Raw genomic sequence first — 230,686 nt, forward strand, 5'->3', positions numbered from 1 at the left:
TTACTCGGACTCTTCCCCTGCAACGGCACGGCTGTTGATCGCGTCGGCGATGGCGTAGGCGGTCTGGACGAAGGACTCTGCCTGCTGTGCCGAGAGGTTCCGTGCGGAGGTCTCCTCCAGGGCCTGCCACATGGCTGCGATGGGCTCGCGCATGGCACGGCCCTTGTCGGTGAGGTGGACGACCATGACGCGCCGGTCGTGTTCGGCCGGCTCGCGGACGAGCAGGCCGGCGTCCTGCATGCGGCGTAGTGCCTTGGAGATGGTGGAGTGGTCCACGTCGACGCTTTCGAGCAGCTCGGACTGGGTCTGGCCGTCCCGGTCGAGGAGGTGCATCAGCAGCAGTTCCTGTCCGGGATGCAGGTCCATCTCGCGGAGCATCGCGGCGGCGCGGGCGCGGTGAGCGCGGGCGAGCTGGTAGATCGCGTAACTCATCGGCCCCTCGCCGGCCGTAGCGGGGACGCGGGGTGTGGGCGCAGCCATGCTCGGTTTCCTCAGACGGTGTAGGTGGGGTAGTCGGTGTAGCCGGCCACTCCGCCGCCGTAGAAGGTCGCCGGGTCGGGGGTGTTCAGCGGCGCGTCCGAGCGTAGCCGCTCGACCAGGTCGGGGTTGGCGAGCGCGAGGGCGCCGACGGAGACGAGGTCGGCCGTGCCCTCGTCGATGTCCTTGGCGCGGGTGGGCAGGTCGGTGCCGGCCCGGTTGAGGATCAGCGTGGTCGGCCACAGCGCGCGCAGGGTGCCCAGCAGAGCGTCGTCGCCTCCGTGCATCACGTGGAGGTAGGCGAGACCGAGCGGGCTGAGGGCGCGCACGAGCGCCGGATACAACTCGGCGGTGTCGGACTCGGCGATGTCGTTGAAGGGGTTGCCGGGGGAGATGCGCAGGCCGGTGCGGGCGGCGCCGATCTCGTCGGCCACGGCAGTGGCGACCTCGACGGCGAAGCGGATGCGGCCCTCGAGGGAACCGCCGTAGCCGTCGGTGCGCTGGTTGGTGTTGTCGGACAGGAACTGGTGCACCAGGTAGCCGTTGGCGCCGTGGATCTCCACGCCGTCGGCGCCTGCCGCGACGGCAGCCGCCGCGGCGCGGCGGAAGTCGTCGACGGTCGCCGTGACCTCCTGCGTCGACAGAGCACGGGGGGTCGGCATCTCCTGGGGCCCGGACGCGGTGAACATCGCGCCCTGCGGCCGGATTGCCGAAGGGGCGACCGGCGGGCGCCCGTGGGGGGTGTTGTCGGGGTGGGCGATGCGTCCGGTGTGCATCAGCTGGATGACGATGCGGCCGTCGGCCGCGTGCACGGCGTCGGTGACCTTGCGCCACCCGGCGATCTGCTCGTCATTGTGGATGCCGGGGGTGAGGAGGTAGCCCTGGCCGTCGGCGGAGGGCTGGGTTCCCTCGGTGATGATGAGCGCGTGCGAGGCCCGCTGGGCGTAGTACTCGGCGTTCAGCTCGGTCGGGACGCCTTCAGGTGTGGAGCGGTCACGGGTCATGGGGGCCATGACCAGGCGGTGCGGGAGGGAGATGTCACCGACGGTGGTCGGTGTCCACAGGGCGTTCAGCATGGGTGGTCCTTCGGTGCGGTGATGAACAGGTGGGTGATCGGGAAATCGGGGAGACGCGGGCGTGATCAGTCGACGGTGAGGACGAGCTTGCCCCGGACATGCCCGGCGTCGCTGACCTGCTGGGCCGTGGCGGCCTGGTCGAGCGGGTAGGCGGTGACGGTGGTGACGAGCTTGCCGGTCGCGGCGTCCTGGGCGAGGGCGGCCAGGCGGGTGGCCGAGCGTTCCTGGGGGCTACCGCTGGCGAAGGTGATGCCGAGCTGGTGCGCGCCCAGGTCGGCGATGGTGACGATGCGCTCGGTGCCGCCGCGCAGGGTGATGGAGTCCTCCAGGGCTCCCTTCCCGGCCAGGTCGAACACCGCGTCCACGCCGTCGGGGGCGAGTGCCCGGACCCGCTCGACCAGGCCTTCGCCGTAGAGGGTCGCGGTGGCGCCGAGTGAGGCGAGGTAGTCCTGGTTGGCGGTGCCGGCGGTGCCGATGACACGCGCCCCGCGGGCCGCGGCGAGCTGGACGGCCAGGGTGCCGACCGCTCCGGCCGCGCCGTGCATCAGTACGGTCTCGCCGGCGGCGACGCCGAGCAGGTTCAGGACCCGCTCGGCCGTATCGCTCGCCACCGGCAGGGCGACCGCGTGCTGCCAGTCGAGGCCGGCGGGCTTGGGGGCCACGGTGGTGGCCAGCGCGTACTGGGCGTACGAGCCGGTGTCCGACCAGCCCAGCACCTCGTCGCCCACCTTTACGTCCCGCACACCCTCACCCAGGGCGTCCACCACGCCGGCGAGCTCGCCACCGGGGACGGAGGGGAACGGGGTGGGGAACATGGCCTCCAGTGCCCCGGAGCGGATCTTGCCGTCCAGCGCGTTCAGCCCGGCCGCCCTGACGCGGACGCGTATCTGCCCGGGGCCGGGCTGCGGGACCTCGATGTCCGCCTCGTGCAGCACTTCCGTGCCTCCGAAACGGTCGAACAGGATGGCTTTCATGACGACTCCTCTCGTGTCGCCACTCATTTAGGTGGCTGGACACATAATCAACGTAACAGCAAACGTGTGGCTAGCCAACTATTGCTGTCGTTCGGGCCGCGAAAGATCGGCCGCGGTCGCCGGGGCCTTCGGTCGCTCACGGCGCTTCTTATCCGCTAACATAGAATAATTAGATAGATGAATACCCTAGTGCTGGCGAGGAGTGGCCGTGGACTTCGGGCTGACAGACGAGCAGGACCTGTTGCGCGTGACGGCGCGGGAGTTCGTCGCCGACGTGTGCCCGGCTGCCAAGGCCAAGCAGTGGGACGAGGAGGGCGTCGTGCCGCCCGAGCTGATTCGGGGCATGGCCGACCTCGGGTGGTTCTCGCTCCCGTTCGCCGAGGACGAGGGCGGTGACGGCGGCGGGCCGCTCGAACTCATCCTGATCGCCGAGGAGCTCGGGCGGGCCAGTTTCGACGTCGCCATGTGCTACATCGGGGTGCTCATCCCTGGAATCACGGTGTTCCGGTGGGGCAACGAGGCGCAGCGCGACTTCATCCGCGAGCAGGTGATGACGGGCCGCCACCGGCTTGCCGTCGGCCTCAGCGAGCCGGACAGCGGGTCCGACGCCGCGGCGCTGCGTACCACCGCCGAGGACCACGGGGACAACTTCCTCGTCCGCGGCCAGAAGGCGTGGTGCACGGGCGGCGGCCTGCCCGACACGACCATTGCCACGTACGTGCGGACGGGGCCCCGCGAGCCCAAGCACGGCGGCATCAGCCTGCTGCTCGTCGATCCCGCGACCGAGGGCGTCGAGGTGCGCCGGACGCCGACCCTGGCCCGGCACATCCTGGGCACCAACGAGGTCTTCTTCAACGACACCCTGGTGCCGAAGGAGAACCTTGTCGGCCCGCGCGACGAGGGCTGGAAGGTGATGCTCTCCAACATCGAGCTGGAGAAGGTGATCATCAGCGGGGGCTATCTGGGAGCTGCTCAGGCCACGCTCGACGAGATGCTCGAATACGCCCGCACCCGGCACGCCTTCGGCCGTCCGGTCGGCACCTTCCAGGCGCTCGCCCACGCCATGGCCGACCTTCAGACCGAGATCGACTCCGCCCGGCTGCTCGCCTACCGGGCCGCCTGGCTGCTCGCCCAGGGCAAGCCGTGCACTCGGGAAGGGTCGATGGCGAAGCTGAAGGGTTCGGAGACGTACGTGGCGGCCGCCCGGCTCGGGATGCAGGTCTGCGCGGGGCACGGCTTCTCGACGGAGAGCGTGATGAGCTTCCGCTACCGGGAGTCGATCGTGGCCACGATCTCCGGGGGCACGAGTCAGATCCAGCGCAACGGCATCGCCCGGAGCATGGGGCTCAGGTCCTACTGAGCCGCGTCGCCTTGGCTTGTCGGAGGGTGGGGCTCGGGTTTTTCTGGGCGGCGTCGCCCTGGCTTGTCGGAGCATGGGGCTCAAGTCCTATTGAGCCGCGCCGCCTTGGTCTGTCGGAGCATGGGGCTCAGGTCTTTCTGGGCCGCGTCGCTCTGGTCTGTCGGAGCATGGGGCTCAGGTCTTTCTGGGCCGCGTCGCTCTGGTCTGTCGGAGCATGGGGCTCAGGTCTTTCTGGGCCGCGTCGCCCTGGCCTGTCGGAACATGGTGCGCAGGTCCTTCTCAGCCCGCCGCTCCCGCCTGCCGGCTACTCCTTCTGAGCCCCGGCGCCCGTGTCCTGCTCGGCCAGCCATTCCTGGTGCCGGGCGAAGTGGCCCTGGTCCCGGGTCACCCAGATCCCGCTGACCCGGGCCAGCACGGCCCGGGTCGGCAGCAGTACCATCTCGCCCGCGATGTACCAGCGCCTGCCCTCCCGCTTCTCCACCCAGGCCCGGACCTCCAGCGGACGCTGAACCGGCACCGGCTTCACGAAGCTCACGGTCAGTTCCGCCGTCACGCTCAACACCCGGTGCAGCAGCGGGAGATGGCCGAGGCAGTCGTCCAGGACGGCCGCGGTCCAGCCGCCGTGCGCGACATCGGGCCCACCCTCCTGATCGCGCGGGCAGGACAGCTCGAACCGCGCCGTCCCGTCCTCGTCGAGCCGTTCATGCTCCACTCCCAGTCGGCAGGAGCCGGCGGCGCGGCACGCCCCGCACAGGGCCACCCCGCCAGGGGTCCGGGGCGGCTCCTGGAAGTCCGCTCCCGCCCAGGGCCCCGTCGGTGATGTCGCGGACATGGGTGACTCCTCTTGTCGGGCGTCGGAGTGTCGGGCGTCGGAGTGTCAGACATCGGTAAGCAGCGGGCGCAGCTTCCCGGCGATGAGCTGGACCTGCCGGGCCACCATCTCCTCGGGCATCCCGGCCAGCGAGGCCCACAGGAACACGCCCTCGACCGGCAAGCCTGCCACGTACGCCTTGATGGCATCGGCGACGTCCTGCGGAGTGCCGTACAGGAACTGGCCGACGCCGGTCGCGCTCAGCCCCGTCTCGCGCCACTTCTCGGGGTCGATGGGGCGGGGGGCCGGCTGGTCGGTGCCCTCCACCATGTACCGGCGGTAGCTGTCCCACTGGTACGAGAGGTGCCTGCGGACCACAGGCCAGTCGGCCTCCGGGTCCTCGGTGACGAACGTGGTGAACGAGCCCTGCATTCGGGCCGCCGAGACGTCGTACCCGCTCTCCGCGAGCCCTTCCCGGTACGGCGTCAGCAGTGCCGGGTTGAGCGACAGCAGCCCCGTGCCGAGCCGGCCGGCCCGCCGGGCGCCCTGCGGGCCCTGGTAGCCGAGCCAGATCGGCAGCGGGTCCTGGACCGGGCCCGGGGTGACCAGGGACTCGGCCCACAGGCCGCGGATCTCCCGCACCCGTTGATCGGTCGTGCCGTAGCGCTTGGCGAGGTCGGCTCCGTACAGCCGGTACTCGGGCACCCGGTAGCCGGTGCCGAGCCCGAGGTCCAGGCGGCCGTCGCTGATGATGTCCACGAGCGCGGCCTGTTCGGCGATCTCGGGGGCCGCGTGCAGCGGTGCGGGGATGACCGCGGTGCCCAGGCGGACCCGGCGGGTGCGGGCGGCGACCGCCGCTGCCATGGTGAGCGGCTGGGGGAGGTAGCCGTCCTCGAAGCCGTGGTGTTCGGAGAACCAGACCGAGTCGAGGCCGAGGCGGTCCGCCTCCTCGCACATCTCCAGGGCGAAGCCGTACACCCGCGACCAACTCTGCCGCCACGGCGGCGGGTTGCGCAGATCGAAGTAGATGCCCACCTTCACGAGGAACCTCCTGCTGCTGTGTTGTCCGCCAGTCGGATCGTCGCGTGTGCGACGGCCACTCCGTCCCCGGGCGGCAGCAGCCGTACCGGGCGCAGTTCCAGCGCCTCGATCTCGGGGAGGTCCTCGACCATCGCGGAGATCCGCAGGACGGTCTCCTCGAGGGCCGCCAGATCCACCCCCGGGCCGCCCGCCCGGCCGTCCAGCAGCGGGGCCGCCCGCAGCGAGCGGACCATCTCGCGGGCGTCGCGGTCGCTGAGCGGGGTGACGCGGTGGGCGACGTCCGCCATCAGGTCGGCGTAGTCGCCGGTGAGGCCGAAGGCGACCACCGGGCCGAAGACCGGGTCGGCGCGGACGGTGAGGAACGCGTCCGGTTCCCGACGAGGGGTGCCGGGGTCCGGGTCGGTGTCGCGTACGGCGATTCCGTACGAGGCGAGCAACTCCGCGGCGACCGCCGCGGGGACCGGGCCGGGGGCACAGGAGGAGATCAGCGACCGGGCGCGCTCGGCGTCGACTCCCGCGAGGTCCGGTACGACGCCCGCGGGGGTGCTGCGCCAGGCCTGGTAGGCCGCCGCGTGCCCGAGCGAGGTGGCCGCCGCCTCGGGAAACGTGTACGTCGGTACCACCAGGTCGCCCCGGTGCAGTAGATCGGCGACGCCCGCACCGCCCAGGAAGCTGGCCAGCACGGGTTTGTCGGGCCGGGCCGCCGCCGCGTCGAGGATCGCCGACGCCACCTCGTCGGGCTTGTCCGCCAGCGGCGGCATGAACAGGACGACGGCCGCGTCGATGTCGTCGTCCGCCAAGGCGGCGTCCAGCGCCTGCCGGTAGTGGGCGGCCGTGGCCGTGGGTGTCAGGTCGATCGGGTTGGAGACGTCCGCGTGGGGCGCGAGGGCCGAACGGAGCGTCTGGCGGGTGCGGTCACCGAGTGCGGGTACGCACAGGCCGCTCGCCGCGCACGCTCCGACCGTCAGCGCCGCGGGGCCGCCCGCGTTGGTGATCACGGCGACCCGGTTGCCGGGCGGGGGAGGCTGGTGGGCGAGCAACAGGGCGACGTCGAACAGCTCCTGGAGACTGCGGGTGCGGATCACGCCGGACTGGGCGAACAGCGAGCTCACCGCCGAGTCCGCATGACCCGGGTGGACCGCGACGATCGGCTTGCGCGGCGCGATGCGGCGGGCGACGCGGGCGAACCGGCGCGGATTGCCGAACGTCTCGACGTGCAGCAGGATCACCGAGGTCCCCGGGTCCTCCTCCCACCACTGGAGCAGATCGTTGGTGGAGACGTCGACGGCGTGGCCCACCGACACGAAGCCGGAGAAGCCGAGCCGCAGCCGCCGGGCGAAGTCGAGCACCGCCAGCCCGAGCGGCCCGGACTGGCTGGACATCGCCACCCGGCCGGGCGTCGGCAGGGCGGGCGAGAAGGTCGCGGCCAGCCGCGCCGCGGCGGTGGTGTTGACCACGCCCATGCAGTTCGGGCCCACCAGCCGCATGCCGGAGGCACGGGCGAAACGGGCCAGCTCCAGCTCGGTGGCCCGCCCTTCGACTCCGGTCTCCCCGAAGCCCGTCGAGACGACGACCACCGCCTTGACGCCGACGTCCGCACACTCCCGTACGACATCGGGCACGGCCTCGGCCCGCACGGCCACCAGCGCCAGATCCGGCGGTTCGGGAAGGTCCCGGACGCTCGCGTACGCCCGCGCCCCGGCGATCTGCTCGGCCCGCGGGTTGACCGGGAACACGCTGCCGCGAAAGCCGCCCCGCAGCAGGTTGGCCACGATCTCGTGGCCGATCGTCAGCGGGTCGCGGTTGGCGCCGATCACGGCGACCGAGCGCGGTTCGAGCAGGGGCTTGAGCGAGCGCCGTACGGCCGTCTGCTCGCGGCGCTCGGCCCGGGCCACCGCCTGGGCCTGCGGGTCGACGGCGATCTCGAAGTGGATGATCTGGCCGGGCGGACCGGTCTCGATCCGGTAGCCGGAGCCGAGGAACACGTTAATCATCCGGGTGTTGTCGGCGAGGACGTCGGCCTCCAGCACCCGGATGCCCCGCGCGCGGGCGGCGCCGGCGATGTGCTCCAGGAGGAGCCTGCCGAACCCCTCGCTCTGGTGGTCGTCCCGGATGGTGAACGTGACCTCGGCGTGCTCCGGTTCCTCGGGGTCACGGACGTAGCGCACCAGGCCGGCGATCTCGTCGCCGGCCAGGGCGACGAGCGCCAGCTCGTTGAGATAGTCCACGTGGGCGCCGCGCCGGATGACGTCGTCGCGGGCGCGGACCACCGGGCCGAGGGAGCGGTAGGCCAGGGTGGCCCGGGACAGGGTGCCGACGAACGCGACCAGGCGGTCGGCGTCCTCGGGCCGGATGGGGCGGACGAAGGTCGACCGCCCGGTCCTGACCAGTCCGGGCCGTTCCAGATCGTCGGGATACGAGGGATACGAGGGGTGCGAGGGATACAGGGGGTGCCGGGGAGTGGTCACGGGTGATCCGTCCGGAAGCCGCGCGCCGTCGGCGCCGCTCAGACGGCCGCCTCCTGGGGAGTCTGCTCCGGCAGGCGGAAGAGCTCGTTGAAGGTGCCCCGCGTGACGCGCTCGCGGATGTCGTCCGGCACGCCGTCGAACAGCTCGTGGAGCGTGGACTGGGTGTGGCCGTAGGTGCCTTCCAGATGGGGGTAGTCGTCGCCCCACATCACGTTGCGGTACCCGGTCGACTCGACGATCTCCACCGAGCTCTTGTCGTGCTGGAAGGAGGCGTACACCTGCTGCCGGATGATCTCGCTGGGCAGCCGGCTCAGCTTCGGCCGGACGAACATGCCGTGCTGGCGGTACGCCTCGTCCATCCGGTCGCCGATGACCGGCACCCAGCCGGCGCCGCCCTCCGCGATGAGGATCTTCAGGTCGGGATGGCGGTCCAGGGCGCCGCCCGCGACCATGTGGGACACGACCCGCATGCCCGGATAGGTCGTCTCCATGTAGTTGACGACCGCGCCGCCGGGCCCGCGGAAGACGACGTTCTGAGCCCCCGTGCCGATGTGGAAGCCGAGCACCAGTCCCGCCCGCTCGACCGCGGTCCACAGCGGCTCCCAGCGGTCGAGGGCGTACTCCTCGCCCGGTCGTGTCGAGCACGGCAGGAAGACCGCCTGGAAGCCCAGTTCCGCCACCCGCTCGACCTCGGCCACCGCGTCGTCGATGTCGGCCGTCGAGACGCAGGCCGTGGTGATGACGCGCTTGTTCTTGCGGAGGATCTCGTCGTGCGCCCAGTCGTTCCACGCCCGTACCGTCTCCCGGGCGAGCTCCCGGTCGGTGATCGACACCAGCCAGAATCCCATGGAGGGGAAGGCCAGTTGGCCCCACACGCCCTCCTGGTCGAGGTCCTTGAGGCGAACCTTCAGGTCCCAGGCGCCCGGCGGGCGCATCGCGTCCATGAAGTCGCCGAGCTGGCGGTCGATGCGTTCGCCGTCGATGTAGAGCATCTCGTACTTCTCGCCGCGCTCACTGCGCGGCGCCCGAGCGCCGAGCCGCGCGGACATCCGCTCGGTCCACACGTCGGCGGGTTCCATCACATGGGAGTCCCCGGAGTTGACCCAGATCTTCGTCATGACGCCCCTTCGGGTCAATGGATACGATGCAATTGATGCAATCAGTTAGCGATTTTAGTTGTATGGGCGGCGGAAGGGAAGGGCGGGCAGGGAGAGATCAGCTCCGGCGCCGCTCGATCTCGTCCACCAGCTGCGGCAGCACCTCGAAGAGATCCCCGACGACGCCGTGGTCGGCGAGCTCGAAGATCGGCGCGTCGGCGTCCTTGTTGACGGCGACGATGGTCTTGGACGTCTGCATGCCCGCCCGGTGCTGGATGGCGCCGGAGATGCCGGCGGCGAGATAGAGCTGCGGGGAGACCTGGGTGCCCGTCTGGCCGACCTGATGACTGTGCGGGTACCAGCCCGCGTCCACGGCGGCCCGGGATGCCCCGACGGCCGCGCCGAGCGCGTCGGCGACCCGCTCGATGAGGGCGAAGTTCTCGGCACCGTTCACGCCGCGACCGCCGGAGACCACCATCTCGGCCTCCGTCAGCTCGGGCCGGTCGCCGCGCTCCCGCGAGGTGCGGGACAGGACCCGGACGGCGGCGGAGGCCGGGCCGAAGGTGATGTCCTGCTTCTCGATGATGAGATCGGCCGGGACGGGATCGGCGGGGACGGGCTCGGGGGCGACGGCGTTCGGCTTGACCGTGATGACCGGCACGCCCCGGGTGACATGTGCCGTGACCTGGTACGTCGCGGCGAACACCGACTGCTCGGTGACCGGGCCGTCCGGCCCCGCGGTGACGTCGACGGCGTCGGTGATCAGCCCGGAGCCGAGCCGGAGCGCGACCCGTGCGGCGGTCTCCTTGCCGTCCGCCCCGGACGGCAGCAGGATCGCCGCCGGGCCGCTGCGCTCGGCGATCTGCGTGAGGGCGTCGACGGCCGGGGTGACGAGGTACTCGTCGACCTCGGGGGCGTCCACGACGTAGATCTTCCGCGCGCCGTACCGGCCGAGGGCCTCGGCCGCGGTGTCCGCGCCCGGTCCCAGGAGGACGGCCGAGGGCTCGCCCAACCGGCGGGCCAGGGTGAGCAGTTCGAGGGTCGGCTTGCGTACGGCGCCGTCGACGTGGTCGACGAGGACGAGGATCTCGGCCACGGTGATGCAACTCCTTCAGGTCTTTCAGGGTGGGACGCGGTCAGATGAACTTCTTGGCGGTGAGGAACGTGGCCAGTCCGGCGCCGCCCGTCCCCTCGTCGACGACGATCTCGCCCTTGGCGCGCGGCGGGCGCCTGGTCGCGGTGTCCACGGCTGATCGCGCGCCGGCGGGGCCCACCTGGGCGGCCTCAATGCCGAGGTCGGCGAGATCGAGGGTCTCCACCGGCTTCTTCTTCGCGGCCATGATCCCCTTGAAGGAGGGGTAGCGGGCGTCCCCTGACCGGTCGGTCACCGACACCACGGCGGGAAGGCCGCCCTGGACGCGTACGGTCGCGGAATCCCCCTCGCGGCGGCCGGTCACCGTGCCGTCCTCGATCGCCAGATCTTCGAGGTGGGTGAGGGCCGGAACGCCGAGCCGCTCCGCCAGCAGCGCCGGTACGACGCCCATGGTGCCGTCCGTCGAGGCCATCCCGCACAGGACGAGATCGAAGCCGTGCCGCTCGATCGCCCTGGCCAGGACGAGGGACGTACCGAACGCGTCGCTGCCCTCGATGTCCTCGTCGCTGACATGGATCGCCGAGTCGCCGCCCATGGCCAGCGCCTTGCGCAGGGCGTCGCGCGCGTCGTCGGGTCCGACGACGAGATAGCAGATCTCGGCGTCGACGTCCGCCTCGGCGATGCGCAGGGCCTGCTCGACGGCGTACTCGTCGAGTTCGGACAGCAGTGAGTCGACCGACGCGCGGTCGGTGGTGCCGGCCTCGGTGAAGGTGCGGTCCGCCGTGGCGTCGGGGACGTGCTTCACGCAGACAACGATCTTCACGGCGACCCCTCGTAGGTTGAATGAGTGCTAATAGTTAACTATATCGATCGATGGAGCGCGAGGCCTCGCTTCGAATCCGTCGAATTGGTTGACTGATTGCGCTGATAGCTGGAAGATCTGGGCACTAGCCGCGAGGAGGCGCCATGGTCGGTGACAGGGACACCGCTGACAGGTACTTCGAGCCCCAGGTGGAGACCATGCCCCGCGAGGAGCTGCGCGCCTGGCAGGAAGAACGGGTTCTGGAGCTCGTCCAGTACGCCTATGGCAACTCGGACTTCTACCGCGAACTCTGGGACGAGCACGGGGTGCACCCGCGCGACATCCGGTCCCTCAAGGACTTCCGGGCACGGATTCCGTTCATCACCAAGGACATGGTGCGCGCCTACCGGGTCCGCACGGGCGACCCCTTCGGCGGTCTGCTCTGCGTCCCGGTCGACGAGCTGACGTCGGTCTCGTCCAGCTCGGGCACGACCGGCGACCCGGAGTTCTTCGCCGAGATCTGGCAGGACGCGCCGCCCCTGGTGACCGCGCAGGTGCGTGACCTGTGGGAGCTGGGCCTTCGGCCCGGGGACCGGGTGCTGAGCCCGCCCGGCACCTTCCGCAACTTCATGGACGCCGGCTTCCAGGCGCTGGGCGCGGTGGTCATCGAGGTGGACACCTGGATGGGGAACATGCCCGCGGTCGTCGAGGCCCTGCGCACCTACCGCCCCGCCTACCTCCAGATGATGTATCCGCAGATGGTGGAGCTGGAGCACCTGGCCGAGAAGACGGATCTGAGGGAGGCGTTCTCCTCCCTCAAGGGCGCCTCCTGCGCCGGGCAGCCGCTCAGCCGGAAGATGCGCGAGCGGGTCCGCGACGACTGGGGCATCGACGTCTACGAGTACACCAGCGCCGCCGACACCGGTACCGCCTGGGAGTGCCGCGAGCACGACGGCTTCCACCTCTGGGAGGACACCGTCTTCGCGGAGTGCGTCGAGGTCGACGAACACGGCTGGCACGACGTCCCGGCCGGCGAACTCGGCGAACTGGTCGCCACCGACCTGGACAACCGGGCCGCGCCGCTGATCCGTTACCGCAGCGAGGACCTCGTCCGCCTCTCCCAGGACACCTGCGGCTGCGGACGCACCCACGCCCGGATGTGGGTGGCCGGGCGGCGCGGCGACGAGACGCTGGTCCAGGGGCGTTCCGTGGTGCTGCGGGACATCTGGCAGGCGGTGGAGGACCAGCCGGAGACGGTCGCCGGAGTCTTCCAGATCGTCCGGGACGGCCGCGAGGTCGACGAACTGCGGCTGCGCGTCGGCTACGACCCCGCACTCACCGGTGACGTGGACGCCCTGGCCGGCCGGCTGGGCGAGGCCGTGCGCGAGCGGACCGGAGTCAAGCCGGTGCTCGACATGCGCACCGAGGAGGACCTGTTGAAGACCATGACCAGCGTCGCGAAGTTCCCCCGGGTGGTGAAGGGCTGATGGCGCGCGCCGACACCCTCGCCCGGGCCAGGAGACTCGACCGGCCCGAACTCGCCTACCTCGTGCGCTTCCCCACCGCCGACGGCATGTGGGACACGGAACTGACCTGGGCAGAGCTCGCTCGGGACACTGAGTGGGTCACCGCTCGGCTGCGGGAGCACGGCCTCGGCGCCGGGCAGCGGGCCCTGCTGACCGCGTCCGGCTTCGAGGGTTTCTGGGGGCGCGCGGTGATCGGCGCCCTGGGCACGCTGAAGGTGACGTACGGCATCGCCGAAGCCATGGGCTGGGACCACCGCCGCACCGCGGTCTTCCACCGCGAACTCGACCCGCACGTGGTGATCGGCCTGTCGGCCCAGACCCTGGAGGGACTCGCCGGCGCGGCCGACATCGGCGAGATGTTCCGGCCGACCTCTCTCGTGCTGGCCCGGCCCACCGCCGTACCGATCCTGCGGGCGGTGGGCGTGTCCGCCGCCCTGATCTCGGCCGTGGGACCGGCCCTCGCGCTGGAGTGCCCCGAGCGGAGCGGCGCGCACGTCAACGCCGCCGAATGGCGGGTCGGCGAGCGGGACGGACAGCTGTTGGTGGCGGCGGGGGAGGAGCGCGCGTCGCAGCTGACCGAGACACCGCTCGGCATCGCGGGCCGTGTCGTCACCGGCCGGTGCGGCTGCGGCGACGACAGTCCGCGGGTCCTGCTCGCCGAGGCCAACTGACCTTCGCTACCAAGGAGTTGAAGATGTCTCAAGGAGTGGTCGACGGCCGGGTCGTGGTCGTCACCGGCGCCGGCAACGGGATCGGCAGGGCGCATGCCCTGGCGTTCGCCGCGCAGGGCGCGAAGGTCGTGGTCAACGACCTCGGCGGCTCGCGTGACGGCGCGGGCGCCTCGGCCGGGCCCGCCCAGACCGTGGTCGACGAGATCGTCGCGGCCGGCGGTGAAGCGGTGGCCAACACCGACGACATCTCCACCTGGGACGGCGCCGGCCACCTCGTCCAGCAGGCCGTGGACACCTACGGCGGTCTGGACGTGCTGGTCAACAACGCCGGCATCCTGCGCGACCGGATGATCGTGTCGATGACCGAGCGGGACTGGGACAGCGTGCTCGCCGTCCACCTCAAGGGCGGCTTCGCCACCCTGCACCACGCGGCCGCGTACTGGCGCGAGCGCGCCAAGTCCGGTCACGGCAACGACGCCCGGGTGATCAACACCACCTCGCCGTCCGGCATCTTCGGCAACCCCGGCCAGTCGAACTACGGCTCCGCCAAAGCCGGTATCGCCAGCCTCACGCTCATCGCGGCGGCGGAACTCGCCCGCTACGGCGTGACGGTGAACGCCATCGCGCCCACGGCGCTGACCCGGCTGACCGAGGACATCGAGATGATGAGACAGGCCGCCGAGGCCCAGGACCTCACCCCGGAGGCCATCTCCCCGCTCGTGGTCTGGCTGGGCTCGGCCGCCTCCCGCGAGGTCACCGGCCGCGTCTTCGGCGTCGTCGGCAACCGCATCACGGTCCTGGAGGGCTGGGTCAACGGCCCCGGCGCGAGCGCCGAATCCCGGTGGACACCCGAGGAGCTGTCCTCGGTCGTCCCGAACCTGGTGGCCAAGGCGGCTGCGAACGCAGACGCCCTCGGCAACCGGAACGGGGCCTGAGATGACGACGGCACAACGGCCGGTCGCCGAGGGCCTGTTCACCTGGCCGCCCGCCGATTCCGCACCCCTTCGGCTCATCGGTTCCGAGTGCACGGTGTGCGGCCTGGTGAGTTTCCCGGCGGCCTCGGACTGTGTCCGGTGCGCGAGCGACGAGCCGAAGGAACGCCTGCTGGCGGACCGCGGCACGCTGTGGACGTACACGACCCAGGACTTCCGCCCGCCGTCCCCGCCCTACGACGGCCCGGCGGCCTTCGAGCCCTACGCCGTCGGATACGTCGAACTCCCCGGCGAACTGCTGGTCGAGGCCCGCCTCACCGAACCCGACCCGGAGAAGCTGCGGATCGGGCAGGACATGCGGCTGACGCTCGTGCCCTACGCGGTGCAGGAGGACGGCACCGAGGTCGTCACCTTCGCGTTCACCCCGGTCGAGGAGGAGACGTCATGACCGAGGCCGTCATCATCGGCGTGGGGCTGCACCCCTTCGGCCGGTTCCCCGGAAAGCCGGCGCTGGACATGGGCGCGGACGCGGTACGGCTGGCACTCGCCGACGCCGGCGTGACCTGGCCGCAGATCCAGGGCGGGTACATCGGCAGCTACGAGGTCGCCAATCCGGACGCGATCGTCGGCCGGCTCGGCCTGACCGGCGTACCGCTGCGCGGTGTCTTCAACGGCTGCGCCACGGCCGGTACGGCGGTGGCACTGGCCGCCCGCGCCATCGAGACCGGCGAGCACGACCTGGCCATCGCGATCGGCCTCGACAAGCATCCGCGCGGCGCGTTCGCCGCCGACCCGTCGGTGGCCGGAATCCCCTCCTGGTACGGGCAGACCGGGATGTTCCTCACCACCCACTTCTTCGGCATGAAGATCAACCGCTATATGCACGAGCACGGCATCTCCCACGAGACGCTCGCCCGCGTGGCCTCGAAGAACTTCCGCAACGCGGCCGGCAACGACAAGGCCTGGCGCCGTACGCCCCTGTCGCCCGAGGAGGTCCTCGCCTCCCCGGTCCTCAACTACCCCCTGCGCCAGTTCATGTACTGCGGCCCGAACGAGGGCGCCGCGGCCGTCGTGCTGTGCCGTGCCGACCAGGCCCACAAGTACACGTCCATCCCCGTGCGCGTGCGGGCCACCGCCCTGCGCAGCCGCCGGCTCGGCGCCTTCGAGGTGCAGAGCCCGTCGTTCCCCGTCGGGGAGTTCGTCGAGAGCCCGACCGTGGACGCCTCGCGGGCGGCGTACGAGCTCGCGGGCCTCGGCCCCGAGGACGTGGACGTCGCCCAGCTCCAGGACACCGACGCCGGGTCGGAGATCATCCACCTGGCCGAGAACGGCCTCTGCAAGGACGGCGAGCAGGAACGCCTCATCGCCGAGGGCGCCACCGAGATCGGCGGCCGGCTCCCGGTCAACACCGACGGCGGACTGCTCGGCAACGGGGAACCGATCGGCGCGTCCGGACTGCGCCAGATCCACGAGATCGTCCTCCAGCTGCGCGGCGCGGCGGGCACGCGACAAATGCCCGGCACACCGCGCGTCGGCTACACCCACCTGTACGGCGCGCCGGGCGTGTCGGCGGTGACGATCCTCTCGACCTGACAGCGGAGCGAACGCGATGGAACCCGACGACATGCAGGACTTCGCCGCCGAAGCGCGCCGCTTCCTCGATGCCCATGCGGCGAAGGCCCCCGACCGCACCGCCTTCACCTGGGGCGAGGGCGACGACTCGATGGCGTACTTCAGCAGCCTCCCGCCCGCGGAGGAACGGGAGCAGGTGCGGCGGGCGCGCGCCTGGCAGCTGATCCGCTACGAGAACGGCTTCGGCTGGATCACCGGCCCGCCCGAATACGGCGGCCGGGGCCTGACTCCCGTCCACGACCTGCTCTACGACACCATCGAGTCCGAGTACGACGTCGCCGACACCGGCGTGCTGAGCGTGGTCGGCCTGGGCATGATCGGCCCGACGATCCTGGCCCACGCCCAACCGCACATCAAGGACCGCTGGCTGCCCGCGATGTATCGCGGAGAGGCCATCGCCTGCCAGCTCTTCAGCGAACCCGACGCGGGATCCGACCTGGCGAGCGTGGCGACCCGAGCCGTCCGCGAGGGCGCGGACTGGGTGCTGAACGGGCAGAAGGTGTGGACCTCCGTCGCCCAGCACGGCCAACTCGGCCTCGCCCTCACCCGCACGAACCCCGACGCGCCCAAGCACCGCGGGATCACGGCCTTCCTGGTCCCCATGGACGCCCCCGGCGTCGAGGTACGGCCGCTGCGGCAGATGACCGGCGGCGCGGACTTCAACGAGGTCTTCCTCACCGACGTACGCATTCCCGACGACCACCGTCTCGGCGAGGTCGACGGCGGCTGGACCGTCGCCCTGACCACCCTGATGAACGAGCGCGCGACGGTCGGCAGCGAGGGCGCGGGCCCGGTGGCCGCCGCCCTGTCCCCGGACCGGCTCTCCGCGCTGATGCGCGCCACCTGGACCTGGGACGATCGCGCCCTGCGCGCCCGCCTCGCCGAACTCCTGGTGGACGCCATGGCCACCGAACACCTCAACACCCGAGCCCTGCGCAAGCTCCGGGGCGGGGTCGCGCCGGGCCCCGAGATGTCCGTCTCGAAGCTGATGTACGGTCAGAACCTCACCCGGGCCGCCCACTTCATCGCGGACGCCCTCGGCCCGCGCGCGATCGCCGACACCGGACAATGGGGTACCTACGCCTGGACCGAACTCCTCCTGGCCACCCCGGCGTTGCGCATCCTCGGCGGCACCGAGGAGATCATGAAGAACATCCTCGCGGAACGTGTCCTCGGGCTGCCCAAGGAACCGGTGACCGCCGCCGCCAAGGAGGTGCGGTCGTGACCGCCGAAGAGAGCGAACTACGCGAACTGGGTGCCTCCGTACGGCAGTTCCTTCAGGCCAAGTCGCCCGAGGAAGCCGTGCGTAAGCTCATGGACAGTGAGCCGCGCTTCGACCCCGCCGTATGGGCGCAGGCGACCGACCAGCTGCGGCTGCCGGGCCTGGCCCTCCCGGAGGAATACGGCGGCGACGGCTTCTCCATGGTCGAACTCGGCGTCGTACTGGAGGAGATGGGCCGCGCGCTGTGGTGTGCGCCCTTCTTCGCGACCGTCGTGCTCGCGGCCCAGGCCCTGTTGGCCTCGGGTGACCGCGAAGCCTGCGCGCGCCACCTCCCCGGCATCGCGGCCGGGCGGACCACCGCCGCGCTCGCCATGGCCGAGGACAGCGGTTCCTGGGACCCTGCCCTGGTCTCCGTGCGCGCCGCGCCGGACACGGACGGCGGGTGGACGGTGCGCGGCAGCAAGTGCTTCGTCATCGACGGCATGACGGCCGACCTGATCCTCGTCGTCGCCCGCACCGTCGCCGGCCCCACGCTCTTCGCCGTGGAGGGGGAAGCCACAGGGCTGGCGGCCGAGCCGATGGAGACCCTTGACGCCACCAGGGCGATGGCCCGGCTGACCTTCGACGCCGTGCCCGCGACGCGCGTCGGCGCGGACGGGGCGGGCGGCCGCATCATGGCCAAGGTCCTGGACATCGCCTCGGTCGCGCTGGCCGCCGAGCAGGCGGGCGGGGCACGTAGGTGCCTTGAGATGAGCGCCGATTACGCCCGTACCCGGCATCAGTTCGGCCGGCCCATCGGCTCCTTCCAGGCGGTCAAGCACAAGTGCGCGGACATGCTCGTGCAGGTGGAACTGGCGGAGGCCGCCTCCCGGGAGGCGGCCCGGCTGGCCGCCGAGGACTCCGCGGACTTCCCGGTCGCCGCCGCCGTGGCGCATGCGTGCTGCTCACGGGCGTACATGTTCGCGGCCATGGAGAACATCCAGGTCCACGGCGGCATCGGCTTCACCTGGGAGCATCCGGCCCACCTGTACTTCCGGCGGGCCAAGTCCGCACAACTGCTGTTCGGCGGGCCGGCGGTGTACCACGAGCGGCTGCTGGACCGGCTCGGTATCTGATCCAGCACCTCATCCAGCGCGCGAGAACGGGCCCCGGGTCGTTGTGACCCGGGGCCCGCGTGTCGTTCAGCCCCGCGCCGCCTCACCCAGCAGCGCCTTCGCGATGATCACCTGCTGGATCTGGCTGGTGCCCTCGTAGATGCGGAACAGCCGGGCGTCGCGGTAGAAGCGCTCGACGGCGACCCCGCGCATATACCCCGCGCCGCCGTGGATCTGCACGGCGCGGTCCGCGACCCGCCACACCATCTCGCTGGCGAAGTACTTCGTGCAGGACGGGCCGATCTTCGTGTCCGTACCGGCGTCGAAGGCGCGGGCGGCCTCCAGCACCGTGGCGCGACCGGCGTAGTAGTCGGTCATCGAGTCGGCCACCAGGCCCTGGACGAGCTGGAAGGAGCCGATGAGCCTGCCGGACTGGCGGCGGGTGCGGGCGTACTCGACCGACTCGTCGACCAGACGCTGGGCCATGCCCACGCACAGCGCCGAGATGTGCACCCGGCCGTGCGCGATGCAGCCCATCGCCGTGCCGAAGCCCCGGTTCAGGCCGTCCTCGCCGCCGACGAGGGCGGAGGCCGGTACGCGTACGTCGTCGAAGAAGACGTCCGCGGTCCAGGCGCCGAGCTGGCCCATCTTGTGGTCCCTGGGAGCCACGGTGAGGCCCGGGGTGCCGGCCGGGACCAGGAAGGTGGAGATACCGCGGGTGCGCGGGGCGTCGGGGTCGGTGCGGGCGAAGACCATGAAGACGTCGGCGAGGGGGGCGTTGGTGATGTACCGCTTGGCGCCGTTGATCACCCAGGTGTCGCCTTCCAGGTGCGCCTTCGTGGTGAGGGTCGAGGGATCGGAGCCCGCGTCCGGCTCGGTGAGCGCGAACGACGCCAGGACGTCGCCCGAGGCGATCCTCGGCAGCCACTCGGCCTTCTGCTCCTCGGTGCCGCCGACCATGAGGACATGACCGGCGATGCCGTTGTTGGTGCCGAACATCGAGCGCAGGGAGGGGGTGGTGTAACCCAGCTCGAACATCAGCTGGGCCTCCTCGTACATCGACAGCCCCAGCCCGCCGTACTCCTCGGGCAGCGCGAAACCGAACAGGCCCATCTTCTTGGCCGCCTCGCGGATGTCCGCGGGCATCTCGTCCTTCTCGTCGATCTCCGCCTCCAGCGGCACGACGCGCTCCCGGACGAAACGCCGGACCTCGGACAGCACCGCGCTGAAGTCAGCCGCGTCCATGTCGACTCCCTTGACCGTTCGTGTTCACTGATCCGACTCGTCAGGCTTCTCGGCGGGCCGGTAGCACATCGCCAGCAGCGCCGCCGCGCTCGCCGTGCCGATGCCCGCCGCCAGCAACGCGGGCCCCGCGCCCGAGCGCCCGCGGCGCAGCAGCCCGTCGAGCGAGTACCTGCCGTTGCCCAGCGCCGCCAGCGCGACGGCCGCGCCACCCACGACACCGACGTATTCCCAGCCGCCCTTGAAGACGAAGAAGCCCTTGCCGCGGTGGTCGGTACGGGCCGCCACGGTCATCAGGCCGACGGCCGCCGCCGCGGGGAGTGGGTTGGCCGCGCCCAGGGTGATGCCCACGCCCGCCGCCATCTCCGTGCCGGCCGCCATACGTGCGTGCACCTCGGCCGGCCGCAGACCCAGCGCCTCGAACCAACCTGTCGTGCCCTCGAGCCCGCCCGGCCCGGCGACCTTGTTCCAGCCGTGCGCGAAGAGCATCGGGCCGAGGGTCGCGCGCAGGACGAGGGCGGCCGCGTCGGGGCCCTTCACTGGCCGGCTCCCGTCGCCCGGCCTGCCGGCACGACGCCGTACAACCGCGGTACCGCGTCGACGAGTTCGTCGTAGGTCAGGGCCCGGCCGGACTCGCTCGGGTGGACAGCCGCGACGGTCCAGCCCTGTAGTCGGTTCAGCCGGTTGCCCTCGATGCGCAGGACCTGGCCGGTCAGCCAGGCCGCGCTGTCGGAGGCGAGGTAGACGACGACACCGGAGGCGTTCGCGGGATCGCGCGGGGCGAAGCCGTCGACGGCCTGGAGGGATGCGCCGACGTCCAGCCCGTCGGTCATCCGGGTGGCCGCGATCGGTGAAATGGCGTTCGCGGTGACACCGTACCGGCGCATCTCCAGCGCGGTGAGGACGGTGAGCCCGGCGATTCCGGCCTTCGCGGCGCCGTAGTTGGACTGGCCCTGGTTGCCGAACAGGCCGGTCCCGGACGTCGTGTTGATCACGCGGCCGGCCACGCGCTCACCGCGCTTCGACGCCTCGCGCCAGTACGCGCACGCGTGCCGGGTGAGCGCGAAGGTCCCTTTGAGGTGGACGGCGATCACGGTGTCGAACTCGGCCTCGCTCATCGAGAACAGCATGCGGTCGCGCACGATCCCCGCGTTGTTCACGACGATGTCGAGGCGGCCGAACTCCGCGACGGTGTCGGCGACCATGGTCTCGGTCGCCGCCCAGTCCGTCACCGAGGAGTGGTTGGCGACCGCCCGGCCGCCGAGCTTGGTGATCTCGGCGACGACCTCGTCGGCGGGGGAGTCGCCGGTCTGCTCTCCGTGTATGCCGGAGCCGAGGTCGTTCACCACCACGGTCGCGCCGGCCTCGGCGAGCGCCAGGCAGTGTGCCCGGCCCAGCCCTCTCCCGCCGCCGGTGACGATGGCGACCTTGTCGTCGAGAATGCCCACGCCGTACCTCCAGATGTATGAGTTCAGTTGAGTTCGCGGAGCACTTCGTCGGTGTGCTCGCCGAGCGTCGGCGCGCCGCCGCGCGGTTTCTCGTCGACTCCCCAGAAGTTGACGGGCGTCGCCACGGTCCGCAGCGGGGGAGCCTCGCCCATGCCCGGCTGCTCGACGAACGCCCCGACCGCCTCCGCCTGCGGATCGGCCGACACCTGAGCCAGCGTCTGCACGGGAGCCCACCACACGCCTTCGGCGTCGAAGCGCTCCGCCCACTCCTCCAGCGGGCGTTTCGCGAACTCCTCGTCGAATACGGCGATCAGCTCGCGTACGTGGCCACGCCGGGCCTTGGCGGTCGCGAACCGTTCGTCCGTCGCCAGGTCCTCGCGGCCGAGCGCCTTGACGGCGCCGGGCCAGTGGCGGTTGCCCTCCAGGCCGACCAGCCAGAACCAGTGGTCGTCGGCGGCGCGGTAGCAGTTGTAGAGCGGGGACTCGTGCTCGGTGCGGTGGCGGGTACGGCCGCGCTTGCCGAAGAAGTTCTGCAGGGCGAGGTCGTTTCCGTTGGCGTACGTGCCGGAACGCAGCAAGGACACGTCCACCACACCGCCCTCGCCGGTGCGCTCCCGGCGCAGCAGCGCGGCCAGCACGCCCGCCACCAGGTTGGACGCGGCCGTACGGTCGCCGAGGCCGGGCCGGATGCCGGGCGGCGGCTCCCCGGCCGGGTTGAGCATGCCGGCGATGCCGGGCCGGGCCCAGAAGGCGGAGACGTCGTATCCGGCGCGGTCGCGTTCCTCCCCCGTCCAGCCGTAACCCGTCAACGTGCCGACGACCAGACGTGGGTGCCGGGCCCGCAGCTCGTCCGGTGCCAGGCCCAGCCGCTCCAGCGCCCCCGGCCGGAGGTTGGTGACGAACACGTCGGCGCGCTCCAGCAGCCGCTCCAGTACGCCCTTGCCCTCCTGCGAGCGCAGGTCGAGGACGATCCCGCGCTTGCCGCGGTTGTCGGTCTCGAACGGGGGCGCGCTGTCGATGTCCTGGCCGACGTGCTTGAGCGTGTACCGGTTGGGATCCCCGGTCGGCGCCTCCACCTTCACCACGTCCGCGCCCCAGTCGGCGAGCATGGTGGCCGCGGCCGGTGCCGCCACCCACATGCCCAGCTCGACGACGGCTATGCCCTCAAGTGGCCGCACGGCCCACCTCCAGATCTGTCGGGACGCCTGCTACACGCCTGCTACACGCCGCGGAACTCGCCCGGGCGGCGCTCCCGGAAGGCCTTGAGTCCCTCGGCCCGGTCCTCGGTGGAGAACAGCACCGAGACGGTCTCGCGCTCGTAGGCGATGGCCGCCTCCAGATCCATGCCGAGCCCGTAGTCGATCAGCCGCTTGCCCGCGGCGAGCGCCAGCGGAGCCCCGGCGGTCAGCCTCGCGGCCAGGGCCTCGGCGGCCTTGAGCGCGCCGCCGGGCTCGGCCAGCTCGTTGACCAGCCCGAGCTGCCATGCCCGCTCCGCGTCGATCGGCTCGCCGGTCAGGATCATCTGCTTGGCGATCGCCGTCGGCACCAGACGGGGCAGTCGCTGTGTGCCGCCCGCGCCCGGCAGCACGCCGAGCTTCATCTCCGGCAGGCCGAGCCGGGTGCCGCGCTCCGCCACCCGCAGGTCGCAGGCGAGCGCCAGCTCCAGACCGCCGCCGAAGGCGAACCCGTGAACGGCCGCGACCGAGGGCTTGGGGAAGTCCTCCAGGAGCGCGTACGCCTCGGTCAGCCGCCCCACGAAGGAACGGAACTGCCCGGGGGCCGTGAACGACTCGATCTCACCGATGTCGGCACCCGCCGAGAAGGCACGGCCGGCTCCCGCCACGACCAGGGCGCGGACGTCGTCGTTGTCGCGGACCTCGTCCAGCGCCTGCCCGAGCCGCTGAGCGGTCGCGGAACCGATGGCGTTGAGCTGCCCCGGCCGGTCCAAGGTCAATACGGCGATGTGGTCGCGGAGTTCGACTCGCAACACGCAGCTCACCTCAGACCATCGTCAGGCCGCCGCTGACCGAGAGCGTCTGCCCGGTCATGTAGGCGGCGTCGTCGGACGCGAGGAAGGCCACCACACCGGCGATGTCGGCGGGCTGGGCGACGCGGCGCAGCGGGATCGCCCGCACCGTCGCGTCGTACATCTTCTGGCTGTACTCGGCGACCTGGCCGAGCAGCGCGGTGTCGGTCGGGCCCGGGCAGACGCTGTTCACGGTGATGCCGTAGCGGGCGACCTCGCGGGCCAGCGCCTTGCCGAAGGCGATGACTCCGCCCTTGGTCGCGGAGTACACCACCTCGCCGGAGGAGCCGACCCGGCCGGCGTCCGAGGCGATGTGGACGACCCGGCCGCCGCCGCGCTCGGTCATCGAGTCGAGCACCGCCCGGGTCACCGTGATCGTGCCGCGCAGATTGACGGCGATGATCCGGTCCCAGGTCTCCTCGGTGCTGTCGACGAAGCGGCCGATGACGTCGACGGCCGCGTTGTTGACCAGGACATCCACCGGGCCCAGTTCCATGGTCACCCGCTCCACGGCCGCGTGTACGGCCGCACTGTCGGAGATGTCCGCGCCGACCCCCGTCGCCCGTACCGCGTACCGCTCGGCGAGGTGGGCCGCGACCTTGGCGGCGGCCTCGGGGTCCAGGTCGCAGACGGCGACCGCGGCTCCGTGGGCGGCGAGCCGGTCGGCGATCGCCTCGCCGATGCCGCGTCCCGCTCCGGTGACGAGCGCCACCTTGTCCCGTACGCTCACGCGTCCTCCCTCGCCCAGGTCCCGATACAGCGCTATCGTATAACTACTTCAGCTGAATAAGCGAGATCCGTGAGTGGAGCCGAGCATGCGCCGTACGATCTTCACCGAGGAGCACGAGCTGTTCCGCGAGACCGCCCGCACCTTCTACCTGCGCGAATGCGCCCCGCACGCCGAGCAGTGGGAGCGCGAGGGCCAGGTGAGCCGGGCCGCGTGGGCGGCGGCGGGCAAGGCCGGACTCATCGGCTGGCAGTTCCCGGAGGAGTACGGCGGACAGGGAATCCAGGACTTCCGCTACAACGCCATCATGGCGGAGGAAATGGCGGCCACGAGCTCGGTCGGTATCGGGCTCGGGCTCCAGAACGACGTCATACCGCCCTACCTGACGCATCTCACCACCCCGGAGCAGAAGGCCCGTTGGCTGCCCGGAGTGATCAGCGGCGAGACGATCTGCGCGCTCGCGCTGTCGGAGCCGTCCGCCGGCTCCGACCTCAAGGGCATCCGCACCACCGCCCGCCGCGACGGCGACGAGTGGGTGATCGACGGTTCCAAGACCTTCATCACCAACGGCATCCTGGCCGACCTGGTCATCGTCGCCTGCAAGACCGACCCGGAGGCAGGCCACAAGGGCATCAGCCTGATCGTCGTCGAACGCGGCGCCGAGGGCTTCGAGCGCGGACGCAAGCTCGACAAGGTCGGGATGAAGGCCCAGGACACCGCCGAACTCTTCTTCCATGAGGTGCGCGTCCCCGCCGAGAACCTCATCGGACAGGAGGGCCGCGGTTTCTACCACATGATGGGCAACCTTCCGACCGAGCGGCTCGCCATCGCCGTCTCCTCGCTGGCGGCGGCCGAGCGGGCCTACGTGCTGGCACTGGAGTACGCCAAGACCCGCACGGCCTTCGGGCAGCCGATCGGTCAGTTCCAGGCCAACAGGTTCGCGCTCGCCGGCATCAAGGCCCAGCTGAGCGCCGCCCGGGTCTATGTCGACGGCTGCGTCATGGCCCTCCTCCAGGGCGAGCTGACGGCCGAGGAGGCCGCCGCCGCCAAGTACTGGACCTCGGAGACCGCCTGGGAGGTCATCGACCGCTGTATGCAGCTCTTCGGCGGCTACGGCTACGTCAACGAGTACGAGATCGCGCGTATCTGGCGGGACAGCCGGGTGCAGCGGGTCTTCGGCGGGACCTCGGAGATCATGCTGGAGATCATCGGGCGGTCGCTCGGGCTGTGAGCCGGTGTATCGGAGCGCGCTCCGTGCATTGACTACCTTGGATAAATAGGTTAGCTATTTAAGCGAGATGCGGGACTCGGCTCAAGGAGGCATCCGTGGTCACGGTCGATGTGAAGCTGCACCAGGAGAGAGCCGAGCAGGACCTGCCGCTGCCCCGGCTCGTCATCGGCGGCAAGGACGTCACCGACGCGAGCGGCGGAGTCTACGAGCACCGCAACCCGGCGACCGGCCTGGTCCAGGCGCACATCCCGCTCGCGGGGGCCGCCGAGGTGGACCGGGCCGTAGCGGCCGCACGCCAGGCCTTCGAGGTGTGGGGCACCATGCGCCCCGCCGAGCGCCGCCGGCTGCTCACCCGCTTCGCCCAGCTGCTGCGCGACCACATCCCCGACTTCGCGGCCGTCTGCCCGCTGGAGAACGGCGTCTGCATCGGCGGCTGGGCCGAGAACGTCGGACCGCACGTCGCCGAGTGGACCGAGTACTACGCCGGCTGGGCCGACAAGATCGAGGGCATGGTGGGCGCGGCCTACAGCCCGCACGAGAACGTCGAGTACACCATCGCCGAGCCGTACGGCGTCATCGGCCACATCATCACCTGGAACTCGCCCGCGCTGTCGCTGGCGATGAAGGTCCCGCCGTCGCTCGCCGCAGGCAACACCGTGGTCATCAAACCGGCCGAGTCCACGCCGTTCTCCGCGCTGCTCTTCGCCGACCTGGCCCGCGAGGCGGGCATCCCCGAAGGCGTCATCAACGTCGTCACCGGGCTCGGCGACGCGGGATCGGCCCTGGTGACCCACCCCGGCGTCGACAAGATCTCCTTCACCGGCGGCCCCGCCACCGCGCGCCGCATCATGGCGGACGCGGCCCTGAGCCTCAAGCCCGTCGTCTTCGAGCTGGGCGGCAAGTCCGCCAACCTGCTCTTCGCCGACACCGACCTGGACACGGTCGTCCCGTACTGCGCGGCCTTCGCCATGAGCAACACCGGCCAGGGCTGCGCGCTGCCCACCCGGCTGCTGGTCGAGCGCTCCATCTACGACGAGGTCGTCGCGCGCGTCGCCGGAGTGGTAGCCCACCTGCCGGTCGGGGACCCCCTCGACCCGACGACGTACATCGGACCCCTCATCAACGAAGCCGCCCGCGACCGCGTCCAGGGCATGATCGGCAAGGCGATGGAAGACGGTGCGGGCCGGCTCGTGTGCGGCGGCGAACGCATCGACTCCGACGGCTACTTCGTGTCCCCGACTGTCTTCGCCGACGTCGACAACCGCAGTGACCTCGCCCAGCAGGAGATCTTCGGCCCGGTCCTGGCCATCACCCCGTTCGACACGGAGGACGAGGCCGTCGCCCTGGCCAACGACTCCGAGTACGGCCTGTCCGCCTACATCCAGTCCCGTGACATCGCACGCGTCAACCGCCTGGTGCCGCGGCTGAAGGCCGGGACGGTCTACGTCAACCCCGGGCCGAATCCGATCACTTCGCCCGCCACGCCGTTCGGCGGTGTCGGCATGAGCGGGTTCGGGCGGGAGGGCGGCAAGGCCGGTCTGGACGAGTTCATCAACGTGAAGGGCGTCGGCATCGGCCGCGTCTGACCGACCATGGGGAGCCAAGTCGTGCAGAGTCTTCCCGGGGGATTCCCCCCGGACCCCCGCGCCCGCCGCCTGACGTTCGGCGACATCATCCGTGAGCACCGCAGGTCCTTTCCCGACTCAGTCGCCCTCGTCGACGGCGAGGTCCGGCTGACCTGGCCCCAGTTGGACGAGCGCACCAACCGACTCGCGGGCGCCCTCGCGGACGCGGGCGTAGGCACCGGCGACCGCATCCTGTGGCTGGGCCAGAACTCCTTCCGGATCTGGGAGCTGCTCGGCGCCGCCGCGAAGATCGGCGCCATGGTCTGTCCCGGCTACTGGCGCTGGGCCGCGCCCGAAATGGCCTTCGCCGTCGAGGACTTCGATCCCAAGGTCGTCGTCTGGCAGGACGAGGAGATCGGCGACACCGTCGGCAAGGCACGCGCCGAACTGGGCAGCGACCACCGGGCGTTGTGGCTGCGCCATGACGTCGAGAGCGCTGCGGGCCCGGAGTCGTACGAGTCCTTCCTGGCCTCCGGCTCGCCCGACGACCCGGCCACCGGCGATGTCGACCCCGACTCCGCGCTCCTGGTCATCTACACCGCGGCGATCTCCGGACGGCAGTCCGGCTCGATGCTCTCGCACCGCAACCTCCTCGCCATGGGCGCGAGCGGCGCCTGGATGGGGGACATCGGCACGGAGACCGCCTTCCTCGGCGCCGGACCCATGTTCCACATCGGCAACTACCAGTTCTGGGGCGTCCCGGCCTTCGTCCACGGCGGCAAGAACGTGATCGTCCGCCGCGTCGTCGCCGAGGAACTGCTCCCGCTGCTGGCGGCCGAGCAGTGCACCCACGCGTATCTGATGCCGCCGACCATCGCCCAGCTCGTCGCGCTGAACCGCGAGGCCGGTCATGACCTCTCCCAGCTGCGCGCGAGTGTCGCCGCCCCCCTGTGGCAGGGCACGGTGCCCACGGACCAGAGCCGTTTCACCCGCAACGGCGGCGGCGAGGGCCGCGGCTACGGACAGACCGAGGTGACCGGCTTCGCGGTGACCGGCGCCTACGGCGGCACGGGCGCCGGCAACGCGGGACGCCCCGGCCCCTTCACCGCCGTACGCATCCTGGACGGCACCGGCACGGAGTGCGCGATCGGCGAGGCCGGCGAGATCTGCGTCCGCGGCGACCTCGTGCACCTCGGCTACTGGAACCGGCCCGAGATCAACGAGGAGCGCTTCCGCTTCGGCTGGTGGCACACCACCGACCTCGGCCGCCGCGAACCCGACGGCACGATCAGCTTCCTCGGGACGACGACCCGCATGCTCAAGTCGGCGGCCGAGAACATCTTCCCGGCCGAGGTCGAGAACTGCGTCGAGTCGCATCCCGCGGTCAAGGAGGCCGCCGTCATCGGCGTGCCCAACGAGCGCTGGGCGCAGGACGTCAAGGCCGTCGTCGTGCTCCACCAGGACGCCGAGCCGGTCACGGCGCAGGACGTCATCGAGCACTGCCGGGCGCGGATCGCCTCGTACAAGAAGCCGAAGACGGTGGAGTTCGTCGAGGCACTTCCGCGCACCAAGGACTACGCCAAGGACTACGAGGCGCTGGACGAGCGCTTCGGCGGCGGCGGTTATCCGGGCGGCGACACGCTCGGCGCGGGACGGTGACCTGGTGAACGACCGCCAACCCGTCGTCGTCGGCGTGCACGCCACCGAGCAGGCGCTGTCCCTCCCGCACCGCGACGCCATGGACCTCGCCCTCGAAGCGGTGCGCGGCGCGATCGCGGACGCCGGGCTGACCCCGGCGGACGTCGACGGCGCCCAGGTCGACTGGCCCGGCCCGGGCGGCGTACCCGGCGAGGGCAGCTCCTGGGCGCGGATGCTCGGCCGGGACCTGCGCTGGACCAGCGACTCGATGCTCGACAACGCCGGCTCGCGGGGCCTGCTGAAGGCGGCGGCGGCGATACGCGCCGGATTCGCCGACACCGTCGTCGTCGGCGGCTGCAAGCTGGTCGCGCGCGGGGCCGGGCCCGTCGGGGCCGGTGTGCCGCTGGAGTTCGCCGACGTGTGGGGCAGCTATGTCGTCGCCCAGTTCGCCCTGGTGGCGGCACGCCACATGCACGAGTACGGCACGACCTCCCGCCAGCTCGCGGAGGTCGCCGCCACCATCCGCAACAACGGCACGACCAACCCGGAGGCGATGATGTACGGGCGCGGCCCGTACACCGCCGAGGACGTGCTCGCCTCCCGCATGGTGGCCACGCCCTTCCACCTGCTGGACTGCTGCATCGTCGGCGAGGGCGGCGCGGCCCTCGTGGTGACCACCGCCGAACGGGCCAGGGACCTGCCGAACGCGCCGGTCGCCGTACTCGGCGGCGGCATGGAGTACCACCAGGCCGCGTACGCCAACCCGGCGCTGCACCGAGAGGTCGGACAGCTCGGCCGGGACGCCGCCACCCGCGCCTACGCCATGGCCGGCGTCGGTCCCCACGACGTGGACGTCTTCTCCCTCTACGACCCCAACTCCTTCGAGATCATCCGGCAGTTGGAGGCACTCGGCCTGTGCGGGGAGGGCGAGGGCGGACCACTGGCCGCCAGCGGTGCCATCGCCGTGGGCGGCAAGCATCCCGTCAATCCCGACGGCGGCTGTCTGGCGTACGCGTGGAACGGGACGCAGCAGATGACGCTCAAAGTCGTCGAGGCCGTACGGCAGTTGCGCGGCACCGCCGTGCACCAGGTCGAGGACGCGGAGCTGGCGGTCGTCGGCAACGCCGGATCCGGGGCGCAGCACTACGAGATGAGCGTCCTGGGGAGGACCCGATGAGCCGCCCCGTACCCGTCCCGACCGCGCTCTCCGAGCCGTTCTGGGACGCGGCCCGACGCGGCGACCTGGTGATCCCGTACTGCCCGGCCTGCGACCTGCGCTTCTTCGTTCCCGAGCCCGCCTGCCCGGGGTGCATGGCGCCGGACTGGCGGTATGTGCCGAGCGCGGGGCGGGGCACGGTCTACTCGGTGACCGTGGTGCACCGCGCACCGGGTCCAGGGTTCGACACGCCTTTCGCGCTGGCCGTGATCGATCTGGACGACGGAGGCACGCTGCTGTCCCACGTCGACGCGGGAGACGCGGGAGACGCGGGAGACGCGGGAGACCTGGGCGGTCCGGGCGGTCCTGGCGGTCCTGGCGGTCCGGACAGCGTTGCCATCGGTCTGCGCGTCCGGGTGGACTTCCGTCCGCTCACCGACGAGATCACACTGCCGTACTTCGTACCGGACGCTGGTGACTGAAGGAGATGGACGCCGTGGTGAACACGCCGGTACGAGTCCCCAAGATGGCCGAGCTGGTGGCGGCACAGCTGCGCCGCAAGATCGTGCGCGGGGAGCTGACGGAGGGGGAGGCGCTGCCGGCCGAGACGGCGCTGATGGCGGAGTTCGCCGTCTCCCGGCCGACGCTGCGCGAGGCGTTCCGGGTGCTGGAGTCGGAGTCGCTGATCAGCGTGCGCCGGGGCGCCCGGGGCGGGGCGCGGGTGCAGGTCCCGGAGGGCACGGTGGCCGCCCGCTACGCGGGGGTGGTCCTCGAATACCGGGGCACGACCCTCAAGGACGTCTACGACGCCCGTACGGTCATCGAGGCGCCGTGCGCCGGTCTGCTGGCCGAGGGGCGCACGGACGAGGACCTGGAGCGGCTGCGGGCCGCCGTCGCCGAGGCCGAGCTGCTCATGGACGACCCGTCGGCCTTCATCCGCGCGCACATGGAGTTCCACGCGCTCGTCGTCGAACTGGCGGGCAACGAGACGCTGAGCGTCCTCAACGGCATGGTCCGGCACATCATCGACCAGGCGAACTGGTCCCACGTCGACCTCGACGCCGGCAGCCCCGAGAACGTACGGGCCAACCGCCGGGGCTTCCGCGCCCACGGCGCGCTCGTCGAGCTGGTCGCCGCGCGCCGGTCCGAGGCCGCCGAGGAGCTGTGGCGCCTCCACCTCCAGGAGGCCGAGGACTACCTGCTGCAGAACAGGTCCATGACCACCGTCCTGGACCTGCTCGGCTGACGCGACGTCAATTGATGCGACGTCAATCGCTGTGCAGCTCCTGGACGATGGGTTCCCACACCGCGGCGTCGATCTCGTACGCGGTGTAGAAGGACACCCGGTCGACCAGGGATCCGTACCGGCTCCGGATCTCGCCCGCGACCTGGTCCGGCTCCGCCACGACCGCGAAGGTGTGCAGCACCTCGTCGTCGACGAGGTGGCTCATCGCCTCCCACTTGTCCTCGCGCCGGGACGTCGACAACGCGTGCAGTTCGTCGCCGAGTTCGCCCCACCCGTGCAGCTCCAGCACCCCGCGATAGGCGGGAGTGCTGCCGTAGAAGGCGATCTGGGCACGGGTGCCGTCGATCGCGCGGGCCATCTCCTCCTCCGTGCGGCCGGTCGCGGTCAGGAGCAGGTGGGAGACGGAGAAGTCGCCCCGCGTACGGCCGGACGTGGCCAGCCCCGCCTCCACGGTCGGCAAGGTCACCTCCCGCAGATACCGCTCGGTGGTGAAGCCGTGGGCGAGGAGTCCGTCGGCGACCTCGCCCGCCACCCGGGTCATCGCCTCACCGACCGCGGCCACGAACACCTTGGGCGCGCCGGCGGGTGCGGGCGGGGGAGAGAAGAACGGGGACATCAGCGTGTGCGAGTAGAAGTCGCCGCGGAAGTTGAGCTTCTCGCCCTCGTTCCAGGCGGCCCAGATGGCGTGCAGGGCGCTCACGTACTCCCGCATCCGGGCCGCCGGCCGGCTCCACGGCATGCCGAAGCGCCGCTCGATGTGCGGCTTGATCTGACTGCCGAGGCCGAGCGAGAACCGTCCCCCGGCGTAGGTCTGGAGATCGTGCGCGGTGTACGCGAGCTGCATGGGGGAGCGGGCGAAGGCGACCGCGATGGCCGTTCCGACCTCCAGGCGGTCGGTGTGTTCCGCCGCCAGCACCAGCGGCAGGAAGGGGTCGTGCTTGGACTCCGAGGCCCACAGGCCGTCGTAGCCGGCCTTCTCGTGGTGCCGGGCCTCCTCCACGACCTCCGCGGTGCCCCACACATTGAGCTTGCCGTCGACCTTCATGCCGCTCCCTTGTCCGTGTCCATGCCGATTCTCCGTGCGAGCAGCTCCCGGTGGTACGCCGGATCCCCGAACAGCAGCTGTGACGTCTTGGCCCGCTTCAGATACAGGTGGGCCGGATGCTCCCAGGTGAAGCCGATACCGCCGTGCACCTGGATGTTCTCCGCCGTCGCCCGCAGACAGGCCTCCGAGCAGAACGCCTTGGCCAGACTCGCCACGGCGGGCAGCTCCGGGTCGGTGTTGTCGGCGTTGTAGGTGTTCTCAGTGTTCTCGGTGGGCTCGGCGTTTTCGGCGGCGAGCAGTGCGTAGTGCGCGGCGGCGCGCGCCGACTCCACCTCGAGGAGGACATCGGCGAGCAGGTGCTTCACGGCCTGGAAGGAGCCGATGGGCCGCCCGAACTGGTGGCGCACCTTGGCGTACTCCACCGCCATGTCGAGCGCGCGGGCAGCCACCCCGACCTGCTCGGCGGCCAGCGCCACCGCGGCCCGGTCGAGCACCTCGGCGACCACATCCCAGCCGTCGCCGTGCGTACGCAGCCGGGTCGCCGGTACGTCGTGATAGTCGAGGCGCGCCTGGCGGCGGGTCGGGTCCATCGTGGGCAGCGGCTCGCGGGTCAGGCCCGCCGCGTCGCCGTCCACCCAGAAGACGCCGATGCCGTCGCCGGTGCGGGCGACGGTGAGGACGACATCGGCGGTGGCGCCGTCGAGGACGAACATCTTGTGCCCCGTCAGCCGCCAACTCCCCTTGGTTTCACGGGCGGTGAGCTGAACACCGGCCGCGTCCCAACGTGCCGAGTCCTCGGTCAGGGCCAGTGTCCCGACGAGTTCGCCGGAGGCCAGACCCGGCAGCAGGCGCTTGCGGGCGTCCTCGTCGGCGCAGCGCAGCAGCGTGGTCGTCGCGAGCACGGCCGAGGACAGGAACGGCGCGCACAGCAGCGCGCGGCCCATCTCCTCCATGACCACGCCCACTTCGACCGGCCCGCACCCGGCACCGCCGTACTCCTCGGGGACCGCCAGCCCCTGGAGACCGAGCTCCGTTCCCATCCGGAGCCACAGCGCCCGGTCGAAGCCCTCCGGGGTCTCCATCAGGCGCCGCACCTCGGTCTCGGGAGAGGTGTCCGCCAGGAACGCCCGTACCGTGCGCCCCAGTTGCTCTTGCTCCTCGCTGAACGCGAAGTCCATGCCTCAGCCCTCCTCGCCGGCCCGGCGGCGACCGCGGGACGCGATGATCTTCTCGACGGCGGCGATGTGGTCCGGTGCGTGCATGCTGTCCCGCTCCGCGAGCAGGGCGGGTTCCAGCACCGTCGCCAGCGCCTGCTCCAGATGCAGGTTCACCGCCCGCTTGGTCTCGCGCAGCGCCTGCGCGGGCAGTGCGGCCAGCCGTCCGGCCAGGTCCATGGCCTCGTCCAGGAGCTTGTCCTTCGGCACGGCGCGGTTGGCGATGCCCAGCCGGACCGCGTCCTCGGCGCTGACCCGGTCGCCGAGGAACAGCAGTTCCTTCGCGCGGGTCAGGCCGACGAGCAACGGCAGGACAAGGGCGCCGCCGTCGCCCGCGACGAGCCCGACCTGGACGTGCGGGTCGGCCACATAGGCGTCGTCGGCGATCAGGACGAGGTCGCTCAGCAGAGCCAGGCTGCAACCGAGGCCGACAGCGGGCCCGTTGACCGCCGCGATCACCGGCAGCGGGCAGCGGACCATGCCGGTGATGATCCGCCGGGCCTCGTCGACGTTCTGCTGCCGGAAGGCGCGGTCGCGCTGGACCCGGGTCATGATGTCGAAGTCGCCCCCGGCGCTGAACGCCCGGCCGCGCCCGGTGAGCACGACCACCCGGGCCTGAGGATCGTCGGCGACCGTCTCCCACACCGACGCGAGACCCGCGTGCAGTTCCTCGCTCATCGAGTTGAGCTGGTCCGGCCGGTTCAGCTCGATCAGCCGGACCGGCCCGACGGCCGTCACCAAGAGGTCCGTCATCTCCACCGCCATCAGTCATGAACGAACGAGTCAGTAGAGTTGAATGCTATAACTAATTAAGCTTTCTGGAAACGGCTCGCTGGAGTGACGGAGGACGCGTATGCCACAGCAGGAGTACGAGACCGTGCGGGCCGAGGTGGCGGACCGGATCCTCACCGTCACACTCAACCGGCCCGAGAAGCTGAACGCCTTCAACCCGCAGATGATGGCCGACCTGCTCGATGTCCTGGACGCGGCCGACGCTGACGACGACGTACGCGTGGTCGTGGTGACCGGTGCCGGGCGCGGCTTCTGTGCGGGCGCCGACGTCAGTTCCGGCGGCGCTTCCTTCGACCACCGCAGGACGGGCGCCTGGCACCGGGACACCGGCGGCCGGGTCGCGCTGCGGATCTTCTCCAGTACCAAGCCGGTGATCGCGGCGATCAACGGCCCGGCGGCGGGCGTCGGGGCCAGCATGACCCTGCCCATGGACATCCGGCTGGCGTCGGCCTCGGCGAAGTTCGGCTTCGTCTTCGCACGCCGGGGCATCGTGCCGGAGTCGGCGGCGAGCTGGTTCCTGCCGCGGGCCGTCGGCATGCAACGGGCGATGGAATGGGTGGCGACCGGCAGGGTCTTCGGCCCCGACGAGGCCCTGGCCGCCGGGCTGGTCCGCTCCGTCCACCCGCCCGAGGAGCTGCTGCCGGCGGCGTACGAACTCGCCCGCGAGATCGCCGAGAACACCTCCGCGGTCTCGGTCGCCCTGTCGCGCCAGATGATGTGGCGCATGCTCGGCGAACCCCACCCCATGACCGCGCACCGGCTCGACTCGCGGATCATGAGCCAGATCGGCGGCGGCCCGGACCCGGTGGAGGGCGTCGAGTCGTTCCTCGCCAAGCGGCCACCCGCGTTCCCGGGCCGGGTCAGCAAGGACATGCCACCCGTCTACCCCTGGTGGCAGGACGAGGAGTTCCGCCCCTTCGGGGAGCAGGAGGAGGAGCAGGCACCGGAGCAGGCGCCGGCACCGGCACCGGAGCGTCAGGGATGACGACGTTCGACTACATCGTGGTGGGCGCGGGTTCCGCGGGCTGCGTGCTCGCGAACCGGCTCTCCGCGGACCCGAAGACGTCCGTGCTGCTGATCGAGGCGGGCGGCCGGGACTCCACTCCGCTGATCAGGATGCCCAAGGGCTTCGGCAAGCTGCTGGGGGACTCGCGGTTCGCCTGGCACTACCCGGTCGAGCCGGTGGGCCCGGCCGGGCGCGTCGAGCACTGGGTCCGGGGCCGGACGCTCGGCGGGTCCAGCTCGGTCAACGGCATGGTCTACAACCGCGGTGACCGCGCCGACTACGACGAGCTGGAGCGGCTCGGCAACCCCGGCTGGGGCTGGGACACCATGCTGCCCATCTTCAAGCGGATCGAGGACAACGCGCTCGGCGCCTCCGCGGCCCGGGGCGCGGGCGGGCCGTTGCACGTCTCGACCGCGCCGCGGCCACAGCCGCTGTGCGAGGAGGCCATCGCCGCCGGAACCGGACTCGGCTGGCGCCGCACCGACGACCTCAACGCGAGCGACGAGGAACGCATCGGCTACGCCATGGCCACCATCAAGAAGGGGCAGCGGTTCAGCGCCGCCCGCGCGTTCCTGCACCCCGTCGCGGACCGGCCGAACCTCACCGTGTCGGTGGACACGACCGTGACGCGAGTTCTGACGGACAAGGGCAGGGCCGTGGGCGTCCGTACCCGCAGCGGGGGCCAGGAGGCCGATGCGCGGGCCCGGCGCGAGGTGATCCTCTGCGCCGGCAGCATCGCCACGCCCAAGATCCTCCAGCTCTCCGGCATCGGCCCCGCCGAGACACTGAAGTCGGCGGGCGTCGACGTCCTGGCCGACAGCCCGAACGTGGGCGGCCGGATGCGCGAGCACCGCTGCTTCGTCGTCCAGTACCGGCTGAAGGACGACCTCGGCTACAACAAGGCCCTGAGCACTCCGCTGCGGCAGGCCCTGTCGGGGGCGAGATACCTGGCCACCCGGCGCGGCCCGCTGGCCGCGCCCGCCTTCGACGTCATCGCCTTCTTCAAGACCCGCCCCGAACTCGCCCGCCCCGACGCGCAGTTGCTCATCGCGCCGGTGTCCCTGAAGCCGGACGTCCCCGGCCAGGAGACCGGCGTGGAGCGCGAGCCGGGCCTGATGGGTCTCGGCTACATCCTGCGCCCCACCGCCGAGGGCGGCCTGCACATCACCTCCGCCGACCCCGACGCCCCGCTCACGATCACGCCGAACTACTACGGCTCCGACCACGACCGCGGCGTGGGAACCGACCTCTTCCGCCGCATGCGGGAACTCTTCGAGACCGAGCCGATCGCCGGCCGGATCACGGCCGAGACCCTGCCGGGCCCCGCTGTGCGGGAGAACCAGGAGATCATCGACGCTGGCCTCGACCACGGGCGCTGCGGCTATCACGCCGTCGGCACCTGCGCCATGGGCCCGGCCGAGGACGACGTCGTCGACGGCCGGCTGCGCGTACGCGGTGTCGAGGGCCTGCGGGTCGTGGACTGCTCGGTCATGCCGACCATGGTGTCCGGCAACCTGAACGCGCCGATCATGGCCATGGCCTGGAGGGCGGCCGACCTCATCCTGGAGACGGCCTGATTCGTACCAGGAGACCTGGCCGAAACATTGTCGTAGTTTGTTTGACCTGTTAGCGTCCGGTCGGCGGACATTCAGTTGAATGCGCTAAACCATTGACCGACCGCCTGGACGGTACCCATGAGCGATGGTTTCCTGCACGAATCCCTTCGTGGTGTCGACTGGGGCGTCGCCACCGCGGACACCATCGCGGCCCCGCCGCCGCCCCCGCAGGAGCGGGGCGGGCACTTCCGGCAGTGGACCGACGACATCCGGCAGCTGACCGGCGTCGCCGCGGACACCCACCGCATGGTCGCCGGATGGCCGCGGCTCCAGCCCGACGGCCCCGGCAGCTGGGACCCGGACGCCCTGGACCGCTGCGACCGCGCGCTCGATTCCCTGCTCGCGCAGGGCCTGCGGCCCAGCCTGACCCTGCTCCACCGCTCACTGCCGCCATGGCTGGACGACGCCGGAGGCTGGCTCGCCCGCGACTGCGCCGAGCACTTCGCCGCGTACGCCGCCGAGCTCGGCCGCCGTTTCGGCGACCGGGTGGAACGCTGGATCACCTCCACCGACCTGGCCGGGCCGACTCTCGCGGACCACGTGGCCGGAATGTATCCACCGGGCCGGGGCATCGGCCTGGCGGGGCTGCCCACGGTCCACCACATCCTGCTCGCCAACGGACTCGCCGCCCAGGCCCTCAGGGCCGCCGGCGTGCGCGGCCGGATCGGGACCACGATCACCCTCGTCGGCGGCTACGCGGCCACCGACGACCCCTACGACCGGCTCGCCCTGGAGCGCCTGGAGAGCTGGACCAACCGCCTCTTCCTCGACCCCCTGCTGCTCGGCGAGCACATGGTGACCGAGGACGACGTCTCCCCGGTCGAGGCCACCGGCTGCGTCCGCCCCGGCGACCTGGAGGTCATCGCCACCGCCCAGGACCTGCTGGGCCTGTCCTGGCACACCCCGTTCCGCGTCACCGCACCGGAGAACCTGCCCCGCGTGCTGCCGTCCGGGAAGTGCCAGGGCGCCCTCAACGACGTGAACCGCCTGCTCGTGGGCCTCGGCTTCGCGATCGTCCCCTTCGACGACGTGGAGACGACCGCCTACGGCTGGCCCATCATTCCCGAGGGGCTCGCCGACGCCGTCGCCGACCTGTACGAGCTGTACGGGGATCTGCTGCCGCCGCTGTCCGTCGTCGACAACGGCATGGGCGACCTCGACCTGGTCGACGAGAACGGACACAGCGACGACACCCGGCGCCGGGCCCTGCTGCGCGCCAGGCTCTCCTGGCTGGCGGGGCTCGTCGCGGCCGGTGTGGACGTCTGCGGCTACGAGTACTGGTCGGTCCTGGACAACCTGGAGACCAAGTTCCGCTACACCCGCCTGTACTCGATGGCGGTCCCGGACCACGAGCCCCCGCCGCGCCCCCCGATCCCCTCCGACTGGCTGCACCGCGGCGCGTTCGCCGACGCCGCCCCGCCCGACGCGGGCCGCGCGGCCGGCCTGAGCCTGGTGCCGGCCGTGCCCAAGGCTCAGGGCGCCGGAGCCTCGTAGTCCCGGCCGCGGATCAGCCGGACCGGGGTGTAGACGAGGACCTCCTCGTCCCGCTGATTGCGTACCGTGATCCGGCTGGTCACCACGCCCCGGCCGGGCTTGCTGGAGGGGCGGGAGTCCGTGGTCTCCACGACGGCGTGCAGGGTGTCGCCGACGTACACCGGACCCCGCACGGTCAGTTCCATGTGCAGGAAGGCCAGGCCCGTGCCGTGCAGCACGTTGGTCTGGAGGACGAGCCCCTCGGCGATGCAGTACGTCAGCGCGCCCGGGACCAGCCGCCCGGTGTAGCCGCCGTCCGCGGCGTGCGAGGCGTCCCAGAACAGGGGTTCGTTGAAGCCGCCCCAGGTCACGAAGTTGACGAGATCGGTCTCGGTGATGGTGCGACGGGCGGTCCGGAAGGCCTGCCCGACCGGCATCTCCTCATAGGTCAACCCCCTTACCAGCGGGGGGACGTCGGTGGTGGTCTGCTGCGGCGCCATGATCGGTTCCTCTCGTACGGTGGTCACAGGTCGAGCGGGTGCTTGTCGCTGATGCCCTCGAAGTCCGGTGCGCGCTTCTCGCGATGTGCGGCGAGTCCCTCGACGACCTCGTGTCCGCCGAAACCGAAGAACTCCAGCCCCAGCGAGGCCTCGAAGATCGGCTGGGCCGTGCGGTACCAGTGGTTGAGGGACCGCTTGGTCCAGCTGAGGGCGCTGGCCGGCCCGGCGGCCAGGGCAGTCGCCACGCGCAGCCCTTCGCCGTGGACGTCCGCGTCGTCCACGCACTTGGACACCAGGCCGATGCGCTCGGCCTCCTCCCCGGTGAGCGTCTCGCAGGTCAGCAGGTAGTACTTGGCCTTGGCCATGCCGCACAGCAGCGGCCAGCAGATGGCCGCGTGATCGCCGGCCGCGACCCCGAGCCGCGTGTGCCCGTCGACGATCTTCGCCCTGCGTCCGGCGATGGAGATGTCCGCCAGCATGCCGACGACCAGCCCCGCACCGACGGCCGGGCCGTGGATCGCGGAGACCACGGGCTTGGAGCAGTTGATCACCCCGTAGACCATGTCCCGTGCCTCCCGCATCACCCGGGCACGTACCGCGTAGTCCTCGGTCATCGCCTCGATGGAGTCGAAGGTCCCGCCGGCGGAGAACGCCTTGCCCGCTCCCTGCACGAGCACGGCACGGGTCTGTTCGTCCCGGTCGACGACCGGCCAGATGCCGGCCAGTTCGCCGTGCATCCGGGGATCGACGGCATTGAGGTTCGGGGCGTCCAGCACGATGCGGAGCACTCCGGACGCGGGCCGCTCGAAGGTCAGGCTCGTGAACTGGTCGTAGAGATCGGTCACGTCGCGCTCCTGGTGCATTCAGTGTGGATACTATAATTATCTAACTGTATCGAGCGGCGAGCGGCAAGGCGGGCGGCGAGCCCGTCGCACCGAGGACGGGAAGCGCGGCATGGATCTCACGTTCAGCGAGGAACAGGACGAACTGCGCAAGGTCGTACGGTCCTTCCTCGCCAAGTACTCCGACGAGGCTCAGGTGCGCCGCCTGGCCGCCGACCCGCGAGGCCACGACCCTGTCGTCTGGCGCCGGATGGCCGGCGAACTCGGGCTTCAGGGGCTGGCCGTACCGGAGGAGTACGGCGGCTTGGGCTTCGGCTATGCCGACCTCGGCATCGTCTTCGAGGAGGCGGGCCGCGCGCTCCTGTGCGGGCCCTACTTCGCCACCGTCGCCCTGGCCGCCGAGGCCCTGCTGCGCTGCGACGACGAGCAGGCGCGACGCGACCTGCTGCCGGGCATCGCGTCCGGCGAGACGGTGGCCACGCTGGCGCTCACCGAGGACAGCGGGCGCTGGGACGAGCCAGGCATCCGGCTCACCGCACGCGACACGGCGGACGGGTGGCGGCTGACCGGCACGAAGACCTACGTCCCCGACGGACACCTCGCCGACCTGCTCCTGGTCGCCGCCCGCACCCGCTCGGGCATCAGCCTCTTCGCGGTCGACGCCGACGCACCGGGCCTGAAGCGCATGCACCTCCCCACCCTCGACCAGACTCGCAAGCAGGCGCGGATCGAGCTCACGGACACCCCCGCCCGCCTCCTGGGCCCTGAGGGCGGAGCATGGCCGGCCCTGGAGCGCACCATCGCCACCGCCGCCGTACTCCTGGCCACCGAGCAGGTCGGGGCAGCCGCTGCCGCCCTGGACGCCGCCGTGGCGTACGCGAAGCTCCGCGAGCAGTACGGCCGGCCCATCGGCTCGTTCCAGGGGATCAAGCACAAGTGCGCCGACATGCTCATGGAGCTCGAGTCCGCCCGCTCGGCCGCGTACGGCGGACTGTGGGCCCTGGACGCGGGCGACGAGACGGAGATCGCGATCGGGGCGGCCCTCGCGCAGACCGTCTGCTCGGAGGCGTTCACCAAGGTCGCCGGCGACAACATCCAGGTGCACGGCGGAATCGGCTTCACCTGGGAGCACCCCGCGCACCTCTACCTCAAGCGGGCCAAGAGCTCCGAGGCGCTGCTCGGCACGCCGTCGTACCACCGGGAGCTGCTCGCCACCCGGCTCGGCATCTGAGACCCGTCCCCGACCCAGAAAGAAGCAGACATGGAGCTGGACTTCGGGCCCGCGGTACGCGACTTCCGCGACGAGGTGCGGGACTGGCTGGCGGACCACCTCGTGGGGGAGTTCGCCGAGCACCGGGGCGTGGGCGGCCCGACCGACGGCGCGGCGTGGGAGGTCCGCCTCGCCTGGGACCGTGAGCTGTCCGCCGGGAACTGGCTGGGCGTGGGCTGGCCGCGGGAGTACGGGGGCAGGGGACTCGGACTGCTGGAGGAGATCGTCTTCGAGTACGAGTACGCCCGCGCGAACGCCCCCTACCGCGCCACCGTCAACGCCCTCGACCTGCTCGGACCCATGCTTCTCAAGATGGGCGGCGAGAGCCAGAAGAAGCGTTTCCTGCCGCCGATCCTCGCCGTCGAGGAACTGTGGGGCCAGGGCTTCAGCGAACCCGGCGCAGGCTCCGACCTGGCATCGGTCCGCACCCGGGCAGAACGCGACGGCGACCGATGGGTGGTCAGCGGGCAGAAGGTGTGGACCTCCTTCGGCATCCACGCCGACTGGCTCTACGTCCTCACCCGCACCGACCCGCAATCCGTGCGGCACAAGGGCTTGACCCTGCTGCTCGTCCCCACGGACCAGCCCGGCGTGGAGATCCGCCCCATCCGCAACCTCGCCGGCCAGGACGAGTTCGCCGAGGTGTTCCTCTCCGACGCCCGTACCGGCGCGGACATGGTCGTGGGCGAGGTCGGTCAGGGCTGGCGCACGGCGATGGCGACGCTCGGCATCGAGCGCGGCACCACGCTCCTGCCCCAGCAGCTCACCTTCGAGCGGGAGGCCGAGGCACTGATCGACCTGGCCCGCGAGCGGAGCGCCCTCGACGACCCCATGCTGCGCCGCCGGATCCTGGACGCCTGGATCTCCGTACGGATCATGCGCACCACCAACCTCCGGACCATCGCCGAACTGACCGCGGGCCGCACCCCGGGCGCGCAGGCCACGACCGCGAAGCTGTACGCCTCGACGCGGCACCAGCGACTCGGCCATCTGGCCATGGAGTTGGCGGGCCCCGCCGGGCAGATCGTCGGCGAGGACTACGGTCTGGACACCCGCCAGCGCTCCTTCCTGCTCTCCCTCGCCGAGACGATCTACGGCGGCTCCAGCGAGATCCAGCGCAACATCATCGGGGAGCAGGTCCTCGGTCTGCCGAAGGAGCCGAGGCCATGACCTCCGTCGAGGAGCGCGTCGACCGCATCGAGTCGCAGCTGGCCATCCAGCAACTGCCCATCCGCTACGCGCTGGCCGTGGACGGCCGCGACCTCGACGCGTGGGTCGGCTGCTTCAGGCCGGACGTGGACATGGGACGCCACGGCCGGGGACGGCAGGTCCTGCGCGAGCACATCGCGCCCATGGTCCGTGGCTTTTGCCGGTCGGTCCACCAGATCTGCGGCCACCGGATCGAGTTCACCGGACCGGACACGGCGACCGGTGCGGTCTATTGCCGGGCCGAACACGAGGTGGGGGACCGGTGGATCGTGATGGCGATCTGCTACTGGGACGACTACGCGCGCGTGGACGGCGAGTGGTACTTCTCCCGGCGCCGTGAACAGCACTGGTACGCGGCCGACGTGACGGAACGCCCCCAGGCGGTGGGCTTCAACGGCTGGGAGGGATCCGGCGAGCCGGCGCTGCCCGAGGCCTTTCCGTCGTGGGCGGCCTTCTGGAAGGAGACGTAATGGCACGGTTGTCCGGGAAGACAGCGCTGGTCACCGGCGGAGGGCAGGGAGTGGGCCGCGGTATCGCGCTCGCGCTGGCCGCCGAAGGGGCGGCCGTGGTGATCACGGGCCGCACCGGGAGCAAGCTCAAGGACACCGCGCACGCGATCACCGAGCGCGGCGGGCGGGCGCACACCGTGGTCGGCGACGTGGGGGAGCGGGACGACGTCGACCGCATGGTGGCCGAGACGGTGCGGGAGTTCGGCGGCCTCGACGTGCTCGTCAACAACGCGCAGTCCTCGGTCCAGCGCCGGCTGGCGGAGACGTCGTACGAGGATGTCGAACTCACCTACCGCAGCGGCCCGTTGGCCGCCTTCCACGCGATGCAGGCCGCCCTGCCCCACCTCAGACAGAGCCGCGGCAGCGTGGTGAACCTCGGTTCCTCGGCCGCGGTACAGGGCGAGGCGACCTTCGCGGCATACGCGATGGCCAAGGAAGCCGTCCGGGGGCTGACGCGGGTCGCCGCGCGGGAGTGGGGTGCGTACGGCATCCGCGTGAACGTCATCTGTCCGGCCGCACTGAGCCCGGCCGCGGAGGACTATCTCGCCGCGCACCCGCAGAAGGCGGCGGAACTGGCCAGGGAGATCCCGCTGGGCCGGCTCGGTGACCCGGAGGCGGACATCGGCCGGGCGGTGGCCGCCCTCGTCAGCGACGACATGGCCTATCTGACGGGCGCGACGCTGATGCTGGAGGGAGGCAGGACCCTGATCGGGTAACGGCTCACACGACGCCCCTCGCCCGCAGCTCGGTGAGCTGATGCTCCGTCAACCCGACGAGCCTGCCCAGGACTTCGGCCGTGTGCTCACCCAGCGCGGGCGGCGGGGCGTACCCCTCGACCGGCGTCGCCGTGAACCGGATCGGATTGGCGAGCAGCGGCAGCCGGCCCGACACCGGGTCCTCGACCTCGACCAGCATCCCCCGGTGCTGTATCTGCGGGTCGGCGAAGACCTCGGGCAGCTCGTTGAACGGGCCTGCCGGGACGTCGTGTTCGTCGAGTACGGCGAGCCACTCGTCCCGGGTCCGGGTGCGCAGGATCGCCGCCAGCTCCGGCAGGATCTCCTCGCGGTGGGTGATCCGGGCCGGGGTCGTGGCGAACCGGGGATCCTGGAGGAGGTCGGTGCGGTCGGCCGCCGCGCAGAACGCGGCGAACTGCTTGTCGTTGCCGGCGACGAGGAAGATCGGCTTGTCCTCGCACTCGAAGGCCTGCGAGGGGACCCCGCCGTACCCGCCGTTGCCGCGCCGCCGCGGAACCTCGCCGGAGACCAGGTAGTTCATCGCGAAGTGCGACAGCGAGGCCAGGCCGCAGTCCAGCAGGGACAGGTCGATGAACTGGCCCTCACCGGTGGCGTCCCGGTGCCGCAGTGCCGCGAGCACGGCCGTGGAGGCGTACAGGCCCGTGAGGATGTCGACCATGCTGACCCCGACCTTCATCGGCTCCTCGGGGTGCCCGGAGACGCTCATCATCCCGGACATGGCCTGGAAGATGCCGTCGTAACCGGGGCGCGCCGCGTACGGCCCGGTCTGTCCGAAGCCCGTCACGGAGAGGTAGACCAGCCGTGGATTGAGCTCCCGCAGACTCTCCTGGTCGAGCCCGTACTTCGCCAGCGTCCCCGCCCGGAAGTTCTCGACCAGCACGTCCGACCGGGCGGCGAGGGCGCGGATCAGTTCCTGGCCCTCGGTGGTGGCGTGGTTGACGGTGACCGACTGCTTGTTGCGGTTGCAGGAGAGGTAGAAGGCGGCGGTCTGGGTCCCACGGGCGAACGGAGGACCGTACGTCCGTGAATCGTCGCCCGCTCCGGGCCGCTCCACCTTGATCACCTCGGCGCCGAGGTCGGCCAGCATCTGGGTGGCCAGAGGTGCCGCGAGGATGCGGGACAGGTCGAGGACGCGGATCCCGGCCAGGGCGGTCGACGGCATCGTGGTCTCCCTCTGTTCATGGACGATGAATCAGTTATATAAATAATACATCTAGACCACGAACTGCATCTCGTGTGATTGCTTCAACTATCCAATTCATGTAACTATATGGATCGGCCGACAGGCCAGGACCGGAGGGCGTGCTGATGACCGTCGCGGCGAGGACCCTCACCGAACAGGAACAGCGCGAACGCCGGGCCTGGTTCCGGGCCCGCTGGGAGCGCGGGGTCGCCTTCAACCGCCGCTGCCGTATCCGCGTGACGCGCTGGGACCCGGACGGGGTCGAGATCAAGCTCCCCTACGCCGAGTCCCTCTCCGCCCACGAAGACGTCTTCCACGGCGGAGTGATCTCGGCGCTCATCGACACCGCCGGCGCCGGGTCCGTGATCGCCGGGCACGACTTCGCGAAGGGGAGTCTGCTCAGCACCGTGTCGATGTCGGTGCAGTACCTCGCGCCCGCCCGCGGCCATGAGGCCGTCGCGTACGCGCGCTGTGTGCGGCGCGGTCGCAGGCTGCACTTCGCCGATGTCGACGTGATGACCGACGGACGTATCTGCGCGCGGGGGCAGGTGGTGGTGACCATCTCCGGGGAGCGGCCGGGCGTCGGCGACCCGATCGAACCGCTGGACGAGGAGTGACGTGATGCCCGAGGAGCCCGTGGTGTCTCCCGAAGACCTGGACCTGGTGCTGTACGAGGTCGACGAGGACGGCGTCGCCACCGTCACCCTCAACCGGCCCGAGCGCAAGAACGCGTGGAGCATCCCCATGGAGCGCCGCTTCTTCGCGCTCCTCGACGAGGCCGCGTGGGACCCCGCCGTCCGGGTGGTGATCATCACCGGGGCGGGCAGGGCCTTCTGCCCCGGGATGGACATGCAGCGGCTGGAGCAGAACTCCCAGCCGGGCCAGTCCCTTGGGCTCCATGCCCGCGTCCCCATGTACAGCAGGCGGAACATGCCCAAGCCGACGATCGCCGCCGTCAACGGCGCCTGCGCGGGCATCGGCCTGGTCCAGGCGCTCATCTGCGACGTCCGCTTCGCCGCCCGTGGGGCGCGTTTCACCACCGCCTTCACCCGCCGCGGACTGGCCGGCGAGTACAACCTCCCGTACGTGCTGCCGCGCGTCATCGGCCTGGAGAACGCCCTCGACCTGCTGCTGTCCGGCCGGGTCTTCGACGCCGACGAGGCGAAGGACCTCGGCCTCGTCAGCCGCGTCGTGGCACCCGAGGACCTGCTCGGCGCCGCCCGCGCCTACGCCCGGGACATCGCCCGCAACTGCTCCCCGCGCGCCATGGCCGTCGTACGCCACCAGGTATACGGCGACCTGGACCGCACCTTCACCGAGGCCCTCGCCCGCTCGTACTCCGCCATGGAGTTCTTCGCCGGCTCGCCGGACTTCCGCGAGGGCGTGGCGAGCTTCGTGGAGAAGCGGGAGCCGAAGTTCGAGGGACTGCCGCCGGACTTCGACCCGGACGAGGCCACCCGCGACGCGTTCCTGCCGTACTGATTCGAGGAGCACACCAAGATGACAGGGCAACCGTTCCCCGTCGAGGCCGGGCACATCATGATGTTCGCCCGCGCCATCGGCGACGAGAACCCGGCGTACGAGGGCGAGTCCGCGCTCGCACCGCCCACCTTCACGATGGCGAGCGCCCACTACGACCCCGCCTACCACCTGCGTCCCAAGCCGGACGAGGAGTGGTTCGGGTCGGGACGCGACGCCGGGGTCATGGCCGAGGGCGGCGGCGGGCTGCACGCCGAGCAGCACTTCGAGTACCACCGCCCGGTGCGCGCGGGCGAGACCCTCTACGCACACAACAGCACCGGACGCAGCTGGGAGAAGCAGGGCCGCACGGGCCGCCTTCTCTTCAGCGAGCGCATCACCGAGTACCGGGACGCCGACGGCGAACCGGTCGTCAGCGCCGTGACCGTGGCCGTCGTCCCCGAGGGCCCGGCAACCCCGAAGGACGCCCGATGAGCCTGAGCCCGGACGACATCAAGGTCGGCGAGACCCGCGAGAGCGTCCTCGTCGACGACCTCAAGCGCACCCGGATCGTCCAATACGCGGGCGCCGCCGGCGACTTCAACCCCCTGCACACGGACGACAAGTTCGCCGTCGAGGCCGCGGGATATCCCGGCGTGTTCGCCCACGGCATGCTGACGATGGGCATGACCGGCCGGGTCCTGACCGACTGGGTAGGACCCGAGGCGCTGCTGCGCTACGGCGTGCGCTTCAAGGCCCAGGTCTGGCCCGGCGACACCCTGACGGCCACGGCCACCGTCGAGTCGATCGAGGACACGCCGGCCGGACCGGTCGCCCACTTCGCCCTGCGCACCGTCAACCAGGACGGCGCCGAGGTGGTCACCGGCACCGCGGCGGCCCGCCTGGAGCCCTGAACCGATGGCCGCCGCGCAGGAAGGGGTGCGGGCGGAAGGGGCGCGGGCGGCCACCTGGACCGCCATGGTGAGCCGCGCCTACGACCATGCCCGCCCCGCCGTCCGGTTCGGCGACCTCGCCTGGACCGGACGCGAACTCCTCGACCGCGCGGCCGGCGCGGCCGACTGGCTGGACACCCTCGGCCCGGACCCCGGCGAGCCGGTGCCCGCACTGGTCGCCACCTCCGCCGACGCCCTCGCGCTGGTGATCGGCGGCGCCGGGTCCGGCCACCCGCTCGCACCCCTCGGCGTCCGCATGACGGCGTACGAGATCGCCGCTGTGGTCAAGGAGACGCGGGCCCAAGTCCTGCTGGCACAGCCCGAGTTCGCCGACCTCGGCAGGCAGGTCGCCGAACTGTCCGGCCGACGGATCGCCGTCGTGCCCGAACTACCCGTCAGCCCACGGGCGTTGACCGCCGAACCCGACGACCTCGCCGCCGTCCTGCACACCTCCGGGACGACTGGCCTGCCCAAACCGGTCCCCATGAGCCAGCGGCGCCTGGCCGCCCGCGCCCGCGTGAACGGGCAGTTGTGCGGGCTCGACCCCGACAGCTTCTACGGCGGCAGCGCGCCCTTCCACCACATCGCCGGCCTGGGCAATATCGCCGTCGCCCTCGCCGCCGGCGCCCTGATCACCGGCCTGCCCCGCTTCACCGTCGAGGGCTGGGCCCTGCTGCGGGACCTCGGCACCACGCACACCAGCATGGTCCCGGCCATGCTGGAGACCCTGCTGGCGGCCGGGCAGGCCCGCCACGAGACGCTGCGGACCCTCCAGTACGGTGGCGCGCCCGTCCGCCCCGGCACCCTGCGCCGGACGTACGAGGCGATGCCCGGCGTCCGCATGCTCAACATGTTCGGCCAGACCGAGGGCTCGCCGATCAGCGTGCTCACTCCCGAGGATCACCGGGAGGCGGTCGCGGGCCGTGCCGAGCTGCTGCGGTCGGTGGGGCGGCCGGCCCCCGGTGTCGAGGTCAGGGTCCACGGCGCAGGCCCGGACGGCGTCGGCGAGATCCACGCCCGCGCCGGCCACTTCTTCCGGATCGACGCCGAAGGCTGGCTGCACAGCGGCGACTTGGGCCGGGTGGCGGCGGACGGCTACCTCTACCTGCTCGGCCGGCGCTCCGACATGATCATCCGTGGCGGCGAGAACGTCCACCCGCTGGAGGTGGAGACGGTCCTGTCCGCTCATCCCAGCGTGGTGGACGTCGCCGTCACCGGCGTCCCCGACGAGCGGCTCGGCCAGACCGTCGTCGCCTTCGTCATACCGGCCGATCCCGACGCCCCGCCGCACCCTGCGGTGCTCAGAAGCCACACCCGCGCCCGGCTGTCCGGGTTCAAGGTCCCCGTCCGCTGGTGGTTCGTGGACGCCCTGCCGCGCAACGCGAACGGCAAGGTCGTACGCCGCCGCCTGCGGGAGCCAGCCGTTCGCGAAGGAGAACCACGTGACGCTTGACCGTACGACCGTCGCGCCGGAGACCGTCGGTGTCGACCCGCACCGGCTGGACGTCCTCCTGCGCCGGATCCGCCTGGCGGTCGAGCACGGACCGCTGCCCTCCGCGCAGGTCGCCGTGGCGAGGGGCGGGCGGCTGGTGGCCTTCGAGACCTGGGGTGACGCCGAACCGGACACGCGATACGTCCTTCAGTCCGTCGGGCGGTCGATCGTCGCGGGCGCGGTGTGGAAGCTGATCGGCGAGGGTCTCCTGGACGTGGACGAGCAAGTCGCCGCGATCATCCCGGAGTTCGCGCCGAACGGGAAGGAGGAGGTGACGGTCGAGCAGGTGCTCACCCACACCGCCGGCTTCCCCTTCGCACCGCTCGGGTACCCGAAGATGCTGGACCGCGAACAGCGGCTCGCCGCCTTCGGCCGCTGGCGGCTCGACTACCCGCCGGGCAGCCGCTTCCAGTTCCACCTCACCTCGGCCGCCTGGCTGATCGCCGAGATCGTCGAACGGCGTACGGGCCTGGCCTTCGCCGACTACCTGCACGAGCGGATCGCCGGGCCGCTCGGCCTGTCCTCGGTGGAGCTCGGCGTGCCGGTCGACCGGCAGCCCGGCACTGTCGCCCCGATGCTCGCCACCGACCGCACGAGCGACGACCAGGAGCCCGACCCCTGGGGGCCGTGGTACCTGGCGGATGCGCGGGTTCTGGCCGCCGGGGAGCCCAGCCACGCCCTGGTCGCCACGGCCGCCGACGTGGCCCTGTACTTCCAGGCGCTGGAACACTCGGGGTTGTGGAAGCCGGAGGCCGTGGCGGAGGGCACCCGGATCCGGCTGACGGACCACCCGTACGGGGAGCAGATCTACGGGGGCGGCTCCCACCGCCGCACCAGCATGGGTCTGTTCGTCACCGTGGCCGGCCCGGACGCGGGCAGCAACCTGCCGTCCACCGGTTCGCCGGGCCTCTTCGGCAGCGCCGGAGCCGCCTACCAACTCGGCTTCCTGGACCCGGAGACCGGCCTGTCCTTCGCCTGCCTGAGCAACGGCTACCCCCTTGCGGGCTACGACCACTCCCGGCGCGGCACGGCACTGCTCACCAACATCGCGAACCTGGCGGCGGATCTCACGGAGTAGTACTGCAACGGTGCTTGTTCTGATTGCTGGGCAGCATTCAGGGGCTGTGTCCGCGTCGTTCGTAGTGGCTGACGCGGGCTTGGTGCCGGCGTCGTCGTCGCCAGTGGGACCAGGGCCCGGGACGAGGCCGCCGTGACGCCGTCACAGGCCCGCCCCGTCCCCCGTCCTCCACGGCCCCGGGCGGACACTCGCCGAGCGCATGCTGCCGGTCGTCGCCGCGCGCGCCGACCCGGACGTCGGCGCCCGGCGGAGGGACCCGGGCGGGACCGCGCGGGCTTCGGGGCGGGGGGAGCGGAAGCGGTGTGTCGCGCGCATGACGTTTTTCCGGACAGTCAGGACCGGTGGGATATCTCTTCGGCGGCATCGCGCCGGTTGCCGTACTTCTCGGCGAGTCCGCGGTAGCGCCAGATGGCGGCCGCGATGAGCCAGGAGACCGTGAAGATGGCGACCACGATGTAGCCCAGCAGTTCGAAGTGGTCGGCGAGGGAGGCGTAGGTACTGAGGAGTCCCCTGGCCCCGGTGGCGTCGGTGACGAGCCCCGCGACGTAGACGCTGGCGATGAACGCGGCCACGGCCACGGTCATGCCGGTGGTGGCGATGTTGTAGTAGAGCCTGCGGGCGGGGCTGCGGTAAGCCCACGTGTACAGGCGGGTCATCAGCATGCTGTCCGCGGTGTCGAAGGCGCTCATTCCCGCGGCGAAGAGCAGCGGGAGGGAAAGCACCGCGAGGGTGGGCAGGCCGGACCCGTGGGAGGCGGCGCTGGCGGACAAGGAGAGCAGGGTGATCTCGCTGGCGGTCTCCAGGCCGAGGCCGAAGAGGATGCCGACCGGGTACATGTGCCATGACGAACGGATCAGCCCGCGGGCGCGGTGGCCGAGGATCCGGTTCATCAGGCCTCGGTTGAGCAGCTGCTGTTCGAGTTCGCCCTGGTCGAGCCGGCCCTGCGTCATACGCCGCCACAGGGCAACGATGCCGGTCAGCACCATGAGGTTGAGCACGGCGACGAGCAGCAGGAACAGCATGGCGACGATCTGCGAGACCAGGCCGCCGACATGACGGAAGGTGCCGATGCCGGAGCCGGCGGCGCCCGCGGCGAGCGCGACGACGAGGGCGAGGGCGAGGACCACGGTGGAGTGGCCCATGGCGAAGAAGAAGCCCACGCCGACGGGTCTGCGTCCGCGTTGCATCATCAGTCTGGTGGTGTCGTCGATGGCGGCGATGTGGTCGGCGTCGAAGGCGTGCCGCATCCCGAGGGTGTAGGCGAGGGTTCCGGCGCCGGCGAAGGCCCCGGCGCCGGCCGGGCCGCGGGCGTAGAAGAGGTACAGGCTCCATCCGATGACGTGCAGGGCGGCGATGACGCCGACGATGCCCGTGATGCGCATCCGTTCGGCGCGGGTCCATCGGCCGGCGATGATGGTCGTTGTGGTCACACACACATCCTTGGCAGGGGCACCGCGCGGTGCCGTGGCTGAGCGGCGAGAGGGGACGGGCCGCACCCGCTGGTCGTGAGCCATTAGCGGGTGCGGCCCTGGCGGACCGTACGGGACGGACGTCCTGGTGGTGCGGGCGCGGGAACGGGTTACGCCCCGAGCAGGGCACGCATCTCGTCCTCGGCGACCAGATCGTGATCGACCAGTACGCGTTCGAGCGCCGCGAGCCAGTGCTCGTAGTACTGCCAGCTGCCCTGCTCGGTCGCGGAGGCGGCCTCCCATGCGCCGATGGCGTCGATGAGCCGCTGCTGGAATGCGTCCCAGGGGTAGTGGCCGAACTCCGACAGGGCGACGGCGACGCCGAACGCCCGGCGCTGCCAGTCGGCGTCGAAGGTGGGCGCGTTCATGTCGGTGACGCAGGTGTCATGCAGGGGCGAGGTGGGTGCGGTGGCGGCGGTGGCCTCCATGGGATGTCCCTTCTCTGGTGTCCGGGTGAGGCTCAGGCGGCGGGTGAAGGAATCTCGGCGATGCCGATCATCGATTCGGTGGTGACCAGGGCGGCGAGTTCCTCCTCGGTCATGCCGTCGGTTCCGGTGGGCCGCTGCGGAATGACGAACCAGCGGGAGTGGCCGCTGCTGTCCCACACCCGGAGTTCGACGGAGGGATCCAGGTCCAGGCCGGTCTCCTTGAGCACCACACGGGGTTCCCGGGCGGCGCGGGCGCGGAAGGTGGGGTCCTTGTACCAGTACGGCGGGAGGCCGAGCACGGGCCAGGGGAAACAGGAGCACAGGGTGCAGATGACCAGGTTGTGCACGCCGGGGGTGTTGGCCACTGCTTGCAGGTGTTCGCCTTCGGCACCGTCCATGCCGACGGGAAGGTCGAGTTCCGCGACGGCGGCCGGCGTGTCCTTGACGAGTCGTTCCGCGAACTCCGCGTCGGTCCAGGCACGGGCGACGATCTTGGCTCCGTTGAGCGGCGTCATGTCGGCCTCGAAGTAGCCGAGTACCTTGTCGACGGTGGCGTCGGTGATCACCCCCTTCTCGATGAGCAGGGCTTCCAACGCCCTTACACGGGCGGCGCTGTGGGCTTCGCGGTCCTCGGGGTAGCCGAACTGCACGGTCACTGCTGTTCCTCCATCGCGTGGGTGAGGTAGGCCTGGAAGAGCTCGCCGTAGAGCACGGCACCGGGTTCGGCGAGTTCTCCCCATATGTCGGCCGGTTCGAAGCGGACGGCGTAGACGGGCATCGGCTCGCCGATGCCGTCGGGCCCGGTGGAGCAGAAGTAGCCGTAGTCGCCCTCGAAGACGCGCTCCACGGTGCCGGTGCGGCCGCGCAGATTGCCCGGCAGCCGGGTGTGTTCGGTGGGCGGCACGTCCTTGACGGTCACCCGGTCACCGACGGCGAAAGCCGGGGACTCGGCCGGCCCCTGGCGGGGGGAGTCGCCCTCACGCAGGTAGCGCATGACCTGGTCGTCGATGCGTTCGTCCCCGCCCTCGGGCAGGTCGAGTTCCGGAGCCTGGAGATATTCCGCGGCCTTCGCCTCCAGCTCCTCCGCGGTGATGTAGCCCTGGGAGACGAAGAACCCGCCGATGCCGCCGAGCCACTTCTCGTAGTAGCGGTACTGGAAGTAGGCGAAGGGGTGCATGGCCTCGGCGCCCTTGCGCAGGTCCGCCCAGGTCCAGACCGAGGAGAAGGCGGTGGGCACGTCCTCGATCGGGTACTGGGGCACAGCGTCGCCCAGGTGGGCGCTGAGGCCCATCATCGCGACGTGGATGCCGAAGATGCGCTGCTCCCAGTCCTCGACGAAGACACGGGGTTCGTAGGTGACGGGGCCGAGGTTTTCCAGACCCCCCAGGTGGTGCTGCAGCTTCATGACTGTCCTTCCGGGGTCGGCTCAGCGGCCGGACGTGCGGTCATCGCGGCTCCCCAGTACTCCGAGGCGATGCCGAACGCCGCGCCCAGGACCATGGCCAGCGCCGCGACGAGCGCCGGGTTGCTGAGGGATGTGGTGGTGATGTCGTGGCCGGTGGCGGCCACGGTGCCGACCGTGGAGGCGAATCCCCACACGATGGCCGGGAGTTTCGAGAGCAGGGAGATCTTCGACGCCTGCACCATGGCCGCGCTGCCGACACCCACGGTGACGGCTGCGATGGTGGTGCCACCGCCCAGCGCGTGGATGACCAGCAGTGTCAGCGAGGCGATGACAATGCCGGTCAGGTTCGAGGCGATCGATCTCACCATGCCGTCGGTGCCGGCTCCGAGGATGAAGAAGGAGGCCCAGGCGATGAAGATGACCCAGACCGGAATGGTCAGGACGGTAGCGGTCATCAGCGTGGCGACGCCTCCGAGTACGCCGATACTGATCGACAAAGCATCTAGCTGGCGCATGGCTAAAACACTCCTCTGACGCCGAGTTCTGGCAGCCCGGCGGAATTTGTGCCCGAACATGGGCAGGCGGCAATTGGCCCCCAGAGGGGCGGAAGAGAATGGGAAGCCATGGCGCGAAAGTGTCGCGCGAGGCTCGACTGTTGGCGCCGAATGCGGTGTTTCTGTCCTGCGATTCGACGTGGATATCCGTGCTTCTTCAGCTCCTGCAGCCACCACATACGCCCTGGCAGTGGGTCTATTGACCGCAAGTGCCTTCGGTGCCGATCGTGTCGGCTATAGCGCGGTGAGACACCCATAGGTTCCGGCTGCCGTGTTTCATGTAAATTAACGATGGCTGAATAAATGATGTCCGAAATTGACGTTGGCGGGTTTGTGTGTCAATGCAGAAAAAGCCGCCCAGGCCTGATGAGGCCACGGGAGGCTGCAAGGTCAATATGGGCACTGGACCAGACAGGTCCTCGTGCGGTTAGTATTTCTTACCCGGTATTCCCGGGGACTCGGACCCCGGATACCCGGCCGGGTGATTTGCTCGGCTCCCACGTTCCCGCCTGGCGGGGCCAGGAGCCAAGGGCTGCAACGGACACGCGAGCCACGCTTTCGGACATGAGGGCAAGCCTCACGGTCCCCTGGAGGAGGTCGGAGTATGAACCCGAGCATCGCGGGCGCGGATCGCGGCACCGAACGGACGATGGTGTTCGTCCTGTACGACAAGGTCACACTGCAGGACGTGGCGGCACCGCTGGAGATCTTCGCCCGGGCCAACGACTTCGGGGCCCGCTACCGGGTGCTGCTGGTCTCGCCCACGGGGCAACCGGTCGGGACGACCGCGTTCACCCGGCTCAGCGCGGACATTCCAGTGACCGACGCGCCCGACTCCATCGACACCCTCCTGGTGCCGGGAGGTGTACCCGCCGACTTCACCTTCACCTCGGGCACGCACGACATACCGGAGGAGCTGACCCCGGACACCGTCCCCGAGGCACTGGCGATGGTCCAGGAGCTGGCGCCCCGGGCATCGCGGATCGCCTCCGTCTGCACCGGGGCGTTCGTGCTGGCAGCCCTCGGGATGCTGGACGGACGCCGAGCGACGACCCACTGGGCGCACTGCGCGCGGCTCGCCCGGGAATACCCGCGCGTCGAGGTGGATCCGGACGCCCTCTTCGTCCAGGACGGCCCCTTCGTCACCGGTGCCGGCATCAGCGCGGGCACCGACATGGCCCTGGCCATCGTCGAGAACGACTACGGCACGGACGTCGCCCGCAGGGTCGCCCGATGGATGGTCGTCTTCCTGCAACGTCCGGGCGGCCAGGCCCAGTTCAGTGTCTGGTCCGAGGCGGGTGCCCCCACCACGCGAGGCCTGCGCCAGGTCCTGGACTCAGTGGTCCTCGAACCGGCCGCGGACCACTCGACTGCCGCCATGGCCGCCCGCGCCGCGGTGAGCGAACGCCACCTGGCGCGGATGTTCCGCGACGAGGTGCGCATGACGCCGGCCCGCTACGTGGAACAGACCCGGCTGGAAGCGGCCAAGCTTCTCCTGGTGACCGGCGATGCGAGCCAGGAGTCCGTCGCACGGCGGGCCGGCTTCGGCTCCCCGGAGACGATGAGACGGATCTTCCGCCGCAATCTCGGAGTCTCGCCGGGCGGCTACCGCAGCCGGTTCCGTACCACCGGCATCGACCGCCAGGAGCCGGAGTCCGACCAGGATGACTGATCCGGTGATGTCCTCACCCCGCGCGCTCCAGCATCGGCGTCGACCTTCCCAGGACGGAGCCGAGACGGACGGCTCGGGGCGCTCCGGTGGTTCTTGAGCCGGACGGGGGCCATCAGCCCTCACGCTGCGGCCGTCGACGCCGGCACCAAGCCCGCATCAGCCACTACGAACGACGCGGACACATCCCCCGAAAGCTGCCCAGAATCAGAACAAGCGCCGTTGCAGTACCAGAACGACCCGGACAGTCCTGAGCCCGGTACCGAATGCGGTACCGGGCTCTGAGCTTTCCTCCCGCGACGCTCAGCGGCTGATCAGCTGCTGGCCGTTGTTGTACATGATGTCGTCCTGGGCGGACTCGCCGAGCTCCGCGATGAGCTTGCGGAAGTCGGCCGGGTTGGCCAGGCCCTCCGCGTGCGGGAAGTCGGAGCCCATGACGATGGACTCGTGGTAGCCGAGGCGCTTGACGACGTTCACGATGTCGTCCTCGGGATAGGGCACCACACGGACGTGCTTGCGGAAGACCTGGCTGGGACGCTCGTCCAACTGGCCGCCGATCCAGGGTCCGTTGCGGCCCATGCCCCGGCTCTTGTCCATATGGCGCACGAAGTGCGGCACCCACTCGGAGCCGAACTCGGACACCAGGACGTTGATGTCGGGGAAACGGCCGAAGAGGTTGTCGAAGATCAGCGCTGACAGGGTTTCCTCGACGGGGCGCTGGCCGTAGGTGTTCTGCCACTGCCAGGCCGACATCCGGAAGTGGATGGGGTGGGGGTCGTAACCCCAGGCGGGCGCCACCTGCGAGTTGTAGTAGAACTCGCTGATGTGGTAACAGACGCTGGCCTTGGCCTCGTTGACCAGCTTCCAGAACGGGTCGAAGTACGGGTCACCCGGCGAGCGGCCGTAGACCGGACCGGTGGGCATGAGGATGAAGCGGGCGCCCTGCTCCAGGACGTACTCCAACTCCTTGACCGCACTGGGCAGATCCCGCAGCGAGAGCAGCGCGGGGGCGTAGATGCGGCCCTGGTGGTCGAAGCCCCAGACCTCGTTCATGTACCGGTTGAAGGAGTGGTAGTTGGCGTAGAGCGGCTCCACGCCCTTCACGTACTCCTCGGCGACCAGTGCCCAGCCGCCCGGATACATGATCGTCTGGTCCAGACCCTGCTCGTCCATGACCCGTAGCCGTGCCTCGCGGTTCTGGTACGACTCGTGCATCGGCTCGAACTGGTACGTCTCCTCAGGGTTGCCCGAGGCCATCGCCTTGAGCATCTCCTTCAGCGAGCCGGGACGGTAGACCTGCCCGAACTCCGGCTCCAGACATACGACGATCCGGTCCCCGGCGAGGATCACCTCCCGCCCGTCCGGCAGGGTCACCGGTGCGACCGCCGCACCGAGGAACTCCTTCGGAAGGTAGCGGGTGAAGGAGTCTCGCTCCTCGTACATGTGCTGGTCGCAGTCGAAGATGCGCTTGCGCTGTTCGGCCATGGCCGTCGCCTCCGGACCCCAGGATCTATTCAGTACGCCTTCTATAATTATCTAACTGTTTATCGAGCGCAAGGGGGAGCAAGGGGAGAGTGGGAGTGGGGCCGGTCAGTCGAGGAGCTCGAGCACCGTCTTGGGTCCCGCGGCGTTCACGACGTCGTCAGCGCTGGCGATGTGCCGCTGCCACAGCTTCTCGGCCTCGTCCGCCTTGCCGGACTCGATCAGGCCGACCATCCGCACATGCGCCCGGTGTCCCTTGAGGGCCTGCGCCTTCTGGGCCTCGGCGTCGGCCGCGCCCGCGGTGTAGGAGGCGTTGGCCCGGTCGATGATGTTGCGCAGCATGCCGCACAACAGGATCAGGGTCTGGTTGCCGGTGAGTTCGACCAGCAGGGCGTGGAACGCGTCCTGCGCGTCGACCAGGGAGAGCGGGTCGTCCAGAACGGCCTTCTCGGCCGCCACCGCGTCGCGCAGCCGCTGGATGTCGCCGGCCGTGTGCTTGGTGGCGAGCTGGCGGGCGCAGGGCGGCTCGATGAGGGCCGCGGCGCGGTAGATGTCGCCCAGGGTGGCGCCGCGGTACTCGAGGATCAGGCCCGCGAAGCGGGCGGCGACATCGGCGTCGGGTGCGCTGACCCGGGCGCCGCCGTGGGCGCCGCGGCGCACCGTGATCAAGGACTCCGACTCCAGCACGCGGAACGCCTCGCGCAGCGTGGGCCGCGAGATGCCGAACTGCTCCATCAGTCCCGACTCCGGCGGCAACGCGTCGCCGGGCTTCAGCTCGCCCCGTACGATCTGGCGGCGCAGATGTGTGGCGACCAGCTCGGCGGTCTTGGGCACCCGCACCTGGCGTCCGATGCTGCGGGCGGGGACCGGCACGGTCGCCGTTTCTGCTGTGCGGGCTGCCTCGGCCACAGTGGGCTCCTCGTATAGCTAAATGAATCGTCTTAGTGCATCGAGGGTACCAGGTCAAGGCATGCGTGACCTTCTCTTCGGGCGGCCTGGTCTGGTGCCCTGGCGGGTGTTGGTATATAGATGATTCATCTATCTATAAGGGTGGGAGTGATCTCGATGACCGAGAACCCGACTCCGGTGATCCTCACCGAGCTCACCGACGACGGGGTCATGCTGCTCACCCTGAACCGGCCCGAGCGGCACAACGCCTGGACGCTGGAGATGGAGCTGCTCTACAACGAGCTGTTCGACCGGGCGGAGCGGGATCCACGGGTACGGGCCGTGGTGCTCACCGGCGCGGGACGCAGTTTCTGCCCGGGCATGGACATCGGCGTGCTGGACGCGGCGTCGTCGGGCGCCCGCCCGTGGCCGACGGACCAGCTGCCCCCGCGCACCCGCCCCATGTCCTTCCCCAAGCCCGTGGTGGCGGCCGTCAACGGCGCCTGCGCGGGCATCGGGTTCAACCAGGCGCTGATGTGCGACGTCCGGTTCGCCGTACCGCACGCCAAGTTCGCCGCCGCCTTCAGCGCGCGCGGGCTGGTGGCCGAGGACGGCGTGTCCTGGATCCTGCCCCGGCTGGTCGGCTACGGCAACGCCGGCGATCTGCTGCTGTCCTCGCGCCGGATCACCGGGACCCAGGCCCTGGCGATGGGTCTGGTCAACCGCCTGGCCGAGCCGGAGGACCTGCTCCCGGCGGCGCTCGCGTACGCGACCGAACTGGCCCGCTCGGCCAGCCCGTACGCGATGTCCCTCATCAAGCGGCAGCTCGCCGACGACCAGGCGAGGACCTTCACCGAGAGCCGGGACCACGCTGCCGCCCTCCTGGCCTCGGCGAAACGCGCCCCGGACTACCGCGAGGGCGTGCGCAGCTTCATCGAACGCAGGCCGCCGGAGTTCGCGGGACTGGGGGAGACTCCGGCCCCGGCCCCGGCGCTCCCGCAGGAGACCTCGTCATGACGCGCTCCGAACTCCCGCTGCACCGCCGTACGATCACCGTCACCGCGTACGCGGAGGACGGCGACGAGATCTCGGTCGAGGCGGAGCTGAGCGACGTGCGCCCCTGGGTGGAGCCGCCCGCCGGCGTCGTCCACCGGATGGTGCTCGCGGTCCGCGTACGTCTCGCCGACATGGTCATCGTGCACGCCGACGCGGACATGCGGACCTTCCCGCATGCCGAGTGCCCGTTGATCACTCCGGTGTTCGACGGCTTGGCCGGGCTCAGCGTCGCCGCCGGCTACAACCGGGCGATCCAGGAGCGCTTCCGCGGGGTGTCCGGCTGCTCGCACCTGCATGAGCTGGCCCGCGCCCTGGGCCCCGCGGTCGTACAGGCGGCCATCTCGGCGAACGCGGGCCTCCGCTACGCCGGTGAACAGTCCCACGACCCGCGCTCCACGGCGGGCGTGCTGAACAGCTGCCACATCTGGGCGCCGGACGGCGTGGGCCTTCGCAAGCTCGACGCGGGCTGGGTCCCGGGCACCGGGCCGCGTCCGGTGCCGGAGCTCAGGACATTCAAAACCGCTGGTGAAGCCTAGATCCGTGGCTCACGCGGCAGCCCCAGCACCTTCTCCGCCAGGATGTTTCGCTGCACCTGTGACGTGCCCGCGTAGATCGTGCCCGAGAGGGCGATGAGGTACGTCGTCGACCAGGACGCCGACGAGTTCGCCGCGCCGGGGTCGTCGGTGCGGTAGGTGCGCAGGGGCGGACGGCCGACCGGTACCTGGCCGTGCAGGCCCATGATGTCCATCGCCAGGTCGGTGACCTCGGTGTGGTACTCGCTCCAGTACAGCTTGGCGATCGACGTCTCGGGGCCCGGATCGGCGCCCTTGAGCCAGCCGGTGAGGATGCGGTAGCCGAGGTAGCGCATGATCTCGACCTTGGACCAGCACCAGGCGATCCGCTGCCGGATGACGGGGTCCTGGTCCTTGCCGTACAGCCGCGCCAGCTCGACGAGACGTTCGACCTCCGCCTTGAAGAGGATGGGGTTCGTCGCGGCCTCCTCCCCGCGCTCCACGCCCAGCAGGCTCTGGGCGACCGTCCAGCCGTTGTCGACGCCGCCCACGACGAGATCGGCACGGGTGCGGGCGCCGTTGAAGAACACCTCGTTGAAGTGCAGCTGTCCGCTCATCATGCGGAAGGGCCGTACCTCGACGCCGGGCTGGTCGAGCGGGACGAGGAGGAAGGAGATGCCGCGGTGCTTGGACGCGTCCCGGTTCGTGCGGGCCAGGACGAAGATCCAGTCGCTGTGGTGGGCGCCGGAGGTCCACACCTTCTGGCCGTCGATCACCCACTCCTCGCCGTCCGGTACGGCCCGGGTTTTCAAAGATGCCAGGTCGGAGCCCGCCTCCGGCTCCGAGTACCCCTGGCACCAGGTGTCCTCGCCGCTGAGGATGCGGGGGAGGAAGTGCGCCTTCTGCTCCTGCGTACCCCAGCGCAACAGCGTGTTCGCCAGCATCTTGACCCCGAAGGTGTCCTGCGGCAGCCCGAACGGCACGCCGGCCAGGGCGAGTTCCTCCATCAGCACCACCTGGTGGAGCTTGGACAGGCCCAGGCCGCCGTACTGCTCGGGCCAGGTGAGGGAGAGGTACCGGCGCTCGGCGAGTCGCCGGCGCCAGTCGCGGGCGAAGGCCCAGGCCCTCTCCTCGTCGAGGGCCCCGATGCCCTTCCAGTCGGCCGGCAGTGTCGCGGCGAGGAACGCCCTGACCTCGGTGCGGAACGTCTCGGTCTGTGGGGGATAGCTGATGTCCACCTGGCTGCTCTCCTCGTCCGGCCCGCTCGCACAGCCGATCGCTGTATTGATTGTTTCAGCATAATAGGTTATCTATTTGAGAGGAATAGCGTCGAGTCAGGAGCAGGCGGGCGGGCTGACATGGGACTGCTGGACGGCCACAACGCGGTGATCACCGGCGGCGCACAGGGCATCGGCTACGAGATCGCCGGCGTCCTCGGCGCCGAGGGCGCGTCCGTCGTCCTCGGCGACATCAACGAGGACGCGGCGGCCAAAGCCGCCGAAGCCCTGGCCGAGAAGGGCGTGGCCGCCACCTCGCTGCGGTGCGACGTCACAGACGAGGACGAGGTCGCCGCCCTCGTCGCCCACTGCGCCGACACCTTCGGACCGGTCGGCGTGATGGTCAACAACGCCGGGATCACCCGGGACGCGACCCTGCGCAAGATGGCCCTCGCCGACTTCCGCGCCGTCGTCGACGTGCACCTGACCGGCGCCTGGAACGGCACCCGGTACGCCGCCGAGGCGATGCGCGCGCACGGGCAGGGCGGCAGCATCGTCAACATCTCCTCCATCGCCGGCAAGGTCGGCAACTTCGGCCAGACGAACTACAGCGCCGCCAAGGCCGGACTCGTCGGCCTCACCAAGGCCTCCGCCAAGGAGCTTGCGAAAGCCGGCATCCGCGTCAACGCCGTACAGCCCGGCCTGATCCGCACCGCCATGACCGAGGCGATGCCCCCGGCCGCCTGGGACGCGAAGCTCGCCGAGATCCCCCTGGGCCGCGCGGGCGAACCCGCCGAGGTCGCCCAGGTCGTTCTCTTCCTCGCCTCCGACCTGGCGAGCTACGTCACCGGAGCCGTGGTCGAGGTGACCGGCGGCCGGTACATGTGACCCCTCATGAAAGGCAGTGCTGATGCCCGCCCTCCTGCGTGACGCGGTGATCTGCGAACCCCTGCGTACCCCCGTCGGCGGCTACGGCGGCGTCTTCCGCGAGGTGACGGCGACCGAGCTGGCCGCCACGGTCGTACGCGCCGTACTGGAACGCACCGGCATACCGCCCGCCGCCGTCGACGACGTCCTGCTGGGCCAGTGCTATCCCAACGGAGAGGCACCCGCCATCGGCCGGGTGGCCGCCCTGGACGCCGGTCTGCCGGCGGAGGTCCCGGGACTCCAGATCGACCGCCGCTGCGGCTCCGGACTCCAGGCGATCATCACCGCCGCGATGCAGGTGCAGACCGGCGCGAGCGACCTCGTACTGGCCGGTGGCGTCGAGTCGATGAGCCAGGCCGAGTTCTACACCACCGACGTCCGCTGGGGTGTACGCGGCGCGGGCACCACGCTGCACGACCGGCTGGCCCGCGGCCGGGTCACCTCCGGAGGCGTCAACCACCCGGTCCCGGGCGGCATGCTGGAGACCGCCGAGAACCTGCGCCGCGAGTACGCCATCCCCCGCGAGGAGCAGGACCGACTCGCCCTGCGCTCGCACGAGAAGGCCGTCGCGGCCCAGCGGGAGGGCCGGTTCGCCGACGAGATCGTGCCCGTCACCGTACGCACGAGGAAGGGCGAGAGCGTCGTCGACACGGACGAACATCCGCGCCCCGACTCCTCGTTGGAGAAGCTCACGAAGTTGCGTGCGGTGCTCGGCCGCCAGGACCCGCAGGCCACCGTCACGGCAGGCAACGCCAGCGGCCAGAACGACGGCGCCGCGCTCTGCGTCGTGACCCACCCCGAGCGCGCCGCCGAACTCGGCCTGCGCCCGCTGGGCCGGCTGGTCTCCTGGGCCGTCGTGGGCGTACCGCCCGAGACGATGGGCATCGGGCCGGTACCCGCCACCGCCAGGGCCCTGGAGCGAGCCGGACTGAAGCTCGCCGACATCGACCTGATCGAACTCAACGAGGCCTTCGCCGCCCAGGTGCTGGCCTGTACCCGCGCATGGGGCCTGACCGAGACCGACTTCGAACGGTTCAACGTCAACGGCTCCGGCATCTCGCTGGGCCACCCCGTCGGCGCGACCGGCGGCCGCATCCTCGCCACGCTGCTGCGCGAACTGGACCGCCGCCAGGCCCGCTACGGCCTGGAGACCATGTGCCTCGGCGGAGGCCAGGGCCTGGCCGCCGTCTTCGAACGGCCGACGGACGCAACCCACGCTCATGGAGGACGCTGACATGGCCGGACTGATCGCATACGGCGCCTACGTGCCGTACCACCGCCTCGCGCGGACGGATGTGGCGGCCGCCCTGGGCGGCAAGGGGGGCAAGGGGACTCGCGCGGTCGCGGGCTACGACGAGGACACCACGTCCATGGCCGTCGAGGCGGCCCGCGGCGCCCTGGCCCGCGACGGCCTGCGCCCCCGCCTCGGCCAGCTCTTCCTCGCCACCGCGGCACCCGCCTACCTCGACAAGACGAACGCCACCGCCGTCCACGCCGCGCTCGGCCTCGACGAGCACGTGCTCGCCGCCGACATGGCCGGCTCCGTACGCTCGGGCCTCGGCGCCCTGGTCACGGCAGCCCGTTCCCCGGTACCGACCCTGGCGGTCCTGTCCGACCTGCGCACCGGCCTGCCCGGCGGCGGCGACGAGATCGCGGGCGGTGACGGCGCGGCGGCGTTCGTCTTCGGCGGACATCGCAACGGGGCGCCGGTCATCGCGGAGTTGCTCGCCCACGACACGGTCAGCGACGAGATCCTCGACCGCTGGCGGCTGCCGGGCGCGCCCGCCTCCCGGGTCTGGGAGGAGCGCTTTGCCGAGGAGATCTACGTGTCCCTCGCGGACAAGGCGCTGGGCGCGGCGCTCGAGCAGGCGGGCCTCGACCGCGGGGCGATCGACCACCTCGTCGTCTCCGGGCTGCACGCGCGCGCGTGCGCGGCGGTACGGCGTACCGCGGACGTACGACCCGAGGCGGTGACCCCGGACCTCACCGGGTCGATCGGCAACGCCGGCACCGCCCAGCCCGGACTGCTCCTCGCCGACGTCCTCGACCGGGCCCGGCCCGGCGAGCTCATCGCGCTCCTCGTGCTCGGCGACGGCGCCGGAGTCCTCCTGCTGCGCACCACCGACGCGCTCCCCGACCACCGCGCCGCCCGCCCTGTCGCCGCCCAGATCGCCGCGGGCAGCGCCCCGATGCCGTACGCCACGTACCTGTCCTGGCGCGGCCTCCTCGACCGCGAACCACCCCGCCGGCCGGACCCGGAGCCGCCCTACGCCCCGCCCGCACACCGCCGCACGGCCTGGAAGTACGGCTTCGTCGCCTCCCGTTGCGAGAAGTGCGGGACTCGGCATCTGCCGCCGGACCGCGTGTGCGTCTCGTGCCGGAGCATCGACGCCATGACCGACGAGCCGATGGCGCAGGTGCGCGGCACGGTCGCCACGTTCACCGTCGACCGGCTGGCGCACACGCCGAGTCCGCCGATGTTCGTCGTGGTCGTCGACTACGACGGCGGCGGCCGGTTCCGCTGCCAGCTGACCGACGCGACCGAGGCCGACGCGGTCATCGGCGCCCGGGTGGAGATGACGTTCCGGCGCACGGTCACCGCGTCCGGCGTCCACAACTACTTCTGGAAGGCCCGGCCGGTGCGCACGGGCGAGACCGAGGGGACACACTGATGGGCTCGCACGGAATCCGGGACCGGGTCGCGATCGTCGGCATGGGCTGCACGCCCTTCGGCGAGCACTGGACCCGCTCGGCGGACGACCTGCTGATCGACGCCGTGGGCGAGGCGGTCACCTCGGCCGGCATCACCCTCGACGACATCGACGCGTACTGGTTCGGCACCCAGGCCTCCGGTGTGTCCGGGCTGACCCTGAGCCGGGCGCTCCACCTGCCGAACAAGCCGGTCACCCGCGTCGAGAACATGTGCGCCACCGGCTCCGAGGCCCTGCGCAACGCCTGCTATGCCGTCGCCTCAGGGGCGTACGACGTGGCGATGGCGGTCGGTGTGGAGAAGCTCAAGGACTCCGGTATGTCCGGGCTGTCCGGTACCGCCATTCCGGGCGCGGGCGACGATAGCCGCGGGGAGATCACCGCCCCGGCGAACTTCTCCCTCCTCGCTCCCGCCTACGCCGCCAAGTACGGCCTGGCGGGGGAGGAGATGAAGGACGTCATCACCCGCATCGCCTGGAAGAACCACGTCAACGGGGCCCGCAACCCGCGCGCGCAGTTCCGCAAGGAGGTGCCGCTGGAGCGCATCCGGTCGGCCCCGATCGTCGCGGGCATGCTCGGCGTGTTCGACTGCTCGGGCGTCTCGGACGGTTCGGCGGCGGCGATCGTCGTACGCGCCGAGGACGCCTACCAGTACACCGACAAGCCGATCTTCGTGAAGGCGCTGTCCTTCGTCGCCGGCCCGGCCGACGGCCTCCACGACCCGGAGTACGACTTCACCACCTTCCCCGAGGTCGTCGCCTCCGCACAGGAGGCCTACCGGCAGGCGGGCATCACCGACCCGCGCGCCGAGCTCGCGCTCGCCGAGGTCCACGACTGCTTCACGCCCACGGAGCTGGTGCTGATGGAGGACCTGGGCTTCTCCGAGCGCGGTCAGGGCTGGAAGGACGTCACCAGCGGGGCGTTCGACCTGGACGGCTCGCTGCCGGTCAACCCGGACGGCGGCCTCAAGGCCTTCGGCCACCCCATCGGCGCCTCGGGCCTGCGCATGATGTTCGAGGCCTGGCTGCAACTGCGCGGCGAGGCACCGGCCGAGCGGACGGTGCGGTCCGTGGCCGAAGGACGCACGCTCGCCCTCACCCACAACCTCGGCGGCGGACCCGGCGAGTGCGTCTCGTTCGTGTCGGTCGTCGGCAGTCAACTCACCGATTAGGGAAGGCGGTTCGGCCATGGGGCGACTCGAAGGCAAGATCACCATCGTCACCGGGGCCGCGTCCGGCATCGGCGCCGCCACCGCACTGCGCGTGGCGGCCGAGGGCGCGCACACGGTCGTCGCCGACCTGAACATCGAGGGCGCCCAGGCCGTCACGGAGGAGATCCGCGCCGCCGGCGGCTCCGCGACAGCGGTCGCGGTCGACCTCGGTGACGTGGAGAGCGTACGGGCCATGGTGGCCGCGGCGGTCGAGACGTACGGCGGCCTCGACGTCCTGCACAACAACGCGGCGGCCACCCACCTGGCCGCCCGCCAGGACCTCGCCGTCGTGGAGGCCGATCCCGCGGTCTGGGACGACACGATGCGCATCAACCTGCGCGGGACCATGGTCGCCATCCAGGCCGCGGTCCCGCACATGATCGCCCGCGGCGGCGGCTCGATCATCAACACCTCCTCCGGGTCCGGCCTGGCGGGCGACCTGCGCAACCCGGCGTACGGCGCCTCGAAGGCCGCCCTCATCAACCTCACGCAGTACGTAGCCACCCAGTACGGCAAGCAGGGCGTGCGCTGCAATGCCATCGCACCGGGGTTCATCGTCACGCCGGCCAGCTCCGGTTCGGCACACGGGGCGATCCGGGAGGCGATGCTGCGCCATCACCTCACATCACGCCTGGGGCTGCCGGAGGACGTCGCCTCGGCGGTCGTCTTCCTCGCCTCCGACGAGTCCGCCTTCATCACCGGGCACACCCTGCGCGTGGACGGCGGACTGCTGTCCCACCAGCCGTACGTCGCGGACCTGCGGGACGCGTAGGGCGACGGAGTGGCGCGGAGGTCATTTTGTGGCCGACCGCGCACTCTCGGTGGCAGCAGCACCAACGTCACCGGCCTCGGCGTTGGAGCGTCCGCCGAAGACGACGTAGGCGCGGGCACGGCAGGCCGGGGACGTCTTCGGGCCTCCCTTCGGTGCCGGCGAGGTCGATGCGGCGAATGAAGGTACTCTCCCGCGCTGGGGCACGCGTTGTGACCGCTGAGCGGTCCTCGCCACGTACTGCTGAGGTGAGGTGGACACCAGGTCTGGCGGAGCCAGCTCCGCAGACCTGCGGATTCCGGCGACTTGATCGGCTACACCACCCGGCGGAACGCCATCGCGGCAGCGTTCGGTCCTCCGGGATCAACGGCATGGCAAGCTCCCGCAACCGTCCGGAACAATCTGACTCCACGCACCTCGCCGGACACCGTCTCAGTCCGGGTCCGTCCGGGTTATTGACGTGCCAGCGACAACGGTGGCTTGATGAACAACACGCGGTCATGGGAGCGCTCCCATGCCCCTGCGGGTCGCACTCCCGCTCCCGCCCCACTTCGGGAAGGACACCCATGCGCAGCAGACACCGCCCCCTCCTCGCCACTTTGCTGGCCGCCCTGTTCGTCTTCGCCGCCGGGTTCGGCCTGGTCGGCGCCCCGTCCGCCGCCGCCGCGGCCCCGGTACGCATCATGCCGCTCGGTGACTCCATCACCGGCTCCCCTGGCTGCTGGCGCTCCCTCCTCTGGAACCAGCTGCAGAGCGCCGGTTACACCGACATCGACTTCGTCGGCACGCTGAACGCGCAGAGCTGCGCCCAGACGCACGACGCCGACAACGAAGGACACGGCGGGTTCCAGGCCACTGCCACCGCCGACCAGAACCTGCTGCCAGGGTGGCTGGCGACGACCCGGCCGGACATCGTTGTCATGCACTTCGGCACCAACGACGTCTGGAGCAGCATCGCGCCGGACACCATCCTCGCCGCGTACACCAAGCTGGTGGGCCAGATGCGGGCCAGTAACCCGGCGATGAAGGTGCTGGTCGCCCAGCTCATCCCGATCAATCCGAGCAGTTGCGCCGAGTGCGCCGCTCGTACAGTGGCCTTCAACCAGCGCATTCCGGCCTGGGCGCAGGGCATCACCACCGCGCAGTCGCCGGTCACCGTCGTCGACCAGTGGACGGGCTTCGACTCGGCCACCGACACCTACGACGGCGTCCACCCCAACGCCTCCGGCGACGCCAAGATGGCGGCCCGCTGGTACCCGGCACTGTCGGCCCTGCTCACCCCGGGCGACCCGGGCGACCCCGGGGACCCCGGTAGCGGTGGCTGCTCGGCGGCGTTCCGGGCGGCGTCAGTGTGGCAGGGCGGCTACCAGGGTGAGGTGACGGTCACCAACACCTCGTCCACGGCGGCGATCTCCTCCTGGGCGGTGACCCTCGTACTCCCGACGGGCAGCCAGGTCACCCAGGTCTGGAACGGCGCGCTGACCGGGACGACGGTGCGCAACGCCGGGTGGAACGGCACGGTGGCAGCAGGGGCGAGCACCACCTTCGGCTTCCTCGCGAGTACGTCGGCTGCCGCGGGCACGCCTTCGGTGACGGCCACGTGCTCGGCGTCCTAGAACTCCTGACAACGTCCGCCGGAACGGGGTCGTCTGGCTTGGGCGGTACGGCGAGGGGAGCCCGGCTCCCCTCGCGGACTTCAGTCCTGGGTGGTTGACGCCAGCGTCTCCGGCTCCAGGTCGCCCAGGTAGGCCGCCCGGACCGCCGGATCGCGCCGGACCTCCTCCGGCGTCCCGGCGCAGATCCGGCGTCCGAAGTCCAGCACGACGACCTGGTCGCAGACGCTCATGACCATGTCGACGTCGTGCTCGATGAGCAGCACCCCCATGCCCCACTCCTCGGCCAGCCGCCGTACCAGACGGGCCAGTTCCCGGGTCTCGTCGTCCGACAGACCCGCGGCCGGTTCGTCGAGGAGCAGCACGGACGGCGAGGCCGCCACCGCGCGGGCGATGGCCAGCAGCCGCCGCTCCCCGTACGACAGATCGCCCACCGGCCGGTGCAGACTGTCCTGGAGCCCGAACTCCCGTACCGCGACCAGCACATGGGAGGGGAGCGGGCGGCTGCCGGGACGGACCAGGTCCATGAGGCAGGCCCACCGGCCGGGCCGGTCGCAGGCCGCGTACAGGTTGTCCAGGACGGTCATGTCCTCGAACAGCTCCAGCGACTGGAAGGACCGGCTCAGCCCGGCGGCGGCCCGCCGATGGACCGCCAGCCGGGTCGCGTCCAGGTCGCCGAGGCGCACACTGCCCGACGCCGCCCGGGTGAAGCCGGTGACCGCGTCGATGGCGGAGGTCTTGCCGGCGCCGTTGGGGCCGATGAGTCCGACTACCTGGCCCGGCTCGACGTCCAGCGAGAGCCCGTCGACGGCGACGACACCGCCGTAGCGGACGGTCAGGTCCCGCACGTGGAGGGGGAGCGGGTCGGCGCGGGTCACGTTCGAGGCCGCTGTCGGCTGGTCCTTCCGGACGGTCGGCACCCGCTTCGACGAGAGCCTGCGCTGGATGGCCGCGGGCTGCTTGCCGAGCCCCTTCCCGATGCCGTCCTGGTTGCCCACCAGCGTCAGCACCAGGATGATCCCGCCGATCAGCGGCATCCACTCGCTCAGCCCGGGCAGCACCAGGTCCCCGAACCGGGCCCCCACCGTGCCCGCGGCGAAGGTCGCGCCGAACAGCGGGCCGACGAGGAAGCCGGCACCGCCGATGACCGCGAGGCCGAGCGCGGTGATGGAGTCGAAGCTCGCGAAGTCGGACAGGACGACCGAGGTCGAGCGGAAGCCGGTGAGCACTCCGGCGAGCGCGGCGATGGCCGCGGACAGGCCGAAGGCGTAGAGCTTGGCCGCGCGGACGTCGATGCCGAGGGCGGCGGCGGCCCGCTCGTTCGCCCGTACGGCGATCAGCCGGCGGCCGGTTCGGCTGCGCCGCACGTTGGCGACCACGAGCGCGGCGGCGACGAACATCACCAGCACGACGGTGGCGTACCGCTGCGGATGGTCGACTCCGGAGACGCTGATCCCGAAGAGGCTCTGCTTGCCCACCGCGATGCCGTCGCTGCCGGGAGTCGTCGACAGGTCGGTGTTCTGGAAGACCATCGCCTCCAGCGTGGTGCCGAGGCCGAGCGTGATGATCGCGAGATTGACGCCGCGGGTGCGGACCGCGGGGAGCGCGAAGAGCAGGCCGATCGGCACGGTGCCCAGCACTCCTGCCAGCAGGGCGAGTTCGAAGGGCCATCCCCAGTCGGCAGCCGCGTGTCCGGCGATGAAGGCGCCCGTCCCGGCCAGGGCGTAGGCGGCGAGGGAGACCTGTCCCGCGTATCCGGTGACCACGACGATCGACAGGATGATCAGCGACAGCACCAGGGTGGTGGTGATCGCGTCCGCCCACAGCGGCGTCGACACACTCACCAGCGCCAGCCCGGCCACGACGGCGAGAGCCAGCGGTACGGGGCGCACCTTTCCGGTGCCCAGGGCGGGCAGCCGGTCCAGGAACGTGCCGCGCAGGGGCAGCGCCCGGCCGCGTGCGACCAGCACCAGGGCGATGAACAGGAAGGGGACCGAGGCGGCGAGCCCGGTGACGTCGGAGCCGAAGCGGGTCAGCTCGGACTGCACGATCCCGATGACCAGACCGCCTGCCAGGGTGACGGGGAACGACGAGAACCGGCCGACCAGGGCGGCGGCCAGCGCGCTCAGCAGGAGGGTGGTCAGCCCGGTCACCGACAGACCGATGACCGGCACGATCAGGATGCCCGTCAGCCCCGCGAGCGCCGAACCCAGCGCCCAGTTGCCGGTGGCGATCAGGTCCGGGGACCAGCCGAGCGAGGCGGCGGCGCCCTCGTTCTCCGCGACCGCGGTGGTGCCCAGGCCGAACAGGGTGCGCTTGTAGAGGAGATGCAGGAGCACGGTCACGGCGACCGCGATGCCCAGCAGCCAGACGCGGTCCTCGGAGACCGTCGCCCCGGCGATCGTCAGCAGCTTGGTGGGCAGCTTGCCCGGCACCAACTCCAGGCTGTCGCCGTAGCGCTTGACGGCGATCGCGGTGAGCACGATGAAGACCGCCAGGGTGGCGACCAGACGGGCCAGCGAGGACGCCCTGCGCAGCGGACGCAGCACCAGCAGGTGGGTGAGCACGCCCAGCACCGCGGAGATGAGCACACCGCACGCGGTGGCGGGCCAGTACGGCACCCCGTGCTGGGTGGCGAGCTCCCACTGGACATAGGCGCCGGCCATACCGATCGCGCCGTGCGCGAAGTTCAGTACGCCGGAACCCCGGTAGACCAGCACGATGCCGTGCGCGGTGAGGGCGTACAGGGCGCCGAGCCCCAGGCCCAGCAGCGCGAACCGCAGGATGTCGTCCATCGGGGAACCTCCCGGAGGCAGGGGCTAGAAAGCACATTCATTTAAATAATTATGCCGAGAGTACTTCACTAACTCGAAAACGCACCCCATGCTGTCGCCATCTCGACGACGAGCCCCGCGGAGGAACCATGAACGACTCACGACGACGCAGAACCGCCACAGCGAGCTGTCTCGCGGTGACCGGAGTGCTGCTCGCCGCCGGCTGCGGGGGAGAGGCAACCGTCAGTTCGAAGACGGAGACCTCCTCGCTGAAGGGCACACCGGTCAAGGTGATGGTCTGGGCGCCGGAGGACACCCAGGGCAGTGCCCAGCCCGGAGTCCGGCTCACCGCCCAGGCGTACGAGAAGTGGATCAACGCCAACGGCGGGCTCAAGGGCAGCCCGCTGAAGGTGCTGACCTGCAACGAGAAGAACGACCCCGACGAGGCCGAGAAGTGCGCCCAGCAGGCGGTGGCCGAGAAGGTGGTCGCGGTGGTGGGCTCGTACAGCCTCGCCGGTGACCGCTACATGCCCATCCTGGAGAAGGCCGGCATCCCGTACCTCGGCGGGACCGGCGTCTCGGCCGCGGAGTTCTCCAACCCGCTGTCGTTCCCCGTCAACGGCGGCACCCCGGTGGTGTTCGCGGCCCACGGCAAGCAGCTGGTGGACGAGGGCTGCAAGAAGATCTCCGGCGTACGGTACGACGTCGCCGCCGCCGCGATCGTCTCGCAGTTCCTCACCGTCGGCGTGACCTCCGCCGGAGGGGCACCGCCGAAGGACCTCAAGGTGCCGGTCACCGCCACCGACCTCGCTCCGCAGGTCGCCGCCGCGACCAAGGGCAGCGACTGCGTGGACGTCATCCTGGGCACGCACTCGGACCTGTTCGTGAAGTCGTACGTGCAGTCCGGCGCCAAGACGAAACTCGGCAGCGTCGTCGGCAACCTCACCCCGCAACTCGCCGAGAGCACCGGCGGGAGCAGCAGCCCGCTGGAGGGATCCGCGATCACCGGCTACTACCCGCCCACCTCCGACGCCGCCTGGAAGGACTTCCTCGAAGCCACCAAGGGCAACAAGGACATCGACACCTCCAACGGCGCCAACGGCACGACCTGGGTGGCGTTCAAGGCCTTCACCGAGGCGGTCAAGAAACTGCCGGCGATCTCGTCCAAAGCCCTGGTGCAGGAGCTGGACACCACGTCGGGCATCGACACCGGCGGCCTGACCCCGCCGCTGACCTGGAAGGCGTCGACAGCCCTGCCCATCAAGGGCCTCAACCGGATCCACAACACCACCGCCACCGAACTGACCATCCGCGACGGAAAAATCGAGTGGGCCAAGCCCGGATCGACCTTCGTCGACGTCGGCAAGATGCTGACCGCCATGTCGTCCGGCTGAGGAGAGGGCCCGTGTACGACACCGACGCTCCCCTGATCGCGACCCGCGCCCTGTCTGCCGGATACGGCAGCCAACCCGTAGTACGCGACCTCGACATCGAGGTCCGCCCGGGCGAGGTCGTCGCCCTGCTCGGACCCAACGGCGCGGGCAAGACCACGACCCTCCGGGCGCTGGCGGGCAGCCTGACCCCGATGCACGGCGAGGTGCGCTGGCTGGGCGAGCCCGGCCGCGCACCGCTGCACCGCCGCGCCCGCCAGGGCCTGGCGTACGTCGGCGAACGGGCGGTCTTCACCCGGCTCGACACCGCGGACAACCTGCGGGTCGGCCGGGTGAAGACCCAGCAGGCACTGGAACTCTTCCCCGAACTCGAAAAACGCCTGAAGACCGGTGCGGGCATGCTGTCGGGCGGCGAACAGCAGATGCTGTCGCTGGCGCGTGCACTGTGCCGCGCTCCCAAGCTGCTCCTCGCGGACGAACTCTCGCTCGGTCTCGCCCCGCTCGTGGTCGACCGGCTGCTGCGCGCGGTGCGCGAGGCGGCCGACCGAGGCCTCGGCGCGCTGCTGGTCGAACAGCACGTGCGCAAGGTGCTGGACATCGCGGACCGCGTGTACGTCCTGCACCGCGGCCGCGTCACCATGACCGGCACCCCGCAGGAACTGGGCGGACACCTGGACGCGATCGAGTCCTCCTACCTCGCCGAAAAGACGACGCAAGAGACGACATACGCAACTGATTGAGGTGAACGCTGTGCCAGGCGCACGCGAGCAGATCCGATCCCTCGTCCTCTCCGGCGACGCCTTCGACCAACCCGGCGAACTCATACGGGAGTTGCAACTCGAAGCCGCACGGGAGGCCTTCGCCGCCCATCGCGAGCGCATTCCGCTGCTGCGCACCCGGGCGCAGGAGACCGGCGTGCACGAGATCACCGGTCTCGACGACCTCGTGCCGCTGCTGTTCTCGCACACCAGCTACAAGTCGTACCCCGTCTCCCTCATCACCGCCGGCCGGTGGGACCGGCTCCTGCGCTGGTACACGACCGTGTCGGCGGTCGAGCCGAGCGACGTCGACATCGACGGCGTACGCGACATCGACGAGTGGACCGAACGCATCACCGCCGCCGGCCACCGCCCCTACATCACCAGCGGCACCTCCGGGAAGGTGTCCTTCCTCAACTGCGACGCGAGCGACCTGAGTTTCCTGCACGACATCCTTGAGCACCTCACCTGCTGGCCCGACCCGCTCCCGCCGAAGCCCACCCGCCGCGGCTACCTGCTCGCTCCGGCGAGCGGCCCGATGCGCTCCGTGGACGGCTTCCGGTGGCACGCGGAGGTCTTCGCGCGGCCCGGGCAGACCCAGCTGCTCACCGAGGACCCGATGCGGGTGTCCGAGCTGATGAGCAGCGCGCTGCTGCGCCGCCGGATGGCGGAGGGCACCGCCACCCCGCAGGAGATCAGCTCCTTCGAGACCGGGTCCGCGGCCCGCGAGGAGGAACTGGGGGCGGCCGTCGACCGGATCGTCGACGACATCGCCGCACACCGCGACGAGCCCTTGCTGATCGCCGGGATGAACAACCAGCAGTTCGCGCTGATCCAGGCCCTGCGCGCCCGCGGGGTACCCGACGGGAGCCTCCATCCGGACACGCTGGTGCTCAGCGGCGGCGGCAACAAGGGGCGTGCGCTGCCGGACGACTACCAGGCGCAGCTCGCCGCCTTCTACGACGGCGTACGACGGGTACGCAGTTACGGCATGACGGAGCTTCAGGGCTCCTGCCTCGCCTGCGAGAAGGGCAACTACCACGTACCGCCGTGGGTGATCCCCCTGGTACTGGACGAGCCCGGCGAGGTGCTCCTCAACCCCGAACACGGCGTCGTGGAGGGACGGTTCGCCTTCCTCGACGTCTCCCTCGAAGGCCGCTGGGGCGGGCTGATCAGCGGCGACCAGGTCCTCGTGGACTTCTCGCCGTGCGACTGCGGCCGAGCGGGACCGGTCGTCCTGCCGGACATCCGGCGCTACGGGGACCTCGGCGGCGACGACAAGATCACCTGCGCCGCGACACTCGACTCCTATGTGCGGGGGATGATCCACGGATGAGCGGCACGACGCTCGACGACACGGCGGCAGGCTCGGTGGCCGTAGTGCACGTGGTCCGCGGTGAGGTCGACGAAAGCCCGCCCCGCGACCTCGGCCGATTCACCGCACCGGCCCTCGACCTGGACCGCCTGGTGTGGCCGCGCACCGAACCCGGACCCGCCTTCCACGTGCCCGTGGCGGAGATCGTCGACCTGCTGGTGGAGACCGGCGAGGCCCTCAAGGCGGACCGCGAGGGCCTGCTCGCCGAGGCCCTCGACCGGATGATCCCGGTCAGCCCGCTGCCCGCTGAAGTCCTCGAACGTGCCTACGCCGTACTGTGGCGCAGCTTCCGGCGACCCAGCCTGTACGCGCAGATCGACCTCGAACTCGGCGGTGCGGACGTGCTCGACGGCTGGCGCGAGGTGCGGCTGCCCGACGACCGGCTCGCGGCCACCCGCGCGTTCCCGCCGCGCCTGGTGCACATCATCGCCGGCAACGCACCCGGCGTCGCGGCGATGTCCGTCGTGCGCGGCGCGCTCACCAAGGGCGTCAACCTCCTGAAGCTGCCCTCGAACGACCTGTTCACCGCGACCGCGATCCTGCGCACCATGGCCGCGGTGGCCCCCGGCCACCCCGTGGTGCGCTCGTTCTCCGCCGTGTACTGGCGCGGCGGCGACGAGGCCGTGGAGAGCGTGCTGTTCCGCCCGCAGTTCTTCGACAAGCTGGTCGCCTGGGGCGGCGAGGCCACGATCCGCGGGGCGCTGAGATACGTCGGCCCGGGATTCGAACTCGTCTCCTTCGACCCCAAGACCTCCATCTCGCTGATCGGACGCGAAGCCTTCGAGTCCCCCGAGGCTCTGGCCCGGGCCGCCGACGCGGGCGCCGCAGACGCCACGTTCTTCAACCAGCAGGCGTGCGTGGCCAGCCGCTTCCAGTTCGTCGAGGGGTCCTGGGACGACGCCGACCGCTACGCCGCCCTGCTGTGCGAACGCCTGGGAGTGGCAAGGGAGTTCAGCTCGGCGGGCGGCCCACGGGTCGCCGCGGAACTGCGCGAGGAGATCGACGTCCTGCGCTCCCTGGCCCCCGAGTACCGGGTGTGGGGCGGATACGACGGCCGGGGCCTGGTCATCCGCTCTCCCGAACCGGTGGACTTCCACCCCGACGGAAAGATCGTCGACGTCGTCCCGGTCGGCGCTCTGTCCGAGGCGGTCGCACACGCCGGGGTCGCCACCCAGACGGTCGGCGTGTACCCCGACACCCGCAAGGCGGAACTGCGCGACGCCCTCGCCTGCGCGGGTGTCCAGCGCGTGGTCTCCCTCGGCGGAGCCGGCGGCATGCCGCCGGGCCTCTCCCACGACGGCTTCTACCCGCTGCAACGGCTCATGCGGTGGGTGAACGACGAGTGATGGCTTCGGCCTTCTCCCGCGGCAGGGCGCCGTGGGTATCAGCGGCGGCTTTCGATCTTCAGGTCACCCGCGGTCACCTTGCGGATGTGATCGCTGGCGAGCATGTCGTGCGGGAAGCCGAGTCCGATCGCACTGGCCTCGTCGAGGCGGGCCAGTTGGGAGGCGGTGAAGTCGACCTCCAGGGCGCCCAGATTGTCCTCCAGCTGCGCGGGGGTGCGGGCGCCGATGATCGGTGCCGTCACGCCCGGGTTCCGCAGGGTCCAGGCCAGAGCGACCTGGGCGGGTGTGCGACCCAGCTCCGTGGCGACCTCCTTCACGACGTCGGCAATGGCGAGGTTGCGTTCGGTGAGCGTGCCCAAGGCGAAGTTGAAGCTCTTGCGGGTGCCGTCGCCTTCGTCGGATGCGACGTTCCTCGCGGTCAGGTCGTCGCGGCTGTACTTGCCGGTGAGCACCCCGCCGGCCAGCGGTGAATACGGGATCACACCCAACCCCATCTCATGTGCCATGGGGATCAGGTCACGTTCCCCGGTACGCTCGATCAGGTTGTACTCGATCTCCAGCGCGACCAGCGGCGACCAGCCGCGCAGGTCGGCGATCGTCTGCATGCGCGACACCTGCCAGGCCGGGGCGTTGGAGATCGCCACGTACAGGACCTTGCCCTGCCGGACCAGATCGTCCATGCCGCGCAGGATCTCCTCGGCCGGTGTCGTGAAATCCCACACGTGCAGATAGAGCAGATCGATGTAGTCCGTGTTCAGCTGCCGCAAACTGGCTTCCACCGACGCGAACAGGCTCTTGCGGTGCGGGCCACCGGAATTCGGGTCGCCGGGCCGGCGCAGCGTCGTGTATTTCGTTGCCAGCACCAGGCTTTCGCGGTGGTCGCGGGTGAATTCGCCCAGCAGACGCTCGGAGCTGCCATCGGTGTAGGTGCTGGCGGTGTCGATGAAGTTGCCGCCGTGCTCGACGTAGAGGTCGAACAGCTTGCGCGCCTCGTCCTGCTCGGCGCCCCAGCCCCACTCGGTGCCGAAGGTCGCCGCGCCCAGCGCCAGCGGTGAGACCCGCAGCCCGGAGCGGCCCAGCAGCCGGTAGCTGTCGAGGGTGAGCGACATCATGTCCTCCTGTGCTTGTGATCCGTCGTCGAGACCAAGCCTGTGACCACCGCGAGCGGGGGGTAAGGGAAAGAAGTTCCTGGGAACACCAGTCCTACCCTGGCTGTTGGAGCGGGCATGACGACCCGCACCGTGGACCCGACACAGGAGCTGGCTGCTTTCTTACGGACCCGACGCGAGCGCCTGGACCCGCGTGATTTCGGCCTGCCGTCGCGTCGGCAGTCCCGGCGGACCCCCGGATTGCGCCGCGAAGAGGTCGCCGAACGGGCCGGGGTCAGCGTCGACTACATCGTGCGGCTGGAACAGGCCCGCGGGCTGCGGCCCTCGGCGGACGTGGTGGAGGCGCTGGCCCGGGCGCTGCGGCTGGCCCCCGACGAACGCGCCTACCTCTTCGACCTGACCCGGCATCGCCCCCGCGACGCCGACCGGCCCGCCACCGTTGCGGCGCCGCCGCTGGCCCGGCTGGTCACCGACCTGTCGCCGCTGCCGGCCATGCTGATGAACCACCGCTACGACATCCTGGCCTGGAACGGCGAAATGGCGAGGCTGCTACTGGATTTCGACACCCTGCCGCCGGCGCAGCGCAATTCGATGTGGCTGTGCCTGATGCATCCGGAGATACGCGAGTTCTATGTCGACCGCGAACGCGTCGTGCGGGAGGGAATCGCCCACCTGCGCGCCGCGTGGGCCGCGCATCCCGAGGATCGGGCGTTGACCGAACTTATCGCCGAGTTCACCACTCGTGACGAGGATTTCGCGCGATTGTGGGCCGAGCGAGACGTCAGGGTAAACGGCCGCGGACACAAGGCGATGCGGCATCCTGACGTCGGTGTGATCGCGGTGCATTTCGAAGTTCTCATGCCGCTTCAAGATATGGACCAGCGGTTGATGATCTGCCGCGCCGCGGACGAGGAGAGCCAGTCGGCATTGGACCGGCTGCGCGCACGGTGACGGCGAACCGCCATGGGGCTGAAGTGAACACACGAAGCCTTCGCGTCATCCGCCGCCGTCGAGGTCTGTGCACTGGCGCACCACCCGCAGTTCGTGGCCTTCGAGCCGCATCTCGTACAGCTTGCCCCGCGCGTTCTCGAAGGGGCGGTGGAGGATCATCATCAGCCGGTCGTCGAAGGTGTGGAACACCATGCCGTGGCCGCTGTCGTCGCGGACCAGGGGCCTGCGCTGGTGCCACGGCCCGGTGAGGTCACCGGACTTGGAGACGGCGTAGGTCTGCACGTAGCCGCCGCTGATGGTGCCGTCCGGGCCCGCCGTGTTCTTCTCGTAGGTCGACCACAGCATGAGAAGGGAGCCGTCAGGGGCGCGGTGGAGCTGCGGGCCGTCGGTGACGTAGGGCGGGAGCTGGTGCGGTACGCCGCTGGGGATCTGCTCGTTGATCCAGGACGCGTCCGAGCCCTTGAACAGGAAGACCGGATCTCCGATCGTCCGGGTCAGATCCTCGGCCAGCGGGATCGCTTCCATGGTTCCGTCGATGGTCTGAAGCCACTCGTGTGCGTACACCATCCAGGGCCGGCCGGACGGGTCGACGTAGAGGGTGCCGTCGAGGGTCATGAGACTCTCGGGCGGGGTGGGGCGTGCGGGGTCGACGACGGTGAAGGGACCCAGCAGCGAGTCGGACACGGCGGTGATCGTGCCGCGCACGTGGTTCGGGACCTGGAACGGGGTGCCCCATTTGCCGGGCGGGGGCAGGGGAAGCGGCTTGTCCTGGTTGTGCAATGTGGTGAACAGGTAGTACTTGCCGCCCCATGCGTGCACCTCCGGGGCCCATCCGCCGTCGGTCGCCCAGATGCCCGGTTGCTCGGCGGTCAGGAAGACCACGGCCGGGCGCGTCCAGTCGCGCAGGTCGTGGCTGCGGTAGACCATCGTGCCGGTGCCCTCCACGCCTGATACGGACGGGTCGTTGGAGGTGTAGAGGTAGTAGGTGCGGGTCTTCTCGTCGGCGACGATGAACGGATCGTGCAGCGGCATGTCGGGAAGCCGCATCAAGTCGGTGTCAGCCACGGTCGAAGAATACGGCGACGCGATGTTGGCGGAATCCCGGTGTGCGGCAGAGGTCCGGAGGCCGTGTCGGGGTGTGTCCGACACGGCCTCCGGGCGCGGTGACGCGGTGATGCCGTGACGCCGAGGGCCTACCGCCCCGCGGCGGTCTCCTCGCGCACCAGCCCGGCGTACGCCTCGTCGAGCCTCCTCGTGATCTGTTCGACGCCGATGGTGTCGAGGCCCTTCTGCCCGGCGACGGCAGCCTTCGCGGCCGAGAACGCGGGCTCGAACAGGGCCCATGAGTCAGCCGTGTAGTCGGCCTGTGCCGGAGTGCCGATCTCGTTCAGGGCGCTCCGGATCGGGGCCGTGTCCACGGGGCCGTCCACGTCCCCGGGAATGGCGTTGAACGCGTCGAGAACGATCTTTCCGGACTTGAGGACGAACTTCGCCGTGTGCCTGCCGTCGGGCAGGCCGCGGAGCGTGTACGTCGCCAGGCGCTTGTCGACGGCGGCGGTCTTCGCGCCCCCCGCGACCGGCTTGCCGTCGACGTGGACGTCGAGAACGGCGCTGCCGTCATTGCCGCCGATGATGTCGATGCCCGTGCCGGTGAACGGGACGGTGAAGGATGCGCCGGCAGCCGTGCTCGTCGACGTCGACCGGTACCAGTCCATCGCGTCGCCGAATGCGGCCTTCCTGCTCCAGACGCCGTCGTAGGTGACCGAGCCGTCCATGTTGTCGATCTGGGCGCCGGCGTAGGGCGTGTACCCGTCGATCTTCTCGACCTTCAGGTTGTCGAACGCCGTCCTGTAGAAGTCGCTGCCGAGCTTGACGCGGCCTTCGGTCTGCGGAGTCGGATCCTGGTACGTGGAGACGGCTTTCCCGTCGATGAAGGCCGTGACCGTCGCGCCCTTCGCCTCGATGGCGAGGCGGTAGGTGTCGGAGGCCGCGACCGTTCCCGACTTGATCGCGGTGCCGTACTCGTAGAACGTCCAGGCGCCGTTCGGGCGGATGCGCACGTTGTAGGCGGCGTCGCTGATCGCCATGCCCTTCTGCTGGCGGACGCCCAGCGAGGCGAGTCCGCCGGCCGGGTCCGGGAAGGAGACGTCGACCGTGGCCTCGTAGTTCTCCCAGCGGAAGTCGCCGACCGTCGTGTTCGGCGTGTTCCGGTTCCAGGCGCCGGTGTCCTTCATGGACTGGTCCATGTACTGGTACAGGACGTTGTCGCCGCGCGCGTCCTTCCCGACCTCCCAGGCGCCGGTCTGGTCGACCATGTAGCGCGGCTGGTCGCCACGGGACGTCAGGTAGGGCCGGGACGCCTTGTGCGCGCCGTTGCCGGTGCCGACCTGGACCCTGCCCTCCTCCTCGTACCCGAAGTCGTCGGCGTACAGGACGTCGTCGCGGGTGTCGCGCTTCTTGCCGGTGGCGTCGGTGTCGAGCACCGTGCGGTCCCAGGACTTGGGCAGACGTTGCTTCGCCGCCTTGTCGCGGCTCTTGTCGAGCGTCGTCAGGGTGACGATCGATCGCGGCTCGACCGTGTAGGTGTAGAAGCCGTCGCTGCCGGGCCGGATCTGGTCGGCGAGGTGCTTGAAGTTCGCGTCGTAGGCCTGCCCCGCGTCGGCTCCGCGCGTCTCCCAGATCTCCATGGTCGGATCGGAGCCGAGTCGCATGTTCTCGGCCTTGACGCGGTAAGTCCTGGGCTGGTCGCTGTCGTTGACGACGACCGTCGAGAAGTCCTTCTTACGGGGATCCGCGAGCGTCAGGTAACTCGCGGCCCCGTTGGAGCCGTCGACGTTCTCGGTGCCGCTCACGCCGCTGTAACTGGCCTCCGGCACGGTACGCCAGATGCCCGCCGTGTTCGTGTCGTTCTCCCAGCCGGTCTTCGCGAACTGGGTGAAGTGCTGCATCACATAGAGGGCCGCGTCGTAGTGGAGGTAGCCCGACCACGGGTCACGCGCGCTGACGAGCTCCTTGTGGCTGTACTGCGCGCCTTCGTAGAAGGAGCCGATCGCCGGCTGGAAGATGTAGTGCGTCCTCTTCGAGTTCGCGTAGCTCTTGACGGAGCGGTTCGCGAGGTCGAGGGCACTTTGTACGCCGCCGATGCCGGTGCTCGCTCCGTTCGGGCCCTCGGTGTTGTTGACCCGGTACTCGGTATGGCCGAACGAGGCGGTGCCTTCGCTGTACCAGACTTCCTTGTCCTGGTTGTACTTGTTCTTGCCGGTCGCCAGCTTGGTGTACGGCTGATATGTGTCGCTGCCGGCGTCCCCCTCGAGCCGGTCGTCGGTGTTGTAGTGGTAGCCCACCGCGTCGACGATGCCGAAGAGTTCCTCATCGCTGAGCATCGAGGGCCCGATGTGGTGTGTGTTGTTCTCGTCGGACGCGATGATCTTGATGTCGCGGTAGGCCTTCTTGGCCTTCTCCTGCTTGTCCGCCGGGATGTCGTAGCGCGGATTCGCGAAGTCCGTGTCGGTCAGGATGGCGTTCTTGTACCACTTGATGAAGGCCTCGTCCGGATTCCGCGTCTCGTTCGTGTCCGGGTCGACGTAGTCGACCATGTACCCGTACTTCTCATAGGCGTCGAGGATCGTCTCCTTGTACCACTTGTACATCTCGTCGGAGCCCGTGCCCTTGTTCCATTCGTTCTGGACCCATTGGGGCATGACCCAGCGGAGAATCGAGACCTTGAGCTTCGGGTTGACCGTCTTGGCGTCCGCGGCCAACTGGAAACCCGGGGAACGGGACGTGTCGGCGAGTTCGTCCGCGGTGCGCATGGTGGCGGGATCGGATCCGGTCGACGTGTTCGTGTCCGATCCCATCTCGACCTTGACGTGGTTGATCAGCGGGTTCCTTCCGCCGAACAGCACTTTGATGAGCTCCCAGTACCGGCCGGGCTGCTCCGCCTTGTAGTCCATCAGCAGATTGCTCGTGCTGTTGCAGCTGAGCACGCCGAGGCCCTTGTAGGTGAGGCCGTTCATGTTGTCGGCGCGAACGTCGTCTCCGTCGACCACGACCTCCACGGGGGCGTCCGCGGTGTGGGCGGCGGGAGCGGTGATCACTCCTGCCGCCAGCGCCATGGTGGTGGCCGCGACCAGCGACGCCCATCCGGGTCTTCTCTGCGTGCCCATCCGGCTTCGACTCCCTCTTGGTGACGCCAGGTTGTCCGACATGTCGAATACTGTTCGCAAGTCCGCAGGGGACCGTAGGTGGCAAGCGCTTTCTACGTCAATCCCTCTGCATCACTTGTGAGTTGGCGGCCCGGGTTCCCCAGTCGGCAGCGGGCTCCCTTCCTTGTCTGCTAAAGGGCTTGGCGCTAAGGGCCTGGCGCTGTGACGGACTCACGTCCAACTGCGCGCACTTGCACGCACGTTCGTGAGGTGGGCGGGCTGACGCCCAACGGGCGGAACCTGCAAAGCCGTTGAGCCTGGGGGGTCACAGGGCCTCGGGAGGCGCGCAGTCCTCGCCAACTGCTAAATACGTTCGTGTTAAACGGCTTCCTCGTCGGTCGCGGGGGAAGTACGGTCCCGGTGCCCGGTCCGATCGGCCGGGCACCGCCTCGTCATCCGCGTGCGGACACGTCCGCACAGGCAGGGGATGGAACAATGCGCAACAAAGGCAGACAGACAGCCGCCGGCTTCGTCGTGGTCGCGTCGCTGCTGGCCGCCGGGATCACCGGCGTGGCCCAGGCACACGACGGCGTCGGCTCCACGGACGGCGCCATCGACAACGCCCAGGCCACGCACGACCACGACCAGCACGGGGGAACCGAAGGACACCTGCCGGCGAGCAGCGACGACGTCCGCCTCGTCAGCAAGCTCCAACTCGACACCGTAGAGGGCAAGATCGCGGACGTCGGGGTCTACAAGGGATACGCCTACCTCGCTTCCTGGGGCGGAGTGGGCTGCGAGAACACCGGCGTGCACGTGGTCGACATCCGCAACCCCGGCAAGCCGAAGAAGGCCGCCTTCATTCCGCAGACGGGCAGCGCCCCGGGCGAAGGCATCCAGACCATCCACGTCAGCACGCCCGCCTTCACCGGCGACATCCTCGTCACCAACAACGAGATCTGCGGTGACGGCGGCGTGGGCGGCATGAACATCTACGACGTCACCGACCCGACCCACCCCAAGACCCTGGCCAACGGCGTCGGCGACTTCACCCTCGGCGACGAGACGACCGAACTGGCCCGCCAGATCCACAGCGCCTTCGCCTGGGACGCGGGCGACAAGGCGTACGCCGTCCTCGTCGACAACGAAGAGGGCACCGACGTCGACATCATGGACATCACCGACCCGGCGAAGGCCACGCTCGTGGCCGAGTACGACCTCGACGAGACCTTCCCGCAGATCGTCCAGGGGGCACCGGCAAATCTCAGCGAGATCTTCCTGCACGACATGGTCGTCAAGCGGATCAACGGCCGCCAGATCATGGTCGCCTCCTACTGGGACGCCGGGTACGTGACGCTCGACGTGACCGACCCGAAGAAGATCAAGTACATCGGCGACACGGACTTCGCCGACCCCGACCCCGAGGCGGCCGAGAGCGGTCTCACCGTGGCCCCCGAAGGCAACGGCCACCAGGCCGAGTTCACCCTCGACAACCGCTATGTCATCGGCGCCGATGAGGACTTCAGCCCGTACGCGCTGTCGGCCCGCAACGTCACCGACAGCACCGACATCACCGCCGGGCAGGGCATCCCCCTCGAACCGGGACGCACGGTCACCGGCGGCTCGGTGTACGTCGGGGGCGCCTGCGACGCCGACCCGGCAGTGCCGGCCGGCGACCCGGCCGCGGTGGACGTCGCCGTCGTCGAACGCGGCGTGTGCACCTTCAACGAGAAGGCCGCGAACGTCGAGGCCGCCGGCGGCTACGACGCGATCCTCGTCTTCAACCGCACCGGCACCGACGCCTGCGACGCGCAGTCCGGCATGACCGTCGAGGGCACCCTGCCCACCTTCGGCGTCGCGCCGCGCGGCCAGGGCTTCGCGATCTTCGACCAGCCCTACAGCGAAGCCGACTGCCTCGCGGGCACGGGCCCGCAGACCCTGCCGGTCCCCGTCGGCACCAAGGGCGACCAGCTCACGTTCGCCTCGAACTTCGACGGCTGGGGCTACGCGCACCTCTACCGCAACGAGCGCGGCAAGATGACCGAACTCGACACGTACGCGATCCCGGAGGCGCACGATCCGGCGTACGCCTCGGGCTTCGGCGACCTGTCGGTCCACGAGGTCGCCACCTCGCAGGTCCGCCCGGACCTCGGGTACTTCGCCTACTACGCGGGCGGCTTCCGGGTCACCAAGGTCAAGAACAACAAGCTCGTCGAGGTGGGCCACTACATCGACAAGGGCGGCAACAACTTCTGGGGCGTGCAGACCTTCAACTCCGCGGGCCAGGAGTACGTCGCCGCGTCCGACCGCGACTACGGGCTCTACATCTTCAAGTACACCGGGAGGCAGTGAAGGGGTGAGGCGGTGATGCTGTGAGGCGAACGGCCTGACCCCTCATCCTGGTACCGAGCGGCTCCCACCGGAACTTGGTGGGAGCCGCACTACGATGAACGTCCACTCGAATAAAGTCCCGTTCCGGGAGCGAAGGGGGCGGTCGTGCGTCAGCTGGGTGAGCTCGAAGCGGAGATCATGTACCGCCTGTGGGCCTGGGGGCGGCCGGCCACCGCGCGCGATGTCCTGACGGACATCAACAAACAGCGGCCCATCGCCTACAGCACGGTCAAGACCGTGGCCGACATCCTGTACCGCAAGGGCCTGCTCAAGCGGCACAAGGAGGGACGGGCCTGGGTGTACACGCCCACCTGCACCCGTCAGCAGTACACGGCGACGCTGATGCAGGAAGCGCTCGGCAGCAATCCGGACCCGGCCGGAACCCTGGTCAGTTTCCTGGAACAGATGACGCCTCAGGAGGCGAACGTCCTGCGCTCGGCGCTCCGAGCGGTGAAGAGGCGGAGCGAGACATGATCCCAGCCGTGGTGCTGGCCGGATACGCGATCCTGGTGGGTGTCACGGCGCCGTCCCTGCTGTCGCGGGCGCGGTGGCCTCATCGTGCACCGGTCCTCGCGGTCTTCGTCTGGCACGGGCTCATGGCGACGTTCGTCGTCACCACCGCGCTCTCGGTACACCACGTGATCCACGCCGAGCATCATGTGCACCACGGCCTGGTCGACCTGCTCATCGGATGCGCGCTGACCGGCCATGCCCCGGAGGGCGGGTCCGCGCCCGGTCCGGTCGACGTCCTGGCGTTCGTCGTTCCCGCGCTGATCGTCCTGTTGCCCTTCGGCTGGTCGCTGTACTGCGCCGGGCGGGCTCGCCGGGCGCGGCGGCGACACCTCGATGTGCTTGCCCTCGTCGGTGAACTCGTTCCCGAACTGGGCGCCACCGTCGTGGAGTACGCCGTTCCGGCCGTCTACTGCCTGCCCGGCCGTCGACGCCGTGTCGTCATCACCCGGGGCGCCCTTGATGTCCTGTCCGAGGCGCAGCTGAGAGCCGTCCTGGAACACGAGCGCGCGCATATCCAGGGCCGGCACCATCTGCTCCACGTCCTGGTGGAGGCGTTCTCCCGCGCCTTCCCCGGCCTGCCGCTCGCTCGGTACGCCAAGGAGCAGACGGCTCTGCTGGTGGAGATGATCGCGGACGACCGCGCCCTGCGGCTCCATCCGCGGGACGTCCTCGCCACCGCGATGTGCGAGGTGGCGACGGCGTCGGCACCGCAGGCGGCCCTGGGCGCGGGCGGGCCTGGCGCCCTCATCCGGCTGCGCCGCGTGCTCACCCCGCCGTCCCGGCCGCATCGGGCGGCGTGGCTGGGCGGGGTGGCCGCGACCGTCGCCGGGGCGCTGCTGCCCCTGCTGATGGCGTGCGGGCTCTGAAAGGACGTCCGGTGCCGGGCGGCAGCGGGTCGGGTGTCGGCCTGTGCGGAGTTCGGCTCGGGTGACGTGACCGACGGCGCGGTGCGGCGGCACCGTGGGTACGCGCCGTCCGGTGTGGGGACGGGCCTGGGCGGTGATCACGCCGACGGGGTGCCCAGCCGCAGCGTGCCGTCGGCGGTCTGCCGGGCGACGCGGTGGGCGAGGGCGCCGGAGTGGCGGTGGCGGTGGCGAGGGCGACGGCGCAGACGCGGCCGATCGCCGGGAAACCTCCGGTTCCGACCTGCTGCACGTGTTCCGGTGCCGGCGGCCGGTAAAAACGCTTGGACTCCGCGAGCGCCCTCGCGGGACACTGCCATACCTCCCGGACAGGCACGTCGCGGGCCGCCGCATGACACCACGGGGTGGGGATGGGATCGTCTGGATCGCGCGTAGTCGAGCGGAGCAAGGGCTCGGTGCTCCTCGCGCTTCGTTACTACGGACGGGAGTTGTCCCGCCTCCGATGGCTGACGGTGCCCGCGATGCTGCTGCCGGCGCTGGGCACCACCGGCATCAACTACATCGCGCCGCTCGTCGTCGCGAAACTCGTCGGCCACATCGCCGACGACGGCGGTATCGCCCTCGGCTCGGCGCTGCCCTACGTCCTCCTCTTCGCCGGCGTCCTGCTGTTCGCGGAGACGCTGTGGCGCATCGGCCTGCACTTCCTGAACCGCCTTGCCGCCCTCGGCATCGAGCACCTGTACGTGATCGGCATGGACGAACTGTTCGCCAAGGACGCCGCGTTCTTCCACGACAACTTCGCCGGAGCGCTGACCAAGCGCGTCCTGAGCTTCGCCAGCCGCTTCGAGGAGGCCGTCGACACGCTGACGTTCCAGGTCGTGGCCAGCCTCGCGCCGCTGCTGTTCGGCTCGGTGGTGCTGTGGCGCTACGAACCGCTGCTCGTCGTCGGGCTCCTGACGATGATCGCGCTGACGGCGCTGTGCGTGACCCCCCTCATCCGTCGCCGCCAGGCGCTCGTCGATCAGCGCGAGGAGGCGATCGCCCGGGTGTCGGGGCACGTCGCCGACAGCCTGATGAACATGGACACGGTCCAGGCGTTCGCCGCCGAGGAACGCGAGGCCGCCGAGCACCGCTTACGCGTCGCGGAGTCCCGGCGGCTCACGCTGAGGTCGTGGGACTACGGCAACCTGCGCATCGACACGCTGGTCGCGCCGATGTCCGTGCTGACCAACGCGCTGGGCCTGCTGCTCGCGGTCGCGCTCGGCGGGGGCAGGCTCGGCGTGGAGGCGATCGTCGTCGCCTTCACCTACTACAACAACGCTACGCAGATCATGTTCGAGTTCAACCAGATCTACCGCCGTCTGGAGAGCTCGATGACGGAGGCCGCCCAGTTCACCGAACTGCTGCTGAAGCCGCCGACCGTGCTCGACCCTGAGGCGCCGGAGCCGCTGGTGCCCGGCGCCGCCGACGTCCGCTTCGAGCAGGTGACCTTCGCCCACGCGGGCGCCGAGCCGCTCTTCGAGGGCCTCGACCTGACGGTGCCCAGCGGAACGAAGATCGGGCTCGTCGGCCGGTCCGGCGGCGGCAAGACCACGCTCAGCCGGCTGCTGCTGCGGATGACCGACATCGACGGCGGCCGGATCCTGATCGGGGGCCAGGACATCAGCCGGCTGCGCCAGGCCGACCTGCGCGGCCTGATCGCCTACGTGCCGCAGGACCCGGCGATGTTCCACCGCACACTGCGGGAGAACATCGCGTTCGCCCGGCCGGACGCCACCGACGCCGAGATCCGCGACGCGGCCGAGGCGGCCCACGTCACGGAGTTCGCCGACGCGCTGCCGGACGGCTTCGACACCATGGTGGGCGAACGCGGCGTCAAGCTGTCCGGCGGACAGCGCCAACGGGTCGCCCTCGCCCGGGCGATCCTGCGCGACGCGCCGATCCTGCTGCTCGACGAGGCCACCAGCGCCCTGGACTCCGAGAGCGAGATCCTCGTCCAGGAGGCGCTGTGGCGGCTCATGGAGGGGCGGACGGCGCTCGTGGTGGCGCACCGGCTGAGCACGGTCGCGACCATGGACCAACTCGTCGTCCTCGACCGCGGACGGATCGTCGAGCAGGGCACCCACCAGGAACTGCTCGCATCGGACGGCGCCTACGCCAAGCTGTGGCAGCACCAGTCGGGCGGCTTCCTCGACGACAGCGAGAACGCCGAGGTCGCCGGGCGGTGACCGGAACCCCCATCCCTCACTTCAGGCCGATGTGCGCCCCGGGCCCGAGCGGCAGGTCGAAGCCGTAGAAGATCCCCAGGATCGCCAGCCACACCACGAGGAACGGCCCGACGAAGATCGACAGCCGGGCGATGAGCGTGCCCAGCCGTGCCTCGGGCTCGTACCGGCGCACCATCGCCAGCAGCAGGAAGACGTACGGGTTCATCGGCGTGATGATGCCGGTCGCGGAGTCACCGATGCGGAAGGCGGCCTGGCTGAGGGCCGGGCTCATGCCGAGCAGCATGAAGGCGGGCACGAACACCGGACCGACCAGGGACCACAGGGCGGAGCCGGAGACGATGAAGAGGTTGAGACAGGCCGTCAGGAGGACGAACGCGACCAGCGCCCAGAAGCCGGTCAGGCCGATGGAGCCGAGCCCCGCCGCGGCCTTCACCGCGAGCAGGATCCCCACGTTGGACCAGTTGAACAGCGCGATGACCTGAGCGGCGACGAACATCAGCACGATGTAGCCCGACATGTTCTTCACGGAGTCGGACATGGCCGTGACCACGCCCTCCGAGCCGCCGAGCGCCTTGACCGTGAAGCCGTAGGTGAGCCCGGCCAGCAGGAACGCGCCGAACAGCACCGGGACGATGCCGGTGAGCAGAGGGGACGGCACCAGCGCCCCGCCCTCGCCGCGCAGCGGGGCACCCTCGGGCAGCCACAGGGACAGCACCGCGCCCGTGTAGAGGACGACGACCAGGCCGGTGAGCAGCAGCCCGCGCCGCTGGACCGGTGTGAGGGTGAGGTCCTGGTCCGCGGGCTCGTCGTCCCCGGAGGCTTCGTACGTGCCCAGGCGCGGTTCGAGCACGCGGCTGATGAGGAAACCGCCCAGCAGCCCCAGCACAAGACTGCTGGAGGCGGTGAAGAAGTAGTTGACGAGCAGATTCAGATCGAGTCCTGCGGTGGCCGGCAGGACCGCGGCCGCCTGCTGGGTGATGCCGATGTACAGGGCGTCCAGGGAGCCGATGGTGAACCCGGCCGCGTACCCCGCGCCGACGCACGCGAAGCCGCCGATGAGGCCGGCCACCGGATGGCGTCCGGCGCTCCTGAAGACCACGGCCGCCAGCGGCGGCAGCACGATCGACGCGACGTCGCTGATCATGTGCGCCTGACAGGCGATCAGCGCCACCAGATACGGCAGCACCGCGCGCGGCGCGCGGGCCAGCGTGGCCCGCATGACGCTCTCCAGGAGCCCGGCCTTCTCCGCGACCCCGACCGCCATGATCATGAGCAGTACGGCGGCGATGGGCGGGAACGTGGCGAAGTTGGTGACGAGGTTCTCCGCCAGCCAGCGCACGCCCTCGCCGGTGAACAGCCCGGTGATGGGCTTCGTGTCGTCCGTGCCGGGAACGGTGACGTCCACGTCGGCGACCGCGAGCGCGGTGGAGACGACGGCGAGGACCACGAACAGGGCGGTGAACAGGACGATCGGGTTCGGCAGCGCGTTGCCCGCCCGCTCGATCAGCGAGAGCACCCGGTCGATGCCGCTCGGGCGGCCCGAGTGGGGAGACTCGCTGTCCGGGGCGGGGAGTTCGGTCAGTGAGGACATCAGGGCCGCCTTCCGGCCGGTGCCGCCGGAAACGGCAGGTCCTTGCGTACGACGCCGTCCTGGACGACGCAGACGATGTTCGCGGGATCGCCGAGGACGCCGATGTCCTTCAGCGGGTCGCCCTCGCAGACGACCAGGTCCGCGGTGCGGCCCGGGGTGAGGGTGCCCAACCGGTCGGCGACACCGAGGAGTTCGGCCGACGTGCGGGTGCCGGCGACGATGGCGGCCATGGGATCCATGCCCAGGTCCACCAGATAGCTGAGCTCCATCAGGTTCACGCCGTGCGGGCCGACGGCCGCGTCGGTGCCCAGCGCGATCCGGGCGCCGTACGCGATGGCCCGGGCGATGTTCTCCTTGGTGGTGCCCGACCAGCGGACCTTCTTCTGGTAGTGGTAGTCCGCCATCGTGTCCTTGTTGATGCCCGCGTAGACGGTGGACAGCGTCGGTACGACGAAGACGCCCCGCTCGCCCGCCAGGTCCAACGCCCGCTCGTCCAGGCCGTATCCGTGCTCGATGCTGGTCACGCCGCCGCGGAGCGCGTTGAGGATGCCCGCGTTGCCCTGGGCGTGGGCGGCGACCGGCTTGCCGCCGTGGCGGCGGGCCTCGTCCACGACGGCCCGGATCTCCTCCTCCAGCAGGCCCTCGTCGTCCGGGTCGTCGTAGGGGCTGCCCATGCCGCCCGTGGCGCAGACCTTCACCAGGTCGGCGCCGTCCCGCAGCACCCGGCGCACCGCGAGCCGGGCCGCGTCCGTGTCGTCGGCGATCTCCGACATCCCGGCGCTGAGGTCGGTGCCGTCGGGCAGACGGACGTCGGCGTGGCCGCCGGTGTGGCTGATGATCCGCACGGCGGTGTGCAGGCGCGGGCCCACGATCCGTCCGCTCTCGACGGCCGTACGGAAGCCCGCCGGCAGTCCGCCCAGGTCGCGGGCGGTGGTGATGCCGGCGTCGAGGGTCTGCCGCAGCCGCGCCGCCGTGTCGAAGGTGACCAGGACCGGGTCGAGTTCCGCGCGCCGCCCGGGCGGCGAACCGTGCGCGTAGGCGAGGTGGACGTGGCAGTCGAAGAAGCCGGGCAGTACGGTCCGGCCGCCGGCGTCGACGACACGGACCGAGGAGTCGTCCTCGGTGACCGGGGGCGCGGTCGCGGCGGGTCCGGCGTAGGTGATGATGCCCTGGGCATCGATGGTGACGACAGCGTCGTCCACGGGGGACGAGCCCGTGCCGTCGATCAGCCGGGCGTGGTGGACCCGCAGGGCGGTCCGGGTGGCCTCGGGCATCGTGGCGTCCGTCATGGGTGCGGTCACTCCTGTGTTGTCGGCAACAGGGAAGGGAGTGTGGAATGCGCGGGAAAACCTCGTGTGACGGTGCAGCTTTCGCGCCGGATTCCCCGGGCGCGCGCAGAGAAGTGCCGTCCAAGGGCGCGCAGGATTATGCCGGTGAGGGCGCCGCCGTGGAACTCGACGAGCTCGATCGCGGCCTCGTGCACGCCCTCCAGATCCACCCCAGGGCCCCGTGGACGCTCGTCGGCGACGTGCTCGGGGTCAACCCGGTCACCGTCGCCCGGCGTTGGCAGCGGCTCCAGGAGGCGGGCCTGGCCTGGGTGACCGCCTATCCCCGGCTGGACAACACGCGGATCGTGGTGACCGGCGTGGTCGAGGTGGACACAGAGCCGGGCGTCGCCGAGGACGTGGCGCGGGCCTTCGCCGCGGACCCGGCGGTGGCGAACATCAAGCTCACGGCGGGCGGGCGCGACCTGGTGGCCGCCGTACAGGCCCGCAGCCTGGACGAGTTGGCCCGCGTCACCACGCTGATGTTCCAGCGGACACCGGGAGTCCGCGCGACGCGTACGCACGTGTCGACCGGCGTGCCCACCGAGGGCAGCCGCTGGCGGCTGCGCAGCCTGGACGAACTCCAGAGCGCGCGCGTCGAGGCGGCCATTCCCCCGGCCGGCCTGCCCGCACCCGCCGCCGAGGCCCGCTGGGACGACCTGGACGCGCGGCTGCTGGAACTGCTGAGCGCCGACGGGCGCATGTCGCTGCGCGACCTGTCGGCGGGCAGCGACACGAGCCTCACCACGGTGCGCCGCAGACTCCAGTCGCTGCTCGCCACCCGGCTGAGCCTGCGCTGCGACCTGGCCCGGCCGCTGTCGGGATGGCCCCTGTCCGCCGTGTACTTCGCCTCTGTGCCGGGCCAGTACGTGGCGGAGACCAGCAGGGCGCTGTCCGGGGTGCGGGAGGTCCGCTCCTGCGCGATCACGGCCGGCCCGCACAATCTGGTGATCGACGTGTGGCTGCGCGACCTGCACGACGTACACGCCTTCGAGGCCCACCTGTCCCGCAAGCTGCCGCGCCTCACCGTCGCCGACCGCTCGGTGGTGCTGCGTACGGTCAAGCACATGGGGCGCCTGCTGGACCACGACGGCCGCTGTGCGGGAGTGGTGCCGCTCCGGCTGCCGCAGGGGGAGCGGGGCCGGGGCCCGGTCGGGGCGGCAGGTATAACCGGGGCATGATCTATCACGTCGTACCGCTCGCCGCATGGAACGCCGAACCCGACCGCCCCTACGCCCCCGCTTCCCTCGCGGAGGAGGGCTTCGTGCACTGTTCCCCGGACGAGGAGACCACGCTCGCCGTCGTCAACGCCTTCTACCCGTCCGCGCCGAGGCCGCTGCTGGCGCTGCTTCTCGACGAGGGCCGGCTCGGCGCCCGGGTGGAGCGGGAGAAGGCGGTTCCCGTCCCGCCGCCCGGGGTCGCCGAGAGCGCCTTGTTCCCTCATGTGTTCGGGCCCATAGACCGCGATGCCGTCGAGCGGGTTCTTCAGGTCCGGTGGGACGCGGAAGGCCGGGCCATAGGGCTGACGGACCCGGGCTGACGGCTCAGGAGGCCGGCTGGGTCACCTTCGTCGCGGGTCCGGCCCTCCGCGCTCCTCAGATCACGTAGCCCACATGCGCCAGCGCCTGCTGGAGCAGCACCCCGTGACCGCCCGGCATCTCGCTCCGCACCGCGGGGGACAGGGCCTCCTGCGGGCTGAACCAGACGAGGTCGAGGGCGTCCTGCCGGGGGCGGCAGTCGCCGGTCACGGGGACGACGTAGGCGAGGGACACCGCGTGCTGGCGCGGGTCGTGGAACGGCGTGATGCCCTGCGTCGGGAAGTACTCGGCCACGGTGAAGGGCTGCAAAGAGGCCGGTACCTGGGGTAGGGCCATCGGGCCGAGATCCTTCTCCAGGTGGCGAAGGAGGGCGTCCCGGACGCGCTCGTGGTGCATCACCCGGCCGGACACCAGGGCCCGGCTGACCGTTCCGTCGGGGCCGATGCGCAGCAGCACACCGACACTGGTGACTTCGCCGCTGTCGTCGACGCGCACGGGCACGGCCTCGACGTACAGGATCGGCATGCGGGCGCGCGCCATTTCGAGCTCGTCGGAGCTCAGCCAACCGGGCGTGGTATCGGTCATGTCAGACATTGCTAGATCATACTTTCAGGAGATGGCGGGAAAGCGATAGACCCGGCGGGCATTGTCCGCCCCCGCCCAGGCGGCGATCCGCAGCGCGTCCGGCAGGCTGAGCTCGTCGGCATCCACCCGTTCCTGGAGCAGACCGGCCAGGCCCTGCCGGAAGGCCAGCGCGCCCAGGTGGTAGAACTCGGCCACCGCGTAGGCGTCGGAGCTGTACAGCAGTTTGCGGAACGGGGTGATCTCCAGCGCCTCCGCCAGGACCGCCCGCGCCCGGGCGGGGCCGACGTAGTGCAGGGCGAGCCCCACATCGAGGTACACCTGCTCGAACACGGCGGCCAGATACGCGGCCTGGCGCTGGTAGGGCCAGCAGTGCAGCAGGAGCACGGGAATCGTGCCGGCGGTCAGGTGCAGCCAGTCCGTCAGGTGGGTGGGATCGACTCGGTGCAGGCGGATGTCGGCGTCGCCGAAGCCGGTGTGCAGCTGGAGGGGCAGCCCCAGGTCCACGGCCGTCCACAGCAGATGCCGTACGAGCACCGGATCGGCCAGCCGGCCGCCGACGGCCGGCCAGCGGCGGGCCGCCTCGGTGACCTCCGCGTCCGTGGGGCGGGTCGGGTCCAGGTCGAAGCCGGTGCGGTAGGCGGCGACCGACTTCACCGCCACCACACCCGGCCGCCGTACGGCCTGCTCCGCCGCCGCGCGAAACGTTTCCGCGTACGCGTCCGGCTCCACTCCCGCGGCGGCCACGGTCTCGGCGACGCTTTCCAGCCGTACGACCTCGTAGGCGGTGCCGTCGGCGGCCTCGGCCAGCTCCGGCGGGGTGGTGATGCGGTCGGGGGCGTACCCGGTGTCGACGCAGAAGACATCGGTGCCTGCGGCGGCGAGGAACCGGCGGTTCACCTCGCGCGCGCCGAGCTCGGTCCGCCGCGCCACGTAGTCCTCGGCGGGCGCGTGGCGCGGCAGGTCCAGCAGGGGAGCGCAGTGGCGGCGGACGGCCACGCCGACAGGGCTGTCGAAGGGGGAGATCCCCGGCCAGGCCTCGCCCTCGGTGATGAGTGACTCGAAGGCCGTACGGTCCAGGCCGGCCGTCACGACCCCGTGGCAGTGGTGGTCGACCAGCCGCACGGCGGCGAGCGTCTCGTGGACGGGGCCCGCGCTCATCTCAGTACTTCCAGCGGTACGCCGCCGCCACCCGCTCGTCGTCCAGCCCGGCCACGGACGCGATCTCCCCGCCGCGTACGGCGATCACCGCGTCGGCGAGGACCGGGCCGAGCGCGGCCCGCAGCCGGGCGTCCGCGCGGAACTCCTCGACCGCCTCGTCCAGCGAGACCGGCAGCCGGCGGACACCCCGGGCCGCCGCCTCCTCCGCGTCGAACCGGGCCGGATCCCCGGTGATCTCCTCGGGCAGCGGCACCGACGACGTCACACCGTCCAGACCGGCGGCGATCAGGCAGGCGAGCGCGAGGTACGGGTTGGCGGCCAGGTCGACCGGCTTGACCTCCAGGTTCGCCACCTGGTCGCGCAGGCCCGCCGTCCCGGTGATCACCCGTACCGCGGCCTCGCGGGTCTCCCGGCCCCAGGCGGTGAACACCCCGGCCCACTGGGAGGGTTTGAGCCGCAGATAGCTCGCCGGACTCGGCGCCGTCACGGCCGTCAGCGCCGGGAGGTGGGCGAGCACACCCGCCGCGAAGGACTCCGCCTCCTGCGTCATGCCGTACCGGCCCGTGCCGCCGGCGTGCAGGTTCGCGCCGTCGCGCCAGGCGGAGAGGTGGATGTGGCCGCCGTTGCCGACACCCTGGGCGAGGACCGCCGGGGCGAAGGAGACGGCGAGGCCGTGGCGGCCCGCCACCGCGCGGACGGTCTGCCGCACCAGCACACTGCGGTCGGCCGCCGCCACCGGGTCGAGCGCGCCCACCGAGACCTCGAACTGCCCGGCCGCGTACTCGGGATGGAGCTGCTCGACCTCGACGCCCTGCGCCGCGAGCGCCGCCAGCAGGTCGGCGGTGTAGTCGCCGAGCTCGACCTGCCGGGTGGCGCTGTACGCCGGACCGGTCGTGGCGGGCACGAAGTCACCGCCGGACGGACCCTGCCCCACGGACCACTCGATCTCGATGCCCGACTTGAAGGTGATGCCGTGGCGCTCGGCGGCCTGCGCGACGGTCCGGCGCAGGACGGTGCGGCCGCACCCCGGATGCGGCTCGCCCTCCTGCGTGATCCGGTCGACCGGCGCCCACGCCCAGCCGGGTTGCCCGATCAGGACGACCAGGTGGTCCAGGTCGGGGTAGAGGCGCAGATCGCCGTCCGGGGAGCCGAGCACATCGGTGGCGACGATGGAGTCGTCGGCCAGGAAGGTGTCGAACACCGGGGACATGCCGACGCCCCAGGCCGCGGCCGAGGCGAGCCGGGCCGTCGGGACGGTCTTCACACGGGTGATGCCCGCGGTGTCCACATAGGCGAGGACGATGCCCTGCACGCCCTGCCCGGTCAGCTCCCCGGCGAGTGCGGCGGCCCGCTCGACGTCCCCGGGACGCCCGCCGGGAACGGGGTCGGCAAGTGTGGTCATACGTCCTCCTTCGACGGGCCCGGTGGGGTCGGTGCCCGTGTCAGGGTTTCACGGCCACCGCGCCGAACTGCGGTACGGCGACGGGAGAGTCGGGCTCGGCACGCCACTGCGAACACGACACCAGACCCGGCTCCAGGAGCTGAAGTCCGTCGAAGAAGGAGGCGATGTCCTCGCGGCTGCGGGCGGTGATCGGCGGCGTGGCGTTCTCGTTCCAGAACTTCATGGCCGGGATCTGGCCCTCGCCGCCGAGGTCGGCGTCGAAGGTGGGATGGGTCAGGGCCAGGTAACTGCCCGAGGGCACCACGTCCATCACCCGGCGCGCGATGTCCCGCGCCTCCTCGGTGTCGAGGACGAAGTTGAGGATGCCCAGCATCATCACCGCGATCGGCTTGCCGAAGTCCAAGGTCTGCTCGGCGCGTTCGAGGATGGCGCCCGGGTCGTGCACATCGGCGTCGATGTAGTCGGTGACGCCCCCGGCGGTGCTGGTCAGCAGGGTTCGGGCGTGCACCAGGACGATGGGGTCGTTGTCGACGTAGACGATCCGCGACTCGGGCGCGATCCGCTGGGCGATCTCATGGGTGTTGTCCACCGTCGGCAGACCGGTGCCGATGTCGAGGAACTGCCGCACCCCCTGCTCACCGGCGAGGAACTGCACAGCCCGGCCCAGGAACCAGCGGTCCGCGCGGGCGATCTCCCGGATGATCGGGAACATCCCGGCCACCTGCTCGCCGACCCGCTGGTCGACCTCGTAGTTGTCCTTGCCGCCGATCCAGTAGTTCCAGACGCGCGCGTTGTGCGCCACACCGGTGTTCAGCCTCGCCGACCTGCCTGACGGGGTGTGGCTCTCGCTCACGGTCGTGCTCCTTCTCGCGCCGGTGGCCGTCGCCGTCATTGTGTCGTCCGATGATCAGCTTGTCCCGGAAACGGCCCGAGCGGAAGGGAGGAAAGGGGAGAAGGGGAGGGGGAGTGGAGGAGAGGGAGACAGGTCAGTCGACCACCGTGGGGTCCGCGGCGGGCGTCCGGCCCGCCTGCACGTCCTCCAGCCGCTGGGTGCCCTGCCGCACGGCCTGCTCGACGGAGTCGGCCTCGCCCCCGTCGAGACCGCCGGCGGTGACGATGATGGCGTCGGTGCCGAGGCGTACGACTGCGATGTCCAGGGTGAGCGTGGCGGGCGCGCCGGCGGCCGTGCCCCGCACTGTCACGTGCAGCCCCTGGCGGGCGTCTCCCTCGTCGGGCAGCGAGGCCTCGGTCACCTGGATCGTCTGCTTGCCGCCCGTGGAGTCGATCGTCGTGAACTGGTCGCAGGTGACCGGCAGGGACTTCAGCCGGGCGAGCGAGTCGTCGAGCGCGGCCCGGTCGTAGGCGGCGACCTGGTAGAGCAGGCGGGAGTCGTCCTGCTCGAAGCCGGTGAGCGCGGACGCCCCGGACGGCTTGCCCAGCAGGTCCTCGGTGTAGAGGGCGTCGAGGAGTTTCTGGCAGTCGGCGGCTTCGGCCTTGGCGGTGAGGAAGTCGGCGACGTCCACCTTCCCGACGAGCAGGCTGTCGCGCCAGGACGCGGCGTCCTCGACCTTCGTCCAGTCGTTCTCGATGTCGGCCTCGGTGATCAGGGCGGCCTGTGCGGAGGCCTCGGTGAGGAGGGTGCGGGCCGTGGGGGTCGGCGACTGGGACGGCGGCTTCGCGGCGAGCGGGGAGGCGGCCCGGGAGTCCTTCGCGACCGGCGACGCGGCGACGTCCGCGGCACCGGAACCGCCGCCGCCGTCGTCGTCGCTGCCGTCCGAGCAGGCCGCGGTGGTCAGCAGCGCGCCCGCGGCCAGGGCCGAGGCGAGGAGACGGACGGGACGGCGGAACGGACGAGGGGTCATCGCGGAGGCCTCCGGAGCATGTGGTGGTCGGTGCCCTCAGCGCACCATCGGCCTCCGCGGCGCACCAGCGCACGGGCCTGTTCGGGTGAGCGGTACGTTCACGCGCCCCCCGTGCCCGTCAGGAAGCCGGCCCCGCAAGCCCGTTCTGCCACGCCCAGGCCGCGATCTCCACCCGGTTCCGCGCCGCCAGCTTGAGCTGGACGCTGGACAGGTGCGTCTTGACCGTGGACAGGGAGACGTACAGCTCGGCCGCGATCTCGGCGTTGGTGCGGCCGAGCGCGACCAGCCGGACCACGTCGAGCTCGCGGTCGGTGAGGGGTTCGCTGAGCGGTGCCCGGCGGGCGGGGGCGACCGGCTGCGGGGCCTGGGTGACGTGCTTGAGCAGGCGGACGGTGACCGAGGGCGAGACCAGCGAATCACCGGCCGCCGCCGCGCGCACCGCCTCCGCGAGGAGGGTCGGCCCCGCGTCCTTGAGCAGGAACCCGCACGCGCCGCCGCGCAGCGCCCCGTACACGTACTCGTCGAGGTCGAAGGTGGTGACCACGACCACCCGCATCGGGTCGGCGACCTCGGGCCCCGCCAGCAGCCGGGTGGCCTCCAGCCCGTCCAGCTTCGGCATCCGGATGTCCAGCAGGCACACGTCCGGCCGCACCCTGCGGGCCAGGGTCACCGCCTCCTCCCCGTCGGCGGCCTCGGCGACCACGGTGATGTCCGGCTGCGCGTCCAGGAAGAAGCGGAAACCGGTGCGGACCATGTCCTGGTCGTCGGCGATGAGGACGCGGATGGGCGCGCCGGGCGGGGTGGGGCTCGTCATGGCTCGATCATGCCTCAGGCAGGGGGAGGGGCGAGGGCCTGCCGGCGTGTGTGGTCCCGCCGACGTGCCTGGCGGGACGCAGACGTGCCTGGCGGGCCGCCGGCGTTCGTGGCAGGCCGCACGGTCGGTCGTCGGTCGTGGTCTGGGCCGGGTTCGGTCGTCGGTCGTGGTCTGGGCGGATCGGTCGTCCGTCGCGGCCTGGCCTGGCCCGGACCCGTCCGTCGTCAGTCCGTGGTCTGGGCCGGATCGGCCGTCACCCTCCGCAGCAGTGGCCTGCTGGCGGCGATCGCGGCGAGCATCGCCAGCGCGCCGACGACCACGCAGGCGGCCAGTTGCAGGGCGCCGGTGGTGTTGATCGTGACGCCGGCCGCCTTGTTGAGCTGGTAGGAGCCGTAGACGCCCATCGCGGTGGTGCCGCCGGCCAGGACGACCAGGGGCAGGACCGTCTCGCGGACCCGGGCCCGGTTCAGCACCCGCAGCGGGGTGCCGGCCAGCCGCAGCAGGCCGTAGACGCGCCGCCGGTCCAGGACGTTCGCCGCCGCGGTGAGGCCGGCGGATGCGGTCGCCACGACGAAGCTCAGGGCCAGCGTGGCGGTGCTGACGTCGGAGACGCGGTCGATGATCGTGCGGTCGCTCGCCGTGGCGTAGTCCTCGGTGTACGGAGGCGTGCCCGGTGCGATGGCGGTGAGCACGGTGACAGCGGTGTCGATCCGCTCCGTACCGCCCGAAACGCGGGCGATCACACCCGGGTTGCCGCCCAGCAGGCTGCTGTAGTCGTCCTCCCTGCCGGTGGTGACGGTGGCGGCGACGCCCGCGCGGTCGAGCAGCGTTCGGGCCTCGGTGGCGGCGTGCCGGGCGTCGGCGGCGTTCGCGGTGACCACCGCGACCTGGCCGCGGTAGTCCACGCCGTCCAGGCTGCCCAGCTGGCTGACCGAGAAGAATCCGGCCACGAACCCGGCGAGCACCAGGCCGCTGACCGTGCGCCAGGCGCCGCGCGGGTCGTCGCTGAGCCGGCGTGCGGCCAGCAGGGTCGCCGGGCGGCGCGCGAAGCGGCCCGCGACCCGGCCCAGCCGGTCCACGACCCACGGCCCGAACAGCCAGAACGTGCCGTAGAAAAGTCCCAGCAGGACGAGCGCCTGCCGCGACGACAGCCGGCCGCCGCCCGCGGACTGCCAGATGTAGAGCAGCGCCGCCGCGAACAGCGCGAACCGGATCCAGCGCGTGCGGCGCGGGTTCGCCTCCTGGGCGACGCCCAGCGGCGAGGTCGCCACCTGGCGCAGCATCGACATCGCGCTGACGGTGAGGAGTACGGTGACCCCCGCCACCACCGCCGCGAACCACGGCAGGCCCACCCACAGCTGACCGGTGTACCAGCCGCCGACGCCGTACGGGACCTCGGCCAGGGCCGGCAGCAGCGCCACGTACGCGAGCGCGCCCGCCAGGGCACCGGCCGCGCCGACCACCGCCGCCTCGACGGCGGTCATGGCGAGGATCTGCCTCGGCGTGGCCCCCGCCAGCCGCAGCGCGGCCAGCCGCTGCTCGCGCCGGGCCGCGCCGAGCCGCCCGGCCGCCGAGGCCAGCACGACCACGGGCATCGCCAGCAGCACCACACCCAGCAGCGCCGTTCCCTTGTCCGAGGCGGTGAGCAGGAGCGCCCGCGTTCCGGAGAACCCGGAGATCCCGGCACGCGCGGTCTGCCCGTCGTCGAACCAGTCGATTGTGCCGTCGGCCGCCGCAGAGACCGCCGGGTCGGTCGGCGCCCGGCCCACCACCGCGACCAGTTCGTCGGGAGAGGCGAGAGCGGCGGCGCCGATCGTGCCGTAGGACGCCACCTTCGGGAAGCGGTGGGCCAGTTGGCCCGCGGGGAGTTCGCGCATCAGCTCGGCCAGGGCGGGGGAGACGTACACCTCGCCGTTCTTGGGGAAGGCGTCGAGGCCCGGTGGTGCGGGGGTCGCTCCGCGGCCGGGCAGCTGGGCCAGGGAGACGACGGTGAGGGGTTCGTGACGGACGTACGTCGTGGCGAGGGCCTGGACGGCGGTGGCCTGTTTCGCCGGTACGGCGTCGGGGGTGCGCCAGGTTGTGTGGTCGGCGCGGGTGCCGGAGCCGAGGGTGGCGGCGATCATGACCAGCATGACGAAGGCGCCGACGGCGGCGGCCCCGGCCGCCAGCAGCTGGCTCTGCAGGCCGCGGCGGCCGGAGGACCGGGCGAGGTGCCAGGTCAGGGGCAGGACAGAGGAACGCATCGGATTCTCCGCTGATGAAGATCGGGTGACGAGAGATCAGGTGATGGATAGCCAGGTGATGCAGGGTCAGGTGACCGTGTACTGGCTGTGGTTGCTGATCCGGCCGTCCCGTACCTGGAGGATCCGGTCGCAGTGGGCGGCGACGTCGGAGTCGTGCGTGACCATGACCAGGGCGGCGCCCTGCTCACGGGTGACGGAGGTGAGCAGCCGCACGACCTCGGTGCTGGTGACCTGGTCCAGGGCGCCGGTCGGTTCGTCGGCGAAGACCACGTCGGGTTCGACGACCAGGGCGCGGGCGATCGCCACCCGCTGGGCCTGACCGCCGGACAGCTGGCCGGGGCGGCGCCTCTCCAGCCCGTCGAGGCCGAGGGGCGCGAACCAGCGGCGGGCGCGTGCGACGGCCTCCTTGCGCGGTGTGCCCTCCAGCATCAGCGGCAGGGCGATGTTCTCCTCGGCGGGCAGCTCGGGCAGCAGTTGACCGGACTGGAAGACGAACCCGAAGCGCGCCCGGCGCAGCGCGCTGAGCTTGTTCTCGCCCAGCTTGTCGATGCGCTCCCCGCGCAGCAGGACCTCTCCGCCGTCGGGCCGGATGATCCCGGCGAGGGTGTGCAGGAGCGTGGACTTGCCGGACCCGGACGGGCCCATGATCGCCAGCGAGTCGCGCGGGCCGACCCGGACGTCCACGCCGGCCAGCGCGGTGGTGGAGCCGTACTTCTTCACGAGGCCGTGACCGGCCAGAACGGTGTTCATGAGGTGCCGTGGTCCTTGTCTCAGCGCTTCTCAGCGTCTCAGGGCGTCTCTGGGCGTCTCTGGGCTTCGCAGCGCTGCTCAGCGCTCGAACTTCCAGGTCACCGACGAGGCGGTGGCGCTGACCACGCGGACGGGGATCGACACGTCCTTGCCGTCGCTCGTCCTGCCGGTGCACGTGATGCTGGCTCCGGCGACGGCCTTCAGGCCCGTCGGGCAGGAGACGTCGGAGACCTTCTCGCCGAGCCAGGGCAGGGGGTGGAACTTGCTCTGGGTCCGGCCCGCGACGAGATCGGGCGCCAGGGCCTTGTGGCCGCCGACGCTCACTGTGGTGTGCTCGTCGAGTCCGGTGGTGGACTCGGTGCCGGCGACCAGATGGGTGCCGAGTGCGCCGAGGGCGACCACCGCGGTGGCACCCCCGACCAGGCCGATGACGAATCTGCTGCGTTGCATCGCGTGCTCCTGATGGCTGGGAGGAGGAAGTGGCCTCAGCCTCGCCCGCGCCCGCCGGCCCGCGCCTCGGCCATAAGGCCAGGACCACCGGGCTCGCCTCGGGGCTCCTCGACCGTTCGGCCGATCCCGCCGCCCAGCGCCTGGCCATACGGTGAGCCGCATGAAATCCGTTTCCGGCCTGGGCTGCGCACGGGGCCTCGTCGTGGGTGTCCTGCTCAGCGCCGTGGCCTACGACCTGAGCATCGCGGGCGACCACGGTCAGAACCTCTGGCCCCCGGCTGTGGTGCTGCTGGTCGGCCTGGCCGCCGTACTGTGGCCGGCCCGCCGTCGGCCACGGTGGCTCACCCCGCAGCTGCGCACCGGCGTGCCCGCCCTCCTGTCGGTGCTGTTCACCACGGCCGCGCTCGTCACCGACGAGGCGTTGCTGTTCCGCCCGGGTGAGGCCGCGATCCTGCTGTCCCTGCTCTTCGTCGCCGTACGGCACTGCCCGCGGCCCTGGGCCGCCGCCTGCGGGATCCTGGACGGCCTGGCCCTCCTCGCCCTGCCGCTGCGTTACACCCCCTCGCTCAAGGACGACGACGCCCTCGCCGCCATGGTGGTGGGCCTCCTGCTGACCGGCCTCATCAGCGGGCTCGCCGGGTACCTGCGGTCAGTGGACTACCGACGCATGGCCACGATCAGCGAGACCCGCCGCTCCGAACGCCTGGCCATCGCCGCCGACCTGCACGACTTCGTCGCCCACCACGTCACCGGGATCCTCGTCCAGACCCAGGTGGCCCGCATGATGGCCGACGACCGGACCGACGAAATCGACCCCGTCCTGGCCGGCATCGAGCGCGCCGCGACCGAGGCGCTGGCGTCGATGCGGCGCACGGTCGGCGTACTGCGCGACACCGGCCCCGACGCCGTCGACCGCCGTCCGGTGGGCGATCTGGCGGGCATCGCCGACCTGACCGACGGCTTCGCGAGCCCGATCCAGAAGGTCGCCCTGCTCCGCGACCCCGCGGTGCCCGACGACCTCCCGCACGAGGTGCAGGCGGCGGCCTTCCGGGTCGTCCAGGAGGCGCTGACCAACGTACGACGTCACGCGGGCGACGCCACGCGGGTCACCGTCCGGCTGCGGTACGAAGCGGGCCGCCTGGAGGTGTCGGTGGCGGACGACGGCCGGGGCGGCAGCCAGCTGCCGGACGCCGCGCACGGCGGCGGCTTCGGCCTCGTCGGACTGAAGGAACGGGTGACCGCGCTGGACGGTGACCTGCACGCCGGGCCGCTTGGCGGACAGGGCTGGGAGGTCCGTGCGGTGTTCCCGGGGGAGCGGGGACGGGATCAGCCCGCGCGGCCGAGCAAGGTCGGCAGCAACTCCGCCTCTTCGTAGGCGAAGTGGGCTTCCACGTCTGTGGCCAGACGCCCGATGTCCGACCGGAGGCGAGGCGCACGGCTTCACCGGCGGCGGTTTCGGAGGTGAGGTCCGCGACGAGCGCTTCGATACCGGCGACGACCGCGCCACAGTCCGGTGCTCCTGGCGCAACCGGGCGACGGCCGGGGCGAGTTCGGGGAACTGCCGCTCGAAGTCGGTGAAGGCGCCGTTCTCGTCGTGGACGCGTAACAGGAACTCGCCGATGGCCCGGGTGCGTTCCGGGGCGGCGAGGTCGGGCCGGCGCAGCTCGATCACGGGATCACGCGGGTGGTGGCCTCCTGGTAGGCCGTGAAGGGCGGGCTCCCGCTCGCACTGTGCCCGGTAGAGGCGGTCGCGCTCCTCGCCGTCGAGGGGCCGGGCCGCGAACCGCTCCACGCGGCCGTCGTCGGTGCCGATCTCTACGGTGACACGGGGATCCTGGAGCGCCGGGAGGAGGAGGCGGGCCTCCGCCGGAAGATCGTCAGCATCGCCGACGCGCATCGGGACGCGATCAACGGCTGGCTGGGGCAGGGGGCCGGCGCCTGGCGCAAGGCACTCGCGCCGCTGACGGCCGCGCAGCGGCGGGTGGTCTGGTAGGCCTGGTAGGTCTGGAACGATCAAGCGGCGTGGCGGAGACTGTCTTCGGCCACCTGTTTGTCCAGGGACGCTCGCACCAATGCGGCGGCGAGCACGGCCGGTTCGGCGTTCCCGGCGAGCTTGACGATCCGCTCCGGGTCCTTCGGCAGGCCGAGGCGTTCCGCGCCCGACAGCGCCTTGTCGTCCAGGTACGGCGCCGCTTCCGGCCACACCCGCTGGACCTCGCGCAGGAAGATGTCGGCTCCGGACGGGCCGAGCCCCGGCACCTCCTGGAGCAGGCGGCGCAGTTCGGAGACCTTGCCGTCCGCCTCCTTCCGCAGGCGCCGCAGATCACCGCCCCACCGCTCGGTCAACAGCTCGGCGCCGTCGCCGAGTTGGGTGGCGGTACGTTCGTCGTAGCGCCGGTAGCCGCCGCGGCCCAGCGCGTCCACCCGCTCCTGCCAGTCCGCCTCGGCCATGCGACGCGGATCGCGCAGCCCCGCCTCGTGCAGGGCACGGGCGGTGGCGACGGCGACGGAGCCGCGGATGCGGGCGCTGAGCAGGACCGCCAGGACCAGCAGCCGGTACAGGGGCTGTGGGGTGTCCTTCAGCGTGATGCCCGCCTCCTCGGCGAACGTCTGCCCGTGCGCACTCGTCAGTTCGCGCAGCGTGCGCTCCTGCTTGTCCTTGCCCTTGTTCATGCGCTTGTTCATGAGCTTGTCCATGGGCGCTTGTTCATGTGGGCTTGTTCATGGCTTGAGCGGGTCGTGGCCGAGGGTCATCAGCCGGTGGCGCCGACGCGTCTCCTCGGCATCCGGTTCGTTCTCCACGTCCGTCTGCGCGGTCACCGTGTCCACGACCTTGTACATCACGCGGATGTCGTCGTCGGTGAGGTCCGTGCGCCGCTTCTGAAGGATCGCCAGGACGTGCTGCCCCGTGGGGCTGCCCGCCTGATCCGGCAGCGCCTCCGTGTCCTCGTCGGCGTCGCGGACCCGCAGCCAGGCGGCCAGCTCCTGCGAGGTCATGTTCACCACGCGGTGGAAGTCCTCCCACAGCGCGTCGAGTTCGAGGGCGTCGGTCATCGAGTGCCCCTTCCGTGCGTGTGTGCCAGGACCGGGCCGAGGTCAGCCCTTCGGCCAGTTCTCCGCGTCGAACATCCAGCGCTGCTTCTCCAGCTCGGCGGTGATGGAGAGCAGCAGGTCCTGGGTGACCAGGTCGGCCTTCTCGGTCGCGTCGATGCGCTCGCGCAGCCGCCCGATGGCCGCCTCCAGGGCCTCGACCATCACCTCGACGGCCTCCGTGTCCCGCACCCAGCCGTCCTTCGGGCCGGGCAAGGTGAACTGCGACGCGATGGTCTCCGGGCGGCCGTCGGGCGGTATGCCGAGCGCCGCGGCGCGCTCCGCGACCGTGTCGGAGAACTCGCGTGCCGCCGAGACCACCTCGTCGAGCTGGAAGTGGATCGACCGGAAGCGCGGCCCCACGATGTTCCAGTGCGCCTGCTTCCCGGTCAGGGACAGCCCCAGAAGATCCACCAGAGTGCCCTGCAGCGCGTCCCCGGTGACCTGACGGGCCGATTCCGGAAGCGTGCTCTTCACGACAGTCATACGGTGCTCCTCCTCCTGGCGTCGTTTCTGGCCGTACGGAGCAGTGCGTCGCGTTCCTCCTCATGAGTTCCGCCCCACACGCCCGAGGTCTGCCCGTTGCTCAGCGCGAACGTCAGACACGGGGTGATCACCGGGCAGCGGGCACATACGCGCTTGGCGGCCGCGATGTCCCGCAGCGCCGGTCCGGACGTGCTCACGGGGAAGAACAACTCGGGGTCTTCTCCGGCACAGGCAGCACGGCGCAACCACTCCATGACGGCGCGGGTGCCCAGGGCGAACTGGTGCAAACACCACCCTCGGACGCCTCGCGCGCGATGGTTCAGCCGGGGAGCACACCGTCCAGGAAGCGGGTCACATCCGCGAAGACCCGCGCTTTGTTCGTCTCGTTGAACACCTCGTGCCGGGCGCCCGGGTACGTCCGCTCGGTCAGCTCTCCGCCGTTCAGCTCCTCGATGCCGATCCGGCTCCCGGCGAGCGGCACCAGCCGGTCCTCGGCGCCGTGCAGCCACAGCAGCGGGAGCCGGCCCACGTCACCCGCCTTGGACACGGTCTCCAGGGTGCGCGCGAACGACTCCACCGTCGGCCGCTTCATCGGCCCGTGCCACACCAGCGGATCCGCCGCGTACGCCGCCGCGACCTCCGGGTCACGGGAGAGCGAGGCCGGGCTGATCGGGGTGTCCGGGATCTCGTCGAGGGCGAGCAGCCGGCCCGGCAGCTCCCACGCGCCGATCACCGGCCCCGACAGCACCAGCGCGGCGAGAGTGCCGCCGTACCGCTGGGCGTAGCGGGCCGCGATCAGGCCGCCCATGGAGTGCCCGACCATGACGACCGGCAGGCCCGGGTGTGCGGCCTCGGCCAGTTCGGCCACAGTGCGCACATCGGTGACGACGTCCTCGAAGTCCTCGATCAGTACCCGCTCGCCGGCCGACCTCCCGTGCCCGAGGTGATCGGGCCCGAACACGGCCGCGCCGTGCCCCACCAGCACGCCGGCCAGTTCCTCGTACCGGCCGACGTGTTCGCCGTATCCGTGGAGGAGGAGGGCGACGTACCGAGGCCGCTCGCCCGGCCACTCCCGCGCGGTGATCGGACCCCGTGTTCCGGGCAGGGCGTGCTCACGGGAGTCGGCCATGTGTCCTCCGGCTGTGTCGGTGCGGCTACCCAGGCTTGCGGGGCTTGCGGGGCTTGCATGCTTGCCGGTCTTCCCGGTCTCCCCGGTCTTCCCGGGGGATCTTCTCAAGGAGCCGGCAGCAGGTCTACGGCCGACGGTCACATGGACACTGGCCAACTGGCGAGACGCTCCTTACGCCCACCGGTTACCTGCACATAGCATCAGTGTCCGCATGAACACGATGACCCTCTGGCACATCTCCGGCTGGGAGTTCGCCGCCCTCGCCTTCGCCGCCCTGCTCGTCGGCTTCTCGAAGACCGCCGTGAGCGGGGCCAACACGGTCAGCCTGGCGATCTTCGCCGCCGTGCTGCCCGCCCGCGCCTCCACCGGCGTCCTGCTGCCGATCCTGATCGCCGGGGACGTGCTCGCGGTGCTCACCTACCGGCGGCACGCCCACTGGCCCACGCTGTGGCGGCTGTTCCCGGCGGTCGCCGTGGGCGTGGTGGCCGGCACGCTGTTCCTGGTGTGGGCGGACGACGAGATCGTACGGACGTCGATCGGCGGCATCCTGCTGCTGATGGCCGGGGTCACGGTGTGGCGTCGCCGCAAGGCCGAAACGGAGGAGGAGCCGGACTCGGTCACCAGCCGGGCGGGCCGCGTCAAGGCCCGCTCGTACGGCGTCCTCGGCGGCTTCACCACCATGGTCGCCAACGCGGGCGGACCGGTGATGTCGATGTATCTCCTCTCCGCGGGCTTCCGGAAACTCGGCTTCCTCGGCACCTCCGCCTTCTTCTTCCTGATCGTCAACGTGTCCAAGGTTCCCTTCAGCGTCGGCCTCGGCCTGATCGACGGCCATTCGCTGCTCCTCGACGCCGCGCTCGTGGCGTTCGTCGTGCCCGGGGCGTTCCTCGGCAAATGGGCCGTGAACAGGATCAACCAGCGGTTGTTCGAGCAGTTGGTGATCGCGGCGACCGTGGTCGGCGGCCTCCAACTACTCCTGCGCTAGGGCCCTAGCTGTATTGATCACGAGCGTTGTTAAGTGCCCGGTGCCCGGTGCCCGGTGCCCGGTGCCCGGTGCCCGGTGTCCGGTGCCCGGTGTCTGGCGTCCCGCGGTCGGCGCCTCGTTCCCCGCGTCTGGCGTCTGGCGTCTGGCGTCTGGCGTCCCGCACCCAGCGCCCGGCACCCCGTTCCCCGCGTCCCGCGTCCCGCGTCCCGCGTCCCGCGTCCGCGCCCGGCGCTCGGTACTCGGCGCCCCGCGCTCCGCGCCCGGCGTCCCGTATCCAGCGCCCCGCATCCCGCATCCCGGCATTCGGCGCCCGGTACTCGGCGTCCGGCGCCCGGCATCCGGCGCCCGGCGCTCGGCGTCCCGCGCCCGGCATTCGGCGCGCGGTACTCGGCGCCCGGTACTCGGCGCTCGGCGCCCCGCATCCCGGCATCCGGCGCCCGGCACCCCGTTCCCCGCGCCCGGCACCCCGTTCCCCGCGCCCGGCACCCCGTTCCCCGCGCCCGGCACCCCGTTCCCCGCGCCCGGCATCCGGCGCCCCGTGTCCCACGCCCCGCACCCCGCCCCCACACTCCGCACGCACCCTGCACCCACCCCCCGCCGCGCACCTCGTACGCTCGTCGCCATGGCCCCCCACGTCCTGATCCTCGGCGGCACCACCGAGGCCCGCGAACTGGGCGCCGCGCTCACGGCGCGCCCCGGTCTGCGGGTCACCACCTCCCTCGCGGGGCGAGTGGCGAGGCCGGGACCGGTCGCGGGAGAGGTACGGGTCGGGGGCTTCGGCGGGGCGGACGGGCTGGCCGGCTGGCTGCGTGAGCAGCGGGTGGACGCGCTCGTCGACGCCACGCACCCCTTCGCCGAGTCGATCACGGCGAACGCGGCCCGGGCCGCGGCGGCGACCGGCGTCCCCGCGGTGGTGCTGCGCCGCCCGTCCTGGCGGCCCGGCCCCGAGGACCGCTGGCACCCGGTCACGTCCCTGAGCACGGCCGCGGACCTGCTGCCCGAGCTCGGCAGGCGCGTGCTCCTCACCACGGGGCGTCTGGGCCTGGCCGCCTTCGCGTACCTGACGGACCTGCACTTCGTCGTACGGTCGGTCGAGCTGCCCGAGCCGCCGATGCCGCCGCACACCGAAGTGCTCCTGGCCCGCGGGCCGTTCACGGTGGCCGACGAGTCGGCGCTGCTGTACGACCACTGCATCGACGTACTGGTGACCAAGGACAGCGGGGGAGAGGCGACGGCGGCCAAGCTCGCGGCCGCCCGCGCACTACGGCTGCCGGTCGTGGTCGTAGGACGGCCGCCCCTGCCGGAGGGCGTGACCGTCGTGCCCGACGTGGCCGGGGCCGTGGCGTGGCTGAGCCTCAACTCGCCGTGACCGAGGTGCGGATGGGGATGCGGATGGGGATGCGGATGCGGTCGACGGCGTGCGGCGCCTCGTCGCGCGCCCCCCCGCAGATGTCAGCCCTGCAGATGTCAGCCCCACGGATGCCAGCCCCGCTGATGTCAGCTCGGCGCACCCACGGTCGCCGGCTCCGCCGCCCCGCTGGGCAGGCCGTGGCTCATGTCCTCGACCAGCAGGCGCTTGGCGATCGTGTCCACCGCCGCGCGCAGGTCGGTGCCCGAGGGGCGGCCGATGTCCTGCTCCACCCGGTCCTCCAGCCAGGCCGCCCACGCCTCGGTCATGACCCGGGCCTCGCGGGCGCCCGCCTCCGTGTGGGAGAGGAAGGAGCCGTGGCGGGTCAGATAACCCTCGTCCACCATGCGGTCGAAGACCGGCAGCAGCGCCTCCGGCGGCATATGGCGGCGGGCCGCGATCAGCCCGAGGCTCGCGTGGCCGACCATCCTGGTGAACAACTCGACCTGCATCACCGCCCAGGCACCGGCGATGTCGAGCCGGGTGTCCGAGTCCGCCATGATCCGGCGCGCGGTGTCCAGGTCCGTGCCGACGATGATCTTCCCGACGGAGGCTTCGAGCACCCGCTGCGAATCCGGACGGGTCGGCGTCGCGAACCCCTCGCCCATGTCGGTGGAGCTCATTCGCGCGCTGTCGCGCAGCTCGACCTGCTTGAGGAACAGGGCGACCAGGAACCCGAGGGCCGCGACCGGCACGGTCCACAGGAAGACGGTCTGGATCGTGTCGGCGTAGGCGTCGATGATTGGCGCGGCCATGTCCGACGGCAACTGGTGCAGGCCCTCCGGACTGGTGGCCGCCCTGGTGACGGTGGCCGCGTCCACGCCGCCCGACTGCGCCGCCGTCGCGATCCCGTCCTCGAGGTTGGGCGCGAGGGAGTTGGTGTAGATCGTGCCGAAGACGGCGGTGCCGAAGGAACTGCCCAGCGTACGGAAGAAGGTGACGCCGGACGTCGCGGTGCCGAGGTCGGCGTATTCGACGGTGTTCTGCACGGCGATGGTCAGCACCTGCATGCACAGCCCGATGCCGGTGCCGAGCACGAACATGTACAGCGACTCCAGCCAGGCACCGCTGGACGGCCCCATCAGGGACATCAGATACAGGCCGACGCCCATCACCAGCGCGCCGACGATCGGGAAGAACCGGTACTGCCCCGTCTTGCTGACCACGTTGCCGCTGAAGACCGACGCGATGAGCAGGCCGAGCACCATCGGCAGAGTGCGCACACCGGACACCGTGGCCGAGTCGCCGTCGACGTACTGGAGATAGGTCGGCAGGTACGTCATCGCGCCCAGCATCGCGAAACCGACGATGAAGCTGAGGATCGAGCAGACGGTGAAGACCGGACTGGCGAACAGCCGCATCGGCAGCATCGGTTCGGCCGCCCGGGTCTCCACCCAGCAGAACAGGCCGAGAGCGACCGTACCGCCCACGAACAGGCCGATGATGAGGCCCGAACCCCACGCGTACTCGTTGCCGCCCCAACTGGTCGCCAGGATCAGCGCGCTGGCGCCGATCGCGATGAACGCGATGCCCAGATAGTCGATGACGGGCCGGGAGGCCGACTTGACGACCGGGATGGTGCGGGCCGCCGCGATGACGACCAGGATCGCGATGGGGACGTTGATGTAGAACGCCCAGCGCCAGGACAGATGATCGGTGAACAGCCCGCCCAGCAGCGGCCCGATGACCGTGGCCACCCCGAACACCGCCCCGATCGCGCCCTGGTACTTGCCGCGCTCCCGCAGCGGGATCACATCGGCGATCAGCGCCATCGCCGTCACCATCAGACCGCCCGCCCCGATGCCCTGCATGGCCCGCCAGGCGATCAGCAGCGTCATGTTGGAGGCCAGACCGCACAGGAACGAGCCCGTGATGAACACGATCGCCGAGACCTGGAAGACCACCTTGCGGCCGAACAGATCGCCGAACTTGCCGACCAGGACTGTCGCGACGGTCTCCGCGAGGAGGTAGGCGGTGACCACCCACGACATGTGCGCGGCACCGCCCAGGTCCGACACGATCGTCGGCAGGGCCGTGCCGACGATGGTCTGGTCGAGGGCCGCGAGCAGCATCCCCAGCATGATCGTCACGAAGACGACGTTGCGGCGACGCTTGTCCAGTACAGGAGGCTGCACTGCGGTGGGCAGTGCGGTTTCCTCCACGACTGTCACGAGGTCACCTTCACACCGGTGGGCTGCTCCCGCGTGCGGGGACGGGCCGCACGAGTGCCCGGGCGACCCGTGCCTCACTCCTGCCGATGCCGGCGCAGCAGATACGTGTCCATGATCCAGCCCTTGCGCGCACGGGCCTCGGCGCGCAGCCGCTCGATGCGGGGCGCGGTCTCGGCGATCGGGCCGGCGGCGAGGATCTCGTCCGGAGTGCCTATATAGGCACCCCAGTAGATGTCGATGTCCTGGTCGGCGTACTGCCGGAAGGTCTGGTGGGCGTCGAGCATCACGACCACGTCGTCCACGCCCTCGGGGAAGCCCTCGGCGAGGCGCCGGCCGGTGGTGATCTGGACGGGCCGGGCGACCCGGTTCAGCCCGGTCCGGTGCCGGGCGACGAGCGCCGAGACACTGCTGATGCCCGGCACGACGTCGTACGTGAAGGCCACCGTGCCCCGGTCGAGGATCTCGTCCAGGATCCCGATCGTGCTGTCGTACAGCGCGGGATCCCCCCACACCAGGAACGCGCCGCTCTCGTCCTCGCCCAGCTCCTCGGCGATCAGCCCGGCGTAGATGTCGGCCCGGGCGCTGCGCCAGTCCCCGACGGCCGGGGAGTACGCGGCACCGCCGGCGCCCCGGTCACGCTCCGGGTCGCGCGCCTCGACGACGCGGTACGTCCCCTCCGGCACATGCGCGTCGAGCATGTCCCGACGCAGCTGAACGAGGTCCGCCTTCACCTCGCCCTTGTCCAGGACAAAGAACACGTCCGTGCCGCGCAGGGCCCTGACCGCCTGAAGGGTGAGCTGGTCGGGGTCGCCCGCGCCGATACCGATGACCTGAATCTTTCGCACGCCCTGAGTCTGCCGTACACCACTGACAGCGCGTGCATCGCGTCCGGGGGAGGGGAGGGGGCGGCGGGGGTTCGGTGCCTGCGACGTCGCGCGCGCCGGGTTACGACGTCCCGTGCGCCGCGTTACGGCGCACCCTGCCCTGCCTTACGACGCCTCCGGTCCCCGGAGCCGTGGCGCCCGGGCCCCCGCGTCGATGCTCTCGCCGTCCTGCTCCACGGCCGCCGCCAGCTCCAGCGCCCAGGCGGTGACTCCCGTGAGGTCCATGCCGTACGGCCGTTGCCGCCCGGTCGCCGACGCCCACTCCGCCACGGCCCCGGCGCCCCGCCGCAACAGCCGGGCACCGCCCGTGACGTTTCCCCGGGCCGCGTGGGTGAGCCCCACGGCGAGCTGGGCGAGCCCTCGCCACAGCTGCCGCTCCTCGTCGGGGCCCGACTTCCAGGCGTCCTCGAAGACCTCGTGCGCGTGGAACGGCTTCCCCGCGTCCAGCAGTTCCTGGGCCTCGGCGACGCTCGCCTCCGGGGCCCGGACCACGCCCTCGGGCTGCCGGGCGACGCCTTCCGAGCCGTACGGCAGCGGCCGCCCGAGCCCGTCCCGCGGCCGGGCGTTGCGCGCCCGCCCCTCGTCGTCCCGGTCCCGCGCGTCGGCCTGCCGTCCTGAGGATGTGCTGCCCATACGCCGATTGTCCCGCGCCCGGTAGCGGCACCGCGCCCGCCCCGTCGATTCCCCCTGTCCCTGTCCCCGTCTTCGGACAGGCCCCCGACGTGGGGTAAAGTGCTGTTCGCGCGATCACGCGGCTCACCGCGGGCAGCGCATCGGGACGTGGCGCAGCTTGGTAGCGCACTTGACTGGGGGTCAAGGGGTCGCAGGTTCAAATCCTGTCGTCCCGACAGCGGAATTCCGCATTGTCGCAGTTCAGGGGCCGTCTTCGGACGGCCCCTGCTGTGTGTTCGGGCGCCGATTGGGAGCCCTCTTCCGGTCCCCGTGCTCCCATCGCTCCCACGGCCCGGACCTGGTGCTCCCAGCTTTTTCCGGGAGGAGTCTGTGTATGGCCGGGCTGGCTGGGCAAGCGGGCAGCCACTGTTAGGTGGAAGGCGGAGAGGGCCAGCGCCGCTTGGTCTCGGCGCATGTGGGTCGCCACGCGTGGCTCAGGTCGGGCGGCATGAGCCGTGCAGAGGGCTGATCGAGGCGTACGTCGGTGAATAGCCGGAGACTCAGTGCAAGTGACGGCCGCCGTACGTCTGTCGAAGACCGCATCGCGAGGACCGGATCTGCAGGCAGCGCCTGAAGAGGCACCCCGCTACGGCTCCACGGCGATCGTCGTCAGCACCAGCCCGTTCCCGGCGGCCCAGCGGCCGGAGAAGCCGGTCAGCGGCCTGCCCAGCAGGTCCGGTGCAGGTACCAGGACGCGCGCCGTGAAGGTGCCGTCCGGCAGGATGGCGACCGAGGCCTCCTGGAAATCCAGTAGCCGCCGGCCCACCGGGAACCACGCCTTGTACACGGACTCCTTGGCGCTGAACAGCAACCGGTCCCAGGCCAGGCCTCCGGAGGGCAGCGCGGCCAGCGCGGTGAGGTCCTCGGGGCGGGCGATGCTCTCCAGCACACCGTCCGGAAGGGGTTCGTCCGGCTCCGCGTCGATACCGAGCGCGGCCACCTCATCGGCCCGGGCCACCACGGCGGCGCGGTAGCCCTGGCAGTGCGTCATGCTGCCCACGACGCCCTCCGGCCAGCCAGGCGCACCCCGCTCCCCTGGCAGGAGCGGCGCCGGCGGGTGTCCGAGCTTCGCCAGCGCCTCCCGTGCACATGCGCGGACCGTGGTGAACTCGGCCCGCCGCTTGGCGACGGCCCGAGCGATCACGGCCTCCTCCTCGGGGAAGAGCGGGGTGTCGAGCCGATCGGCGAAACTGTGGACACACACCACGCTCGACGGCAGCAGGTTCTCGATCACGCGCCCACCCTCCCCGCGACCGCCGCCGGGACGTCCCGTGCCGGCACGATCTGCCGCGCGAGGTCGTCCCGCAGCCCGAACCGGCGCCACTCGCGCGGGTAGCCGAGCGACACCTCCTCGAACCGCACCCCGTCGTACACGGTGCGCCGGGGGATGTGCAGATGGCCGTAGACCACGGCCTCCACGCCGAACCGGGTGTGCCAGTCAGCGGTCCGCACCGTCCCGCACCACTGGGCGAACTCCTGGTACGTCATGATCCTGGTCGGCTGGCGCAGCAGAGGCCAGTGGTTCACCAGCACCAGAGGCAGGTCACCCGCCGCCTCCGTCAGCCGCCGCTCGCTCTCCTCGACCCGGGCGGCGCACCAGGCCGCCCGCGACGGATACGGGTCGGGGTGCAGGTAGTACTCGTCGGTGCAGACGATCCCGGTCTCGTGTGCCCGAGCCAGCGACTCCTCGGGGGTCGAGGTGCCGGGCGCCAGGAACGAGTAGTCGTACAGCAGGAACAGCGGCGCGATCCGGACCGGGCCGCCCGCCCCCGTCCACACCGGGTACGGGTCCTCCGGCGTCAGCACGCCCAGCCGTCGGCACATCGCCACCAGTGCCTCGTACCGCGCCACCCCGCGCAGCGCGGCCGAGGCGTCCTTCTCCACGGTCCACAGCTCATGGTTCCCGGGCGCCCAGATCACCCGCTCGAACCTGTCCCGCAGCAGCCCGAGCGTCCACTCGAGGTCCTCGAACCGCTCCCCGACGTCCCCCGCCACGATCAGCCAGTCACCCGGCGACCCGGGCTCCAGCTTCTCGACGATCGCCCGGTTGTCCTCGTACGACACGTGCAGGTCACTGACCGCACGCACCACGCTCTTGGTCCCCCTCATCCGATCAGCATAATCAGGGAGTGTCCGGCCGCCCGCGTCGGTCCGGGTCCGTACATCGTCAGGTACACGTAGTCGACTTGAGCTGGTCCGAACAACAAGTCCCGGCCGTCGCGGGTATCTCCTCAAGGCCGCCCTCGCCGGACAGATTCGCGGGCCACCCGAGATCGAACATGCAGACACGGCCCTGGACATGGGGCAGACCTTGTGCGTGCTGGAAGCGTCAGAACTCCCGTCATCGCAGGTCAGCGTCGTCGGTGAGACGGCCTCCGAGATCCAGGAGGCGGTCGGCGACGGCTCCGCCTTCGGCCTCGACCAACTCGACATCTCTGGAAGGGTGGTGGCCCTGGAGGAGAAGCCGGTCGTCCCGCGCAGCGATCTGGCCCTGGTCGGCGTTTTCCTGTTCACCCCGGCTGTGCATGAGGCCGTACAGGGGATCGAGCCTTCCGTGCGTGGTGAGTTAGAGATCACCGACGCCCTGCAGTGGCTCATCGACCATGGGCTGACGTCCGTTCCATGCTGGAGGTCAACCGCGCCGTGCTGGAAGGCATCGAGGGCCGCATCGACGGCTCGGTCGACGCGGCCGGCGAGATCATCGGCCAGGTCACGATCGAAGCCGGCGCCGAGATCCGGGGCTCGCGGATCGTGGGACCGGTCGTGATCGGCGCGAACACGCTGGTCATCGGTTCCTACGTCGGCCCGTCCACCTCGATAGCGCCGGACTGCCGGATCGAGTCCAGCGAGACAGCGTTCTCCATCGTCCTGGCCGGGGCCACGGTCCAGGGGGTCCGTCGCATCGAGAGTTCGTTGATCGGGCGGGACGTTGAGGTCACCCCCGCCACCGCCTCGGTGCCTGGTCGTGTGGTCGACTGCGTCGCCTGGACCGCGGTGGACGACACCTGCCGCAGGGAGGTGGAGGCCCTGCGGCTCATCGGCGGGGTTCCGCCCACTCGCAGTGGCGGCCTGGAGGCCTGCAAGGCGGCCCGGAGAGTCCGCTGACCTCCCGGGAGACGAGGTGCTCCGATGGGCTGCCCGACGGCCACGAGCGCCGGCGAGGCGGCCCGGAACTGTCACCTTGGACGGCAGTGACAGCGTGCCGGTGACCGTCTCCCGGGTCACCGGCCGGAGCGACCACTGACGCGGAACACCCGGCGGACAGCGCGGGCATGTCGGGGAACACGACTGCGGGTCCACGCTGTCGCCCGGGCGGAACGCGTCCGGTGCTCTAGTTCTCGGGAACGCTGGCGATGCCCGGTGGCAGGAACCGCCGGCTGGTCACACGCTCCGACACGCCAACCCGGTCGAGGTACGGCGTGATCCCGCCGAGCCAGAACGGCCAGCCGACGCCCAGGATCAGGCACAGGTCGACGTCCTGCGGTTCGGCCACCACGCCCTCGTCCAGCAGCCGCCGGATCTCGTCGGCGAGCGCCGCCGATGTCCGGTCCAGCACGTCGGCGGGAGCGGACGGTGAAGACCCGGTCTGCCACAGCGCTGCGACCTCGGGGTCGAGGGTCTTGTTGCCCTCGGCGTCCCAGAGCCACACGGAGGTCTTGCCCGCTTCGACGAGCCGCCGCAGGTTCCCGCTCACGGCGAAGCGGTCGGGGAACGCCGTGTGCAGGGTCTCGGTGACGCGCAGGGCGGCCGTGGGGCCGATGAGCTCCAGCAGGCCCAACGGTGTCATCGGCAGGCCCAGCGGGTCGAACGCGTGGTCCGCCGACTCGAACGGCGTCCCCTCGTCCAGTGCCGCGACCACCTCGCCCAGGAACCGGGCGAGCACCCGGTCGACCACCAACCCGGGCGTGTCCGAGACCAATACGCAGGACTTCCCCAGGCCCTTGCCCAGCGCGAGCGCCGTCGCCACGGTGGCGTCGTCGGTCCTGTCTGCGCGGATGACCTCCAACAGCGGCATGGCGGCGATCGGCTCGGCGAAGTGGAACCCCACCACCCGCTCCGAGTGCCGCAATTTGATCGCCGCCTCCGCGACCGACACACAGGACGTGGCGGTCGCCAGAACGCATCCGGCCGACACGTGTTCCTCGGTCTCCGCGAACACCCGCTGCTTCACCGAGAGGTCGTCGTCCACGGCCGCGACGACGAAGTCGGCCCCCCGGAGCGCTTCGCCGTCCGGCGAGCCGGATACCAGTGCCTTGACGCGGTCCGCTTCGTCCAGCGACATCTGCTCGCTGTTGAGCAGCGCGTCGATGTCGGCGTGCACGCGACCCACGCCTTCGTCCACGCGTGCCCGGTCGGCTTCGGTCAGCACGACCGGGACGTCCAGCTGTCGCGCGAACAACAGGGCCAGCTGCGAGGCCTCAGGACCCGCACCGACGATCCCGACCCTTTCCACCGGACGCGCCAGTGAGTCGTCGGGTACGCCCGGCTGCAGGGCCACGCGCCACTGCACCAGGCTGAACGCGTACAGGCTGGCACGAGACTCGTCGCTCATCAGGACGTCGGCCATGGCCTCGGACTCGGCCGAGTAGCCGCGGTCCAGGTCGTTGTGACGGGCGAAGTCCAGCAGTTCCACAGCCCGCAACGGCCCGGGCGAGGCGCCGTGGGTCTTGGCTTCGACGAGCGCGCGCGCCCGTGCGGTCGCCGCGTCCCAGCCCGCGCCGCGGTCGAACTCGGGGCGGGACACCGCGGTTTCGCCGTTGACCACACCGGCGACCCAGCGCAGCGACTGGTCGAGGTAGTCGGCCGAGTCCAACAGTACGTCCGCGACGCCCAGTTCGACGGCCTGAGCGGGCTGGAGCATCTTGTTGTTGAACGCGTTCTCGATGATCACGGTGACCGCGCGGTCCGGACCGATCAGGTTCGGCAGCAGCTGCGTGCCGCCCCAGCCCTGTAAGAGGCCGAGGGCGCACTCCGGAAAGCCGATCGCGGGGACGTCCGAGGCCACCGTTCGGTAGTGGCACGCCAACGCGAGTTCCAGTCCACCGCCGATCGCCACCCCGTTGACGAACGCGAACGTCGGGATCTCGGAGTCGGTGAAGCGGCGGAACGCGTCGTGGCCGAGTTTGCCGACGGTCAGGGTGGTGTCGCGGTCCATTCCGACGGCGGCCAGGTCGGCGCCGACGGAGAAGCAGAAGGGCTTGCCGGTCACCGCGATCGCCGCCGGGTCTGCGGCCAGCGCCGTGTCGAAGGCGGCGTCGATGCTGATGAGCCCCTCGCGGCCGAACGTGTTCGGCTTGGTGGGGTCGAGCCCGTTGTCCAGGGTGATCAGCGCGACCGGTTTCGCCAGTCCGGCCACCGGGACCACCCGGGTGGTCGCGCGGGTCACGACTTCGTCTCTCACTTTGCCCCTCCGATGTGGGTTCTGTCTGATCATGGTTCTTCCTCGGACGGCCGGCCGGGAACGGCTTTCACCGCACCGCGCACATGGGGGTGTTGGCGTGCCCCGCACCGGCACCGGCACCGGCTCGGGCGAGCAGATGGGCGGCGCGGCAGCGTACCCGTGTCGCCGTCGCCTGCGTCACCACGCGATCGGGAGGGAGAGCGGCCCCTGGATCGTGTCGCCTGGTGAGATCGAGATCTGATCGATCGGGGTGGCCAGGTGCAGGTTGGGCAGGCGGGTGAACAGGGCCCGCAACGCGATCTCCATCTCGACGCGCGCGAGATTGTGACCGAGACAGAGGTGGGTGCCGAAGCCGAACGAGACGTGCTGGCGTGCCGAGCGTGCCAGGTCCAGCTCGTCGGGGGCCGGGTAGAGGGACGGGTCCCGGTTGATCAGCGAGGTCGCGAAGAACACCGCGTCGTCGGGGCGGATGACCACCCCTCCGATTCCTATCTCCTTGGTGGCCACCCGGGCCAGGCCTTCCACGATGGAGAGGAGTCGCAGGAGTTCGTTCACGGCGTTCGGGAACAGCGAGTCGTCGGCCCGCAGCGCGGCGAGCTGCGCGGGGTGCTCCAGCAGCGTCAGGGTGCTCAACGTGATCATGTTGGCGGTCGACTCGTGACCGGCGATGAGCATGAAGATCGCCAGGCTCACCGCGTCCTGACGTTCCAGCTCGCCCGCTCGCAGGTGGGCGACCAGGGTGTCCAGCAGGTCGTCACCCGGGTCGCTCTCCTTGCGGGCAATCAGTTCCCCCATGTAGGTCATGAGTTGAACGGCGGCACCCGCGGCCTCCTCGCCCGTCGTGGCGCGCAGCAGGAGCGAGGACTGCTCCTCGAAGAAGGCGTGGTCGGTGTAGGGCACGCCGAGCAGCGCGCAGATCACGCTCGACGACAGCGGGAGCGCGAACGCCGTGGCCAGGTCGGCGGTCGGGCCCTTCTCGATCATGTCGTCCAGCAGCTCGTCCACGAGCTGCTGGATCCGCGGGCGCAGGTCGGCGACACGCTGGTTGGTGAACCTCGGCAGCAGCATGCGGCGTTGGGCGTGGTGCTCGGGGCCGTCGGCGCCGAGCAAGGGGGTGCGGCGCTGTTCGAGCGGGATGGCCGCGAAGCGCGGCGAGGGCACCGGGAAGGCGGGGTTCTCCCGGACCGACGACAGGCGCTCGTCGGTCAGGAGCTGCCGTGCTTCGGCGTGACCCGTCACGATCCACGCCTCGCGCCCGTCGTAGAGTTTGGCGCGGGTGATCGGCCCCGCCTCGAGTAACGGCTGGTAGCCGGTGGGCGGCTGGTAGGGGCAGGAGCGATCCTGCGGGTAGGAAACGGCTTCTGTCACGTCTGCACCCCTAAGGCGAATGTCGGTCCCCGGCAGCAACTGTGCCCGGGCACTGGATCATCCCGGTGCGTCCCTGAGCGGTCAACTATGGTCGGCTGTGCGTGGGTTCACCGCGACGCGGGGCCGCGCGGTGCGCCCGCGTGCGGGGGCCCTGTCCTCCTCGGGTTTCCGGTCGGGTTTCCGGCTCCCGCCCGTGCCGCGGGACGACGACGCGATCGTCGGTGTCCTGGGCGGCCAAATGACCTTGGCGGGGTGTTCCGTTTGCGTCAAGGTTGATCAAGGCCCTTCAATTCCCTTGATGTGCAATTGCCGTGGGGTATTGTGAGTGCTCCTGTGGTCCGAACAGGCGTACGTGGTTTTTTTGGGGGGGCGATGAGGGCATGGTCGTGGAACGGCAGGCGCGAAGGCGCGTCGTGGAGGTTCTGCGGACCTGTCCCAAGGCACACTCCAGCCCCTCTGCGCTGTGACGTTCGACCACCGCACGCCCGGCAGAATCCTGGCCTCGACGATGAGTTCATTTCCGGTACGCGTGCTGTTCGTTGTCGCGTAAGGCGCCCGCTCGTTCTTCAGCGCAAACCTGATTCAGACGCGGCTTCGAGGGAGATCGTGCGGAGAGTCCGATCCAGCGGATGCCGGCGGCCGACGGAGCCCGCACGGCCTGTGATTGCACCGCCGTCTTGATCCGCTGTCGGATCGACACACGAAGTTGAAGTCCTTTCCTGATCGCCGCCCCGCTCGGTCGTGGCCTGGCTCGATCGGGATCTCGGGGGTTGAAAGAGGGCTTTTCTGTGCAGAGCAGCGACATCGCCATCATCGGCATGGCCTGTCGGTTCCCCGGAGCTGACGACTACCGCCAGTTCTGGTCCACTGTGGAGCGCGGACGCTCGCACATCGGCGAGGTGCCCGGCAGCCGCTGGGACTGGCGGGCGTACGCGGACACCGAGGGCCCCGGGATCAGCAGGTGGGGCGCCTTCCTGACGGACGTGGAAGCCTTCGACGCCGCGTTCTTCCGGGTGTCTCCGCTGGAGGCGGAGAGCATGGATCCGCAGCAGCGGATCATGCTGCACCTCGTCTGGTCCTGCCTCGAGGACGCCGCCGTGCGGCCCGGTCAGCTGGCCGGCAGCGATGTCGGGGTCTTCATCGGCGCCTTCAACCTGGACTACAAGGGGTTACAGGAGGCGGAGATGCGAGAGCCTGCCGCGCATCACGCCACAGGGACGGCGGGTGCCGTCATCGCCAACCGCGTATCCCACTTCTTCGACTTCACCGGTCCCAGCGTGACCGTCGACACGGCGTCTTCCGCATCGCTGGACGCCGTGCACCTGGCAGTGCAATCCCTGCGGCAGAAGGAATGCGGCGTCGCGATCGCGGGCGGCATCAGCCTGGTGCTGACGCCCGCACGGACCGTCTCGTTCTCCAAGGTCGGGATGCTGTCCCCGACCGGCTCCTGCAAGACCTTCGACGAACGCGCGGATGGGTACGTGCGCGGCGAGGGCGGCGGCCTGGTGCTGCTCAAACCGCTCGCGGACGCCGTTCGCGACGGCGACAGCATCCACGGAGTGATCAGGGGCAGCGCCGTCAGCCACGGCGGGAGGACCCGCAGCCTCACCTATCCCAGTGCCGACGCGCAGGCCAGGGTCATCTCGAAGGCTTTCGCCCAGGCGGGTGTCCCGCCGGAGACCGTCAGCTACGTCGAAGCGCACGGCACCGGTACGCCGACCGGCGACCCGATCGAGATCCGCGGGCTGGTGGAAGGGTTCCGCAAGGCCCGTGGCGACAACGCGGACTCCGGCCCGTACAACTACTGTGGCCTCGGCTCGGTCAAACCGAACATCGGCCACCTCGAACCCGCTGCGGGGATCGCGGGCGCCATCAAGGTCCTGCTCTCGATGGCGCACGAGAAGATTCCCGGCTTGCCGGACTTCACGAAGCTGAACCCCGCCATCACGCTGGAAGAGACGCCCTTCTACATCGCGGATTCCCCGAGGGAATGGGAGGCGCCGCGCTCGGCGGCGGGCGAGCCGCTCCCACGCCGTGCCGGGGTCAGCTCGTTCGGCTTCGGAGGGACGAACGCGCACGTGATCCTGGAGCAGGCTCCGCCCAGGGAGCCCGTCGCGCCGCAGCCCCGTCCCGCCTACCTCGTCTGCCTGTCCGGCCGGACCGAAACGGCGTTGCGGCGCCGGGCCGGGGACCTGGCGGAGTGGCTCGGGAGGGCGGGAACCGACGTCGACCTGATGGACCTCAGCGCCACCCTGCTGCTGGGACGGGAACACTTCGACGTTCGGGCGGCGTTTGTCGTGCGGAACGTCGCCGAACTGCGGAACAAGCTGAAACGCTTGATGCGCAAGGGCCACGCCGCCAACTGCTTCCACAACCTCGGCGAGGGCGGGAGCCCGCCCGCGACGGCACCCCGGCCGGAACTCCCTGACTTCCACCTCGGTGCGGAGGTTCCCGCCGTCGAGTACGCCGCGCAACTCGCCGCCCTGGCCGAGTCCTTCGCCGCGGGCGCGGACCTCCACGACCGCGACCTCCTCTCCGGGCTCCGGAACGAGAAGCTCCGGCTGCCGACGTACCCGTTCGACGCACAGCGGTTCTGGATCACGGCCGACGCGGCGCCCGACTCCCCGTCAGAGCAGCTGCCCTCGGAGCGAAGTGGCCGACCGGAGGTGGCGGACCTGGTCCGAGCAGACCTCCGCCGTATCGCCTGCGGCGTCCTCAAGCTGTCGGCGGATGGCATCCAACCGGCCGACAAACTCTCCGACCTGGGCTTCGACTCGGTCGGCAACATCCGGTTGGCCACCGAACTGAGCGCGTACTACGGGATCGACCTCACGCCGTCGGACCTCTACACGCACTTCACGTTAGGCATGGTCCAGGACCACCTGGTCCAGGACCACAGCGAAGCCGTGGCGCGGACGTACGAGGGGAAGGCGACCGCGGATCCGCTGCCCCGGCGACCGGACACCGCCCGGTCGTCGCGCCCGGAGCCCGGCGTCTTACCGGCTGCCGCTCCCGGCGAGGACGACATCGCCATCATCGGTCTGAGCGGACGCTTCCCGCAGGCGCGCACAGCCGATGACCTCTGGGACATCCTCGCGGGCGGCCGGGACGTGGTCGGGCCCCTTCCGGTGGAACGACGGCGGGACTGGGCCGAGGCACCCGGCGACCAGGGAGCCAAGGGCGGATGGCTGCCCGGCGCGGCCGAGTTCGACCCGCTGTTCTTCGAGATCGTCCCCAGCGAAGCCGAGGCCATGGACCCGCGGCAGCGACTGCTGCTCCAGGAGTCGTGGCGGGCACTGGAGGACGCGGGCTACGGCGCCGGCAAGCTGCGCGACAGCACGATGGGCATGTTCGTCGGTGCCGAGCAAGGCGACTACCAGCGGGTCACCGGCAGCGATGAAACCCTCACCTCCGCCCACGACGGCATCCTGGCATCGCGCCTGGGATATTTCCTGAACTTCTCCGGACCGGTCCTCGCGGTCAACACGGCGTGCTCGGGCGGGCTGGCCGCCGTACACCAAGCCTGCGTGAGCCTGCGCACCGACGAGTGCGACACCGCGCTCGCCGCGGGCGTCAACATCCTCGCGACCTCCCAGTTCTACCGGCACGCCGGCCGGTCCGGGATGCTGTCCGACGACGGCGTCTGCCGCCCCTTCGACAAACGCGCCAATGGAATGGTCGTGGGCGAGGCGGTCGCCGTCGTGGTGTTGAAGCGCCTCTCGAAGGCGCTGGCGGACGGGGACAGGGTCCACGCCGTCATCAAGGGCAGCGGCATCAACTACGACGGCCGTACGAACGGCATCACCGCGCCCAGCCGGTCGGCGCAGTCCTCGCTGCTGCGCTCCGTGTACGGGCGGTTCGGCATCGACCCGGGCGAGGTCGAGCACGTGGTGGCGCACGGCACCGGCACCCGGCTCGGCGACCCCATCGAGGTGAACGCCCTCGCCGACGCCTACGGCCGGTACACCGACAAGAAGCAGTACTGCGCACTGACTTCGGTCAAGAGCAACGTCGGTCACACCCTGGCCGCGTCCGGGGTGGTGAGCCTGATCGCCCTGGTGCAGTCGCTGCGGCACGAAACCCTGCCCGCGAGCCTGCACTGCGAGCAGGACAGCGACTACATCGACTGGGCGCGGAGTCCCTTCTACGTCAACAAGGAGACCCGTCCCTGGAAGAGCAGGGCCGGCAGGAAGCGGCTGGGAGCGGTCAGTTCCTTCGGAATCAGCGGAACGAACGCCCACGTCGTCGTCGAGGAGTACGACGCGCCGGAAGCCGTGGACACCGGTGCCCCCGGACGGCCCCACCTCCTCGTGCTCTCGGCCAAGACCGGCGAGGCACTGACGGCCAAGGTCGCCGAACTCCTGGCCTTCCTGGAGAACAGAGGCCAGGACCAGGCCGGTCTCGCCCGGATCAGCGCCACGCTCCTCGTCGGCAGGCACCACTTCGCGCACCGCTGCGCACTGCTCGCGGCCACGCCCGAGGAAGCCGCGCGACTGCTCCGCCAGGTACTCGAAGGACAGGAAGCGCCCGACACGTTCCAGGGCGTGCGTCCACGGGACTTCGGACCGCAGACCGCGCTCGCCGAGTACGCCGACCAGTTGGTCGCGCGTGCGGCCGGCTCGACCGGCGACCGGGGCGAGCACCAGGACACCATGCGCGCGCTGGCCGACCTGTACCGCCAGGGCTACGACCTGGAATGGGAGGGCCTGTTCGGCGACCGGGTGCCGCCGGTCACGTCCCTGCCCACCTACCCATTCGCCCGTGAGGAGTTCTGGACCGACGGGCAGCACGAGCCCGCGGTGGAGCAGCCGCCGACCGCGGGCCGCGGGAGCGAGGACCTGCACTTCTACGTGCCGCGCTGGGTGGCGGAACACACCACGGCGGAACCGGGCGCCGGAGCGGGCCCCGGAGCGACCCTGCTCGTCTTCGACGACGAACCGGCCCGCGTCGCGCTCTTCCGCCGGCACCATGCGGGAACCGTGATCCAGGTGCGGTCCGGTGCGTCGTTCGACGAGCACGCCGCAGACCACTACGTCATCGACCGGCGCAGCCAGGCGGACTTCGACCGGCTGCTGACCGCGGTGGACCTGCGCGGGCGGATGCCGCTCGCCGTCGCCAACCTCTGGCCCCTGTCATCGGACGGTCAGGACCGCACGATCGAGCTGGAGAGCCTGCTCCACTTCTTCCGGGCAGCACACCGCACCGGGCTCGAAAGTGAACTCCGGCACCTGTCCGTCGTGCCGGGGGAGCGGGGACCCGCCGGAGCGGCGGCGCAGTCGCTCTCGGGGTTCGCGCGTGCCATGACCCCGGTGAACCACCTGATCCGGATGAACACCCTCGAGTTCGACGAGGTGCGGGAGGCCGAGTCCTTGGTGGCCGGGGTGCTGGACGAACTCCGCGTCGCGGAGGGGACGTCCGCACGCGGCGGGCAGGAGGTCCGGCGAGCCGGTGGCGTGCGTTCGACAAGGGTGTTGCGGCGGTGGACCGGTGGCGTGGACCCCGTGTCGTCCGGCCTGCCGCTGAAGGAGAACGGCGTCTATCTCATCAGCGGGGGAGCGGGCGAACTCGGCGGGCACCTCGGCACATACCTGGCCCAGCAGTGCCGGGCGCGGCTCGTCCTGCTCGGCCGCAAGGCACTGGACCCGGGCTTGCGGGAGAAGATCGCGGCGCTGGAGGCGGCGGGCGCGCAGGTCGAGTACCTGCGCTGCGACGTCGCCGACCGCGACGCTGTGCGCGCCGCGCTGGACGCGGCGCGGGTGCGGTTCGGCCCCCTGGACGGGGTCTTCCACAGCGCCGGCGTCCTGGGGGGTACCGACGTCCTGGCCGCGACGAAGGCCGACGTGGACGGGGTCCTGGCGCCCAAGGTGCACGGAACCGTTCACCTGGACGAGCTGACGCGCGAGGAGTCGCTGGACTTCTTCGTCCTGTTCTCGTCGATCGCCGCCCACCTCGGCGACTTCGGGCAGGGCAGCTACGCGGCCGCCAACCGCTTCCTCGACGCCTACGCCCACCACCGGGAAGCGCTGCGGGCCGAAGGCGAGCGCCGCGGCCGGACCATCTCGGTCGACTGGCCCTACTGGGACGAGGGCGGAATGCTCGGGGACATCGAGCAGGACGCCACGTCGAAGGCCCTCTACTTCGACCACTCCGGCCTTCGCGGCCTCGGGACCGCCGAGGGCATTCGGGCGCTGATGGCGATCCTGGCCTCGGACGAGACACAGGTCGTGGTGGCCAAGGGCGAGCGGGGGAAGATCGAGCGAGTCCTGCGCGTCGCCGACCGTGAGGAGGCGGAGGCGGGGGCCGGGCCCGAGCCGCGGCGCCTGACCGCCGAGCGGGTCGTGGGGGCCGCCCCCGACCTGTTCACCAGGGCCGTCGACTACCTCAAGGACAAGATCTCCCAGGTCTTCAAGATCAAGGCGGAGCGCGTCGACGCCGCCGCCGAACTCGGCGAGTACGGCATCGAGTCGATCCAGATCCTGGAGCTGCTGCGGCTGCTGGGCAAGGACTTCGAGTCCGTCCCCGGCACGCTGTTCTTCGAGTACCGCACCATCCGCGAGCTGGCCGGATACTTCGTCCGCGAACACACGGACCGGATGACGGCACTGCTCGACACCGGTCGTACCGCCGCCGCGGCGACCCCCACCGCGCTGCCGGCCACGACCGGGCAGGCCCGAGTGGCCGGGCGCGTCGTCGAGGCGTCGAGCGGGTCCGGGCGGTCCCGGGACGTGGCCGTCATCGGAATCAGCGGACGCTACCCGCACGCCGACGACCTCGACCAGTTCTGGGAGGTGCTGCGCAAGGGCGAGGACTGCATCGAGGAGATCCCGCCGCACCGGTGGGACAAGGACGCGTACTACGACCCCGAGACCAAGCCCGGCAAGACCACCAGCAAGTGGGGCGGTTTCATCGACGGGGCCGAGAACTTCGACGCCATGTTCTTCGGCATCTCGCCGAAGCGGGCTGCCGCGGCCGACCCGCAGACTCGGCTCGTCCTCCAGGCAGCCTGGGCCGCCATGGAGGATGCCGGGTACACACGGCAGGGCCTGAACCCCGACGGAGCCGGGAAGGTCGGCGTGTACCTGGGCATGACCTGGAACGAGTACCAGCTCTACAGCGGCCAGGACGTGTCCGATCGTGCGGAGGCCGCCAACCTCGTCTCCTACTTCCTCGACCTCCACGGGCCGAGCCTCACCGTCGACACGGCCTGCGCGTCTTCGCTGTACGCGGTCGCCATGGCGTGCGAGAGCATCAGGAGCGGCGAGACGTCGATGGCCTTCGCGGCAGGCGTCAACCTGTCGCTGCACCCGAACAAGTACGTGGCGCTCAGTCAGCTGAACTTCCTCGCCGAAGACGGGCGTTGCCGTTCGTTCGGGGAGGGTGGCACCGGTTACGTCCCGGGGGAGGGCGTGGGCTGCGTCCTGCTGAAGTCCCTGGACCAGGCCGTCGAGGACGGGGACCACATCCACGCCGTGATCCGGGGCGTGGCTACGCGGCACGGCGGAAAGACCAACGGCACCACCGTGCCCAACCCGTCGGCGCAGGCTGACCTGGTGGTGGCCGCGCTGCGGGACGCGGGGATCTCCGCGCAGGACGTCAGCTACGTCGAGGCGCACGGGACCGGCACGTCGCTGGGCGACCCGATCGAGATCACCGGTCTGACCCGGGCGTTCCGTGAGGACACCGACAGGTCGGGGTTCTGCTCGATCGGGTCGGTCAAGTCGAACATCGGCCACCTGGAGGCCGCGGCGGGCATCGCGGGCATCACCAAGGTGGTCCTGCAGATGCGGCACGGGATGATCGCGCCTTCGCTGCACTCGCGGCAGTTGAACCCCTACATCGACTTCTCCGACTCGCCGGTCCGTGTGCAGCAGGAGCTGGCGCAGTGGAAGCGGCCCACGCGGACCGTCGCGGGGGTGACCACGGAAGTGCCCCGCATCGCCGGTGTCTCCTCGTTCGGTGCCCATGGCGCCATCGCCAGCGTGGTGATCGAGGAGCACACCCGGCCGGAGGACCGGCCGGCGCCCGACCCGGCACCGGAGCTGGTGGTGCTGTCGGCGAAGAACGCCGAGCGCCTGCGGGAGAAGGTGCGGGCGCTGGTGCGGTGGCTCCCGGAACAGGGCCGGACCGCCCGGCTGGGGGACATCGCGTACACGCTTCAGGTCGGCAGGGAAGCTATGGAGGAGCGGCTCGCCCTGGTGGTGGAGAGCCGGGACGAACTGCGCGAGAAGCTCCGGGCGTTCCTCGACGGGGCGCGGGAGATCGACGGTGTGTGCCGCGGCCGGACGCGGCGGACCCGCGAAGAGCTCGCGGACTTCGAGGCCGACGAGCAGAGGCAGCAGACGGTGCGGTACTGGCTCGAGCGCGGTGAGCACAGGCAGCTGATGGACATCTGGGCAGACGGCCTGAGCGTGGACTGGAAGCTCCTCGCCCGCACCACGACGCCGCGCCGGGTTCCCCTGCCCACGTACCCCTTCGCGCCCGAGCGCCACTGGGTCACCGCACCGCGCGAATCCGGGGCTGCCGGCGGCGAAGGCATCGCCCGGTTGCACCGGTTGGTGCACACCAACACGTCCACCCTGGAGGCCCAGCGGTTCGACTCGGTGTTCTCCGGTGACGAGTTCTTCCTGCGGGACCACGTCGTCAAGGGCGGCCGTGTGCTGCCGGGTGTGGCCTATCTGGAGATGGCGCGGGCGGCCGTGGCGGCGTCGGTCGAGAGCCGTCCGGACGGACTGACGCTGCGCAACGTGGTGTGGGCGCGTCCGGCCAAGGTGGGGGAGCGGCCTGTCCGGCTCCGCACGACGTTGTCCGCCGCGGCGGACGGCGAGGTCGCGTTCGAGGTTTCCGGTCTGCCGGAGGCGGCCGGCGACGAGGCGGTGCCCGTGGTGCACAGCCAGGGCGTGGTGTCGCTCGGCGAGCCGGCGTCCGCCGAACCGGTGGACCTGGCGGGACTGCGGGCCGTGTGCGAGGAGACGCGGCTCGACTCGGAGCACTGCTACCAGGCCTACCAGCGGCTGGGCCTGGCGTACGGGCCCGCGCACCGCGGGGTCGAGAGCGTCTGGGCCGGGGGCGGTCAGGCGCTCGCCCGGCTGCGGCTGCCCGCGGAGGTGCACGACTCGCTCGACGCGTTCGTACTGCACCCGAGCTTGCTGGACGCGGCGTTACAGGCGGCCATCGGTCTGGGGCCGGTCGAGGAAGCGGCCCACATTCCGTTCGCGTTGGACGAGCTGCAGGTCTTCGGGCCATGCAGCGAGGTGATGTGGGCCTGGGTGCGCCGCAGTGCGGACGACCGGCCCGAGAGCCGCGTGCGCAAGCTCGACATCGACCTGTGCGACGGATCGGGTGCCGTGTCCTGCCGGTTCAAGGGGTTCACCGCCAGGCCGTATGAGGCGGAGGACGCGACCGCGCGGCCCCGGCCGGAACTGCCCGACCTGCTCGCTCCTGAGCCGGACGCCGCCTCCGCCGCACCGGCTGTGAGCGGCGACGGGCTCGACGACCGGACCTCTCGGTACCTCATCAGGCTGCTGGCGTCGGAGCTGGGACTGTCCGCGGACCGGATCGACGCCGACGACGCGTTCGAGGTCTACGGCATCGACTCCGTCATGACGATGGCCCTGACCACCAAGCTGGAGCAGGTCTTCGGATCGCTGCCCAAGACCCTGTTCTTCGAGTACCAGAGCATCCGCGCCCTGACGCGGTACTTCCTGGAGGCCCACGCGGACGAACTGAGGCCCCTGCTCGGCGGAGACACCGCCGACGAGAACCCTGTCGGCGCCCCCGCTGCGGTGGGCCGTTCGGTCGCGGCGTCCCAGAGCCGCTTCACGCCGGTGACCCGACGTGTGGCGCGGTCCCGTGCGGAGGCTGCCGAGGGTTCCGTCGACGTCGCCGTCATCGGCCTGGCGGGGCGTTACCCGCAGGCGCGGACGGTGCGGGAGTTCTGGCGGAACCTGGTCGAGGGCAAGGACTGTGTCACCGAGGTTCCGCGGGACCGGTGGGACCACAGCCGGTACTTCGACCCGGACGTCAACGCCGCGGACAGGACGTACTCGAAGTGGGGCGGCTTCCTGGAGGGGGCGGACCACTTCGATCCGCTGTTCTTCAACATCTCTCCGCGTGAGGCGGAGTACATGGACCCACAGGAGCGGATATTCCTGGAGTGCGTGCAGGAGACGTTCGAGGACGCGGGGTACACCCGTGCGGCGTTGAGCCGCGATCGGGGCGAGGGCGGTCCGGGCGGGAACGTCGGCGTGTTCGTCGGGGTGATGTACGAGGAGTACCAGCTGTACGCCGCTCAGGAGCAGGCCAGGGGCCGGAACCTCACGCTGGCAGGCAGCGCGTCGTCGATCGCGAACCGCGTGTCGTACTTCTTCGATCTGCACGGGCCGAGCATGGCCGTCGACACGATGTGCTCCTCGTCGCTCACGGCGATCCAGCTGGCGTGCCAGAGCCTGCTGACGCGTGGGTGCGAGCTGGCCGTCGCGGGCGGTGTGAACCTCTCTCTGCACCCCAACAAGTACCTGATGCTCGCGGGCGGCAAGTACCTGTCGAGCAAGGGGCAGTGCGAGAGCTTCGGCGAGGGGGGCGACGGTTACGTACCGGGTGAGGGTGTCGGCGCCGTCCTGCTGAAGCCGTTGGCGAGGGCGGTGGAGGACGGCGACACGATCTACGGTGTCATCCGGGGCGTGGCCGTCAACCACGGCGGCAAGACGAACGGCTACTCGGTTCCCAACCCCCGTGCGCAGTACGACGTCATAGGCCAGGCACTGCGGGAAGCGGGCGTGGACGCGCGGTCGGTGAGCTACGTCGAGGCGCACGGCACCGGCACGTCGCTCGGCGACCCGATCGAGGTCGCGGGCCTGACGAAGGCGTTCCGCGAATACTCCGACGACAACCAGTTCTGCGCGATCGGGTCGGTGAAGAGCAACATTGGACACGCGGAGAGCGCCGCGGGCATCTCCGGTCTGACCAAGGTGCTGCTGCAGATGAAGTACGGGCAGCTGGTGCCCTCGCTGCATTCGGAGGTGCTGAATCCGCACATCGACTTCGAGAGCAGTCCCTTCGCCGTGCAGCGCGAGTTGTCGACGTGGCAGCGGCCGCTGTCGGCCGACGGCACGGAGCTGCCGCGTATCGCCGGGATCTCCTCGTTCGGTGCGGGCGGCTCCAACGCTCACCTGATCGTGGAGGAGTACGTCCCCGAGTCGGCGCGACAGCGCCCGCAGGACAGCCCGGCGGTCGTCGTGCTCTCCGCGAGGACACCGGAGGCCCTGCGGCAGCGGGCCGAGCAGTTGGTCCGGTGGATCGATGAGGAAGACGGTGCCGAGGCTTCGCTCGCGGACGTCTCGCACACCCTGCAGACGGGCCGGGAGGCCTTCGAGGAGCGTCTCGGTCTCGTGGTGGACACGACCGCCGACCTCGTCGCCAAGCTGACGCGCTTCCTCGACGACGGCGATGTTCCCGGTCTGCACAGGGGAACGGTCAAGCGGCGCCAGGACGACGCGCTGCAACTCTTCGCCGCGGACGAGGACATGGCCCGCACGCTGGACGCGTGGGCGCAGAAGGGCAAGTTCGACAAGCTGCTCAAGCTGTGGGTGACGGGCGTGGCGGTCGACTGGGGGAAGCTCCCTCGTCGAGGCGTGCCGCGTCGCATCCCGATGCCGGCCTACCCCTTCCAGCGCGAGCGCTACTGGCCTGCCACGAGCACGGACAGCGAGCTGCCGCTGCGCGCGGCGGGACAGCTCCACCCGCTGGTGCACACGAACACGTCCAGCCTGAGCGGGCAACGGTTCACCTCCGTGTTCACCGGCGACGAGTTCTTCCTGGCCGACCACCGCGTACACGGTGAGCGCGTGCTCTCCGCGGCGGCCTGCCTGGAGCTGGTGCGGGCCGCCGTCGAGGCGTCGCTGGACGAGCCGCACGGTGCGCTGAGCATCGCCGATGTCGTGTGGGCGCGGCCGGTGACGGTGGGGGAGGGGCATCAGGCCGTCGAGGTGCGCCTGCTGCCCAGGGGACAGGACGAGATCGGCTACGAGATCGTCAGCCGGCAGTTCGACGCGGCCCCCGTGGTCCACGGCGAAGGCGTGGTGCGGGTGCCGCTGGACCCCGCCGCGGGTCCCACGCCCGTCGAGGTGGACATGGCGCGCCTGCGCGCGGAGTGCGAGAGCACCACGGTGGACGCCGACCAGGTCTACGACTGGTTCCTGGCGCAGGGCATAGCCTACGGCCCCGGGCACCGGGGCATCGAGCGCCTGTGGATCGGCGACGGTCAGGTCGTGGCCCGGTTGACGCTGCCGGACGCCGTCGGCACGACCCTGCGGACCTACGGGCTGCACCCCGCCCTGCTGGACTCCGCGCTCCAGGCCTGCGTCGGCATGGTGCCGGGGGAGGGGGCGCGGCGCGAACTGCTCCTGCCTTTCGCCGTGGACGAGGTACAGGTCCTCGGCGCGTGCACCGCCTCGATGTGGGCGTGGGTGCGCGATGGCGCCGACGCGTCGGCGTCCGCCGGTTCCACGGTCCGCCGTCTCGACATCGACATCTGCGATGACGCGGGGACGGTGTGCGTGCGGCTCAGGGGCGTCTCGCTGCGGCCGCTCCCGGCGGAGCAGCCCACGGGTGAACTGTTCGCCGTGCCGTGCTGGGTCGCCCATGACCGGACGCGGGACGCGCAGGAGGCGGAAGGCACCCCTGCCACGCTGGCCGTGCTCATCGGTCTTCCCGAGGTCGCGGAGGTGCTGCGCTCACGCGGCGCCGGACGGGTCGTGCTCCTGGACTCCCGTTCGGCGAGGATCGACGGGCGTTACTCCGACTACGCGCGGCAGGTCTTCGCGACGGTCAAGGAACTGCTCGGCGAACGGGCGCATCACGCCGTCCGCGTCCAGTTGGTCGTCCCGGCCGACGCGGACGCGTGGCTGTGGACGGGGCTGGCAGGCATCCTCAAGACGGCTCAGCTGGAGAACCCCCGTGTTTCGGGGCAGCTGGTCCTGGTCGACCCGCAGGACGGGCCGGAGCGTGCCGCGTCCTGTGTGGACTCCGATCGGGCCGCGCCGGCGGACGCGGCGGTCCGGTACCGGTCCGGTGTGCGCGAGGTGCTGCGGTGGCGTGAGTTCGAGGGCGCACCCGCGTACCCGCTGCCGTGGAAGGACGGCGGCGTCTACCTGATCACTGGTGGTGCCGGTGGGCTGGGCGCGTTGTTCGCGCGGGACATCGCCACGAAGGTGGACCGGCCCCGGATCGTGCTGGCCGGGCGTGCCGCGCGGGACGAGAGCAAGGACGCGCTCGTGGAGCAGCTGCGGCTGCTGGGCGCCGATGTGGTCTACCGGCAGGCGGACGTCGGCGTCGAGGAGGACGTCGTGGCGCTCGTGGGCTGGATGCGCCGGACGTACGGCCGGGTGGACGGGATCCTGCACTCCGCCGGAGTGCTTCGGGACGGTTTCATCCTGCAGAAGTCGGCCGAGGACTTCTCCGCCGTCCTCGGCCCGAAGGTCTCCGGCCTGGTGCACCTGGACTCCGCGACCCAGGACGCGGACCTGGACTTCCTCGTCCTCTTCTCGTCCTTCTCCGGTGCGTTCGGCAACGTGGGACAAGCCGACTACGCTGCGGCGAACGCGTTCATGGACGCCTACGCGGGGTACCGGAACGGCCTCGTGGAACAGGGCAGGCGCCGGGGGCGGACGGTGTCGGTCAACTGGCCGCTGTGGGCCGACGGCGGGATGCACGTCGATCCGGGCGTCGAACAGTGGCTGTGGGCGCAGTTCGGCCTGGTCCCGCTGCGCGAGGACACCGGGGTGCGGGCTCTGTACCGGGCGCTGGCCGCGCCGGACGACCAGGTCCTCGTGCTCGAAGGCGACCGCGCCCGGATGAGGCACACTCTGCTGGCCGCCGACGAGTCCGGGTCCACGACCGCACCGCGGCGGGCAGAGGACCGTCGCTCGTCGCAGTCGTCGCAGTCGTCGCAGTCGTCGCAGTCGTCGCAGTCGTCGCCGGAGAAGGTGGAGACGGCGGAAGGCCTGGCCGGCAGGGCCGAGGCGTACTTCAAGAAGCAGCTGTCGTCGGTGATCAACCTGCCTCCGGCCAAGATCGACGCAGAGGCGCAGCTCGATGACTACGGCGTCGACTCCGTGATGACCATGGACATGACGCGGGCCCTGGAGGAGGTCTTCGGGTCACTGTCGAAGACCCTGTTCTTCGAGCACCGCACCATCGAGGCGCTCGCCGCTCATTTCCTCGACGCCCACCCGGACCGGATGCGTGAACTCCTGTCCGCCGGAGAGAGCGGCCCCGGTGCCGGGGGAACGGTCCGCGCCACCTCCTCGACGAGCCCCGCTGAGCGGGAGGGCCCGTGGCGGGCTTCCGTGCCCGTCACAGCCGCGGCCCCCACGCGGGCCGCCGACCCGGAGGCCGTCGCCGCGGGGCGGATGGACATCGCGATCGTCGGCCTGGCGGGTCGCTACCCGCAGGCGCGCGACGTGGCGGAGTTCTGGGAGAACCTCGCGGCGGGCAGGGACAGCGTCACCGAGATCCCCGAGTCGCGCTGGAACCACGGGCAGTTCTTCGACCCGGACAAGGACGCCGTCGGTAAGGCGTACAGCAGGTGGGGCGGCTTCCTCGACGGTGCTTACGACTTCGACCCGCTGTTCTTCAACATCTCCCCGCGCGAGGCGGAGATCATGGATCCGCAGGAGCGACTGTTCCTCCAGTGCGTCCACGAGACCCTGGAGGACGCCGGGTACACGCGGGGCGGCCCCAAAAGCCGGACCGGCAACGTGCTGGACGGGCGGGTCGGCGTGTTCGTCGGTGTGATGTACGAGGAGTACCAGCTCTTCGGCGCCCAGAACCAGGTGCTGGGCGGTGCGTCGGCAGTGGCGGGCAGTTCGGCCTCCATCGCCAACCGGGTGTCGCACGTCTGCGGGTTCAACGGTCCGAGCATGAGCATCGACACGATGTGCTCGTCTTCGCTGACGGCGGTTCATCTCGCGTGCCAGAGCCTCAGGTGCGGTGAGTCCGAGGTGGCGGTTGCGGGCGGTGTCAACCTCTCGCTGCACCCGAACAAGTATCTGCTGCTGAGCCAGGGCAAGTTCGCCTCCAGCGACGGCCGGTGCCGCAGCTTCGGTGCCGGTGGCGACGGCTATGTGCCCGGTGAGGGCGTGGGTGCGGTCCTGCTGAAGCCGCTGGCGCGGGCGATCGCCGACGAGGACAGGATCTACGGCGTCATCAAGGGCACCTCGGTCAACCACGGCGGCGGTGCCGGCGGCTACACGGTGCCCAACCCCAAGGCACAGTCGGAGGTGATCCGTCGCGCCCTGGAGACGGCCGGGGTCGGCGCGCGTGCGGTGAGCTACGTCGAGGCGCACGGCACCGGGACCGCGCTGGGTGATCCGATCGAGATCACGGGTCTGTCGAATGCCTTCTCGGAGCACACCGGTGACAAGCAGTTCTGCGCGATCGGTTCGGTGAAGAGCAACATCGGTCACGCCGAGAGCGCCTCGGGCATCGCGGGCATCACCAAGGTGCTGTTGCAGCTGCGGCACGGCAAGCTGGCGCCCTCCCTGCACGCGGAGACGTTGAACCCGCACATCGATTTCGCGGACACCCCGTTCGTCGTCCAGCGCGAACTGGCCGACTGGGCCCGGCCCGTCCTGCCCGATGGCGGCACGGGTGCGCAGTCGCCTCGCGTCGCCGGGGTCTCGTCCTTCGGCGCGGGCGGATCGAACGCCCACGTCGTCATCGCGGAGTACGTCCCGGACGGCCACGAGGACAGGCATCAGCTCGACCCCGCGCTCGGTGCGCTGGTGCCGTTGTCGGCGCGGACCGAGAACGGGCTGCGGGCGCAGGCCGAGAACCTGCTGGAGTGGCTGGAGCGGCCGGAGAACGCGGCCGTGGGGCTCGCGGACGTGGCCTACACGCTGCAGGTCGGCCGGGAAGCGATGGAGGAGCGGCTGGGTGTTCTCGCCGCGTCCGTGGCGGACCTGGTGGCGAGGCTGCGCGGTTTCCTGACCTCGGACAGCGGTGTCACCGGGGACGTGGTGCGCGGCTCGGCCAGGCGTGACAGCGCCGTGCGCACGCTGCTCTCCGCCGATGCCGATCTGAGCACGATGATCTCGACCTGGGCCGACAAGGGTAAGTACGACAAGCTCCTGGAACTGTGGGCGAACGGTGTGCCCGTCGACTGGCGCGTTCTTTACGACGGCCCGATCCCGCGCCGCATCGGACTGCCGACCTACCCCTTCGCCCGCGAGCGCTACTTCCCCTTCGACGACCAGCCGCTCACCGCGGGAGACCACGCCCGCCCGGGTGGGTCCCCGGCCGGTGCGCCCGCGGAGCGCGCGCGGCCTCTCGTCTTCGTCGAGGACTGGGAGCCGGAGCGCCTGCCGGAAAGCCCGGCCCGGCGGCTCGGCAACATCGTCTGCCTGTGCAGCGGTTCCGAGCGCCAGGCCGAGGTCGCGCGGGCGGTCCGGGCGCTCGACCCCGACGCCCGCGTCGCCTTCGTCGGGCAGGGCGCCGCCTTCCGCCGGATCTCCCCGGACTCGTACGAGGTCCGCACGGCGGAGGCCGGTGACTACGCGGACGCGTTCGGTGCCATCGCCGCGAGCCACGGCGACATCGACGCCGTCCTGGACCTCTGGAGCCTTGAACCGGGTGCGCGCCCCGACGACGTCAGCGAGGTTGTCCTCGCCCTCCAGGCTCTGGCGCGGGCCGAGGTCTCCGCACGGCGGTTCGTGCTCGCGGGTCAGTACCGCGACGGTGTCGAGCGCGCCCACCTCGAAGCGGCCATCGGTTTCGAGCGCTCGCTGGGGCTCGTCCTGCCGCGGCCCGCGTTCACGGTCGTTCTGCAGGACGCCGCTGATCCGCAGCGGCCCGTCGGAGTCGCGGGCTGGGTCGAGCGGCTGGTCGCCGAAGTGCGCCAGGAGACCGCGTCCAGCGCCCTGTACCGGGACGGCGGGCGTTTCGTCAGCCGCGTACGGCAGGCAGAGGTGACCGAGGCTCCCAGCGTCTTCAAACGCGGCGGGACCTACCTCATCACCGGTGGTCTCGGCGGCCTCGGGCTGATCGTGGCCGAGCACCTCATCCGCGGCTACGAGGCCAATGTCGTGCTGACCGGTCGCTCCGCGCCGGACGCGCGGCGGCAGGAGAAGCTGCGCGAACTCGGCGCGGACAAGGTCCTGTACACACGGGCGGACGTCTGCGACGCGGGCGACGTGAAACGCGTCCTGGCGCAGGCGCGTGAGCGGTTCGGGCCCGTGCACGGCGTCATCCACGCCGCGGGGGTCGCCGGCGGGGGGAGCATTTTGGACAAGAGCGTGGCCGCCTTCGAGCAGACGGCGGCCGCCAAGATCGCCGGCACGCTCGCGCTCGACGAGGCGCTCGCGGGCGAGGTCCTCGACTTCGTCTGCTACTTCTCCTCGACCTCCGCGGTGATCGGTGACTTCGGCGCCTGCGACTACGCGTTCGGCAACCGCTTCCAGACGGCCTACGCCGCCCACCGCGGCGAACGGGGCGCCGCGGGGGAGGTCTCCGGCAAGACCGTGGTGATCAACTGGCCGCTGTGGCGCGACGGCGGCATGAGCCTCGACGAGGATGCCTCCGACCTGTATCTGCGCTCCAGTGGTCAGGACTTCCTGGAGACCCGGGACGGACTCCGGCTGTTCGAGGCCCTGTTGGCCCAGGACGCCGTCCAACACATGGTGGTGGTCGGGGAGCCGAGCCGGGTGCACCGCTTCCTCGGCCTGCTGCCGCCTCGGCCGGCGGCCGCTGCCGCTGGGCCCTCCGTCGCCGAGCCCTCCGCCGCGTCCGTCACGCCGCGTCCCGGGCCGTCGGGGACGAGCGTCGACGAGGACTTGGACCAGGACCTCCGGGACATCATCTGCCGCGTCGTGAAGGTCTCACCCGACAGGATCCACGAGGACGACAGCCTCTCCGAGTACGGCTTCGACTCGGTGAGCCTCGTCGAACTGGCCGTCGGCATCGGGCGGCGCATCGGCGTCGAGATCACACCGTCGATCTTCTTCAGCCACCCCACGCTCGGGAAGCTGCGGAACCATCTCCTCGGCAAGTACCGGGACGTCCTCGAGGCGCTCTACGGCGCGGCATCCGCGTCGGAGGCGGTCGAACTGCCCGTCGCGCCCGTTGAGCCTGTCGCGCCCGTTGAGCCTGACGTGCCCCTCCGGGAGGAGACCGCGCCGGCCGCGCAGGTGGGCTCCGCGCCCCGGGCGCGGTCCGCGGCCGCCCGCCCGGGGAGCGACGCCGTGGCCATCATCGGCATGAGCGGGCGCTTCCCCGGTGCGCGCGACGTCGATGAGCTGTGGTCCGTCCTCTCGGAGGGCCGCGACGTCGTCAGCCCGGTCGGTGCCGAACGGCTCGCGTTGTGGGGCGAGGGGGCGGACAGCCCGCTCGCTGCCTTCCGCTGCGGTCAGCTCTCGGGGGCGGAGGAGTTCGACCCGCTGTTCTTCGAGATCTCCCCGAAGGAGGCTCGTGGCATGGACCCGCGTCAGCGCCTGCTCCTGCAGGAGTCGTGGCGGGCGCTGGAGGACGCGGCGTGGAAGCCCGGTTCGCCGGGCAGGGTCGGCATGTTCGTGGGCGTCGAGCACGGCGACTACGAGGGCCTGGCCGAGAGCACCGGCAGCATCACCGCCAACCACGACGGTGTCCTCGCCGCGCGGCTCGCCCACTTCCTCGACTTCACCGGCCCGGTCCTGGCGATCAACACCGCCTGCTCGTCCGGGCTCGTGGCGGCCCATCAGGCCTGCCTGAGCATCCGCGACGGCGAGTGCGACACGGCCCTCGCGGCGGGCGTCAGCCTGATCACCACGCCCCGGCAGCTCACCGACATGCGGCAGGCGGGAATGCTCTCCGAGGACGGCGTCTGCTACGCCTTCGACGAGCGGGCCAACGGCATGGTGGTCAGCGAAGCCGTCGCCGTCGTCGTACTGAAACGGCTGTCGGCGGCCATCGCGGACGGGGACCGGATCCACGGCGTCATCCGCGCCGGCGGGATCAACTACGACGGCAAGTCCAACGGCATCACCGCCCCCAACGGTGCCGCGCAGGTCGAACTCCTGCGGTCGACCTACGAGAAGTACGACGTCGACCCGGCGGAGATCGACTACCTGGTCGCCCACGGCACGGGCACCCGACTCGGCGACCCGGTGGAGGTCAACGCGCTCAACGACGCCTTCACCGGCCTCACCGGCAAGCGGCGGTACTGCGCGCTGACCTCGACCAAGTCCAACGTCGGCCACACGCTCGCGGCGTCCGGGCTGGTCAGCCTGATCGGGGTCCTCCAGGCCATGCGCCACGAGACCATCCCGGCCAGCCTGCACTGCGAGCGGGAGAGCACCTACATCGACTGGCAGGACAGCCCGTTCTTCGTGAACCGGGCGAACAGACAGTGGCCGCGCACGGCGGGGCGCGAGCGCGTCGCGGCCCTGAGCGCCTTCGGTATGAGCGGAACCAACGCACACATGGTGGTGGAGAGCTTCGTGACGCCCGACGAGCACGACGTGACGACGCCCGCCCACCTCTTCGCCGTGTCGGCGAAGGATCCGGAGGCGCTGCGGCAGCGGGTCGCCGACCTGGTCGACTTCCTCGACGGCGCCGCCGGTGGGCACAGCGCGCGCCAGGTCAGTGCGACACTGCTCGACGGCCGGGCCCACTTCCGCCACCGGTGCGCCGTGGTGGCCCGCGACACGGGTGAGGCCGCGCGCCTGTTCCGCGATTGGCTGGGCGGCGCGACGGTGCCCGACGCCGTCGACGGCAGTGTGCCGAAGGGCTTCGCCCCGCGGGCCGAGGTGCTGGAGGCCGGCAACGACCTGGTGCGCGAAGCGACCCTGCTGCGCCACGACCAGCCGGCGTTCGTGGAGGCGCTGCGCGCTGTCGCGAAGCTCTACTGCCAGGGACACGACCTGGATTGGCGGGCACTGTTCGGCGGCAGGCGGCCGACTCCCGTGTCGCTGCCCGGGTATCCGTTCGCCAAGAGGCGTTGCTGGCCTGCCGACGTCGCGCCGCTGTCTGAGGCGGTACAGGGCGAAGCGGTCGAGGCCGAACCGGCCGAGGCCGAACCGGTCGACGGCGGGAGCGTCGACGACGTCCGGCTGCGGCGGGTGATCGCGGACTCCGGAAGCGGCCGCGGTTTCGACGACGACCTCCTCTGCGGGCTGTTGGTCACGCAGTTGCAGGCGCTCGGCATGGCGGCGGAGGGCAGCGGCTTGGTCGCCGGCCTTCGCGACGGCCTGAAGCCGGACCGTGTCCGCAGCCGCTGGCTCGACGAGAGCCTCCGCTTCCTGGCCGAGCACGGCTACCTGGAACTGGACGCGGGGTACTACACGCTGACCCCGAGGGCCTCGGCGGGCGGTGGCACCGCGTGGCAGCGCTGGGCGGCCGTCTGCCGGGAGAGCGGAAACACGAACCCCTACGTCAACCTTTTGGACCAGGCGATCCGCGGGTGCCCGGACGTCCTTTCTGGACGAAGCAGGGGAACCGACGTGATCTTCCCCGATGCCTCGACGTCACTGGTCGAGGGCGTCTACCGGCGGTGCGACAGCGCCGAAGCCCTCAACGAGGTCGTCGCGGAGCAGGTGGCGGACCGCGTCGAGGCCCTGCTCGCCGCGGATCCCGGCCGTCGGGTCCGTGTACTGGAGATCGGTGCGGGCACGGGAGGCACCACCGACAAGGTGTTGCGCGCGCTGAGCCGTCACCGGGACAGCATCGCGGAGTACTGCTACACCGATGTCTCCCCCCACTTCCTGCGCACGGGGAAGAAGGAGTTCGGCGCCGACCACCCGTACCTGCGGTACGAGCTCTTCGATGTGGAGCGCAGCCCGGCCGGTCAGGGCCTGGCCGAGGCGACGTACGACATCCTCCTCGCGACCAACGTCCTGCACGCCACCGGCGACGTCCGGGCGGCGGTGCGCCACGCGCGGACACTGCTGGGGCCCGACGGCACACTCGTGTTGAACGAGCTGGCCGCCCGCACCCTGTTCTCGCACCTGACCTTTGGCCTGCTCGACGGGTGGTGGCTCTACCGGGATCCGGAGCTGCGGATCCACGGATGCCCCGCGCTGGAGCCCGACCGCTGGCGGGCGGTGCTGCACGACGAGGGCTTCGCGGCCGTGTCCTTCCCCGCCGCCGCGGTCCACGACGCCGGGCACCAGGTCGTCGTCGCCCGCACCGGCGCCGGGGCACTCGCGCCGGACGCGGACCACCAGGACCTCGACGCGCAGGCACTCGACACGGAGGAACCGGACGCGCAGGCACTCGACGCGCACGTGCGGCGCGAGATCGTGGCGCAACTGCGGAAGGCCCTGGAACTGGAGGAGGACGAGATCCACGTAGAGGACTCGTTCGCGGACTACGGCGTGGACTCCATCGTCGGCGTCCAACTGGTCCGGGACCTCAACGAGATCCTCGGCGGGGTGCTGGAGCCCACCGACCTGTTCGACCACAGCTCGGTCCGGCGGCTGGCGGCCTACGTCACCGAGACCTTCCCGGCGCGGGTCGGCGCCCTCCTCGCGCGACCAGTGCAGGCTCCGCAGGCCGCGCTCCGTACGGTGGACGCGGCACCCGCGGCGAGCACGGCCGACGCCGGCGCGGTGCGGGCCGGGAACACCGAACCGCACCTGGAACCGATCGCGATCATCGGCATGAGCGGGCGGTTCGGCCGGGCGGAGAGCGTCGACCGGCTGTGGGAGCACCTCGCCGACGGCGAGAGCCTGGTCGGCGAGATCACCCGCTGGGACATCTCGCGGTTCGTCGCGCCCGGTGCGGACTTCCCCAGGCACGCGTCGCTGATGACCGACATCGATCGGTTCGACCCGGCGTTCTTCCAGATATCAGGTGTCGAGGCGGCCTACATGGACCCTCAGCAGCGCATCGCCCTGGAGGAGTCCTGGCGGGCGTTCGAGGACGCGGGCTACGCCGGGGCGGGGGCACAGAGCACCAACTGCGGTGTCTACATCGGTACGCAGCCCGTCGACTACCTGCCCTCGCCAGGCGCGGACGCCCCGGCGCAGGCCATGTGGGGCAACGCCGAGTCGATCATGCCTGCCCGCATCTCGTACCACCTCGACCTGCGGGGTCCCGCCGTCGCCGTCGACACGGCGTGCTCGGGCTCGCTGGTCGCCGCACACCTGGCGTGCCAGGCACTGCGCGCGGGCGAGGTCGAAATGGCCCTGGCCGGTGGGGCCTCCGTCCAGTGCGCGCCCCACTACTACCTGCAGGCCCACCGGGCGGGGATGCTCTCCGCGACCGGGCGCTGCCACGCCTTCGACGAGCGGGCGGACGGCTTCGTACCCGGTGACGGCGTCGGCTTCGTCGTGCTCAAGCGCCTGAGTGACGCGCTCGCCGACGGCGACCACATCCACGGCCTCATCCGCGGCTCCGGCCTCAACCAGGACGGCACCTCCAACGGCATCACCGCGCCGAGCGCGAAGTCCCAGGAACAGCTGCAGCGGGCCGTCTACGACAAGTACGGCGTCGACCCCGCCGACCTCGGCCTCGTCGAGGCGCACGGCACCGGCACCCGGCTCGGCGACCCCATCGAGTTCCAGGCGCTGACCCGGGCGTTCCGCGGCTACACCGACCGGCGGCAGTACTGCGCCATCGGCTCGGTCAAGACCAACATCGGTCACACGTCGCCGACAGCGGGCGTGGCCGGGCTCATCAAGATCCTGCTCGCGCTGCGGCACCGCGAGATCCCGCGCTCCTTGAACTTCGAGCAGGGCAACGCGCACATCGACTTCGCGGCGAGCCCGTTCTACGTCAACACGGCCCACCGGGACTGGACCACCGAGGCCGGCCGCCCGCGGCTCGCGGCGCTGAACTCCTTCGGGTTCAGCGGGACCAATGCCCACATGGTGGTCGAGGAAGCGCCCGTGCGGCCGCGTGACGGGGTGCGCCTGCCCGCCCACCTCATCGCGTTGTCCGCCCTCTCCCACGAGCAACTGCGTACCCAGGCCGAGCAGTTGACGGACCACCTGCGCGCCCACCCCGACACCGACCTGGGCGACGTCAGCCTGACGCTGCTGCTCGGGCGCAGGCACTGCCCGGTCCGGCTGGCCTGTGTCGCGCGGACCACCGACGAGCTGGTGGACCGGCTGCGGGAGTGGTTGTCGACCGGACGCGAGGAGCACGTACGCGTCGCCGACCTGTCCGAGAGACGCCCGAGCGGGGACGCCGCGCGGGAGCAGCGCGGCAACTCCCACATCCGGCAGTGCGCCGCCGGTACGTCGCAGAGCGACCGCGTCGAGCACCTCGCGGTCGTCCGCGACCTCTACCTCCAGGGCCACGAACTGGCGTACGCGGAGCTGTTCGCAGGCAGTGCGCACCGGCGGACCCCACTGCCGACGTACCCCTTCCAGCGCCAGCGGTACTGGCTGCCCGAGGCGGTCGAGGCTCCCAGCAGGCCCCCCGCCGCGCGCGTGGAGCCCGTACCCGCGGGGCCCCCCGTACCCGCGGAACGCTCGGCATCCCCGGCAGGTGGGAACCACCTCACGCTGGCACCCGTGTGGGTCCGGGACCGGACCCCCGCGCAGGAGCCTCCCCCGCAGGCCGGCGTGGTCGTGTTCGGCGCAGACGCCACCGAACGCGCTCGGCTCGCGGCCGTGTCCGGCGCGCCGGCCTTCCTCGACCTCGAGCCCACGCTCAGCGTGGACGCGCTGACCGCGTGGCTGCGGGGCGCCGGGGACATCCGGCACCTGGTCTGGATCTCGCGTACGGGGGAGGACTCGGACGCCACCGCGCTGCTCCGGCGGGCCGATGCCGGAGTGGTCGTGTTCTTCCGCCTCATCAAGGCGCTGCTCGCGCTGGGGCATGCGGGTTCGGACCTGACCTGGACCGTCGTCACCCGGCAGACGCAGCCCGTACTGCGCGGCGAGCGGGTACACCCCGCCGACGCGGCCGTGCTGGGCCTGACCGGCGTGATGGCGAAGGAACTCCCCAACTGGCGGGTGAACTCGCTCGACCTCGGTGCGGGCGATGCCCTCCCCGTGTCCACCCTGCTCAGTGCTTCCTCACAACCGGTCCGGGCGTTGCGCGGCGGGCAGTGGTTCCGCCGACGGCTGGCGCCCGCCGCGCTCGCCACGCCGTCCCACAGCCCCTACACCAGGGGAGGCGTGTACGTCGTCCTGGGCGGGGCCGGTGGCCTCGGCGAGATCTGGAGCGAGGACGTGATCCGGCGCTTCGGCGCCCAGGTCGTGTGGATCGGCAGGCGGGAACTGGACGACGACATCCAGCGCAAGATCGACAGGTTGGCCGCGCTCGGCCCCGCGCCCTGGTACGTACGCGCCGACGCCGCCGACCGCGAGTCCCTCGCCGCCGCCCACGCGCGGATCAAGCAGCGTTTCGGCACGGTCAACGGCGTGGTCCACTCCGTGTTCGGCCTGGTGGACCAGAGCTTGCCGAACACCGACGAGCAGCGGTTCCGGCTGGGCCTGAGCGCCAAGCTCGACGCGAGCGCGTGGATGGCCGAGGTCTTCGACGCCGACGACCTGGACTTCATGCTGTTCTTCTCGTCGATCTCCTCGCTCAACCCGGCCATGGGCTACTGCAGTTACGCCGCAGGCAGCGCCGTTGAAGACGCCCTCTCCCACCGCCTGTCCGCCGAGCGGCCCTACCCCGTGAGGGTGGTCAACTGGGGGTACTGGGGCGCGGTGGGCAGTGGCCTCGACGTGCCGCAGCACATCAGGGAGCGTCTCTACGAGCAGGAGGGGCTGGCCGACATCGACCCGGCCCTCGCCGTCGCCACCGTCGAGCAGCTCTTGGCCTCGCCGCTGGTGCAGGTGGCCCACCTCAACACGCGCAAGCCGGAGAGGTTCGAGGCGTTCGACGGTCGCGAGTCGGTCCGCGTGCTGGGGTCCGCGGCGCGGACGCCCGCGCTCGCCCCGGCACTCCCGTCGCGCGCCGACCAGGTGCAGAGCGTCCGTACCGGGACGAAGGCCAAGGCGATGGAGCTGGATGAGGCCTTGGCAAAGCTGCTGTGGTGCGACTTGCGAGAGCGCGGCTGGTTCGGCCGGCAGGTCTTCGACGTGGCGTCCTTCATGCAGGACAACGGGGTCCTGGACGCGTTCGAGCGGTGGGTGCGGGAGTGCTTCGCGGTCCTGACGCGCTTCGGCCACATCAAGGAGACCGGCCCCGGGTCCTTCACCGCCGCCGGGAACCGGCTCGACGCGAGAGAGGCCGAGCGGGAGTGGGAGCGCGGCAAGCGGTTGTGGCTCGCCGATCCGGAGCTTCGGGCCACGGCCGATCTGGTCGACCGGACCTTCCGCGTGCTGACCGAGATCCTGACGGGGACGGCCTCGGCCGTCGAGGTGATCTTCCCCGGGTCCTCGCTCGACCTGGTCGAGGGCATCTACAAGCGGAACATGATCGCGGACCACTTCAACGACGTCGTCGGCGACTGCGTCGTCGAGTTGGTCGAACGCAGGATCGCCGAGAACCCCGACGCCGAGTTCCGCATCGTCGAAGTGGGCGCGGGCACGGGCGGCACGACCGCCACGGTCATGCGGCGGCTCAGGCCGTATGCGCGCAACATCGGCGAGTACTGCTACACCGACATGTCGAACGCCTTCCTCATCCACGGCACGCGCGAATTCGGCGAGGAGAACCCCTTCCTGCGCTGCCGGTTGTTCGACGCGAGCAAGCCGGTGACGGAGCAGGGCTTCACCGAGGGCGCCTACGACCTCGTCGTCGCGACCAACGTCCTGCACGCCACCCGGGACATCCGTGAGTCGTTACGCAACGCCAAGGCGCTGATGAAGCCCGGGGCCGCGGTGGTCATCAACGAGATCAACGGGTACACGCCGTTCAGCCTGCTGACGTTCGCGCTCCTGGATGGCTGGTGGCTCTACGACGACCCGGAGCTGCGCACCGATGGCGGCCCTGCGCTGGAGCCCGAGATGTGGCAGTCCGTGCTGGAGTGGGAGGGGTACGGGTCGGTCGAGTTCCCCGCCGCCGGCGCACACGTGCTCGGCCAGCAGGTCGTCGTGGCCTTCAGCGACGGGGTGATCCATCAGACCCGTGGCGGCGAGCAGCCGGCCGCCGTCGAACCACCGGCCTCCGGGACGCCTGCCGTGCCGCAGGCGTCGACGGACCCGGCGCAGCGGACTCGCGTGGACCCGCAGCCCCTCACGCAGACGCGGGTGGACCCGGTACGCCTGAAGGAAGCCGTGCTCACCTACCTCAAGGACCTGGTGGCGCGCACGTTGATGATCCCGGCGAACTCCATCAGGGCCGGAGAGCCGCTGTCCACGTACGGCATCGACTCCATCCTGATCCTCCAACTGCTCAACGGGCTCCAGAAGGACCTCGGAGAGGTCGGCAGCACGCTCTTCTTCGAGCACCGCACCGTCGGCGCGCTGGCCGACCACTTCGTTACCGAACGGCAGGAGGACATCGCCCGCGTCGTCGGTCTCGCGCCGCGGGCGCAGGACAGCCCCGCCCCGGTGCCCGCCGAGTCCCGTCCCGTCGAGCCCCGTGCTGTCACGACACCGGCTCGCGCGACGGAGCCGCAGCGGGAACGCGCGGCGCGGCCGCGCCGCGGCGGGGACATCGCCATCATCGGCATGAGCGCGCGGTTCCCACAGGCCGACACCCTGGACGAGTTCTGGGCGGGCCTGCGGTCCGGCAGGAACTCGATCACCGAGATCCCCGGGGACAGGTGGAGGTTCGACGACTTCTACGAGCCCGACAAGGACCGGGCCGCCGACGAGGGCAAGAGCTACAGCAAGTGGGGCGGCTTCATCGACGGCTTCGCCGACTTCGACCCGCTGTTCTTCGCGATGACGCCCAACGAGGCAGTGGAGGTCGATCCCCAGGAGCGCCTGTTCTTGCAGGAGACGTGGAAGGCCTTCGAGGACGCGGGCTACACGCGGGCGCGCCTGGAGCAGGAGCACGGCGGGCGCGTCGGGGTCTTCGCCGGCATCACGCGCGCGGGTCACAACCTCTACGGTCCCGAGAGGTGGCGGCGCGGCGATATGACGTCCCCCTACACCTCCTTCGGGTCGGTCGCGAACCGCGTGTCGTTCAAGCTGAACCTGAACGGCCCCAGCATGCCCATCGACACGATGTGCTCGTCGTCGCTCACGGCGCTGCACGAGGCGTGCGAGCACCTGCTCCGGGACGAGTGCGAACTGGCCGTGACGGGCGGGGTGAACCTCTACCTGCACCCGTCGGGCTACGTCAGCCTCTCCCGGCTGCGGATGCTCTCGGACGACGGCAAGTGCCGCAGCTTCGGGCACGGCGGCAACGGGTTCGTGCCGGGCGAGGGTGTCGGTGCGCTCATCCTCAAGCGACTCGACGACGCGGAACGGGACAACGACCGTATCCACGCCGTCATCCGCGCCACGAGTGTCAACCACGGGGGCACGACGAACGGCTACACCGTCCCCAACCCGGTGGCCCAGGGGAACCTGATCCGCCAAGCGCTGGACAAGGCGGGCATCGACGCGGGCACGATCAGCTACGTGGAGGCCCACGGTACCGGGACCGCGCTGGGGGACCCCATCGAGATCAACGGATTGCAACGCGCGTTCTCCGACGACACCCAGGACACCCAGTTCTGCGCGATCGGCTCGGTGAAGAGCAACATCGGGCACGCGGAGGCCGCGGCGGGCGTGGCGGGCGTGTGCAAGGTCGTGCTCCAGATGCGGCACGGCGAGCTGGCGCCCACGCTGCACGCGGACGAGGTGAACCCGCACATCGACTTCGCGTCGTCGCCGTTCGTCGTCCAGCGCGAGCGGGCCGCGTGGCAGCGTCCCGTCGTCGACGTCGACGGCGTCGCCCGCGAGGTGCCGCGCAGGGCGGGGGTGTCCTCCTTCGGCGCGGGCGGCGCGAACGCCCACGTCGTGATCGAGGAGTACCGTCCGGCCGAGCCCGAGTCCCCGCGGGTCCCGGACGGTGGACCGGCGGTGGTCGTGCTCTCCGCGATGGACGAGGAGCGGTTGCGGGAGCAGGCGAGCGCGCTCCTGCGCCGGCTGTCCGACCCGGAACGGGGCGAGGCGGCGCTCGCCGATGTCGCGTACACGCTGCAGATCGGCCGTGAGGCCATGCCCGAGCGGCTGGGGACGGTCGTCGACTCCCTCGACGAACTGACGGCCAGGCTGCGCGGCTTCCTCGACCGGCCGGAGCACGCGGAGGGCCTGCACCGCAGCCGGGTGAACCGCAACGGCGGTGCGGCGCTCACCGATGACGAGGGCCTGGGTGAGGTCGTCGCGGCCTGGATCGCCAAGGGTGAGTACGCCAAGGTGCTCGACCTGTGGCTGAACGGCTTCGACATCGACTGGCGGGCGCTGCACGTCGGCGCGGACGTGCGCCTGGTGTCCCTGCCGACCTACCCCTTCGCCCGGGAGCGGTACTGGATCGGCGACGAAGGGACCGACCGGCCCGACGGCGTGGCGGACCCGGACGCCGACGGCCCGCGATCGCAGGTCGACGACGTCCTCGACGACTACCTGAACGGCTCACTCGACCTGGCCGCCGCGGCAGAGATGCTCCGCTCGGCGTTCACCACCGCGCCGCTGCGCACAACGGGAAACGGAGGGGCGGCGAAGTGAACGACGCACTGGTCAAGTTGCTGCTGGACCTCAAGGCGAACCGCATCACCAAGAAGCAGTTCCAGGAGGCTGTGCACAGCGCGGCGGTGCCGGCGGGCGAGGAGACCGGCCCGGAGCTGGTGAGGTTCGGTCCCGTCTGGGAGCGGGCGGTCGACGGCACCGACGCCGCGGCGATCCCCGGGCACGTCGTGCTGCTCGCGGGACCGCGGCAGGCGCAGCAGGCGTTGCGGGCGCGGAGCGGCGCCTTCGCGGTCCACCTCCTGGAGAGCCCGTCCTCCGGGCTCGCGGCGCGCTACTCGGACATCGCCTGCCAGGTGCTCGACACGGTCAAGCGGCTGCTCGCCGATCTGACGCTGCCCCGGACGCTTGTCCAGCTCGTCTGCCCGGAGACCGGCGATGACTCGCTGCTGTCCGGTCTTCTCGCGATGCTGAGGACCGCGGCGCTGGAGAACCCGAAGGTCGTGCCGCAACTGGTGCTCGTCGACCGGGCCCCGCGTGTGGAGCGGGTGGTGGAGCAGGTCCTGGAGGCACGCGGCGACGCGGACTCCTCGGCGGTGCGGTGGCGCGACGGTGAGCGGGAGGCCCTGGTCTGGCGGGAGTTGCCCGTCCCGGCCCATACCGATCTGCCCTGGAAGGAAGGCGGCACCTACGTCATCACCGGTGGGCTGGGCGGCCTGGGGCGGCTGGTTGCCGAGGACCTGCTGCGGTCGGTCCACAGCACGACCCTCTTCCTGACCGGCCGTTCGGACCTCGACGGCGAGCGGGCGCAGGTGCTGGAGGCGCTGAGCCGCCCGCACGCGCAGGTGCGCTACGTGCGGCTCGACGTCGCCGACGCGGCGGCCGTGGAGAAGTTCGTCGCCGGGGCCCGGCGGGAGTGCGGCTCGATCAACGGCATCATCCACAGCGCCGGGGTCACCAGGGACGGCCTCATCCGCACCAAGAGCGCGGACGCGCTGCGGGAGGTCCTGGCCCCGAAGGTGACCGGGACGGTCAACCTCGACAACGCCAGCCGGGACCTCGCGTTGGACTTCTTAGCCACGTTCTCCTCGGGGGCCGCGGTCACGGGCAACACCGGCCAGGCGGACTACGCGGCCGCCAACGCGTTCATGGACGCCTTCGCGCACCACCGCGACGCCCTCGTCACCGCCGGACAGCGCTCCGGGCGAAGCCTGTCCGTCAACTGGCCCCTGTGGGCGGAGGGCGGCATGACCGTCGACGAGGAGACGGTGCGCGTGCTCCGCGCGGACCTCGGCATGACTCCGCTGCGTACGGCGACCGGCATGCGCGTCCTGCACGAGTTCCTCCTCTCGCCCCACAGCCAGGTGATGGCCGTCGAGGGCGACGGCCCCCGCATCCGTCAAGCGTTCTCTGCCCCGTCCGCCACCGCCCGGTCCGCCGCGGCCCCGTCCTCCTCCGCGCACACCGCGACGGCGTTCCCGGTGGCGGCTGTCGACGAGGACGAGCTGCGCGACAAGGTGGTCGACAAGCTCGGCAGGCTGTTCGGCGGCGTCACCGGCCTGAGGGCCGCGCAGATCGACCCGGGTGCGTCCCTGGAGAGTTACGGGATCGACTCGATCGTCGTCACGCGGCTGAACCGGAAGCTCGCGAAGGTCTTCCCCGGCCTTTCGGCCGCGCTGTTGTACGAGTACACATCGCTGGACAGCCTCGGCGACTACTTCGTGGCGGAACACAGGGAGGAGTGCCTCACCTGGACCGGTGTCGACGCAGCGCCCCTCGTGGGCGCGGCCGGCGTCGCGCAGCCGGCTCCCGTCCGGGGCGCCCCCGCTCCGGCCGTCGTCGAGCGGGACACGTCACAGCCCCCCGACGCCGCCGACGTCATCGCCGTCGTCGGTGTGAGCGGGCGCTTCCCCCAGGCGCGCAACCTCGACGAGTACTGGGAGAACCTGGCCGCGGGGCGTGACTGCGTCTCGGAGGTCCCACCGCAGCGCTGGGACCTGACGGGCTTCTTCCACGCGGACCGCGAGGAGGCCGTCGCGCGAGGGCTGAGCTACAGCAAGTGGGGCGGCTTCCTGGAGGGGTTCGCCGACTTCGACCCGCTGTTCTTCGCCATCTCGCCGCAAGAGGCGATGAGCATGGACCCCCAGGAGCGCCTGTTCCTCCAGGAGTCCTGGAACGCGATCGAGGACGCGGGCTACACCCGGCAGCGCCTGGCGGACCTGCACGGTGGACGGGTCGGTGTCTTCGCCGGAGTGTCCAAGACCGGCTTCGAGCTGTACGGGCCGCGGCTGTGGGAGCAGGGCGAGAACCTCCACCCCGTGACGTCGTTCGCGGCCGTGGCGAACCGGGTGTCCTACTTCCTCGATCTCAAGGGCCCGAGCCTGGCCGTCGACACGATGTGCTCGTCGTCGTTGAGCGCCGTCCACGAGGCGATGGAGCACCTGCGCCGCGGCGAGTGCGACGCGGCCATCGCGGGCGGGGTCAACCTCTACGCCCACCCGTCGAGCTACGTCCTCATGTCCAGGGTGCGGATGCTCTCCGATGATGGGAAGTGCCGAAGCTTCGGCGTCGGCGGCACCGGATTCGTCCCCGGCGAGGGTGTGGCCGTCCTGCTGCTCAAGCGACTGGCGGACGCGCGGCGCGACGGCGACGTCATCCACGCCGTGCTGCGTGGCAGCAGCATCAACCACGGCGGCCGGACCCACGGTTACACCGTGCCCAATCCGGCCTCCCAGGCCGGAGCGGTACGCGAGGCCATGGAGAAGGCCGGGGTGTCGGCGCACGACATCGGCTTCGTCGAGACGCACGGCACCGGGACCGCCCTCGGCGACCCCATCGAGATAAGCGGCCTCTCCCGGGCGTTCGCGAAGGACACCGACGCCCGTCAGTACTGCGCGATCGGCTCGGCGAAGAGCAACATCGGCCACCTGGAAGCGGCGGCCGGCGCCGCCGGGCTGGTCAAGGTGGTGCTCCAGCTGCGGCACGGGCAGATCGCCCCCAGTCTGCACGCACGGGAGTTGAATCCCGAGATCGACTTCGGCTCGACCCCGTTCCGCGTCCAGCGGGAGCTGGCCGAGTGGAAGCGCCCCACGGCCGAGGTCGACGGTGCGGTGGTGGAGCGCAACCGCGTCGCTGGGGTCTCCTCGTTCGGCGCCGGAGGCTCCAACGCCCATGTGATCGTGGAGGAGTACCGCCGCGCGGACCCGGCGGGCACCACCCCGGACGACCACGGCCCGCAGGTGGTCGTGCTCTCGGCGAAGGACCGTGCCCGCCTGCGCGAGCGGGCAGGGGACCTGGTGGGCTGGCTCGGCCGCCAGGACTCCGGACACCTGCGCCTCGCCGACGTCGCGTACACGCTGCAGGTGGGTCGTGAGGCGATGGAGTCGCGGCTCGCGCTGCGCGTGGCCTCGTTCGCCGACCTCACGCGCAAGCTCACCGCGTTCGCCGCAGGCGACGACGACATCGAGGACCTGCACCTGGGTGAGATCAAGCAGCACAGGGAGACCTTGGCGCTGCTCGCCGCCGACTCCGACATGGCGACGACTGTCGGAGCGTGGATCGACAAGGGCAAGTTCGCCAAGCTGATGGACCTCTGGGTCAAGGGACTGGCGTTCGACTGGGAGACCCTTCCCCGCGCGGGCGTGGTGCGCCGGGTGTCCCTGCCGTCGTATCCGTTCGCCAAGGAGCACCACTGGGTCGGTGACCTGGGTACGGCGGTGGCGCGCGTCGACGGTGCGCGGAGCGTGGGCGTGGTGCACCCGCTGGTGCAGGTGAACTCCTCGACCCTGGACGTGCAGCGCTTCGACTCGGTGTTCTGCGGTGACGAGTTCTTCCTGCGGGACCACGTCGTCCAGGGTGAGCGGGTGCTGCCCGGTGTGGCGTACCTGGAGATGGCGCGGGCGGCGGTCGAGGCGTCGGTGGACGGCGTCGACGAGCTGAGGCTGCGCAACGTGGTGTGGGCGCGGCCCATCAAGGTGGCCGAGGAGTCCGTGCGGGTGCGGACGACGCTGGTGGTCGAGTCCGAGGGAGAGGTGGGCTTCACGATCACGACGTCCCCCGGCTCGGTGGACGGCGAGGTGGTGCACTGCCAGGGTGCGGCGGTGCCGGGTGGGTCGGGCTCGGTGACGGCGGTGGACGTCGACGGCGTGCAGGCCGCCTGTGATGGTGCGCGGTGGGACGCGGAGCGCTGTTACGCCCAGTACCGGTCGCTGGGGCTGGACTACGGCCCCGTGCATCGTGGGGTGGAGAGTGTCGTGGTCGGCGACGGCCAGGCACTCGCACGGTTGCGGCTGTCCGCCGAGGCAGCGGACTCTCTGGGTCAGTTCGTGGTGCACCCGGGCCTGATGGACTCGGCGGTGCAAGCGACCGTCGGTCTGCTCGCCGAGAGCGGTGATGCCGAAAACGGCGCGCTGTTCCTGCCGTTCGCGGTGGACGAGGTGGAGATTCTCGCTCCGTTCCGCGACAGCATGTGGGCATGGGTGCGCTACAGCGCCGACGACACCCCCGGTAGTGGGGTGCGCAAACTCGACATCGACGTGTGCGACGAAGACGGCGTGGTGTCCTGCCGGTTCACCGGGTTCTCCACACGCGCTTACGGCGCCGGCGAGGTTCCCGTGCCGCGGGCCGCCGCGGACGTGGCACACAAGGTTCCCGAGCCGCAGCCGCAGCCGGTGTCGCAGCCGGTGTCGGTGTCGGTGTCGGATCCGGGCCCGGACCGTGGCACGGGCGCCGGGCGGCCGGACGGCACGTGGGACGAGCGTGTGTGCGCGTACCTGGCCGGGGTGCTGGCGGCCGAGCTGCGCCTCCCCGTCGTCCGGATCGACATCGATGACGCCTTCGAGGTGTACGGCATCGATTCGATCATGACCATGACCCTGACCAACAAGCTGGAGCAGGACTTCGGGTCGCTGCCCAAGACCCTGTGGTTCGAGTACCAGAACATCCGTGCTCTCGCCGGGTACTTCGCGACGGCGCACAAGGACCGACTGGCCGAGTTGCTAGGCGTGGCCGACAGGTCTTTTGGCGGGGAGACGGAGCGCGCCGACGGTGCGACCGACGACGGTGCCGACGCGTCCGCTGCCGTGGTCGCCCAGCCGGTCGCGGTGTCGGGGAAGCGTCCTCTGGTGCGGGCGCGCGATGCGGTGCGGCCGCGAGCCACGGGGCGTATCGACGTGGCCGTCGTGGGCGTGGCCGGGCGGTATCCGGGGGCGTCGAACGTACGGGAGTTCTGGCGCAACCTGGTGGAGGGCAAGAACTCCGTGACCGAGATCCCGGCGGATCGGTGGGATCACGGTCGCTACTACGACGCGGACAAGCACGCGGCGGGGAAGACGTACGCGAAATGGGGCGGGTTCCTGGACGGTGCGGACCGCTTCGACGCGCTGTTCTTCAACATCTCCCCGCGTGAAGCGGAGTTCATGGATCCGCAGGAGCGACTGTTCCTGGAGTGCGTGCAGGAGACGTTCCAGGACGCCGGGTACACGCGGTCGGAGCTGACCCGCCACTCCGCCGACGGGCTCGAGGGCGACGTCGGTGTCTTCGTCGGCGTGATGTACGAGGAGTACCAGCTGTACGGCGCTCAGGAGCAGGCCCGGGGCCGCAACGTCGCGTTGTCCGGCAACCCGTCCTCCATCGCGAACCGGGTGTCGTACTTCTTCGACCTGCACGGTCCGTCGATGGCGGTGGACACGATGTGCTCCTCGTCGCTCACGGCGCTGCACCTGGCTTGCCAGAGCCTCGTCAACGCCGAGTGCGAGGTGGCCGTCGCCGGTGGTGTCAACCTGTCGCTGCACCCGAACAAGTTCCTGATGCTGGGCAGCGGCAAGTGGGCGTCGAGCCGCGGGTTGTGCGAGAGCTTCGGCGCCGATGGCGACGGCTACGTCCCTGCCGAGGGTGTGGGCGCGGTCCTGCTCAAGCCGCTGGACCGGGCAGAGGCGGACGGGGACACGATCTACGGTGTCATCCGCGGCACGGCGGTGAACCATGGCGGGAAGACGAACGGTTACTCGGTTCCGAACCCGCGGGCGCAGTCCAAGGTGATCGGTCGGGCGCTGAGCGAGGCCGGTGTGAACGCCCGGGACCTGTCCTACGTGGAGGCACACGGCACCGGCACCTCGCTGGGCGACCCGATCGAGATCGCAGGCTTGACGAAGGCGTTCCGGGAACACTCCGAGGACAACCAGTTCTGCGCGATCGGGTCGGTGAAGAGCAACATCGGCCACGCCGAGAGCGCCGCCGGTATCGCCGGGCTGACCAAGGTGCTGCTGCAGCTGAAGCACGGCAGACTCGTTCCCTCGCTGCACTCCGAGGTACTCAACCCGCACATCGATTTCGCGTCCGGCCCCTTCCGGGTCCAGCGGTCCCTGGCCGAGTGGACCCGCTCCCGTACCGCCGACGGCACCGAGTCGCCGCGGATCGCCGGAGTGTCCTCGTTCGGCGCGGGCGGGTCGAATGCCCACGTCATCGTGGAGGAGTACCTCCCCGCCCGTGTGGTCCGGCACCCCGACGGCGAGCCGGACGCCGAGGTGGCGATCGTGCTGTCCGCGCGGACTGAACCCGCTCTGCGCGACCAGGCCACGCAGCTCCTGGACTGGATCGCCCAGGACGGAGCGGCGGTGGCGCTGTCCGACATCGCCTACACCCTGCAGACCGGTCGGGACGCGTTCGAGGAACGGCTCGGCGTCGTCGTCGCCACCAGCGGCGAACTCACCATGGCGCTACGGGGCTTCCTCGCCGGCGAGGACGTCCCGGGCCTGTACCGCGCGAAGGCCAAGCGCCGCGGCACCGACGACAGCCTGCACGTGTTCGCCGTCGACGAGGACATGGCGCAGGCGTTGGACGCCTGGATCGAGAAGAAGAAGTACGGCAAGCTGCTCGAACTCTGGGTGGCGGGCCTGGCGGTGGACTGGCCGAAGCTCCACCGTCCCGGCACGCGGCGCCGGATCTCCATGCCCACCTACCCTTTCCAACGCGAGCGCTACTGGCCGTCCGTGGACGAGGACCGGGCGCCGCGGTCGGGCGCCGGGCAGTTGCACCCCCTTGTGCACACGAACACGTCCAGCCTGGCCGGGCAGCGGTTCAGCTCGCTGTTCACCGGGGACGAGTTCTTCCTGCGCGACCACCAGGTGCGCGGTGAGCGGGTGCTCTCCGGGGCGGCCTGCCTGGAACTGGTGCGGGCAGCCGTGGCGGTATCCCTGGACGGCGAGCCGCACGGGACGATCCGCCTCACCAACGTCGCCTGGACGCGGCCGGTCATCGTGGGCGAGCGATCCCTGTCGGTGCACGTGCGCCTGCGTCCGGGCGGCGGGGACGACATCGGCTTCGAGATCTTCAGCCACCCCGACCAGGACCCCACCGCGCAGCCGGTGATCCACAGCGAGGGCGTGGTGCTCGTGCCCCCCGCGGCCGCGGGCGGCACCTCCCCGACCACCGTCGACCTGGCGGGCCTGCGGTCGAAGTGCCGGGATTCGGTGCTGGAAGCCGATCAGGTGTACGGCGCGTTCGCGGCACACGGCATCGTCTACGGTCCGGGCCACCGGGGAATCCAGCGGCTGTGGGTGGGCGACGGCCAGGTCATGGCCCGGCTGGTGCTGCCCGACACCGTCGGGACGACACTGGACGGCTACGGCCTCCACCCCTCCTTGCTGGACTCGGCCGTACAGGCCGCTCTGGGGGTCACCGCGGACGACGAGGGGACACCGCACCTGCCCTTCGCGGTCGACGAGGTCGAGATCACCAGTGACTGCGCGCGGTCCATGTGGGCGTGGGTGCGCCCCAGCACCGGCCGACAGGAGGATTCCGCGGTCCGCCGTCTCGACATCGACCTGTGCGACGACGACGGGACGGTCGCTGTTCGGCTCAAGGGCCTGTCCCTGCGGGCCTACTCGGCCGACAAGACCGGGGAGTTCCTCGCCGCGCCGCACTGGGTCGGCGAGGAACACCACGGCAGCGCGCGCGAGGGTGAGCCTGCCGCGGTGACGGTGGTCGCCGGGCTGCCCCGGATCGCGGAGGCGCTCGCATCGCGCGCAGGGGCCCGGGTCGTCCGGATGGAGTCCGACGCGTCGGGTGTGGCCGGTCAGTTCTCGGACTACGCGTTGCAGGTCTTCGGCGTGGTGCGGCAGGTCCTGGCCGAGCGCTCGCACGACGGCGTATGCGTGCAGGTCGTGGTGCCCGCTGACGGGGAGGCGTCGGTGTGGTCGGGCCTGGCCGGTGTCGTGCGGACCGCGGGGTTGGAGAACCCGCGTGTCGCGGGCCAGGTCATCCTGGTGGAACCGTGGGAGGACCCGGAGCGGGTCGTTCCCTGGGTGGAGGCCGACCGCGCCGCGGCGGAGGACGCGGTGGTGCGCTACCGCGGTGGTGCCCGTGAGGTGCTGCGGTGGCGCGAGCTGCCCGCCGCCGACGGTGACGTGGCGGTGCCCTGGAAGGACGCCGGGGTGTACCTGATCACCGGTGGTTCCGGTGGGTTGGGCGTGCTGTTCGCCCGCGACATCGCCGCACGGGTGCAGGGAGCGAGGATCGTGCTCACCGGCCGCGGAGCCCTGGACGAGGCCCGGGGCGCGGTCATCGCCGAGCTGCGGGCGTCGGGTGCGGAAGCGACGTACGAGCAGGTCGACGTCACGGACCGGGCCCAGACGGGGGCGCTGGTGCGCCGGATCCGCGACGCGCACGGCCGCCTGGACGGTGTTCTGCACAGTGCGGGTGTGATCCGGGACAGCTTCATCCTGAACAAGAACGAAGCGGACTTCAGCGCCGTTCTGGCGCCGAAGGTGGCGGGTCTGACGAACCTGGACGAGGCGACCCGGGACGTCGACCTCGACTTCCTCGTGCTCTTCTCATCGGTCGCCGGTGTGTCGGGCAACGTGGGGCAGGCCGACTACGCGGCCGCGAACGCGTTCATGGACGCCTTCGCCGGGCACCGCAACACCCTGGTGGCCAGGGGCGAACGACGAGGCCGGACGCTGTCGGTGAACTGGCCGCTGTGGGCCGAGGGCGGCATGGGTGTGGACGCCGGAACCGAGCGGTCGATGCGCGAGAACTTCGGCATGGTTCCGCTGCGGACCCGGAGCGGGATCAGCGCCCTGCACCGGGCGCTGACCACCGACGAGGACCAGGTCATGGTCCTCGAGGGCGACACCGAGCGCTTCGCGGCCCTCATCGGCGCCCCGGCAGACGGGCACGAGCCCGCCCCGGCCGCGCCCGCCGCCGATGCCCTGACCGGCGACGAGCGCGCCGGGATCGAGTCCGCCGAAGTCGAGCCCGCCGAAGTCGAGCCCGCTGTAGTCGAGCCCGATCCCACGGGGGAAGGCATCGAGCGTGCGACGGCGGCGTACCTCACGAAGTTGCTGTCGTCGGTGATCAACCTGCCCGCCGCCCGGATCGACCCCGAGGCGTCGCTGGAGGACTACGGCATCGACTCCGTGATGACCATGGACCTCACGCGGGCCCTCGAGGAGGTCTTCGGGTCGCTGTCGAAGACCCTGCTCTTCGAGTACCAGAGCATCGAGGCCCTCGCCGGGCACTTCGTCACCGCCCACCCGGACAAGGTGCGCGCACTCGTCTCCACCGGGAGCAGCCGTGCACCGGCCGTCGCGGCGGGCGAGCGGCCCACCCGCGAGACCGCGTCCCGGCAGGCGGGCGCCTGGCGGGAGCGCGGCAGGCGCCCGCGAGCCGAGGTGCCCGCGGCGGGCACGGCTCCGTCGGGGCCGGCCGACATCGCGATCATCGGCCTGGCGGGCCGCTACCCGCAGGCGCACGACGTCCACGAGTTCTGGCGAAACCTGGCTGCCGGCAAGGACTGCGTCACCGAGATCCCCGTCGAGCGGTGGGAGCACGACCGCCACTTCGACGCCGGCCGGCAGGCCGCGGGGAAGACGTACAGCAAGTGGGGCGGGTTCGTCGACGGCGCCTACGAGTTCGACCCGCTGTTCTTCAACATCTCTCCGCGTGAGGCGGAGATCATGGACCCGCAGGAACGGCTGTTCCTCCAGTGCGTGCACGAGACCCTCGAAGACGCCGGGTACGTCCGGGAGTCGGTGAGGACCCGCACCGGCAACGTGCTGGACGGCCGGGTCGGGGTCTTCGTCGGCGTGATGTACGAGGAGTACCAGCTCTACGGCGCGCAGAGCCAGGCGCTCGGCGATCCCCTCGCGGTCAGCGGCAGTGCCGCCGCCATCGCGAACCGGGTGTCGTACTTCTGCAACTTCCACGGCCCGAGCATGAGCGTGGACACCATGTGCTCGTCCTCGCTGACGTCGATCCACCTGGCGTGCCAGAGCATCCGGTGGGGTGACTGCGACGTGGCGGTCGCGGGCGGGGTGAACCTGTCGCTGCACCCGAACAAGTACCTGTTGCTCAGCATGGGCAACTTCGTCTCCAGCTCCGGACGCTGCCAGAGCTTCGGTGCGGGCGGCGACGGCTACACCCCGGGCGAAGGCGTGGGCGCGGTCCTGCTGAAGCCGCTGGCGAAGGCCGTCGCGGACGGGGACCGGATCTACGGGGTGATCAAGGGCACGGCGCTCAACCACGGCGGGAAGACCAACGGATACACCGTGCCGAACCCGCAGGCCCAGGCCGGAACCATCGCCGACGCGCTGCGGGCGGCGGGTGTCGGCGCCCGCGAGGTCGGCTACATCGAGGCCCACGGTACGGGGACCGCGCTGGGCGACCCGATCGAGATCACCGGGCTGTCGAAGGCCTTCCGTGAGCACACCCAGGACAGCCAGTTCTGCGCCATCGGATCGGTGAAGAGCAACATCGGCCACGCGGAGAGCGCAGCCGGGATCGCCGGTCTCACGAAGGTCCTGCTCCAGCTGCGGCACCGCAAGCTCGCCCCATCCCTGCACGCGGAGACGCTGAACCCGAACATCGACTTCACCAGCACTCCGTTCAGCGTCCAACGCGAACTCGCCGACTGGCGGACGCCCGACCCCGCCACGCCGCGGATCGCCGGGATCTCCTCCTTCGGCGCGGGCGGATCCAACGCGCACGTCATCGTCTCGGAGTACCTCCCCGCACCAGGTGAGCCCGCCCCCGCGGCCGTGGGCCCCGCCGTCGTCCCCCTGTCGGCGCGCACCGGGGACGAGCTGCGCGAGGTGGCCCACAACCTCGCCGAATGGCTGACAGTTCCGGAGAACGCCCACCTCGACCTGACGGACGTGGCGTACACGCTGCAGGTCGGACGTGAGCCGCTGCCGGAGCGCCTCGGCATCCTGGCCACCTCCACACGGGACCTCGTCGACAAGCTCCACCACGTTCTCGCGGACATCACCGCCGACGACATCGTGCGCAGCGGGGCCAAGGGCGAGAACACCGTCTCCGCGCTGTTCTCCCAGGACGCCGACCTCGACACCCTGATCACGACCTGGGCGGAGAAGGGGAGGTACGGCAAGCTGCTCGAACTGTGGGTCAACGACGTCCCCGTCGACTGGCACCGTCTCTACCCCGGCGGCGCGACACCGCGACGTGTCGCACTTCCCACCTACCCGTTCAGCCGCGAGCGCTACTTCCCGTTCGACAACCGGGGTGTGGACACTCAGGGGCCACGCGTGCTGCACCCCCTGGTGCACGAGAACACCTCGGACCTGGCGGAGCTTCGGTTCACCTCGGTGTTCACCGGGCACGAGCCGTTCCTGCGCGACCACGTCATCAACGGCGCGAAGCTCATGCCGGGCGCGGCCCTGCTGGAGATGGCCGTCGCCGCGACCTGCATCATCTGCCGGACCCAGGCCGAGCCGTCGGCGCCGGTGGCACTGAAGAACGTCGTCCTGGCGCAGCCGCTGCAGGTGAACGGCGAGCCGCGGGAAGTACACGTCGGCCTGCGCCCGCAGGCCGACGGCGACATCGGGTTCCGGGTCTACAGCACCGCCGACGACGCGGAACCGGTCGTGCACGGCGAAGGTGCCGTCTACCTGGCGGAGGGAGCCGCGGAAGCGGTGCTCGACCTGCAGTCCCTCCGCGATGCCTGCGACCACGCGGAACTCACCTCCGAGCAGTGCTACCAGGCGTACAGCGCCGCCGGCATCACCTACGGCCCGTCGCACCGGGGCGTCCGGCACATCTGGGTCGGGCAGGACCAGGCGCTCGCGCACCTCGTGCTGCCCGCTCCGGTCCACGACACGCTGGGCGAGTACACGGTGCACCCGAGTCTCATCGACGCGGCGCTTCAGGCGTCGATCGGTGTGATCGGCAGCCTGGGGGCGCGGCGGGAAGACGCTCTGCTCGTGCCCTTCGCGATCGACGACGTCCTCGTCCTCGACAGCAGCACGACCGCCATGTGGGCGCTGGTCCGCCCCAGTGCCGAACAGCCGGGCGACGCCGCGCTCCACAAGCTCGACGTGGACCTGGCCGACGATCAGGGCCGCGTGCGCGTCCGGATCGGTGGCCTGTCCCTCCGCGCTCTCGACGGGCCCTCGGGACAGGGGGAACCGGTCGAACGCACGCAGGAGCCGACCGACGTCCGGGCGCTGCTGCACCCGCAATGGCAGGCGTGTCCTGTGACGAACGTCCTGTCGCAGGACGACGACGTACGGCGCACCGTGCTTCTCGTCGAGATGCCGGGGGTGGCGGCGTTGCTGTCCGAGCACGACAACGCCGTCGTGCTGACCTCCGGGGACAAGGAACTGGACGGGCAGTACACCGCGTACGGGCTACAGGCCCTCGATCACGTGCGTTCCGTGCTGCGCGGCGCGTCCGCGGGCCGGGCCGGCATCCAGTTGGTCATCGGCCAGGGCCCCTCATCCGCTCCGCTGTCCGGACTCGCTGGGCTGCTGCGCACGGCCACGATGGAGAACCCCAACGTCTCGACGCAGGTCATCCTCCTGGAGGAGACGGACACGCCCGAGACCGCGGTCGAGCGGGTGCGGGAGAACCGTGCCCACCCCGACGACACGATCGTGCGGTACATCGACGCGCGGCGCGAAGTGCCTGTCTGGATCGAGGACGGCGACGGCACCGCCGACGTCCCCCCGGTTCCGTGGAAGGAGAACGGGGTCTACCTCCTGACCGGTGGGACGGGAGCGCTGGGTCTGGTCTTCGCGCGGGAGATCGCGACGCGGACGCGCAGCGCCACGCTGCTGCTGACCGGGCGCTCCCCGGTGGACCCGCGGGTGCGGGAAGCGCTGCGGGAGCTGGAGTCACACGGTGCGACGGCGCACTACGTGCAGGCCGACGTCGCGAACGAGGCCGAGGTCGTCGCCCTGGTGGACACCCTGGTGGAGACGCACGGCCGGATCGACGGCGTCATCCACGCCGCCGGAGTGACGCGGGACGGTTTCATCCTGACCAAGCGCGCCAAGGACTTCGTGGACGTCCTGGCCCCGAAGGTGTCCGGGGTGGTGAACCTGGACAGGGCGACGGCCACGCTGCCGCTGGACTTCTTCGTGACGTTCTCGTCCACCACCGGGGCGTTCGGCAACGCCGGCCAGGCCGACTACGCGGCGGCGAACGCGTTCATGGACGCCTACGCCTGGCACCGCCAGGACCTCGTGGCCCGGGGGGAGCGCTCCGGGCACAGCCTGTCCGTCAACTGGCCGTTGTGGGAGGAAGGGGGGATGGGCGTGTCACCGGAAGTGCGGTCGATGTTGCGCTCGCGTCACGGCGTGGTTCCCCTCGACACGGCGTCCGGGGTCTCGGCCTTCCACCGTGTCCTCGCCTCGACACACAGCCAGGTCATGGTCGCTCCTGGACCGGGCCGCGCGGGAGTCGGCGACACCGGCTCATCCGCTTCGTACCACAGTTCCCCTTCCTCCTCTGCTGCCGGGACGAATCAGTGACGCACAAGGACACCAGCACCCTCGAAGCCAAGGCGACGGCGTTCTTCACGCGCGTCCTCTCCGAGGTCATCAAGCTCCCGGCCGACCGCATCGACGCCCGTGCGGCGTTCGACAGCCTGGGGCTGGACTCCGTGATGATGATGAGGATGACGGACGAACTGGAGGACGTCTTCGGGTCGCTGCCGAAGACCCTGTTCTTCGAGTTCCGCGACATCCGCGCGCTCACCGGCCACTTCCTCGCCACGCACGGGCCCGAGCTGGCCCGGTACCTGGGCGCGGAGCCCGACAGCGGGCACGCGGGTGCCGCCGCCGACCCCGCCCCGGCGCGCACCCGGGGCAGGGACGTCGCACCGACGCGGTCCGCCTTCGCGCGCAAGCCGCTCAGGACGAGCAGGTGGTCGACGCGGTTCGACGAGCCGCGGACGCTCCCGGCCGCACCCCCGCCCGCGCCGCAGAGCCCGACGGCGGGACTCGACATCGCGATCATCGGGCTGGCCGGGCGCTACCCGAAGGCCCGCACGCTCGAGGAGTTCTGGGAGAACCTGGCCGCGGGCCGCGACTGCGTGACCGAGATCCCGGCCGACCGCTGGGACCAGAGCGTGTACTACGACGCCGACAAGGACGCGTCCGGCAAGACCTACAGCAAGTGGGGTGGATTCGTCGACGGCGTCGACGAGTTCGACTCCCTGTTCTTCCGCATCTCTCCGCCCGAGGCGAAGCTGATGGACCCGCAGGAGCGGTTGTTCCTGCAGTGTGCCTACGAGGTCGTCGAGGACGCGGGCTACACCCCCGAACGGCTGAACACCCCGCCCGGCGACGGGGCCCGGACGCGAGTCGGCGTCTACGTCGGGGTGATGTACGAGGAGTACCAGCTCTACGGCGCGCAGGAGCAGGTCCTGGGCAACTCCGTGGCGCTGTCCGGCAATTCCTCGGCCGTTGCCAACCGGGTGTCGTACTTCTTCGACTTCCACGGTCCGAGCATGAGCGTCGACACGATGTGCTCGTCATCGTTCACCGCCATCCACCTCGCGTGCCAGAGCATCGAGTCCGGCGCGTGCGACATCGCGATCGCGGGAGGGGTGAACCTGTCGGTCCACCCCAACAAGTACCTGATGCTCGGGCAGGGCAAGTTCGTGTCGAGCAAGGGCCGGTGCGAGAGCTTCGGCGAGGGCGGCGACGGCTACGTCCCCGGCGAGGGTGTCGGCGCCGTCCTGCTCAAGCCGCTGGCCCAGGCCGTGCGCGACGGGGATCGCATCCACGGGGTCATCAAGGGGATCGCGGTCAACCACGGGGGCCGGACGAACGGGTACTCCGTTCCCAGCCCGCAGGCACAGGCCCGATCCATCTCCGATGCCTGGCGGCAGGCGGGGGTCGACCCGCGCGCGCTGAGCTACATCGAGGCGCACGGCACGGGGACCTCGCTCGGCGATCCCGTCGAGATCGCCGGGCTCACGCGAGCGTTCCGGGAGCACACCCAGGACAACCAGTTCTGCGCCATCGGGTCGGTGAAGAGCAACATCGGACACGCGGAGAGCGCCGCGGGCATCTCCGGTCTGACCAAGGTGCTGCTGCAGATGAAGCACGGGCAGCTGGCACCGTCGCTGCACTCCGCGGAGCTGAACCCGCACATCGACTTCCCGAGCAGCCCCTTCTCCGTGCAGCAGTCGTTGGCCGAGTGGAAGCGGCCCGTGCTGGTGGTCGACGAGGCGGAGCGGGAGTTCCCCCGTATCGCGGGGATCTCGTCGTTCGGGGCGGGCGGTTCCAACGCGCACCTGGTCGTCGAGGAGTACCGGGCGGAGCCGCCCGCCGCCCGTACGCCCGAGACACCCGTGGCGGTCGTGCTCTCCGCGCGCAGTGCCGAGCGGCTGCGGGCGAAGGCCGCCGACCTGGCCGACTGGATCGAGAGGGAGAGGCTCTCCTCCGCCGATCTGCCTTCGCTCGCCCACACCTCGCAGGTCGGCCGGGAGGCCATGCGGGAGCGGCTCGGCATCGTCACCAACTCCATGACTCAACTGCTGTCCCGCCTCAGGGACTTCGTCGCGGGGGCGGAGCACGGTCTCGCGCGCGGCCAGGCGGTCCAGGGCTCCGAGCGCCCCTTTGACGCCGTGGTGTCCGGCGATCCCGCCGAGTTGGTGGACATGTGGGTGCGGGGTGCCGCCGTCGACTGGTCCGTGCTCCACGGCGACGAGACGCCGCCGCGCATCGCCCTGCCGACCTACCCGTTCGCCAGGGAGCGCCACTGGATCGACACCTCCGCCACTGCCCGTGCCCTGCGGCAGGACACCGCCGAGGCCCTCGTGTTCGAGGAGTTCTGGGAGCCCGTGGGCGTTGCGGTCCGGCAGCACGCCGGACCGAGGACCCTGGTGTGCCTGTGCTCCGACCCCGGGAACCAGGCGGAGCTGGAGCGATCCGCCGGTGAGACCGGTCCCGAGGCGACGCTCGTCTTCGTCTCGCGGACACCGGCCTCGGGTGATGTCGGGCGACGCCGCTGGGCGGTGGACGCAGGGGAACAGGCCGACTGGATCCGCGTCTTCGCGGAGATCCGCGAGCGGTTCGGCCCCGTGGACGGCTTACTCAACCTGTGGCCGGTCGAGGAAGGTGTAGGACCGTGGTCCTACACCGACACCGTCCATCTGCTGCAGGCTGTGGCGACGGCGAAGCCGGGCGTCCGGCATGTCCTGCAGGCGGGCGAGTTTCGCGACGGGGTCGAGCGCGCCTACGCGGAGTCGTGGATGGGGTTCGAACGCTCCCTCGGCCAGGTCCTGCCCGGAGTGAGGTTCGCCGCGGTGATCGAGGACGCCCGGGGCACGAGCGCCCGGACGACCATGACCGACTGGTTCGCGCGCCTGAGCGCCGAACTCACCGAGCCCGCGAGCACCCTGTACCGCGACGGGACGCGCCATGTGAGCCGGGTCCGCCCGACCACCGCCGGTGCCGGGAAGGACCTGCTGAAGCAGGGCGGCGTCTACCTGATCACCGGTGGCCTGGGGGCGCTGGGGCTGCTGTTCGCCGAGCACTTGGCCCGGACCCGGTCGGCACGGCTGGTGCTCACCGGCCGGTCGCCCCTCGACGCGGACGGGGCGCGGCGGATCGCCCACATCGGTTCACTGGGTGGCGAAGCCCACTACGAGCAGGCGGACGTCACCGACCGGCGGGCCATGCGAGAGGTCGTCCGGTCGGCGCACGAGCGCTTCGGCGGGATCGACGGCGTCATCCACGCTGCCGGAGCCCCCGGCGCGGGCAGCGTGCTCGCCCACGACGCCGACGCCTTCCAGGGGCTGCTCGCCGCCAAGGTGGACGGCACACTCGTGCTTGACGAGGTCCTCGCGGACGAACCCCTCGACTTCGTCTGCTACTTCTCGTCGTCCTCCGCCCTTCTCGGGGACTTCGGCAGCTGCGACTACGCCGTCGGCAACCGGTTCCAGACGCTGTACGCCCACCACCGCGACGAGCGCGTCCGCCAGGGAACACGCTCGGGCGCGACCGTCGCCATCAACTGGCCGTTGTGGCGCGATGGCGAGATGGGCTTCGACGACGGGCGGGCCACCGAGCTGTACCTCACCTCCAGCGGCCAGCGCCTGCTGGAGAACGCCGAGGGCATCCGGCTCTTCGAGCAGCTCATCGGCCAGGGCGCGCCGCAAACGCTCGTCATGGCCGGTGAACCGCGGCGCTTGCGCCGTCTGCTGGGGATCGATGCGGCGCCGACAGTGCCTGCCGGCTCCGCAGCGCCTGTCGTGCCGGCTGTGTCCGCAGCGCCCGCAGCGCCCGAGCAGCCGAGCACGTCGGACGCCGCCACCGGTGCCGCGGTCGCCGGACCGGACCACGAGCACCTCGCGGCCCGCGTCCTGGCCGACCTCGAGACGCTGATCGTCGAGACCGTCCGGGTGCCCCGCGACCAGATCCACGCCGACGAGAACCTCGCCCAACTCGGCTTCGACTCGATCACCTTGGTCCGGCTTGCGAACGCGATGACCACGCACTTCGGTGTCGACGTCCTCCCCTCGGTGTTCTTCTCCCACCCCACCCCGCAGACGTTGGTGGCGCACCTGGTGGCCGAACACCCGGACCACCTCCACAACCGCTACCGGGCGGAGCCCGCGGTCGAGGCCGCCCCGGCCGTGGCCGACCACCGGCCCGAGGTCGCGGCCCCGGCTGCGACCCCCGCACCGCCGAGCCCGGAGCCGGGACCGGAACCCATCGCCGTCATCGGCATGACCGGCCGGTTCCCCGCTGCCCGTTCGGTGGACGAGTTCTGGCGGATCCTCGTGGACGGGCGCGACGTGCTCTCGGCCGTCCCCGAGGACCGGCGCCCCGACTGGAGCGACCCGCAGGCCCCGGACCCCGCGACGGCGAGCTGCGGCTTCGTCCCCGGAATCGGCGAGTTCGACCCGGCCTTCTTCGAGATATCGCCGCGCGAGGCGCGCACCATGGACCCGCGACAGCGCCTGCTGCTGCAGGAGGCGTGGCACGTCCTGGAGGCCGCCGGCTACGGCGAGCGGAAGCTGCGCGACGAGCGGATCGGCATGTTCGTCGGCGCGGAGCAGGGCGACTACCAGCACCTGGGTGGCGGCGAGGGCACCATCACGGGACACCACGAGGCGATCCTGGCCTCACGACTGGGCTACCTGCTCGACTTCACCGGACCCGTGCTCGCCGTCAACACCGCTTGCTCCTCGGGCCTGGCCGCGGCCCACCAGGCCTGCACCAGCCTGCGCAACGGCGAGTGCGACGCCGCCATCGTCGCCGGGGTCAACCTGGCGGCGAGCTCCCGCGTGTTCGCCGAGACGAGCAAGGCGGGAATGCTCTCCGCGAGCGGTGCCTGCTTCGCGTTCGACCGGCGTGCGGACGGCATGGTGCTGGGCGAGGCCATCCCCGTAGTGATGTTCAAGCGCCTGGCGCAGGCGGAGGCCGACGGCGACGACATCCTCGCCGTGATCCGCGGCAGCGGCATCAACTACGACGGCCGGACGAACGGCATCACCGCCCCGAACGGCGCGGCGCAGGCGCGCCTTTACCGCGCCGTCTACGAGCGGCACCGGATCGAGCCCGAGCACATCGGCCATGTCGTCGCCCACGGCACCGGTACCCGGCTCGGCGACCCGGTCGAGGTCAACGCGTTGAACGAGGTGTTCTCCGAGCACACGGACAAGACCGGGTTCTGCGCGCTCACCTCCACCAAGCCCAACGTCGGGCACACGCTGGCCGCCTCCGGCATCGTCAGCCTGATCGCGCTGGTCCAGTCGCTGCGCCACGGCGTCATCCCGCCGAGCCTGCACTGCGAGCAGGACAGCGACTACATCGCCTGGCAGCGGAGCCCCTTCTACGTCAACAAGACCCTGAAGGCGTGGCCGGAGAACCCCGCCGGGACGCGGCTCGGGGCAGTGAGTGCGTTCGGCATGAGCGGCACCAACGTTCACATGGTCGTGGAGAGTTACCGGGACCGTGCGCGGGTGGCGCGGCCCGCCGACGCCCCCGCCCGCCTGCTGGCCCTGTCCGCGAAGACCCAAGGGGCGCTGCGCGACCGCATCCGTGACCTGCGCGAGGCGCTGCGGACCACGGAGCGTGACGTCGTCTCCCTCACCGATGTGAGCCACACCCTGCTGGAGCGCAGGCAGCACTTCGAGCACCGTTGTGCGTTCGTCGTCGGTGACCTCGACGAGGCCGTCTCCGTGCTGGGCGTTGCCGAGCGGGGCGCTGCCGAGCCGGGCGAGCAGCACCCCGGGGTCCGCTTCGGCGGGGTGCCGAGCGACCGCCGGGACCGGCCGCGGGACGCCGACGGCGAGGCGCTGTTCGCGAGGCTCGCCGCGGCGGGCACCGCCGCCGAACGCCGCGATGTGCTCCTGGAGCTGGCCGACCTCTACTGCCGGGGAGCCTCCCCCGACTGGCGGGTGTTGTTCGCCGACGACGATCCGCGGTTGGTGGCCGTACCCGGCTATCCCTTCTCGCGCAAGGTGTACTGGGTGAACCGGGAGAGTCCCGTTCTGACCCGTTCGGTGCCCGACGACGAGGCCGTGTCGTTCAGCGCCGCGGCAGCGCAACCGGCGCACGAGGAGCCGGTAGGTGTCGACGCCGGACACCGTCGGGTAACGCTGCGGAACCCGGCCGACGCGATGACCGTGTCGGTGCCGGCGGCCGCCAAACCGAGGAACGTGCGGCTGGCCGACCTGGGGGAGCGGCCCGCTGCTCCGGCGGGCCCGGCCTTCACGGCCCTGCCGCCCGCCGAGCCGGTGGCGGCGCCCGAGCCTGCCGGGGCCCGGGCGGACGCGGTCCCGGCGAAGGCCGTGGGCGAGCTGAGGCAGGAGCTGAGAAGCGGCCTCGCCGACGTCCTGCAGCTGCCGGAGGGCGACATCGACCTCGGCCGCAACTTCATGGACCTGGGCCTGGACTCCATCCTCGGGGTGGAGTGGATCAAGGCCATCAACAAGAAGTACGGGACCGGCCTCACCGCCACGAAGCTCTACGACCATCCGTCGGTGCGCGAACTCGCGGACTTCGTCCGGGGCGAACTGGCCGTGTCCGCACCCGCCCAGCCGGCACTCGCGGAGGCGGTGCCCGCTCCGATCGAGGAGCCTGTCGTGACCCTGGCGCCGGACCGTCCCCGGGTCTCGAAGGCCGTGCTGCTGGAAGGAGTGCGCACCAGCCTCGCCGACGTGCTGTTCCTCGACGCGGGGGACATCGCCGCCGATCGCAACTTCGTCGAACTCGGCATGGACTCCATCGTCGGCGTGGAGTGGGTGAAGGCCCTCAACAAGAATTACGGGACGTCGCTCACGGCGACACAGCTGTACGACCACCCCACGGTGCGCAGGCTCACCGACTTCCTGGTGACGCTGGTGCAGCCGGCGGCCGTGTCCGCAGCGGCCACGCCGGCCGCGGTCACCGAACCGGCCGCGGTCACCGCACCGGTTGCGGTCACCGCACCGGTCGCGCACATCGCGCCGGTGGCGGACGAACCGGCGCCCGCCACCCGGGCCGGCGACAAGGTGGCCGTGGTCGGGATGTCCGGGCGCTACCCCGAAGCGGCGGACCTCCACGCCTACTGGGACAACCTCCGCGGCGGCCGCGACTGCGTGACCGAGGTCCCGCCGTCGCGCTGGGACGTCTCGCGGTACTACGACCCCCGGCCAGGCCAGGAGGGCAAGACGTACTCGAAGTGGATGGGGTACCTGGCGGACGCCGACCGCTTCGACCCGCTGTTCTTCAACATCTCCCCGCTGGAGGCCGAAGGGATCGACCCGCAGCACCGGCTGTTCCTCCAGGAGGCCTACCGGGCGTTCGAGGACGCGGGGTACGACCCACAGTCCCTCGCCGCCAAGAAGTGCGGCGTCTACCTGGGCATAAGCGGCAGCGAGTACAGCTTCCTGGTATTCGGGGACAACGGGGTGTCCGCGTCCGCGACGAGCGGCAGCAACGCCATCGCCGCCTCGCGCATCGCCTACTTCCTCAACCTCAAGGGCCCGGCCGTCGCCGTCGACACGGCCTGCTCGTCCTCGCTGGTCGCGCTGCACCTCGCCCGGCAGGCGCTGCTGAGCGGTGAGATCGACATGGCGCTCGTCGGTGGTGTCTCGCTGTATCTGCTCCCCGACACCTACGTCGGCATGTGCCAGGCGGGGATGCTCTCCCCGGAGGGGCGGTGCAGGTCGTTCGACAACGGCGCCGACGGGTTCGTGCCGGGTGAGGGGGTCGGCGCCCTGGTGCTCAAGCGCCTCAGCGACGCCGAGGCCGACCGCGACCACGTGCACGGTGTCGTCGCGGCGTCCGGCATCAACCAGGACGGCAGGACGAACGGGATCACGGCGCCGAGCGCCGCCAGTCAGACGGAACTCGTCCGCACGGTCTACGACCGCCACGGCATCGACCCGGCGACCATCGACTACGTCGAAATGCACGGCACGGGCACGAAGCTGGGCGACCCGATCGAGCTCTCCGCGCTGGGCACCGTGTACGGCGAGTCGGAGGTCTCCACGCGGTCCTGCGCCATCGGGTCGGTGAAGAGCAACATCGGGCACACATCCGAGGCCGCCGGGGTCGCGGGCGTGCACAAGGTACTGCTGAGCATGCGCCACGGCACACTGGCGCCGTCCCTCAACTTCGACTCGCCCAACGAGCACTTCGACTTCGAGAACTCGCCCTTCCGCGTCGTCACGGCCCCCGAGCCGTGGGAGACGCCGTCCGGTGCCCGGCCGCGGCGCGCCGCTGTCAGCTCGTTCGGGTTCAGCGGGACCAACGCCCATGTCGTGCTGGAGGAGTACCGCACCGGGGCGAGCAGCTCCCCCGCCGCGTCCGGGCCCGTCGTCATCGCCCTGTCCGCGAGGACCGGGGAACAGCTGGACGACCTGGTCGAGAGGCTGCTCGCGTTCGTCGAGGACGAGCCCCGGCCCGACCTGGCGCGCCTGGCTCACACGCTCCAGGTGGGCCGGGAGGCGATGGAAGAGCGACTGGCGTTCCTGGCGGACTCTCTGCCGGAGGTCGTGCGCGGGCTCAGGGCGCATCTGGAGCGGGCGGACGACGGCGCGCTCGTACGCGGACGCGTGACACCGGACCAGTCGGCCCGCCAGGAGGACGACGAGCGGCAGCAGGCGCTCGTGCGGACATGGACCGCGGACAAGGATCTCCAGCGGCTCGCGGAGGCGTGGGTCGACGGCTGCGCCGTCGACTGGCTCGCGCTCCACGCGGGCCCCGCGCCCCTCCGCCTGCCGTTGCCGACGTACCCCTTCGCCAAGGAGCGGTACTGGGTCGAGCCGAAGGCGCGTGCGACGAGCACGTCGACCGCGGTGCTGCATCCGCTGCTGCACCGCAACACGTCCGGGTTCGCGGCGCAGCGCTACACCTCGACGTTCACCGGCGAGGAAGACTTCCTCGCCGGCCACCGCGTGCGGGGCCAGAAGGTCCTGCCGGGCGCGGCGTACCTGGAGCTGGCGTTGGCGGCGGTGGCCGACGCCTCGGGAGCGACGCCGCCCACGGGGCTGGCGCTGACCGGCGTGGTCTGGTCCCGGCCCTTCCAGGTGGGCGACCGGCCTCGCGATCTGCACATCACCCTGCGCCGGGACGACGCGCGGACCACGCACTTCGAGGTCTTCGCACCGGTGTCGGACGCCGACGGCGAGGCCACGGCTCCGGCCGTCCACAGCGAGGGCTCGGTCGTCCCGCTCGCGGAAGCCGCGGTGGACCACATCGACCTTGCCCGGCTCCGCGGCGAGTGCGGCGCCCGCGAGCTGGACGCCGCGCAGGTCTACGCCGCGTTCGAGGCCGCAGGCATCGAGTACGGCGACTCGTTCCGCTGCGTCGAACGGATCCTGGTCGGCGACGGCCAGGCACTGGCACGTCTCGTGCTGCCCGCCACCGCGCAGCCGATCCCGGACGGCTACCTGCTGCACCCGGGGCTCACGGACGCGGCCCTGCAGGCCGCGATGGGAGTGCTGTGGAACGCCGCGGGAACCTCACGTCCCCTGCTGCCGTTCGCTGTGGAACGCGTCGAGGTGCTCCGTCCCCTGGAGCGCACCATGTGGGTCTGGGTCCGCGAGGACGTGGACGGGCCGTCCGACGGGTCTGCCCGCCGCCTGGACCTCGACCTCTGCGACGACACGGGTCGCGTCCACGTGCGGATGAGGGGCTTCTCGGTCCGGGCCGCGGCCGGCGGCGCGGCGGAGGAGAAAGGCATCCTGCTGTTCCCGCGCTGGCAGAAGCACGAGCTGCCGAAACCCGCGCGGAGCACGGGTGGTCCGCAGCACGTGCTGGTCTGCGTGGAACAAGGGGGCCTCGCGGACGCGATGGCCTCGGACCCGAAGTGCGAGGTGCTGGTCCTCACCTCGCGGGCGACCACTGATGACGGCCGCTACGCCGACTACGCGCTGCAGGTCTTCGAAAAGACGAAGGCGATCCTGCGCGACAGGCCGCGGGCCGAGACGCTCGTGCAGGTCGTGGTGCCGGACCGGCCGGAGGCGACGGCCCTGTCGGGCCTCGGCGCGTTGGTGTGGAGCGCGCGCCAGGAGAACCCGGGGATCTCGGGGCAGGTGGTCATCGTGGACGACTACGGCGACGTGGCCGCCCTGCGGGCACGTCTCGCGGCCGAGCGGCTGCGCCCCGAGGATGCGAGGGTCCGGTACCGGGGTGGGCGGCGCGAAGTGGTCGTGTGGGACGAGGAACCCGCGGCGGACCGGCCCCGTTCCCCGTGGCGGACCGGGGGTGTCTACCTGATCACCGGCGGCCTCGGTGGCCTCGGACGCATCTTCGCCGAGGAGATCGCCGGGCAGGTCGACGATGTCACCCTCGTGCTGACCGGTCGCTCTCCCGAGACCGAGCGGTCGCGCCGGTTCCTGGCGGAGCTGCGGGCGTCGGGGGCGCGGGCGTCCTACACGCGGCTCGACGTCACCGATCGGGTCGGCGTCGAGGCTCTGGTCGCCGCCACCCTGCGTGACGCGGGGCGCCTCGACGGCATCCTCCACAGCGCGGGGGTGAGGGAGGACAACTTCATCCTCAAGAAGTCCGGCGAGGAGTTCACCCGCGTACTGCCGCCCAAGGTGAGCGGCACGGTCAACCTGGATGAGGCGACCCGGGACGTGGACCTCGACTTCTTCGTGATGTTCTCCTCCGGTGCCGCGGTGACCGGAAACATGGGCCAGGCCGACTACGCGACCGCGAACGCGTTCATGGACGCCTACGCCGAGTACCGGCAGCATCTGGGGGCTCTCGGCGCGCGTCGCGGCCGCACGGTGTCCATCAACTGGTCGCTGTGGGCCGAGGGCGGGATGCGTCCCGACGCCACCAGCGAGGCGACTCTCCGCGAGCGCTTCGGGATCACCCCGCTGCGCCGCGAGGCGGGACTCGAAGCCTTCGCGCGATGCCTGCGGACGAGCCACCACCAAGTGCTCGTCGTCGCGGGGGACGTGGCGGCCTTCCGAAGCGCACTCAAGGCACAGCACCCGAGGGAAGACATGCGACCTATGAGCGCCGAGAGCAGGACGGCAACACCGACGCCGCAGGACGACGGCCTGGAACCGGCGGCGGTGAACTACATCAAGTCGCTGCTCGCGACGGCCCTGAAGGTGCCGTGGCAGCGCATCGAGGCCGACCTCCCGATGGAGCGCTACGGCATCGACTCCGTGATGGCGCTGACCATGACCGCCAGGCTGGAGGAGGTCTTCGGGCGCCTGCCGAAGACGCTCTTCTTCGAGTACCAGAACATCACGGCCCTGGCCGGGTACTTCCTCGCCGTGCACGAGGCCCGCTTGCGGGAGCTGCTGAGGGCCGACGCCACCACGGCCGCGACCGGGACGCCGGCGTCCGAGCCCGCACCGCGGACGGCGGTCACCACGGTGCCCGCGGCCACTTCGCCCGCGGCCGTTGCGGCGCCGGTCGGGTCGGCGGCTGCCGTTCCGCCCGCCGCCGACATCGCGATCATCGGCCTTGGCGGGCGCTACCCGCAGGCCGGCAACCTGCGCGAGTTCTGGCGCAACCTGTCCGAGGGCAGGGACAGCATCATCGAGGTCCCCCACGACCGTTGGGACCACAGCCTCTACCTCGACCCGGACGGCTCGAAGCCGGGCAAGACGTACTGCAAGTGGGGCGGGTTCCTCGACGACGTCGACCGGTTCGACCCCCAGTTCTTCAACATCTCGCCCCGCGAGGCGGAGGTGGTCGACCCTCAGGAGCGCCTGTTCCTGGAGTGCGTGTACGAGACGCTTCAGGACGCCGGGTACACGCGGCAGGCCCTGCGCGAGTACCGCTCGAACGGCGTCGACGGCAACGTCGGCCTATTCGTGGGTGTGATGTACGACGAGTACCAGCTCTACGGGGCCGGCCAGCAGGGGCCGGACCGCGCCCAGGTGATACCGGGCAACTCGGCCTCGATCGCCAACCGTGTCTCGTACTTCTGCGACTGGCACGGGCCGAGCGTCACGGTGAAGACGATGTGCTCGTCGTCGCTGACGGCACTGCACCTGGCGTGCCAGAGCTTGCGGCTCGGCGACTGCGAGGTGGCGGTCGCGGGCGGTGTCAACCTGTCGCTGCACCCCGCCAAGTACCTGCTACTCGGGCAGACCGGGTTCGCGTCGAGCAGGGGGATGTGCGAGAGCTTCGGCAGCGGCGGTGACGGCTACGTGCCGGGAGAGGGCGTGGGCGCCGTACTGCTCAAGCCGCTCGACCGGGCCATCGCCGACAACGACCGGATCTACGGGGTCATCAAGTCCACCGCGGTCAACCACGGGGGCAGGACCAACGGTTACACGGTCCCCAACCCCAACGCCCAGGCCGCCACGATCGCGTCCGCCCTGGACAAGGCGGGTGTCGACGCCCGCACCGTGAGCTACGTCGAGGCGCACGGCACCGGGACCGAACTCGGTGACCCCATCGAGATCGCCGGCCTGACCAAGGCGTTCGCACGGCACACCGACGACCGCCAGTTCTGCGCGATCGGCTCGGTGAAGAGCAACATCGGGCACTGCGAGAGCGCGGCGGGGATCTCCGCGCTGACCAAGGTCCTGTTGCAGCTCCAGCACCGCAGGCTGGTGCCGTCGCTGCACGCGGAAGTGCTCAACCCGCATATCGACTTCGCCGAGACGCCCTTCCAGGTGCAGCGCGAGTCCGCGGAGTGGAAGCGGCCGACGGTCACCACGGCCGACGGCGAGACACGGGAGTACCCGCGCATCGCGGGCATCTCGTCCTTCGGCGCCGGCGGCTCGAACTCGCACGTCATCGTGTCGGAGTACGTCCCGGCGGACAGGCCCGCCCCGGAACCGACGGCGGACCCGCTGTCGTCCGTCGTGGTCGTGTCCGCGAGGACCGCCGAACAGCTGCGGGCGTACGCCCAGCGGCTGCTCGACTGGGCCGACGAGGAACAGATCATCGACGCCGACCTGCCCGACATCGCGTTCACGTTGCAGGTGGGACGTGAACACATGGACGAGCGGCTGGCGTTCATCGCCGGCTCCGTGTCGGAGTTCCTCGCCGGGCTGCGCGCCCACGTCGAGGGCGGCGAGGCCGCCGGGCTGTACCGGGGCAAGGCCCAGCGCTCGACGGCCGCCGTGTCGTCGCTGTTCGAGGACGAGGATCTGACCGGTGTCGTCGACGCCTGGCTCCGCAAGCGCAAGCTCGGCAAACTCCTGGAGCTGTGGGTCAATGGGCTGAGCCTCGACTGGCGCAGCTGCTACGCGACCCCGCCGCGCCGCGTCGCGCTGCCGACCTACCCCTTCGCGCGCAAGCGGTCCTGGTTCCCGGGGAGCACCCGTCCGGAGAGCGCGGTGGACGACACCCCGCCGCGTGCCGTGCCCAAGCCTTCCGCGGTGGCGGAGGAGGCACCGAAGGCGAAGGCGGCCGAGCCGGCCCGCACCACGCCGTCCATGGGCGCGGCCGTGGCGTCGAAACCACGGGGCATCGGTCTCGCACCGCTCAGCGGCGCGGTGCGGAGCCCCAAGACGGTCGAGGTGCAAGCGCCCGTGCGGCGTCCCGCGCCGTCCGTGACCCTCACCGCCGCGGACGCGATCCCCGACAGGACCACCGAACGCGCCCCGGCCCGACCGGAGGCTCCGGTCCCGAGCCCGGACGAGGAGACGCTCGTCGCGGAGCTGACCACGCTCCTCGCCCAGGCCCTGTACCTGGCCGAGGAGGAGGTCGACCCGGAGGTGAACTTCACCGACCTCGGCCTGGACTCCATCGTCGGCGTGGAGTGGATCAAGGCCGTCAACAAGCGGTACGGCATCACCCTGCAGGCCACCAGGCTCTACGACACACCCACCGTCACCGGGCTGGCCGCTCACCTCAAGACCTTGCTGCCCACCGCTCAGGAGCGGCCGCAGGTCCGGGTCGAGCAGCCCGCGGAGACGACGGCGGACGATGTCGTCGAGGAGCCGGTCGCGGTCGTCGACGAGGGGGAACCCGCCCTCGACGAGGATCAGGTGCGGGCCGAACTCCTCAGCAGCCTCGCCGAGGCCCTGTACCTGTCGGTGGGCGAGCTTGACCTGGACCGCAACTTCACCGAATTCGGTCTGGACTCGATCGTCGGCGTGGAGTGGATCAAGGCGATCAACAAGCAGTACGGCATCACCCTCCAGGCCACCAAGCTCTACGACTACCCGTCTGTCCCTGAACTCGCCGCCCGCGTCGTCGCGGAGGTCGGAAAGACAGGCGCCCCCGTGCAGCCCCACGGGCTGACGACCCCTGCCGCCGTGCCTGCTCAAGCCGTCGTGCCCGCTCAGGTCGCCGTGCCCGCTCCGGCCCCCGTCCACGAGCCGGTCCCCGCGCGCGAGTCGCGCGAGTCGGTGGTGGAGCCGGAACCCGTCGTGGTCCCCGCGCCCGCGCGGACCCGGCCCGCCGCCCGCGCTGACGCGATCGCCGTCGTGGGCATGGCGGGCAAGTACCCGCTCGCCGACAACCTGGACGACTACTGGGACAACCTCGCGAAAGGGCGCGACTGCGTTCGGGAGATCCCGGAATCCCGGTGGGACGTCGCCCAGTACTACGACCCGAGGCCGAACCAGCCCGGCAAGGTCTACTGCAAGTGGATGGGGCTGCTCGACGACGTCGACGTCTTCGACCCGCTGTTCTTCGGCATCCCGCCGGCCGAGGCCGAGGCGATGGACCCGCAGCAGCGCCTCTTCCTGCAGGAGGCCTACCACGCGTTCGAGGACGCGGGGTACAACGTCCAGGCGCTGAGCGGGCAGAAGTGCGGCGTCTACCTGGGGATCATGAGCAACGAGTACAGCGCGCTCATGCGGGAGCAGGGCGGCGACGCGAGTTCGGCCACCAGCAACAGCAACGCCATCACGGCCGCGCGCATCGCCTACATCCTCAACCTCAAGGGCCCGGCCATCGCCCTCGACACGGCCTGCTCGTCCTCGCTCGTCGGCACCCACCTCGCGGCCCAGGCACTGCGCAGCGGTGAGATCGACATGGCGCTGGTGGGCGGAGTCACCCTCTACCTGACCGCGGAGTCCTACATCAGCATGTGCGGTGCGGGGATGCTGGCGCCGGACGGCAGGTGCAAGACCTTCGACAACACCGCCGACGGGTTCGTGCCGGGCGAGGGCGTGGGCGCGCTCGTCCTCAAGCGGCTCGTGGACGCCGAGCGCGACGGGGACAGCATCCACGGCATCATCACCGGCTCCGGCATCAACCAGGACGGGCGGACCAACGGCATCACCGCACCGAACGCCGCCAGCCAGCGGGAACTCCAGCACGACGTGTACGAGCGGTACGGCGTGGACCCCGGTGGCATCAGCTACGTCGAGATGCACGGAACGGGCACCAAACTCGGCGACCCCATCGAACTGGAGGCCTTGGCCTCGGTATACCGGGAGCGGACCGACAAGGTCGGCTACTGCGCCATCGGTTCGGTCAAGAGCAACGTGGGGCACACGTCGGCGGCCGCGGGTGTGGCCGCCCTCCAGAAGACGCTGCTCTGCATGAAGCACAAGCAGCTGGTGCCGACGCTGCACTTCAACTCCCCCAACGAGCACTTCGACTTCGAGAAGTCGCCGTTCTACGTCAACACCGAGTTGGCGCCGTGGCAGGTGGGCTCCGGCGAGACCCGTCGCGCTGCCGTGAGTTCCTTCGGCTTCAGCGGCACGAACGCCCACCTGGTGCTGGAGGAGTACGACCGCGGTGACGAGGACACCGAGCAGGCGGTGACCGCCGGGACGTCGGTCTTCGTCCTGTCGGCGAAGGGCGAGGAGCAGCTCAGGACCGTCGCCGAGCGGATGAAGGACCACGTTGAAGCGCACCCGTCCGTGCCCTTGCGGAACTTGGCGTACTCACTCCAGACAGGGCGTGAACCGATGACGTGGCGGCTGGCCTTCGTCGCCGCGACGCGCGGGGAGTTCGTGGAGAAGGTGACGCGGTACCTCGCGGGTGGCCCGGCGGAAGACCTGTTCACCGGCCGGGTCAGGACCCGCCGGGTCAAGGACGCGTCCGCCGCCGGGAAGGAGCTGGTCGTACCCGCGGGCGGTGTGTTGACCATGACCACCGCGGCGGGCGAGGAACTCGCGGACCGCTGGGTTCGGGGAACTTCGGTCGACTGGACCCTCCTCTACCCGCAGGGCAACCCCCGCCGCGTACCGCTGCCCGCCTACCCCTTCGCGCGTGAGCGCTACTGGCCCGGCCTGACTGCCGAGGCCCCCGCCGCCACGCCTGTGGTGAAGCCTGTGGCCGAGGACACCACCTCGGGCACGAACGTCCTGCTGAAGCCCGTCTGGGACGTGGTGTCCAGGCCCGAACCGGTGGTCCCGACCACCCCGTCCGGCCGGGTCGTCGTGATCGGCGGGAACGAGCAGTGGGAGCGGATCCGCTCCGGTCTGCCCGGCGCCGAGCGGTTCCACGTCGGCGCCGCCGACACCGTGGAGACGCTTGCGGAAAGACTCCCGGCGCAGGACGGCCCGATCGACCACATCATCTGGGCCCCGGCCCCGGCCCCGGCCCCGGCCGAGGTCGCGGGAGGAGTCGACGACGCACTGGTCGAGGCGCAGGAAGGCGGCCTCTACGCGTGCTTCCGTACGCTGAAGGCATTGCTGCGCTCGGGGTACGGCAAGCGCCCGCTCGAGGTGACCGTCCTGACGGAACGCAGCCAGCGGGCGCGGCGGGGCGACACCGTGGACCCGACCCACTCCGGTGTGCACGGCCTGATGGGCTCCGCGGCCAAGGAGTACCCCGGCTGGAACGTCCGGCTGGTCGACCTGGAGGACGTGAACGACCCGCCGCTGGCGGAGATTTGGGCCCTGCCCCAGGTCGAACGCGGCAGCATCTGGGCGCGACGCCGGAAGCGTTGGTACCGGCAGGTACTCGTACCACTGCAGGGCACGTCCCAGGAGTCCCCGGGCCGTCCGGTGTACCGCCAAGGAGGCACCTACGTCGTGATCGGCGGTGCCGGTGGTATCGGCGAGGCATGGACGGAACACCTGATCCGCACCTACGGCGCCCACGTCGTCTGGATCGGCAGGCGGGAGGAGGACGCCTCGATCCGCGAAAAGCTGCGCAGGATGGGGGAGTTGGGACCCACGCCCCGATACGTGCGAGCCGACGCGGCCGATCGACAGTCGCTGCAGCGCGCCTACGAGCACATCAAGCGGAGCCACGCGGTTGTTCACGGTGTGGTCCACTCCGCGATCGTCCTCCAGGACCAGAGCATCGAGCGGATGGACGAGGAACGCTTCCGCGCGGCCGTCATGGCCAAGATCGACGTCAGCGTGCGGATGACGCAGGTGTTCGGGGGTGAGCCTCTGGACTTCATGCTGTTCTTCTCCTCGATGAACTCGTTCATGAAGGCGCCCGGACAGAGCAACTACGTTGCCGGCTCGGTGTTTGAGGACTCCTACGCACACAGCCTGGCCGGGACCGCGTCGATCCCTGCCAAGATCATGAACTGGGGCTACTGGGGTAGTGTCGGCGTCGTCGCCACCCCCGAGTACCAAGAGCGCATGGGCAGGGCGGGAGCGGGCTCGATCGCACCCGCCGACGGCATGTCCGCTCTCGACGTTCTTCTCGGCGGGGGATTCGACCAACTCGGCTTGGTCAAGGACAAGGGGGGGATCGCGTAAATGTGGAGCATAACCCGCAACGAGACCATCACCACGGCCCGGACCGGCACCCCGGTGCCACTGGCCCGGCTGTGCCGGGACATCGCGGCCGGCGCGGATGTCCCCCTCACCGCGACTCCCGGGGACGCGGACGCGCTCATCGACGAGGACCTGCTCAGCCGGCTCCTGCTCGGTCAGTTGCGCAGCGCCGGACTGTTCGCGGGCGGCGACGCTCCCGCGCTCGACGAGGCGATCGCGGGGCTCCCCGTCGGTGAGGAGTTGCGCCGCTGGGTCCGCGAATCGGTGCGACAGCTCCTGACGCGCGGTCACCTCCACGGCGATTCGGCCCACCCGCGACCGAGCGGCGCGGAGAACAGCCGTGACCTGTGGGCGGAATGGGAGGCACGGAGCGCGCGTTGGGCCCGCCACGCGGACCTGCGCGCTCAGGTCGTGCTCCTCGACGCCACGCTCCGGGCACTGCCGCGGATCCTCACCGGCGCCGTTCCCGCCACCGATGTCCTGTTCCCCAACTCCTCGTTGGAGCTGGTCGAGGGGATCTACAAGGGCAACCCCGTCACCGACGTGTTCAACGGTGTCCTGGCCGACACCGCGGCCGCAGTCGTGCGCGCCATAGTGCACAGCGACCGACAGGCCCGGATCAGGATCCTCGAGATCGGTGCGGGCACGGGCGGCGGCAGCCTGAAGGTCTTCCAACGGCTGGAGCCGTTCGCGTCCCACGTGGAGACCTACTGCTACACCGACTTGTCGCGGTCGTTCCTCATGCATGCCGAGCAGGAGTACGGACCGAGCTACCCGTACCTGGACTACCGTCTGCTCGATATCGAGAAGCCACCGGCCGCCCAGGGCGTCACGCTCGGCAGCTTCGACCTCGTGCTGGCCACGAACGTCCTGCACGCCACGCGGGACATCCGCAGGACGCTGCGCAACGCGAAGGCGGCGCTCAAGGAGAACGGCGTTCTGCTCGCCAACGAGATATCGGCCAACTCGCTTTTCACCCACCTGACGTTCGGCCTGCTGACGGGGTGGTGGCTGTACGAGGACGCCGAGTTACGCCTCCCGGGCTGCCCGGGCCTGTCCCCGCAGTCCTGGTCGGAGGTGCTCGAGGACGAGGGCTTCGACCCCGTGTCGTTCCCGGCGGCGGGCCTGCACGACCTCGGGTACCAGATCCTCGCCGCGCAGAGCGACGGCTTGATCCGGCAGGAGGCCGAGCACGAAACCGATGCCCAGCAGGATGACAAGAGCCCTCAGGCCGCTGGAGCGGCGCGACCCGCGCCACGGCGGGAGAGCTCCGCGCGTGGGGCGTCGGTGTCCGACGACGCGCTGGAGCAGCACGTCAAGGACGTCGTCTTCGACCAGCTCGCACAGGCCCTCAAGGTCGACAGGGCCCGGATCGACGCCGACGACGCCTTCATGGACTACGGCGTCGACTCCATCCTCGGTGTCCGGCTGATCCACGAGATCAACGAGCGGCTCGGCGTCGACCTGGCCACCACCGACCTGTTCGACCACCCCTCGGTCCGGCAGCTGACGGGGCACATCCTCGACGAGCACCGGGCGCAGGCCGTCGCCTCGCTGCCGGTAGGGCCGGTGACCGCCACCGTCGAGCCCGAGACGCTCCCGTCAGAGCGCGCACCGGTCGGCGCGGACTCCGGCGGTGCGGTTCCGGTTCTGGTCGGCGCCGCCCCGACGGAGGCCGTGCGGGCGCCCGGCGGGGACCGGGAACCGATCGCGATCGTCGGCATGAGCGGCAGGTTCGGCGGCTCGCCCGACGTCGAGGAGCTGTGGGAGCACCTGGTGCGAGGGGACGACCTCGTCGAGGAGGTCACCCGCTGGCAGCTGCCGGACCCGCCCGCGGGTGCCCCGGTGTGCGGACACGGCAGCTTCATCGACGACCACGACCGGTTCGACCCGGCCTTCTTCAACCTCTCCGGGGTCGAGGCCACCTACATGGACCCCCAGCAGCGCGTGTTCCTCGAAGAGGCGTGGAAGACGCTGGAGGACGCGGGCTACGCCGGGTCCGCCACCCGGGGCAGGCGCTGCGGGGTGTACGTCGGCTGCCAGGACAGCGGGTACACCGCGCTCTTCGGCGACGAGGTCCCGGCGCCGGCCATGTGGGGCAACGCGCTCTCGGCCCTGCCCGCGCGCATCTCCTACCACCTCGACCTGCAGGGCCCTGCGGTCGCTGTGGACACCGCGTGCTCCAGCTCGCTGGTCGCCATCCACCTTGCCTGCCAGGGACTTTGGGGCGGTGAGACGGAGATGGCACTCGCGGGTGGGGTCTCTGTCCAGTGCACGCCGCAGTTCTACCGGCTCGCGGGCCAGGCGGGAATGCTCTCCCCGAGCGGTCGCTGCCACACCTTCGACGACCGCGCCGACGGGTTCGTGCCGGGCGAGGGCGTCGGGGTGGTCCTTCTCAAGAGGCTCGGCGACGCCCTCGCGGACGGGGACCACATCCACGGCGTCATCAGCGGTTCCGGGATCAACCAGGACGGTGCGTCCAACGGCATCACCGCGCCGAGCGCCAAGTCCCAGGAACGCCTGGAGACTTCCGTCTACGACGCGTTCGGGATCGACCCCGCGGGCATTCAGCTGGTCGAGGCGCACGGCACGGGCACCAAGCTCGGCGACCCCATCGAGTACCACGCGCTGAAGCGGGCCTTCGGCCGCTACACCGACCGACGGGAGTTCTGCGCGCTGGGCTCCATCAAGTCCAACCTCGGGCACACCACCACCGCCGCCGGGGTCGCCGGGGTCATCAAGATCCTGCTCGCGCTGCGGCACCGGCGCATCCCGCCCTCGATCAACTTCGAAGTGGGGAACTCCCACATCGACTTCACCGACAGCCCTTTCTACGTCAACACGGCGGACCGCCCCTGGGAGGCGGGCACGGACGGGCAGCGCCGTGCCGCCGTCAGCTCGTTCGGCGTCAGCGGGACCAACGCCCACATGGTGATCGAAGAGGCACCGCACCGAGCCCACCGCGCGGCCGCGTACCCGGCCCACCTCGTCACGTTGTCCGCGGACACCGCGGAGCAGCTGCGCGAGCAGGCCGAACGGCTGGTCGCGCACTGCGTGGCGCACCCCGGGCTCGACCTGGGCGACGTGAGCTTCACCCTGCTGCTCGGGCGCAAGCACCTCCCGCACCGCCTGGCCTGCGTGGCGCGCGACCAGGACGAGGTCGTCCACGCGCTGCGGCAGTGGCTGGCCACCGGAGGGAGCCCGCACGTGCACGTCGGCGAGCCCGCCGAGCGGCAGGGCGAGCGGGCCTCGCTGAAGGGCTTCGGCAACGACTGCGTCCACCGGTCGGTGTCGGCCACCGATGCCGAACCCCGTACCGAGCTGCTGTCGACGGTCGCCGACCTCTACGCGCAGGGCTACGACCTCGACTACGCGGGGCTGTTCGCCGGGCAGCGGCCCACGCGGGTGCCGCTGCCGACCTACCCGTTCGCGCGTGACCGCTACTGGGTGCCTACGGCACGGCGCTCGACGGTGCTCGGACCGACGTCGGCACCGCATCCGCTGCTGTACGTCAACGCCTCGACTCTCCGTTCGCAACGCTACGAGTCCACGTTCACCGGCCGCGAGTACTTCCTCACCGATCATGTGGTGAAGGGGCAGAAGGTCCTGCCGGGCGTCGCCTGCCTGGAGATGGCCAGGGCGGCCGCCGAACTGGCCGAGCCGGACCGGGACTTGCCGGGGATCACGCTGCGCAACGTCGTGTGGGCGCGCCCCGTGGTGGTCGGTGGCAACCCGGTGGCGCTCGCCACGACGCTCACCCCCGCCAACCAGGACGAGTTCGACTTCGCGATCACCGGCGCGGACGCAGTCGTGCACAGCCGAGGACAGGTGATCCGGAAGTCCGGCATCCCGGCCACGCTCGACGTCGAGCGCGTCAGGGCCGCGTGCGACCGCGCCGAACTCGACGCCGCGCAGCTGTACCCGCTGTACGAGCGCATCGGCTTCGAGTACGGCCCCGCACACCGCGGTGTCGAGCGCCTGCACATCGGCCGGGACGAGGTCCTGGTGCGGCTGTCGCAGCCCGCCTCGGTGCGCGACACCCTGGACGCGTTCGTGCTGCACCCCAGCCTGCTCGACTCGATGCTGCAGGGTTCCCTGGGCATGGGGGCGGCGTCCGCGCGGGAGTCCGCCCTGGACGTCTCCGGGATGAAACCGTCGCTGCCGTTCGCACTGGACGAGCTGGAGATCCTCGGCCCGTGCACGCAGAACATGTGGGCGTGGATCCGCTACAGCCCGGGCACGGTGAAGGACGGCAGGGTCTTCAAGCTCGACATCGACCTCTGCGACGAGCAGGGCTCGGTGCGCGCCCGAGTGAAGGGCATTTCCTACCGCGTTCTCGACGAGGCACCCGGCGACACGTGTGTCACCTTCCTCCCCGTGTGGGAGAGGACAGCGCAGGTCGCCGCGGAGACGGAGCCCTCGCGGCATGTCGTGCTGCTGTGCGACATGCCCGAGCTGGCCGACGCGTTCGAGGCCCGGTGCCCGTCCGTCGAGGTGCTGCGCCTGACCTCCGCCGAGATCGGGACGGCGGAGCGGTTCACCGAATACGTCGTCCAGGCGCTCGACCACGTCCAGCGCGTCCTGCCCGGCTCGGGGCGGCAGCCCGTGCTGGTGCAGCTCGTCGTCCCGGAGGACGGTGACCCGGCACTGGCGCTGGGCCTGCTCGGACTGCTGAAGTCCGCGCGGGCGGAGGACCCCGCCCTGCTGATCCAAGCCGTACTCGTCGACGCGGGCGACAGCGCCGACCACCTGGTCTCCCAGGTGGTCGCGGGCGGCCGGCGCGCCGACGGCGACTGCGTCCGCTTCCGCGGTGCCGAGGTCGAGGCGCTGACCTGGGCCGAGCACAAGGCGCCGCCGGAGCGACGGGTCCCGTGGAAGAGCGGTGGCGTCTACCTGGTCACGGGCGGACTCGGGGGCATCGGCACGCTCGTCGTGGCGGACATGGTCGCCGAGGCCGGGAACGTCACCATCGTCCTGGCGGGCCGGTCACCGCTGCGCCCGGAGCAGGAAGCGCTCCTCGCGCAGTGGCGGGGGCAGGGGGCGGACGTGCGCCACTCCCGCGTCGACGTCAGCGACGCCGCGGCCGTCAAGGCCCTGGTCGACGGGATCGTCCGGGACCACGGCGCCCTGCACGGTGTCATCCACGGCGCCGGGGTCGTCAAGGACAACTTCGTCGGGCGGAAGACGCCGCAGGAGTGCCGCGAGGTCCTCGCGCCGAAGGCGGCGGGCGTGGTGAACCTGGACGAGGCCAGCAAGGACCTTCCGCTGGACTTCTTCGTCACGTTCTCGGCCGCGGCCGGAGTTTTCGGCAACACCGGCCAGGCCGACTACGCCGCCGCCAACGCCTTCCTGGACGCCTTCGCGCACCACCGGCGCGGCCTCGTGGAGCAGGGACTGCGGTCGGGGGCCGGCGTGTCCGTCGACTGGCCGTTGTGGGCCGAGGGCGGGATGCGCGTCGACGAGCACACCGAGTCGGTGATGCGCGAGCGGCTGGGCATGACGCCCATGCCGACCGCGATGGGCATCCAGGCGCTCTACGCGGCCCTCGACGCCGCCCACACCCAGGTCCTGGTCATCGCGGGCGACGCCACGAGGATCAGGCAGACGGTGCTGCGCGAGGACCCACGGCCGGAGCGGGTACCCGCGCTCCCGACCGCGGAACGTCCTCACGCCGCCGCCGATCGCGCCGCCGCCGATCGCGCCGCCGCCGATCGCGCCGCCGCCGATCGCGCCGCCGCCGATCGCGCCGCCGCCGATCGCGGCGCCGCTCACCCCAAAGTGGTCGGGTACCTGCGCACCGTCATCTCGGAGGCCATCCAGGTCCCGGCGCACCGCCTCGACGCGGCCGCGCCCTTCGAGCGGTACGGCATCGACTCGGTGCTGGCGTTGACCATCACCGACCGGCTGGAAGCCGACTTCGGCTCGCTGCCCAAGACGCTGCTGTTCGAGCACCAGTGCATCGACGACCTCGGCCGATACCTCCTCGCCGCGCACACGGACGCGCTGCGGTCGGTCCTGGGCATCGGTGCCGAACCGGAGCAGCCGGCCGCGGCACCGCCCGTGCAGGCGCACACCGCGCCCGAGCTCCCCGAACACCTCTTACGTCCGGCCGAACCCCGCGACGACGAGGCGATCGCGGTCATCGGACTCGCGGGCCGCTACCCCGGGGCCGCAGACCTGGGCGAGCTGTGGGAGAACCTGGTCACCGCCCGCGACGGCGTCACGGAGGTGCCCGCGGACCGCTGGGACCAGGCGCGGGTCACCGGCGAGCCGGGCGAAGTCCCCCAGTGGGGCGGCTTCCTCGACTCCGTCGCCGACTTCGACGCGCTGTTGTTCAACGTCGCGCCCAGCGAGGCAGCGATCATGGACCCGCAGACCCGGCTGTTCCTCGAGTGCGTGTGGACGCTGCTGGAAAGCTCCGGGTACACGCGGGAGAGGCTGCGGATCAGGCACGGCGGCCGGGTCGGGGTCTACGTCGGCACCATGTACCAGCAGTACCAATTGCTGTCGTCCGACGTCGTCCACGAGTCCATCACGTCGGTGGTGTCCGGCAGCGCCGTCGCGAACCGCGTCTCGCACTTCTTCGACCTTCGAGGGCCGAGCATGGCGGTCGACACCACGTGCTCCTCGTCGCTGGTGGCCATCCACATGGCGTGCGAGGAACTGCGCCGGGGCGGCAGCGAGCTGATGATCGTGGGCGGGGTCAACCTCTCGCTCCACCCCAAGAAGTACCTGGGCCTGCGCATGACGGGCCTGATGGGCAGCAGCCCGGACAGCAGGGCGTTCCTCGACGGCGACGGGTTCGTCCCCGCGGAAGGCGTCGGCTCCGTCCTGCTCAAGCCCCTGTCCCGTGCCGTCAGCGACGGGGACGAGGTCCTGGCGGTGATCAGGTCGAGCGCGGTGAACCACAAGGGCCGCACGAACGGCCCCATGGTGCCCAGCGTCGAGCAGCAGGAAGAACTGGTGGAGGAGAACCTGCGCAGGGCAGGGGTGCACCCACGCACCGTCAGCTACGTCGAGGCATCCGCCAACGGCTCGTCGCTGGGCGACGCCATCGAGTTCGCGGCGCTCAAGAACGTCTTCGGCAGGCACACGCCGGACGAGGGGTTCTGCGCCTTGGGGACGGTCAAGTCCACGCTCGGCAACCTCGAAGCGGCGTCGGGCGTCGCCCAACTCAGCAAGGTCGCCCTGCAGATGCGGCACGGCGAGCTCACCCCGCCGCTGCGGCGCGGCAGGCTCAACCCCGGCCTGGAGTTCGGCGGGACCGCGTTCTACCTGCCGGAGCAGGCCACTCGGTGGGACCGGCCCGTGGTCGAGATCGACGGGGTGCGACGGGAGTACCCGAGGCGCGCGACCATCAGCGCCTTCGGGGCGGGTGGGACCAACGCGCACCTGGTCGTCGAGGAGCACCTCCCCGAAGCCGACAGGCCGGTACCCGCCGAGGACGTGACGGCGCCGCGGATCGTGGTCCTCTCGGCCCGCACCGCGGACCGGCTGCGGGTCCACGCCCGCCGGGTGCTGGACTTCGTGAGGACGCACGACGGGGTGTCCCTCGCCGATCTCGCGTACACGCTCCAGAGCGGACGCGAGGCCATGGAACACCGGTTGGCCCTGGTCGCCGAGCACGTGAAGCAAGTCGTCGAGGGCCTGGAGCACTATCTGCGGGACGACGCGGCACAGACGGCGCCGATCCCGCTCTTCACCGGCGACACCAGGCGCGACGGTGCGGACGTCGGCGCGCTGCTGACCGGGTCGGCCGGTGACGCGCTCCTCCAGCAGCTCCTCGTCGAGAACCGGCCGGAGGGCGTCGCCCTGTTCTGGGCTCGGGGAGGAGAGGTGCCCTGGGACCGCGTCCCGGGCGCGGGCGGGGTTCGCAGGGTGGTGCAGGCGCTGCCCACCTACCCCTTCGACAGACAGCGGCACTGGGTCAACCCCGGCCGGGCGGACGGGACAGCGGCCGTGACGCCACCCATGGACGCTCCGGAACCGGCGCCGCGCCCCGCACCGGACGGGATCGCGGCCCTCGTCGCCGACCTGCTCGGCCTGCCCGCCGCGGACCTCGACCTCGACAGGCCACTGGAAGACCTCGGCTTCAGCTCCATCCTGGGGACCCAACTGCTGCAACGGGTCCAGCGGTTCGCCCCCGGGGCGAGCCTGCGGGAGCTGGCCGAGTGCCGGTCGACGCGGGACCTGGTGCGCCGGTTCGAGACCGGGCCCCGATCGGGTCCCGAGGCACCGGGTGAGATGCCGGAGGTCGTGCATCTCAACGGCAGCAGCCGGGGCAGGCCGGTCTTCTGGTTCCACGGCGGGCTCGGCGGCGTCGAGGCGTACGGCGCCATCGCCGACAGTGTCGAGCGGCCCTTCTACGGCATTCAGTCCCGGGGTTGGATGACCGACAGCGAACCGTTGACGGGCATCCGTGCGATGGCGGCCCACTACGCCGCCATCATCCGGGCCGTCCAGCCGGAGGGCCCGTACGACCTGGGCGGATACTCGCTCGGCGGAATGTTGGCCTACGAGGTCGCGCGGCAGTTGCAGGAGGAGGATTGCGCCGTCGAGACGATCACCATGCTGGACACGATGTACGGCGACGAGGTCAAGGACAGGACCATGTCGCGCAAGGACATGATCCTGCAGCTGGTGAACGCGCTGCTGCAGGCCGGGTCCAGGTCCGCGGACGCGCCCGCGCCGTTCATCGCGGGCTACGAGGTGGATCTGAGCCGCGACGCCGACGCCCTGCTGGACGAGTTGATCCCGCTCGCCCGGCAGCGGGGCCTGATCGGGCCGGCGGAGGCGGTGCGCGAACGCATCGAGCAGAACATCCGCGTCCTGGAGGCGTATCAGGTGCTGGACTACGAGGTGGAGCCGCTGCCCCGCCCCGAGTCGGTGACATGCTTCTACTTCCGTAACGGCAGCGGTCTCTTCTACGGTGATCTCGAGCCGGTGCTGTCCACCCAGGACGACGGCAAGGCGTTGGACCACGTCGAATACTGGGGGGAATGGGAGAAGCGGTTCCCCGACTTCCACCGGACCGATGTCGACTCGTCGAACCACTTCCTGATGCTCAGCGACGAGTCTTCGCTGTCAGCCATTCGCGCCTTCTGCAAGGTGTTCTACTCCAGCGGCCGGGAGAAGAACCGGATCACGAACGCCAAGAAGTGGGTGGGGCGCCGCCGCGCCAAGCGGCCGAATCCGGACCCGGTGAATACGCACACACGCCCCGATGGTGGCAAGAACAGAGAGGACTTGGCGTGAAGACGTTCGTTTTCCCTGGCCAGGGATCACAGAAGAAGACAATGGGGGGCAGTCTGTTCGACGAGTTCGAGTCGCTCACCCGGGCGGCCGACTCCATCCTGGGCTACTCCATCAAGGCACTGTGCCTCGAGGACTCGGACAACCGGCTGAACCGGACCGAGTTCACCCAGCCGGCTCTCTACGTCGTCAACGCGCTGTCGTACTACAAGAAGTTGCAGGAATCGGAGCGGGCGCCGGACTTCCTCGCCGGGCACAGCCTCGGCGAGTTCAACGCCCTGCTGGCGGCCGAGTGCTTCAGCTTCGAGACCGGACTGCGGCTGGTGCGCAAGCGGGGTGAGCTGATGGCCCAGGCGCCAAAGGGCGCGATGGCGGCCGTGCTCAACGCGTCGGCGCAGGAGATCCGGACCATCCTCGACGACAACGGCCTCGGGTCGATCGATCTGGCGAACTTCAACTCCGCGTCCCAGACAGTGATTTCGGGGCTGCCCGAGGACATCAAGGCGGCCCGGCCGCTTTTCCAGTCGGGCAATCACCTGTTCGCCCCGCTGAACACCAGTGGCGCCTTCCACTCCCGGTACATGGAGCCGGCGCGCCGGGAGTTCACGCGGTTCCTGGAGACCGTGACATTCTCCGCACAGAAGGTTCCGGTCATCTCGAACGTGACCGCCCGCCCTTACGAGGAGCACCGGATCAAGGAGCTCCTGGCCGATCAACTGACCAGCGCGGTGCGCTGGTCGGACAGTGTGCAGCACCTGCTCGGCCTAGGCGAGATGGAGTTCGAGGAGTTGGGGCACGGCAACGTCCTGACGAAACTGATCAACAAGATCCGCCGAGAGTCGCCGCACCCACCGCCGCGGCAGCCCGTCGTGGCCCAGCCGCCCCTGTCCGCACAGGAGTTGGTGCGGCAGTGGAACGAGCGCCATCCGGTCGGCACCCGGGTCCGGTCGAAGATCGGCGAATACCAGGACCTGGAGACCGCCACACCGGCTACGGTGTTATTCGGCCACCGGGCGGCGGTGTACATGATCGGTTATCGCGGATACTTTGACCTGACTGAGATCGAGTCTGCCAACTGATGTGGCGCGCCAAAGGGGGGAATTTCTCATGATGCCCGTGGGCATTGAAGCGATGAACGTCTTCGCAGGTACGAGCTATGTGGACGTCGGTAAGCTGGCGAGCCACCGCGGACTCGACACCGCTCGGTTCGAGAATCTCCTGATGAAGGAGAAGACCGTCGCGCTGCCGGACGAGGACCCGGTGACGTTCGGGGTCAACGCCGCGAAGCCGATCATCGACGCGCTCAGCGAGCAGGAGCGCGACCGCATCGAGATGGTGATCACCGCGACGGAGTCGGCCTTCGATTTCGGCAAGTCGATGAGCACCTACTTCCACAGCCTGCTCGGGCTGGGGCGCAACTGCCGCCTCTTCGAGATCAAGGTCGCGTGCTACTCGGGTGTGGCCGCCCTGCAGACGGCGGCGAACTTCGTGCTGTCGCAGACGTCGCCGGGCGCCAAGGCGCTGGTGATCGCCACGGACATCACGCGGTTCATGGTGGCCGAAGGCGGCGACGCCCTGTCCGAGGACTGGTCCTTCGCCGAGCCCAGCGGCGGGGCGGGCGCGGTCGCCATGCTCGTCAGCGACAACCCGAAGGTCTTCCAGATCGATGTCGGCGCGAGCGGCTACTACGGCCATGAGGTGATGGACACCTGCAGGCCGCTGCCCGACAGCGAGGCGGGCAACGCCGAGCTGTCGCTGCTGTCCTACCTCGACTGCTGCGAGAACGCCTTCCTGGAGTACCAACGGCGGGTGGGCGACGTGGACTTCGTCGACACCTTCGGCTACCTGGCGTTCCACACACCCTTCGGTGGCATGGTCAAGGGCGCGCATCGCAACTTGATGCGCAAGATGGCGAAGGCGCGCCCGGCGGTCATCGAGGAGGACTTCACGCGCCGCATGGGGCCCGGTCTGACGTACTGCCGGCGGGTTGGCAACGTCATGGGGGCCACCACGATGCTGTCGCTGGCCAGCACCATCGACAACGCGGACCTGTCCGGCGGTGCCCAGCGTGTGGGGTGCTTCTCCTACGGCTCCGGGTGCTGCTCGGAGTTCTTCAGCGGGGTCGTGCGGCCGGAGAGCCAGGCGCACCTGAACGGGATGGGCATCGCGGCGTCGCTGGACGACCGGTACGAGCTGGACATGGCGCAGTACGACCTGTTGCTCAAGTCCAACGACGCGGTCAGGTTCGGCACGCGCAACGTCGAACTCGGCGGCTCCACCGTCCCCGAGGCCAGGGCCGGACTCGGCCGCGAGCGGCTGTTCCTGAAGCGAATTGACGAGTTCCACCGGGAGTACGAGTGGATCTCCTGACCGGCGGCGCATACGAGACCGTCGAGGTCAGGTTCGACAACGAGATCTGCTTCCTGCGGATCAATCGGCCCGACGCCGAGAACCGGATCAGCAGCCGCCTGGTCGAGGAGTGCGCGAAGGTAGTCGAGTTCTGCGAGGAGCACGCGAAGGTGCTCGTACTCGAAGGCCTGCCCGAGGTCTTCTGCACGGGTGCCGACTTCCAGGAGATCAGCTCCGCGCCGGAGGGCGACGGCTATCAGCGGTCGCACGCCGAGGCGCTGTACGACCTCTGGCTGTCGATCGCCCTGGGCTCGTTCGTCTCGGTCGCGCACGTGCGCGGCAGGGTCAACGCCGGGGGAGTGGGCTTCGTGGCCGCGTGCGACGTCGTCCTGTGCGAGGAGAAGACGGTCTTCAGCCTGTCGGAGCTGCTGTTCGGCCTGATGCCCGCCTGCGTGATGCCCTTCCTCATCAGGAAGGTCGGCGTCGCGAAGGCCAACTACCTGACCCTGATGACTCAACCGGTAACCGCCCGCCAGGCACTGGAATGGCACCTGGTGGACGCCTGCGAGGACAACAGTGCCAACCTGCTCCGCAAGCACCTCCTGCGGCTGCGCTACCTGCCGAAGACCGGCATCGCGCGCTACAAGAACTACCTCGGAGTGCTCGACGACACCCTGGTCGCGTCCCGCGAGAAGGCGATCGAGGCGAACCGTGAGGTGTTCTCCGACCAGGAGAACCTGGCCAAGATCTCGCGTTACGTGCGGACGGGGCAGTTCCCCTGGGAGGAGGAGTAGCGCATGCAGGGCGATCCGGTGGGTTACACCAACATCCGGGACGGCGTGGTCCAGATCACCATGCAGGACAGAGAACACAAGAACACGTTCTCCGGTCGGCTCATCACCGGCCTGAGCGAGGCGTTCGAGCGGGTGGGGGCCGATGGGCGGTGCAAGGCCGTCGTCCTCACCGGCTACGACAACTACTTCGCCAGCGGCGGCACCAAGGAGAGCCTGCTGCAGATCCAGGACCGCAAGATCAGCTTCACCGACTCCAACATCTACGGGCTGGCCCTGGACTGCCCCGTCCCGGTCATCTCCGCGATGCAGGGCCATGGCATCGGCGGTGGATTCGCCATGGGGATGTTCGCCGACTTCATCGTCCTCAGCCAGGAGAGCGTCTACACGACGAACTTCATGCAGTACGGGTTCACCCCCGGCATGGGGGCGACGCTGATCCTGCCCAAGAAGCTCGGCTTCAGCCTGGGGCAGGAGATGCTGCTGTCCGCGAAGACCTACTACGGGCGCGACCTGAAGGAGCGAGGGGTCCCCTTCCCCGTCCTACGGCGCGCCGAGGTCCTGCCCTACGCGGTGGAGCTGGCGGAGAACCTCGCCGAGAAACCTCGTGTCTCCCTCATCACCCTCAAGGACCACCTCGTGTCGGACCTGCGGTCCGAACTCCCCTCGTACATCGAGCGCGAGGTGGCGATGCACGACAAGACCTTCCATCAGTCCGAGGTCCGAGACCTCATCCAATCCCGGTACCTAGGCGGTTGACGAAATGCCCATGCAAGAAGTGTTGGACCTGATCGTGAAGCACACGTGCGAGGTCATGCCCGAACTCGACGACCACACCTTCGTGGCCACCGACTCGCTGCGGGAACTGGGGGCCAACTCCATGGACCGCGCGGAGATCATCATGATGACGCTGGAGTCGTTGTCGGTGACCATCCCGCTGGTCGAGCTGGCGGGTGCGAACAACGTAGGTGAACTGGCGAAGCTCATCCATGACAAGTCGACTTCCTGACCGGCGCGATGTCGTGATCACCGGCCTCGGGGTCACCGCCGCGGTGGGCCAGGGCAAGGACGACTTCACGGCCGCGCTCTTCGAAGGCCGCCACGCCTTCGCCCCGTTACGCAGGCCCGGCCGGTCGGTGCCGGCCGACGGGTCCACGACGGCTTTCCTGGGTGCCGAGATCGCGGAGTTAGCCGTACCCGAGGCGTTCCCCGCCCGGGCGCTGCGCACGGCGTCCTTGTCGGCCCGCGCCGCCCTGGTGACGATCGACGAGGCGTGGCACGAGGCGGGTCTCGACGACGCCGACCCGACCCGCATCGGCTTGGTCGTCGGCGGATCCAACGTCCAGCAGCGGGAGTTGACGCAGCTGCACGCCCGGCACGCCGACCGCCCCGAGTTCGTGCGCCCCACGTACGGCCTGGCCTTCATGGACACCGACCTGTGCGGGCTGTGCACCGAACTGTTCCCTATCCGAGGCTTCGCCCACACGCTGGGCGGGGCCTCGGCCAGCGGCCTGCTCGCCGTCCAGCAGGCCGTCTGGGCCGTGCGGTCGGGCCAGGTCGACGTGTGCATCGCCGTGGGGGCGCTGATGGACCTCTCGTACTGGGAGTGCCTGGCGTTCCGGGCCATGGGAGCCATGGGGTCGCACCGCTTCGCCGACGCCCCGGGCTCGGCGTGCAGGCCGTTCGACCGGCAGCGTGACGGGTTCGTCTTCGGTGAGGCCTGCGGCGCGGTCGTCGTGGAGCGCGAGGGTGCCCGTCGGCACCCCGAGCCGTACGCCCGCGTGCTCGGTATGGCCACCGCGGTGGACGGCAACCGGAACCCCGATCCCTCGCTGGCGGGGGAGATCAGCGTCATCGAGGGAGCGCTCGCGGAGGCGGGCCTGTCGGCGAGCGACATCGAGTACGTCAACCCGCACGGGACCGGCTCGGTGATCGGCGACGACATCGAACTGCGCGCCCTCGCCGAGTGCGGTCTGGGCGACGCGCGGATCAACGCCACCAAGTCGATCACCGGGCACGGTCTGAGCGCGGCGGGCGCGGTGGAGGTCGTGGCGACACTGCTCCAGATGCGCGAGCAACGACTGCACCCCACCCGCAACCTGGTGGACCCGGTGGATGCCTCGTTCGGGTGGGTGCGGCAGGAGTCGCTGCCTCTCGCGTTCGAGACCGCCGTCAGCCTCAGCATGGGGTTCGGCGGCCTGAGTTCGGCGATCTGCCTGCGGAAGTGGCGATGACCAGACCTGTTGTCTTCATGTACTCGGGACAGGGGTCCCAGTACTTCCACATGACGCGTGAGCTGTACGAGCACAACGCGCGCTACCGACTCTGGCTGGAGCACTGCGACGAGATCGCCTCGTCCATCATCGGGAAGTCGCTGCTGGACACGGTCTTCGACCCCCGGCGGGACAAGAGCGACCCGTTCGACTCCCTGCCGGACTCCAGCGCGGCGCTGGTGTGCGTCGAATACAGCCTGACGCGAGTCGTCCAGGAACTCGGCCACCAGTGCGACTTCCTCCTCGGCTACAGCCTGGGGGAGATCACCGCGGCCGTGGTCGCGGAGGCACTGCCCCTGGAGGACGGCATCGCCTTCGCGGTGGAGTTCGCGCGTCTGCTGGAGCAACGGACCCCGCTCGCCGGCATGTTGGCGGTCGTCGGCTCCTCGGAACTCCTGCGGACACACGAGTCCCTGTTCACAGGCTGCTGGGTGACGGGACGCAACTTCGACGGGAACTTCGTCGTGAGCGGGCGCGCCGCCGACATCGACTCACTCGAGCGCGCACTGGAGTCGAAGGGCGTCCTCTGCCAGCGGCTGCCCGTCGACTACGGCGTGCACACCGAGCTGATCGATCCCGTCGAGGAGCGGGCCCGACGCCTCATGGACTCCCTGAGCTTCACACCGCCGCAGATCCCGATCATCTCGTCCGCCACGGCGGACAGGGTCGACGCGGTGTCCGTCGACGGCCTCTGGGCGGCCGTCCGACAGCCCGTGGAGTTCTCCCGCACCATCGAGAAGGTGACCGCCGCAGGTGGCGCGACATTCGTCGACCTCGGCCCCAGCGCCACGCTTGCCACCTTCGTGAAGTACATCGCCGGACCGGGCGACGGCTCCTCCCAGGTGGGCGCCGTCAACCGGTTCGGCAACGACGTGAAGTCGATGAACGACTTCCGGGCGTTCATGGCGTCGCTGTGACGTCCCAGACCACCAATTCGGCATGGTTTTCCGATGTCGACAGAGGATGATTGAGGAGTTGTGCCGATGAGCGACGGCATGCCGACCGAGGCAGAACAAGACGCGTTCGAGCAGAACCCACACCTGCTTTACAGCGCCCTGCGGGCGGAGGCCCCGGTCAGCAAGGTGACCGCGCCGGGTGGCCTGGGCGTGTGGATGGTGACCCGCCACGAAGACGCCCGTCCCGCCTTGAGCAGCGTCAAGCTGTCCAAGAACGTCGAGCTCGGGCAGAAGGTGATCGAGCAGAACACCGACAGCGAGGAATTGCGGCTGATGTTCGCCACCGAGCTTTCGGCGCACATGCTCAACTCCGACCCGCCGGTCCACACCCGCCTGCGCAAGCTGGTCAACAAGGTGTTCACCCCGCGGGCCGTGGAACGGCTCCGGCCGCGGATCGAGGAGGTCACGACGGAGCTGCTCGACGCGATGGAGCGAGCCGGCCGGGTGGACCTGATGAGCGCCTTCGCCGCTCCGCTGCCGATCGCGGTGATCTGCGAGCTTCTCGGTGTCCCGCTGATCGACCAGGACCGGTTCCGCGGGTGGGTCGCCGCGCAGCTGTCCGGCGACCCGGAGCGGCTCGCCGAGGCCGCGCCCGCCCTGTTGGGGTACCTCGACGAGCTGGTCGCGAGCAAGCGCGCCAACCCCTCCGAGGACCTGCTCACCGACTTGGTGCACGCCAGCGACGGGGACGACAAGCTCAGCGCCCAGGAACTGGTCTCGATGGCGTTCCTGCTGCTGGTCGCGGGTCACGAGACGACGGTGAACCTCATCGGCAACGGCGTGCTCGCCCTGCTGCGCCACCCGGAGCAGCTCGCCGCGCTGCGCGCCGACCGCTCGCTGCTGCCCGGTGCCATCGAGGAGTTCCTGCGCTACGAGGGCCCGGTCAACACCGCGTCGCTGCGGTTCACCACCGAACCGGTCGAGCTGGGCGGGGTCGTCATACCGGAGAACCAGCTCGTGGTGGTCGCCATCGCCTCGGCCAACCGCGACGAGGCCCAGTTCCCCGACGGCGACAAGCTGGACATCACCCGGGAAACCGGCGGTCACCTGGCGTTCGGGCACGGCATCCACTACTGCGTCGGCGCCCCGCTGGCCCGGTTGGAGGCCGAGATCGCGTTCGGCCGGCTGCTCGACCGATTCCCCGACATCCGGCTGGACGTCGACGAGGCGGACGTGCGCTGGAAGCCCGGCACGGTGCTGCGGGCGCTGCAGACCCTGCCGGTGCACGTCAGCGCGGAGTAGCCCGACACGGTGCCGCCGGGCCCGCGTTCCGGCGTGGGCCCGGCGGCACCGTATCGATCAGCCGACGCGGTGCTTGGCCACGACCTCCTCAAGCTGCGGAACCAGTTCGTTGAGCGAGGGGGCGGCCAGGATCTCGTCACGCAGAGCCGTCGCGCGCTCGGCGAACCGGGGTTCGGTCAGCAGGCGGTCGACGCTCTCCTTGATGTTCTGCCCGGTGGCCTGCGTGGTGTGGATCTCAAGACCGGCACCCTGCTCGGCCAGCTTGCGGGCCAGGATCGGCTGGTCGAAGTGGAAGTGCAGGGACAGCTGCGGCACCGGGTGGCGCGCGGTGGTCGCGAGGGTCGCGGCACCCGCGTGGTGGATGACCGCGGCGCACGTGGGAACGATGGCGTGCCACGGCACGAAGGGGACGAGGCGGACGTTGTCCGGGACCGTCCCCAGCTTCTGCTGCTCGCTCTCGGCGATGGTCGCGACCAGTTCGATATCCAGCTCGGACAGTGAGTCGAAGATCTCGGTGATCGGGATGTTGTAGCCGTTGAAGACCTCGGTCGCGGTCAGCCCCAGGGTCATCCCGACCCGCGGACGCTCCGGAGCCCTCGTCAGCCACTCGGGCACGACGGCCGGACCGCCGTACCCGATGAACTGCGTCTGCAGGACATTCAGGCTGGTGTCGAGCTGCAGGCTGCGCGGAAACTGATCGACGGTCACATGACCGGTCGTCATGTCCTCGCTGAACTCCGCGCCGAATGCGCGCGCCTGACCCCCCAGCCAGTCGGCCAGCGGATCCTCCTGCTCCGCAGCGGGCTGCTGCGCCTTCAACCGCAGGTAGATGTCGCGGGTCGCGCCGAACACGTCCGCACCGAAGACCACTCGCGCGTGCGCCGCACCGCACGCCTTGGCCGTGATCGAGCCGATGTAGCTGAAGGAGTCCCACACCACCAGATCTGGCTTCCAGTAGCGGGCGAACGCCACCAGGTCGTCGATCACGGCGCCGGCCTCCCCGCCGTGCGCGCCTTCCACCGCGGCCTTGTGGCTCTGAGAGGTGTACTCCCAGGTCGTGCCTTCCGGGTCCTCGGCCACGTCCCACGGCGGGGTCAGCCCGGACCGGATCGACTCCAGCACCTCCGGGTACTGGCGGCCGAACTGCCACTTGTCGAAGTCGTTCCCGACGGGCACGGCGGTGAGCCCCGCCTGTGTGATCGTGGGGGCGAAGCGCGGTTGGCTGGCGACGAGTACCTCGTGGCCGGCCGTGCGCAACGCCCACGCCAGCGGCACAAGGTACATGAATATGTTCTTCTCAGGGTTCACGGTTAAGAGCACACGCATGACAGGAGACTTCCTCGGGTCGGTTCGGCGGAAGCAATGGCTACTCGGCCTGGCGGGACCCGTGTCCGGCGCTCAGGCTCCGGTACCCCGGTGGTGCAAGCGAGATCGTCCCCCAGACTCGTGGGCTACAGACTACGCGTGATGTTCCAGAACATGGAAAAATCACGGCAGTTCCCGATCCCGCCGACTCGGGTGGCGTTCCGGACTTGAACCGCTGCTCAACGGGCAGGCCCGCTGGTAGCGTTCGATTAGGTTTCTACAGATAGCGCCGTGTCTGCTGAGGAGTTCAGATGAGCACTGGTATATCGCTTCCCAAGCCCGAGGAAGTCGGTGCGTTCTACGATGCGGCCAACGACCTGATCGCCCAATTCCAGGGCGGCAGCATGCATTACGGCTTCTGGGACGGCCCCGAGGACGACAGCACTTTCGAGCAGGCGTCGAACCGGCTGTCCGACATCCTGATCGACCGGCTGGGGCCGGGTCCGGGCGACCGGGTGCTCGACGTCGGGTGCGGTGTCGGCACGCCGGGTGTGCGACTGGCCACCAGGACCGGTGCGGAACTGGTCGGGATCTCGATCAGCGCGCGCGACGTGGAACTGGCCAACGCCCGTGCGCAGCAAGAGGGATGCGCCGACCGGGCCCGCTTCGAGCACGCCAACGCGTTAGAGATGCCCTTCGAGGACGACTCCTTCGACCAGGTCCTCGCACTCGAGTCCATCGTGCACATGCCGGATCGCGTCCAGGTGCTCAAGGAGATCGCGCGGGTGCTGCGGCCGGGGGGGTCGCTGGCGCTCACGGACTTCGTCGAGCGGACCCCCGCCTCCCCCGACCTGTCGAAGCCCTCGCTGCTGAAGAGGCTCCAGGGCAGCGTGGTTGACAAGGTGCAGAAGGCGGCGCTGGCCAAGGTCATCGAGTCGTGGCACACGGCTCCGCTGGTCCGGGCGGCTGACTACACGTCGTTCGCCTCCGCCGCCGGCCTGGACGTCGTCGAGGTCATCGACATCAGCCAGAACACCAAGTACACCGCGCACCGGTTCTACGGGGCGGTCTACGAGTACGCCAAGCACAACGAAGTTCCGCCGGAGATCAAGAAGATCCTGCGGGCCGGCCCCGGTGAGAAGCGGTTGCACTGGCTGATCGAGGACGACCCGGCGGTCGGTGTGATCCTCGCTGTGCTGCGCCGCCCCTCCGACGGCTGAGGCGGCCAGGTGTGTTGTCCGGGCAGGTTGGTGACAGGTGACACGCCCTTGAGCGGTCCTTGAATGAGGTGAGGGCCTCTGGGTTCGGTGTGGCTTGCGACATCTGCAACCGGCAGCCAGGAGGCCCTCGTTGTCCCACTGCAATGCCCCCGCTGACCCCGACCGGCAGGCTGCGTCCGGCCCGGTGTGTCGTCGGCGACGGCTGGCCACTGCGCCGGGCCGTGGAACGCTTCCAGGTCAGCCACACCACTGCCGCCCGGTGGGCAGGCCGCTACCGCCGCCAGGGTGTCGAGGGCATGGACGGCCGGTCCAGCCGCCCGCACCGCTGCCCACGGCAGGCCCCCGCTACGGTCGAGGCGGAGGTGGTGCGGATGCGGCGCGAGCACCGCATCGGACCGCTCCGACTGGCCGCCCGCGCCCGGATCGTCGCGTCCACCGCCCACCGCATCCTCAAGCGCCACGGCATGCCGGCCCTGGCCACACTCGACCGGGCCACCGGCAAACCCGTCCGCCGCTATGAGCGATCCCGGCCCGGTGAACTGGTCCACATCGACGCCAAGAAGCTCGGCCGCATCCCCGACGGCGGCGGCCACAAGGTCCTCGGCCGGGCGGCCGGCCGCAAGAACCAGGCCCGCACCGGCCGCGGCCACCTCTACCTGCACACCGCCCTGGACGACCACTCCCGCCTGGCCTACACCGAGAACCTGCCCGACGAGACGGCCGCCACCTGCGGGGCCTTCCTGCAGCGGGCTACTGCCTGGCTCGCCGCCCAAGGCGTCACCATCGAGCGTGTCCTGACCAAGAGCGGTGACGGCGCCATCGAGATGATCCGTGCCGAGCCATCAACCAGCTCAAGGCCTTGATCATCACCGCACCTGACGACCTCCGGGACGACATCCGTACGGGCGATGAAGTCCATCGCCCACCGCTACCAACAGCTCGACAACGAAATCACAACTGCGGCCTGACCTTCCTTGACAGCTATAGGAGCATCGGCAAGGTCGAACGCTTCCACCGCACCCGGCCCGACGAATGGGCCTATCACCAGCCCTACATCTCAGAAGCCGAACGTCAGGCAGCGTTTCCCGACTGGCTGGACTGGTACAACTACCACCGACTCCACACCGGAATCAGCGGTCAAACACCAGCCAGCCGTGTCACCGACCTGTCCGGTCGACACACCTAGCCGGCGTCGGGTAAGTGCACCGAGCGGGCAGGCTTCCGTGATGTGCTCAGGTGGTATCGCCACGTGTCGGCGAGTCCTTCGGCGAGGCCGATCTCCGGCCGCCAGCCGAGCACGTCCGCCGCGCGCCGGATGTCCAACCACACGTCCCTGCGGTCGAACGGGCGAGCCGGTTCGCGTTCCACCGGAACCGGCCGCCCCACCGTGGCCTCCAGATGCCGGTGCAGGTCGTCCAGCGAAGTCGGGGTCCCCGCACCGATGTTCAGCACGGTCGGCCGGGCCGCCGCACGCAGCGCGGGAGCCCGTCCCAGCACCGCGAGCATCGCGTTCGCCACATCGTCGACGTGCACATAGTCCCTGCTCGACCCGCCGTCGCCGAGTATGCGGAGCTGCTCGCCCGCCAGCAGTGCCTGTAGCCAGTGCCCGATCACCCCATAGCCCGCGGTGGTGCGCTGTCCCGGGCCGTACACGTTGGACAGCCGCAGCGCCACGGGGGCGAGCCAGCCGGACGCGCGGGCCAGCGCTTCCTCCTGCTCGCGTTTGGCCTTGCCGTAGACGTTGCTCGGACTTGCGGGTGACTGCTCGTCAAACGGAGGCTCACACTGCGGGTCGTACACGGTGCCACCCGACGCCGCGAGAGTCACGACCGGTCGCCGCGGGTTCTCCCGCAGCGCGTCGAGGAATGTCTGGAAGACGGTGATCTCCTGGGCGGCGCGCTCCGGTTCACGTTCGGCGATCGCCGGACTGATCCGGCTCGCCAGGTAGAAGACCACATCACAGCGGCGGAGCACGGGGTCGACCCAGGTGCCGTGCACGGCTGGTTCGGCGCTGGTGAACCCGCGCGCCTCGACTCCGGCCCTGGACAGGGCGCGCATGACGCTTCTGCCGAGGAATCCGTTGGCGCCGACGACGGCCACGACGGGCTCGGGTCGACGAGGACCGACATGTGGGACGAGTGCTGCAGGCATCCATTTCCCCCCGTAAAGAACCGGCGAAACCTGTCGCCGGTCAGGAACCTGGAACCAAGCCGCCCGCGCGCTCGGACTCTTCCGGATCGTGAGAGACCGAACGGATGGCGCTGGAAATTGACAACTCTGGTCAGGAGCGGTGCTGTTCGGGATGAGCGGTCACGCGTCGATACGCATCGACGACCCGCGCTTCATCGAGGCGCACAGTGGGACATGAGAACCTGCGCCCGGCGGCCGCGATCAGCGTCCAAGCACCGTACCAGCCACCACGTTTCACTACTACACCGGCACAAGCAGCCGTCGCAGTACGGGTGATGTCGGCTGGGTCACTCAAACGCCCCTGCGTGAATTCGATTAAGACCGGGCTGAGTTGCACCGCGAACGGTTAGCATCACGCGCATGACCACGAGAAGCGATGCGGTCGCCGAACGCCGACCGGCCTACCTGTCAGACCTCGCCGCCGGAACCGACCGGTTCTTCGACGAGCGCAGGGAGTCCTGCCCGTGGTGTGATTCCAAGCAGCTCAAGCTCCTGCTGCGGACGACGGACGTGATGCAGCACAAGCCGGGCGTCTTCGTCCTGGATTCCTGCCAGGACTGCGGGCACGTCTTCCAGAATCCTCGGCTGAACGACGACGGACTCGAGTTCTACTACCGGGACTTCTACGACGGTCTCGGCGAAGAGAACATGAACAAGATCTTCGGGACCAAGCGCGCCGGGCACGACGGGCGCACCCACATGGTCGCCGCGCAGGGCAAGCCCAAGCAGTGGCTCGACGTCGGCACGGGACACGGGCACTTCCTGGCCGACGCGAAGAGGGTGTTACCGGACACCGAGTTCGACGGACTCGACCGGACCGACGGAGTATTGATCGCCCAGCAGAAGGGGCGGGTCCGCAAGGCTTACCAGGGCAGCTTCATCGACCTCGCCCCCGAGTTCGCCGGTCAGTACGACGTGATCAGCATGTACCACTACCTGGAACACACCGCTGACCCCAAGGCGGAGATGGCCGCCGCAGCGGCGGCCCTGCCGGCGGGCGGGCACCTGGCCATCGAACTGCCCGATCCGCAGTGCACCTGGGCCCGGCTCCTCGGCAAGTGGTGGATCTCCTGGCTGCAGCCCCAGCACCTGCACATGATCCCGATCGCGAACCTGCGCGCCGAGCTGGGCGCCCTGGGGCTGACCGTCGTCTCCGAACAGCGGGCCGAACCACACAACGGCCAGGACGTCGTCAGCGCCGCGGTCCTGGCGATCAACGCGGGGCTGATCAGCGGGGAGGATCTGGCGTGGCGGGAGGCCCCGCCGTCACGTGCCCGCGCGCTGCTGCGCAAGATCGCTTTCAACGCGAGCGTCCCGGTGCTCGCGCTGGCCTACCTGGTGGACCGGGTCTCCGCGCCGATAGGGGGCGGTCGCGGCCTGTCCAACACGTACCGGGTGCTCGCGCGCCGGACGTCCTGACCGGTACGAGGCAGCCGGGCGTCCGGTGTCCGCGCGGTCTCACGCACTCACCGATGGTGCGAGCTTGACCTTGACACGGTGACAAGGTTTCCACTTGGGTCCAGGAGGTGGTCCCGATCAACACGACCAACGTGACCCCGCAGAACACCCGCGTGATCAATGCCCTGGGCGCCGAGGACTCGTCGGTCCGGCTTCAGGCGGCCCTGGCGGTCGGCTCGAACCCTGACCCCGTGTTCCTGGAGACGCTCGTCGAGCGGTGCGCGGTCGAGCCGGACTTCTTCGTACGAGACATGCTGTCCTGGGCGCTGATCCGCCTCCCGTCGGAGATCGCCCTGCCCCGGATCCGCCAGGAGCTCGACTCCGAGCGCACTCAGGCCCGCAGCCAGGCGCTGCACACGCTCTCCAAGATCGGCGACAAGAGCACGTGGGCCTGGATCACCCGCGACATGCTGCGCGACGCCGACGACGAGGTCGCGCGGACCGCGTGGCGCGTCGCCGTCGTCCTCGTGCCCGAGGACGAGGAGAAGGACCTGGCCGACGAACTGGTTCTGCAGCTCGGCCGCGGCGACCGCAGCCTGCAGCTGAGCCTGAGCCGGGCCTTCGTCGACCTCGGCGCCGTGATCAAGCCCGCCCTGGAGAAGGCTGCGGAGAACCCCGACCCGGACGTGGCCGCGCACGCCCGTGCCACCGAGCTGCTCCGGCAGAACCCGGAGACCGGGTTCGACGTGGCCATCGAAGAGGCGAAGCGCATGGCCACGCTCGGCCCGGAGAAGGCCGCTGCCGTTGCTGCTGCCGCTGCTGCCGCGGCGGCAGCAGCAGGCACCGGGACCTCGGCGACCGCCGAGCCCACGGAGTCGACGGAGGCCGCCAAGGCCGCAGAGGCTTCGGATTGCTGATCGGCGATGTGGCCCGCCACTCCGGGGTGAGTACCCGGATGCTCCGGCACTACGACGCCCTGGGGCTGGTGCGGCCGACGGGCCGCACCGTCGGCGGCTACCGCGAGTACTCCGCCGAGGATGTCCGCAGGATCTTCCACGTGGAGAGCCTGCGGTCCCTCGGGCTCTCGCTCAAGCAGATCGGGCGCGCGCTGGAGGACCCGGCCTTCACGCCGTCCGTCTTGGTCAGTGACCTCATCCGGTGGACGGAGGACCGCCTGGCGCGGGAACAGGAACTGCTCGAGCGGCTCCGGGCGATCGACGCGTCGGCGCCCACCGACTGGCAGAGCGTCCTGCGCATCGTCGAACTCATGCGGGAACTCAACTCGACCAGCGCCGCGCGCAGGCAGCAGGCCGTCCTGGCCCCGTCGGAGGGCGTGTCGGTTCCCGCCGAGCTGCTGGCCGGGGCGGTTCTGGCCGAATCCGACCCCCACGTCGCAGGCGCCCTGCGCTGGGCGCTCGCCCGATCGGGCGGCGACGGCGTGGCGGCGCTGGATGCCGGCGTTCACTCGGAGGACGTCGACATCCGGCGGCGCGCGGTGCTGGCGATCGCCGAGATGCCCGAGGCTCCGGGTGCGACCGCCGTGCTCGCGGACGCCCTCGGAGACCCGGACACGACGGTGCGCAGGCACGCGGCTCTGGCTCTGGGAAGGCATGGCGTGGCCGCGGCCGTGCCCGCACTCGTCGGCATGGTGGTCGAGGGCTCCAACGACGTGGACGCGGCGGAGGTTCTGGGAACGCTGTCCCAGGACCCCGAGTGCGCGGACCGGATCACGACCGCCCTGGTCGACGAACTCGCCGCGCCCACCGCGGACTCCGCGACGCGGATCCGCCTCACCCAGGCGCTGGTCGAGATCGCGGGAACCACCGTGCAGGAGGTCCTGCGCCAACTGGCCCACGACGACGACCGCGCCGTCGCCCTCGTCGCCTCGGCCCTTGCCGGAGCTCTCGAAGAGCGGTCCCCCGAAACCCGAGCCGACGAGGATTCCTGAAAGCGCGCCACCGAGTCGCCGCGGCACTCAGTCCGACGACTCCTCGTGGTCCTCACCCACCCGACAAGATTGCCCAAGGCCCCGCGACCGGGAGTGCAGCGCAGCTGCGGCCCTGCTCGGACGGACTCGCACTGACTGCGATCACGCTCGATCCAACCGCCCAGCATTTCGTACCGCTTCCGATTCGATAACCCCTCCGTGTTCCGGGCGTTCGCTGCTGCGCAGGATCCCCCGGGGATTTGCGGCCCGGCTGCGTGGGAGTATCGGCTGATGGGCACCACTCAACTCTTTTTCGCCTGCTCGCAGTACGCAGCCGCCACGGTGAGTGCGGCCGTCCGAGCGGGGTGCTTTGGGCCACGCTCCGAACATCGTCGCGTCCTCGTCGTCTCCGACCGATCCACCATGCCCGAGATCGGTGTTCCTCTCGATCGCATGCCTGGATTCGAGGCCCTGCGACCGGATTTCGACGAGGTGCGCTCGTGGAACGAATTCATCCACCCCTTTCACCCGGCGGACTGGTCCCCACGGGAACAGGACACGCTTCTGTGGGAGCGAGCACTGAGGCGCACATGGAACCTCGGCAGCGGACCAGTAGAGATCGCTTGTGAGTCCATTCAGGGCAACCCGTCCAAGGCCGCGGCGAAGGTCTTTGCGGACAGTCCCGTACACGTTTATGCCGATGGCTTGATGAGTTACGGGCCGACACGAAGCGCGATCGACCCACAGCTCAGCACGCGCATCCAGCGACTGCTGTACTTGGATCTTGTGCCCGGGCTTCGGCCGCTCCTGCTGACCGAGTTCGGCCTTGAGCCGGAGATCGTACCGACTGCGACGTTCGCAAAGGTACTGGCCGAACTTTCCGACGCCGCAGCGGACTTCGGGTGTGATCTGCAGCATCTGCAGACAGGGCCTGCGCTGCTGCTCGGGCAGTACCTGTCCGCGATCGATGTTCTGACTGCCGAGGAGGAACGACGGCTCCACGTGAGGATGCTCAGAGGCGTCGCCCGACTTGGCCACAGACACATCGTGTTCAAGCCCCACCCCTCGGCTCCGCTCAGCTGGTCCCGGGCGCTGGGGGAGGAGGCGGATCGGCTCGGCATCGAGTTCCGGGTGTTGGACAGCCCTGTCCTCGCGGAAGTGCTCTACCAGCGGCTACGGCCGGCTCTGGTCGTTGGCTGCTTCTCCACCGCATTGCTCACCGCCTCCTGTCTTTACGAACTTCCGGTCGTCCGGTGTGGCACTGACGTCCTGCTCGATCGGTTGAGCCCTTACCAGAACAGCAACCGAGTGCCCGTGACGATCGTGGATGCGCTTCTGCCCGATCTTGAGGACGGGACGGCCGCCACATCGCGGTCGTCTTCCAGAGCCCACGAGGGGCGTGGGGAGTTGGCGGACCTGGTCTCGGCCGTCGGCTTCACGATGCAGCCGGGCATCTACCCTGGCTTGCGCCCGTCGGCCGAGTGCTATCTCTCAGGGCATTTGAACGGTCATACGTGGCGCTACTTCGACCGGCGCCGGCTTACCCGTCTTGGACTTCCCGGCTCCACCCCCGCACGTTTCGCCTTCATCCCGCGCAATGGGCGTGTACGGCGGGTTGCGCGACGAGCTCGCTCTGTGCAGCGATCGGTGCTCAGGCGAGTCTGAGGGCATTCTCGGCCCGGTCGTGTATCGGTCCCTGCCGGGACCTGGTGCTGGAACGTCTACGGGTCCCTTCGCCGGTCCACCAACGCTGGGCGGTGCGGAGTTCGCCCACGACGGCGGTGTGCTGGGCGCGGACTGAACCGCCCCGGGCGGAATTGGGTGAAGCTAAACGAGATCGACGCGGGCCAGCGGCCGGGGACGACGACGGAGGAGTCCGCCCGGCTCAAGGCGTTGAAGAAGAGAACGCCGAACTCAAGCGGGCCAACGAGATCCTGAAGGCCGCGGCAAGTTTGGTCACGTCCGCCGAGGTGGTGTATCGACGGCCACTCGGTGAGGCGCAGGCCACCGACTGGGCACGCCGCGGGCTGGAGCCCACCCCGCCAGCCCGTTCAAGCCGCGGCTCACGGACGAGCTCGTCGCACTCCTCATCGACGGCGGGAAGGGAGAGGAAGCCCTGTCGGTGCGCCGGGACGTCTTCGCCCGCACCCCGCTCGCCGCCGCGTTCACCGTGCTGGCCGCGACGGCCCGGGAGGTCGGCAGCCCGCGGCGCCCTGCTCGACCGTGTCGCCGTCGCGGGGCAAGGAGCCGAGTGAGTCGTCCCTGACACGCGTCCGAACGGACTTTCGGGACGGCCGCGCGTCCGGGAGTCATGACCAGTTGGCCCCCTGCACCGAGGTGCCTCAGGCGTTCGCCAGCTCTCCGAGCAGTTTCCACGTGCGGCGCCGGTCCGCCTCGCCGCCCAGGTCCGTCGCGGTGAACACCACCTCCGTCGCGCCGGCCTCGCGATAGCGCCGCACTTCGGCGGCGACGGTGTCCTCGTCGCCGATGACGGCCAGGTCGGCGGCCCGGATGGCGCCGGAGAGGCCGATGACGCGCTGGTAGGAGGGGAACTGTTCGTAGAACGCGAGGGTTTCGGTCGCGGTCTGCCGTACGGCCTCGACGTCGGCGGTGACCACGCCGGGCACGAAGGCCACGATCCGGGGCGCCGGCCGGTCCGCCGCCTCGGCCGCGGCGGTGACGGCCGGGACGATGTGCTCGGCGAGGGCGCGCGGGCCGGCCAGGAGCGGAAGGATGCCGTCGGCGAGTTCGCCGGAGGCGCGCAGTGCCTGCGGCGCCATGGCGGCGACCAGGAGCGGCACCGGGGGTTCGGCGCCCGGTACCGTCGCCGGCAGCGGTGTGGTGGCGGTCAGCAGCTCGCCGTGGAATTCGGCGCTGCCCGTCTCCACGAGTTGGCGCAGGGCGGTGAGGAACTCGCGGAGCCGGGTGATGGGGCGCTCGTACGGGATGCCGAAGCCGGTCTCGGTCAGGTGCTTGGTGCCGAGTGCGAGGCCGAGGTGGTAGCGGCCGCCGGTGGCGGCCTGGGCGGTCTGGGCCTGGCTGGAGATGAGCAGCGGATGGCGGCCGAAGACGGGGATCGCGGCGGTCCCGACGTGCAGTCCGGGCACCTCGCGGCCGACGATCGCGGCGAGCGAGGGGGAGTCGTACGCGAAGGTCTGCCCGAACCATGCCGAGCGCAGGCCGAACTCGTGGGCCTCCCGGGTGAGTTGCACAGTGGGGTCGATCCGGTTGTGGAGGGGGAGTGCTACGCCGATGGTCATACCGGCGCAACTGACAGGCGCGTGAGGGGCATTCCCGCTCGTGTGTGACAAGCTCATGGCGACCTCGTGACAGCACCGGAGTGAGTACCCGGATGGGCTGGCTGAAGGCGCGTCAGAAACCCACGCTGTCGCCCTTACGGGCACCCGATACTCACGCAGCGAGCCAACTGCCGTTCGCGGAGCCGGCCAGGAGAACGCTGTCCTCTGTCGTCCCGTGTTCCAGATCCTTTGCCGCCGGAGTGGTCTTCACCAGCCCCGTTCAGGAGTACACGAAGGGCAGGTCGAAGCGGTGGCGGGGACCGAACAGTCGGCCGCCGCCGTCACCGCCCGCTCGACGTCCTCGTCGAGCAGCCGCCGCCGGGCCACGAGATCTTCGGCCGCGGCCCTGATCCGGGCGGCGAAGGGCAGGGTGGAGCCGGTGAACTCGTTCAGCGCGCCGTGGACTTGCCCGGGTGCGCGCGTGTTCCAGCCGGTGTAGGTGCCGAGCGGTGCGGTCACCATGGGGGCGTGTACGCCTGCCGTCTCGTTGACCGAGCGGTCCACCAAGGACAGTTCGCTCGGCCCGTACGGGCGCAGGGCCGAGGGCACGGCGGGGAACTGCTTCGCCCACTCCTCCACGCTCACCAGGGTGCCGTCGGCGACGGTGGGCACCGCGCTCGGCGGCGGCTCGAAGCCCTCGCTCACCCAGGCGTCGAGCGCGTCCAGTACGGCTCGGAAGAGGGCCGACGTGGCGACGACGTTGCCGAGGTGATTGCAGATCCCCTTCGTCGGCGTTTCCGGCGTGGGGCTCGCGACGTGCGACGGCCTGGCGTTGCCCGCCATGCGGGAGCGCGGCTGGGGCCGGATCCTCGCCGTCGGCTCGAGCGGCGTGGCCGCTCCGCTGCCCGATCTCGCCCTGTCCAATGCCGGACGAGCCGCCCTCGCGTCCTACCTTAAAACGCTCGCCGCCGAGGTCGCCGACGACGGTGTCACGGTCGACCTGCTGCTGCCCGGACGCATCGCCACCGACCGGGTCGCCGCCCTCGACCAGGCCAAAGCCACGCGCGAGGGACGTGAAGTCGCCGACGTTCAGGCTGCTTCCCGGGCCGCCGTCCCCGCCGGACGCTACGGCCGCCCCGAGGAGTTCGGCGCGGTCGCCGCCTTCCTCTGCTCCACCCCGGCCTTGTACGTCACGGGCACGGCGATGCGCTGCGACGGAGGGCTGGTGCGCGGCCTGTGAGTGGCGGAGCCGGGCGCCGAGGTCGCAGTCGCGGCATGGGTTGCGGCGGACCGGCAGGCGCTGGCCGGGCTGCTGGCGGCCGTAGCTGACGGCCGACAGTGACCTGGCGATGTTCGTGATGCGGGCATGGGCGAGTCGATCGGCGTGCCCGCGTCCCGCTCGCCGGCATCTACCGGATCCCGGGAGCTGGCCTGTGATCGCCGTCGTCGGCGTCGGCCTCATGCGCGCGGCCACCGCCTGGCAGTTCGCCCGGCGCGGCCACGAGGTCACCTTGATCGAGGCGTCCGACATCGGCCACCGGCGAGGCGCCGCCGATTTCCTGCGACCTGCTCCGCCGGACAGACCCTGGCGACCGTTCGCGGACTGACAGGATGGCGCGGACCGCAACAGAAGAACACAAGGAAGAACACAAAGAGGGGGATGAACATGATCGTGCTCGTTCTGTCGGGCGTCCTCGTGCTCGTCATCGGGGGCTGCGTCTGCGTCGTATGGGCGGCGCGGGGCGGCCCGCGCTGGGTGCGCGCGGTGGCCACCGCGACCCTGATGGCGGGCAAACTGGCGCGCGGGTCGGGGCGCACGACGAACCGGAGCTCGGGCTCGAGCTCGGACGACTAGGACGCCTGCGATGACCACGGGTATCGACACCCCCGACCGCCGGGGCCGTACCGGACTCGACCGCACGGGCCGGGACCTGACCGGCAACCCGCGCGTCAAGGTGCGGGACGTGACCCTGCTGTCCAGCCACTGGTACGTCGAGCGGACCACGACCTTCGACTTCCAGCACGCCGACGGCTCCTGGAGCACCCAGGAGCGCGAGACGCACGACCGCGGCAACGGCGCCACCATGCTGCTCTACGACGCCGAACGCGAAACCGTGCTGCTCACCCGCCAGTTCCGCTTCCCGGTGTACGTCAACGGACACCCCGACGGGATGCTCATCGAGACCCCGGGCGGGCTGCTCGACGACGAGGACGAGCATCCGGAGGTCGCCGTACGGCGCGAGGTGATCGAGGAGACCGGGCACACCATCGGCGACGTCCGGCACGTCTTCGACGTCTATATGAGCCCGGGCTCGGTCACCGAACGCGTCAGCTTCTACGCCGCCGCCTACGGCCCCTCGACCCACACCCACGAAGGGGGTGGCCTGGACGAGGAGGGCGAGAGCATCGAGATCCTCGAACTGCCCTTCCGGCGGGCCCTGGAGATGATCCGCACCGGAGAGATCGCCGACGCCAAGACGATCATGCTGCTGCAATGGGCCGCGCTGGAAGGTCCGTTCGCGCGATGACCTGAACGGCTGGCGTGAAATCGCCCCGCACGGCCTTGACTTGGCGTGCACTCCAAGATGAAGACTCCCGTTCGTGCCCCGACCACGGGGTGCGAACGGGAGGGACCATCATGAAGTACCGCACCATCGGCAGCGCCCCGGACAACCGCCGCGAGGTGAGCGTGCTCGCGCTCGGCGCGATGCTCTTCGGCTCCCGGACGGACGAGAAGACCTCCTTCGCCGTGCTCGACCGGTACGTCGAGGCCGGCGGCACCTTCATCGACACGTCCGACAACTACGCCTTCTGGGAGGACGGCGGCCAGGGCGGGCAGAGCGAGGAACTGCTCGGACGCTGGCGGCGCAGCCGCGGCATCGGCGACGAGATCGTCATCGCCACCAAGCTCGGCGCCCGCCCCCTGGCCCCGGGCACGAGCTACGTCGACAACCCCGAGGGGCTGTCGGCGAAGGTGATCCGCGAGTCGGCCGAACGCAGCCGGGAACGGCTCGGCGTGGACAGACTGGACCTGCTGTACGCGCACATCGACGACCCCACCGTCCCCCAGCGCGAGACCGTCGAGGGCTTCGCCGAACTCGTCGCCGAGGGCACGGTCGGTCTGCTCGGCGTGAGCAACCAGGCCGCCTGGCGGGTCGAGCGGGCCCGCGCCCTCGCGGCCGCCGCCGGCCTGCCCGGCTACGAGGTGCTCCAGTACGAGCACAGTTACCTGCGCCCGCGGACCGACATGCCCAGCGGCCTGTTCCCCGACGGCAGTCTCGGCGCCGTCGGCCCCGACCTGCTCAGTTACCTGCGGGCCGAGCCCGGCCTGACCCTGGTCGCCTACTCGCCCCTGCTGAAAGGCGCCTACGTACGCGAGGACAGGCCGCTGCCCCCGGACTACGACCACCCGGGCACTCCGTCCCGGCTGGCCGTGCTGCGCGAGGTGGCACGGGAGACCGGCGCGAGTGTCAACCAGGTCGTCCTCGCCCGGCAGATCGGCGGCGACCTGCCCGTCATCCCACTGGTCGGGGCCTCGTCGGTGGCCCAGCTGGACGAGAGCCTGGCCGCGGTCGACCTGGAGCTGACACCGGAGCAGCGGACCCGGCTGGACGAGGCCCACTGAACGTACTGGACTGAACGCACTGGACGCGCGGTTCCCACCGTCGCCGCAGTACCCTCCAGACGGAGCCGAAGGAGAGTGGATCATGCCCACTTTGCCCACATTGCCCACTGAGCGATCCGTCCGGACCACACCCGAAGGCCTCCTGTGGGAGCCCGGCGAACGCTGGGTGCGCGGGTACAAGGGCGACGTCGCCGTCGTCGACAGCCGGCATCCCGTCCTCGTCTGGGAGCCCGACCTGCCCGTCCCGCAGTACGCCTTCCCGCGCGAGGAGGTCCGCACCGACCTCCTCCGCCCGGCGAAGAACCCCGCGACGGGCACCCACACCGGATCACGGATCTTCTACGACCTCGAAGCCGACGGCGAGCTCCTGGAGAACGCCGCCTGGACGTTCCCCGCCGCCGACCTGGCCGGCCACATCGCCTTCGAGTGGTTCCGGCGCACCGGCAGGGGGCTCGACCACTGGTACGAGGAGGAGGAAGAGATCTTCATCCACCCGCGTGACCCGCACAAACGGGTGGACGCGCTGCCCAGCAGCCGCCATGTCCAGGTCGAGATCGCCGGCACCCTCGTCGCCGACACCCGCCGGCCGGTGCTGCTCTTCGAGACCAGTCTGCCGACGCGGTACTACATCCCCCGCGAGGACGTCCGCCTCGACCTGTTCGAGCCCACCGACCACAGCACGGGCTGCCCCTACAAGGGCACCGCCCGGTACTGGACCTGGCGCGGCGGTCAGGACGTCCCGCGGAACATCGTCTGGAGCTACCCGGACCCCCTGCCCGCGGTGGCCGCCGTCAAGGATCTGCTCGCCTTCTACAACGAGGCCGTAGACATCACCGTGGACGGGGAACGTGTGGCACGCCCTGTCACGCCCTTCAGCGAGATGCTGCGTCCGCGGGCTTGATCAACTAGCAGTTCCTGTCCACGAACCGCCTCACGGCCTGACGAGCAACTGGAAGTCGAACGCGTACCGCGACGCCCGGTAGATGTGCGTCCCGTACTCCACCGGCCGTCCCGTGTCGTCGTACGCCGTGCGCTGCATGGTCAGCAGTGCGGCGCTCTCCTTCTCGTCGAGGAGTGCCGTCTCCTCGGCGGTCGCGCAGCGGGCGCCGATGGTCTGGCGGGCGCTGCGCAGGGTGATGCCGGCGGTGCGCAGTATGCGGTACAGGCCGGTCGACTCCAGCCGGGCGGAGTCGAGGTCGAGCAACCCCGTGGGCAGGTAGTTGCAGAGGTAGGCCACGGGCTGGCCGTGGGTGGAGCGCAGCCGCTCCAGCAGGGTGACCTCGCTGCCCTCCGCGACCCCGAGGGCGGCCGCGACGTCGGCGGACGCCGGGACGCCCTCGTTGCGCACCACGCGCGTCGCCGGTCCCTGCCCGGCCGCCTCCAAGTCGTCGTAGAGACTGCTCAGTTCGAGCGGGCGCTTGACCTGGCTGTGCACCACCTGCGTGCCGACCCCGCGCCGCCGGACCAGCAGCCCCTTGTCGACCAGGGACTGGATGGCCTGGCGGACCGTCGGCCGCGAGAGCCCGAGGCGTACGGACAGGTCGATCTCGTTGCCCAGGAGGTTGCCCGGCGCGAGGACACCGTGCTCGATCGCCGCCTCCAGCTGCTGCGCGAGCTGGTAGTACAGCGGCACCGGACTGCCCCGGTCCAGGGCGAAGTCCAGGGAGCTGAGCGCGGGCTCGGTCGCGGCTCGTGGGTAGCCGCCGGCCTTCACCATGGACGTACCTCCCTCAGGGGGTCGGGAGCGGGGCATCACAGATGGTGGCGCCGGGTGGCGACCTCACGGTCGTACTCCTCGCGGGCCAGTACGGCGGCCTCGCGGGTCGCGGTCTCGGCCACCGGCACGTCCCACCAGGCCTCGGCCGGGGGAGCGGTGGGCGTCGGGTCGGTCTCGACGTACACACAGGTCGGCCGATCGGAGGCACGGGCCGAGCCCAGTGCCTCGCGCAGCTCCCGCACGGTCTTGGCGCGCAGTACGTCCATGCCGAGGCTGGCCGCGTTGGCGGCGAGGTCGACGGGCAGCGGGGCCCCGGTGAAGGTGCCGTCGGCGGCCCGGTAGCGGTAGGCGGTGCCGAAGCGCTCGCCGCCCACCGACTCGGACAGTCCGCCGATGGAGGCGTAGCCGTGGTTCTGGACCAGGACCAGGTTGATCGGCAGGCCCTCCTGGACGGCCGTCACGATCTCCGTCGGCATCATCAGATACGTGCCGTCGCCGACCAGCGCCCACACGGGCGTGTCCGGTGCGGCCTGCTGGACGCCGATCGCGGCCGGGATCTCGTAGCCCATGCAGGAGTAGCCGTACTCCAGGTGGTACTGGCGCGGCGAGCGGGCCCGCCACAGTTTGTGCAGGTCGCCGGGGAGCGAGCCGGCCGCGTTGATCACCACGTCGTCCTCGCCCACGACCTTGTCCAGCGCGCCGAGCAGCTGGGTCTGGGTCGGTACGGCGGTGTCGTCGTCGGCGCGGTAGACGCCGTCGACGACCCGCTCCCAGCGCTCCTTGCCGGTGCGGTACTCGGCTTCGTAGAGGGTGTCCACGCGATGGCCCTCCAGCGCCGCGGTGAGTCCTTCCAGCCCCGCCCGCGCATCGCACACGAGCGTCCGGGCCGCCAGCTTGTGGGCGTCGAACGCGGTGATGTTGAGGTTGACGAACCGGACGGACGGGTTCTGGAAGAGCGTGCCGGAGGCGGTGGTGAAGTCGGAGTACCGGGTGCCCACGCCGATGACCAGGTCCGCGGTGCGGGCCAGTTCGTCGCAGACGGCGGTGCCGGTGTGGCCGATGCCGCCGAGGTCGGCCGGGTGGTCGTACCGCAGGGACCCCTTGCCGGCCTGGGTCGAGGCGAGGGGGATGCCGGTGGCGTCCACGAGGGCCTTCAGCGCCTGCTCGGCCTCGCTGTGGTGCACCCCGCCGCCCGCGACGATCAGCGGACGCTCGGCGGCCCGGATCGCGCGCACGGCCTCGGCCAGTTCGAGCGGGTCGGGCGCGGGACGCCGTACGCGCCACACGCGCTCGGCGAAGAACTCGGCAGGCCAGTCGTACGCCTCCGCCTGCACGTCCTGCGGCAGCGCGAGGGTGACGGCGCCGGTCTCGGCGGGGTCGGCGAGCACGCGCATGGCGTGCAGAGCGGAGGGAATCAGCGCTTCCGGTCTGGTGACGCGGTCGAAGTACCTCGACACCGGGCGCAGGGTGTCGTTGACCGAGACGTCGGCCTCGGTCGGGTGCTCCAGCTGCTGGAGGAGCGGGTCGGCGGGGCGGGTGGCGAAGTAGTCGCCGGGCAGGAGGAGGACCGGGAGGCGGTTGATGGTGGCCAGGGCGGCACCGGTGACCAGGTTCGTGGCGCCGGGTCCGATGGACGTCGTCACCGCCTGCGCGGACAGGCGGTTGAGCTGGCGGGCGTACCCCACCGCCGCGTGCACCATGGCCTGCTCGTTGCGCCCCTGGTGGTACGGCATCGTCTCCTCGCCGACCTCCACCAGCGCCTGGCCGATGCCCGCCACGTTGCCGTGCCCGAAGATGCCCCAGGTACCGGCGATCAGCCGGTGCCGTACGCCGTCCCGCTCGGTGTACTGGACGGACAGGAACCGCACCAGGGCCTGGGCTGTGGTCAGTCGACGGGTGGTGGCGGTCATCAGGACCTCTCGGGCGCGGTGTACAGGGGCAGACGGGGGTCGACGGGCTGTTCGGGCCAGGTGTCGCGTACCCAGGCGTGGTCGGGATGATCGCAGATCAGCCAGGCCCGCTCGGGCTCCGGGCCCGCCATGACGTTGAGGTAGTACATGTGGTGGCCCGGCACCGCCATGGAGGGCCCGTGCCAGCCGTCCGGGATGAGGACCACGTCGCCGCCGCGCACCTCGGCCAGGACGTCCGTGTTCCGGCCCCGCCCGGACGGCGAGACGCGCTGGTAGCCGAGGCCGGGGGTGCCGTCGTGGTCGGCGAACTCGAAGTAGTAGATCTCCTCCAGCACCGATTCCTCGCCGGGGCGGTGCTCGTCGTGCTTGTGCGGCGGGAAGGAGGACCAGTTGCCGCCCGGGGTGATCACCTCGACGGCGATCAGCTTGTCGCACTCGAAGACGCTTGCCGCCCCGAAGTTGTTGACCTGGCGGGAGGAGTTCCCGGTCCCGCGCAGCTCCACCGGCACCGACGAGGCCGGTCCGTAGCGGGCCGGCAGGCGGCGGGTGCAGCGCGCGCCGGTGAGCGCGAACCGTCCGCCGCGGGCGGCCGAGACGGTCGTACGGGCGTCGCGCGGTGCGTACGCGAAGTCGCTGACGGCGCTGAACACGCTGTCGCGGCCGGTCAGTTCGAAGGTGGAGTGGCCGAAGTCGTCGGCGGTGGCGACCGTGCAGCCGCCGGCCAGCGGGAGGACGATCCACTCGCTGTCGCCGGTGTCGAAGGTGTGCGCGCCGCCCGGCGGCAGCTCCAGGACGCGCAGGCTCGAGTAACCCCAGCCGGCCGTCTGGGGCGTCACGTCCACGACGTACGGGCCGCCGAGAGCCTTGCCTGCGGGAAGGTGATACGTCATGGGGCGCCTCCGAGCCACAACAGTCCGAATCACAACGGTCTGGTCACGATAATCAGGGTCACGACAGCAGGGTCACGACAGTCCGACGGCCGTGGCGCCGGCCGCGTTGGCGTACCGCATGATCTGCTCCAACTCCCAGCCGGACAACAGCCCGTGGCACAGCGCGCCGCCGAACGCGTCGCCCGCGCCGAGGCCGTCGGCCACCTCCACCGCCGTCACGGGTGCCGGCGGGACCTCGGCGACGGTGCCGTCCCGGCGCACGGCGAGCACCGCCGTCGGCCCCCGCTTCACCACGGCCAGCTCCACGCCCGACGCCAGCAGCGCCTCGGCGCACGCGCGTGGTTCGCGCAGACCGGTGGCGATCTCGCAGGCGTCGAGGGTGCCGACCACCACGGTCGCGTGCCGCAGGGCCTCGGTGTAGTACGGGCGGGCTTCTTCCGCGCCGGCCCAGGCCGTGTCGTTCCCGGGCGTGGGCCGCCAGTCGAGGTCGAAGACCGTGATGCCTGCCTTGTCGCGGGCCTTGAGAGCGGCGAGCGTGGCCGACCGGCTCGGCTCCTCGCTCAGCCCGGTGCCGGTGATCCAGAAGATCCGCGCCGCACGGATGGCGAAGTAGTCCAGTTCGTCGCCGGTGCGGGTGATCACGGTGGTGGAGCGGCCGAGTCGGGCGGCGGCGACCGCCACCTGCGCGGCCGACCCCTGGAAGGACTGCCCCGGCGTCTGCGCGCGTGCCGGGGGTACGTCAGACTGCAGGGGGTAGAGATCGACTCCGATACGGCCCATAGTGATCAGGTCGAAGGGCTGGACTGATTCGGCCATGCGCGACGCTCCTCACACCGGCGGGGGTGCGGGTCCCAAGGGACCCGCCGCCTCACAGGTGTAGGGCGCGGAGTGCGACGCTGTCAATAGTTTGTACTTACATTCGGACCTGCTTGTGAAATGATGTCTTAACAAAGTATTGACAGCAGGCGCGCCAAAGGATTGGATCCCGTCCCAGCACAACAGCCGTGTTTTCCGCGGCGCACGACCCGGACCTCCCGAGATCCGGGCCCCCGGATCCTCGTGATCCGTCCCCTTTCCCGACGTTCCCCCCGTCGCACAGTGAGGTGCAGGAAAGATGGACCGCTCTTCTCGCTTCCGCTCCCGCAGAATGGCCCCCGTGGTGGCCGTGGCCGCAGCGGCAGCACTGACCCTCGCAGGCTGCTCCAGCAGTTCCGGCGGAAAGAAGGCCGAGGAAAGCGCGGAAGGCGCCTCCGCGGGCAAGGCCAGCACACCGCGCATGACCGTCGCCCTGGTCACGCACCAGTCACCCGGCGACACCTTCTGGGACATCGTCCGCAAGGGCGCCCAGGCGGCTGCCGCCAAGGACAACATCAAGCTGATCTACTCCGCCGACCCGAACGCGGGCAACCAGGCCAACCTGGTGCAGAACGCGATCGACCAGAAGGTCGACGGCATCGCGATCACCCTGGCCAAGCCGGACGCCCTCAAGGACGTCGTGGCCAAGGCGAAGTCCGCGAACATACCCGTGGTCGGCCTGAACTCCGGTGTGAGCGAGTGGCAGAAGCTCGGCCTGATGGAGTTCTTCGGGCAGGACGAGATGGTCGCGGGCGAGGCGCTCGGCAAGCGGCTGAACGAGGCCGGCGCCAAGAACGCCATCTGTGTCGTCCAGGAGCAGGGCAACATCGGCCTCACCCAGCGCTGCGACGGTGTGGCGAAGACCTTCAAGGGCAAGATCGCGCCGTTGAACGTCAACGGCACGGACATGCCGTCCGTGCAGTCGACGATCACCGCCAGGCTCAGCCAGGACAAGTCCATCGACTACGTCGTCACCCTCGGAGCCCCCTTCGCGATGACCGCGGTGCAGTCGGTGACCGACTCCGGCAGCAAGGCCAAGATCGCCACCTTCGACCTCAACAAAGAGCTGACCGGCGCCATCGACCAGGGCACGATCCAGTTCGCGGTGGACCAGCAGCCGTATCTCCAGGGCTACCTGGCGGTCGACTCGCTGTGGCTCTACAAGAACAACGGCAACTACAGCGGCGGCGGTGAACAGCCGGTGCTCACCGGGCCCGCCTTCGTCGACAAGTCGAACGTCGACGCGGTCGCCCAGTTCGCCGCGAAGGGCACCAGGTGATGAGCATGACCCAGCAGGCTGCGCCGGCGGTGCCCGCACCGCCGGCTCCCGGCCCGAAGGAGAGTGACGGCCGCACCGCGCAACGCTCCATGGCGTGGCGGGTGCTGGCCCGGCCCGAGGTGGGAGTCTTCCTCGGAGCGGTCGCGGTGTACGTGTTCTTCCTGGTCGCGGCGCCGCCGGTGCGCGAGGGCCCCGCGATGGCGAACATCCTGTATCAGTCGTCGACGATCGGGATCATGGCCCTGCCGGTCGCTCTGCTGATGATCGGCGGCGAGTTCGACCTGTCGTCCGGCGTGGCGGTGGTCGCCTCGGCGCTGACCGCGAGCATGCTCGCCTACCAGCTCACCCTGAACGTGTGGATGGGCGTGTTCGCCGCGCTGATCGTGTCGCTGGCGGTCGGCTTCTTCAACGGCTGGATGGTCGTCAGGACCGGGTTGCCCAGCTTCCTGGTCACCCTGGGCACCTTCCTGATCCTCCAGGGCGCCAACCTCGCGGTGACCAAGCTGGTCACCGATAACGTGGCCACCGACAACATCAGCAACATGGCCGGCTTCGACGGGGCGAAGAAGGTCTTCGCTTCGTCCTTCGAGGTCGGCGGCGTCGCGGTGAAGATCACCATCGTGTACTGGCTGGTCTTCGCCGCGATCGCCACCTGGGTGCTGCTGCGTACCAAGTACGGCAACTGGATCTTCGCCGTCGGCGGCAACAAGGAATCCGCCCGCGCGGTCGGTGTCCCGGTGACCTTCACCAAGATCTCCCTGTTCATGCTGGTCGGTCTCGCCGCCTGGTTCGTCGGCATGCACCAGCTGTTCGCCTTCAACACCGTGCAGTCCGGCGAGGGCGTGGGCCAGGAGCTGATCTACATCTCCGCGGCGGTGATCGGCGGCTGTCTGCTCACCGGCGGCTACGGCTCCGCGATCGGCCCGGTCTTCGGCGCCTTCATGTTCGGCATGGTCCAGCAGGGCATCGTCTACGCCAACTGGAACCCCGACTGGTTCAAGGCCTTCCTCGGCGTGATGCTGCTCGGCGCCGTCCTGATCAATCTGTGGGTCCAGCGCACTGCGACCCGGAGGTAACACCCCATGACCACCGACAAGACCAGCACCGGCACGCACGGTGCCGTCCTCGCCGACCCGCCGCCCGCCCCGGACGGGGACGCGCCGATCGTCGAACTGCGCGGAGCGGGCAAGGCGTACGGCAACATCCGCGCGCTGCACGGCGTCGACCTCCAGGTGCACCCCGGCAAGGTCAGCTGCGTCCTCGGCGACAACGGCGCCGGCAAGTCCACCCTCATCAAGATCATCTCGGGGCTGCACCAGCACACCGAGGGCGACTTCCTCGTCGACGGCGCCCCGGTGCGCTTCTCCACCCCGCGCGAGGCCCTCGACAAGGGCATCGCCACCGTCTACCAGGATCTCGCCGTCGTCCCGCTCATGCCGGTGTGGCGCAACTTCTTCCTCGGTTCCGAGATGACCAAGGGCCCCTGGCCCGTGCGCCGTCTCGACATCGAGCAGATGAAGAAGACCGCGGACGAAGAGCTGCGCAACATGGGCATCGTCCTGGACAACATGGAGCAGCCCATCGGCACGCTCTCCGGCGGCCAGCGCCAGTGTGTGGCCATCGCCCGCGCCGTCTACTTCGGCGCCCGCGTCCTGATCCTGGACGAGCCGACCGCCGCCCTCGGCGTCAAGCAGTCCGGGGTGGTGCTGAAGTACGTCGCCGCCGCCCGCGACCGCGGCCTCGGCGTCATCTTCATCACCCACAACCCGCACCACGCCTACATGGTCGGCGACCACTTCAGCGTGCTGCGCCTGGGCACCATGGAACTGTCCGCCTCCCGCGACCAGGTCAGCCTCGAAGAACTCACCAACCACATGGCGGGCGGCACCGAACTCGCCGCGCTCAAGCACGAGTTGGCGCAGGTCCGCGGCGTGGACGTGGAGGAGCTCCCCGAGGCGAAGGACCTCACCGCGTCCGCGCGGTCCGCCGGGGAGGGGAAGTCCTGACATGGTGAACTCCCTGGACCGCATCCGGGTCGGCTCGGCCCCCGACTCCTGGGGCGTCTGGTTTCCCGACGATCCCCGACAGGTGCCCTGGGAACGCTTCCTGGACGAGGTCGCCGAGGCCGGCTACTCCTGGATCGAGCTGGGCCCCTACGGCTATCTGCCGACCGACCCGGCCCGGCTCACCGACGAGGTGGACCGGCGCGGCCTGAAGGTCTCGGCGGGCACGGTCTTCACCGGCCTGCACCGCGGCCCCGCGGTCTGGGAGTCCACCTGGGAGCACGTCAGCCAGGTCGCCGCGCTCACCCAGGCCATGGGCGCGCGGCACCTGGTGGTGATCCCCTCCTTCTGGCGCGACGACAAGACCGCCGAGATCCTGGAGCCGCCGGAGCTGACCGGCGAGCAGTGGGCCCACCTCACCAAGGGCATGGAACGGCTCGGCCACGAGGTCAAGGAGACCTACGGCCTCGACATCGTCGTCCACCCGCATGCCGACACGCACATCGACACCGAGGACCACGTCGAGCGCTTCCTCGACTCGACCGACTCCGAGCTGGTCAGCCTGTGCCTGGACACCGGGCACTACGCCTACTGCGGCGGCGACAGCGTCAAGCTCATCGAGACGTACGGCGAACGCGTCGGCTATCTGCACCTCAAGCAGGTCGATCCGGAGATCCTCGCCGATGTCGTCAGATACGGGGTCCCGTTCGGTCCCGCCGTACAGCGCGGGGTGATGTGCGAACCGCCGTCCGGTGTACCGGAGTTGGGGCCGGTGCTGACGGCGGCGCAGCAGCTCGGGGTGGAGCTGTTCGCGATCGTCGAGCAGGACATGTACCCGTGCGAACCGGACAAGCCGCTGCCGATCGCGGTGCGTACACGCAAGTTCCTGAGGTCCTGCGGCGCCTGAAGGGATGACCATGGCTCAGCGAGGAACGCTAGGAGTCGCCGTCATCGGCACGGGGCGGATGGGCGCCGACCACGTGCGCCGTATCCACCAGGTCATCAGCGGAGCCCGGGTGAGTGCCGTCGTGGACGTCGACGCGGAGCGCGCCAAGCGAGTCGCGGCGCCCGTCCACGGCTGCACCGCCTACACCGACCCGGCCGCCGCGATGGCGGCGGCCGACGTCGACGCCGTCCTGATCGCCTCCCCGGGCCCCGCCCACGAGGCGACCCTGCTGACGGCCTTCGAGCACGGCCTGCCGGTGCTGTGCGAGAAGCCGCTCACCCCTGACGCGGCGTCCGCCCTACGGGTACTTCGAGCCGAGCAGGGGCTCGGCCGGCGCCGCGTCCAGGTCGGTTTCATGCGCCGCTACGATGCCGAGTACGTCAAGCTCAAGTCCCTCCTGGACACCGGCCAGTTGGGCCGCCCGCTGATGCTGCACAACCGGCACCGCAATGTCGCCAGCCCGCCCGGCTTCACCAGTTCCATGCTCATCAGCGACTCCGTGGCGCATGAGACCGACGTGACCCGCTGGCTGCTCGGCCACGAGATCACGGCCGTCACCGTGCTGCGCCCGACACCCTCCGCGAACGCGCCGGACGGCATCCAGGACCCGCAGTTCGTCGTCTTCGAGACGGACGGCGGCGCGGTCGTCGACGTCGAGATCTTCGTCAACTGCGGCTTCGGCTACCAGGTCCAGGCGGAGATGGTCTGCGAACGCGGCACCGCCCGCCTCGGCGACGGCCACGCCCTGGTCACCAACATGGCCGGCCGCTGGGGCGGCACCATCGCCCAGGACTACACCGAACGCTTCGCCGACGCCTACGACCGCGAGGTCCAGGCCTGGGTCGACGCCACCCGCCGCGACGAGGTCACCGGCCCCAGCGTGTGGGACGGCTACGCCGCGGCGGCGGTGTGCGAGGCGGGCGTGCGGGCGCTGGAGGAGGGCGGCCGGGTCGAGGTGGAACTCGTCGACCGGCCGCCGTTGTACGGCACTTCAGCGTGAGGTGCGTGGCCGCGGCTCGAACCCGGCCGCGCGGTAGGAGGCGTCGATCAGCGCCATCGTGGCCACCGCGTCGTCCGCGTCCAGCGGCAGCGGGGCGCCCTCGCGGACCCGTGCGGCGAACGCGTCCAGCTGGTAGGTGTACGACGACCGGGTACCGAGCCGCTCCGTCCGCTCGCCCTGCGCCGTACGCACCACGACCCGGTCGTCCCGCTGCGGCAGCACGAAGTTCGGCGCGCTCGCCTCACCGCGCGTGCCGACGATCCGGCAGCTCATCTCCAGCTCGTCGTACGCCATGTGACAGCGGGCCGACGCGGTGGCCCCGCCCGGGAACTCCAGCTCGGCGTCCAGCCACTCGTCGACGCCCGGCGCACCCGCCCGCTCCCCGCCCCGGGCGGAGACGAGCGACGGCGCGCCGCCCGCCCAGGGCGCGAGCATCCGCACCGCGTGCACGCTGTAACAGCCCAGGTCCATCAGGGCGCCGCCGGCCAGCGGCAGCGACCAGCGCGGGTCCAACTCGTGCGGCGCGGGGATCGCGACGAGCGTTTCCACCCGCCGCAGCTCCCCGAGTTCACCGCTGCGAAGGATCTCGTGCAGGCGCCGGGTGACCGGATGGAACAGGTAGTGGAAGGCCTCCATGAACACGGCCCCGGCCCGCGCGGCCGCCTCCCGCACCTCGGCCGCCTCCTCGGCGTTGCTCGCCGACGGCTTCTCGCTCAGCACATGCCTGCCCGCCGCGAGGGCGGCGAGGTTCCACGGTCCGTGCAGGCCGTTGGCGAGCGGGTTGTAGACGACCTCGACCTCGGGATCGGCGAGCAGGTCGGCGTACGAGTCCACGACCCGCTCCACACCGTGCTCGGCGGCGAAGGCCTCGGCCCGGGACCGGTCGCGGGCGGCCACCGCGACGAGGCGGTGGCCGGTGGCCCGGGCCGGTTCGACGAGGGCGCGTTCGGTGATCCGCGCGGCTCCCAGCACTCCTATGCGCAAGGGTTCCCGGTCCGGTTCACTCATGCCTGACGTACCTCCTGGATCGTCACGGGGTGGTGCTGCCGAGGGGACAGTGTGCCCGCCTCGGCGATCCGGCCCGACGCCAGGGCGCCCGCGCGCCGCACGGACCCCGCTCGTCCTGCGGGCCACAGCGGCGTAGCGTCGTTCCTGCCGTCGAGGGGAGCACTGATGAGCACAGCACGCGACCTGGTGATCGTCGCGTTGGACGTGGCGCCGAACCGGCCCGTGACGCAGGGCGACCTGTCGCTCACGCTGGCGGGCGCCGAGATGATCGATCTTCTCCGGGTCGAGGCGGTGACGATCGAGGGCGACCGCATCGTGCCGCGCCTGGCGCCGTCCCTCGACGACCCCCTGCTGGAGCATGCCGCGGCGCAGCTCGTGCGGGACAAGCCGTACGAGTCGATCGAGGACTGGCTGTGGCGCAGGGGCCGCGGACTGGCCGACGCGTACGTGACCTTCCTCGAGGAGGAGGGGCTCGTCGCGCGGCCCCGCGGCTCCTGGATCCCCTTCCGCAGCGCCCGGCCGCTGCCGGTCGAGTCCCCGGCCCGGCGGCGGGCCGAACACCGTTGGGCGGCCGACGAGACGGTGCTCGCCACCCTCGCGGCGGCCGTCGGGATGCGCGACGGCGTGCCCGAGGACGCCCCGGTGCCCGACGACGCCGTCCAGGCCGTCTTGACCGCCGTGGTCGGCGCCGTGACGGAACTGGACGCCGTACGCCGGCGGCGGGCCATCGAGGACGCGGCGTTCACCAACGTCTGGCGGGGCGCGTAGCGGCGCGCCCCGGCCAGAAGAGGTACGTCAGGACGTCCGCACCTCGTCGATGCCCACCGGACGGTGCTCGCCCAGCGACCGTGTGCACGCGTCCGCGATCCAGCCCGCCTCCAGCGCGTCCTCGATCGTGCACGGGGAGGGGCGGGCGCCCGCCACGACCTCGGTGAACGCGGTGAGTTCGGCGCGGTAGGCGGCGGTGAAGCGATCCATGAAGAAGTCGTGCGGGGTGCCGGACGGGAAGGTCACGCCGGGCTCGACGGAGCGCAGCGGCAGCTTGTCCTCCAGGCCCACGGCGATGGAGTCGGTGAAGCCGTGGATCTCCATGCGGACGTCGTAACCCCGGGCGTTGTGGCGGGAGTTGGAGACCACCGCGATCGTGCCGTCGTCCAGGGTGAGGATCGCGCCGGTGGTGTCGGCGTCGCCCGCCTCCTTGATGTACTCGGCGCCCCGGTTGCCGCCCACGGCGTACACCTCGGTCACCTCCCGGCCGGTCACCCAGCGGATGATGTCGAAGTCGTGCACCGAGCAGTCGCGGAAGATGCCTCCGGAGGCGGCGATGTACGCGGCCGGCGGCGGCGCCGGGTCCAGCGTGGTCGACCGTACGGTGTGCAGCTTGCCCAGCTCACCGCTGTGCACGGCGGCCCGCGCGGCGACGAACCCGGCGTCGAAGCGGCGGTTGTAGCCGATCTGGATCGGCACGCCCTTGCCCTCGACGGCCTTGAGCACCTCGACGCCCTCGCGCATGGTGCGGGCGACGGGCTTCTCGCAGAAGACGGGGACGCCCGCCTCGACGGCGGCGAGGATCAGCGCGGGATGCGCGTCGGTCGCCGCCGCCACGACGATGCCGTCCACCCCGGATGCCAGCACGGCCTCGGGGGAGTCCGCGACCTCGCCGCCGAACCGGTCGGCGGCGGACTTGGCGGCGTCCGCGAACGGATCGGCGAGGACGAGCGACTCGACCGCGTCGAGTCCGGAGAGGGTCTCGGCGTGGAAGGCGCCGATGCGGCCGAGGCCGAGGATTCCGATACGCATGTGCTCCGCTGCTTTCCCTGTGTGTGGTTGCTGTCCGTTGCCGGGGCTTGGCCCCAGACCCCGATCGCCCTTCGGGCTCGTCCTCCATCGCCGGACGGGCTCCATCTGCTCAGTCGAGGCCGCCGAGCACGTTCTGATCCCAGTCGATCACCGATCCGGTGACCACACCGGACCGGTCCGACAGCAGCAGGACCACGAAGTCGGCGATTTCGTCCGGCTGGCCCAGCCTGCCCATCGGCAGCCGCTCGGCGGCCTGCTCGCGCCAGTCGTCCCCGGCGCCGTGGAAGGCCCGCTGCGTGGCGTCCTCGCCCTCGGTCGCGGTCCAGCCGATGTTCAGCCCGTTGATCCGGACCCGGTCGAAACGGTGCGCGTGCGCGGCATTGCGGGTCAGCCCGACCAGCCCGGCCTTCGCGGCGACGTACGGGGCGAGGAAGGGCTGTCCGCCGTGCGCCGAGGACGTGATGATGTTGACGACCGTGCCGGGCGCCTTCCGCGCCACCATGTCCGCGACCGCGGCCTGCATCGCGAAGAACGGTGCCTTGAGGTTGATCGCGATGTGCTGGTCGAACAGCTCGGGCGTGGTGTCGAGGAGCGTGCCCCGGGACGTCAGCCCGGCGGAGTTCACCAGACAGTCGACCCGGCCGTACGCCTCGATCACCCGGTCCACGGAGGCCTTCGCCTGCTCGGCGTCCGCCAGGTCGGCGCGGACGTACATGGCCTTGCCCCCGGCCGCCGCCAGCTCCGCCACCAGGGCCTCACCGGGTTCCGGGCGCCGGCCGGTGACGGCCACGACCGCGCCCGCGCGGACGGCGGCCCGCGCGACGGCGGCGCCCACTCCCTGGCTGCCGCCGTTGACGAGGACGATCTTGTCGTCGAGAAGTCCCATGAGTTCGAAGTCCTTTCAGCTCGCGCGCCGCGAGGCGCCGGCCCGTAGTTCGTCCCGCAGTGTCCGCGGGGCCCACTCCTCGCGCAGCGCCCGCCGTACGACGTCCGCCTGCGTGGGCGGGGCCAGACCGTCCACGGGCGGGTCGCTGTCGAGGTTGGTGGGGAACGGATAGCCCTCGGCGCTCGCCGCGATCACGCGCTCCAGCCAGGCCTCGTCCGCGCCCTCGGCCCGGCGCCGGCGCAGCACGGGGAAGACCGCGTTCGCCACCGCCTCCCGGTCCACCGTCTCCATGGCACGCCCGAAGGCCGAGGACACCTGGAGCAGGTTGGCGACGCGCCGCACGTCCAGGGTGAGGTTGGTGCCGGCCGCGTGGAACACCGCCGGGTTGAAGAACACGGCGTCGCCCTTGGCCAGCGGGAGCTGGACGTGGTGCGCCTTGAAGTAGGCCTGGAACTCCGGCAGGCGCCAGGCGAGGTAGCCGGGCTCGAACGTCTGCGAGTACGGCAGGTACATCGTCGGGCCGGACTCGACGGGCATGTCGCAGTGCGCCACCGCGCCCTGCAGGGTGAGCACGGGGGAGAGGCGGTGCACCTGCGCGGGGTAGGCGGACGCGGCCTCGTCGGACAGGAACCCCAGGTGGTAGTCGCGGTGCGCGCGCTGCGCCGCGCCGCCCGGGTTGACCACGTTGACCTGTGAGGTGACCTGGTAGCCGGGGCCGAGCCAGGCGGCCGAGACCAGCGCCAGCACGTCGTTGGCGTAGTAGTCGGCGAACGCCCCCGGGTCGTACAGGGCCGCCTTCTCCAGCGCGTTCCACACTCGGTCGTTGGCGCCCGGCTTGGCGAAGTGGTCACCGGCGTTCACGCCCGAGGCGTGCTGCTCGGCGATCAGGGCGTCGAAGACGGCGGTGAGCCGGTCGACGACGGCCGGATCCGGGAAGGCGCCCCGGAAGACGACGATGCCGGGGCCGTCGGCCAGGGCGCCGACCAGTTCGGCCCGTACCTCACGGTCCGATCCGGCCGCGCGGAGCCGCTCGCTGTCGTAGCAGAGGACGTTCCCCTCGACTGACGAGGCGTGCGGGTAGTCGGCGAGGTCGGTCGTGCGCTCGACGAGTGAGCGGAAGACGCCGAGGTCGCAGTCCTGCTCGGTCAGCCAGGCACGATGCTGTGCGGCAGTGAGGGACATCGGCGTCCTTCTTTCGGTCACGAGAGGCGGCCAGGCACGGGCCACGGAGCGACACGGCTCTGTCATTCTTGTCATTACAAACCCCTCGAACAACCGGCAGCGAGCCATCAAAAACCCCTCAAGGAGTCCGGCGTGGGCCACCCCTTCCCCATCCGGGAGATCGCACGTCAGGCGGGCCTGAGCGAGGCCACCGTCGACCGGGTGCTCAACGGCCGGGGCGGGGTGCGCGAGAGCACCGCCCGCGAGGTCCGCCAGGCGATGGCCGACCTGGACCGGCAGCGCACCCAGGTCCGGCTCGTCGGCCGCACCTTCATGATCGACATCGTGATGCAGGCACCGGAGCGGTTCTCCACCGCCGTACGGGCCGCCCTGGAGACCGAGCTGCCGTCCCTGCACCCGGCGGTCGTGCGCTCGCGCTTCCACTTCCGCGAGACCGGTCCGGTGGAGGAACTGACCAGGACGCTGGACCGGATCGCCCGGCGCGGCTCGCAGGGCGTGGTCCTCAAGGCCCCGGACGTCCCCGGGATCACGGCGGCCGTCGCCCGCCTCGCGGAGGCGGGCATCCCGGTGGTGACCCTGGTGACCGACCTGCCCTCCACCGCCCGGCTCGCCTACGTCGGCATCGACAACCGGGCGGCCGGAGCGACGGCCGCCTACCTGATGGGCCAGTGGCTCGGCGAGCGCCCCGGCAATGTGCTCACCAGCCTCAGCAGCGGCTTCTTCCGCAACGAGGAGGAACGGGAGATGGGCTTCCGCGGCGCGATGCGCACCCGGCACCCGGACCGCACGCTGGTCGAGATCGCCGAGGGCCAGGGCCTGGACGCCACCCAGTACGACCTCGTCCGCGCCGCGCTGGAACGCGACCCGGACATCCGGGCCGTCTACTCGATCGGCGGCGGCAACATCGCCACCCTGCGGGCCTTCGAGGACCTCGGCCGCGAGTGCGCGGTGTTCGTCGCGCACGACCTCGACCACGACAACACCCGCCTGCTGCGCGAGCACCGCCTCTCCGCCGTGCTCCACCACGACCTGCGCCAGGACATGCGGGAGGCCTGCCACATCGTCATGCGCGCCCACGGTGCCCTGCCGCCCGCGGGCCCCACCCTGCCGTCGGCGATCCAGGTGGTCACGCCCTACAACATGCCTACGCCACTTCCGGCCTGACCCACGCGCCGCTCTCGGCCGACCGCGCCATCGCGTCCAGTACGGCGGCACTGCGCACGGCGTCCGCGAGCGTGGCCCCGTGCGGTGTGCCCTCGGCGATCGAGCGGAGGAAGCGGTACGCCTCGACGACCTTGAGGTCGTCGTAGCCCATGGCGTTGGCGGCGCCCGGCTGGAAGGCGCCGAACTCGCCGTCGCCCGGTCCGACGTAGACCGTGCTGACGGGCTGGTCCTGGTAGGTCGTGCCGCGGCTGACACCGAGCTCGTTCATCCGGCGGAAGTCCCAGAACACCGCGCCCTTGGTGCCGTGCACCTCGAAGCCGTAGTTGTTCTGCTCGCCCACCGAAACCCGGCAGGCCTCCAGGACACCGCGGGCGCCGGAGGCGAAGCGCAGCAGGCAGCTGACATAGTCCTCGTTCTCGACCGGGCCCAGTTCGCCGCCGGCGGACCGGGAGTGTCCCGCCGTGGCGCCCGTGGGACGCGCCCGCTCCGGCACGAAGACCGCCGTGTCGGCGGTGAGCGAGACGATGTCGCCGAGCAGGTACCGGGCCAGGTCCGCGCCGTGCGAGGCCAGGTCGCCCAGCACTCCGCTGCCGCCGCGCTCACGCTCGTACCGCCAGGTCAACGCCCCCTCGGGATGCGCCGCGTAGTCGCTGAACAGGCGCACGCGGACATGCGTGACCGAGCCGATCTCCCCGGCGGCGATCAGTGCGCGGGCCGCCTCGACGGCGGGCGCGTTGCGGTAGTTGAAGCCGACCGCGCCCTGCACACCCGCCGCGGCGACCGCGTCGGCCACCGCCCGGGCGTCCGCCACCGTCAGACCGACCGGCTTCTCGATCCAGATGTGCTTGCCCGCCTCGGCCATGGCGACGCCGATCTCGCGGTGCAGGAAGTTCGGCGCGGTGATGCTGACCGCCCGGATCCGCGGATCGGCGGCCACCTCACGCCAGTCACGGGCCGTCGAGGCGAACCCGAACTGTGCGGCGGCCTCCTCGGCCCGGCCGGGCACCTCCTCGGCGACGGTCACGAGCTCCGGACGCAGCGGAAGCTGCGGATAGTGGTGCGGGACACGGGCGTACGCCTGGGTGTGCACCCGCCCCATCCAGCCGAAACCGACGACGGCGACACCGAGCGCATCCACCATGAGCCCCTCTTTGGACCGGTCCATCTACTGACCAGCCCACCCTGAGCGGCATCATGGCCAGGTGTCAACCTCTTTCAAGCCCCTTTGACAAGGTCCATGACCCGTGGAACGGTCCATGCCATGAGACAGCCGACCATCCGGGACGTGGCCGAGCGGGCCGGCGTCTCCAAGTCGCTGGTCTCGCTGGTGCTGCGCGGCTCCGACCAGGTCCGTCCGGAGAAGCGTGAGGCCGTGCTGAAGGCCGTACGCGAACTCGGCTACCGGCCGAACGCCGCCGCCCGCAGCCTGAGCGAGCAACGCACCCGCACGGTAGGCGTCCTCCTGAACGACCTCCGCAACCCCTGGTTCGTGGACCTGCTCGACGGCCTCAACTCACTCCTGCACGACCACGGCCTGCACATGCTGCTGGGCGACGCCCGCCTCAACCGCCGCACCGGCCAGGACCTCGCCCGCCCCTTCCTGGACCTCCAGGCCGACGGCCTGGTCGTGGTCGGCACCCTGCCCGACCCGGCCGCACTCGGTGCGGTCGCCGCACGCATACCCGTCGTGGTCGCGGGCGCCCGCGAGCCGGTCCCGTCCGGCGTGGACGTCGTCGCGGGCGACGACGAGAAGGGGGCCGGGCTGGTCACCGAGCACCTCATCGGCCTCGGCCACCGCCGCATCGCCCATCTCGCGGGTTACGGCGCCGTCGGCGAGCTGCGCAGGCGCAGCTTCGAGGCGGTGACGCGCGCCCACGGTCTCGCGGACCACGCGCTCGTCGAGGTCGGCGACATGACGGAGGAGGGTGGCTTCCGGGCCGCCGTCCGGCTGCTGAGCCGACCGGAGCGGCCCACCGCCGTGGCCGCCGTCAACGACATCGCCGCCGTCGGCGTCCTGTCGGCAGCCGAGGAACTGGGCCTGCGCGTCCCGCACGACCTGTCCGTGACCGGCTACGACAACACGAGCATCTCCCGGCTGCGCCATCTGTGGCTCACCACCGTCGACAACGCCGGCCACGAGGTCGGCCGCCGCGCGGCCCGCTGCCTCCTGGACCGGCTGGAGGGCGGCGGGGGAGAGGGGCGGGTGCGTCTCGCCTCGCCGACACTGGAGGTACGGGGCACGACGGCACCACCGCTCGCGGACTGATCGTGTCCGCGGTGATCCGCGTACCGGGGAAGGGGCCGCCATGAGCAGCGTTGCGACCGATAGTCAACTTCGTAGGGGAGCGGTCATGACCGACGCGAAGAACTTCCTCGATTTCTCGTACGAGGCCCGGCCGACGCGCGTCGTCCTCCGGCCCGGCGCCTCGGTCACCGCGATCGCCGGTGAGGCCGAACGGCTCCGTCTGCGGCGGCTGTTGGTGGTCTGCGGCAGCCGGGGCGCGGACATCGCACGGGCGGTCGCGGACGCGCTGGGACCGGCGTGCGCGGGTCTGCACGCCGGAGCCCGGATGCATGTCCCCGTGGAGGCCGCCGACCGGGCCGTCGCGGTGGCCCGCGCGGCCGGCGCCGACGGATCCGTCGCGGTGGGCGGCGGCTCGGCCATCGGCCTCGGCAAGGCGATCGCCCTGCGCACCGGCCTGCCGTTGATCGCCGTGCCCACCACCTACTCCGGTTCGGAGGTGACCCCCGTCTGGGGCCTGACCGAGCACGGCGTCAAACGCACCGGCCGCGACGCCGCCGTCCTGCCACGCAGTGTCGTCTACGACCCCGAACTCACCCTCTCCCTCCCGGTCCCCCTCTCCGTTACCAGCGGCATCAACGCGCTCGCGCACGCCGTCGAGGCGCTGTACGCCCCCGACACCTCGCCGCTGATCGCACTGATGGCCGAGGAGGGCGTCCGGGCGATGGCGCGGGCGCTGCCCGAGGTGGCCGACGAACCCGACTCGCTGGAGGCGCGCGGACGCGCCCTGTACGGAGCCTGGCTGTGCGGCTCCTGCCTGGGCGCCACCACCATGGGCCTGCACCACGAGCTGTGCCACGTCCTCGGCGGAGGCTTCGGCCTGCCGCACGCCGAGACACACACCGTGGTACTGCCGCACGCCCTGGCCTACAACGCGCCCGCCGCCCCGGAAGCGACCGCCGCCGTGGCTCGCGCCCTGGACACGGACGACTCCCCACGGGCCCTGTGGGAGCTGGCCGGCCGGCTCGGCGCACCTCGCTCACTCGCCGAACTCGGCCTGTCCGAGCCGGACTTGGCACAGGCCGCGGCCCGGACCGCGGGCGAGGCGTTCGCCAACCCCCGCCCGGTCACGGTGGACGGCGTGCTCACCTTGCTGCGGGCGGCCTACGAGGGCGGACCGCCGGAACGGGCCGTGCCGTGAAGCACGGGCCGTTTCTTTGTCGTTGTGGTGGGTGGGTCATGCCGGTTCTTCCAGGCGATACGGCTGCAAGGGCAACTCGGCGACGACCTCGAAGCCGCCCTGCGGGCGGTGGCCCATGCGGATGCGGCCGTCCGCCGAGTGGGCCCGTTCCCGCATCCCGATGAGACCATAACCACCGCTCGGGACGGGGGAGTCGGCCGATCGCGTGGCGCTGCTGTTGGTGATCGTGACGGCCAGCCGGTCATGGGTGTAGGCGAGCAGCACCTCGGCCGAGGCGGTGACGGCGTGCTTGGTGACGTTGGTCAGCGCCTCCTGCACGATCCGGTACGCGGTGAGGGCGGTGCCGGCGGAGATGGGGCGTGGTTCGCCCTCGGTGGTGAGGGTGACCGTGAGCCCGGCGTGCTGGAAGGAGGCGGCGAGGTCGGGGAGCTGGGCGAGGCCGGGCGTGGGCTCCAGGGGCTTGTCGGTCCCGTCAGTTGTAACGGCTGAGCCGGTCGCGCCGGTCGTGCCGTTCGTGTTGTCCGTGTGGTGTCGCAACAGCCCGACCGTTGCTTTGAGTTCGCGCAGTGCGGAGGAGGTGGTCCCGGACAGGTCGGCGGCGATCTTCTCGGCTTCGTCGGGCCGGGCGGTCAGGCGGCGGGCGAGGGTGCCGGCCTGGAGGTGGGCCAGGACGAGGTGGTGGGCGACGACGTCGTGCAGGTCGCGGGCGATGCGGATGCGTTCCTCGGCGACGCGGCGCCGTGCCTCTTCCTCGCGGGTGCGTTCGGCGTGCTCGGCGCGGGCCTGTACGGCCTCCAGGTAGGCGCCGCGCAGTCGGGCCACGGTGCCGAGGGAGGTGGGCAGCAGCAGCCAGGCGGCCGGCCCGATCAGCTTGAGGACCAGCGGTTCCTCGCCGGGTCCGGCGAGCAGGGAGGCGCCGACCAGGAGGACGATCCCGCCACAGGTGAGGGTGTTCGCGGTCCTCCGGTTGGTGCGCAGGGCCAGCGAGTGGAGGGCGACCATGAGCGGCCCCAGCAG

At 70.8% G+C, this 230,686-nt stretch carries 154 protein-coding genes, 1 tRNA gene and 3 pseudogenes (1 of these 158 cut by a window edge); 88 read left to right on the plus strand and 70 right to left on the minus strand.

What is annotated here, in order from left to right; all coding sequences use genetic code 11:
• The 3 genes from AB0I77_RS14145 to AB0I77_RS14155 all read right to left on the minus strand — a co-directional run bounded on the left by AB0I77_RS14145 (window position 1) and on the right by AB0I77_RS14155 (window position 2,527).
• A complete protein-coding gene (locus AB0I77_RS14145; protein WP_363282796.1) occupies window positions 1-480 on the minus strand; it encodes a MarR family winged helix-turn-helix transcriptional regulator in 480 nt (159 codons plus the stop codon).
• A gap of 11 nt (window positions 481-491) precedes the next feature.
• The gene (locus AB0I77_RS14150) at window positions 492-1,553 is read right to left on the minus strand and encodes an alkene reductase (RefSeq protein WP_363282797.1); all 1,062 of its coding nucleotides are present in this window, start codon (window positions 1,551-1,553) and stop codon (window positions 492-494) included.
• 65 nt (window positions 1,554-1,618) lie between these two features.
• On the minus strand, window positions 1,619-2,527 hold the full coding sequence (locus tag AB0I77_RS14155) for an NADP-dependent oxidoreductase (protein ID WP_363282799.1): 909 nt from the start codon (window positions 2,525-2,527) through the stop codon (window positions 1,619-1,621).
• Window positions 2,528-2,735: 208 nt separating this feature from the next.
• Here AB0I77_RS14155 and AB0I77_RS14160 point away from each other — a divergent pair, with 208 nt between their 5' ends.
• Window positions 2,736-3,887, plus strand: a complete 1,152-nt coding sequence (locus tag AB0I77_RS14160; RefSeq protein WP_363282800.1) for an acyl-CoA dehydrogenase family protein — start codon at window positions 2,736-2,738, stop codon at window positions 3,885-3,887.
• A 304-nt stretch (window positions 3,888-4,191) separates the two neighbouring features.
• Here the strand turns inward: AB0I77_RS14160 and AB0I77_RS14165 are convergent, their stop codons facing one another.
• The 6 genes from AB0I77_RS14165 to AB0I77_RS14190 form a co-directional block, all read right to left on the minus strand.
• Window positions 4,192-4,719, minus strand: coding sequence for a PaaI family thioesterase (locus tag AB0I77_RS14165; RefSeq protein WP_363282801.1), 528 nt, complete (start codon window positions 4,717-4,719; stop codon window positions 4,192-4,194).
• 45 nt (window positions 4,720-4,764) lie between these two features.
• On the minus strand, window positions 4,765-5,739 hold the full coding sequence (locus AB0I77_RS14170; protein ID WP_363282802.1) for an LLM class flavin-dependent oxidoreductase: 975 nt from the start codon (window positions 5,737-5,739) through the stop codon (window positions 4,765-4,767).
• On the minus strand, window positions 5,736-8,207 hold the full coding sequence (locus AB0I77_RS14175; protein WP_363282804.1) for a GNAT family N-acetyltransferase: 2,472 nt from the start codon (window positions 8,205-8,207) through the stop codon (window positions 5,736-5,738). The genes AB0I77_RS14170 and AB0I77_RS14175 overlap by 4 nt, the downstream gene beginning before the upstream one ends.
• A 38-nt stretch (window positions 8,208-8,245) precedes the next feature.
• Window positions 8,246-9,325, minus strand: a complete 1,080-nt coding sequence (locus AB0I77_RS14180) for an amidohydrolase family protein (RefSeq protein ID WP_363282805.1) — start codon at window positions 9,323-9,325, stop codon at window positions 8,246-8,248.
• Between the two features lie 97 nt (window positions 9,326-9,422).
• Window positions 9,423-10,400, minus strand: coding sequence for an electron transfer flavoprotein subunit alpha/FixB family protein (locus AB0I77_RS14185; RefSeq protein WP_363282806.1), 978 nt, complete (start codon window positions 10,398-10,400; stop codon window positions 9,423-9,425).
• Window positions 10,401-10,440: 40 nt separating this feature from the next.
• Window positions 10,441-11,202, minus strand: a complete 762-nt coding sequence (locus tag AB0I77_RS14190; protein ID WP_363282983.1) for an electron transfer flavoprotein subunit beta/FixA family protein — start codon at window positions 11,200-11,202, stop codon at window positions 10,441-10,443.
• Between the two features lie 161 nt (window positions 11,203-11,363).
• Between AB0I77_RS14190 and AB0I77_RS14195 the strand changes: the two genes are divergently transcribed.
• The 7 genes from AB0I77_RS14195 to AB0I77_RS14225 are packed head-to-tail and all read left to right on the plus strand — an operon-like array spanning window position 11,364 to window position 18,297.
• A complete protein-coding gene (locus tag AB0I77_RS14195) occupies window positions 11,364-12,686 on the plus strand; it encodes a phenylacetate--CoA ligase family protein (RefSeq protein ID WP_363282807.1) in 1,323 nt (440 codons plus the stop codon).
• Window positions 12,686-13,396, plus strand: coding sequence for a hypothetical protein (locus AB0I77_RS14200; protein ID WP_363282808.1), 711 nt, complete (start codon window positions 12,686-12,688; stop codon window positions 13,394-13,396). Before AB0I77_RS14195 ends, AB0I77_RS14200 begins: the two co-directional genes overlap by 1 nt.
• A 23-nt stretch (window positions 13,397-13,419) precedes the next feature.
• Complete coding sequence (locus AB0I77_RS14205; protein WP_363282809.1) at window positions 13,420-14,331, plus strand: SDR family oxidoreductase; 912 nt, start codon at window positions 13,420-13,422, stop codon at window positions 14,329-14,331.
• Window position 14,332: 1 nt separating this feature from the next.
• Entirely contained in the window at window positions 14,333-14,776 is a 444-nt protein-coding gene (locus tag AB0I77_RS14210; protein ID WP_363282810.1) for an OB-fold domain-containing protein, read from the plus strand.
• Window positions 14,773-15,921 carry a thiolase family protein gene (locus tag AB0I77_RS14215; RefSeq protein ID WP_363282811.1) on the plus strand — a complete coding sequence of 383 codons (1,149 nt, stop codon included), beginning with the start codon at window positions 14,773-14,775 and terminating at the stop codon, window positions 15,919-15,921. Before AB0I77_RS14210 ends, AB0I77_RS14215 begins: the two co-directional genes overlap by 4 nt.
• Window positions 15,922-15,937: 16 nt before the next feature.
• Window positions 15,938-17,185 (plus strand): acyl-CoA dehydrogenase family protein, encoded by a 1,248-nt coding sequence (locus AB0I77_RS14220; RefSeq protein WP_363282812.1) that lies wholly within the window; start codon window positions 15,938-15,940, stop codon window positions 17,183-17,185.
• Window positions 17,182-18,297 (plus strand): acyl-CoA dehydrogenase family protein, encoded by a 1,116-nt coding sequence (locus tag AB0I77_RS14225; protein WP_363282813.1) that lies wholly within the window; start codon window positions 17,182-17,184, stop codon window positions 18,295-18,297. The genes AB0I77_RS14220 and AB0I77_RS14225 overlap by 4 nt, the downstream gene beginning before the upstream one ends.
• A 66-nt stretch (window positions 18,298-18,363) precedes the next feature.
• Here the strand turns inward: AB0I77_RS14225 and AB0I77_RS14230 are convergent, their stop codons facing one another.
• From AB0I77_RS14230 to AB0I77_RS14255, 6 genes are read right to left on the minus strand one after another with little or no spacing between them, the layout of a single operon-like run.
• Window positions 18,364-19,521, minus strand: a complete 1,158-nt coding sequence (locus AB0I77_RS14230) for an acyl-CoA dehydrogenase family protein (protein WP_363282814.1) — start codon at window positions 19,519-19,521, stop codon at window positions 18,364-18,366.
• Window positions 19,522-19,545: 24 nt separating this feature from the next.
• Entirely contained in the window at window positions 19,546-20,058 is a 513-nt protein-coding gene (locus tag AB0I77_RS14235; protein ID WP_363282815.1) for a DoxX family protein, read from the minus strand.
• Window positions 20,055-20,966: an SDR family NAD(P)-dependent oxidoreductase gene (locus tag AB0I77_RS14240; protein ID WP_363282816.1), complete on the minus strand. Its 912-nt coding sequence runs from the start codon at window positions 20,964-20,966 to the stop codon at window positions 20,055-20,057. Before AB0I77_RS14240 ends, AB0I77_RS14235 begins: the two co-directional genes overlap by 4 nt.
• A gap of 23 nt (window positions 20,967-20,989) precedes the next feature.
• Window positions 20,990-22,144: a CoA transferase gene (locus AB0I77_RS14245; RefSeq protein ID WP_363282817.1), complete on the minus strand. Its 1,155-nt coding sequence runs from the start codon at window positions 22,142-22,144 to the stop codon at window positions 20,990-20,992.
• 41 nt (window positions 22,145-22,185) lie between these two features.
• Window positions 22,186-22,956 carry an enoyl-CoA hydratase/isomerase family protein gene (locus tag AB0I77_RS14250; RefSeq protein WP_363282818.1) on the minus strand — a complete coding sequence of 257 codons (771 nt, stop codon included), beginning with the start codon at window positions 22,954-22,956 and terminating at the stop codon, window positions 22,186-22,188.
• A gap of 10 nt (window positions 22,957-22,966) precedes the next feature.
• Window positions 22,967-23,722 carry a 3-oxoacyl-ACP reductase family protein gene (locus tag AB0I77_RS14255; protein WP_363282819.1) on the minus strand — a complete coding sequence of 252 codons (756 nt, stop codon included), beginning with the start codon at window positions 23,720-23,722 and terminating at the stop codon, window positions 22,967-22,969.
• An 85-nt stretch (window positions 23,723-23,807) separates the two neighbouring features.
• Between AB0I77_RS14255 and AB0I77_RS14260 the strand changes: the two genes are divergently transcribed.
• From AB0I77_RS14260 to AB0I77_RS14285, 6 genes are all read left to right on the plus strand, one after another.
• Window positions 23,808-24,950, plus strand: a complete 1,143-nt coding sequence (locus tag AB0I77_RS14260) for an acyl-CoA dehydrogenase family protein (protein WP_363282820.1) — start codon at window positions 23,808-23,810, stop codon at window positions 24,948-24,950.
• A gap of 95 nt (window positions 24,951-25,045) precedes the next feature.
• Window positions 25,046-26,536, plus strand: a complete 1,491-nt coding sequence (locus AB0I77_RS14265) for an aldehyde dehydrogenase family protein (RefSeq protein WP_363282821.1) — start codon at window positions 25,046-25,048, stop codon at window positions 26,534-26,536.
• Between the two features lie 21 nt (window positions 26,537-26,557).
• Window positions 26,558-28,174: an AMP-binding protein gene (locus AB0I77_RS14270; RefSeq protein ID WP_363282822.1), complete on the plus strand. Its 1,617-nt coding sequence runs from the start codon at window positions 26,558-26,560 to the stop codon at window positions 28,172-28,174.
• Window positions 28,175-28,178: 4 nt separating this feature from the next.
• The gene (locus AB0I77_RS14275) at window positions 28,179-29,330 is read left to right on the plus strand and encodes a thiolase family protein (protein WP_363282823.1); all 1,152 of its coding nucleotides are present in this window, start codon (window positions 28,179-28,181) and stop codon (window positions 29,328-29,330) included.
• The gene (locus AB0I77_RS14280) at window positions 29,327-29,791 is read left to right on the plus strand and encodes an OB-fold domain-containing protein (protein WP_363282824.1); all 465 of its coding nucleotides are present in this window, start codon (window positions 29,327-29,329) and stop codon (window positions 29,789-29,791) included. The genes AB0I77_RS14275 and AB0I77_RS14280 overlap by 4 nt, the downstream gene beginning before the upstream one ends.
• A gap of 5 nt (window positions 29,792-29,796) precedes the next feature.
• Window positions 29,797-30,555 (plus strand): FCD domain-containing protein, encoded by a 759-nt coding sequence (locus AB0I77_RS14285; RefSeq protein ID WP_363282825.1) that lies wholly within the window; start codon window positions 29,797-29,799, stop codon window positions 30,553-30,555.
• A gap of 22 nt (window positions 30,556-30,577) precedes the next feature.
• On the opposite strand, the gene AB0I77_RS14290 is transcribed toward AB0I77_RS14285, so the two are convergent.
• The 3 genes from AB0I77_RS14290 to AB0I77_RS14300 are packed head-to-tail and all read right to left on the minus strand — an operon-like array spanning window position 30,578 to window position 33,567.
• Window positions 30,578-31,600 carry a TIGR03617 family F420-dependent LLM class oxidoreductase gene (locus AB0I77_RS14290; RefSeq protein WP_363282826.1) on the minus strand — a complete coding sequence of 341 codons (1,023 nt, stop codon included), beginning with the start codon at window positions 31,598-31,600 and terminating at the stop codon, window positions 30,578-30,580.
• Window positions 31,597-32,778, minus strand: coding sequence for an acyl-CoA dehydrogenase family protein (locus AB0I77_RS14295; RefSeq protein WP_363282827.1), 1,182 nt, complete (start codon window positions 32,776-32,778; stop codon window positions 31,597-31,599). Before AB0I77_RS14295 ends, AB0I77_RS14290 begins: the two co-directional genes overlap by 4 nt.
• A 3-nt stretch (window positions 32,779-32,781) precedes the next feature.
• Window positions 32,782-33,567, minus strand: coding sequence for an enoyl-CoA hydratase/isomerase family protein (locus AB0I77_RS14300; protein WP_363282828.1), 786 nt, complete (start codon window positions 33,565-33,567; stop codon window positions 32,782-32,784).
• Between the two features lie 100 nt (window positions 33,568-33,667).
• Here AB0I77_RS14300 and AB0I77_RS14305 point away from each other — a divergent pair, with 100 nt between their 5' ends.
• The 3 genes from AB0I77_RS14305 (at window position 33,668) to AB0I77_RS14315 (ending at window position 37,722) form a co-directional block, all read left to right on the plus strand.
• Window positions 33,668-34,591 carry a crotonase/enoyl-CoA hydratase family protein gene (locus tag AB0I77_RS14305; protein ID WP_363282829.1) on the plus strand — a complete coding sequence of 308 codons (924 nt, stop codon included), beginning with the start codon at window positions 33,668-33,670 and terminating at the stop codon, window positions 34,589-34,591.
• Window positions 34,588-36,189 carry a GMC family oxidoreductase N-terminal domain-containing protein gene (locus AB0I77_RS14310; RefSeq protein ID WP_363282830.1) on the plus strand — a complete coding sequence of 534 codons (1,602 nt, stop codon included), beginning with the start codon at window positions 34,588-34,590 and terminating at the stop codon, window positions 36,187-36,189. Before AB0I77_RS14305 ends, AB0I77_RS14310 begins: the two co-directional genes overlap by 4 nt.
• A gap of 117 nt (window positions 36,190-36,306) precedes the next feature.
• Window positions 36,307-37,722 (plus strand): family 1 glycosylhydrolase, encoded by a 1,416-nt coding sequence (locus AB0I77_RS14315; RefSeq protein WP_363282831.1) that lies wholly within the window; start codon window positions 36,307-36,309, stop codon window positions 37,720-37,722.
• Here the strand turns inward: AB0I77_RS14315 and AB0I77_RS14320 are convergent.
• Together AB0I77_RS14320 and AB0I77_RS14325 are read right to left on the minus strand one after the other, a co-directional pair.
• A complete protein-coding gene (locus tag AB0I77_RS14320) occupies window positions 37,701-38,201 on the minus strand; it encodes a MaoC/PaaZ C-terminal domain-containing protein (protein WP_363282832.1) in 501 nt (166 codons plus the stop codon). The two genes, AB0I77_RS14315 and AB0I77_RS14320, sit on opposite strands and share 22 nt — an antisense overlap.
• Before the next feature lie 23 nt (window positions 38,202-38,224).
• Entirely contained in the window at window positions 38,225-39,046 is an 822-nt protein-coding gene (locus AB0I77_RS14325; protein WP_363282833.1) for an enoyl-CoA hydratase/isomerase family protein, read from the minus strand.
• 109 nt (window positions 39,047-39,155) lie between these two features.
• Here AB0I77_RS14325 and AB0I77_RS14330 point away from each other — a divergent pair, with 109 nt between their 5' ends.
• Genes AB0I77_RS14330 through AB0I77_RS14345 form a run of 4 tightly spaced genes read left to right on the plus strand, consistent with a single transcriptional unit; the run spans window position 39,156 to window position 42,747 of the window.
• A complete protein-coding gene (locus AB0I77_RS14330; RefSeq protein WP_363282834.1) occupies window positions 39,156-40,274 on the plus strand; it encodes an acyl-CoA dehydrogenase family protein in 1,119 nt (372 codons plus the stop codon).
• Between the two features lie 30 nt (window positions 40,275-40,304).
• A complete protein-coding gene (locus AB0I77_RS14335; protein ID WP_363282835.1) occupies window positions 40,305-41,483 on the plus strand; it encodes an acyl-CoA dehydrogenase family protein in 1,179 nt (392 codons plus the stop codon).
• A complete protein-coding gene (locus AB0I77_RS14340) occupies window positions 41,480-41,992 on the plus strand; it encodes a nuclear transport factor 2 family protein (protein ID WP_363282836.1) in 513 nt (170 codons plus the stop codon). Before AB0I77_RS14335 ends, AB0I77_RS14340 begins: the two co-directional genes overlap by 4 nt.
• On the plus strand, window positions 41,992-42,747 hold the full coding sequence (locus tag AB0I77_RS14345) for an SDR family oxidoreductase (protein ID WP_363282837.1): 756 nt from the start codon (window positions 41,992-41,994) through the stop codon (window positions 42,745-42,747). The genes AB0I77_RS14340 and AB0I77_RS14345 overlap by 1 nt, the downstream gene beginning before the upstream one ends.
• A 4-nt stretch (window positions 42,748-42,751) precedes the next feature.
• Here the strand turns inward: AB0I77_RS14345 and AB0I77_RS14350 are convergent, their stop codons facing one another.
• Window positions 42,752-43,948: a CoA transferase gene (locus tag AB0I77_RS14350; RefSeq protein ID WP_363282838.1), complete on the minus strand. Its 1,197-nt coding sequence runs from the start codon at window positions 43,946-43,948 to the stop codon at window positions 42,752-42,754.
• 146 nt (window positions 43,949-44,094) lie between these two features.
• On the opposite strand from AB0I77_RS14350, the gene AB0I77_RS14355 reads away from it, so the two are divergent.
• The 6 genes from AB0I77_RS14355 to AB0I77_RS14380 are packed head-to-tail and all read left to right on the plus strand — an operon-like array spanning window position 44,095 to window position 48,950.
• The gene (locus tag AB0I77_RS14355) at window positions 44,095-44,586 is read left to right on the plus strand and encodes a PaaI family thioesterase (protein WP_363282984.1); all 492 of its coding nucleotides are present in this window, start codon (window positions 44,095-44,097) and stop codon (window positions 44,584-44,586) included.
• A gap of 4 nt (window positions 44,587-44,590) precedes the next feature.
• Window positions 44,591-45,451 carry an enoyl-CoA hydratase-related protein gene (locus AB0I77_RS14360; protein WP_363282839.1) on the plus strand — a complete coding sequence of 287 codons (861 nt, stop codon included), beginning with the start codon at window positions 44,591-44,593 and terminating at the stop codon, window positions 45,449-45,451.
• An 18-nt stretch (window positions 45,452-45,469) separates the two neighbouring features.
• Window positions 45,470-45,922 carry a MaoC family dehydratase N-terminal domain-containing protein gene (locus AB0I77_RS14365; RefSeq protein ID WP_363282840.1) on the plus strand — a complete coding sequence of 151 codons (453 nt, stop codon included), beginning with the start codon at window positions 45,470-45,472 and terminating at the stop codon, window positions 45,920-45,922.
• Window positions 45,919-46,341 carry a MaoC/PaaZ C-terminal domain-containing protein gene (locus tag AB0I77_RS14370; protein WP_363282841.1) on the plus strand — a complete coding sequence of 141 codons (423 nt, stop codon included), beginning with the start codon at window positions 45,919-45,921 and terminating at the stop codon, window positions 46,339-46,341. Before AB0I77_RS14365 ends, AB0I77_RS14370 begins: the two co-directional genes overlap by 4 nt.
• Before the next feature lie 4 nt (window positions 46,342-46,345).
• Window positions 46,346-47,833, plus strand: coding sequence for a class I adenylate-forming enzyme family protein (locus AB0I77_RS14375; RefSeq protein WP_363282842.1), 1,488 nt, complete (start codon window positions 46,346-46,348; stop codon window positions 47,831-47,833).
• Window positions 47,823-48,950 (plus strand): serine hydrolase domain-containing protein, encoded by a 1,128-nt coding sequence (locus AB0I77_RS14380; protein WP_363282843.1) that lies wholly within the window; start codon window positions 47,823-47,825, stop codon window positions 48,948-48,950. Before AB0I77_RS14375 ends, AB0I77_RS14380 begins: the two co-directional genes overlap by 11 nt.
• 332 nt (window positions 48,951-49,282) lie before the next feature.
• On the opposite strand, the gene AB0I77_RS14385 is transcribed toward AB0I77_RS14380, so the two are convergent.
• The 5 genes from AB0I77_RS14385 to AB0I77_RS14405 all read right to left on the minus strand — a co-directional run bounded on the left by AB0I77_RS14385 (window position 49,283) and on the right by AB0I77_RS14405 (window position 52,767).
• Window positions 49,283-50,380 (minus strand): HoxN/HupN/NixA family nickel/cobalt transporter, encoded by a 1,098-nt coding sequence (locus tag AB0I77_RS14385; RefSeq protein ID WP_363282844.1) that lies wholly within the window; start codon window positions 50,378-50,380, stop codon window positions 49,283-49,285.
• Between the two features lie 149 nt (window positions 50,381-50,529).
• Window positions 50,530-50,847: a nitrile hydratase accessory protein gene (locus tag AB0I77_RS14390; RefSeq protein ID WP_363282845.1), complete on the minus strand. Its 318-nt coding sequence runs from the start codon at window positions 50,845-50,847 to the stop codon at window positions 50,530-50,532.
• A 32-nt stretch (window positions 50,848-50,879) separates the two neighbouring features.
• Window positions 50,880-51,503 carry a nitrile hydratase subunit alpha gene (gene nthA, locus AB0I77_RS14395; protein WP_363282846.1) on the minus strand — a complete coding sequence of 208 codons (624 nt, stop codon included), beginning with the start codon at window positions 51,501-51,503 and terminating at the stop codon, window positions 50,880-50,882.
• Entirely contained in the window at window positions 51,500-52,252 is a 753-nt protein-coding gene (gene nthB / locus AB0I77_RS14400) for a nitrile hydratase subunit beta (protein WP_363282847.1), read from the minus strand. Before nthB ends, nthA begins: the two co-directional genes overlap by 4 nt.
• A complete protein-coding gene (locus AB0I77_RS14405; RefSeq protein WP_363282848.1) occupies window positions 52,249-52,767 on the minus strand; it encodes a DUF1097 domain-containing protein in 519 nt (172 codons plus the stop codon). The genes nthB and AB0I77_RS14405 overlap by 4 nt, the downstream gene beginning before the upstream one ends.
• A gap of 643 nt (window positions 52,768-53,410) precedes the next feature.
• On the opposite strand from AB0I77_RS14405, the gene AB0I77_RS14410 reads away from it, so the two are divergent.
• Complete coding sequence (locus AB0I77_RS14410; RefSeq protein WP_363282849.1) at window positions 53,411-54,478, plus strand: helix-turn-helix domain-containing protein; 1,068 nt, start codon at window positions 53,411-53,413, stop codon at window positions 54,476-54,478.
• A gap of 300 nt (window positions 54,479-54,778) precedes the next feature.
• On the opposite strand, the gene AB0I77_RS14415 is transcribed toward AB0I77_RS14410, so the two are convergent.
• Window positions 54,779-55,960 (minus strand): amidohydrolase family protein, encoded by a 1,182-nt coding sequence (locus tag AB0I77_RS14415; protein WP_363282850.1) that lies wholly within the window; start codon window positions 55,958-55,960, stop codon window positions 54,779-54,781.
• Window positions 55,961-56,065: 105 nt separating this feature from the next.
• A complete protein-coding gene (locus AB0I77_RS14420; protein WP_363282851.1) occupies window positions 56,066-56,866 on the minus strand; it encodes an FCD domain-containing protein in 801 nt (266 codons plus the stop codon).
• A 156-nt stretch (window positions 56,867-57,022) separates the two neighbouring features.
• On the opposite strand from AB0I77_RS14420, the gene AB0I77_RS14425 reads away from it, so the two are divergent.
• Entirely contained in the window at window positions 57,023-57,862 is an 840-nt protein-coding gene (locus AB0I77_RS14425; protein ID WP_363282852.1) for an enoyl-CoA hydratase-related protein, read from the plus strand.
• Entirely contained in the window at window positions 57,859-58,437 is a 579-nt protein-coding gene (locus AB0I77_RS14430) for a DUF2889 domain-containing protein (RefSeq protein WP_363282853.1), read from the plus strand. The genes AB0I77_RS14425 and AB0I77_RS14430 overlap by 4 nt, the downstream gene beginning before the upstream one ends.
• On the opposite strand, the gene AB0I77_RS14435 is transcribed toward AB0I77_RS14430, so the two are convergent.
• Window positions 58,434-59,651 (minus strand): acyl-CoA dehydrogenase family protein, encoded by a 1,218-nt coding sequence (locus AB0I77_RS14435; protein ID WP_363282855.1) that lies wholly within the window; start codon window positions 59,649-59,651, stop codon window positions 58,434-58,436. The two genes, AB0I77_RS14430 and AB0I77_RS14435, sit on opposite strands and share 4 nt — an antisense overlap.
• A gap of 120 nt (window positions 59,652-59,771) precedes the next feature.
• On the opposite strand from AB0I77_RS14435, the gene fabG reads away from it, so the two are divergent.
• From fabG to AB0I77_RS14465, 6 genes are all read left to right on the plus strand, one after another.
• Window positions 59,772-60,518: a 3-oxoacyl-ACP reductase FabG gene (fabG, locus tag AB0I77_RS14440; RefSeq protein ID WP_363282856.1), complete on the plus strand. Its 747-nt coding sequence runs from the start codon at window positions 59,772-59,774 to the stop codon at window positions 60,516-60,518.
• Between the two features lie 22 nt (window positions 60,519-60,540).
• The gene (locus tag AB0I77_RS14445) at window positions 60,541-61,791 is read left to right on the plus strand and encodes an acetyl-CoA C-acetyltransferase (RefSeq protein WP_363282858.1); all 1,251 of its coding nucleotides are present in this window, start codon (window positions 60,541-60,543) and stop codon (window positions 61,789-61,791) included.
• A 1-nt stretch (window position 61,792) separates the two neighbouring features.
• Complete coding sequence (locus tag AB0I77_RS14450) at window positions 61,793-63,229, plus strand: OB-fold domain-containing protein (RefSeq protein ID WP_363282859.1); 1,437 nt, start codon at window positions 61,793-61,795, stop codon at window positions 63,227-63,229.
• On the plus strand, window positions 63,229-64,437 hold the full coding sequence (locus AB0I77_RS14455) for an acetyl-CoA acetyltransferase (protein ID WP_363282860.1): 1,209 nt from the start codon (window positions 63,229-63,231) through the stop codon (window positions 64,435-64,437). Before AB0I77_RS14450 ends, AB0I77_RS14455 begins: the two co-directional genes overlap by 1 nt.
• Before the next feature lie 16 nt (window positions 64,438-64,453).
• Window positions 64,454-65,248 (plus strand): glucose 1-dehydrogenase, encoded by a 795-nt coding sequence (locus tag AB0I77_RS14460; RefSeq protein ID WP_363282861.1) that lies wholly within the window; start codon window positions 64,454-64,456, stop codon window positions 65,246-65,248.
• 563 nt (window positions 65,249-65,811) lie between these two features.
• Complete coding sequence (locus AB0I77_RS14465; protein WP_363282862.1) at window positions 65,812-66,861, plus strand: GDSL-type esterase/lipase family protein; 1,050 nt, start codon at window positions 65,812-65,814, stop codon at window positions 66,859-66,861.
• A gap of 80 nt (window positions 66,862-66,941) precedes the next feature.
• Here the strand turns inward: AB0I77_RS14465 and AB0I77_RS14470 are convergent, their stop codons facing one another.
• Window positions 66,942-69,653: a branched-chain amino acid ABC transporter permease/ATP-binding protein gene (locus tag AB0I77_RS14470; protein ID WP_363282863.1), complete on the minus strand. Its 2,712-nt coding sequence runs from the start codon at window positions 69,651-69,653 to the stop codon at window positions 66,942-66,944.
• A gap of 128 nt (window positions 69,654-69,781) precedes the next feature.
• On the opposite strand from AB0I77_RS14470, the gene AB0I77_RS14475 reads away from it, so the two are divergent.
• The 4 genes from AB0I77_RS14475 to AB0I77_RS14490 are packed head-to-tail and all read left to right on the plus strand — an operon-like array spanning window position 69,782 to window position 74,502.
• Window positions 69,782-71,026 carry an ABC transporter substrate-binding protein gene (locus AB0I77_RS14475; protein ID WP_363282864.1) on the plus strand — a complete coding sequence of 415 codons (1,245 nt, stop codon included), beginning with the start codon at window positions 69,782-69,784 and terminating at the stop codon, window positions 71,024-71,026.
• An 11-nt stretch (window positions 71,027-71,037) separates the two neighbouring features.
• Window positions 71,038-71,763, plus strand: coding sequence for an ABC transporter ATP-binding protein (locus AB0I77_RS14480; RefSeq protein ID WP_363282865.1), 726 nt, complete (start codon window positions 71,038-71,040; stop codon window positions 71,761-71,763).
• Between the two features lie 10 nt (window positions 71,764-71,773).
• Complete coding sequence (locus AB0I77_RS14485) at window positions 71,774-73,117, plus strand: hypothetical protein (protein ID WP_363282866.1); 1,344 nt, start codon at window positions 71,774-71,776, stop codon at window positions 73,115-73,117.
• Window positions 73,114-74,502, plus strand: a complete 1,389-nt coding sequence (locus AB0I77_RS14490; RefSeq protein ID WP_363282867.1) for an acyl-CoA reductase — start codon at window positions 73,114-73,116, stop codon at window positions 74,500-74,502. The genes AB0I77_RS14485 and AB0I77_RS14490 overlap by 4 nt, the downstream gene beginning before the upstream one ends.
• 38 nt (window positions 74,503-74,540) lie before the next feature.
• On the opposite strand, the gene AB0I77_RS14495 is transcribed toward AB0I77_RS14490, so the two are convergent.
• Window positions 74,541-75,611 carry an aldo/keto reductase gene (locus AB0I77_RS14495; protein ID WP_363282985.1) on the minus strand — a complete coding sequence of 357 codons (1,071 nt, stop codon included), beginning with the start codon at window positions 75,609-75,611 and terminating at the stop codon, window positions 74,541-74,543.
• Window positions 75,612-75,728: 117 nt separating this feature from the next.
• On the opposite strand from AB0I77_RS14495, the gene AB0I77_RS14500 reads away from it, so the two are divergent.
• Entirely contained in the window at window positions 75,729-76,562 is an 834-nt protein-coding gene (locus AB0I77_RS14500) for a helix-turn-helix transcriptional regulator (RefSeq protein WP_363282868.1), read from the plus strand.
• A gap of 45 nt (window positions 76,563-76,607) precedes the next feature.
• On the opposite strand, the gene AB0I77_RS14505 is transcribed toward AB0I77_RS14500, so the two are convergent.
• Window positions 76,608-77,609 (minus strand): glycoside hydrolase family 43 protein, encoded by a 1,002-nt coding sequence (locus tag AB0I77_RS14505; RefSeq protein ID WP_363282986.1) that lies wholly within the window; start codon window positions 77,607-77,609, stop codon window positions 76,608-76,610.
• Window positions 77,610-77,755: 146 nt separating this feature from the next.
• Window positions 77,756-80,728 carry a GH59 galactosidase gene (locus tag AB0I77_RS14510; protein ID WP_363282869.1) on the minus strand — a complete coding sequence of 991 codons (2,973 nt, stop codon included), beginning with the start codon at window positions 80,726-80,728 and terminating at the stop codon, window positions 77,756-77,758.
• Between the two features lie 474 nt (window positions 80,729-81,202).
• Between AB0I77_RS14510 and AB0I77_RS14515 the strand changes: the two genes are divergently transcribed.
• The 4 genes from AB0I77_RS14515 to AB0I77_RS14530 all read left to right on the plus strand — a co-directional run bounded on the left by AB0I77_RS14515 (window position 81,203) and on the right by AB0I77_RS14530 (window position 86,702).
• Window positions 81,203-83,059, plus strand: coding sequence for a PA domain-containing protein (locus AB0I77_RS14515; protein WP_363282870.1), 1,857 nt, complete (start codon window positions 81,203-81,205; stop codon window positions 83,057-83,059).
• A gap of 144 nt (window positions 83,060-83,203) precedes the next feature.
• Complete coding sequence (locus AB0I77_RS14520) at window positions 83,204-83,572, plus strand: BlaI/MecI/CopY family transcriptional regulator (RefSeq protein ID WP_363282871.1); 369 nt, start codon at window positions 83,204-83,206, stop codon at window positions 83,570-83,572.
• On the plus strand, window positions 83,569-84,477 hold the full coding sequence (locus AB0I77_RS14525) for a M56 family metallopeptidase (RefSeq protein ID WP_363282872.1): 909 nt from the start codon (window positions 83,569-83,571) through the stop codon (window positions 84,475-84,477). Before AB0I77_RS14520 ends, AB0I77_RS14525 begins: the two co-directional genes overlap by 4 nt.
• Window positions 84,478-84,884: 407 nt before the next feature.
• Window positions 84,885-86,702: an ABC transporter ATP-binding protein gene (locus AB0I77_RS14530; RefSeq protein WP_363282873.1), complete on the plus strand. Its 1,818-nt coding sequence runs from the start codon at window positions 84,885-84,887 to the stop codon at window positions 86,700-86,702.
• 16 nt (window positions 86,703-86,718) lie between these two features.
• Here AB0I77_RS14530 and AB0I77_RS14535 read toward each other — a convergent pair whose 3' ends face one another.
• Complete coding sequence (locus tag AB0I77_RS14535; protein ID WP_363282874.1) at window positions 86,719-88,293, minus strand: AbgT family transporter; 1,575 nt, start codon at window positions 88,291-88,293, stop codon at window positions 86,719-86,721.
• Entirely contained in the window at window positions 88,293-89,582 is a 1,290-nt protein-coding gene (locus tag AB0I77_RS14540; protein WP_363282875.1) for an amidohydrolase family protein, read from the minus strand. Before AB0I77_RS14540 ends, AB0I77_RS14535 begins: the two co-directional genes overlap by 1 nt.
• A gap of 47 nt (window positions 89,583-89,629) precedes the next feature.
• Here AB0I77_RS14540 and AB0I77_RS14545 point away from each other — a divergent pair, with 47 nt between their 5' ends.
• Both AB0I77_RS14545 and AB0I77_RS14550 read left to right on the plus strand, forming a co-directional pair.
• Window positions 89,630-90,799 (plus strand): Lrp/AsnC family transcriptional regulator, encoded by a 1,170-nt coding sequence (locus tag AB0I77_RS14545; protein ID WP_363282876.1) that lies wholly within the window; start codon window positions 89,630-89,632, stop codon window positions 90,797-90,799.
• Window positions 90,796-91,158, plus strand: coding sequence for a DUF952 domain-containing protein (locus AB0I77_RS14550; RefSeq protein ID WP_363282877.1), 363 nt, complete (start codon window positions 90,796-90,798; stop codon window positions 91,156-91,158). Before AB0I77_RS14545 ends, AB0I77_RS14550 begins: the two co-directional genes overlap by 4 nt.
• 55 nt (window positions 91,159-91,213) lie before the next feature.
• Here AB0I77_RS14550 and AB0I77_RS14555 read toward each other — a convergent pair whose 3' ends face one another.
• From AB0I77_RS14555 to AB0I77_RS14595, 9 genes are all read right to left on the minus strand, one after another.
• Window positions 91,214-91,750, minus strand: coding sequence for an NUDIX hydrolase family protein (locus AB0I77_RS14555; RefSeq protein WP_363282878.1), 537 nt, complete (start codon window positions 91,748-91,750; stop codon window positions 91,214-91,216).
• A gap of 15 nt (window positions 91,751-91,765) precedes the next feature.
• A complete protein-coding gene (locus AB0I77_RS14560; protein ID WP_363282879.1) occupies window positions 91,766-92,899 on the minus strand; it encodes an amidohydrolase family protein in 1,134 nt (377 codons plus the stop codon).
• 1 nt (window position 92,900) lies between these two features.
• Entirely contained in the window at window positions 92,901-94,301 is a 1,401-nt protein-coding gene (locus AB0I77_RS14565; protein ID WP_363282880.1) for a glutamine synthetase family protein, read from the minus strand.
• Between the two features lie 40 nt (window positions 94,302-94,341).
• Window positions 94,342-95,154, minus strand: a complete 813-nt coding sequence (locus tag AB0I77_RS14570) for an SAM-dependent methyltransferase (protein WP_363282881.1) — start codon at window positions 95,152-95,154, stop codon at window positions 94,342-94,344.
• A gap of 133 nt (window positions 95,155-95,287) precedes the next feature.
• Complete coding sequence (locus tag AB0I77_RS14575) at window positions 95,288-96,163, minus strand: hypothetical protein (protein ID WP_363282882.1); 876 nt, start codon at window positions 96,161-96,163, stop codon at window positions 95,288-95,290.
• Between the two features lie 118 nt (window positions 96,164-96,281).
• Window positions 96,282-96,977 carry a response regulator transcription factor gene (locus AB0I77_RS14580; RefSeq protein ID WP_363282883.1) on the minus strand — a complete coding sequence of 232 codons (696 nt, stop codon included), beginning with the start codon at window positions 96,975-96,977 and terminating at the stop codon, window positions 96,282-96,284.
• Window positions 96,978-97,201: 224 nt separating this feature from the next.
• Window positions 97,202-99,220 (minus strand): FtsX-like permease family protein, encoded by a 2,019-nt coding sequence (locus AB0I77_RS14585; protein ID WP_363282884.1) that lies wholly within the window; start codon window positions 99,218-99,220, stop codon window positions 97,202-97,204.
• Window positions 99,221-99,286: 66 nt separating this feature from the next.
• Window positions 99,287-99,970 carry an ABC transporter ATP-binding protein gene (locus AB0I77_RS14590; protein ID WP_363282885.1) on the minus strand — a complete coding sequence of 228 codons (684 nt, stop codon included), beginning with the start codon at window positions 99,968-99,970 and terminating at the stop codon, window positions 99,287-99,289.
• Window positions 99,971-100,048: 78 nt separating this feature from the next.
• Window positions 100,049-100,420 carry a DUF4333 domain-containing protein gene (locus AB0I77_RS14595; RefSeq protein ID WP_363282886.1) on the minus strand — a complete coding sequence of 124 codons (372 nt, stop codon included), beginning with the start codon at window positions 100,418-100,420 and terminating at the stop codon, window positions 100,049-100,051.
• 29 nt (window positions 100,421-100,449) lie between these two features.
• Here AB0I77_RS14595 and AB0I77_RS14600 point away from each other — a divergent pair, with 29 nt between their 5' ends.
• From AB0I77_RS14600 to AB0I77_RS14610, 3 genes are all read left to right on the plus strand, one after another.
• Window positions 100,450-100,575 (plus strand): hypothetical protein, encoded by a 126-nt coding sequence (locus AB0I77_RS14600; protein WP_363282887.1) that lies wholly within the window; start codon window positions 100,450-100,452, stop codon window positions 100,573-100,575.
• 5 nt (window positions 100,576-100,580) lie between these two features.
• Window positions 100,581-101,795 carry a sensor histidine kinase gene (locus AB0I77_RS14605; protein ID WP_363282888.1) on the plus strand — a complete coding sequence of 405 codons (1,215 nt, stop codon included), beginning with the start codon at window positions 100,581-100,583 and terminating at the stop codon, window positions 101,793-101,795.
• A gap of 330 nt (window positions 101,796-102,125) precedes the next feature.
• Window positions 102,126-102,413, plus strand: a complete 288-nt coding sequence (locus AB0I77_RS14610; RefSeq protein WP_363282889.1) for a hypothetical protein — start codon at window positions 102,126-102,128, stop codon at window positions 102,411-102,413.
• Window positions 102,414-102,433: 20 nt separating this feature from the next.
• On the opposite strand, the gene AB0I77_RS14615 is transcribed toward AB0I77_RS14610, so the two are convergent.
• The 5 genes from AB0I77_RS14615 to AB0I77_RS14635 all read right to left on the minus strand — a co-directional run bounded on the left by AB0I77_RS14615 (window position 102,434) and on the right by AB0I77_RS14635 (window position 105,125).
• Window positions 102,434-103,093 carry an endonuclease gene (locus AB0I77_RS14615; RefSeq protein WP_363282987.1) on the minus strand — a complete coding sequence of 220 codons (660 nt, stop codon included), beginning with the start codon at window positions 103,091-103,093 and terminating at the stop codon, window positions 102,434-102,436.
• A gap of 48 nt (window positions 103,094-103,141) precedes the next feature.
• Complete coding sequence (locus AB0I77_RS14620; protein WP_363282890.1) at window positions 103,142-103,474, minus strand: DUF3140 domain-containing protein; 333 nt, start codon at window positions 103,472-103,474, stop codon at window positions 103,142-103,144.
• 42 nt (window positions 103,475-103,516) lie between these two features.
• A complete protein-coding gene (locus AB0I77_RS14625) occupies window positions 103,517-103,996 on the minus strand; it encodes a DNA starvation/stationary phase protection protein (protein WP_363282891.1) in 480 nt (159 codons plus the stop codon).
• Window positions 103,993-104,250 (minus strand): WhiB family transcriptional regulator, encoded by a 258-nt coding sequence (locus AB0I77_RS14630; protein ID WP_363282988.1) that lies wholly within the window; start codon window positions 104,248-104,250, stop codon window positions 103,993-103,995. Before AB0I77_RS14630 ends, AB0I77_RS14625 begins: the two co-directional genes overlap by 4 nt.
• 65 nt (window positions 104,251-104,315) lie before the next feature.
• Window positions 104,316-105,125, minus strand: coding sequence for a lysophospholipase (locus AB0I77_RS14635; protein WP_363282892.1), 810 nt, complete (start codon window positions 105,123-105,125; stop codon window positions 104,316-104,318).
• Window positions 105,126-105,336: 211 nt separating this feature from the next.
• Here AB0I77_RS14635 and AB0I77_RS14640 point away from each other — a divergent pair, with 211 nt between their 5' ends.
• Together AB0I77_RS14640 and AB0I77_RS14645 are read left to right on the plus strand one after the other, a co-directional pair.
• Complete coding sequence (locus AB0I77_RS14640; RefSeq protein WP_363282893.1) at window positions 105,337-106,110, plus strand: sulfite exporter TauE/SafE family protein; 774 nt, start codon at window positions 105,337-105,339, stop codon at window positions 106,108-106,110.
• Window positions 106,111-106,732: 622 nt separating this feature from the next.
• A complete protein-coding gene (locus AB0I77_RS14645; RefSeq protein WP_363282894.1) occupies window positions 106,733-107,479 on the plus strand; it encodes a cobalt-precorrin-6A reductase in 747 nt (248 codons plus the stop codon).
• Between the two features lie 128 nt (window positions 107,480-107,607).
• On the opposite strand, the gene AB0I77_RS14650 is transcribed toward AB0I77_RS14645, so the two are convergent.
• The 3 genes from AB0I77_RS14650 to AB0I77_RS14660 all read right to left on the minus strand — a co-directional run bounded on the left by AB0I77_RS14650 (window position 107,608) and on the right by AB0I77_RS14660 (window position 111,206).
• Window positions 107,608-109,689 carry an MDR family MFS transporter gene (locus AB0I77_RS14650; RefSeq protein WP_363282895.1) on the minus strand — a complete coding sequence of 694 codons (2,082 nt, stop codon included), beginning with the start codon at window positions 109,687-109,689 and terminating at the stop codon, window positions 107,608-107,610.
• A 74-nt stretch (window positions 109,690-109,763) separates the two neighbouring features.
• Window positions 109,764-110,534: a precorrin-6A synthase (deacetylating) gene (cobF, locus tag AB0I77_RS14655; RefSeq protein ID WP_363282896.1), complete on the minus strand. Its 771-nt coding sequence runs from the start codon at window positions 110,532-110,534 to the stop codon at window positions 109,764-109,766.
• A gap of 144 nt (window positions 110,535-110,678) precedes the next feature.
• The gene (locus AB0I77_RS14660; RefSeq protein WP_363282897.1) at window positions 110,679-111,206 is read right to left on the minus strand and encodes a DUF309 domain-containing protein; all 528 of its coding nucleotides are present in this window, start codon (window positions 111,204-111,206) and stop codon (window positions 110,679-110,681) included.
• Between the two features lie 141 nt (window positions 111,207-111,347).
• Between AB0I77_RS14660 and AB0I77_RS14665 the strand changes: the two genes are divergently transcribed.
• Window positions 111,348-111,421: transfer RNA gene (locus AB0I77_RS14665), tRNA-Pro, on the plus strand.
• 410 nt (window positions 111,422-111,831) lie between these two features.
• Here AB0I77_RS14665 and AB0I77_RS14670 read toward each other — a convergent pair.
• Both AB0I77_RS14670 and AB0I77_RS14675 read right to left on the minus strand, forming a co-directional pair.
• Window positions 111,832-112,479 (minus strand): 4'-phosphopantetheinyl transferase superfamily protein, encoded by a 648-nt coding sequence (locus AB0I77_RS14670; protein ID WP_363282898.1) that lies wholly within the window; start codon window positions 112,477-112,479, stop codon window positions 111,832-111,834.
• On the minus strand, window positions 112,476-113,354 hold the full coding sequence (locus tag AB0I77_RS14675) for a metallophosphoesterase (RefSeq protein ID WP_363282899.1): 879 nt from the start codon (window positions 113,352-113,354) through the stop codon (window positions 112,476-112,478). Before AB0I77_RS14675 ends, AB0I77_RS14670 begins: the two co-directional genes overlap by 4 nt.
• 283 nt (window positions 113,355-113,637) lie before the next feature.
• Between AB0I77_RS14675 and AB0I77_RS14680 the strand changes: the two are divergent.
• Window positions 113,638-114,191, plus strand: a pseudogene (locus AB0I77_RS14680) (sugar phosphate nucleotidyltransferase); the annotation flags it as partial.
• Window positions 114,192-114,576: 385 nt separating this feature from the next.
• Here the strand turns inward: AB0I77_RS14680 and AB0I77_RS14685 are convergent.
• Both AB0I77_RS14685 and AB0I77_RS14690 read right to left on the minus strand, forming a co-directional pair.
• Window positions 114,577-116,679: a 3-hydroxyacyl-CoA dehydrogenase NAD-binding domain-containing protein gene (locus tag AB0I77_RS14685; protein WP_363282900.1), complete on the minus strand. Its 2,103-nt coding sequence runs from the start codon at window positions 116,677-116,679 to the stop codon at window positions 114,577-114,579.
• Between the two features lie 144 nt (window positions 116,680-116,823).
• The gene (locus AB0I77_RS14690) at window positions 116,824-118,014 is read right to left on the minus strand and encodes a cytochrome P450 (RefSeq protein WP_363282901.1); all 1,191 of its coding nucleotides are present in this window, start codon (window positions 118,012-118,014) and stop codon (window positions 116,824-116,826) included.
• Window positions 118,015-118,802: 788 nt separating this feature from the next.
• Here AB0I77_RS14690 and AB0I77_RS14695 point away from each other — a divergent pair.
• From AB0I77_RS14695 to AB0I77_RS14750, 12 genes are all read left to right on the plus strand, one after another.
• Entirely contained in the window at window positions 118,803-146,549 is a 27,747-nt protein-coding gene (locus tag AB0I77_RS14695) for an SDR family NAD(P)-dependent oxidoreductase (RefSeq protein ID WP_363282902.1), read from the plus strand.
• Window positions 146,546-160,276, plus strand: coding sequence for an SDR family NAD(P)-dependent oxidoreductase (locus AB0I77_RS14700; protein ID WP_363282903.1), 13,731 nt, complete (start codon window positions 146,546-146,548; stop codon window positions 160,274-160,276). The genes AB0I77_RS14695 and AB0I77_RS14700 overlap by 4 nt, the downstream gene beginning before the upstream one ends.
• Window positions 160,273-177,801, plus strand: a complete 17,529-nt coding sequence (locus tag AB0I77_RS14705) for an SDR family NAD(P)-dependent oxidoreductase (RefSeq protein ID WP_363282904.1) — start codon at window positions 160,273-160,275, stop codon at window positions 177,799-177,801. Before AB0I77_RS14700 ends, AB0I77_RS14705 begins: the two co-directional genes overlap by 4 nt.
• A complete protein-coding gene (locus AB0I77_RS14710; RefSeq protein WP_363282905.1) occupies window positions 177,802-187,074 on the plus strand; it encodes an SDR family NAD(P)-dependent oxidoreductase in 9,273 nt (3,090 codons plus the stop codon). It abuts the gene before it with no gap.
• Window positions 187,071-188,150, plus strand: a complete 1,080-nt coding sequence (fabD, locus tag AB0I77_RS14715; RefSeq protein ID WP_363282906.1) for an ACP S-malonyltransferase — start codon at window positions 187,071-187,073, stop codon at window positions 188,148-188,150. The genes AB0I77_RS14710 and fabD overlap by 4 nt, the downstream gene beginning before the upstream one ends.
• Before the next feature lie 31 nt (window positions 188,151-188,181).
• Window positions 188,182-189,441, plus strand: a complete 1,260-nt coding sequence (locus AB0I77_RS14720; protein WP_363282989.1) for a hydroxymethylglutaryl-CoA synthase family protein — start codon at window positions 188,182-188,184, stop codon at window positions 189,439-189,441.
• Window positions 189,429-190,214 carry an enoyl-CoA hydratase/isomerase gene (locus AB0I77_RS14725; protein ID WP_363282907.1) on the plus strand — a complete coding sequence of 262 codons (786 nt, stop codon included), beginning with the start codon at window positions 189,429-189,431 and terminating at the stop codon, window positions 190,212-190,214. Before AB0I77_RS14720 ends, AB0I77_RS14725 begins: the two co-directional genes overlap by 13 nt.
• Window positions 190,215-190,217: 3 nt before the next feature.
• Window positions 190,218-190,970, plus strand: a complete 753-nt coding sequence (locus AB0I77_RS14730; RefSeq protein WP_363282908.1) for a polyketide synthase — start codon at window positions 190,218-190,220, stop codon at window positions 190,968-190,970.
• A 10-nt stretch (window positions 190,971-190,980) separates the two neighbouring features.
• Window positions 190,981-191,220, plus strand: a complete 240-nt coding sequence (locus AB0I77_RS14735; protein WP_363282909.1) for an acyl carrier protein — start codon at window positions 190,981-190,983, stop codon at window positions 191,218-191,220.
• A complete protein-coding gene (locus tag AB0I77_RS14740; RefSeq protein ID WP_363282910.1) occupies window positions 191,201-192,445 on the plus strand; it encodes a beta-ketoacyl synthase N-terminal-like domain-containing protein in 1,245 nt (414 codons plus the stop codon). The genes AB0I77_RS14735 and AB0I77_RS14740 overlap by 20 nt, the downstream gene beginning before the upstream one ends.
• Entirely contained in the window at window positions 192,442-193,401 is a 960-nt protein-coding gene (locus tag AB0I77_RS14745) for an acyltransferase domain-containing protein (RefSeq protein WP_363282911.1), read from the plus strand. Before AB0I77_RS14740 ends, AB0I77_RS14745 begins: the two co-directional genes overlap by 4 nt.
• A gap of 66 nt (window positions 193,402-193,467) precedes the next feature.
• Window positions 193,468-194,682 (plus strand): cytochrome P450, encoded by a 1,215-nt coding sequence (locus AB0I77_RS14750; RefSeq protein ID WP_363282912.1) that lies wholly within the window; start codon window positions 193,468-193,470, stop codon window positions 194,680-194,682.
• A 57-nt stretch (window positions 194,683-194,739) separates the two neighbouring features.
• Here AB0I77_RS14750 and AB0I77_RS14755 read toward each other — a convergent pair whose 3' ends face one another.
• Entirely contained in the window at window positions 194,740-196,008 is a 1,269-nt protein-coding gene (locus AB0I77_RS14755; RefSeq protein ID WP_363282913.1) for an activator-dependent family glycosyltransferase, read from the minus strand.
• Window positions 196,009-196,298: 290 nt separating this feature from the next.
• Here AB0I77_RS14755 and AB0I77_RS14760 point away from each other — a divergent pair, with 290 nt between their 5' ends.
• Both AB0I77_RS14760 and AB0I77_RS14765 read left to right on the plus strand, forming a co-directional pair.
• Window positions 196,299-197,207 (plus strand): methyltransferase domain-containing protein, encoded by a 909-nt coding sequence (locus tag AB0I77_RS14760; protein ID WP_363282914.1) that lies wholly within the window; start codon window positions 196,299-196,301, stop codon window positions 197,205-197,207.
• A gap of 143 nt (window positions 197,208-197,350) precedes the next feature.
• Window positions 197,351-198,393, plus strand: a pseudogene (locus AB0I77_RS14765) (IS481 family transposase).
• Here AB0I77_RS14765 and AB0I77_RS14770 read toward each other — a convergent pair.
• A complete protein-coding gene (locus tag AB0I77_RS14770; protein WP_363282915.1) occupies window positions 198,390-199,358 on the minus strand; it encodes an NAD-dependent epimerase/dehydratase family protein in 969 nt (322 codons plus the stop codon). The pseudogene AB0I77_RS14765 and the gene AB0I77_RS14770 overlap by 4 nt on opposite strands.
• Window positions 199,359-199,757: 399 nt before the next feature.
• On the opposite strand from AB0I77_RS14770, the gene AB0I77_RS14775 reads away from it, so the two are divergent.
• From AB0I77_RS14775 to AB0I77_RS14795, 5 genes and pseudogenes are all read left to right on the plus strand, one after another.
• Complete coding sequence (locus AB0I77_RS14775; RefSeq protein ID WP_363282916.1) at window positions 199,758-200,816, plus strand: class I SAM-dependent methyltransferase; 1,059 nt, start codon at window positions 199,758-199,760, stop codon at window positions 200,814-200,816.
• A gap of 116 nt (window positions 200,817-200,932) precedes the next feature.
• On the plus strand, window positions 200,933-201,712 hold the full coding sequence (locus AB0I77_RS14780) for a HEAT repeat domain-containing protein (protein ID WP_363282990.1): 780 nt from the start codon (window positions 200,933-200,935) through the stop codon (window positions 201,710-201,712).
• Complete coding sequence (locus tag AB0I77_RS14785; RefSeq protein WP_363282917.1) at window positions 201,706-202,743, plus strand: MerR family transcriptional regulator; 1,038 nt, start codon at window positions 201,706-201,708, stop codon at window positions 202,741-202,743. The genes AB0I77_RS14780 and AB0I77_RS14785 overlap by 7 nt, the downstream gene beginning before the upstream one ends.
• 270 nt (window positions 202,744-203,013) lie before the next feature.
• Window positions 203,014-204,387 (plus strand): polysialyltransferase family glycosyltransferase, encoded by a 1,374-nt coding sequence (locus AB0I77_RS14790; RefSeq protein WP_363282918.1) that lies wholly within the window; start codon window positions 203,014-203,016, stop codon window positions 204,385-204,387.
• 147 nt (window positions 204,388-204,534) lie between these two features.
• Window positions 204,535-204,671, plus strand: a pseudogene (locus AB0I77_RS14795) (IS3 family transposase); the annotation flags it as partial.
• A gap of 393 nt (window positions 204,672-205,064) precedes the next feature.
• On the opposite strand, the gene AB0I77_RS14800 reads toward AB0I77_RS14795, so the two are convergent.
• Both AB0I77_RS14800 and AB0I77_RS14805 read right to left on the minus strand, forming a co-directional pair.
• Window positions 205,065-205,982, minus strand: coding sequence for an LLM class F420-dependent oxidoreductase (locus AB0I77_RS14800; RefSeq protein WP_363282920.1), 918 nt, complete (start codon window positions 205,980-205,982; stop codon window positions 205,065-205,067).
• 246 nt (window positions 205,983-206,228) lie between these two features.
• A complete protein-coding gene (locus AB0I77_RS14805; protein ID WP_363282921.1) occupies window positions 206,229-206,804 on the minus strand; it encodes an alpha/beta hydrolase domain-containing protein in 576 nt (191 codons plus the stop codon).
• Between AB0I77_RS14805 and AB0I77_RS14810 the strand changes: the two genes are divergently transcribed.
• From AB0I77_RS14810 to AB0I77_RS14835, 6 genes are all read left to right on the plus strand, one after another.
• On the plus strand, window positions 206,803-207,201 hold the full coding sequence (locus AB0I77_RS14810; protein WP_363282991.1) for an SDR family oxidoreductase: 399 nt from the start codon (window positions 206,803-206,805) through the stop codon (window positions 207,199-207,201). The genes AB0I77_RS14805 and AB0I77_RS14810 overlap by 2 nt on opposite strands.
• Before the next feature lie 193 nt (window positions 207,202-207,394).
• Entirely contained in the window at window positions 207,395-207,568 is a 174-nt protein-coding gene (locus tag AB0I77_RS14815; RefSeq protein ID WP_363282922.1) for an FAD-dependent oxidoreductase, read from the plus strand.
• A 59-nt stretch (window positions 207,569-207,627) separates the two neighbouring features.
• Window positions 207,628-207,816 (plus strand): hypothetical protein, encoded by a 189-nt coding sequence (locus AB0I77_RS14820; RefSeq protein WP_363282923.1) that lies wholly within the window; start codon window positions 207,628-207,630, stop codon window positions 207,814-207,816.
• Window positions 207,817-207,826: 10 nt separating this feature from the next.
• The gene (locus AB0I77_RS14825; RefSeq protein WP_363282924.1) at window positions 207,827-208,489 is read left to right on the plus strand and encodes an NUDIX domain-containing protein; all 663 of its coding nucleotides are present in this window, start codon (window positions 207,827-207,829) and stop codon (window positions 208,487-208,489) included.
• Window positions 208,490-208,599: 110 nt separating this feature from the next.
• Window positions 208,600-209,586, plus strand: coding sequence for an aldo/keto reductase (locus AB0I77_RS14830; RefSeq protein WP_363282925.1), 987 nt, complete (start codon window positions 208,600-208,602; stop codon window positions 209,584-209,586).
• A 91-nt stretch (window positions 209,587-209,677) separates the two neighbouring features.
• Entirely contained in the window at window positions 209,678-210,487 is an 810-nt protein-coding gene (locus AB0I77_RS14835) for a DUF427 domain-containing protein (RefSeq protein ID WP_363282992.1), read from the plus strand.
• 30 nt (window positions 210,488-210,517) lie between these two features.
• On the opposite strand, the gene AB0I77_RS14840 is transcribed toward AB0I77_RS14835, so the two are convergent.
• From AB0I77_RS14840 to AB0I77_RS14855, 4 genes are all read right to left on the minus strand, one after another.
• Entirely contained in the window at window positions 210,518-211,303 is a 786-nt protein-coding gene (locus AB0I77_RS14840; RefSeq protein ID WP_363282926.1) for a GntR family transcriptional regulator, read from the minus strand.
• A gap of 35 nt (window positions 211,304-211,338) precedes the next feature.
• Window positions 211,339-213,213: a 3D-(3,5/4)-trihydroxycyclohexane-1,2-dione acylhydrolase (decyclizing) gene (gene iolD / locus AB0I77_RS14845; protein ID WP_363282927.1), complete on the minus strand. Its 1,875-nt coding sequence runs from the start codon at window positions 213,211-213,213 to the stop codon at window positions 211,339-211,341.
• On the minus strand, window positions 213,213-214,103 hold the full coding sequence (iolB, locus tag AB0I77_RS14850; RefSeq protein ID WP_363282928.1) for a 5-deoxy-glucuronate isomerase: 891 nt from the start codon (window positions 214,101-214,103) through the stop codon (window positions 213,213-213,215). The genes iolD and iolB overlap by 1 nt, the downstream gene beginning before the upstream one ends.
• A gap of 72 nt (window positions 214,104-214,175) precedes the next feature.
• Complete coding sequence (locus AB0I77_RS14855) at window positions 214,176-214,919, minus strand: PfkB family carbohydrate kinase (protein WP_363282929.1); 744 nt, start codon at window positions 214,917-214,919, stop codon at window positions 214,176-214,178.
• A 298-nt stretch (window positions 214,920-215,217) separates the two neighbouring features.
• Here AB0I77_RS14855 and AB0I77_RS14860 point away from each other — a divergent pair, with 298 nt between their 5' ends.
• Genes AB0I77_RS14860 through AB0I77_RS14880 form a run of 5 tightly spaced genes read left to right on the plus strand, consistent with a single transcriptional unit; the run spans window position 215,218 to window position 220,186 of the window.
• On the plus strand, window positions 215,218-216,237 hold the full coding sequence (locus AB0I77_RS14860) for a sugar ABC transporter substrate-binding protein (RefSeq protein WP_363282930.1): 1,020 nt from the start codon (window positions 215,218-215,220) through the stop codon (window positions 216,235-216,237).
• Complete coding sequence (locus AB0I77_RS14865) at window positions 216,237-217,313, plus strand: ABC transporter permease (RefSeq protein WP_363282931.1); 1,077 nt, start codon at window positions 216,237-216,239, stop codon at window positions 217,311-217,313. Before AB0I77_RS14860 ends, AB0I77_RS14865 begins: the two co-directional genes overlap by 1 nt.
• Before the next feature lie 6 nt (window positions 217,314-217,319).
• A complete protein-coding gene (locus tag AB0I77_RS14870) occupies window positions 217,320-218,243 on the plus strand; it encodes an ATP-binding cassette domain-containing protein (protein WP_363282932.1) in 924 nt (307 codons plus the stop codon).
• A gap of 1 nt (window position 218,244) precedes the next feature.
• Window positions 218,245-219,147 carry a sugar phosphate isomerase/epimerase gene (locus AB0I77_RS14875; RefSeq protein WP_363282933.1) on the plus strand — a complete coding sequence of 301 codons (903 nt, stop codon included), beginning with the start codon at window positions 218,245-218,247 and terminating at the stop codon, window positions 219,145-219,147.
• Window positions 219,148-219,157: 10 nt separating this feature from the next.
• Complete coding sequence (locus AB0I77_RS14880) at window positions 219,158-220,186, plus strand: Gfo/Idh/MocA family oxidoreductase (protein WP_363282934.1); 1,029 nt, start codon at window positions 219,158-219,160, stop codon at window positions 220,184-220,186.
• Here the strand turns inward: AB0I77_RS14880 and AB0I77_RS14885 are convergent.
• Window positions 220,178-221,194 carry a Gfo/Idh/MocA family oxidoreductase gene (locus AB0I77_RS14885; protein ID WP_363282935.1) on the minus strand — a complete coding sequence of 339 codons (1,017 nt, stop codon included), beginning with the start codon at window positions 221,192-221,194 and terminating at the stop codon, window positions 220,178-220,180. The two genes, AB0I77_RS14880 and AB0I77_RS14885, sit on opposite strands and share 9 nt — an antisense overlap.
• Before the next feature lie 165 nt (window positions 221,195-221,359).
• On the opposite strand from AB0I77_RS14885, the gene AB0I77_RS14890 reads away from it, so the two are divergent.
• On the plus strand, window positions 221,360-221,962 hold the full coding sequence (locus tag AB0I77_RS14890) for a GPP34 family phosphoprotein (RefSeq protein ID WP_363282936.1): 603 nt from the start codon (window positions 221,360-221,362) through the stop codon (window positions 221,960-221,962).
• Between the two features lie 27 nt (window positions 221,963-221,989).
• Here AB0I77_RS14890 and AB0I77_RS14895 read toward each other — a convergent pair whose 3' ends face one another.
• The 3 genes from AB0I77_RS14895 to AB0I77_RS14905 all read right to left on the minus strand — a co-directional run bounded on the left by AB0I77_RS14895 (window position 221,990) and on the right by AB0I77_RS14905 (window position 225,062).
• A complete protein-coding gene (locus tag AB0I77_RS14895; protein WP_363282937.1) occupies window positions 221,990-222,994 on the minus strand; it encodes a Gfo/Idh/MocA family oxidoreductase in 1,005 nt (334 codons plus the stop codon).
• 109 nt (window positions 222,995-223,103) lie between these two features.
• On the minus strand, window positions 223,104-223,880 hold the full coding sequence (locus AB0I77_RS14900) for an SDR family oxidoreductase (protein ID WP_363282939.1): 777 nt from the start codon (window positions 223,878-223,880) through the stop codon (window positions 223,104-223,106).
• 15 nt (window positions 223,881-223,895) lie between these two features.
• Window positions 223,896-225,062 carry a phytanoyl-CoA dioxygenase family protein gene (locus AB0I77_RS14905; RefSeq protein WP_363282940.1) on the minus strand — a complete coding sequence of 389 codons (1,167 nt, stop codon included), beginning with the start codon at window positions 225,060-225,062 and terminating at the stop codon, window positions 223,896-223,898.
• A 132-nt stretch (window positions 225,063-225,194) separates the two neighbouring features.
• Here AB0I77_RS14905 and AB0I77_RS14910 point away from each other — a divergent pair, with 132 nt between their 5' ends.
• Complete coding sequence (locus AB0I77_RS14910) at window positions 225,195-226,226, plus strand: LacI family DNA-binding transcriptional regulator (RefSeq protein ID WP_363282941.1); 1,032 nt, start codon at window positions 225,195-225,197, stop codon at window positions 226,224-226,226.
• On the opposite strand, the gene AB0I77_RS14915 is transcribed toward AB0I77_RS14910, so the two are convergent.
• Window positions 226,207-227,367, minus strand: coding sequence for a Gfo/Idh/MocA family oxidoreductase (locus AB0I77_RS14915; protein WP_363282942.1), 1,161 nt, complete (start codon window positions 227,365-227,367; stop codon window positions 226,207-226,209). The genes AB0I77_RS14910 and AB0I77_RS14915 overlap by 20 nt on opposite strands.
• 120 nt (window positions 227,368-227,487) lie before the next feature.
• Between AB0I77_RS14915 and AB0I77_RS14920 the strand changes: the two genes are divergently transcribed.
• Both AB0I77_RS14920 and AB0I77_RS14925 read left to right on the plus strand, forming a co-directional pair.
• Window positions 227,488-228,492: a LacI family DNA-binding transcriptional regulator gene (locus AB0I77_RS14920; RefSeq protein WP_363282943.1), complete on the plus strand. Its 1,005-nt coding sequence runs from the start codon at window positions 227,488-227,490 to the stop codon at window positions 228,490-228,492.
• Window positions 228,493-228,577: 85 nt separating this feature from the next.
• Window positions 228,578-229,669 (plus strand): maleylacetate reductase, encoded by a 1,092-nt coding sequence (locus tag AB0I77_RS14925; RefSeq protein ID WP_363282944.1) that lies wholly within the window; start codon window positions 228,578-228,580, stop codon window positions 229,667-229,669.
• Window positions 229,670-229,705: 36 nt separating this feature from the next.
• Here the strand turns inward: AB0I77_RS14925 and AB0I77_RS14930 are convergent, their stop codons facing one another.
• On the minus strand, window positions 229,706-230,686 hold the 3' portion of the coding sequence (locus tag AB0I77_RS14930; protein WP_363282945.1) for a histidine kinase. The gene runs 270 nt beyond the window's last position; only the last 981 of its 1,251 coding nucleotides appear in the window; the start codon falls outside the window, past its right edge; the stop codon is at window positions 229,706-229,708.

Origin of the sequence: Streptomyces sp. NPDC050619 (genome assembly GCF_040654815.1) — a bacterium.
Lineage (GTDB): Bacteria > Actinomycetota > Actinomycetes > Streptomycetales > Streptomycetaceae > Streptomyces.

Excerpts from the sequence above, each read along its gene's own strand:
- AB0I77_RS14415 (WP_363282850.1), bottom strand. The coding sequence starts at position 55,960 with ATGGCCGAACAGCGCAAGCGCATCTTCGACTGCGACCAGCACATGTAC.
- AB0I77_RS14820 (WP_363282923.1), top strand. The coding sequence starts at position 207,628 with ATGATCGTGCTCGTTCTGTCGGGCGTCCTCGTGCTCGTCATCGGGGGC.
- AB0I77_RS14685 (WP_363282900.1), bottom strand. The coding sequence starts at position 116,679 with ATGATCAGACAGAACCCACATCGGAGGGGCAAAGTGAGAGACGAAGTC.
- AB0I77_RS14565 (WP_363282880.1), bottom strand. The coding sequence starts at position 94,301 with ATGACCACACTTGCCGACCCCGTTCCCGGCGGGCGTCCCGGGGACGTC.
- AB0I77_RS14180 (WP_363282805.1), bottom strand. The coding sequence starts at position 9,325 with ATGACGAAGATCTGGGTCAACTCCGGGGACTCCCATGTGATGGAACCC.
- AB0I77_RS14460 (WP_363282861.1), top strand. The coding sequence starts at position 64,454 with ATGGGGCGACTCGAAGGCAAGATCACCATCGTCACCGGGGCCGCGTCC.
- AB0I77_RS14470 (WP_363282863.1), bottom strand. The coding sequence starts at position 69,653 with ATGGACGACATCCTGCGGTTCGCGCTGCTGGGCCTGGGGCTCGGCGCC.
- AB0I77_RS14545 (WP_363282876.1), top strand. The coding sequence starts at position 89,630 with ATGCGCGGGAAAACCTCGTGTGACGGTGCAGCTTTCGCGCCGGATTCC.
- nthB (WP_363282847.1), bottom strand. The coding sequence starts at position 52,252 with ATGAAGCTGCAGCACCACCTGGGGGGTCTGGAAAACCTCGGCCCCGTC.
- AB0I77_RS14750 (WP_363282912.1), top strand. The coding sequence starts at position 193,468 with ATGAGCGACGGCATGCCGACCGAGGCAGAACAAGACGCGTTCGAGCAG.
- AB0I77_RS14405 (WP_363282848.1), bottom strand. The coding sequence starts at position 52,767 with ATGCGCCAGCTAGATGCTTTGTCGATCAGTATCGGCGTACTCGGAGGC.
- AB0I77_RS14840 (WP_363282926.1), bottom strand. The coding sequence starts at position 211,303 with ATGGTGAAGGCCGGCGGCTACCCACGAGCCGCGACCGAGCCCGCGCTC.
- AB0I77_RS14530 (WP_363282873.1), top strand. The coding sequence starts at position 84,885 with ATGGGATCGTCTGGATCGCGCGTAGTCGAGCGGAGCAAGGGCTCGGTG.
- AB0I77_RS14895 (WP_363282937.1), bottom strand. The coding sequence starts at position 222,994 with ATGCGTATCGGAATCCTCGGCCTCGGCCGCATCGGCGCCTTCCACGCC.
- AB0I77_RS14920 (WP_363282943.1), top strand. The coding sequence starts at position 227,488 with ATGAGACAGCCGACCATCCGGGACGTGGCCGAGCGGGCCGGCGTCTCC.
- AB0I77_RS14510 (WP_363282869.1), bottom strand. The coding sequence starts at position 80,728 with ATGGGCACGCAGAGAAGACCCGGATGGGCGTCGCTGGTCGCGGCCACC.
- AB0I77_RS14805 (WP_363282921.1), bottom strand. The coding sequence starts at position 206,804 with ATGGCGGGCAACGCCAGGCCGTCGCACGTCGCGAGCCCCACGCCGGAA.
- AB0I77_RS14730 (WP_363282908.1), top strand. The coding sequence starts at position 190,218 with ATGCAGGGCGATCCGGTGGGTTACACCAACATCCGGGACGGCGTGGTC.
- AB0I77_RS14605 (WP_363282888.1), top strand. The coding sequence starts at position 100,581 with ATGAAATCCGTTTCCGGCCTGGGCTGCGCACGGGGCCTCGTCGTGGGT.
- AB0I77_RS14675 (WP_363282899.1), bottom strand. The coding sequence starts at position 113,354 with ATGAGGGGGACCAAGAGCGTGGTGCGTGCGGTCAGTGACCTGCACGTG.
- AB0I77_RS14825 (WP_363282924.1), top strand. The coding sequence starts at position 207,827 with ATGACCACGGGTATCGACACCCCCGACCGCCGGGGCCGTACCGGACTC.
- fabG (WP_363282856.1), top strand. The coding sequence starts at position 59,772 with ATGGGACTGCTGGACGGCCACAACGCGGTGATCACCGGCGGCGCACAG.
- AB0I77_RS14230 (WP_363282814.1), bottom strand. The coding sequence starts at position 19,521 with ATGGACGCGGCTGACTTCAGCGCGGTGCTGTCCGAGGTCCGGCGTTTC.
- AB0I77_RS14860 (WP_363282930.1), top strand. The coding sequence starts at position 215,218 with ATGGACCGCTCTTCTCGCTTCCGCTCCCGCAGAATGGCCCCCGTGGTG.
- AB0I77_RS14810 (WP_363282991.1), top strand. The coding sequence starts at position 206,803 with ATGCGGGAGCGCGGCTGGGGCCGGATCCTCGCCGTCGGCTCGAGCGGC.
- AB0I77_RS14790 (WP_363282918.1), top strand. The coding sequence starts at position 203,014 with ATGGGCACCACTCAACTCTTTTTCGCCTGCTCGCAGTACGCAGCCGCC.
- AB0I77_RS14280 (WP_363282824.1), top strand. The coding sequence starts at position 29,327 with ATGAGCCGCCCCGTACCCGTCCCGACCGCGCTCTCCGAGCCGTTCTGG.
- AB0I77_RS14195 (WP_363282807.1), top strand. The coding sequence starts at position 11,364 with ATGGTCGGTGACAGGGACACCGCTGACAGGTACTTCGAGCCCCAGGTG.
- AB0I77_RS14205 (WP_363282809.1), top strand. The coding sequence starts at position 13,420 with ATGTCTCAAGGAGTGGTCGACGGCCGGGTCGTGGTCGTCACCGGCGCC.
- AB0I77_RS14220 (WP_363282812.1), top strand. The coding sequence starts at position 15,938 with ATGGAACCCGACGACATGCAGGACTTCGCCGCCGAAGCGCGCCGCTTC.
- AB0I77_RS14410 (WP_363282849.1), top strand. The coding sequence starts at position 53,411 with ATGAACCCGAGCATCGCGGGCGCGGATCGCGGCACCGAACGGACGATG.
- AB0I77_RS14475 (WP_363282864.1), top strand. The coding sequence starts at position 69,782 with ATGAACGACTCACGACGACGCAGAACCGCCACAGCGAGCTGTCTCGCG.
- AB0I77_RS14585 (WP_363282884.1), bottom strand. The coding sequence starts at position 99,220 with ATGCGTTCCTCTGTCCTGCCCCTGACCTGGCACCTCGCCCGGTCCTCC.
- AB0I77_RS14625 (WP_363282891.1), bottom strand. The coding sequence starts at position 103,996 with ATGACTGTCGTGAAGAGCACGCTTCCGGAATCGGCCCGTCAGGTCACC.
- AB0I77_RS14345 (WP_363282837.1), top strand. The coding sequence starts at position 41,992 with ATGGCACGGTTGTCCGGGAAGACAGCGCTGGTCACCGGCGGAGGGCAG.
- AB0I77_RS14890 (WP_363282936.1), top strand. The coding sequence starts at position 221,360 with ATGAGCACAGCACGCGACCTGGTGATCGTCGCGTTGGACGTGGCGCCG.
- AB0I77_RS14450 (WP_363282859.1), top strand. The coding sequence starts at position 61,793 with ATGGCCGGACTGATCGCATACGGCGCCTACGTGCCGTACCACCGCCTC.
- AB0I77_RS14915 (WP_363282942.1), bottom strand. The coding sequence starts at position 227,367 with ATGGTGGATGCGCTCGGTGTCGCCGTCGTCGGTTTCGGCTGGATGGGG.
- AB0I77_RS14710 (WP_363282905.1), top strand. The coding sequence starts at position 177,802 with ATGTGGAGCATAACCCGCAACGAGACCATCACCACGGCCCGGACCGGC.
- AB0I77_RS14310 (WP_363282830.1), top strand. The coding sequence starts at position 34,588 with ATGACGACGTTCGACTACATCGTGGTGGGCGCGGGTTCCGCGGGCTGC.
- AB0I77_RS14145 (WP_363282796.1), bottom strand. The coding sequence starts at position 480 with ATGGCTGCGCCCACACCCCGCGTCCCCGCTACGGCCGGCGAGGGGCCG.
- AB0I77_RS14630 (WP_363282988.1), bottom strand. The coding sequence starts at position 104,250 with ATGGAGTGGTTGCGCCGTGCTGCCTGTGCCGGAGAAGACCCCGAGTTG.
- AB0I77_RS14755 (WP_363282913.1), bottom strand. The coding sequence starts at position 196,008 with ATGCGTGTGCTCTTAACCGTGAACCCTGAGAAGAACATATTCATGTAC.
- AB0I77_RS14315 (WP_363282831.1), top strand. The coding sequence starts at position 36,307 with ATGAGCGATGGTTTCCTGCACGAATCCCTTCGTGGTGTCGACTGGGGC.
- AB0I77_RS14865 (WP_363282931.1), top strand. The coding sequence starts at position 216,237 with ATGAGCATGACCCAGCAGGCTGCGCCGGCGGTGCCCGCACCGCCGGCT.
- AB0I77_RS14595 (WP_363282886.1), bottom strand. The coding sequence starts at position 100,420 with ATGCAACGCAGCAGATTCGTCATCGGCCTGGTCGGGGGTGCCACCGCG.
- AB0I77_RS14875 (WP_363282933.1), top strand. The coding sequence starts at position 218,245 with ATGGTGAACTCCCTGGACCGCATCCGGGTCGGCTCGGCCCCCGACTCC.
- AB0I77_RS14215 (WP_363282811.1), top strand. The coding sequence starts at position 14,773 with ATGACCGAGGCCGTCATCATCGGCGTGGGGCTGCACCCCTTCGGCCGG.
- iolB (WP_363282928.1), bottom strand. The coding sequence starts at position 214,103 with ATGACGTATCACCTTCCCGCAGGCAAGGCTCTCGGCGGCCCGTACGTC.
- AB0I77_RS14720 (WP_363282989.1), top strand. The coding sequence starts at position 188,182 with ATGCCCGTGGGCATTGAAGCGATGAACGTCTTCGCAGGTACGAGCTAT.
- AB0I77_RS14900 (WP_363282939.1), bottom strand. The coding sequence starts at position 223,880 with ATGGGACTTCTCGACGACAAGATCGTCCTCGTCAACGGCGGCAGCCAG.
- AB0I77_RS14760 (WP_363282914.1), top strand. The coding sequence starts at position 196,299 with ATGAGCACTGGTATATCGCTTCCCAAGCCCGAGGAAGTCGGTGCGTTC.
- AB0I77_RS14340 (WP_363282836.1), top strand. The coding sequence starts at position 41,480 with ATGACCTCCGTCGAGGAGCGCGTCGACCGCATCGAGTCGCAGCTGGCC.
- iolD (WP_363282927.1), bottom strand. The coding sequence starts at position 213,213 with ATGACCGCCACCACCCGTCGACTGACCACAGCCCAGGCCCTGGTGCGG.
- AB0I77_RS14550 (WP_363282877.1), top strand. The coding sequence starts at position 90,796 with ATGATCTATCACGTCGTACCGCTCGCCGCATGGAACGCCGAACCCGAC.
- AB0I77_RS14615 (WP_363282987.1), bottom strand. The coding sequence starts at position 103,093 with ATGAACAAGGGCAAGGACAAGCAGGAGCGCACGCTGCGCGAACTGACG.
- AB0I77_RS14285 (WP_363282825.1), top strand. The coding sequence starts at position 29,797 with ATGGACGCCGTGGTGAACACGCCGGTACGAGTCCCCAAGATGGCCGAG.
- AB0I77_RS14855 (WP_363282929.1), bottom strand. The coding sequence starts at position 214,919 with ATGGCCGAATCAGTCCAGCCCTTCGACCTGATCACTATGGGCCGTATC.
- AB0I77_RS14575 (WP_363282882.1), bottom strand. The coding sequence starts at position 96,163 with ATGACCCCTCGTCCGTTCCGCCGTCCCGTCCGTCTCCTCGCCTCGGCC.
- AB0I77_RS14645 (WP_363282894.1), top strand. The coding sequence starts at position 106,733 with ATGGCCCCCCACGTCCTGATCCTCGGCGGCACCACCGAGGCCCGCGAA.
- AB0I77_RS14770 (WP_363282915.1), bottom strand. The coding sequence starts at position 199,358 with ATGCCTGCAGCACTCGTCCCACATGTCGGTCCTCGTCGACCCGAGCCC.
- AB0I77_RS14560 (WP_363282879.1), bottom strand. The coding sequence starts at position 92,899 with ATGAGCGCGGGCCCCGTCCACGAGACGCTCGCCGCCGTGCGGCTGGTC.
- AB0I77_RS14885 (WP_363282935.1), bottom strand. The coding sequence starts at position 221,194 with ATGAGTGAACCGGACCGGGAACCCTTGCGCATAGGAGTGCTGGGAGCC.
- AB0I77_RS14330 (WP_363282834.1), top strand. The coding sequence starts at position 39,156 with ATGGATCTCACGTTCAGCGAGGAACAGGACGAACTGCGCAAGGTCGTA.
- AB0I77_RS14305 (WP_363282829.1), top strand. The coding sequence starts at position 33,668 with ATGCCACAGCAGGAGTACGAGACCGTGCGGGCCGAGGTGGCGGACCGG.
- AB0I77_RS14300 (WP_363282828.1), bottom strand. The coding sequence starts at position 33,567 with ATGACGGACCTCTTGGTGACGGCCGTCGGGCCGGTCCGGCTGATCGAG.
- AB0I77_RS14445 (WP_363282858.1), top strand. The coding sequence starts at position 60,541 with ATGCCCGCCCTCCTGCGTGACGCGGTGATCTGCGAACCCCTGCGTACC.
- AB0I77_RS14295 (WP_363282827.1), bottom strand. The coding sequence starts at position 32,778 with ATGGACTTCGCGTTCAGCGAGGAGCAAGAGCAACTGGGGCGCACGGTA.
- AB0I77_RS14430 (WP_363282853.1), top strand. The coding sequence starts at position 57,859 with ATGACGCGCTCCGAACTCCCGCTGCACCGCCGTACGATCACCGTCACC.
- AB0I77_RS14800 (WP_363282920.1), bottom strand. The coding sequence starts at position 205,982 with ATGACCATCGGCGTAGCACTCCCCCTCCACAACCGGATCGACCCCACT.
- AB0I77_RS14555 (WP_363282878.1), bottom strand. The coding sequence starts at position 91,750 with ATGTCTGACATGACCGATACCACGCCCGGTTGGCTGAGCTCCGACGAG.
- AB0I77_RS14375 (WP_363282842.1), top strand. The coding sequence starts at position 46,346 with ATGGCCGCCGCGCAGGAAGGGGTGCGGGCGGAAGGGGCGCGGGCGGCC.
- AB0I77_RS14455 (WP_363282860.1), top strand. The coding sequence starts at position 63,229 with ATGGGCTCGCACGGAATCCGGGACCGGGTCGCGATCGTCGGCATGGGC.
- AB0I77_RS14495 (WP_363282985.1), bottom strand. The coding sequence starts at position 75,611 with ATGTCGCTCACCCTCGACAGCTACCGGCTGCTGGGCCGCTCCGGGCTG.
- AB0I77_RS14775 (WP_363282916.1), top strand. The coding sequence starts at position 199,758 with ATGACCACGAGAAGCGATGCGGTCGCCGAACGCCGACCGGCCTACCTG.
- AB0I77_RS14425 (WP_363282852.1), top strand. The coding sequence starts at position 57,023 with ATGACCGAGAACCCGACTCCGGTGATCCTCACCGAGCTCACCGACGAC.
- AB0I77_RS14925 (WP_363282944.1), top strand. The coding sequence starts at position 228,578 with ATGACCGACGCGAAGAACTTCCTCGATTTCTCGTACGAGGCCCGGCCG.
- AB0I77_RS14505 (WP_363282986.1), bottom strand. The coding sequence starts at position 77,609 with ATGCGGCTTCCCGACATGCCGCTGCACGATCCGTTCATCGTCGCCGAC.
- AB0I77_RS14740 (WP_363282910.1), top strand. The coding sequence starts at position 191,201 with ATGACAAGTCGACTTCCTGACCGGCGCGATGTCGTGATCACCGGCCTC.
- AB0I77_RS14635 (WP_363282892.1), bottom strand. The coding sequence starts at position 105,125 with ATGGCCGACTCCCGTGAGCACGCCCTGCCCGGAACACGGGGTCCGATC.
- AB0I77_RS14640 (WP_363282893.1), top strand. The coding sequence starts at position 105,337 with ATGAACACGATGACCCTCTGGCACATCTCCGGCTGGGAGTTCGCCGCC.
- AB0I77_RS14290 (WP_363282826.1), bottom strand. The coding sequence starts at position 31,600 with ATGAAGGTCGACGGCAAGCTCAATGTGTGGGGCACCGCGGAGGTCGTG.
- AB0I77_RS14350 (WP_363282838.1), bottom strand. The coding sequence starts at position 43,948 with ATGCCGTCGACCGCCCTGGCCGGGATCCGCGTCCTCGACCTGTCCCGC.
- AB0I77_RS14540 (WP_363282875.1), bottom strand. The coding sequence starts at position 89,582 with ATGACGGACGCCACGATGCCCGAGGCCACCCGGACCGCCCTGCGGGTC.
- AB0I77_RS14735 (WP_363282909.1), top strand. The coding sequence starts at position 190,981 with ATGCAAGAAGTGTTGGACCTGATCGTGAAGCACACGTGCGAGGTCATG.
- AB0I77_RS14535 (WP_363282874.1), bottom strand. The coding sequence starts at position 88,293 with ATGTCCTCACTGACCGAACTCCCCGCCCCGGACAGCGAGTCTCCCCAC.
- AB0I77_RS14150 (WP_363282797.1), bottom strand. The coding sequence starts at position 1,553 with ATGCTGAACGCCCTGTGGACACCGACCACCGTCGGTGACATCTCCCTC.
- AB0I77_RS14370 (WP_363282841.1), top strand. The coding sequence starts at position 45,919 with ATGAGCCTGAGCCCGGACGACATCAAGGTCGGCGAGACCCGCGAGAGC.
- AB0I77_RS14165 (WP_363282801.1), bottom strand. The coding sequence starts at position 4,719 with ATGTCCGCGACATCACCGACGGGGCCCTGGGCGGGAGCGGACTTCCAG.
- AB0I77_RS14210 (WP_363282810.1), top strand. The coding sequence starts at position 14,333 with ATGACGACGGCACAACGGCCGGTCGCCGAGGGCCTGTTCACCTGGCCG.
- AB0I77_RS14335 (WP_363282835.1), top strand. The coding sequence starts at position 40,305 with ATGGAGCTGGACTTCGGGCCCGCGGTACGCGACTTCCGCGACGAGGTG.
- AB0I77_RS14155 (WP_363282799.1), bottom strand. The coding sequence starts at position 2,527 with ATGAAAGCCATCCTGTTCGACCGTTTCGGAGGCACGGAAGTGCTGCAC.
- AB0I77_RS14580 (WP_363282883.1), bottom strand. The coding sequence starts at position 96,977 with ATGACGAGCCCCACCCCGCCCGGCGCGCCCATCCGCGTCCTCATCGCC.
- AB0I77_RS14905 (WP_363282940.1), bottom strand. The coding sequence starts at position 225,062 with ATGTCCCTCACTGCCGCACAGCATCGTGCCTGGCTGACCGAGCAGGAC.
- AB0I77_RS14870 (WP_363282932.1), top strand. The coding sequence starts at position 217,320 with ATGACCACCGACAAGACCAGCACCGGCACGCACGGTGCCGTCCTCGCC.
- AB0I77_RS14880 (WP_363282934.1), top strand. The coding sequence starts at position 219,158 with ATGGCTCAGCGAGGAACGCTAGGAGTCGCCGTCATCGGCACGGGGCGG.
- AB0I77_RS14745 (WP_363282911.1), top strand. The coding sequence starts at position 192,442 with ATGACCAGACCTGTTGTCTTCATGTACTCGGGACAGGGGTCCCAGTAC.
- AB0I77_RS14490 (WP_363282867.1), top strand. The coding sequence starts at position 73,114 with ATGAGCGGCACGACGCTCGACGACACGGCGGCAGGCTCGGTGGCCGTA.
- AB0I77_RS14355 (WP_363282984.1), top strand. The coding sequence starts at position 44,095 with ATGACCGTCGCGGCGAGGACCCTCACCGAACAGGAACAGCGCGAACGC.
- AB0I77_RS14525 (WP_363282872.1), top strand. The coding sequence starts at position 83,569 with ATGATCCCAGCCGTGGTGCTGGCCGGATACGCGATCCTGGTGGGTGTC.
- AB0I77_RS14390 (WP_363282845.1), bottom strand. The coding sequence starts at position 50,847 with ATGGAGGCCACCGCCGCCACCGCACCCACCTCGCCCCTGCATGACACC.
- AB0I77_RS14320 (WP_363282832.1), bottom strand. The coding sequence starts at position 38,201 with ATGGCGCCGCAGCAGACCACCACCGACGTCCCCCCGCTGGTAAGGGGG.
- AB0I77_RS14590 (WP_363282885.1), bottom strand. The coding sequence starts at position 99,970 with ATGAACACCGTTCTGGCCGGTCACGGCCTCGTGAAGAAGTACGGCTCC.
- AB0I77_RS14830 (WP_363282925.1), top strand. The coding sequence starts at position 208,600 with ATGAAGTACCGCACCATCGGCAGCGCCCCGGACAACCGCCGCGAGGTG.
- AB0I77_RS14620 (WP_363282890.1), bottom strand. The coding sequence starts at position 103,474 with ATGACCGACGCCCTCGAACTCGACGCGCTGTGGGAGGACTTCCACCGC.
- AB0I77_RS14500 (WP_363282868.1), top strand. The coding sequence starts at position 75,729 with ATGACGACCCGCACCGTGGACCCGACACAGGAGCTGGCTGCTTTCTTA.
- AB0I77_RS14360 (WP_363282839.1), top strand. The coding sequence starts at position 44,591 with ATGCCCGAGGAGCCCGTGGTGTCTCCCGAAGACCTGGACCTGGTGCTG.
- AB0I77_RS14200 (WP_363282808.1), top strand. The coding sequence starts at position 12,686 with ATGGCGCGCGCCGACACCCTCGCCCGGGCCAGGAGACTCGACCGGCCC.
- AB0I77_RS14365 (WP_363282840.1), top strand. The coding sequence starts at position 45,470 with ATGACAGGGCAACCGTTCCCCGTCGAGGCCGGGCACATCATGATGTTC.
- AB0I77_RS14260 (WP_363282820.1), top strand. The coding sequence starts at position 23,808 with ATGCGCCGTACGATCTTCACCGAGGAGCACGAGCTGTTCCGCGAGACC.
- AB0I77_RS14515 (WP_363282870.1), top strand. The coding sequence starts at position 81,203 with ATGCGCAACAAAGGCAGACAGACAGCCGCCGGCTTCGTCGTGGTCGCG.
- AB0I77_RS14465 (WP_363282862.1), top strand. The coding sequence starts at position 65,812 with ATGCGCAGCAGACACCGCCCCCTCCTCGCCACTTTGCTGGCCGCCCTG.
- AB0I77_RS14660 (WP_363282897.1), bottom strand. The coding sequence starts at position 111,206 with ATGGGCAGCACATCCTCAGGACGGCAGGCCGACGCGCGGGACCGGGAC.